This is a genomic window from Pseudomonas sp. GT1P32, assembly GCF_054897805.1.
This window is the reverse complement of sequence record NZ_CM142704.1, coordinates 3,629,921-3,860,606: the sequence shown is the minus strand read 5'-3', so window position 1 is coordinate 3,860,606 and position 230,686 is coordinate 3,629,921. Positions and strand designations below refer to the sequence as shown.

193 protein-coding genes, 2 tRNA genes and 3 pseudogenes (2 of these 198 cut by a window edge) are annotated in these 230,686 nt (G+C 59.2%); 101 read left to right on the top strand and 97 right to left on the bottom strand.

Annotated elements, in window-relative coordinates; translation table 11 throughout:
- On the top strand, positions 1–283 hold the end of the coding sequence (gene cytX, locus ACYZUC_RS17690) for a putative hydroxymethylpyrimidine transporter CytX (RefSeq protein WP_461989486.1). It extends 1,010 nt beyond the left edge of the window; the window shows 283 of its 1,293 coding nt (coding positions 1,011–1,293); its start codon lies beyond the left edge, outside the window; the stop codon is at positions 281–283.
- Here cytX and ACYZUC_RS17685 read toward each other — a convergent pair.
- Positions 252–998 carry an RsiV family protein gene (locus tag ACYZUC_RS17685; protein WP_461989485.1) on the bottom strand — a complete coding sequence of 249 codons (747 nt, stop codon included), beginning with the start codon at positions 996–998 and terminating at the stop codon, positions 252–254. The two genes, cytX and ACYZUC_RS17685, sit on opposite strands and share 32 nt — an antisense overlap.
- Before the next feature lie 229 nt (positions 999–1,227).
- Between ACYZUC_RS17685 and ACYZUC_RS17680 the strand changes: the two genes are divergently transcribed.
- The 9 genes from ACYZUC_RS17680 to ACYZUC_RS17640 all read left to right on the top strand — a co-directional run bounded on the left by ACYZUC_RS17680 (position 1,228) and on the right by ACYZUC_RS17640 (position 10,653).
- Positions 1,228–1,845 (top strand): NUDIX domain-containing protein, encoded by a 618-nt coding sequence (locus ACYZUC_RS17680; RefSeq protein WP_461989484.1) that lies wholly within the window; start codon positions 1,228–1,230, stop codon positions 1,843–1,845.
- On the top strand, positions 1,836–2,288 hold the full coding sequence (locus ACYZUC_RS17675; RefSeq protein ID WP_008027902.1) for a DUF1249 domain-containing protein: 453 nt from the start codon (positions 1,836–1,838) through the stop codon (positions 2,286–2,288). Before ACYZUC_RS17680 ends, ACYZUC_RS17675 begins: the two co-directional genes overlap by 10 nt.
- A 108-nt stretch (positions 2,289–2,396) precedes the next feature.
- On the top strand, positions 2,397–3,212 hold the full coding sequence (gene cpdA / locus ACYZUC_RS17670; protein WP_461989483.1) for a 3',5'-cyclic-AMP phosphodiesterase: 816 nt from the start codon (positions 2,397–2,399) through the stop codon (positions 3,210–3,212).
- Positions 3,213–3,421: 209 nt separating this feature from the next.
- Entirely contained in the window at positions 3,422–4,030 is a 609-nt protein-coding gene (locus ACYZUC_RS17665; protein ID WP_461989482.1) for a YqiA/YcfP family alpha/beta fold hydrolase, read from the top strand.
- Between the two features lie 42 nt (positions 4,031–4,072).
- Positions 4,073–5,977: a DNA topoisomerase IV subunit B gene (parE, locus tag ACYZUC_RS17660; RefSeq protein WP_461989481.1), complete on the top strand. Its 1,905-nt coding sequence runs from the start codon at positions 4,073–4,075 to the stop codon at positions 5,975–5,977.
- Entirely contained in the window at positions 5,977–6,966 is a 990-nt protein-coding gene (locus ACYZUC_RS17655; protein WP_461989480.1) for an esterase-like activity of phytase family protein, read from the top strand. The genes parE and ACYZUC_RS17655 overlap by 1 nt, the downstream gene beginning before the upstream one ends.
- Entirely contained in the window at positions 6,963–7,487 is a 525-nt protein-coding gene (locus ACYZUC_RS17650) for a retropepsin-like aspartic protease family protein (protein ID WP_008027912.1), read from the top strand. The genes ACYZUC_RS17655 and ACYZUC_RS17650 overlap by 4 nt, the downstream gene beginning before the upstream one ends.
- Positions 7,488–7,494: 7 nt before the next feature.
- Entirely contained in the window at positions 7,495–9,762 is a 2,268-nt protein-coding gene (gene parC, locus ACYZUC_RS17645; RefSeq protein WP_461989479.1) for a DNA topoisomerase IV subunit A, read from the top strand.
- A gap of 177 nt (positions 9,763–9,939) precedes the next feature.
- The gene (locus tag ACYZUC_RS17640) at positions 9,940–10,653 is read left to right on the top strand and encodes a PqiC family protein (RefSeq protein WP_461989478.1); all 714 of its coding nucleotides are present in this window, start codon (positions 9,940–9,942) and stop codon (positions 10,651–10,653) included.
- Positions 10,654–10,906: 253 nt separating this feature from the next.
- Here the strand turns inward: ACYZUC_RS17640 and ACYZUC_RS17635 are convergent, their stop codons facing one another.
- A complete protein-coding gene (locus ACYZUC_RS17635; RefSeq protein ID WP_461989477.1) occupies positions 10,907–12,427 on the bottom strand; it encodes an AhpA/YtjB family protein in 1,521 nt (506 codons plus the stop codon).
- Between the two features lie 135 nt (positions 12,428–12,562).
- On the opposite strand from ACYZUC_RS17635, the gene serB reads away from it, so the two are divergent.
- Positions 12,563–13,777 carry a phosphoserine phosphatase SerB gene (gene serB, locus ACYZUC_RS17630; protein WP_461978890.1) on the top strand — a complete coding sequence of 405 codons (1,215 nt, stop codon included), beginning with the start codon at positions 12,563–12,565 and terminating at the stop codon, positions 13,775–13,777.
- Positions 13,778–13,912: 135 nt separating this feature from the next.
- Here the strand turns inward: serB and ACYZUC_RS17625 are convergent, their stop codons facing one another.
- The 4 genes from ACYZUC_RS17625 to ACYZUC_RS17610 form a co-directional block, all read right to left on the bottom strand.
- Entirely contained in the window at positions 13,913–15,694 is a 1,782-nt protein-coding gene (locus tag ACYZUC_RS17625) for a molecular chaperone (protein WP_461989476.1), read from the bottom strand.
- Positions 15,695–15,916: 222 nt separating this feature from the next.
- Positions 15,917–16,777 (bottom strand): archaetidylserine decarboxylase, encoded by an 861-nt coding sequence (asd, locus tag ACYZUC_RS17620; protein WP_008040415.1) that lies wholly within the window; start codon positions 16,775–16,777, stop codon positions 15,917–15,919.
- Between the two features lie 18 nt (positions 16,778–16,795).
- On the bottom strand, positions 16,796–17,611 hold the full coding sequence (locus tag ACYZUC_RS17615; protein WP_008027926.1) for a rhodanese-like domain-containing protein: 816 nt from the start codon (positions 17,609–17,611) through the stop codon (positions 16,796–16,798).
- Between the two features lie 39 nt (positions 17,612–17,650).
- Positions 17,651–19,189, bottom strand: a complete 1,539-nt coding sequence (locus ACYZUC_RS17610) for an HDOD domain-containing protein (protein WP_461989475.1) — start codon at positions 19,187–19,189, stop codon at positions 17,651–17,653.
- Positions 19,190–19,355: 166 nt separating this feature from the next.
- Here ACYZUC_RS17610 and motA point away from each other — a divergent pair, with 166 nt between their 5' ends.
- Together motA and motB are read left to right on the top strand one after the other, a co-directional pair.
- Entirely contained in the window at positions 19,356–20,207 is an 852-nt protein-coding gene (motA, locus tag ACYZUC_RS17605; RefSeq protein WP_461989474.1) for a flagellar motor stator protein MotA, read from the top strand.
- A gap of 3 nt (positions 20,208–20,210) precedes the next feature.
- A complete protein-coding gene (gene motB, locus ACYZUC_RS17600) occupies positions 20,211–21,239 on the top strand; it encodes a flagellar motor protein MotB (RefSeq protein WP_461989473.1) in 1,029 nt (342 codons plus the stop codon).
- Positions 21,240–21,447: 208 nt separating this feature from the next.
- Here motB and rsgA read toward each other — a convergent pair whose 3' ends face one another.
- Positions 21,448–22,479: a small ribosomal subunit biogenesis GTPase RsgA gene (rsgA, locus tag ACYZUC_RS17595; RefSeq protein ID WP_008035286.1), complete on the bottom strand. Its 1,032-nt coding sequence runs from the start codon at positions 22,477–22,479 to the stop codon at positions 21,448–21,450.
- 107 nt (positions 22,480–22,586) lie between these two features.
- On the opposite strand from rsgA, the gene orn reads away from it, so the two are divergent.
- The 5 genes from orn to ACYZUC_RS17570 all read left to right on the top strand — a co-directional run bounded on the left by orn (position 22,587) and on the right by ACYZUC_RS17570 (position 34,078).
- Complete coding sequence (gene orn, locus ACYZUC_RS17590) at positions 22,587–23,129, top strand: oligoribonuclease (RefSeq protein WP_008035288.1); 543 nt, start codon at positions 22,587–22,589, stop codon at positions 23,127–23,129.
- 179 nt (positions 23,130–23,308) lie between these two features.
- Positions 23,309–23,920: a trimeric intracellular cation channel family protein gene (locus ACYZUC_RS17585; RefSeq protein ID WP_008035291.1), complete on the top strand. Its 612-nt coding sequence runs from the start codon at positions 23,309–23,311 to the stop codon at positions 23,918–23,920.
- 125 nt (positions 23,921–24,045) lie between these two features.
- Positions 24,046–28,023: a dermonecrotic toxin domain-containing protein gene (locus ACYZUC_RS17580; RefSeq protein ID WP_461989472.1), complete on the top strand. Its 3,978-nt coding sequence runs from the start codon at positions 24,046–24,048 to the stop codon at positions 28,021–28,023.
- 158 nt (positions 28,024–28,181) lie between these two features.
- Positions 28,182–29,156, top strand: coding sequence for a hypothetical protein (locus ACYZUC_RS17575; protein WP_461989471.1), 975 nt, complete (start codon positions 28,182–28,184; stop codon positions 29,154–29,156).
- 68 nt (positions 29,157–29,224) lie between these two features.
- Positions 29,225–34,078 carry an RHS repeat-associated core domain-containing protein gene (locus tag ACYZUC_RS17570; protein WP_461989470.1) on the top strand — a complete coding sequence of 1,618 codons (4,854 nt, stop codon included), beginning with the start codon at positions 29,225–29,227 and terminating at the stop codon, positions 34,076–34,078.
- Positions 34,079–34,100: 22 nt separating this feature from the next.
- On the opposite strand, the gene queG is transcribed toward ACYZUC_RS17570, so the two are convergent.
- Entirely contained in the window at positions 34,101–35,171 is a 1,071-nt protein-coding gene (queG, locus tag ACYZUC_RS17565) for a tRNA epoxyqueuosine(34) reductase QueG (protein ID WP_461989469.1), read from the bottom strand.
- Between the two features lie 63 nt (positions 35,172–35,234).
- Between queG and ACYZUC_RS17560 the strand changes: the two genes are divergently transcribed.
- From ACYZUC_RS17560 to ACYZUC_RS17505, 12 genes are all read left to right on the top strand, one after another.
- Positions 35,235–36,734: an NAD(P)H-hydrate dehydratase gene (locus ACYZUC_RS17560; protein ID WP_461989468.1), complete on the top strand. Its 1,500-nt coding sequence runs from the start codon at positions 35,235–35,237 to the stop codon at positions 36,732–36,734.
- Positions 36,722–37,192 (top strand): tRNA (adenosine(37)-N6)-threonylcarbamoyltransferase complex ATPase subunit type 1 TsaE, encoded by a 471-nt coding sequence (gene tsaE / locus ACYZUC_RS17555; RefSeq protein ID WP_008035315.1) that lies wholly within the window; start codon positions 36,722–36,724, stop codon positions 37,190–37,192. The genes ACYZUC_RS17560 and tsaE overlap by 13 nt, the downstream gene beginning before the upstream one ends.
- 48 nt (positions 37,193–37,240) lie before the next feature.
- Positions 37,241–38,620: an N-acetylmuramoyl-L-alanine amidase gene (locus ACYZUC_RS17550; protein WP_461996725.1), complete on the top strand. Its 1,380-nt coding sequence runs from the start codon at positions 37,241–37,243 to the stop codon at positions 38,618–38,620.
- A complete protein-coding gene (gene mutL / locus ACYZUC_RS17545) occupies positions 38,617–40,527 on the top strand; it encodes a DNA mismatch repair endonuclease MutL (protein ID WP_461989467.1) in 1,911 nt (636 codons plus the stop codon). The genes ACYZUC_RS17550 and mutL overlap by 4 nt, the downstream gene beginning before the upstream one ends.
- Positions 40,527–41,498 carry a tRNA (adenosine(37)-N6)-dimethylallyltransferase MiaA gene (miaA, locus tag ACYZUC_RS17540; RefSeq protein ID WP_461996724.1) on the top strand — a complete coding sequence of 324 codons (972 nt, stop codon included), beginning with the start codon at positions 40,527–40,529 and terminating at the stop codon, positions 41,496–41,498. Before mutL ends, miaA begins: the two co-directional genes overlap by 1 nt.
- Positions 41,499–41,592: 94 nt before the next feature.
- A complete protein-coding gene (gene hfq, locus ACYZUC_RS17535) occupies positions 41,593–41,853 on the top strand; it encodes an RNA chaperone Hfq (protein WP_007902656.1) in 261 nt (86 codons plus the stop codon).
- Between the two features lie 12 nt (positions 41,854–41,865).
- On the top strand, positions 41,866–43,167 hold the full coding sequence (gene hflX / locus ACYZUC_RS17530) for a ribosome rescue GTPase HflX (protein ID WP_461989466.1): 1,302 nt from the start codon (positions 41,866–41,868) through the stop codon (positions 43,165–43,167).
- A 96-nt stretch (positions 43,168–43,263) separates the two neighbouring features.
- Positions 43,264–44,436 (top strand): FtsH protease activity modulator HflK, encoded by a 1,173-nt coding sequence (gene hflK, locus ACYZUC_RS17525; RefSeq protein WP_461989465.1) that lies wholly within the window; start codon positions 43,264–43,266, stop codon positions 44,434–44,436.
- The gene (gene hflC, locus ACYZUC_RS17520) at positions 44,436–45,305 is read left to right on the top strand and encodes a protease modulator HflC (protein WP_157713931.1); all 870 of its coding nucleotides are present in this window, start codon (positions 44,436–44,438) and stop codon (positions 45,303–45,305) included. Before hflK ends, hflC begins: the two co-directional genes overlap by 1 nt.
- A gap of 316 nt (positions 45,306–45,621) precedes the next feature.
- The gene (locus ACYZUC_RS17515; RefSeq protein WP_461989464.1) at positions 45,622–46,809 is read left to right on the top strand and encodes an ATP phosphoribosyltransferase regulatory subunit; all 1,188 of its coding nucleotides are present in this window, start codon (positions 45,622–45,624) and stop codon (positions 46,807–46,809) included.
- Positions 46,810–46,864: 55 nt separating this feature from the next.
- Positions 46,865–48,154, top strand: coding sequence for an adenylosuccinate synthase (locus ACYZUC_RS17510; RefSeq protein WP_008035326.1), 1,290 nt, complete (start codon positions 46,865–46,867; stop codon positions 48,152–48,154).
- A 150-nt stretch (positions 48,155–48,304) separates the two neighbouring features.
- Complete coding sequence (locus tag ACYZUC_RS17505) at positions 48,305–50,239, top strand: methyl-accepting chemotaxis protein (RefSeq protein ID WP_192226926.1); 1,935 nt, start codon at positions 48,305–48,307, stop codon at positions 50,237–50,239.
- A 97-nt stretch (positions 50,240–50,336) separates the two neighbouring features.
- Here the strand turns inward: ACYZUC_RS17505 and ACYZUC_RS17500 are convergent, their stop codons facing one another.
- The 4 genes from ACYZUC_RS17500 to ACYZUC_RS17485 form a co-directional block, all read right to left on the bottom strand.
- The gene (locus tag ACYZUC_RS17500; RefSeq protein WP_461989463.1) at positions 50,337–51,902 is read right to left on the bottom strand and encodes an ABC transporter permease; all 1,566 of its coding nucleotides are present in this window, start codon (positions 51,900–51,902) and stop codon (positions 50,337–50,339) included.
- Positions 51,902–52,912, bottom strand: a complete 1,011-nt coding sequence (locus ACYZUC_RS17495) for an iron ABC transporter substrate-binding protein (protein WP_192226928.1) — start codon at positions 52,910–52,912, stop codon at positions 51,902–51,904. The genes ACYZUC_RS17500 and ACYZUC_RS17495 overlap by 1 nt, the downstream gene beginning before the upstream one ends.
- 284 nt (positions 52,913–53,196) lie before the next feature.
- A tRNA-Leu gene (locus ACYZUC_RS17490) sits at positions 53,197–53,283 on the bottom strand.
- A gap of 166 nt (positions 53,284–53,449) precedes the next feature.
- Positions 53,450–53,536, bottom strand: a tRNA-Leu gene (locus tag ACYZUC_RS17485).
- Positions 53,537–53,760: 224 nt separating this feature from the next.
- Here ACYZUC_RS17485 and rnr point away from each other — a divergent pair.
- From rnr to ACYZUC_RS17430, 11 genes are all read left to right on the top strand, one after another.
- Complete coding sequence (gene rnr / locus ACYZUC_RS17480) at positions 53,761–56,379, top strand: ribonuclease R (protein WP_461989462.1); 2,619 nt, start codon at positions 53,761–53,763, stop codon at positions 56,377–56,379.
- On the top strand, positions 56,376–57,140 hold the full coding sequence (rlmB, locus tag ACYZUC_RS17475; protein WP_192419680.1) for a 23S rRNA (guanosine(2251)-2'-O)-methyltransferase RlmB: 765 nt from the start codon (positions 56,376–56,378) through the stop codon (positions 57,138–57,140). The genes rnr and rlmB overlap by 4 nt, the downstream gene beginning before the upstream one ends.
- A gap of 299 nt (positions 57,141–57,439) precedes the next feature.
- Positions 57,440–57,862 (top strand): 30S ribosomal protein S6, encoded by a 423-nt coding sequence (rpsF, locus tag ACYZUC_RS17470; RefSeq protein WP_008035342.1) that lies wholly within the window; start codon positions 57,440–57,442, stop codon positions 57,860–57,862.
- Positions 57,863–57,890: 28 nt separating this feature from the next.
- On the top strand, positions 57,891–58,121 hold the full coding sequence (rpsR, locus tag ACYZUC_RS17465; RefSeq protein ID WP_002551829.1) for a 30S ribosomal protein S18: 231 nt from the start codon (positions 57,891–57,893) through the stop codon (positions 58,119–58,121).
- 36 nt (positions 58,122–58,157) lie between these two features.
- Positions 58,158–59,051 (top strand): hypothetical protein, encoded by an 894-nt coding sequence (locus tag ACYZUC_RS17460; protein WP_461989461.1) that lies wholly within the window; start codon positions 58,158–58,160, stop codon positions 59,049–59,051.
- A gap of 19 nt (positions 59,052–59,070) precedes the next feature.
- Positions 59,071–59,517, top strand: coding sequence for a 50S ribosomal protein L9 (gene rplI / locus ACYZUC_RS17455; RefSeq protein WP_008035347.1), 447 nt, complete (start codon positions 59,071–59,073; stop codon positions 59,515–59,517).
- A 120-nt stretch (positions 59,518–59,637) separates the two neighbouring features.
- Positions 59,638–61,032 (top strand): replicative DNA helicase, encoded by a 1,395-nt coding sequence (gene dnaB, locus ACYZUC_RS17450; protein WP_461989460.1) that lies wholly within the window; start codon positions 59,638–59,640, stop codon positions 61,030–61,032.
- A 190-nt stretch (positions 61,033–61,222) separates the two neighbouring features.
- Positions 61,223–63,526 (top strand): YgiQ family radical SAM protein, encoded by a 2,304-nt coding sequence (locus ACYZUC_RS17445; protein ID WP_310266865.1) that lies wholly within the window; start codon positions 61,223–61,225, stop codon positions 63,524–63,526.
- 292 nt (positions 63,527–63,818) lie between these two features.
- Positions 63,819–67,094 (top strand): transglutaminase family protein, encoded by a 3,276-nt coding sequence (locus tag ACYZUC_RS17440; protein ID WP_461989459.1) that lies wholly within the window; start codon positions 63,819–63,821, stop codon positions 67,092–67,094.
- An 88-nt stretch (positions 67,095–67,182) separates the two neighbouring features.
- Positions 67,183–69,669: a circularly permuted type 2 ATP-grasp protein gene (locus tag ACYZUC_RS17435; protein WP_461989458.1), complete on the top strand. Its 2,487-nt coding sequence runs from the start codon at positions 67,183–67,185 to the stop codon at positions 69,667–69,669.
- A complete protein-coding gene (locus ACYZUC_RS17430; RefSeq protein WP_461989457.1) occupies positions 69,669–70,559 on the top strand; it encodes a transglutaminase family protein in 891 nt (296 codons plus the stop codon). The genes ACYZUC_RS17435 and ACYZUC_RS17430 overlap by 1 nt, the downstream gene beginning before the upstream one ends.
- Positions 70,560–70,797: 238 nt before the next feature.
- Here the strand turns inward: ACYZUC_RS17430 and ACYZUC_RS17425 are convergent, their stop codons facing one another.
- Together ACYZUC_RS17425 and ACYZUC_RS17420 are read right to left on the bottom strand one after the other, a co-directional pair.
- Positions 70,798–70,989: a hypothetical protein gene (locus ACYZUC_RS17425; RefSeq protein WP_461989456.1), complete on the bottom strand. Its 192-nt coding sequence runs from the start codon at positions 70,987–70,989 to the stop codon at positions 70,798–70,800.
- 68 nt (positions 70,990–71,057) lie between these two features.
- Positions 71,058–71,645 (bottom strand): LOG family protein, encoded by a 588-nt coding sequence (locus ACYZUC_RS17420; protein ID WP_008035363.1) that lies wholly within the window; start codon positions 71,643–71,645, stop codon positions 71,058–71,060.
- Positions 71,646–71,988: 343 nt separating this feature from the next.
- Here ACYZUC_RS17420 and azu point away from each other — a divergent pair, with 343 nt between their 5' ends.
- On the top strand, positions 71,989–72,435 hold the full coding sequence (azu, locus tag ACYZUC_RS17415) for an azurin (RefSeq protein WP_253401540.1): 447 nt from the start codon (positions 71,989–71,991) through the stop codon (positions 72,433–72,435).
- Between the two features lie 168 nt (positions 72,436–72,603).
- Here the strand turns inward: azu and nadE are convergent, their stop codons facing one another.
- From nadE to ACYZUC_RS17400, 3 genes are all read right to left on the bottom strand, one after another.
- Positions 72,604–73,431: an ammonia-dependent NAD(+) synthetase gene (gene nadE, locus ACYZUC_RS17410; protein WP_461989455.1), complete on the bottom strand. Its 828-nt coding sequence runs from the start codon at positions 73,429–73,431 to the stop codon at positions 72,604–72,606.
- Positions 73,432–73,435: 4 nt separating this feature from the next.
- The gene (gene pncB, locus ACYZUC_RS17405; RefSeq protein ID WP_461989454.1) at positions 73,436–74,662 is read right to left on the bottom strand and encodes a nicotinate phosphoribosyltransferase; all 1,227 of its coding nucleotides are present in this window, start codon (positions 74,660–74,662) and stop codon (positions 73,436–73,438) included.
- Between the two features lie 216 nt (positions 74,663–74,878).
- Positions 74,879–75,784 (bottom strand): LysR family transcriptional regulator, encoded by a 906-nt coding sequence (locus ACYZUC_RS17400; RefSeq protein ID WP_461989453.1) that lies wholly within the window; start codon positions 75,782–75,784, stop codon positions 74,879–74,881.
- Positions 75,785–75,958: 174 nt separating this feature from the next.
- Here ACYZUC_RS17400 and amaB point away from each other — a divergent pair, with 174 nt between their 5' ends.
- The 8 genes from amaB to ACYZUC_RS17360 all read left to right on the top strand — a co-directional run bounded on the left by amaB (position 75,959) and on the right by ACYZUC_RS17360 (position 85,916).
- Positions 75,959–77,449, top strand: coding sequence for an L-piperidine-6-carboxylate dehydrogenase (gene amaB / locus ACYZUC_RS17395; RefSeq protein ID WP_192226936.1), 1,491 nt, complete (start codon positions 75,959–75,961; stop codon positions 77,447–77,449).
- Between the two features lie 119 nt (positions 77,450–77,568).
- Positions 77,569–78,852: an L-pipecolate oxidase gene (amaA, locus tag ACYZUC_RS17390; protein ID WP_461989452.1), complete on the top strand. Its 1,284-nt coding sequence runs from the start codon at positions 77,569–77,571 to the stop codon at positions 78,850–78,852.
- Between the two features lie 365 nt (positions 78,853–79,217).
- Positions 79,218–80,351 carry a branched-chain amino acid ABC transporter substrate-binding protein gene (locus ACYZUC_RS17385; RefSeq protein WP_461989451.1) on the top strand — a complete coding sequence of 378 codons (1,134 nt, stop codon included), beginning with the start codon at positions 79,218–79,220 and terminating at the stop codon, positions 80,349–80,351.
- A gap of 171 nt (positions 80,352–80,522) precedes the next feature.
- Positions 80,523–81,437 (top strand): ABC transporter permease subunit, encoded by a 915-nt coding sequence (locus ACYZUC_RS17380; RefSeq protein WP_008035385.1) that lies wholly within the window; start codon positions 80,523–80,525, stop codon positions 81,435–81,437.
- 3 nt (positions 81,438–81,440) lie between these two features.
- Positions 81,441–82,724 carry a high-affinity branched-chain amino acid ABC transporter permease LivM gene (gene livM, locus ACYZUC_RS17375; protein ID WP_461989450.1) on the top strand — a complete coding sequence of 428 codons (1,284 nt, stop codon included), beginning with the start codon at positions 81,441–81,443 and terminating at the stop codon, positions 82,722–82,724.
- Positions 82,721–83,596, top strand: coding sequence for an ABC transporter ATP-binding protein (locus tag ACYZUC_RS17370; RefSeq protein WP_192226937.1), 876 nt, complete (start codon positions 82,721–82,723; stop codon positions 83,594–83,596). Before livM ends, ACYZUC_RS17370 begins: the two co-directional genes overlap by 4 nt.
- On the top strand, positions 83,593–84,309 hold the full coding sequence (locus tag ACYZUC_RS17365; RefSeq protein WP_461989449.1) for an ABC transporter ATP-binding protein: 717 nt from the start codon (positions 83,593–83,595) through the stop codon (positions 84,307–84,309). Before ACYZUC_RS17370 ends, ACYZUC_RS17365 begins: the two co-directional genes overlap by 4 nt.
- Before the next feature lie 842 nt (positions 84,310–85,151).
- Entirely contained in the window at positions 85,152–85,916 is a 765-nt protein-coding gene (locus ACYZUC_RS17360; RefSeq protein WP_253401545.1) for an SDR family oxidoreductase, read from the top strand.
- 88 nt (positions 85,917–86,004) lie between these two features.
- Here the strand turns inward: ACYZUC_RS17360 and ACYZUC_RS17355 are convergent, their stop codons facing one another.
- The 7 genes from ACYZUC_RS17355 to ACYZUC_RS17325 all read right to left on the bottom strand — a co-directional run bounded on the left by ACYZUC_RS17355 (position 86,005) and on the right by ACYZUC_RS17325 (position 91,303).
- Positions 86,005–87,132: an AGE family epimerase/isomerase gene (locus ACYZUC_RS17355; protein WP_461989448.1), complete on the bottom strand. Its 1,128-nt coding sequence runs from the start codon at positions 87,130–87,132 to the stop codon at positions 86,005–86,007.
- A 164-nt stretch (positions 87,133–87,296) separates the two neighbouring features.
- Positions 87,297–87,869, bottom strand: a complete 573-nt coding sequence (locus ACYZUC_RS17350) for a HupE/UreJ family protein (protein WP_461989447.1) — start codon at positions 87,867–87,869, stop codon at positions 87,297–87,299.
- A 34-nt stretch (positions 87,870–87,903) separates the two neighbouring features.
- On the bottom strand, positions 87,904–88,518 hold the full coding sequence (gene ureG, locus ACYZUC_RS17345; protein ID WP_008035409.1) for an urease accessory protein UreG: 615 nt from the start codon (positions 88,516–88,518) through the stop codon (positions 87,904–87,906).
- 23 nt (positions 88,519–88,541) lie between these two features.
- The gene (locus tag ACYZUC_RS17340) at positions 88,542–89,216 is read right to left on the bottom strand and encodes an urease accessory protein UreF (RefSeq protein WP_461989446.1); all 675 of its coding nucleotides are present in this window, start codon (positions 89,214–89,216) and stop codon (positions 88,542–88,544) included.
- Positions 89,213–89,713, bottom strand: coding sequence for an urease accessory protein UreE (ureE, locus tag ACYZUC_RS17335; protein WP_461989445.1), 501 nt, complete (start codon positions 89,711–89,713; stop codon positions 89,213–89,215). The genes ACYZUC_RS17340 and ureE overlap by 4 nt, the downstream gene beginning before the upstream one ends.
- 371 nt (positions 89,714–90,084) lie before the next feature.
- Positions 90,085–90,717, bottom strand: a complete 633-nt coding sequence (locus ACYZUC_RS17330; RefSeq protein WP_008035416.1) for a TetR family transcriptional regulator — start codon at positions 90,715–90,717, stop codon at positions 90,085–90,087.
- 157 nt (positions 90,718–90,874) lie between these two features.
- Positions 90,875–91,303 (bottom strand): hypothetical protein, encoded by a 429-nt coding sequence (locus tag ACYZUC_RS17325; RefSeq protein ID WP_461989444.1) that lies wholly within the window; start codon positions 91,301–91,303, stop codon positions 90,875–90,877.
- Positions 91,304–91,691: 388 nt separating this feature from the next.
- On the opposite strand from ACYZUC_RS17325, the gene ACYZUC_RS17320 reads away from it, so the two are divergent.
- Positions 91,692–93,761: an AsmA family protein gene (locus tag ACYZUC_RS17320; protein WP_461989443.1), complete on the top strand. Its 2,070-nt coding sequence runs from the start codon at positions 91,692–91,694 to the stop codon at positions 93,759–93,761.
- A 42-nt stretch (positions 93,762–93,803) separates the two neighbouring features.
- Here the strand turns inward: ACYZUC_RS17320 and ACYZUC_RS17315 are convergent, their stop codons facing one another.
- The 3 genes from ACYZUC_RS17315 to ACYZUC_RS17305 all read right to left on the bottom strand — a co-directional run bounded on the left by ACYZUC_RS17315 (position 93,804) and on the right by ACYZUC_RS17305 (position 96,484).
- Positions 93,804–94,493: a hypothetical protein gene (locus tag ACYZUC_RS17315; protein WP_461989442.1), complete on the bottom strand. Its 690-nt coding sequence runs from the start codon at positions 94,491–94,493 to the stop codon at positions 93,804–93,806.
- Between the two features lie 82 nt (positions 94,494–94,575).
- Positions 94,576–95,340, bottom strand: coding sequence for a hypothetical protein (locus tag ACYZUC_RS17310; protein ID WP_461989441.1), 765 nt, complete (start codon positions 95,338–95,340; stop codon positions 94,576–94,578).
- A gap of 172 nt (positions 95,341–95,512) precedes the next feature.
- Positions 95,513–96,484, bottom strand: a complete 972-nt coding sequence (locus ACYZUC_RS17305) for a LysR substrate-binding domain-containing protein (RefSeq protein ID WP_461989440.1) — start codon at positions 96,482–96,484, stop codon at positions 95,513–95,515.
- Between the two features lie 108 nt (positions 96,485–96,592).
- Between ACYZUC_RS17305 and ACYZUC_RS17300 the strand changes: the two genes are divergently transcribed.
- The 3 genes from ACYZUC_RS17300 (at position 96,593) to ACYZUC_RS17290 (ending at position 98,536) form a co-directional block, all read left to right on the top strand.
- Positions 96,593–97,231 carry an FMN-dependent NADH-azoreductase gene (locus ACYZUC_RS17300; RefSeq protein ID WP_461989439.1) on the top strand — a complete coding sequence of 213 codons (639 nt, stop codon included), beginning with the start codon at positions 96,593–96,595 and terminating at the stop codon, positions 97,229–97,231.
- Positions 97,232–97,537: a DMT family transporter gene (locus ACYZUC_RS17295; protein WP_461989438.1), complete on the top strand. Its 306-nt coding sequence runs from the start codon at positions 97,232–97,234 to the stop codon at positions 97,535–97,537. It begins immediately after the preceding gene.
- A gap of 108 nt (positions 97,538–97,645) precedes the next feature.
- Positions 97,646–98,536: an alpha/beta fold hydrolase gene (locus tag ACYZUC_RS17290; protein WP_461989437.1), complete on the top strand. Its 891-nt coding sequence runs from the start codon at positions 97,646–97,648 to the stop codon at positions 98,534–98,536.
- A 97-nt stretch (positions 98,537–98,633) separates the two neighbouring features.
- Here the strand turns inward: ACYZUC_RS17290 and ACYZUC_RS17285 are convergent, their stop codons facing one another.
- Entirely contained in the window at positions 98,634–99,521 is an 888-nt protein-coding gene (locus tag ACYZUC_RS17285) for a DMT family transporter (RefSeq protein WP_461989436.1), read from the bottom strand.
- A gap of 96 nt (positions 99,522–99,617) precedes the next feature.
- On the opposite strand from ACYZUC_RS17285, the gene ACYZUC_RS17280 reads away from it, so the two are divergent.
- The 3 genes from ACYZUC_RS17280 to ACYZUC_RS17270 all read left to right on the top strand — a co-directional run bounded on the left by ACYZUC_RS17280 (position 99,618) and on the right by ACYZUC_RS17270 (position 102,023).
- On the top strand, positions 99,618–100,412 hold the full coding sequence (locus tag ACYZUC_RS17280; RefSeq protein ID WP_461989435.1) for an AraC family transcriptional regulator: 795 nt from the start codon (positions 99,618–99,620) through the stop codon (positions 100,410–100,412).
- A gap of 64 nt (positions 100,413–100,476) precedes the next feature.
- Positions 100,477–100,782, top strand: a complete 306-nt coding sequence (locus ACYZUC_RS17275) for a PsiF family protein (protein WP_084319263.1) — start codon at positions 100,477–100,479, stop codon at positions 100,780–100,782.
- Positions 100,783–101,009: 227 nt separating this feature from the next.
- Entirely contained in the window at positions 101,010–102,023 is a 1,014-nt protein-coding gene (locus tag ACYZUC_RS17270; RefSeq protein ID WP_461989434.1) for an AI-2E family transporter, read from the top strand.
- A gap of 140 nt (positions 102,024–102,163) precedes the next feature.
- On the opposite strand, the gene ACYZUC_RS17265 is transcribed toward ACYZUC_RS17270, so the two are convergent.
- Entirely contained in the window at positions 102,164–103,438 is a 1,275-nt protein-coding gene (locus tag ACYZUC_RS17265; protein WP_461989433.1) for an Hsp70 family protein, read from the bottom strand.
- A gap of 298 nt (positions 103,439–103,736) precedes the next feature.
- Between ACYZUC_RS17265 and ACYZUC_RS17260 the strand changes: the two genes are divergently transcribed.
- Both ACYZUC_RS17260 and ACYZUC_RS17255 read left to right on the top strand, forming a co-directional pair.
- A complete protein-coding gene (locus ACYZUC_RS17260; RefSeq protein WP_461989432.1) occupies positions 103,737–104,684 on the top strand; it encodes a DnaJ C-terminal domain-containing protein in 948 nt (315 codons plus the stop codon).
- A gap of 23 nt (positions 104,685–104,707) precedes the next feature.
- A complete protein-coding gene (locus ACYZUC_RS17255; RefSeq protein WP_461989431.1) occupies positions 104,708–105,013 on the top strand; it encodes a chaperone modulator CbpM in 306 nt (101 codons plus the stop codon).
- Between the two features lie 129 nt (positions 105,014–105,142).
- On the opposite strand, the gene ACYZUC_RS17250 is transcribed toward ACYZUC_RS17255, so the two are convergent.
- Complete coding sequence (locus ACYZUC_RS17250; protein WP_461989430.1) at positions 105,143–106,264, bottom strand: ATP-binding protein; 1,122 nt, start codon at positions 106,262–106,264, stop codon at positions 105,143–105,145.
- 236 nt (positions 106,265–106,500) lie between these two features.
- On the opposite strand from ACYZUC_RS17250, the gene ACYZUC_RS17245 reads away from it, so the two are divergent.
- Entirely contained in the window at positions 106,501–111,783 is a 5,283-nt protein-coding gene (locus tag ACYZUC_RS17245; protein WP_461989429.1) for a dermonecrotic toxin domain-containing protein, read from the top strand.
- A gap of 54 nt (positions 111,784–111,837) precedes the next feature.
- Here the strand turns inward: ACYZUC_RS17245 and ureC are convergent, their stop codons facing one another.
- From ureC to urtA, 11 genes are all read right to left on the bottom strand, one after another.
- Positions 111,838–113,538: an urease subunit alpha gene (gene ureC, locus ACYZUC_RS17240; protein WP_008038690.1), complete on the bottom strand. Its 1,701-nt coding sequence runs from the start codon at positions 113,536–113,538 to the stop codon at positions 111,838–111,840.
- Positions 113,539–113,703: 165 nt separating this feature from the next.
- A complete protein-coding gene (locus tag ACYZUC_RS17235) occupies positions 113,704–114,009 on the bottom strand; it encodes an urease subunit beta (RefSeq protein ID WP_192226951.1) in 306 nt (101 codons plus the stop codon).
- Positions 114,009–114,542: a GNAT family N-acetyltransferase gene (locus tag ACYZUC_RS17230; protein ID WP_461989428.1), complete on the bottom strand. Its 534-nt coding sequence runs from the start codon at positions 114,540–114,542 to the stop codon at positions 114,009–114,011. Before ACYZUC_RS17230 ends, ACYZUC_RS17235 begins: the two co-directional genes overlap by 1 nt.
- A gap of 6 nt (positions 114,543–114,548) precedes the next feature.
- Positions 114,549–115,082 (bottom strand): GNAT family N-acetyltransferase, encoded by a 534-nt coding sequence (locus ACYZUC_RS17225; RefSeq protein WP_461989427.1) that lies wholly within the window; start codon positions 115,080–115,082, stop codon positions 114,549–114,551.
- Between the two features lie 9 nt (positions 115,083–115,091).
- Entirely contained in the window at positions 115,092–115,394 is a 303-nt protein-coding gene (ureA, locus tag ACYZUC_RS17220) for an urease subunit gamma (RefSeq protein ID WP_007907366.1), read from the bottom strand.
- Between the two features lie 160 nt (positions 115,395–115,554).
- Positions 115,555–116,394 carry an urease accessory protein UreD gene (locus ACYZUC_RS17215; protein WP_461989426.1) on the bottom strand — a complete coding sequence of 280 codons (840 nt, stop codon included), beginning with the start codon at positions 116,392–116,394 and terminating at the stop codon, positions 115,555–115,557.
- 30 nt (positions 116,395–116,424) lie between these two features.
- On the bottom strand, positions 116,425–117,123 hold the full coding sequence (urtE, locus tag ACYZUC_RS17210) for an urea ABC transporter ATP-binding subunit UrtE (RefSeq protein ID WP_461989425.1): 699 nt from the start codon (positions 117,121–117,123) through the stop codon (positions 116,425–116,427).
- Between the two features lie 121 nt (positions 117,124–117,244).
- A complete protein-coding gene (urtD, locus tag ACYZUC_RS17205) occupies positions 117,245–118,114 on the bottom strand; it encodes an urea ABC transporter ATP-binding protein UrtD (RefSeq protein WP_008038696.1) in 870 nt (289 codons plus the stop codon).
- Positions 118,111–119,190: an urea ABC transporter permease subunit UrtC gene (gene urtC / locus ACYZUC_RS17200; RefSeq protein WP_461989424.1), complete on the bottom strand. Its 1,080-nt coding sequence runs from the start codon at positions 119,188–119,190 to the stop codon at positions 118,111–118,113. Before urtC ends, urtD begins: the two co-directional genes overlap by 4 nt.
- On the bottom strand, positions 119,190–120,692 hold the full coding sequence (gene urtB, locus ACYZUC_RS17195; RefSeq protein WP_461989423.1) for an urea ABC transporter permease subunit UrtB: 1,503 nt from the start codon (positions 120,690–120,692) through the stop codon (positions 119,190–119,192). Before urtB ends, urtC begins: the two co-directional genes overlap by 1 nt.
- A gap of 153 nt (positions 120,693–120,845) precedes the next feature.
- Entirely contained in the window at positions 120,846–122,111 is a 1,266-nt protein-coding gene (gene urtA, locus ACYZUC_RS17190; protein ID WP_008031211.1) for an urea ABC transporter substrate-binding protein, read from the bottom strand.
- A gap of 228 nt (positions 122,112–122,339) precedes the next feature.
- Between urtA and ACYZUC_RS17185 the strand changes: the two genes are divergently transcribed.
- Positions 122,340–126,932: a hypothetical protein gene (locus tag ACYZUC_RS17185; RefSeq protein ID WP_461989422.1), complete on the top strand. Its 4,593-nt coding sequence runs from the start codon at positions 122,340–122,342 to the stop codon at positions 126,930–126,932.
- A gap of 51 nt (positions 126,933–126,983) precedes the next feature.
- Here the strand turns inward: ACYZUC_RS17185 and ACYZUC_RS17180 are convergent, their stop codons facing one another.
- From ACYZUC_RS17180 to ACYZUC_RS17165, 4 genes are all read right to left on the bottom strand, one after another.
- Positions 126,984–127,994: a FecCD family ABC transporter permease gene (locus ACYZUC_RS17180; protein ID WP_461989421.1), complete on the bottom strand. Its 1,011-nt coding sequence runs from the start codon at positions 127,992–127,994 to the stop codon at positions 126,984–126,986.
- On the bottom strand, positions 127,991–128,938 hold the full coding sequence (locus ACYZUC_RS17175; protein ID WP_461989420.1) for an ABC transporter substrate-binding protein: 948 nt from the start codon (positions 128,936–128,938) through the stop codon (positions 127,991–127,993). Before ACYZUC_RS17175 ends, ACYZUC_RS17180 begins: the two co-directional genes overlap by 4 nt.
- A complete protein-coding gene (locus ACYZUC_RS17170; RefSeq protein WP_461989419.1) occupies positions 128,935–129,723 on the bottom strand; it encodes an ABC transporter ATP-binding protein in 789 nt (262 codons plus the stop codon). Before ACYZUC_RS17170 ends, ACYZUC_RS17175 begins: the two co-directional genes overlap by 4 nt.
- Before the next feature lie 141 nt (positions 129,724–129,864).
- Positions 129,865–131,985: a TonB-dependent receptor gene (locus ACYZUC_RS17165; protein WP_461989418.1), complete on the bottom strand. Its 2,121-nt coding sequence runs from the start codon at positions 131,983–131,985 to the stop codon at positions 129,865–129,867.
- Positions 131,986–132,283: 298 nt separating this feature from the next.
- Between ACYZUC_RS17165 and ACYZUC_RS17160 the strand changes: the two genes are divergently transcribed.
- On the top strand, positions 132,284–132,643 hold the full coding sequence (locus ACYZUC_RS17160) for a hypothetical protein (RefSeq protein ID WP_461989417.1): 360 nt from the start codon (positions 132,284–132,286) through the stop codon (positions 132,641–132,643).
- Positions 132,644–132,656: 13 nt separating this feature from the next.
- Here ACYZUC_RS17160 and ACYZUC_RS17155 read toward each other — a convergent pair whose 3' ends face one another.
- The 8 genes from ACYZUC_RS17155 to cbiE form a co-directional block, all read right to left on the bottom strand.
- Positions 132,657–134,033: a PepSY-associated TM helix domain-containing protein gene (locus tag ACYZUC_RS17155; RefSeq protein WP_461989416.1), complete on the bottom strand. Its 1,377-nt coding sequence runs from the start codon at positions 134,031–134,033 to the stop codon at positions 132,657–132,659.
- A gap of 129 nt (positions 134,034–134,162) precedes the next feature.
- The gene (locus ACYZUC_RS17150) at positions 134,163–136,280 is read right to left on the bottom strand and encodes a TonB-dependent copper receptor (RefSeq protein WP_461989415.1); all 2,118 of its coding nucleotides are present in this window, start codon (positions 136,278–136,280) and stop codon (positions 134,163–134,165) included.
- A 168-nt stretch (positions 136,281–136,448) separates the two neighbouring features.
- Entirely contained in the window at positions 136,449–136,910 is a 462-nt protein-coding gene (locus ACYZUC_RS17145) for a DUF2946 domain-containing protein (RefSeq protein ID WP_461989414.1), read from the bottom strand.
- 21 nt (positions 136,911–136,931) lie between these two features.
- The gene (locus ACYZUC_RS17140) at positions 136,932–137,411 is read right to left on the bottom strand and encodes a copper chaperone PCu(A)C (protein ID WP_461989413.1); all 480 of its coding nucleotides are present in this window, start codon (positions 137,409–137,411) and stop codon (positions 136,932–136,934) included.
- Between the two features lie 48 nt (positions 137,412–137,459).
- Positions 137,460–137,858 carry a DUF2946 domain-containing protein gene (locus tag ACYZUC_RS17135; RefSeq protein WP_223435110.1) on the bottom strand — a complete coding sequence of 133 codons (399 nt, stop codon included), beginning with the start codon at positions 137,856–137,858 and terminating at the stop codon, positions 137,460–137,462.
- Positions 137,859–138,022: 164 nt separating this feature from the next.
- On the bottom strand, positions 138,023–138,745 hold the full coding sequence (locus ACYZUC_RS17130) for a cobalt-precorrin-6A reductase (RefSeq protein WP_461989412.1): 723 nt from the start codon (positions 138,743–138,745) through the stop codon (positions 138,023–138,025).
- Positions 138,742–139,839: a cobalt-precorrin-5B (C(1))-methyltransferase gene (locus ACYZUC_RS17125; protein WP_461989411.1), complete on the bottom strand. Its 1,098-nt coding sequence runs from the start codon at positions 139,837–139,839 to the stop codon at positions 138,742–138,744. The genes ACYZUC_RS17130 and ACYZUC_RS17125 overlap by 4 nt, the downstream gene beginning before the upstream one ends.
- Positions 139,832–141,043, bottom strand: coding sequence for a precorrin-6y C5,15-methyltransferase (decarboxylating) subunit CbiE (cbiE, locus tag ACYZUC_RS17120; protein WP_461989410.1), 1,212 nt, complete (start codon positions 141,041–141,043; stop codon positions 139,832–139,834). The genes ACYZUC_RS17125 and cbiE overlap by 8 nt, the downstream gene beginning before the upstream one ends.
- A 168-nt stretch (positions 141,044–141,211) precedes the next feature.
- On the opposite strand from cbiE, the gene ACYZUC_RS17115 reads away from it, so the two are divergent.
- The 6 genes from ACYZUC_RS17115 to ACYZUC_RS17090 all read left to right on the top strand — a co-directional run bounded on the left by ACYZUC_RS17115 (position 141,212) and on the right by ACYZUC_RS17090 (position 147,680).
- Entirely contained in the window at positions 141,212–141,964 is a 753-nt protein-coding gene (locus ACYZUC_RS17115; protein ID WP_461989409.1) for a hypothetical protein, read from the top strand.
- A 145-nt stretch (positions 141,965–142,109) separates the two neighbouring features.
- Complete coding sequence (cobG, locus tag ACYZUC_RS17110) at positions 142,110–143,417, top strand: precorrin-3B synthase (RefSeq protein ID WP_461989408.1); 1,308 nt, start codon at positions 142,110–142,112, stop codon at positions 143,415–143,417.
- Positions 143,410–144,036 carry a precorrin-8X methylmutase gene (locus tag ACYZUC_RS17105; protein ID WP_461989407.1) on the top strand — a complete coding sequence of 209 codons (627 nt, stop codon included), beginning with the start codon at positions 143,410–143,412 and terminating at the stop codon, positions 144,034–144,036. Before cobG ends, ACYZUC_RS17105 begins: the two co-directional genes overlap by 8 nt.
- Positions 144,036–144,767: a precorrin-2 C(20)-methyltransferase gene (locus tag ACYZUC_RS17100; protein WP_032828913.1), complete on the top strand. Its 732-nt coding sequence runs from the start codon at positions 144,036–144,038 to the stop codon at positions 144,765–144,767. The genes ACYZUC_RS17105 and ACYZUC_RS17100 overlap by 1 nt, the downstream gene beginning before the upstream one ends.
- Entirely contained in the window at positions 144,767–146,470 is a 1,704-nt protein-coding gene (gene cobJ / locus ACYZUC_RS17095; protein ID WP_461989406.1) for a precorrin-3B C(17)-methyltransferase, read from the top strand. Before ACYZUC_RS17100 ends, cobJ begins: the two co-directional genes overlap by 1 nt.
- Positions 146,471–146,885: 415 nt before the next feature.
- Complete coding sequence (locus tag ACYZUC_RS17090; protein ID WP_461989405.1) at positions 146,886–147,680, top strand: hypothetical protein; 795 nt, start codon at positions 146,886–146,888, stop codon at positions 147,678–147,680.
- Positions 147,681–147,731: 51 nt separating this feature from the next.
- Here the strand turns inward: ACYZUC_RS17090 and ACYZUC_RS17085 are convergent, their stop codons facing one another.
- The 14 genes from ACYZUC_RS17085 to gcbA all read right to left on the bottom strand — a co-directional run bounded on the left by ACYZUC_RS17085 (position 147,732) and on the right by gcbA (position 166,421).
- Entirely contained in the window at positions 147,732–148,328 is a 597-nt protein-coding gene (locus tag ACYZUC_RS17085; RefSeq protein ID WP_008031249.1) for a MarC family protein, read from the bottom strand.
- Between the two features lie 64 nt (positions 148,329–148,392).
- Entirely contained in the window at positions 148,393–151,170 is a 2,778-nt protein-coding gene (locus ACYZUC_RS17080; protein WP_461989404.1) for a hybrid sensor histidine kinase/response regulator, read from the bottom strand.
- A gap of 99 nt (positions 151,171–151,269) precedes the next feature.
- Positions 151,270–152,565 (bottom strand): phosphoribosylamine--glycine ligase, encoded by a 1,296-nt coding sequence (gene purD, locus ACYZUC_RS17075; RefSeq protein WP_008038723.1) that lies wholly within the window; start codon positions 152,563–152,565, stop codon positions 151,270–151,272.
- A gap of 184 nt (positions 152,566–152,749) precedes the next feature.
- Positions 152,750–154,357 carry a bifunctional phosphoribosylaminoimidazolecarboxamide formyltransferase/IMP cyclohydrolase gene (purH, locus tag ACYZUC_RS17070; protein ID WP_008038724.1) on the bottom strand — a complete coding sequence of 536 codons (1,608 nt, stop codon included), beginning with the start codon at positions 154,355–154,357 and terminating at the stop codon, positions 152,750–152,752.
- Between the two features lie 81 nt (positions 154,358–154,438).
- Positions 154,439–154,759: a DNA-binding transcriptional regulator Fis gene (gene fis, locus ACYZUC_RS17065; RefSeq protein ID WP_007907419.1), complete on the bottom strand. Its 321-nt coding sequence runs from the start codon at positions 154,757–154,759 to the stop codon at positions 154,439–154,441.
- The gene (gene dusB / locus ACYZUC_RS17060) at positions 154,756–155,766 is read right to left on the bottom strand and encodes a tRNA dihydrouridine synthase DusB (RefSeq protein ID WP_461989403.1); all 1,011 of its coding nucleotides are present in this window, start codon (positions 155,764–155,766) and stop codon (positions 154,756–154,758) included. The genes fis and dusB overlap by 4 nt, the downstream gene beginning before the upstream one ends.
- 185 nt (positions 155,767–155,951) lie before the next feature.
- On the bottom strand, positions 155,952–157,202 hold the full coding sequence (locus ACYZUC_RS17055) for a DUF3426 domain-containing protein (protein ID WP_461989402.1): 1,251 nt from the start codon (positions 157,200–157,202) through the stop codon (positions 155,952–155,954).
- A gap of 30 nt (positions 157,203–157,232) precedes the next feature.
- Complete coding sequence (gene prmA, locus ACYZUC_RS17050; protein ID WP_461989401.1) at positions 157,233–158,111, bottom strand: 50S ribosomal protein L11 methyltransferase; 879 nt, start codon at positions 158,109–158,111, stop codon at positions 157,233–157,235.
- 282 nt (positions 158,112–158,393) lie between these two features.
- Positions 158,394–159,752 carry an acetyl-CoA carboxylase biotin carboxylase subunit gene (gene accC / locus ACYZUC_RS17045; RefSeq protein WP_461989400.1) on the bottom strand — a complete coding sequence of 453 codons (1,359 nt, stop codon included), beginning with the start codon at positions 159,750–159,752 and terminating at the stop codon, positions 158,394–158,396.
- 17 nt (positions 159,753–159,769) lie between these two features.
- Positions 159,770–160,231, bottom strand: coding sequence for an acetyl-CoA carboxylase biotin carboxyl carrier protein (gene accB / locus ACYZUC_RS17040; RefSeq protein ID WP_028620186.1), 462 nt, complete (start codon positions 160,229–160,231; stop codon positions 159,770–159,772).
- 24 nt (positions 160,232–160,255) lie between these two features.
- On the bottom strand, positions 160,256–160,711 hold the full coding sequence (gene aroQ / locus ACYZUC_RS17035) for a type II 3-dehydroquinate dehydratase (protein ID WP_008031265.1): 456 nt from the start codon (positions 160,709–160,711) through the stop codon (positions 160,256–160,258).
- A gap of 131 nt (positions 160,712–160,842) precedes the next feature.
- Entirely contained in the window at positions 160,843–162,582 is a 1,740-nt protein-coding gene (locus ACYZUC_RS17030) for a protein-disulfide reductase DsbD (RefSeq protein WP_461989399.1), read from the bottom strand.
- Between the two features lie 169 nt (positions 162,583–162,751).
- Complete coding sequence (locus ACYZUC_RS17025; protein ID WP_461996723.1) at positions 162,752–163,795, bottom strand: methyl-accepting chemotaxis protein; 1,044 nt, start codon at positions 163,793–163,795, stop codon at positions 162,752–162,754.
- A 955-nt stretch (positions 163,796–164,750) separates the two neighbouring features.
- Positions 164,751–166,421 carry a diguanylate cyclase GcbA gene (gene gcbA / locus ACYZUC_RS17020; protein WP_461989398.1) on the bottom strand — a complete coding sequence of 557 codons (1,671 nt, stop codon included), beginning with the start codon at positions 166,419–166,421 and terminating at the stop codon, positions 164,751–164,753.
- A 315-nt stretch (positions 166,422–166,736) separates the two neighbouring features.
- Between gcbA and ACYZUC_RS17015 the strand changes: the two genes are divergently transcribed.
- The 11 genes from ACYZUC_RS17015 (at position 166,737) to ACYZUC_RS16965 (ending at position 177,372) form a co-directional block, all read left to right on the top strand.
- Positions 166,737–167,888: a DUF2515 family protein gene (locus tag ACYZUC_RS17015; protein WP_461989397.1), complete on the top strand. Its 1,152-nt coding sequence runs from the start codon at positions 166,737–166,739 to the stop codon at positions 167,886–167,888.
- Positions 167,889–168,100: 212 nt separating this feature from the next.
- Positions 168,101–168,616, top strand: coding sequence for a hypothetical protein (locus ACYZUC_RS17010; RefSeq protein WP_461989396.1), 516 nt, complete (start codon positions 168,101–168,103; stop codon positions 168,614–168,616).
- On the top strand, positions 168,595–169,101 hold the full coding sequence (locus tag ACYZUC_RS17005; RefSeq protein WP_461989395.1) for an Hcp family type VI secretion system effector: 507 nt from the start codon (positions 168,595–168,597) through the stop codon (positions 169,099–169,101). Before ACYZUC_RS17010 ends, ACYZUC_RS17005 begins: the two co-directional genes overlap by 22 nt.
- Positions 169,098–169,574 carry a hypothetical protein gene (locus tag ACYZUC_RS17000; protein WP_461989394.1) on the top strand — a complete coding sequence of 159 codons (477 nt, stop codon included), beginning with the start codon at positions 169,098–169,100 and terminating at the stop codon, positions 169,572–169,574. Before ACYZUC_RS17005 ends, ACYZUC_RS17000 begins: the two co-directional genes overlap by 4 nt.
- A 153-nt stretch (positions 169,575–169,727) precedes the next feature.
- The gene (locus ACYZUC_RS16995; RefSeq protein ID WP_461989393.1) at positions 169,728–170,795 is read left to right on the top strand and encodes a DUF2333 family protein; all 1,068 of its coding nucleotides are present in this window, start codon (positions 169,728–169,730) and stop codon (positions 170,793–170,795) included.
- Positions 170,796–170,798: 3 nt separating this feature from the next.
- Complete coding sequence (locus ACYZUC_RS16990; protein ID WP_461989392.1) at positions 170,799–171,356, top strand: NUDIX hydrolase; 558 nt, start codon at positions 170,799–170,801, stop codon at positions 171,354–171,356.
- Positions 171,357–171,646: 290 nt separating this feature from the next.
- Entirely contained in the window at positions 171,647–172,018 is a 372-nt protein-coding gene (locus ACYZUC_RS16985; RefSeq protein ID WP_008031278.1) for a translation initiation factor Sui1, read from the top strand.
- Between the two features lie 217 nt (positions 172,019–172,235).
- Positions 172,236–174,149 (top strand): arginine decarboxylase, encoded by a 1,914-nt coding sequence (gene speA, locus ACYZUC_RS16980; protein WP_461989391.1) that lies wholly within the window; start codon positions 172,236–172,238, stop codon positions 174,147–174,149.
- Positions 174,150–174,382: 233 nt separating this feature from the next.
- Positions 174,383–175,699, top strand: coding sequence for a contractile injection system protein, VgrG/Pvc8 family (locus tag ACYZUC_RS16975; protein ID WP_461989390.1), 1,317 nt, complete (start codon positions 174,383–174,385; stop codon positions 175,697–175,699).
- Complete coding sequence (locus ACYZUC_RS16970) at positions 175,696–176,478, top strand: DUF4123 domain-containing protein (RefSeq protein WP_461989389.1); 783 nt, start codon at positions 175,696–175,698, stop codon at positions 176,476–176,478. Before ACYZUC_RS16975 ends, ACYZUC_RS16970 begins: the two co-directional genes overlap by 4 nt.
- 18 nt (positions 176,479–176,496) lie before the next feature.
- Positions 176,497–177,372, top strand: coding sequence for an alpha/beta hydrolase (locus ACYZUC_RS16965; RefSeq protein ID WP_461989388.1), 876 nt, complete (start codon positions 176,497–176,499; stop codon positions 177,370–177,372).
- Here the strand turns inward: ACYZUC_RS16965 and ACYZUC_RS16960 are convergent.
- Together ACYZUC_RS16960 and ACYZUC_RS16955 are read right to left on the bottom strand one after the other, a co-directional pair.
- Positions 177,366–178,715 carry an MATE family efflux transporter gene (locus tag ACYZUC_RS16960; RefSeq protein WP_461989387.1) on the bottom strand — a complete coding sequence of 450 codons (1,350 nt, stop codon included), beginning with the start codon at positions 178,713–178,715 and terminating at the stop codon, positions 177,366–177,368. The two genes, ACYZUC_RS16965 and ACYZUC_RS16960, sit on opposite strands and share 7 nt — an antisense overlap.
- Before the next feature lie 161 nt (positions 178,716–178,876).
- Positions 178,877–179,170 carry a hypothetical protein gene (locus tag ACYZUC_RS16955; protein WP_461989386.1) on the bottom strand — a complete coding sequence of 98 codons (294 nt, stop codon included), beginning with the start codon at positions 179,168–179,170 and terminating at the stop codon, positions 178,877–178,879.
- Between the two features lie 242 nt (positions 179,171–179,412).
- Here ACYZUC_RS16955 and ACYZUC_RS16950 point away from each other — a divergent pair, with 242 nt between their 5' ends.
- Genes ACYZUC_RS16950 through ACYZUC_RS16935 form a run of 4 tightly spaced genes read left to right on the top strand, consistent with a single transcriptional unit; the run spans position 179,413 to position 181,703 of the window.
- Positions 179,413–179,715: a MazG-like family protein gene (locus ACYZUC_RS16950; protein WP_280162855.1), complete on the top strand. Its 303-nt coding sequence runs from the start codon at positions 179,413–179,415 to the stop codon at positions 179,713–179,715.
- Entirely contained in the window at positions 179,715–180,464 is a 750-nt protein-coding gene (locus tag ACYZUC_RS16945) for a methyltransferase domain-containing protein (RefSeq protein WP_008038741.1), read from the top strand. The genes ACYZUC_RS16950 and ACYZUC_RS16945 overlap by 1 nt, the downstream gene beginning before the upstream one ends.
- Positions 180,465–180,476: 12 nt before the next feature.
- Positions 180,477–181,091, top strand: a complete 615-nt coding sequence (locus ACYZUC_RS16940; RefSeq protein ID WP_461989385.1) for a DUF4136 domain-containing protein — start codon at positions 180,477–180,479, stop codon at positions 181,089–181,091.
- Positions 181,092–181,145: 54 nt separating this feature from the next.
- Entirely contained in the window at positions 181,146–181,703 is a 558-nt protein-coding gene (locus tag ACYZUC_RS16935) for a DUF4136 domain-containing protein (protein WP_461989384.1), read from the top strand.
- Between the two features lie 78 nt (positions 181,704–181,781).
- Here the strand turns inward: ACYZUC_RS16935 and ACYZUC_RS16930 are convergent, their stop codons facing one another.
- The 4 genes from ACYZUC_RS16930 to ACYZUC_RS16915 all read right to left on the bottom strand — a co-directional run bounded on the left by ACYZUC_RS16930 (position 181,782) and on the right by ACYZUC_RS16915 (position 186,226).
- Positions 181,782–183,767 carry a sensor histidine kinase gene (locus tag ACYZUC_RS16930; RefSeq protein ID WP_461989383.1) on the bottom strand — a complete coding sequence of 662 codons (1,986 nt, stop codon included), beginning with the start codon at positions 183,765–183,767 and terminating at the stop codon, positions 181,782–181,784.
- Positions 183,764–183,901, bottom strand: a complete 138-nt coding sequence (locus tag ACYZUC_RS16925; protein WP_461989382.1) for a hypothetical protein — start codon at positions 183,899–183,901, stop codon at positions 183,764–183,766. The genes ACYZUC_RS16930 and ACYZUC_RS16925 overlap by 4 nt, the downstream gene beginning before the upstream one ends.
- A gap of 115 nt (positions 183,902–184,016) precedes the next feature.
- Positions 184,017–184,871, bottom strand: coding sequence for a MaoC family dehydratase (locus tag ACYZUC_RS16920; protein ID WP_461989381.1), 855 nt, complete (start codon positions 184,869–184,871; stop codon positions 184,017–184,019).
- A 2-nt stretch (positions 184,872–184,873) separates the two neighbouring features.
- Positions 184,874–186,226, bottom strand: a complete 1,353-nt coding sequence (locus ACYZUC_RS16915) for a 3-oxoacyl-ACP reductase (RefSeq protein WP_461989380.1) — start codon at positions 186,224–186,226, stop codon at positions 184,874–184,876.
- 263 nt (positions 186,227–186,489) lie between these two features.
- Between ACYZUC_RS16915 and ACYZUC_RS16910 the strand changes: the two genes are divergently transcribed.
- Both ACYZUC_RS16910 and ACYZUC_RS16905 read left to right on the top strand, forming a co-directional pair.
- Positions 186,490–187,767 (top strand): acetyl-CoA C-acetyltransferase, encoded by a 1,278-nt coding sequence (locus tag ACYZUC_RS16910; RefSeq protein WP_461989379.1) that lies wholly within the window; start codon positions 186,490–186,492, stop codon positions 187,765–187,767.
- Between the two features lie 196 nt (positions 187,768–187,963).
- Positions 187,964–188,755 carry an AraC family transcriptional regulator gene (locus ACYZUC_RS16905; protein ID WP_461989378.1) on the top strand — a complete coding sequence of 264 codons (792 nt, stop codon included), beginning with the start codon at positions 187,964–187,966 and terminating at the stop codon, positions 188,753–188,755.
- 119 nt (positions 188,756–188,874) lie between these two features.
- Here ACYZUC_RS16905 and ACYZUC_RS16900 read toward each other — a convergent pair whose 3' ends face one another.
- The gene (locus ACYZUC_RS16900) at positions 188,875–189,603 is read right to left on the bottom strand and encodes a methyl-accepting chemotaxis protein (RefSeq protein WP_371850912.1); all 729 of its coding nucleotides are present in this window, start codon (positions 189,601–189,603) and stop codon (positions 188,875–188,877) included.
- 129 nt (positions 189,604–189,732) lie between these two features.
- Positions 189,733–190,821, bottom strand: a pseudogene (locus tag ACYZUC_RS16895) (cache domain-containing protein); the annotation flags it as partial.
- Positions 190,822–191,266: 445 nt separating this feature from the next.
- On the opposite strand from ACYZUC_RS16895, the gene ACYZUC_RS16890 reads away from it, so the two are divergent.
- Both ACYZUC_RS16890 and ACYZUC_RS16885 read left to right on the top strand, forming a co-directional pair.
- Positions 191,267–192,160 carry a PA4780 family RIO1-like protein kinase gene (locus ACYZUC_RS16890; protein ID WP_008031309.1) on the top strand — a complete coding sequence of 298 codons (894 nt, stop codon included), beginning with the start codon at positions 191,267–191,269 and terminating at the stop codon, positions 192,158–192,160.
- 159 nt (positions 192,161–192,319) lie between these two features.
- A complete protein-coding gene (locus ACYZUC_RS16885; protein WP_461989377.1) occupies positions 192,320–193,570 on the top strand; it encodes an MFS transporter in 1,251 nt (416 codons plus the stop codon).
- Here the strand turns inward: ACYZUC_RS16885 and cueR are convergent.
- From cueR to ACYZUC_RS16870, 3 genes are all read right to left on the bottom strand, one after another.
- Positions 193,524–193,937: a Cu(I)-responsive transcriptional regulator gene (cueR, locus tag ACYZUC_RS16880; RefSeq protein WP_461989376.1), complete on the bottom strand. Its 414-nt coding sequence runs from the start codon at positions 193,935–193,937 to the stop codon at positions 193,524–193,526. The two genes, ACYZUC_RS16885 and cueR, sit on opposite strands and share 47 nt — an antisense overlap.
- Positions 193,934–196,327, bottom strand: coding sequence for a heavy metal translocating P-type ATPase (locus tag ACYZUC_RS16875; protein ID WP_461989375.1), 2,394 nt, complete (start codon positions 196,325–196,327; stop codon positions 193,934–193,936). The genes cueR and ACYZUC_RS16875 overlap by 4 nt, the downstream gene beginning before the upstream one ends.
- Positions 196,328–196,513: 186 nt before the next feature.
- Positions 196,514–196,897: a hypothetical protein gene (locus ACYZUC_RS16870; protein ID WP_008031317.1), complete on the bottom strand. Its 384-nt coding sequence runs from the start codon at positions 196,895–196,897 to the stop codon at positions 196,514–196,516.
- 147 nt (positions 196,898–197,044) lie between these two features.
- Here ACYZUC_RS16870 and ACYZUC_RS16865 point away from each other — a divergent pair, with 147 nt between their 5' ends.
- A complete protein-coding gene (locus ACYZUC_RS16865; RefSeq protein ID WP_008031318.1) occupies positions 197,045–197,242 on the top strand; it encodes a cation transporter in 198 nt (65 codons plus the stop codon).
- Positions 197,243–197,478: 236 nt separating this feature from the next.
- Positions 197,479–198,675, top strand: a complete 1,197-nt coding sequence (locus tag ACYZUC_RS16860; RefSeq protein WP_223413673.1) for a multidrug effflux MFS transporter — start codon at positions 197,479–197,481, stop codon at positions 198,673–198,675.
- A gap of 8 nt (positions 198,676–198,683) precedes the next feature.
- Here ACYZUC_RS16860 and ACYZUC_RS16855 read toward each other — a convergent pair whose 3' ends face one another.
- From ACYZUC_RS16855 to ACYZUC_RS16845, 3 genes are all read right to left on the bottom strand, one after another.
- Positions 198,684–198,854 carry a hypothetical protein gene (locus tag ACYZUC_RS16855; RefSeq protein WP_008031321.1) on the bottom strand — a complete coding sequence of 57 codons (171 nt, stop codon included), beginning with the start codon at positions 198,852–198,854 and terminating at the stop codon, positions 198,684–198,686.
- A gap of 134 nt (positions 198,855–198,988) precedes the next feature.
- Positions 198,989–200,002, bottom strand: a complete 1,014-nt coding sequence (locus ACYZUC_RS16850) for a zinc-binding alcohol dehydrogenase family protein (RefSeq protein WP_461989374.1) — start codon at positions 200,000–200,002, stop codon at positions 198,989–198,991.
- A 29-nt stretch (positions 200,003–200,031) separates the two neighbouring features.
- A complete protein-coding gene (locus ACYZUC_RS16845) occupies positions 200,032–200,325 on the bottom strand; it encodes a putative quinol monooxygenase (protein WP_008031327.1) in 294 nt (97 codons plus the stop codon).
- Positions 200,326–200,443: 118 nt separating this feature from the next.
- On the opposite strand from ACYZUC_RS16845, the gene ACYZUC_RS16840 reads away from it, so the two are divergent.
- On the top strand, positions 200,444–201,373 hold the full coding sequence (locus ACYZUC_RS16840; RefSeq protein WP_461989373.1) for a LysR family transcriptional regulator: 930 nt from the start codon (positions 200,444–200,446) through the stop codon (positions 201,371–201,373).
- A gap of 716 nt (positions 201,374–202,089) precedes the next feature.
- Here the strand turns inward: ACYZUC_RS16840 and ACYZUC_RS16835 are convergent.
- The 3 genes from ACYZUC_RS16835 to ACYZUC_RS16825 are packed head-to-tail and all read right to left on the bottom strand — an operon-like array spanning position 202,090 to position 207,658.
- The gene (locus ACYZUC_RS16835; protein ID WP_461989372.1) at positions 202,090–205,104 is read right to left on the bottom strand and encodes an AAA family ATPase; all 3,015 of its coding nucleotides are present in this window, start codon (positions 205,102–205,104) and stop codon (positions 202,090–202,092) included.
- Positions 205,101–205,688, bottom strand: a complete 588-nt coding sequence (locus ACYZUC_RS16830; RefSeq protein WP_461989371.1) for an ABC-three component system middle component 1 — start codon at positions 205,686–205,688, stop codon at positions 205,101–205,103. Before ACYZUC_RS16830 ends, ACYZUC_RS16835 begins: the two co-directional genes overlap by 4 nt.
- Positions 205,689–205,690: 2 nt before the next feature.
- The gene (locus ACYZUC_RS16825; protein WP_461989370.1) at positions 205,691–207,658 is read right to left on the bottom strand and encodes an ABC-three component system protein; all 1,968 of its coding nucleotides are present in this window, start codon (positions 207,656–207,658) and stop codon (positions 205,691–205,693) included.
- Between the two features lie 197 nt (positions 207,659–207,855).
- Between ACYZUC_RS16825 and ACYZUC_RS16820 the strand changes: the two are divergent.
- From ACYZUC_RS16820 to ACYZUC_RS16805, 4 genes and pseudogenes are all read left to right on the top strand, one after another.
- Positions 207,856–208,516 (top strand): annotated as a pseudogene (locus ACYZUC_RS16820) (SOS response-associated peptidase family protein); the annotation flags it as partial.
- A gap of 137 nt (positions 208,517–208,653) precedes the next feature.
- Entirely contained in the window at positions 208,654–208,923 is a 270-nt protein-coding gene (locus ACYZUC_RS16815) for a hypothetical protein (RefSeq protein WP_461989369.1), read from the top strand.
- Entirely contained in the window at positions 208,898–209,209 is a 312-nt protein-coding gene (locus tag ACYZUC_RS16810; protein ID WP_461989368.1) for a BPSL0761 family protein, read from the top strand. Before ACYZUC_RS16815 ends, ACYZUC_RS16810 begins: the two co-directional genes overlap by 26 nt.
- 180 nt (positions 209,210–209,389) lie before the next feature.
- A complete protein-coding gene (locus ACYZUC_RS16805) occupies positions 209,390–210,166 on the top strand; it encodes an SIR2 family NAD-dependent protein deacylase (RefSeq protein WP_461989367.1) in 777 nt (258 codons plus the stop codon).
- A gap of 321 nt (positions 210,167–210,487) precedes the next feature.
- On the opposite strand, the pseudogene ACYZUC_RS16800 reads toward ACYZUC_RS16805, so the two are convergent.
- The 3 genes and pseudogenes from ACYZUC_RS16800 to ACYZUC_RS16790 form a co-directional block, all read right to left on the bottom strand.
- Positions 210,488–210,625 (bottom strand): annotated as a pseudogene (locus ACYZUC_RS16800) (copper-binding protein); the annotation flags it as partial.
- A gap of 134 nt (positions 210,626–210,759) precedes the next feature.
- Positions 210,760–211,413, bottom strand: a complete 654-nt coding sequence (gene pmrG / locus ACYZUC_RS16795) for a lipopolysaccharide core heptose(II)-phosphate phosphatase PmrG (protein ID WP_461989366.1) — start codon at positions 211,411–211,413, stop codon at positions 210,760–210,762.
- Between the two features lie 287 nt (positions 211,414–211,700).
- Entirely contained in the window at positions 211,701–212,561 is an 861-nt protein-coding gene (locus tag ACYZUC_RS16790) for an SMP-30/gluconolactonase/LRE family protein (protein ID WP_461989365.1), read from the bottom strand.
- A gap of 163 nt (positions 212,562–212,724) precedes the next feature.
- Between ACYZUC_RS16790 and rloA3 the strand changes: the two genes are divergently transcribed.
- The 4 genes from rloA3 (at position 212,725) to ACYZUC_RS16770 (ending at position 215,798) form a co-directional block, all read left to right on the top strand.
- A complete protein-coding gene (gene rloA3, locus ACYZUC_RS16785; RefSeq protein WP_461989364.1) occupies positions 212,725–213,258 on the top strand; it encodes a retropepsin-like aspartic peptidase RloA3 in 534 nt (177 codons plus the stop codon).
- 124 nt (positions 213,259–213,382) lie between these two features.
- Entirely contained in the window at positions 213,383–214,075 is a 693-nt protein-coding gene (locus ACYZUC_RS16780) for a response regulator transcription factor (RefSeq protein ID WP_461996722.1), read from the top strand.
- Between the two features lie 16 nt (positions 214,076–214,091).
- Positions 214,092–215,300 carry a sensor histidine kinase gene (locus ACYZUC_RS16775; RefSeq protein ID WP_461989363.1) on the top strand — a complete coding sequence of 403 codons (1,209 nt, stop codon included), beginning with the start codon at positions 214,092–214,094 and terminating at the stop codon, positions 215,298–215,300.
- 105 nt (positions 215,301–215,405) lie between these two features.
- On the top strand, positions 215,406–215,798 hold the full coding sequence (locus tag ACYZUC_RS16770) for a YkvA family protein (protein ID WP_461989362.1): 393 nt from the start codon (positions 215,406–215,408) through the stop codon (positions 215,796–215,798).
- Between the two features lie 75 nt (positions 215,799–215,873).
- Here the strand turns inward: ACYZUC_RS16770 and ACYZUC_RS16765 are convergent, their stop codons facing one another.
- Positions 215,874–216,395 (bottom strand): putative ATP-dependent zinc protease, encoded by a 522-nt coding sequence (locus ACYZUC_RS16765; protein ID WP_461989361.1) that lies wholly within the window; start codon positions 216,393–216,395, stop codon positions 215,874–215,876.
- A 401-nt stretch (positions 216,396–216,796) separates the two neighbouring features.
- On the opposite strand from ACYZUC_RS16765, the gene ACYZUC_RS16760 reads away from it, so the two are divergent.
- Both ACYZUC_RS16760 and ACYZUC_RS16755 read left to right on the top strand, forming a co-directional pair.
- Entirely contained in the window at positions 216,797–218,203 is a 1,407-nt protein-coding gene (locus tag ACYZUC_RS16760) for an FRG domain-containing protein (RefSeq protein WP_461989360.1), read from the top strand.
- Positions 218,204–218,410: 207 nt separating this feature from the next.
- Positions 218,411–218,629, top strand: a complete 219-nt coding sequence (locus ACYZUC_RS16755) for a hypothetical protein (RefSeq protein ID WP_461989359.1) — start codon at positions 218,411–218,413, stop codon at positions 218,627–218,629.
- 199 nt (positions 218,630–218,828) lie between these two features.
- Here ACYZUC_RS16755 and ACYZUC_RS16750 read toward each other — a convergent pair whose 3' ends face one another.
- Genes ACYZUC_RS16750 through ACYZUC_RS16735 form a run of 4 tightly spaced genes read right to left on the bottom strand, consistent with a single transcriptional unit; the run spans position 218,829 to position 223,929 of the window.
- Positions 218,829–219,236, bottom strand: a complete 408-nt coding sequence (locus ACYZUC_RS16750; RefSeq protein ID WP_461989358.1) for a TetR family transcriptional regulator — start codon at positions 219,234–219,236, stop codon at positions 218,829–218,831.
- Entirely contained in the window at positions 219,233–221,116 is a 1,884-nt protein-coding gene (locus ACYZUC_RS16745) for a site-specific integrase (protein ID WP_461989357.1), read from the bottom strand. The genes ACYZUC_RS16750 and ACYZUC_RS16745 overlap by 4 nt, the downstream gene beginning before the upstream one ends.
- Positions 221,113–222,786, bottom strand: a complete 1,674-nt coding sequence (locus ACYZUC_RS16740) for a hypothetical protein (protein ID WP_461989356.1) — start codon at positions 222,784–222,786, stop codon at positions 221,113–221,115. Before ACYZUC_RS16740 ends, ACYZUC_RS16745 begins: the two co-directional genes overlap by 4 nt.
- Before the next feature lie 3 nt (positions 222,787–222,789).
- Positions 222,790–223,929, bottom strand: coding sequence for a tyrosine-type recombinase/integrase (locus ACYZUC_RS16735; RefSeq protein ID WP_461989355.1), 1,140 nt, complete (start codon positions 223,927–223,929; stop codon positions 222,790–222,792).
- Between the two features lie 161 nt (positions 223,930–224,090).
- On the opposite strand from ACYZUC_RS16735, the gene ACYZUC_RS16730 reads away from it, so the two are divergent.
- Positions 224,091–224,825, top strand: coding sequence for an ArsR/SmtB family transcription factor (locus tag ACYZUC_RS16730; RefSeq protein WP_461989354.1), 735 nt, complete (start codon positions 224,091–224,093; stop codon positions 224,823–224,825).
- 124 nt (positions 224,826–224,949) lie between these two features.
- On the opposite strand, the gene ACYZUC_RS16725 is transcribed toward ACYZUC_RS16730, so the two are convergent.
- From ACYZUC_RS16725 to ACYZUC_RS16705, 5 genes are all read right to left on the bottom strand, one after another.
- The gene (locus ACYZUC_RS16725; RefSeq protein WP_008031333.1) at positions 224,950–225,903 is read right to left on the bottom strand and encodes an adenosine deaminase; all 954 of its coding nucleotides are present in this window, start codon (positions 225,901–225,903) and stop codon (positions 224,950–224,952) included.
- A gap of 81 nt (positions 225,904–225,984) precedes the next feature.
- Complete coding sequence (locus tag ACYZUC_RS16720) at positions 225,985–226,950, bottom strand: isopenicillin N synthase family dioxygenase (RefSeq protein ID WP_461989353.1); 966 nt, start codon at positions 226,948–226,950, stop codon at positions 225,985–225,987.
- Between the two features lie 144 nt (positions 226,951–227,094).
- Entirely contained in the window at positions 227,095–228,177 is a 1,083-nt protein-coding gene (locus ACYZUC_RS16715) for a BMP family ABC transporter substrate-binding protein (RefSeq protein WP_461989352.1), read from the bottom strand.
- A gap of 342 nt (positions 228,178–228,519) precedes the next feature.
- Positions 228,520–229,878: an 8-oxoguanine deaminase gene (locus ACYZUC_RS16710; protein ID WP_461989351.1), complete on the bottom strand. Its 1,359-nt coding sequence runs from the start codon at positions 229,876–229,878 to the stop codon at positions 228,520–228,522.
- A 245-nt stretch (positions 229,879–230,123) separates the two neighbouring features.
- Positions 230,124–230,686: the 3' portion of an SDR family oxidoreductase gene (locus ACYZUC_RS16705; RefSeq protein WP_461989350.1), read on the bottom strand. The gene runs 124 nt beyond the window's last position; 563 of the gene's 687 nt are visible here — the last part of the coding sequence; its start codon lies off the right edge, out of view; the stop codon is at positions 230,124–230,126.

Below are 230,686 nucleotides of genomic sequence, written 5' to 3'. Positions count from 1 at the left end.
GTACCAGAACTTCCTGCTGTTGATCGGTTCGGTGTTTGCGCCGCTGTTTGGCGTGGTGCTGGTGGATCACTTCATCCTGCGCAAGCGTTCTGCTCAAGTGGCCTCAGCCGCATTGCGCTGGCCGGCGCTGCTCGCCTGGCTGGGCGGGGTCAGCACCTATCACTTGCTGGCCAATCTGTATCCGGACATCGGCGCAACCCTGCCGTCGTTGATTCTGGCAGGGCTGCTGCAACTCGTTCTGGGCCGGGCCTTCAGTTACGGCCGGGAAACAGCTCGGGCTTGATGATGCCGTTCAGGCGCGGGTAGGGGATTTTCAGTTCGACGTGGCCCAGCGCGTAAGGCGCGATGGTGCTCACGTCGTACTTGAGGATCACCCCGCCGTAGGTCAGCGCTATGTTCTGGGTTTTCTGGAACGGCCAGCTCTTCACGAACTCCGGTTCCTGATCGAGCTTGGTGCTGATCAACCAGCTGTTGTGCGCAACCTGCGCCGCTTTCCAGAACGCCTCTTCCTGACCTGGCACCAACATGTCGGACAAGGTCAGCACTTTATGCTGCTGGCGCGAATAGTTGATGAAGCTGCGGCCCGGCGCGCCATGTGCACCGCCGGTGTCCAGGTAGCTGGAAAATTCGACAATCACCAAGCCGTCATGCTGCTCACGTACTTTAGCTTGCAAGTAGCTGCTGTAGCGCGGGCCGGCGGTGCGCAAAAACTCATCGCGATAGGCCACCAGCGTCGGTGCCACCGGGGCATCGGGCGAGGTGCGGGTCATTTGCAGCAGACGTTTTTCGACAATGCCGTCCAACTGCGGCTCTGCGGGAAAGCGCAGCGTATCGATGTTCACCAGTGGGCAGTCAGGTGTCGTGCAACCTGGTTTCAGCTGTTCGGAAGCATCGCGGGTAGTCTCCAGCGGCGCCCGGTAGTTGGGCTGGAACAGGCTTTGGCAAGCGCCCAGGGTCAGGGCGATTGCGGCCACGGAGGCGATTTTAAAAAGCGACATGGGCGTCCTTCGTAAAACAGGGAAAGGCAAAAAGTTATCCGCTTCGACTCTCAACGAAGCAGTCAGTTCGCCACTAAGCTAATTAGAGTTGGTTTCGCCCTCACCGTCTATCCCGCTGACTGGAAAGGGGCTGCATCAAACGGCGCGGGCGCGTTAGGATGGCGCGAAGTCGAGGTTGCAAGTAACCAAAAGGAGCCTCGGATCGGACTAGCAGTAAACGAGGATTGTCATGACTGATTTTGCCACCGCCATTCCGACCGCCGTTGATATCGTTCGGCGCGAAAAGTGCTACCAGGGCTTTTACAAGCTCGATCGCGTGCACTTGCGCCACGAGTTGTTCGCCGGTGGCATGAGCCGCGAAATCAATCGTGAAGTGTTTGTTCGCCACGATGCGGTCTGCGTGTTGCCCTACGATCCGCAGCGCGATGAAGTGGTGTTGATCGAGCAGTTTCGCGTCGGCGCCATGGGCAAGACCGACAATCCCTGGCTGATTGAACTGGTCGCTGGTCTGATCGACAAGGATGAAGTGCCGGAAGAAGTTGCTCACCGCGAAGCGCAGGAGGAAGCTGGGCTTGTATTCGGGGCGCTCTGGCCGATGACCAAGTATTTTCCATCGCCGGGCGGCAGCAATGAATTCGTGCATTTGTTCCTGGGGCGTTGCGAGACAACCGGGGTCGGCGGCCTGCATGGGCTGGAGGAAGAAGCAGAAGATATCCGCGTCACGGTCTGGGCGTTCGAAGATGCCCTGCAAGCCGTACGCGACGGACGAATTGCCAACGCGGCCAGCATCATTGCCTTGCAATGGTTAGCTTTGAACCGCGCTGAAGTGAGGGGGTTATGGTCGTAAACAAGCTGCGCGATCGCTACCGGGTGGACCTCGTGGGGCTGCAAGCCTCTTGCGAGGCCAACTACGCGCGCCTGATGCGACTGCTGCCGGATATGCGCAACGAACCGGCGGCGCGGCGCATTGCCGTGACCCACGGCGAGCAGATGCTCGGCGTGCTGGCCCTTGAAGTGCTGCAGGTCTGTCCGTACACCACGACCCTGCAAGTGCGCCAGGAACACAGCCTGCCGTGGCTGCCGGTGCCGCAACTGGAAGTGCAGGTCTATCACGACGCCTGCATGGCCGAAGTGGTCAGCGCCGAACATGCGCGACGCTTTCGCGGGATCTATCCTTACCCGAACGCCTCGATGCACCAGCCGGACGAAAAGGCTCAACTGAACATGTTCCTGGGTGAATGGCTGAGCCATTGCCTGGCGTGTGGGCACGAATACGCCGTTGTGCGCTGAGCTCGCGAGATGTGAACTGCGTCAGGTTCACAGGTTTCCCCTTTTGATCGTCCCCCAGCATAATTGCGGCACTCATCCAATCCCGTGATTCAGCCCTGGGAGAACGCCTTGCCGAGCGTATCCACTTTGACCCCCGCCGATTCGGCGTTGCTGGTGCAACTGTCCGACAGCCATCTGTTTGCCGAAGCGGACGGCACGTTGCTGGGCATGAATACGCGCGACAGCCTGCAAAAGGTCATCGAGCTGGTCAGGCAGCAACAGCCGCAGATCGATCTGATCATTGCCAGCGGCGATCTTTCCCAGGACGGGACGCTGGAGTCGTATCAGCAGTTTCGCGACCTGACCCGGCAACTCGATGCGCCGGCGCGCTGGATTCCCGGCAATCACGACGAACCGCAGATCATGGCCGAAGCCGCCGTGCACATCGCGCTGCTGGAGCCGGTGGTGGATGTCGGCAACTGGCGCGTCACCTTGCTCGACTCGGCGGTGCCGGGGTCGGTGCCCGGGTATTTGCAGGATGAACAGTTGCAGTTGCTGGCGCGCTCGCTGAGCGAGGCGCCGGAGCGCCATCATCTGGTGTGCTTCCACCATCATCCGGTGTCGATCGGGTGTGCGTGGATGGAGCCGATCGGGTTGCGCAATCCCGAAGCACTGTTCGCCGTGCTGGACCGGTTCCCGCAAGTACGTGCGGTGCTTTGGGGGCACGTGCATCAGGAAATCGATCAATTGCGTAACGGCGTACGTCTGATTGCCTCGCCCTCGACCTGCATTCAGTTCGAACCGGGCAGTGAGGATTTCAAGGTGGGCGAGCAGGCGCCAGGGTATCGGTGGTTGCGGTTGTTGCCCGATGGTCGGCTCGAAACCGGCGTAGAGCGCGTGACCGATTTCGACTTTCAGGTCGACTACGGTTCCAACGGCTACTGACACGTTTCCTGCGTAGACAAATTTCCACTGTAGGAGCTGGCTTGCCAGCGATTGCGGGCTGTCTGACAACATAAATGTTGAATGTGACGGCCTCATCGCCGGCAAGCCAGCTCCTACAGGGACCGTGTGTAATTCCGTAGGTGATGGCACCCAACCCGCCCGACACCCTGTAAACTCCGCCTTCTTTACCCGACGCACAGGGAGTTCAAATGTCCGGTTCGATCCTTTATATCCACGGTTTCAACAGTGCGCCTTCGTCAAAAAAGGCCACTCAGTTGATCGAAGTGATGGAGCGTCTGGGCTTGAGCGATCACCTGCGCGTTCCGGCCCTGCATCACCATCCGCGCGAGGCCATCGGTCAGCTCGAACGGGCAATTTCGGAGCTTGGCCGGCCACTGCTGGTCGGCAGCTCACTCGGCGGCTACTATGCGACTCACCTGGCCGAGCGCCATGGCTTGAAAGCCCTGTTGATCAACCCCGCCGTCAGTCCGCACCGGATGTTCGACGGGTATCTGGGGACGCAGAAAAACCTGTATACCGATGAGGCCTGGGAATTGACCCACGACCACGTGACGGCCCTGGCCGAGCTGGAAGTGCCGGCGCCCCAGGACCCGCAGCGGTATCAGGTGTGGTTGCAGACGGGCGACGAAACGCTGGATTATCGCCTCGCCCAGCAGTATTACCGGGCCTGTGCCTTGCGCATCCAGGCCGGCGGCGACCATAGTTTCCAGGGTTTTGCCGGGCAATTGCCGGCAATGCTGAGTTTTGCCGGCATCGGCGCAGATTTGTATCAGGCGATTGATTTCACTGCACTGTGAGTCATCGCCTCTATTTAATAGAACATTTGACGACGAGACCCCATGGCCACTCCCAGCGCTAGCTCTTATAACGCAGACGCCATCGAAGTCCTCTCGGGCCTCGACCCGGTGCGCAAACGCCCCGGCATGTACACCGACACCAGTCGGCCGAACCACCTCGCCCAGGAAGTCATCGACAACAGCGTCGACGAAGCCTTGGCCGGGCATGCGACGTCGGTGCAGGTCATCCTGCACGCCGATCACTCCCTGGAAGTCAGCGATGACGGCCGTGGCATGCCGGTGGACATTCACCCGGAAGAGGGTGTTTCCGGGGTCGAACTGATCCTCACCAAGCTTCATGCTGGTGGCAAGTTTTCCAACAAGAACTACCAGTTCTCCGGCGGTCTGCACGGGGTGGGTATTTCGGTGGTCAACGCCTTGTCGACCGAAGTCCGGGTGCGCGTGAAGCGCGACGGCAACGAATACCAGATGACTTTCGCCGACGGTTACAAGAAAACCGAGCTGGAAGTGGTCGGCACCGTTGGCAAGCGCAACACCGGCACCAGCGTGTTCTTCGCGCCAGACCCGAAGTATTTCGACTCACCGAAATTCTCCATCAGCCGCCTCAAGCACGTGCTCAAGGCCAAGGCCGTGTTGTGCCCGGGGCTGCTGGTCAGTTTTGAAGACAAGGCCACCGGCGAGAAAGTCGAATGGCATTACGAAGACGGCCTGCGCTCCTACCTGGTGGACGCGGTCACCGAATTCGAACGCCTGCCGGACGAGCCGTTCTGCGGCAGCCTGGCCGGTAACAAAGAAGCGGTCGACTGGGCGCTGCTGTGGTTGCCGGAAGGTGGCGACAGCGTGCAGGAAAGCTACGTCAACCTGATCCCGACGGCCCAGGGCGGTACACACGTCAACGGTTTGCGTCAGGGCTTGCTCGATGCCATGCGCGAGTTCTGCGAATTCCGCAGCCTGCTGCCACGCGGCGTGAAGCTGGCGCCGGAAGACGTCTGGGAGCGCATCGCCTTCGTCCTGTCGATGAAGATGCAGGAGCCGCAATTCTCCGGCCAGACCAAAGAACGCCTGTCGTCCCGTGAGGCGGCAGCGTTTGTGTCCGGCGTGGTCAAGGACGCGTTCAGCCTGTGGCTCAACGCTCACCCGGAAACCGGCATGCTCCTGGCGGAGCTGGCGATCAACAACGCCGGCCGCCGTCTGAAGGCCAGCAAGAAGGTCGAGCGCAAACGCATCACGGCGGGGCCGGCACTGCCGGGCAAGCTCGCCGACTGCGCCGGGCAGGACCCGATGCGTTCCGAGCTGTTCCTGGTGGAAGGTGATTCCGCCGGCGGTTCCGCCAAGCAAGCGCGGGATAAAGAGTTTCAAGCGATCCTGCCGTTGCGCGGCAAGATTCTGAACACTTGGGAAGTCGACGGCAGCGAAGTGCTGGCCAGCCAGGAAGTGCACAACATTGCCGTGGCCATCGGTGTCGATCCGGGCGCGGCGGACATGAGCCAGCTGCGTTACGGCAAGATCTGCATCCTCGCCGACGCCGACTCCGACGGTCTGCACATCGCCACGCTGCTGTGCGCGTTGTTCGTTCAGCATTTCCGCCCGTTGGTGGATGCCGGTCACGTCTACGTCGCGATGCCGCCGCTGTACCGTATCGACTTGGGCAAAGAAATTTACTACGCCCTCGACGAAGCTGAGCGTGACGGCATTCTCGATCGTCTGGTGGCCGAGAAGAAGCGCGGCAAACCACAGGTCACTCGATTCAAAGGCCTGGGTGAAATGAACCCGCCGCAGTTGCGCGAAACCACCATGGACCCGAACACCCGGCGTCTGGTGCAACTGACCCTGGAAGATTTCGAAGCGACCTCGGAAATGATGGACATGTTGCTGGCGAAGAAACGCGCCGGTGATCGTAAATCCTGGCTGGAATCCAAAGGCAACCTGGCCGAGGTTCTTGGCTGATGCGGGTTGGCTTTGCCCTGGCGTGTGCGTTACTTCTGACCTCGGCTTCGGCGTTTGCCGAGCCGGCACCGGAGTTGCGCCTGTTGTCCGAGCATCCCGTCGAGGGCATGCGCGGCGGCAACCTGTCGGGGCTGGCTCAGTGTGGCAAGAATCTGTGGGCCGTTTCCGATCGCGACGACGATCAGATCTACCGACTCGAAACCGGCGACACGGTCTGGCAGGCCGAAACCGTACGCATCGGTGTACCGCCGGTGCCGGACAGCGATTTGCCCTGGGGTTTGCGTTCGCGGACCTGGGTGGCGTCGTTCGTGCGCGGCGGGGACCTGGATTTCGAAGGTATCACCTGCGACAGCGCCGGCAATCGCTACATCGTCAGCGAGTCCCATGCGGCGATTCTGCAAGTGCCGCCCGTTGGGCCGACGTCCTGGCTGAAGATCTCGCCGATGCTGGTTCGCGAGGCGCGGGCCAGCGGCATGTTGCTGCACTTCAATGCATTGTTCGAAGGCCTGGCGATCAATCCGGCGGGCGACCAGTTATGGTTGGCCGCCGAGCGTGAGCGCCGGGGGCTGCTGCTGATCAAACGCCAGCAAACGGTCTGGGATTGCGACGGCGGCTGTGTGCTGCTGAGCGAAGCCGGGATGGAGATGCAGCCGGCGAAATTTCCCAAGGCCAGAGCGGTGTCACGGGATTTTGCCGATCTGTCGTTGTTCAACGGCAAGCTGTTTACCCTTGAGCGCAACGCGTTCGAGATTTGCCGCCGTGACGCGGTGACCGCGAAGGTCGAGCGTTGCTGGTCGTTTGCCGACGAGGCATTGCAGGAGAACCGACGTTATCCACAGGGTTATGGCCTGACGGAAGCGCTGATCGTCGACGCCGAGGGCGCCTGGGTCGGCATTGATAACAACGACGGTGCCCGTGCTGATGGCGAGTATCGCCCGGTCGTCTGGCGCTTTGCCGCGCCGGAAGGTGGCTGGAGTGCCAAGCCATGACGCCGCAAACGCCAGGCAAACGCGCCGGTCGGGTGTTCATGGTGCTGGCCTGGTGCGCAGCGCTATTTCTGGCGACACGGTTTTTCGGCCAATGGGAGGAGCGTCAGCAAAATCCCAACGTCGTCGTCAGCTCGGAACAGGGCGAAGGTTTTATCGAAGTGAAACTGGCCAGCAACACCCAGGGGCACTTCGTCGCCAGCGGCCAGATCAACGGTCAGTCAGTGGATTTCATGCTGGATACCGGGGCGACCGATGTGGCGATCCCGGCAGAAATGGCCGAACGGTTGAAACTTGAACAAGGCTTCGGGGTGACCCTGAGCACCGCCAACGGTCGCACCGAGGGTTATCGAACCCGTGTCGACCGGCTGCAACTGGGCGACATTGTGCTGCGTGATGTGCGCGCCATCGTCGTGCCAGGCCTGGATGGCAAGCAAGTGCTGCTCGGTATGAGCGCGCTGAACAAACTTGAATTTACCCAGCGCGGTGGCACCATGCTGCTGCGCCAGACAACGAACCGATGAGGCCCGCATGAGCGACTCCCTTGATCTCAGCCTGGACGGTGTAGAACGCCGGTCACTGGCTGACTTCACCGAAAATGCCTACCTCAACTACTCCATGTACGTGATCATGGACCGTGCCTTGCCGCATATCGGCGACGGCCTGAAACCGGTACAGCGCCGCATCATTTATGCGATGAGCGAGTTGGGGCTGGACGCCGATTCCAAGCACAAGAAGTCGGCGCGTACCGTCGGTGACGTGCTCGGTAAATTCCACCCGCACGGCGATTCGGCCTGCTACGAAGCCATGGTCCTGATGGCCCAGCCGTTCAGCTACCGCTACACGCTGGTCGACGGTCAGGGTAACTGGGGTGCGCCGGATGATCCCAAGTCCTTCGCCGCCATGCGATACACCGAAGCGCGGCTGTCGCGTTATTCCGAAGTGCTGCTCAGTGAACTGGGCCAGGGCACTGCGGACTGGGGCCCGAACTTCGACGGCACACTCGACGAGCCATTGGTGTTGCCGGCACGTTTGCCGAACATCCTGCTCAACGGCACCACCGGCATCGCCGTGGGCATGGCCACCGACGTTCCGCCGCACAACCTGCGCGAAGTCGCGACCGCCTGCGTGCGTTTGCTCGATGAGCCAAAAGCCACGGTCGAACAGCTCTGCGAACACATTCAGGGCCCGGATTACCCGACCGAAGCGGAAATCATCACGCCGCGTGCCGATCTGCTGAAAATGTACGAAACCGGCAAGGGCTCGGTGCGCATGCGCGCCGTGTACCACATCGAAGACGGCGACATCATCGTCACCGCGCTGCCGCATCAGGTGTCTGGCGCCAAGGTGCTGGAACAGATCGCGGCGATGATGCAGGCCAAACCGTCCAAGGCCCCGCAGATCGCTGACCTGCGCGACGAATCCGACCACGAAAACCCGTGCCGGATCGTGATCATTCCGGGCGCACGCAAAAACTTCGACCACGACGCGCTGATGCAGCACCTGTTCGCCAGCACCGAGCTGGAGTCGAGCTACCGGGTCAACATCAACATCATCGGCCTGGATGGCAAGCCGCAGCTGAAGAACCTGCGTGCGTTGCTGGTTGAATGGCTGGAGTTCCGCGTTCAAACCGTGCGTCGTCGTCTGCAATTCCGCCTCGACAAGGTTGAGCGTCGCCTGCACCTGTTGGACGGTTTGTTGATTGCCTACCTCAACCTGGATGAAGTGATCCACATCATCCGCACCGAGGAGCACCCGAAAGCCGCCCTGATCGCGCGTTTCGCCCTGAGCGAAATCCAGGCCGAATACATTCTCGATACCCGTTTGCGTCAGTTGGCGCGACTGGAAGAAATGAAGCTGCGCTCCGAACAGGATGAACTGCTCAAGGAACAAGCCAAGCTGCAAGCCCTGCTGGGCAGCGAAGCCAAGCTGAAGAAGCTGGTGCGCACCGAGCTGATCAAAGACGCCGAAACCTACGGCGACGACCGTCGTTCGCCAATCGTCGAGCGCACCGAGGCCAAGGCCTTGACTGAGCACGATCTGCTGCCGAACGAGAAAGTGTCCGTAGTGCTGTCAGAAAAAGGCTGGGTCCGCTCCGCCAAAGGGCACGAAATTGACGCCACCGGGCTTTCCTACAAGGCCGGGGATGGTTTCAAGGCCCTGGCGGCCGGGCGCTCCAACCAGTTTGCGGTGTTCATCGACTCCACCGGTCGCAGCTATTCGGTGGCCTCGCATACATTGCCTTCGGCCCGTGGTCAGGGCGAACCGTTGACCGGTCGTCTGACGCCGCCGCCAGGCGCGACGTTTGAATGCGTGCTGATGCCAGAAGACGATTCGCTGTACGTGATCGCCTCCGATGCCGGTTACGGTTTCGTGGTCAAGGGCGAAGACTTCCAGGCCAAGAACAAGGCGGGCAAGGCGCTGTTGAGCTTGCCGAACAACTCGAAGGTCATTCTGCCGCGCCCGGTGGCGGATCGTGAGAACAACTGGCTGGCGTCGGTGACCACCGAAGGTCGCCTGCTGATCTTCAAAATCAGCGATCTGCCACAATTAGGTAAGGGCAAAGGCAACAAGATCATCGGGATTTCCGGTGAGCGTGTGGCCAGTCGCGAAGAATATGTCACGGACATCGCTGTGCTGCCGGATGGGGCTACCTTGGTGCTGCAGGCCGGAAAGCGTACCTTGTCACTGAAAGCGGACGACCTCGAACACTACAAAGGTGAGCGTGGACGTCGTGGTAACAAACTCCCACGGGGCTTCCAGAGGGTAGATGCGCTGCTCGTCGAAAACCTCAATTAACCGCGCTAGAGCGCTCGATCTACGATTTAACGCGTAGATCGACGCTTTGCCGCTGGAGTCGGAACGCATATTCACGGATGATATGGCCTTTCCAAGCGCCGGCGTGGCCGAGCGTTCTTCATATTTATTGAGTATTTTCACTGTGGTGTGCCTTGTGGCAACCACCTGGATGGGACGATGACTGCTCTGCGCCTTCCTTTTATTTTGATGCTCGCCGGCGTTCTTGGCCTGGCGGGTTGCAGCGTTCACCAACCGGTGTCGCTGTATCAGCTGGACAGCGGAAGTCCGGCTCAGCCTGCGCAAAGCGCGGGCATGGCGGTATTGCTGGGCCCGGTAACGGTTGCCGATTACCTGCAACGTGAAACGTTGTTGCAGCGTCAGCCGGATGGCAGCCTTCAGGCTTCGCCCGATGGTCGTTGGGCCGGCAGCCTTTCTTCCGACATCGATCAACTGTTGCTGCGTCAGGTAGCGGGTCATCTGGACAGTCAGCGTGTGGTGCTGGCGCCGGGGAGCGTGGGTTTCACGCCGGATGTTCAGGTACTGCTGACCATCACGCGCCTGGACTCGGGTGAGTCGCAACCGGCGATCCTCGATGCTCAATGGCGTTTGATCGATCGTCGCGGCCAGGTTCGCGATAACCGTATCGTTCATCTGCAAGAACAGCACGCGGGCGGTACGGCAGCGCAGGTTCAGGCTCAGGGTGTGTTGTTGCAGAAACTCGCCGAACAGCTGTCGACCGCGCTCAAGCCATTGGCCAATCAACCGCCGATTGCAGAAGCGCCAAAAAAACCGGCGGCCAAGCCGGTGGCTCCGGCGACAGAGCAAGAGAAACAGCCGAAGATCCCGATGGCTGCGCCGATCCGTACGGATATGGAAGTGTTCAGGTTCTAAGGCCTGGATAGATTTCAAACAGAGCCCGCAGAGATGCGGGCTTTGTTGTTTCTGCGGGTTGGAATCTCCATCGCCTGTTCCGGCCTCTTCGCGGGCAAGCCTCGCTCCTACAGGTGTTGTGTCGTTCACATGATGTGCGTACGGCACCGAACCTGTAGGGGCGAGGCTTGCCCGCGAAGAGGCCGGAACAGGCAACAAAAAAGCCCGCAGACAATCACTTGTCTGCGGGCTTCTTCACATCTGGGCCTAAGGCTTAAGCCCGACGCTCATGCATCCGCGCCAACTGCCGCTCCAGCATCGACGGATAAGGCTCCATCAACCGCTCCACGCAGCACGCACCCTCAGGGCTGGCAATCGGGCGGATCCGCGCACGCTGGCGAATCAGCGCGTCGTCACTGATCTTGCGCTCCACCAGCAGCAGATTGCGGCTGTGTTGCGACAGGGCCAGGGCGTCCTGGGCGGTTTCGGTCAGCAACAGGTCGATCTGGCTCAGACCGAACAACTCATCACCCAGGGTCACACCCAGCTGCAATTGCAGGGTGATGCCGCTGTCGGCGACTTCGATCTGCAACTGATGGCCCAGCGCCCGCAACAGCTCGCCGCAGCAGATGGCGTTGGTCAGGTAGTCGTCGCCGCTGTCCTCGGTGTGGAACACCATCAGCGTGCTGCCATCGTTCAGGCTATGCAGCTCGCCCTCATAGAGCGAGGCCGCCTGATCGAGGCAATCGCGATAACGTTTGAGCAGTTCTTCCAGGCGAGCACGGGGCAGGCGGCGCAATTGATCCTGGGCGCCCAGTTGCACGGCCAGCACTGCGCTGTGTTGCGGCACGTTTGATACCGGCACCCTGGCTACTGGTTTCGCGGCTGTCGATTCGTCACGCAAATCGGCGAACGCATCGTCGTCATCCTCGTCTTCGACGGTGCTGACAATGTGCCGTGGCGCAGGTTTGAGGCTGGCGAGAGGCTTGGTCTCGTCGAAACTCGGGTCGCGCAGGTTGCGCACTTCGAAGGACGGCTCGGCGTCATCGTCGTAATCGACGTCGTCGAACTCAGGTTCCGGTGCGGGCTCAGGCTCGGCCGGTTCCGGCGCGAAATTGGCGTGCAGCTGGCGAGCCAGGTCGCCGATTTCATCCTGACGATCGGTGGCCGGGGTGTATTCGTCGATGTTGCGCAGCCACACGCGCAATTGCAGCAGCGGCGTGGAGATGTGCCGACCCAGGCGCAGGCTCAAGGCCAGGGACAAGGCCAACAGAATCGCACTCAGGATGCCCATGCTTTGCAGGCTGATGGTCATCGGCTGCTGGAATTGATCCATGTCCAGGCTGATGCGCAGTTGCCCGGCGGTCACGTCCTGGAAGGTGATCTTGCTCTGATACATGCCTTCGGCTTCGCCCAGCAGGCCGTGCTTGGGGCGCTGACCGGCTTCGGCGAGGATGCGGTTATCCACGCTATAAATGGCGGCGTGGGCCACCAGTTTGTTCTTGGTCAGGTTGTTGAGCAGCACGTTGAGGCTGAGGATGTCGTTGGACACCAACAGTTCCGTGGCGGACGTGGCGGTCTGCGTGGTCAGGCTTTCGCCCAGCGCATCTGCCTGCTCGTGCATGGCCTGCTTGAACTGCAAACCCATCACGCAGGCGTAGATCACCAGGGCCAGAGCGACCAGGATCACGTTATGGCTGGCGATGCGCAATGCAATCGGTACACGGCGGTGGCGCAGTGCACGGAAGATCAGCAGAAAGAAGTTATCGGTTTTTACTGGCGTGGGCCGGTTCACTTGAGCTCGGCTCTTTTGTCCGTGAAGTTGACGCGCAGTATAGCGACAGGCCCTAGACCGGCAAAGCGCTCACGGTGCCCGATGGTCACTGAAAGTGGGTAGAATGCGGTTTTTTTCCACCTGCGGGGGTGCGCCTTGCGCGAAATCGTCCTGATAAACATCACGGGAGTCGACCGTCCGGGTCTGACTGCGGCCATTACCGGCGTTCTGGCCCAGGGTGGTGTGAACATTCTCGACATCGGTCAGGCGGTGATCCACGACACCCTGTCGTTCGGCATCCTGGTTGAAATTCCTGGCACCGAGCAAGGCAAGTCGGTGCTCAAGGACATCCTGTTCAAGGGCTATGAGCTTGACCAACAGGTGCGTTTCACGCCGGTGTCCGAAGAGGATTACCAGCAATGGGTCGGTAATCAGGGCAAAAAACGCCACATCGTGACGCTATTGACCCGCAAAGTGACTGCCGGGCAATTGCAGGCCGTGAGTTCGATCACCGCCAAATATGGCCTGAACATCGACCACATCGATCGCCTGTCCGGGCGCATGCCGCTGGATACCCCGGCCGATAAAGGCAAGGGCTGCATCGAGTTTTCCGTGCGTGGCGAAGCGGCGGATCCGCAAGCGCTGCGAGCGGAATTCCTCAGCGTCGCCCAGGAATTGAACGTCGACATCGCCTTCCAGGAAGATTCGCTGTTCCGCCGCAACCGTCGTCTGGCGGTGTTTGACATGGACTCGACGCTGATCGAAGCCGAAGTCATCGACGAACTGGCCAAGGCGGCCGGTGTGGGCGATCAGGTTTCGGAGATTACCGAGCGGGCGATGGCCGGCGAGCTGGATTTCCGTGCCAGCTTCAAGGAGCGCCTGGCGTTGCTCAAAGGGCTGGATGTCAGCGTGCTGGATTCGATCGGTGCCTCGCTGCGCCTGACCGAAGGCGCCGAAACCCTGTTCGCCGAGCTCAAGCGTCTGGGCTACAAAACCGCGATTCTGTCGGGCGGCTTCACCTACTTCGCCAAGCAATTGCAGGCCAAGCTGGGCATCGACTACGTGTTTGCCAACGAGCTGGAAGTGGTCGATGGCAAGGTCACCGGCGTGGCGGTCGAGCCGATTGTCGATGCGCAGCGCAAGGCAGATCTGCTGAAGGAGCTGGCGCACAAGGAAGGCTTGCGTCTGGAGCAGACCATTGCGGTCGGCGACGGCGCCAACGATTTGCCGATGCTGGCGATTGCCGGGTTGGGCGTGGCATTCCGCGCCAAGCCGCTGGTCAAGCAATCGGCGAAGCAGGCGATCTCCACATTAGGGCTGGATGGCGTGCTGTATCTGCTGGGCTTTCGGGATCGTGACGGGCAGCTCTGAGTCTTTGGTTGCCTGAGCGGGCCTCTTCGCGAGCAGGCTCACTCCCACACTTGACCGAGTTCTTTCAGGAGGAATGCGGTCGAATGTGGGAGCGAGCCTGCTCGCGATGGGGGCGACACGGTCTTACAGATTCAATCAAAGCGTCTTCCACAACGAATCAAACTCCTCCTCGACACCAACCACGCCGCTCCCCGCGGCGTTGTCGTTTCTGGCGGTCTCCAACGAACGATACGCAAACTGATTGAAGCTGTTGGTACTCGACACCCGCCGATCCAGTCCGGCCCGGCGCTCCTCGCCGTTGGTGTTGATCAGCACTTTGTGGCCTTCCTGGAACGGCAGGCGCGGAGCGAGCAGGGTGGCCGGCAAATCTATCGCGCTGATGGCCGGCAGCAACAGGCCGCGCAGGTAGTGGCTGTGGTCGTCCCGAGTGCGCACCAGTTGCAGACCACAAGGTTCGGCGTATGGCGCGACTTGCTCGATGCCCATTTGCGTGCCACCGCCGCGAACCTGGCGAATCCAGCGCACCACCGCAATGCTCCAGCCTGCGCCCGCCGTGTCCTCGATGCCAACCATCTCGCCAGCCTGTAACTCGGCAGGCACAGCGTCAGGCCAAGCCAGGCAATAGCCGCCCGGACTGTGATTGATCACGGGCAGGACGTACGTCGGAAAGTGGCGGTCGCTGGCTTCGTGACTGTCGTCATTCTGCAGCTGCCGGTATTCGATTTCTTCGTAGGGCAGCAACGCGTCGGCAGTGCCGTGGGGCGCTGCGTCGAAGGCATGGCTCCATTGGTCTTTTTCCCGGAGGGTGGGCGCCGTCGTATTGAACTGCGCGCGGCGGGCGCCGGGGTTTTTCAGGATCTCGCTGAACGGGCGCTGCCCGCCCAGATAGAAGTGCAGCGCGCTCATGCCCACGCACAGGGTCAAGGTGCCTTGGCTGGCGGTGCGCTGGAAACTGCGCTCGACCGCCTGCCCCCACGCGGCACTCAGGTGTTGCAGCGTATCCAGGCTCAGGCCTGCCGGCACCGGGAGTGGCGACTCACTGTCGTTTTTTTCCAAATGGGCGTCGATGGCTGCGACCAGCGGCTGCGGATCGAACCCCAGCAAACGCTCCTGTTGCTCGGGCCGGAACTTCGAGCGGTAACGCGGCCCGATGTCGAGTTCCGGGGCGATGGCAAACAATCCATCGGCCGGTGTTTCCGGTTGCAGCTTGATCAGTTTGCTCCACGGCTCCAGCACTTCGGCGAGCCGCGCGATCTGGTTCTGGCGCAGTTGATTGCAACGTGCGGCGCCCACTAACAGGGCGACCACGTACGTCTGTTCGATGCTCAGGTTTTGCGTCTGGCTCGCCAATTCATCGCGCAGGCTCAGGTGCTGCAGCCGAAGGCTACAGGCGATTCGATACAGCTGATGCAGTTCCAGCCACACGCCTTCCGGCACCGGGCAATAGAGTTGGGTGGCGCGGATCAGCGACCCGTTGAGGCAATGCATCGCCCGTTGCAACGCTTGGGCCAGCAGCGGCGCACGGTCCTTGCTGAAGCGCGGCGTAATGCGCACGACGATCTGTTTGTAGCCGATCGCCAAGTGGCTTTGCAGCGCCTGGCAGAGGTTGGCGATCTTGCTTGAGCGCTCGTCGAGGGCAATCGACTGGTGCAGGAAATGCCGCTCCAGGTGTTTGCAGACGTAATACACCTCGGGCCTTAGCAGTTCGAGCAATTGCAGGCGATTGTCGCTGGGCGTCAGTAATTGGTTCAGTTCGCTCAAGCCCTGATAGAGCTGGCGTGCGGTTTCGCCGATGTTGGCTTTGGGCAGGTTGGCGATCCAGCGCTTGAGGTCGCGCGGGGTGGCTTCGCAGAACGACAGGCGCAACTGTGCGGGGACAGGGGCGCGCAGCAGAAGGTGGGGACTGGTCTCATTCATGCGGTGGACAAACTCCAACCGGGAAATGGGCAGTGAATGACCAGACTTTAGCAGCTATGACTCGGGGGCGCGCATTGCAATGCCTGTTCTCTGTAGGAGCGAAGCTTGCTCGCGAAGAGCCGGAGGACGCCGCGGATCATCAGACAGATCCCGGTTGTCATTGACGACCTTCGCGAGCAATCGAGCGTCGACCGGCTGCTCCTACAGTAGAGCGGCGTTGGATCAGGCTTTCGGCAGGCCCATGCCCTGGCCCATCTGCACTGGCGAACCGGCCGCCAGTTCTTCAGCCCACTGCACTTGATCCGGGCCGAACAGCACAACAGCCGTCGAACCCAATTTGAAACGACCCAGTTCCGCACCTTTCTCCAGGTGGATCGGCGCACGGGCAGCTTCGTCGTAGCGGAAGGTTTTCAGCTCGCGTTTCGGTGGGGTCACCAAACCAGCCCACACGGTTTCGATCGACGCCACGATCATCGCGCCCACCAGCACCACGGCCATCGGCCCGCGCTCGGTGTCGAAAATGCACGCCACACGCTCGTTGCGGGCGAACAGCTCCGGAACGTTTTCCGCCGTGGTCTGGTTGACCGAGAAAATCCGCCCCGGAATGTAGACCATCTCGCGCAGCGTGCCGGCCAGCGGCATGTGCACGCGGTGGTAGTCCTTCGGCGACAGGTAAATGGTCGCGAAATCACCGCCCATGAACGGCGCGGCGTTGGCCGCGTCACCGCCCAGCAACTCCAGAACGCTGAAGCTGTGGCCCTTGGCCTGGAACACGCGACCGTGCTCGATCGGGCCGAGCTGGCTGACGGCACCGTCGGCCGGGCTGAGGATGGCGCCCGGGGTTTCGTCCAGCGGACGAGCGCCGTCTTTCAAGGCGCGGGTGAAGAACGCGTTGAAATGCTCGTAAGCCGTCAGGTCTTCGACCAGGGCCTGGGACATGTCCACCTGATAACGCTTGGCGAACCACGCGGTGAACGCATTCTTGAACCAGCGCACACGGCATTCGGCGATGCAGCCGGCCAGTCGCGAGAGCAAGTGGTGGGGCAGCAGGTATTGGCTGAGGATAAACAAACGCTTATTCATTAACTGTCCTTAAAAACCTTAAATCTCTACAGGCGTATCGGGATGGTTACCCCATTCGCCCCAGGAGCCGGCGTAGCCTTTGACCCGCGGATAACCGAGGGACTTGGCCACCAGATAGGTGAAGCCAGAACGGTGGTGTGTCTGGCAGTGGGTAATCACTTCTTTGTCTTTGCTGATCCCGAGTTGTTCGAGGATCTGCGGCATGTCCGAGCGGATGCGCAGGTTGCGCGCCCGGTCCATGCCCGCGGTCCACTCGAAGTTGACCGCGCCGGGGATGTGTCCGCCCTTGGCCGCCAGGACTTTCTCGCCGGAGTACTCCAGCGGCCCGCGCGCATCCCAGATCGCCAGGTCGGCGGCACCGAGACGGCTTTGCAGGTATTCGCGGGTGGCGGTGGGTTCGTCGTGCAGGGTCAACGCAACCGGGCCGCCGACCGCGGGCGGGATCTGGATCGACATGGGCGAGCCTTCCGCCAGCCACGCCGTCAGACCGCCGTCGACATAGTGATACTTGTGGTGGCCGATGACATCCAGCAGCCAGATAAAACGCCCGGCCCAACCACCGCCTTCGTCGTCATACACGACGTAGACCGCATCGGGGTTGTGGCCCAGCTCACCAAACAACGCTTCGAGAGCCGCTTGCGGCGGCATCAGGCCCGGCGCCGGTGGCTGGCCGAGTTGCGTGCGTTTCGGATCGACAAAGCGCGCGCCGGGAATATGCCCTTCGGCATAGCGGGCGCTGCTGGTCAGGTCCACCAGAATCAGATCGCGGGCGTCGAGGCGAGAGAGCAAGTCGCTCGGTTCGATCACCAGCGGCAAGCCAGAGAAGTCAGACATGTGAGGTCTCCAGAGCACAAAGGGGAGGATTGTAGCGGGTCATTGGCCGCGATGGCTAAAGGTGTGCAGGGCTTTCTCGATGCACTGCGCCGTTTTGCCAAAGGCTTGCACGGTAATTTCAGAGAACGGCCCGCCGCCCTGGTCCGCCACCACGATCATGATCACGCGGCCGTTGTTGACCAGCGAGCGCAACAGCAGGTGTTCGCCACCGAACTGCGAGCGCAGGCTGGCCGGCAGCAGCGCCGAAAATTGTGCGTTGTTGGCCGGTGTCAGGCGTACCTGGGCTTGCTGCGAGAGCAGGCGTTGCAGCACGGTGCTTTGACTGACCAGGAAATTCAGACCGGCCGTTTCTTTCGGCAACCCGGCAACCTGGTGCACGCGCAGATTGGCGTGTGTGCGGTCGGCCATCAGGATCATCACCCGGCGCATGCCACATGCAACCAGTGCATCGCGGGCCGAGTTGGTCAAGTGCATGGCGTTGGTGAAACGACTCGGCTCCACCAGCAGCTCGGCGCATTGTTTGCGCCACTTGGTCAGGTCCTCGGCGGTCGGCGCCGGGGCCGGCAGCAGACCGGCGTGAACACGGTTCGTGCCCCACGGCCAGAGCAGCGCAACGGCCGGGTGCCAGAGGTCTGGCATGGCGTGGTGGCGCGCACTGTTGGCGGCCTGCTGGTGAAGTTGCTGCTGCACCTCGTCCATCGGCATTTGCAGGTAAAGGCTGGTCAGGTACTGCCAGCGCTCACTGTGCGGACAGTCCCAGGCCTGCTGTGCCGACAGCGCCAGACCGTTGGCCAGCAACACCGTGTTGGCCGGCTGATTGAGCCAGCGGCGTAACGTCGGATCGTCATCGAGACGGTTCTGCTGGCGCAATGGATGATCGCTGTCGCGCGCGATGCGCAGGACTTTCACCAGTTCCCGTTGCTCATTGAGTAGCAGCTTGTAACCCTGCTGCACCCAGTTCGGCAGGTGCCAGATTTCCACCAGTGCCTGACCGATTTCCAGCAGGCGTACGCCGAATAATTGTTTCTCGACTTTACGTGCGGACTCGCCCTTATGGATGACCCGCAGCTCCCATTCTTCGAGCAAATGCGGATGGGTCAGCGCCAACGGCCACATCGGCGATAAAAACAGCAGGCTGCCCCAGTGGATGTCCTGCCACAGCCGCGCCAGGCGAGCGGCGAAAAAGCCGTTGGCCTGTTGCGTCGCGTGCTGGCTGATCATCTGCAACTGACGCAGGGCCACGGGAATGTCCGATTCCGGCATCGCGGGCAGCCGTGCGAGCAGTTCTTCGGTGCGCTTCAAACCGAGGCGATTGATCGCCACCTCAAGGTTTTCCGCAGGCTCGGTCATGCTGCCGTGGGTGTGCCGGTTGGCTTCACGAATCACGCTCAAGGCCAGGGCGGGGCTGTCCTGCATCAGCTCGGCGATATCGCGCAACGAGCTGCGGTTGTCGCCGATGGCCTTGCAGACCCGGTCATGACTGCCTTGTGGAACGGGCAGGTGCACGCCGTCCAGAAGCTTGACCCAGCCTTGGAGAGTGTTTGGTTTTGGAGTTGGAACGTTCGTTTCGTTAGCCATGGTTGGACGCGATCATCGTCTGCATTACCTATGCCCGAAGTGGGCCAAATTGGCTTTTCGCCTGAACTGGCTATAGTCTGGCGCAGTTTTGCCGATAAGTAGAAGAAGAGATTTTTTAACTTCCGAATATGACCTTGAACCCGACTCAGTAAGTGCTCTCCTACCTATGGCTAAAATAATCGGCATCATCGTCGTATTCGCGAGCGTGCTCGGCGGATACGTGCTTTCCCACGGCAAGATTGCGGCCCTGATTCAACCCTTCGAGGTGATGATCATCGGTGGTGCGGCCCTTGGCGCATTCCTCCAGGCCAACCCCGGTTACATGACCCTGCACGTGCTCAAGAAGTCCTTGAGCATGTTCGGATCGCGGTTCAACCACGGCTACTATCTTGAAGTGTTGGGGCTGATCTACGAGATCCTCAACAAGAGTCGCCGCGAAGGCATGATGGCCATCGAAGGCGACATCGAAGATGCCGCCGCGAGTCCCATCTTCGCCAAGTACCCGTCGGTGCTCAAAGACGATCGTATGACTGCGTTCATCTGCGATTACCTGCGCATCATGTCCTCCGGCAACATGGCTCCCCATGAGCTGGAAGGCCTGTTCGACATGGAACTCTACAACCTCAAGGAAGACCTGGAGCACCCGTCCCACGCGGTGAACGGCATCGCCGACGCCATGCCCGGTTTCGGTATCGTCGCGGCGGTATTGGGTATCGTGGTGACCATGGCGTCCCTGGGCGAAGGCGACCAGAAGTCCATCGGTCTGCACGTGGGTGCGGCACTGGTTGGTACCTTCTTCGGTATTCTCGCGGCGTACGGTTTCTTCGGTCCGCTGGCCCACTCCCTGGCCCACGATGCCAAGGAAGAGCTGAACGTCTACGAAGCCATCAAGGCCTCGCTGGTGGCTTCGGCTTCCGGCATGCCGCCATCGCTGGCGGTAGAGTTCGGGCGCAAGGTTCTGTACCCGGCACACCGTCCTAGCTTCGCTGAGCTGGAACAAGCGGTTCGCGGTCGCTAAGTCATGGAAAATAATCAGCCGATTATTATCAAGCGCGTCAAGCGCATCGCCGGCGGGCATCACGGGGGCGCCTGGAAAATCGCCTTCGCCGACTTCGCGACGGCGATGATGGCGTTCTTCCTGGTGTTGTGGCTGCTGTCCACCGCGACACCGGAACAGAAGCTCGCCATCGCCGGTTACTTCAAAGACCCGATCGGCTTTTCCGAAAGCGGTACGCCGTACATCATCGATCTGGGCGGCACGCCGACCCTGGCGCCGGAAAACACCCTCAACCCCGAGGTGAAGTCCCAGCCGCAGCCGGACAAGGTGACTGTCGACGCCGAACAGGTCGAAGGCATGGCCGAAATGGTCGAGAAGGAACGCCTGGAGCTGTTGCTGCAAGAACTGCAGACCAAGGTCGAAGAGAACCCGCAGCTGAAGAAATTCAAGGACCAGATCAGTTTCGAAATCACACCGGACGGTTTGCGTATCCAGATCGTGGACGCCGAAAACCGCCCGATGTTCGATTCCGGCAGTGCGCGTCTGAAGCCGTATTTCGAAGACATCCTGCTGGCCATGGCCGACACCATCAAAGCGGTGCCGAACAAGATCAGCATCAGCGGCCACACCGACGCCAAGCCGTATTCGGGCACCGGCGACTTCGGTAACTGGGAACTCTCGGCCAACCGTGCCAACGCTGCGCGTCGTGCGCTGGTGGCGGGCAGTTATCCGGATCAACAGGTGGCGCGGGTGGTCGGTTATGCCTCGTCGGCATTGTTCGATCGCGAGCACCCGTTCAATCCGATCAACCGCCGCATCGACATTATCGTGCTGACCAAGAAAGCCCAGCGTGCCATCGAAGGTTCGCAAGGCGTGGAACCGACTTCGGAGCCGACACAAGGGCAGGGTGGTCCGGGTGAAGTGCCGGCCACGCCAGCTGATCCGAACGCATTGCCAGCCGATAAAGAACCATTGCCGGCGCATGAGCTTCGCGAGCGTTTGAATCTGTTCGATGACCCGGCACCGAAACCGGCTGAACCGCCGAAGCAGTGACCCACAAAAAAGCCGACAGTGATGTCGGCTTTTTTTTGCTTTGATTTGGAGGTCACTTCATTTTCAGTTTGAGCGCGGTCCCTTGTAGGAGCCGGCTTGCTGGCGATGGACGTCAACGATAACGCGTGCTGTCTGGTTCAATGCAGCGCGCTTGAGTCCATCGCCAGCAAGCCGGCTCCTACAGGTTTTACACTTGTCCCGGTCCAGCTTAGTAACTGCTCTCCGGCAAACTCGCGATGATCGAGCGATAACTGTTCATCCGTTGCTGCTGCACGCGGCCTTCTTCCAGTGCCTTGAGCAATGCGCAACCCGGTTCGCGGTCGTGCTTGCAGTCGCGGAAGCGGCAGGTGCCGATCAGGTCGTTGAACTCGATGAAACCGGCTTCGACGTCGGAACGGCTGACGTGGCCCAGGCCGAATTCGCGGATACCCGGGGAGTCGATCAACTCACCGCCACCGGGGAAGTGGAACAGCCGCGCGGTCGTGGTGGTGTGAGTGCCCTGGCCGGACAGTTCGGACAACGGGCCGACGCGGGTTTCGACTTCAGGCAGCAGGCTGTTGACCAGCGACGACTTGCCGACGCCGGACTGGCCGACGAACACGCTGATGCGCCCGTCCAGCTGTTCTTGAAGTTGCTCCATGCCATTGCCGTGGTGCGCCGACACTTCCAGCACCGGATAGCCCAGCGTGCGGTAAACCGCGAGCAAGGCATTCAGCGCGGGGGCGTTCTGCTCGTCGATCAGGTCGAATTTGTTCAGCAGCAGCAACGGCCGGATGCCGGCGTGCTCCGCAGCGACCAGATAGCGGTCGATCAGATTCGCGTGGGGCTCGGGCAGCGGCGCGAAGACGATGACGATCATGTCGACGTTGGCGGCCACCGGCTTGAGCTGGCCACGGCTGTCCGGGCGGCAGAGTTCGGTTTTGCGCGGCAGTTGCGCCACGATCACCCCGATGCCCTGGTTGCCGGCACGCCAGACCACCTGATCGCCGGTCACCAGCGCAGGCAGGTTGGCGCGCAAGTGGCAGCGGAACACCTGGCCGGCCAAATCGCCATCGAGGGCTTCGACTTCGACCTGCACACCGAAGTGCGCGATCACCAGGCCCGTCTGTTCCGGACCCAGGTCGCCACCCTCAAGTGCCTCGACAGCCGAGGACTCGCGTTTGGCGGCGCGGGCAGCGCGTTCGCCCTGAATCTTTTCGATGCGCCAGTTTTGACGACGATTGAGTTGGCGTTTGGCCATGGGTGTTCCGTATCAAGAATGCAGCGATTAGGTAAAACGGCCGCGAGTTTAGCACGCCCGGCCACCTCCCTAGGCTAAACTGCGCAGCATTGCCTAGGAGCCGACACATGCAAAACCCGCAGAATCTGATCTGGATCGACCTGGAAATGACCGGTCTGAACCCTGATACCGACGTCATCATCGAGATGGCCACCATCGTCACCGACAGTGATCTGAACACCTTGGCCGAAGGGCCGGTGATCGCGATTCACCACAGCGATGAAATCCTCGCCGGCATGGACGAGTGGAACACCCGTCAACACGGCGGCTCGGGCCTGACCCAGCGCGTGCGCGACAGCCGCATCAGCATGGCCGAAGCGGAAGCAGAGACCATCGCTTTCCTGGAGAAGTGGGTGCCGAAGGGCAAGTCGCCGATCTGTGGCAACAGCATCTGCCAGGATCGCCGCTTCCTTTATACGCACATGAAATCCCTGGAAAGCTTCTTCCACTACCGCAACCTCGACGTCTCGACGCTGAAAGAGTTGGCCGCACGCTGGGCGCCGGACGTGCGCGACAGCTTCAAAAAGGGTAGCACCCACTTGGCGCTGGACGACATCCGCGAATCCATCGCCGAGCTGCAGCACTACCGCAAGCATTTCATCAAGTTCTGATTCAGCAGCGCCTGTGCTGACGCTTTCGCGGGCAAGCCTCGCTCCTACGGGTACAGCGCGACCCTGTAGGAGCGAGGCTTGCCCGCGAAGCAGACGACTCGGTCTTCCTGGGTGATCGCCCCCTTTTGGTGCTGCACCTAAATGGCTAGACTGCGCGCCTTCCTGCAAGGACCGCCACCATGTTGCTGATGCTTTACCTGATCGCCATTACCGCCGAAGCCATGACCGGCGCACTGTCTGCCGGCCGTCGCGGCATGGACTGGTTTGGCGTGGTGCTGATTGCCTGCATCACGGCGTTGGGCGGCGGTTCGGTGCGCGACGTGCTGCTGGGGCACTACCCGCTGACGTGGGTCAAACACCCGGAATATCTGGTGTTGACCTCGGTTGCGGCCATGGTCACTGTTTTCACGGCCCGCTGGATGCGCCATCTGCGCTCACTGTTTTTGGTGCTCGACGCCGTGGGGCTGGTGGCGTTCACCCTGATCGGCTGCATGACCGCGCTGGAAATGGGCCACGGCATGCTGGTGGCCTCGGTCAGCGGCGTGATCACCGGGGTATTCGGCGGCATCCTGCGCGACATCTTCTGCAACGACATCCCGCTGATCTTCCGCCGCGAACTCTACGCCAGCGTCTCGTTCGCTGCGGCGTGGTGCTACATGCTGTGCATCTATCTGCAACTGCCCGGTGAACAGGCAATTCTCATCACGCTGTTTGGTGGCTTCTTGTTGCGGTTGTTGGCGATTCGTTTTCACTGGGAAATGCCGAAGTTCGTTTATAACGACGAGCAATGAGTGGCAATGCTTACATTCGTCAAGAGCAGCACGAATAATCTATAGAGCTGCGGTATATATGTAGCGTTTGTCAGGCAAGTAATTAAATAAGCTGTGGTTTTCCACTGTTTAAAAAGGTTACTTGCATGTCTGATTCAGACTCGACAAACGCGCAGCTCAACGCGCATCAAACGTTGATAATAAAGTCGATTCCCGACTGGTTGATTCGTGCGCCTGCCGAAAGACGCCTGGCATTGAAAAACGCCGGGGTTGTTTTTCCGGACTGGTACCGCTCGGCATCCGCCGCCAGTCATGAGGCCTTGAAGCAGGCAACTCAACGTAGTTGGGTTTCGCAAACCCGGGTGGACCGCCTGTTTGAAGGCCTTGCCGACGTTCGCGCATTTGCCGAGCCATTGCTGACTCAGGCCCTGAAAAGTCAGTTCGAGATAGAGCTGAATGTCAGGAAAACGTACCTGCGACTCTATGTCCCCAAAGATTTACCGGTCCGCTATGAAGTGACGACGATTTCACTTCTGGATGCTGCCTTGCATAACTTCGAAATGAAGGAGACGGCAGCGCATTACTTTGACAGCGCTTCATGTTTTATCACTGAGCCCGGTGCGAGCGGACAGTTCGATATTCTCCCGATTAACAGTCGCTTGTCTGTCGCTGTATTTGCCTCGCTATGCCGACAACTTGATATCGGAGGGCGTTATAAACAGCAACTTGAAGCGCTGTTATTGCCCACGGATGTTGCGGCCAGAACGATGCTGGCACACAAAGTCATTGCCAGTCAGCAGGATCGATTCAGGGTGGCAACACTCCTGGCTCGAATGAAAGGTGATATTGGGCTCGCTGAACAGACCCTGCTGCAGGGCTTGCTGACAGAGCAAAAAACACCGATGCCTGGCACAAAAGCGCTGCGTTTGTATCAACTGAGCCTCCTGGGAACGGCGTTGACCGGCATCGTGCTGTTCTCGGCGGATCCGGAGCATTCTCGCGAAGTTGAACCGGTGATTGCCTACATCCCCGATGACCCTGAGCACCCGCTGAAAACCTATGCCTCCACCCGCGAATTCGTGGACGAACTGACCCGGCAATTGCGCTCTACCGATTACCAGCGTTTTTTTGCCCGATTTGTCGCTCACGACCAACGAGGAGCCTTTTTCGCCACGTTGCTCAATGTGCTCAACGCCGCAGACACCGATGCGCGGCCCAACCTCAGGATGCAAACACAGCGCGTGGGTCCGCAATTGTGGACCTGGCTGTACCAATCCCGGCTGAACCAGATCCTTAATGATGCGCGCGTCATGGCCGTGTCTACCGCAGACGAAGACCGTAAGTCGCGTTGGGAGCAATGGGACAGCCTGGAGAAAGTGGCCACCGTTGTACTGGAGGTCGCGGCGCTGGCGGCGATCCCGTTCGTGCCGTTTCTGGGCGAGCTGATGTTGGCCTATACCGTGTACCAACTGTTGGACGACACGTTTACCGGCATCCTTGATTGGGCCGAAGGGCAGTTGATCGAAGCGTCGGCGCATTTGCTGTCCATTGCTGAAACGGTTGCCCAGTTGGGTGCGTTTGCATTGGGCGGCCTGGCCGTCGGCAAACTGCTGTCCGTTGACCCAGGCGCTTTCGTCAACCGCTTGAAAGTCGTTGATATGGGGGCGGGCCAGCCACGATTGTGGAATCCCGATCTGAGTGCATATGAGCGTGCGGTGCGCTTGCCGGCCGACTCCCAGGCTGATGCGCTCGGTTTACATCGGCATCAGGGCGCGAGAGTGCTGCCTCTTGATGGGAAAACCTATGAAGTGGTGGTGCCCGAGACTGACGGGAGTGTCTATCGCATTCGCCACCCGGACAGGCCGGATGCCTACAAACCACAACTTGCCCACAACGGCGCAGGTGCGTGGGCGCATGAGGTTGAGCGCCCCATGGAGTGGCGGCGCGCGCAACTGTTTCGTCGCCTGGGGCATTCGGTGGCCGAGTTTTCGGATGTCACGGCTGGACGCATTCTGGTGGTTAGCGGCATCGACGAGGCGGTGCTGCGCGACATGCACGTTCATACCCGGCGCCCCCCAGCCTTGCTCGAAGACACCATCCGGCGCTTCAAACTCGATCAGCAGATTCAGGCGTTCATCGCGCAGATGCAAAGCACCGATTCGCGGGTGTATTTGAAAGCCGATCCGCAGATACAGGTGCAACTGCTGCAGGCTCAGGGCGTCAGCCTGCAGGACAGCCAGCTGCGAAGCGGCGATCTGGTTCGAAGCGTGGTTGAAACACTTGAGGATGCACAGCTGAAAAAACTGCTGGGTGAAAGCCTGGCGTTTGGCGATTCTTTGCCTGGAATCGACGTGCGGGCCGCCCGGCTACGACTCAGAATCGCGGGTTGGGCACAGGAAAGTCGCGCCAGTTTGTTCGAGGCAAGTGAGCGCCACTTTGAGCTGAGCAGTGATGAAAACACCCGGCAGATACGCCGGATTTTTCCTGATCTGCCCAAAACCATCGCTGAAGAATTATGGCGCCATGCAGAGGCAGCCGATCGTCTGCATATGCAGCGCAACCTCGGAATCACCCGGCGAATGGCGCATGAAGCGCTGTTCTATCTACGGGAAGTGCGCCTCAGCAGGGCGTACGAAGGGCTTTATCTGGAGACGAGTGCGAATCCGGACTCCGACAGGTTGGTACTGCATGGGCTCGAAAACCTGAACGGCTGGTCGCCAGAGGTGCGCATCGAAGTGCGTGACAGCGATTTTGACGGTGCATTGGTGGACAGTATCGGTGGTCCCGAGGCCCCGATTCGCAAAGTCCTGGTCAGACAGAATGGCCAATACCAGGCCTACGATGGCTTCGGCAAGGAGCTGCACGCACTCGACGATCTCTACGGCGCTGTCCAGCATGCCCTTCCCGATGCTCAACGCCGGGCGTTGGGTTTGCCTCATGTCGGGCAGGACGTGGGGCTCCGGCAGGCAGTCCGACAACAAACACTGATGCCGCGCTCGCAAGCCCGGGCGTTGCTGGGGCAGCCGCCTTTGGAGGCGGGTGCTCGCTCACCCATGGGGCTGGCCGTGGGGCGTTCTGGCTATCTGTTGGGCGGTGGCGATTTTGTACCGGAGCCAGTGCGTTCCGTAGAGCAACGGCTTCAAGCGCTTTACCCGACGCTCTCCGAGGAAGAAATGGTGACGTTGCGCAGCGAGCGATTGATCGGGGAGCCGGTGTTGGCCGTTGCGCGCCTGGAGAACGAGTACGTGACGTTGGTCAATGAGTTGGAGGTGTGGGTCAAAGATGTGCCTTCCCACCACCCACTGACAGGTGTGTTATTGGATGCCAGGTCCATTGCGCAACAACGTCTCAAAAGACAGGCTTTCATGGAGGAGCTCAAGGCCAGTTGGTCTCGCCGCCAGACGCCGGCCAGCCCTTATCAGCCTCACCACTTTTATTTATATCTCGACATCATGGGGGCGTTGCCCGAACTGACGGCCGACTTTGGGCATGTGACTGAGTTGGTGCTGGGCAGTCGCACTCAACCTTTGCGGGGGCATGGTTTTTTCAGAAGTTTTAGCGCAGTGCAATTTCTCACGCTGGAGGGCATTCAGCTGGATAGTTTCCCCCTAGAGATTTATCAGATGCGCGACCTGGTCTCACTGACGCTCAACGATTGTTCCCTGCGACTTTCCGATGCCACGGCCGAAGGCTTGTCTCGAATAGAAGGGCTGCAACTATTGAGTTTGAATGACAATCCATTGGGACTGAGCCCGCACGTGGGCTTCATGAAAGGCATGCGCGATTTGTATCTGCACAACACTGGATTGACTGAAGTGCCGTCTGGACTGTTTGACCTTGAATATCTTTCGAGAGCCGATTTGACTCTTAATGACATAGTTGACGTGCCCGAGGATCTTTTTGATGTGCCCGTGACTCGCGCGGTTGATTTTGACTTTAGGGGTAACCCGCTGAGTACGGAAAGTGATCGTAGGATAAGCCAGTATCTGAATAACGCGGGCCTCGATCTAAAGGTTTCAATTAGATGGGATGGGTTTCCGGAAGTTGAAGGGAGTGATGACGATTTTGGAGGTGCTTCAACAGACAGTGCTCTAGGTAGCGATGAAGAAAATGATGAGCCATAGTCTGGTATGTTTCGCTTTCCACATATGTTGAATCTTTTTCTCCGTACAAATTTATAGGCTGATATTGTAATTTTCTCGTGCCAGAGGTGAACCTTGATCATGGAAGGGTTCACCGGTTTACGAAATATTATTGATATTCTATAAGCGAGAGAAAATTTATGTCCGGAGAAAGCGCGAATCCCGTACGGTTGTTGACGTTTAAAGTGCAGTTTTATGGGCCTGCCGCCACTGCGACGAAGAAAATATATGCCAACGGAAAGATGCAAGTTAGGGTGCAAGTTCTTCTTTCTGCGGTAGATGGCAATGGTCGACCTGCCATTATGTCCGCCAAGATTTTTAACAGTGTGAGGCTGATCAATTACAAGACCGGAGAATTGCTGTCGGACGGTTGGGGCGCAGATGAACGGCCCAACAAGTATGCGCAAGCACTGTATGGTGTTTCGGCCGAAGGGGAAGGAGAACATCCCGACCCCTATACCCGTATCAGAACCTTTTGGGTGTCCAGTGCTGTCGCGACAGATATACAGATTGGAGCAGCGGTTATTTTTAATGACAAACTGATCCTCTCTAACAATACAACCATCGGGGCTAAGTTCGACGGTAGCGTAAGTATTGAGGCGGAAGTTCCAGTGGTTTATGAAATTTCAAAATTTCGTCTGGATACGGTGGTCAATCATCCTGTGCCTGATTGTACGCTGACACATTTTTATTTGAGCTTGAATGTTGATGGGCGACAGCTCCGGTTGGTTGGCTGGTCTGAAAAAATAGCCGTTGAGCACGGACTGGCTTCTGGGACGCTGAGGGTGTTCGACGCACACGGATATTATTTGGAAAGCCCCTACTGGTGGCGGTCAGTCTGCTTTATTGCAGGCGTTAATGATAAGGAAATTCCTGTTGTGCTCACGCCCGAGCAGGATTCGAACCAGTATCGAACATATTACGTTCCGGTGAATGACCGGAAGGGAGCATTGACCATCGTTCAGGGGGTAAGCCTGGAGTTCACGGGCAATACTTATAACAAGAGAGATACTTTTTACTTTACTGCTTTCGATGTCTACGGAACGGGGCACGATTTGTGTCTGCGCTTTGATAATTCTGTTTTGCCAGGCGCTTTCTTTCTTGAAAAGGCCTGAGCGCAATTCCGCAATTGAAAAAAATTGATGTTTAACAGGGATGGAAAAAAACAGCATGGAAGGTTTGTATGTCTGAGAAAGCGAGTGCGTCGATCTATTCTAGTGCGTTTAATTTTGATGAGTTCCTGAGCGGTGGAGTAGATCCGCGGACAGGGCTGTACACGTTCACCTTGTCTCTTGGCAATATTCATTCAGTGGCCCTGAACGGACCATCGCTGGATATCAATCTGCAGTTCAACCCTCTCAATAGCGTTGAATCGGGGTTGGGGGCCGGCTGGGCGTTGCCGTTGTCTCGTTATGATTTGTTGAACAACACGTTGTCGTTATCGAGTGGCGACAGCTACAAAACGACACCAGTAAACACGGGGCTGCAGATTCCCGACCCGCATGTGGAAAACTTTAAAGTCATCAGCCTTGATTCGGGCGATTACGAATTGATTCACAAAAGTGGCTTGCGGGAACAGCTCGAGGCATTCGAAAACAGTGATTTCGCTGTGCCCAGGCGGATGGTGGCGGCCAATGGGACAAGCCTTCTTCTGGATTACGCCTCTCACCACGGCGTGCCTAGACTGGTTGGCGTCAAAGACGCAGAGCGGACTTTGCTGAGCATTACTTACGACGACGCTCAGGTCGTCCTTACGCGCTACCCGAATACAGTGTGCGAGGCCCAATTTACTTTGACGCTTGGTAATGGTCGTGTTTCCGCTATCCAACTACCGACAGCAGAACAATGGCTTTTTACCTATGAGGTACAAGGTGGATTGGTTTGCCTGACTGAAGTCAGTTCGGCGATGGGTGCACGTGAATTGATTCAATACTCACAAACCGGACACTCTCTCCCGCCGGCGGCGCCTGTCGCGGCAATACCATATGTGATTTCGCATACGTTATTTCCGGGGGGGAGTCAGCCGGCCATCGTCACGGAGTACGAGTTTTCCGAACAGAACTTTTTGGGTTTCAACGGGGGAGTTCGTTGGTCGGACGAACTGGACAGTTTGTCTGCTGCCCAGGAAGACTACTGCTACACGTCGACTGAAAACCTGATCCTCGGAGAGGATGTCCACCGCAGTACGGTGCGGACCTACAACAAATACCATCTGCTGCTTTCGCAGGTAACCCGGTGCGGGCAGGCCACTGATTCACTCACGACGCAGTACCATCTCTTGCCGGGAAGGAGTATTGACGAGCAACCACCACAGTTCCGTCTGCCCCTGCTACAGACCCGGCTTTACAAGAATGAGCACACTGGAAAACAGCGGGAAGAGGTGACTCGGACCGAGTTTGATGGCGCTGGCAATCTGCTCAAGCACGTTGCTCCCAGTGGCGTGACGACGGTCAGTGAGTTTTTCAGTGCGTCTGGTGCCGAGGGCTGCCCTGCCGACCCTTTGGGTTTTGTGCGGTTTGAGAAACAGCGGACAGTCTATCCGGCCAAAGGGCTGGCTCCTGCCCCGACGACGGTGACCCACTATCGCTACCAACTGCTTGGCGGGCTGGACGGTAGCTCGAGGCAAAATGTCGTGCCTGTAGCGGAGCTGCTCGTTGAGCAAACAGCGCAGGGCGATACGTTATGCCTGCAGACAGATCTGCATTACTTCGATGTGCCCGCCGAACCTCATCGTCATGGTCAGTTGAAGAAGCAAACCGTTACCCGGCTAACCCATTCCACTCATTGTGAATTCTCTTACACGCTCCGGGGGGCGATTCGGCGCGTGCGGACGACGTTGACCGGATTCGATGGCACAAGCACGACAGAATCGCGCACTTACTCGGCGTTGAGCGGGGTGCTGGTGTCGGGGAAGAACGAGGAGGGTGTCACCACTCGCTTCGACTATGACGCGGTTGGCCGGCCGCTGACTGAAACCGTCGCACCAGGCACTTCCTTCGAAGCGCGGCGACATTCGAACTACACGGCCGCCACGGCGGACTTGCCCGCGACACTGCTCAATACCGATGCCAGTGGTGTGCGACAGCGGGCGACCTATGATGGCTTGGGACGCGTGGTGAAAATCGAGGAGCAAGACAGCGATCTCTCGTCAGACGGTCCGCTACGAGAGGTTTACTCGGCGCAGTACGATTCGATGGGTCAGTTGGTGGGAGAGACTCATACGGATTGGTTGGCGGGCGTCGCATTGCCTCTCAAGCAGAGTTTTATCCTTGATGATTGGGGGCAGGTGGTGACCACTGTTTCCCAGAGCGGCCTTCGGCAACACGTCAACAACGATCCAGTCTCCCGGCAGGAGTCTCGCTGGACGGAAGGTTCCGGCAAGACGGTCACGCTTTTCAATGATTTCGATAAGCCTGTCAGCGTCGAAGTATTCGACCGTGCCGAGCAAAGTCTGGGCAAGACGACGCATGTCTATGATGGTTTGGGCCGCGCGCTCAGTCAGACTGATCCGCAAGGCAATACGACAACCTATGCGTACGATGTTTTTGGTCGGTTGATACGCAGCGTGTTACCCGACGGCACTGCTGTGGAAACCCGGTACGCGACTCACAGCCACATGCAGTTGCCCATCGAAGTCAAAGTGGGCACACACATTTTGGGTAAGCAGGTCTTCGACGGTCTCGCACGTTTGACCCAAAGCGAAGTGGGCGGACGACAAACCGGTTTGTTGTACGAGGCCGGCTCGAAACGTCCTTCTGTCGAATGCAGGCCAAGTGGTGAGCGTGTTCGGTATAGCTATGAACCCAATCTTGGCGGCAAGGTTATTCGGCGTCAGACGTTGGGGACGGAGGCGTTGCCAACACCCGACTCGGGAATACTGGCCAATTATTTCTACGGTTCCAGGTTGGGGGCGCTGACCGGCTGCAACGAACAAGGCCGTGAGTCTCACTTCGAGTACAGCCGCTCCGGCAAACTCAAGCGAGAAACGTTGACTCAGGGAGGCAGAACGCGGACTAACGAGTACAGCTATTCGCTGGCCGGGCGACCACTTGTCTGCACCGATGTGCTTGGCAATGAGCACAAGACGACCTACGACCATCTGGGGCGCCCGAAATCGGTTGAACAAAACCGGGTAAAAGCCGATTTCACCTACAACGCCCTGGATCAGCTCGGCTCCATCCACGCACAAGATCTTGTCAGCGGCAGTTCCTTGACCACCCGCCTGGTTTATGACGATCTGGGGCGTGAGGTGTCGCGCAGTTTTGAGGTGGGCGGGGCTGTTCGGCAAACGTTGACGTCGCGCTACACCCCGGCCAGCAAGTTGGCGCAAAGAACCCTGAAGAATGGCCTTCAGGTCGCCCGTGATGAGACGTTCAGCTACGACGCACGGGGTCGACTCAAGGAGTACCTGTGTGCAGGAACGCATAAGCCCCGGGACTTCCAGGGCAAAGAGATCATCAGGCAAACCTTCGTGTTCGATGAGCTGGACAATGTTCTGACGCTGGAAACCGAATTCCCCGGCGCAAAGAACCTGACCCTCTACGCGTACAGCCCTGACGATCCGACACGGTTGGTCAGTGTTCGGCATAGCCATGCAGACTATCCGGCTCCCGTGACCCTGTTGTATGACGCTGATGGTCAGTTGATCCGGGATGAGCAGTCGCGCGCACTCACCTACGACGCGCTGGGGCGGTTGACGCAGGTTGCGGGTGCGGGAGGCGCCATCCTGCGCGGGTATGGGTACGACGCCTTGGACCAGTTGGTCGAATTGTCATCGCCGCAGGCCCCATCCACTCAACGCTATTATCGCGAAGGGCGGGTTGCGAATGATGTGAGCGGCAATGACACGACTACCTGCCTGCGCCAGGCCGGGATTCTGTTGGGGCAGCATCAATCGGGGCAACATGCCGGCGTCAGATTGTCAGGCACCGACCAGCAACAGTCAGTATTGAGTGAAGTCAGCGGGGAAAATTACACCGCCATCGCCTACAGCCCCTATGGACACCGAGCGGCGGAGGGTGGGTTGTTCAGTCTGGCTGGCTTTAACGGGGAAACGTTTGATCCACTGACAGGGTTGTATCTGCTTGGCAACGGTTACCGGGCTTACAGTCCTGGTTTGATGCGCTTCCATAGCCCGGACAGCTTGAGTCCTTTTGGCGCCGGCGGATTGAATCCTTACGCGTATTGCCTGGGCGATCCCGTCAATCGGGTCGATCCTACCGGGCATTTTTCCTGGCAGAGTGTTCTCGGTATTGGCCTGTCAATCATCGGGATAGTTGCCGGTTTTGCTTCCTTCGGAGCTGCCACTCCGCTTGCCCTGCTCGGACTCGGATTGGGCGTGGCTTCCGGTCTGACCGGAATCGCGGGAATTGTTGCCAGCGAGATGATGCCAACTTCGCTGGCAGGTGAGGTTTTGGGTTGGATCAGTACGGCATGGGGGGTGGGATCCTTGACTGCAGGTGGACTGGCTGCGAGCAAGGCATTCACTCAGTGGGGAAGCGGCGCCCTTACATCCCCGCCCACCAGAGTCTCTCAATTTGGCTATCGACCAGGGGCGCTTGCCGGTGGCGGTCGGGGCGCGGCCAAAGGTGCGAAAGGCGCTGGCAAAGCGACGCAGGCGCCTTCGGCCTCTGGACAGGCGCGGCCGGAAAAGTGGACGCTAATTGATGATATCGGCAGAAACGATTTCACGCCGAATGGGAAGCCGGGGAATGTTGCCCGTGGCAAGTACGCCGATTTCAAGAAAGGGATAGAGGACGGCTTGAGCCCCTTTGAATCTACTAAAGCTCATTTGGGTAATAGTTACGATCCTTACCCGGGTTACAGCGGGTATACAAAGATTGTCAGTGACGTCAAAGCGAGTAACCAGGCCGCCATGAATGCTGCCAAAAAAGCCAGGGAGGTACCGATCCTGCTCTCCCAGCCTGAGCATGTTCATGCTCGTCTGGGTGGGTTCGACAGGGTTTTTTTCCTGGAATACAGAACAGAAATGAGAGTGGTCATCAAGCAGATCGGGGGGCACGATCCACAGTGGTGAACCGGAGAATCAAGCTGTCGGGTTATGTCTGACGCAAAGCATGCTGACGCAATGCCCACTCCACATGCTCTCTCACCAGCTCCGACGGGTACTCCCGTCGCGCCTTCAATGCTTCCAGCACCGGAATCGTTGAAGGCGCATTCCCCAGGCCCACCGCCAGGTTGCGCAGCCAACTCTGATAGCCCGCTCGACGCAACGGCGAGCCTTCGGTGCTGCTGAGAAACTTGTCCTCATCCCACATGAACAGCTCGGCAAGGTCAGCGTTATCCAGGTTATGCCTTGGCTTGAAATCACTCTCGCCGGACGGACGGGCGAAGCGGTTCCATGGGCAGACGATCTGGCAGTCATCGCAACCGAACACCCGGTTGCCAATCAGCGGCCGCAGGTCTTCTGGGATGGCGCCTTTGAGCTCGATGGTCAGGTAGGAAATGCAGCGCCGGGCGTCCAGCACGTAGGGGCCGACGAAGGCGTTGGTCGGGCAGATGTCGAGGCATGCGGTGCAGCGGCCGCAATGTTCGGTGGCGTGGGGCGGGTCCACCGGCAGCGGCAGGTCGACGAACAGTTCGGCGAGAAAGAAATAACTGCCGGCCTTGCGATTCAAGACCAGCGTGTTTTTGCCGATCCATCCAAGGCCGGCCTTTTCGGCGATGGCTTTTTCCAGCACCGGTGCACTGTCGACAAACGCGCGGTAGCCGAACGGGCCGATGACCGCCTGAATCTTTTCTGCCAGTTGTTGCACGCGTTTACGGATCAACTTGTGGTAATCGCGGCCCAAGGCATAACGCGACACGTAGGCTTTTTCCGGTTGAGCCAGCAATTGCGCCATTTGGGTATCGCCCGGCAGGTAATCCATGCGCAGGGACACTACCCGAAGCGTGCCGGGCACCAGCTCTTCAGGGTGTGAGCGTTTGCTGCCATGGGCGCCCATGTAGTCCATTTCGCCGTGGTAACCGGCTTCGAGCCAGCGCGCCAGGTGCTGCTCATGCTCGGCCAGATCCAGGCCGCTGATGCCGACTTGCTGAAAGCCCAGCTCGCGGCCCCAGTCCTTGATGGATTGGGCGAGGGCGGGCAGGTCTGTGGTAATAGCGGGCATGAGGCGAGAGAAACCGGAGCTGAGGTGCGTATAATTCTGCCAGACATCGGAGCCCGAAGACGCATGCCGCACACTAAAGATGATTTACCCGACGCGCTGTACAGCGCCGCGCAAGTGCGAGCGCTCGATGCGAGCCTGATTGCGGCCGGTACGCCGGGCTTCGAATTGATGCAGCGGGCGGCGCGGGCGACCTGGCGTGCGCTGGTCCGGCACTGGCCGACGGCCAACGAACTGACAGTGGCCGCCGGTCACGGCAATAACGCCGGTGACGGTTATCTGGTTGCGGTATTGGCCAAGCGTGCCGGATGGCATGTGCGCGTGTTGGCGGTCGGTGATCCCCCGCGTTTGCAGGGCGATGCTGCCTTGGCCCATGCCGAGGCCCTTTCCGAAGGCGTCGCCGTTCAAGCCTGGAGTGCACAGTCGGAGTTGCGTGGCGTTGTATTGGACGCCTTGCTCGGCACCGGCCTGACAGGCAAGGTGCGCGAGCCTTACGCCAGCGTCATCGCGGCGATCAATGCCAGCGGCCTGGCGGTTGCGGCGGTGGATATTCCGTCGGGCCTTTGTGCGGATACGGGAAGCGTGCTCGGTGCGGCCGTCCGGGCTGATCTGACCGTGACCTTCATTGGTTTGAAACTGGGCCTGTTCACGGGTGAGGCGGCGGACGTGGTGGGCGAGTGGGTCTTCAACGATCTGCAAGCTTCGCCTGAGTCTTTGAGCGGGATCGCGATCAGTGCTCGTCGTCTGACGGCCGGTAACTTGCCGCGTCTGGCAGGGCGTGCGCCGACTGCGCATAAAGGCAAATTCGGCCATGTCTTGCTGATTGGCGGTGATCGCGGTTTCGGCGGTGCCATTTTGCTGAGTGCACAAAGTGCGCTGCGCAGTGGCGCGGGCATGGTGTCGGTGGCCACTCGCAGCGAGCATGTGTCGGCGGCACTGGCCAGAATTCCCGAGGCGATGGTGCTGGGCACTTCGTCGGCGAATCAACTGATGGGTTTGCTGCAAAAGGTTTCCGTGCTGGTGGTCGGTCCGGGCTTGGGGCAGGCTTCGTGGGGACGCAGTCTGTTGTCGGCGGCGGCCAATGCACCGCTTCCACAAGTCTGGGACGCCGATGCGTTGAATATGCTGGCTGACGAACACGTGAGCCTGCCAAAGGACTGCGTGATCACGCCGCATCCAGGCGAAGCGGCGCGACTGCTGGGAATATCCACGGCCGAAGTGCAGGCGGATCGACCGGCAGCGGCGCACGCATTGAGCAAAAAATACACAGCTGTAGTGATTTTGAAAGGCGCCGGCAGCCTGATCGCCAGCCCGGATGGCCGCTTGGCGGTGTGCCATCAGGGCCACCCGGCCATGGCCGCTGCCGGGCTGGGCGATGTGCTGGCCGGTCTGGTCGGCGCGTTGCTGGCCCAGGGCATGGACGCGTTCGATGCGGCCTGCCTTGGAGTCTGGCTGCACGCCAATGCCGGCGCGCAACAAGGTAAATCGGGCCGTGGGCTGGCGGCCAGTGATCTGATTCCAGCCATTCGTCAGTTGTTGGAGGAGCAAGCACCGTGTCTGAAGTAACCCTGTACCTGGCTGATGAAGAAGCGATGACCGCGTTTGGCGCCCGCATCGCGAAAACCACCGAAGGGCACGGTCTGATTTTTCTGGAAGGGGATCTGGGGGCGGGGAAAACTACGTTGTCCCGCGGCATCATCCGGGGGCTGGGGCATGAGGGCGCGGTAAAAAGTCCGACGTTCACCCTGGTCGAACCCTACGAGATTGGCGACATCCGCGCCTTCCATTTCGATCTCTATCGTTTGGTCGACCCTGAAGAACTGGAGTACCTCGGCATCCGCGACTATTTCGAAGACGATGCCTTGTGCCTGATCGAGTGGCCCGATAAAGGTGCAGGCTTTTTGCCAAAGCCCGACCTGACCATTACCATTAGCCCGCAAGACAGCGGGCGTTCGCTGAAAATTTTGTCCCAGGGCTCGCGTGGCGAGTCGTGGTGTGCCGCTTTGGCATTGGAAATCAATTAAATGATGGGGTCAGGTATGCGCTTTCGCGCGATGGTAGCTGCCGTAGGGATGTTGTTTTTGGCGGTGACCGTCGACGCTGTGGCCGAAACGAAGGTCAACAGCGTCCGTCTGTGGCGGGCGCCGGACAACACACGGTTGGTGTTCGACCTGACCGGGCCGGTGCAACACAGCGTTTTCACCCTGACAGCCCCGGATCGACTGGTGATCGACATCAATGGTGCCACCCTCGGTGCGCCGCTGAACGTGTCCACTGCCAACACCCCGATCACCGCCATGCGCTCGGCCCAACGCACGCCGACCGACCTGCGCGTGGTCATCGACCTGAAAAAAGCCGTCACGCCGAAAAGCTTCACCCTGGCGCCGAACGCCCAGTATGGCAATCGTCTGGTGGTCGATCTGTTCGATAACGCCGCCGACGCCGCGCCGACTCCTGCGCCGACCAACGTTGCGACTGTCGCGCCGGTGCCGGTCACTCCGGTCGATCCCCCGGTCAAGCTGCCACCCGCACCGGCCGGCAAGCGCGACATCATTGTCGTGATCGACGCAGGTCACGGCGGCGAAGACCCGGGTGCCTCGGGCTCTCGCGGTCAGCGTGAAAAAGACGTGGTGCTGGCCATCGCTCGCGAATTGCAGCGTCAGGTCAACGGCATGAAAGGCTTCCGCGCCGAACTGACTCGCACCGGCGACTACTTCATTCCGTTGCGTGGCCGCACCGAAATTGCCCGCAAGAAGGGCGCCGACCTGTTCGTTTCGATCCACGCCGATGCCGCGCCTTCGGCCGCTGCGTTCGGTGCCTCGGTGTTCGCCCTGTCTGATCGCGGCGCCACGTCGGAAACCGCCCGTTGGCTGGCCGACAGTGAAAACCGCTCCGACTTGATCGGTGGTGCCGGCAACGTCAGCCTCGACGACAAGGACCGCATGCTCGCAGGCGTGCTGCTCGACTTGTCGATGACCGCCTCGCTGACGTCCAGCCTGAACGTCGGCCAGAAGGTTTTGAGCAACATCGGCCGCGTCACGCCGCTGCACAAACAGCGCGTGGAACAAGCCGGGTTCATGGTGTTGAAGTCGCCGGACATCCCGTCGATCCTGGTGGAAACCGGGTTCATCTCCAACGCCAACGAAGCCTCGAAACTCGCGGCCTCCAGCCACCAGCAAGCGCTGGCTCGCTCGATCAGCAGCGGCGTGCGCCAGTTCTTCCAGCAGAATCCGCCACCGGGCACTTACATCGCCTGGCTGCGCGATTCCGGGAAAATCGCCCAAGGGCCTCGTGATCACCGGGTGAACCCGGGTGAAACCCTGGCGATGATCGCCGTGCGTTATCAAGTGTCCCCGGCCACCTTGCGCAGCGCCAACAACCTGAAAACCGACGAGCTGAAAATCGGTCAGACCCTGACCATTCCCGGCACCGAACTGGCATCCAAAGAATGAATCAGGTCGTGATCAACAGCGCTCGCATCGAGCTGCTCAGCCCGCGACTGGCGAACCAGATTGCCGCCGGCGAGGTGGTCGAGCGCCCTGCTTCGGTGATCAAGGAGTTGCTGGAAAACAGCCTCGACTCCGGCGCCAAGCGCATTGACGTCGATGTCGAGCAGGGCGGCGTCAAGCTGCTGCGGGTGCGCGACGATGGCAGCGGCATTTCTGCCGATGACCTGCCGCTGGCTCTGGCCCGTCACGCCACCAGCAAGATCCGCAACCTGGAAGACCTTGAGCAGGTGATGAGCCTCGGATTCCGTGGTGAGGCACTCGCCTCGATCAGCTCCGTGGCGCGCTTGACCCTGACCTCCCGCACCCGCGATGCCGATCAGGCCTGGCAGGTCGAAACCGAAGGCCGGGACATGGCGCCCCGCGTGCAGCCTGCCGCTCATCCGGTGGGCACCTCCGTGGAAGTGCGGGATCTGTTCTTCAACACCCCGGCGCGGCGCAAGTTTCTAAAAACCGAAAAAACCGAATTCGATCACCTGCAAGAAGTGATCAAGCGCCTGGCGCTGGCGCGCTTCGACGTGGCGTTCCACCTGCGCCACAACGGCAAGACCATCCTCAGCCTGCATGAAGCCCATGACGACGCGGCCCGCGCCCGGCGTGTGGCGGCGATCTGCGGCTCGGGGTTCCTGGAACAGGCGCTGCCGATCGAAATCGAGCGCAACGGCCTGCATTTGTGGGGATGGGTGGGCTTGCCGACCTTCAACCGCAGCCAGGCGGACTTGCAGTATTTCTTCGTCAACGGCCGCGCCGTTCGCGACAAACTGGTGGCCCACGCGGTGCGCCAGGCCTATCGCGACGTGCTGTTCAATGGTCGGCACCCGACCTTCGTGCTGTTTTTCGAAGTCGATCCGGCCGGTGTCGACGTCAACGTGCACCCGACCAAGCACGAAGTGCGCTTCCGTGACGGGCGCATGGTCCACGATTTCCTCTATGGCACCTTGCACCGTGCCTTGGGCGATGTGCGACCGGATGATCATCTGGCGGCACCGGTGGCGACTGCCATCGTTCGTCCGAGCGGCCTCGAGGCCGGTGAATTCGGCCCGCAAGGCGAAATGCGCCTGGCGGCCAATGCGTTGCTGGAGCAGCCTCAAGCGCAACCGTCGTTCAATACGCCGGCGGGCTCGGGCGCTGGTGCCGGTTATCAGTATCAATACACGCCGCGTCCTCAGTCCGGTGTGCCTGCGGCTGAAGCCCAGGCTGCTTACCGTGAATTTTTTACGCCGTTGCCGGAAGCCAATGCTGTCGCGCTGCCGGCCGGTCAGGACGATATTCCACCGTTGGGTTACGCATTGGCGCAACTCAAAGGCATCTACATCCTTTCGGAAAACGCCCAAGGCCTGGTATTGGTGGACATGCACGCCGCCCATGAGCGGATCATGTACGAACGCCTGAAAGTCGCCATGGCCAGCGAAGGCCTGAGCGGTCAGCCGCTGTTGGTTCCGGAATCTTTGGCCGTGAGCGAGCGCGAAGGCGATTGCGCCGAAGAAAACGTCGCGTGGTTCCAGCGCCTGGGCTTTGAGTTGCAGCGTCTCGGCCCGGAAACACTGGCCATTCGGCAGATTCCGGCCTTGCTCAAGCAAGCGGAAGCCAACCGGTTGGTCAGCGATGTTCTGGCCGATCTGATGGAATACGGCACCAGCGACCGGATTCAGGCGCACCTGAACGAATTGCTTGGCACCATGGCTTGCCACGGCGCGATTCGGGCGAATCGGCGTCTGGCCCTGCCGGAAATGAACGGTCTGCTGCGTGACATGGAAAACACCGAGCGCAGCGGTCAATGCAACCATGGCCGACCGACCTGGACCCAATTGGGCCTGGACGATCTGGACAAACTGTTCCTGCGCGGTCGTTGATGAGCCAGCTCCCTCCTGCGATTTTCCTGATGGGCCCGACCGCAGCGGGCAAGACCGACCTGGCCATCGAGCTGACCAAAGTCCTGCCTTGCGAGCTGATCAGCGTCGATTCGGCGCTGGTCTATCGCGGCATGGACATCGGCACCGCCAAGCCGTCGAAAGAGATTCTGGCCGAGTTTCCCCATCGTCTGATCGATATTCTCGACCCGGCAGAGAGCTATTCCGCCGCAGATTTTCGCCGTGACGCCCTCGAAGCGATGGCCGACATCACCGCGCGGGGCAAAATTCCGCTGCTGGTGGGCGGCACAATGCTCTATTACAAGGCTTTGGTCGAAGGCCTGGCGGACATGCCGGCGGCCGATCCTGAAGTGCGCGCGCAGATCGAAGAAGAAGCTGCACGCCTTGGCTGGCAAGCCCTGCACGACCAATTGGCGATCATCGACCCGGAATCGGCGGCGCGTATTCACCCGAACGATCCGCAGCGACTCAGTCGAGCACTGGAAGTTTATCGTGTCAGCGGTCAGAGCATGACCGAGCTTAGGCTGAGACAATCTGCGCAAAGTACTGAAGCAGCCGCTTCGGGACTGCAACAATTGCCCTATACTGTCGCGAACTTGGCCATTGCTCCGGCAAATCGTCAGGTACTGCACGAGCGAATTAAACAAAGATTCACTTTAATGTTGGAACAGGGATTCATCGACGAGGTCGTAGCCCTGCGTATGCGAAGTGACCTGCATTCCGGGTTGCCGTCTATACGCGCAGTAGGCTACCGACAAGTCTGGGACTACCTGGATGGCAAGCTGACGCAAGCCGAGATGCAGGAGCGTGGAATCATTGCCACGCGCCAATTGGCAAAACGTCAGTTCACCTGGCTGCGCAGTTGGGCTGATTTACACTGGTTGGACAGCCTGGATTGCGACAATCTGCCGCGCGCCTTGAAATACCTGGGGACCATCTCCATATTGAGCTGAGTCCTTGCAATTGCCGTCTATCCTTGGGGGTGTGACGGCCACAAGCCATCTGTTTACCTATTTTTTATATTGAATCCTTAAAGGAGTGCGGCACATGTCAAAAGGGCATTCGCTACAAGACCCTTACTTGAATACTTTACGTAAAGAGAAAGTTGGGGTGTCCATCTACCTGGTCAACGGGATCAAACTGCAAGGCACGATCGAGTCTTTCGACCAGTTCGTTATCCTGCTGAAGAACACCGTCAGCCAGATGGTTTACAAACACGCTATCTCTACAGTGGTGCCGGTTCGTCCAATTCGTCTGCCTAGCGCAACCGAATCCGAAGCAGGCGACGCTGAGCCAGGTAACGCCTGATAGGAGTCTCCTTTGTTCTTTGAGCGCCACGGTGGTGGTGAGCGAGTGATCCTCGTTCACTTGGATGGACAGGACCCTGAGGCGCGCGAAGATCCGCAGGAGTTTCAGGAATTGGCTAATTCGGCCGGCGCCGAGACCGTTGCGTTTTTTAACGTGCCGCGTCATCGGCCAACCGCCAAATTCCTGATCGGTAGCGGCAAGGTCGAGGAACTACGCGACCTGGTCCATACCGAAGAAGCCGATCTGGTGATCTTCAATCACACGCTTACGCCCAGTCAGGAACGTAACCTCGAACGTGTTTTCGAGTGTCGCGTGATCGACCGCACCGGTCTGATTCTCGATATTTTCGCCCAGCGCGCCCGTACCCATGAAGGCAAGCTCCAGGTAGAACTGGCCCAGCTTGACCACATGAGCACCCGTCTGGTTCGTGGCTGGACTCATCTTGAGCGTCAAGGTGGCGGTATCGGCATGCGTGGCCCGGGTGAAACCCAGCTGGAAACCGACCGCCGTTTGCTGCGGGTTCGCCTGCGACAGATCAAGGGCCGACTGGAAAAAGTGCGCAGCCAGCGCGAACAGTCGCGACGTGGCCGTACGCGTGCGGATATCCCTACCGTGTCTTTGGTGGGGTATACCAACGCCGGCAAATCCACGCTCTTCAATAACGTGACGAAATCCGACGTGTACGCGGCTGACCAGTTGTTTGCCACGCTGGACCCGACCTTGCGCCGTCTGGAACTGGCCGACCTGGGGCCGATTGTCCTGGCCGACACCGTGGGTTTCATTCGCCACTTGCCCCACAAGCTGGTCGAGGCATTTCGGTCTACGCTCGAAGAGTCGAGCAACTCCGACCTGCTGTTGCACGTGATCGATGCGGCCGAACCGGATCGCATGTTGCAGATCGAGCAGGTGATGGTGGTGCTGGGCGAGATTGGTGCCCAGGACTTGCCGATCCTCGAGGTCTATAACAAACTCGATTTGCTTGAAGGCGTTGAGCCACAAATCCAGCGCGACGAAAGCGGCAAACCCCAACGGGTCTGGCTGTCGGCGCGTGATGGCAGTGGTCTGGAATTGCTCGAACAAGCCATTGCCGAGTTGCTGGGCAGTGAGATGTTTATCGGTACCTTGCGCTTGCCGCAACGATTCGCTCGACTGCGTGCGCAGTTCTTCGAACTCGGAGCGGTGCAGAAAGAAGAACACGACGAAGAAGGTGTCAGCTTGCTGGCCGTTCGATTGCCGCGCTCGGAGCTCAATCGGCTGGTCAGCCGTGAAGGCGTTGTGCCGACAGAGTTCATCGAACAACACACTTTGCAATAAAAGCCTGAGAAAGCGGTTGTGCCGCGGTGACAGGCATTCTGTAGCATTGGTCGGCGCGCCGTGGGTGCGTCTTTGCTTTATCAGATGGAGAGCGCTATGGCTTGGAATGAGCCGGGTGGCAACTCGAATAATCAGGATCCTTGGGGTGGCAAGCGTCGCAATAACGGCGACCGCAAGGGACCACCGGATCTCGACGAGGCCTTCCGAAAGCTGCAGGAAAGCCTGAATGGGTTGTTCGGTGGTGGTAAGAAACGCGGTGATGACGGCGGTGGTCCGGGCAAGAGTGGCGGCTTTGGCGGCCTGCTCGGCATCGGCCTGGTCGTGTTGGCGGCCGTGTGGCTGTACAGCGCGGTCTATGTAGTCGACGAGCAGGAGCAAGCCGTGGTGCTGCGCTTCGGCAAGTACTACGAAACCGTCGGCCCGGGTCTGAACATCTATTTCCCGCCGATCGATCGCAAGTACCTGGAAAACGTCACGCGTGAGCGTGCGTACACCAAGCAGGGTCAAATGCTGACTGAAGACGAAAACATCGTCGAAGTACCGCTGACCGTGCAGTACAAGATCAGCAACCTGCAGGACTTCGTGCTGAGCGTCGATCAGCCGGAAATCAGCCTGCAGCACGCGACCGAAAGTGCCCTGCGCCATGTGGTGGGTTCCACCGCGATGGACCAGGTGCTGACCGAAGGTCGTGAATTGATGGCCAGCGAGATCAAGGAGCGTCTGCAACGCTTCATGGATACCTATCGCACCGGCATCACCGTCACCCAGGTCAACGTACAGAGCGCAGCGGCACCGCGTGAAGTGCAGGAAGCCTTCGATGACGTGATCCGCGCCCGTGAAGACGAGCAGCGTTCGCGCAACCAGGCTGAAACCTATGCCAACGGCGTCGTGCCGGAAGCCCGTGGTCAGGCCCAGCGCATCATCGAAGATGCCAACGGTTACCGTGACGAAACCGTCTCGCGCGCCAAGGGTGAGGCCGATCGCTTCACCAAACTGGTCGCCGAGTACCGCAAGGCACCTGAAGTCACCCGCCAGCGTCTGTACCTGGACACCATGCAGGAAGTCTTCAGCAGCACCAGCAAGGTTCTCGTGACCGGCAACAAGAATGGCCAGAGCAATCTGCTGTACTTGCCGCTGGACAAGATGGTCGAAAGTGGTCGCAACACCAGCACTCCGGTGACCGGTGCGGCAGCCACCAGCAATGAAGCGAATGCGCGTGCGGCAGCTGATCTGCAGCAACAGCAAGCACGTACCAGGGAGAGTCGCTGATGAGCAATAAATCGCTGATCGCCCTTATTGTCGGCGTCGTCGTGGCGATCGCAGCCTGGAACTGCTTCTACATCGTGGCTCAGACCGAGCGTGCGGTGTTGCTGCAGTTCGGTCGCGTGGTTCAGACCGATGTTCAGCCGGGCCTGCATGTGAAAGTGCCTTACGTTAACCAGGTGCGCAAGTTCGACGCACGCCTGATGACGCTGGATGCACCGACACAACGCTTCCTGACGCTGGAAAAGAAAGCTGTCATGGTCGATGCCTACGCCAAGTGGCGGGTGAAAGATGCCGAGCGCTTCTACACCGCGACTTCCGGCCTCAAGCAGATTGCTGACGAGCGTCTTTCCCGTCGACTGGAATCGGGCCTGCGTGACCAGTTTGGTAAGCGCACGCTGCACGAAGTGGTGTCGGGTGAGCGCGATGCGCTGATGACCGATATCACCGCTTCGCTGAACAAGATGGCGGAAAAAGAGCTGGGCATCGAAGTGGTCGATGTTCGGGTCAAGGCCATCGATCTGCCGAAAGAAGTGAACCGCAGTGTGTTCGAGCGCATGAGCTCCGAGCGTGAGCGTGAAGCTCGCGAGCACCGCGCCAAGGGTAACGAGCTGGCAGAAGGCATTCGTGCCGACGCCGATCGTCAACGCCGCGTGCTGCTGGCTGAAGCCTATCGTGAATCCGAAGAGGTTCGCGGTGATGGTGATGCCCAGGCCGCTGCGATCTACTCCAAAGCCTACGGCCAGGATCAGGAGTTCTATGGTTTCTACCGTAGCCTGCGTGCCTACCGTGAAAGCTTCGCGAACAAATCCGACGTCATGGTCCTGGACCCAAGCAGTGACTTCTTCCGTTACCTGGAAAAAGCCAAGCCTTGATACGACGTTGACCTGAATCATCCCCCGCCTGGCGGCTAAAGCCTCGGGCGGGGTGATCCTTTGGGAAAACGTGTGTATGATGCGGCAGCCGGGAAATTCCCGGCTTTTTTGCGTCTGCACGTTTGATTGCTGTTGTTTATGCAGGCGCCCGAGTTGAATGACTCGACAGGTTTTTCGAGGAAAGTGATTGGCGAAGCTTATTTTCAGGCTTTTCGCCGCGTTGTTTATGGGTGGCTTGTAAACAAAGCCGATCATTTTCTGCTTCACTCAAGGCTCGCCCATAGGCTTGCCGCCCGGACCATAGGGGAATGGCGTAATGGCAACGGTAGACCGCTGGCTGCTGCCAGATGGCATCGAAGAAGTACTGCCACCGGAAGCGGCGCGCATTGAAGTCGCGCGTCGTCAGGTGTTGGATCTGTTCCAGAGCTGGGGTTACGAGTTTGTCGTGACTCCCCATATCGAGTACCTGGAATCCTTGCTGACCGGCGCGGGCCAGGACCTCGATCTGCGTACCTTCAAGGTCATCGACCCGCAATCGGGCCGGCAGATGGGTTTCCGTGCCGACATCACGCCGCAAGTGGCGCGCATCGATGCGCATACCCTGCGTCGCGAAGGTCCGAGCCGTCTGTGCTATGCCGGCAGCGTGCTGCACGCTCAGCCACGCGCCTTGTCGTCCTCGCGCAGCCCGATTCAACTGGGCGCCGAGTTGTACGGCGATGCCAGCCCGAGCAGCGACGTGGAAGTCATCAGCCTGATGCTGGCCATGCTGCAACTGGCCGACGTGCCGGAAGTGCACATGGACCTCGGTCATGTCGGCATCTACCGTGGCCTGGCCCGCGCGGCCGGTTTGTCCGGTGAAGTTGAACAACAGTTGTTTGATGCGTTGCAACGCAAGGCCATCGATGAGGTCATTACCTTGACCGAAGGTTTGCCTGCCGATCTGTCGGGCATGCTGCGTGCGTTGGTCGATCTGTGTGGTGGCCGTGAAGTGTTGAGCGCTGCTCGCGAGCGTCTGGCGAATGCGCCGGCGCCGGTTTTGGCGGCACTGGACGATTTGCTGGCGATTGCCGAGCGTTTGTCCTCGCGTTTCCCGGAACTGCCGCTGTACTTCGACCTGGGCGAGTTGCGCGGCTACCACTACCACACCGGTGTGGTGTTCGCGGTGTTCGTGCCGGGCGTTGGTCAGTCCATCGCTCAGGGCGGTCGTTACGACGACATCGGCGCTGACTTCGGTCGCGCTCGTCCGGCAACCGGCTTCTCTACCGATTTGAAAACCCTGGTGACCCTGGGGCGTGCTGAAATCGAGCTACCGTCTGGCGGTATCTGGATGCCTGACAGTACGGATGCAGCACTCTGGCAGCAGGTTTGCCAGTTGCGCAGTGAGGGTCAGCGTGTCGTTCAGGCATTGCCTGGGCAACCTTTGGCCGCCGCCCGTGAAGCGGACTGCGACCGGCAATTGATTCAGCAGAACGGGCTTTGGCAAGTATCGCCACTGGCTTCTTGAGTTTTCCTGCCGGCCCTTGGCCGGCACCAAGTTTGCGCGAATGAGGACAAGTGTTATGGGTAAGAATGTCGTAGTCCTGGGCACCCAATGGGGTGATGAGGGCAAAGGCAAGATCGTTGATCTGCTGACCGAACATGCTGCCGCCGTAGTGCGCTACCAGGGTGGCCACAACGCTGGTCACACTCTGGTGATCGATGGCGAAAAAACCGTCTTGCACCTGATCCCGTCGGGCGTGCTGCGCGAAGGCGTGCAGTGCCTGATCGGTAACGGCGTGGTGGTTGCTCCCGACGCTCTGCTGCGGGAAATCATCAAGCTGGAAGAGAAAGGCGTACCGGTGCGTGAGCGTCTGCGTATCAGCCCGTCCTGCCCGCTGATCCTGTCCTTCCACGTTGCGCTGGACCAGGCCCGTGAAAAAGCCCGTGGCGAGCTGAAGATCGGTACGACCGGTCGCGGCATCGGCCCGGCTTACGAAGACAAGGTTGCGCGTCGTGGCCTGCGTGTTGGCGACCTGCTCAACATGCCGCGCTTTGAAGACAAGCTGCGTGAACTGGTGGATTACCACAACTTCATGCTGGTGGGTTACTACAAAGAGCCGGCCATCGAATTCGAAAAGACCCTGGCTGAATGTAAAGAATACGCTGAGCTGCTCAAGCCGCTGATGCTGGACGTGACGGCCGAGCTGCACGACCTGCGTCGCGCCGGCAAAGACATCATGTTTGAAGGCGCCCAAGGTTCGTTGCTGGACATCGACCACGGTACCTACCCGTACGTGACCAGCTCTAACACTACCGCTGGTGGCGTTGCTACCGGTTCGGGTGTTGGCCCGATGTTCCTCGACTACATCCTGGGCATCACCAAGGCTTACACCACGCGTGTAGGTTCGGGTCCGTTCCCGACTGAACTGTTTGACGAAGTCGGTGCGCACCTGGCCAAACAAGGTCACGAGTTCGGTGCGACTACTGGCCGTGCCCGTCGTTGTGGCTGGTTTGACGCTGTTATCCTGCGTCGCGCTATCGATGTGAACAGCATCTCGGGCATCTGCCTGACCAAGCTGGACGTACTCGACGGTCTGGAAACCATCAACATCTGTGTCGGCTACAAAGATGCCGAGGGTAACGCTGTTGCCCCGACTGATGCTGACAGCTACGTGGGTCTGCAGCCTGTGTACGAAGAAGTGCCGGGCTGGACCGAGTCGACCGTGGGTGCCAAAGCCCTGGAAGAGCTGCCAGCTAACGCACGTGCCTACATCAAACGCGTCGAAGAGCTGATCGGTGCGCCGATCGACATTATTTCGACGGGCCCGGACCGCAACGAAACCATCGTTCTGCGTCACCCGTTCGCTTAATAAGTCGTTGATGTAAAAAACAAAGGGCCCTTAATCGGGCCCTTTGTCGTTTATGCCTGTTGGACGGCATGACCTTTGCTGTGATCTTCATTAAGAGCGCGTCTTCTGGCGTGCCATCAATTTAATGGCGTCAAAGCAGAGGGATATCAAGTGTCGGCGGTTCTCTCATTGTTACAAAGCCGTCTATTGCGGCCTGTGTTCGTTACCCTTGGTATCGCCCTTTTGGTGCAGGTGCTGGTGGCTGTTGCTCTGACGCGGAGCACAGTGACTGCACTGGAAGCAGATTTGGGTGTGCGCCTGGGTGCCGACAGTCAAAAACTTTCCGGCGAGCTGGAGCAGGCGGGACGTGAAGTTACGTCGAGCCTCGACAACCTCTCCACCAGCACGCGTCAGCGCCTCACGGCCGGTTTGTCCTCGCGGCTGAAGGACGAGCAGGTGCAGCTGCGTGCGACCCTGGAAAAGGACCTGAAGGACTCCGCCAATGATATGGCGCAGCTTCTTGCTTCCGTCGCCCCCCGCGCCATGTGGGACAGCGACGTTCCCACCCTGTCCGAATTCGCCCGCCGGGCCCAGCGCAATCCCAACGTGCTGTTCGTGATCTATGACGACGCAACGGGTCAGCACCTGACGCGCTACCTCAATCGCGAAAACCCGATCAACAAGGCCCTTCTGGAGAAAGGCCAGGGTGAGCGTGCGCTGGATAAAGTGCTGGATGCGGCGAAAAACGATCCATCGGTCTACTACGTCGAAGCCTCGATCAACCCTAATGGCGTGGAAATCGGCAAAGTCTTGATGGGTGTCTCCACTGCCTCGGTGGAAACCGATCTGGTGGCGTTGGACAAGCGTTTCTCTGCACTGATCTCCAGTAGTGATCAACTGGTCGGCGACAGTCTCAAAGGCGCGGCGGCTGATAGCGCCACCGCGATGCGGGCGCGTTTGACGTCTGCTCAGTCCACCGCCTCGGAAATGAAAGCCAACACCACCAGCACCGTGCAGGAGGCTGCGGCGACCTTGCGCTGGCGCATCGGTATGGGCCTGGCACTGGTCGGTTGCGGTGTGCTGCTGTTGCTGGCGGTCGTTTTGGGTCGGCGCGTAGTCAATCGCTTGAAGCTGCTGATCGCCGCGATGGACGACCTGGCGGCGGGCGAGGGTGACCTGACCAAACGCGTGCAGATCAACAGCAAGGACGAAATCGGCGACATGGCCTCGGCGGTCAATCGCTTTGTGGATAAGTTGCAGCCGATCGTGCGCGAAGCGGGCGATGTGGCCCAGCGCACCGGCGTGGAAATCGGCGCCATGACCCTGCGTAACGCCGGTGCCGATGCGGCGGCGGGCATGCAGCGTGACGAAGTGGCCGAGAGTCTGCGCGCGCTGTCGCAAATGGCTGATGAAGCACAATCCGAAAGCCACGCCATGCAGGCAGCCTTGAAGCAAGTGGTGGACATCCGTTCGGCCACCGATGAAAACACCCGGACCTCGGCGAAGGTCGGCAGCCTGATCGAAGCGTTGGCTGGGCAAGTCGATACCGGCGCGAAAGTCATCGAGCGACTGGCGCAGCAAAGTGAGCAGATTGAAGTGGTACTGACCGTGATTCACGGGATCGCCGAGCAAACCAACCTGCTGGCGCTGAACGCTGCCATCGAGGCGGCGCGTGCCGGTGAGACTGGTCGCGGCTTTGCCGTAGTAGCGGACGAAGTGCGAGCGCTGGCGAGCAAGACCCAGAGTTCCACGGGCGACATTCAGGCGCACATCGTGGCGTTGCAGCAAGGTGCGCGTGAGGCGGTGGAAGTGATCGGCCAGGCCGGTCGTCAGGCCAGCGAGGGTTTGCTGGTGTTGCGTGACAGTGCGCAGTTGCAGCAATCGGTGCAGGTGTCGGTCGAACAGGTACATGCGGCGATTGGTCTGGCGACGCAAGCAGCGGCTCATCAGGCGCAGGGCGCGCAAGCGGTGCGGGGCCGGGTTGAAACCATTCATGCACAGGCTGAGAAGGCGGCACAGGCGGTGGTGGAAACCACGGCCAGCGGCAAGGTGCTGGATGGCCTGGCGGCGCAGCTCAAGGCGAGCCTGGGGCAGTTCAGGGCTTAAGATTTGTATTGGCGGGCCTGACGCCTTCGCGGGCAAGCCTCGCTCCTACAAGGGTTGTGTAACCCCCTGTAGGAGCGAGGCTTGCCCGCGAAGCTTTTCAGCGGCTCAAATACATCCGGGTTGTTAACAGGTACACGGGCAACCCCGACACCAATATCAACAACGCCGCATAAGGCGCCGCCGCTGCAAATTCCACATTCGCGGTATGCGCCCAAACCTCTGTCGCCAGCGTATTGAGCCCGGTCGGACTCAGTAGCAGCGTCGCTGTCAGCTCCTTCATCGCATCCAGAAACACCAGCGCAAACGCCGCGCCCAGCGCCGGGAAGATGATCGGCAGCGTCACCCGACAAAACGCGCTGAACGACGAGGCGCCGAGCGTGCGAGCCGCCTCTTCCAGCTGCGGAGCAGCCTTGTTCAGTGCCGTGCGAATCGGTGCCTGCGCCAAGGGTAGAAACAGCAGCGCATAAGCGATCAGCAGCAACGCCGATGTCTGGTACAGCGCCGGCACATAGTGCAGGGCGAAATACACCAGCGTCAGCGCAATCACCAGCCCTGGCAGCGCATGTAACAGGTACGGCAAACGCTCGGCCCAGATCGCCAATTGGCCTTTGTAGCGCACCACCAGCAGTCCCACTGGCACCGCCAATACCAGGCACAGCGCGGCGCCACCCAGCGAAAGCGCAAGGGACGACAGCAGCGCCTCGCTGATCGCCGCCACCGGAAACGCTGCCGACGAACCTACCGCCAGCCAGTACACCAGCATCCCCAGTGGAATGCCGCTGCCGATGATCGCCAGTGCCAGACAGTAAATCTGCCCAGCGGCCGCCCAAGGTCCCAACTGCACCTGTTCCGCCTGTCGCGCCGCGCCCTGGCCGGTGCGCACGTGCCGGCCCTTGCCGCGAACCCGCAACTCAAGCCACAGCAGCATCAGGCATAGCGCCAGCAATACAGCGGACAGCATCGCCGCATTGGCATTGCTGAATTCCAGTTCGAATTGCTGATAGATCGCCGTGGTGAACGTCTGCAAGCCGATGATCGACAGCGCGCCGAACTCAACGAGCATGTGCAGCGCGATCAGCAGCGAACCGGCGAGCAGCGACGGCCACAGCAGTGGCAGGGTGATCCTGAAAAACACGCCCCAGCGATTCTGCCCGAGCGTCCGTGCGGACTCTTCAAGCGAAGGATCGAGATTGCGCAGGGTCGCCGCCACCGGCAGAAAAATCAGCGGGTACTTGGACAGGGTCATCACCAGAATCGCCCCGCCCAAACCCTCGAAGTGCGCACTCAGCGAGACCCAAGTAAAGCTGCTGACAAATGCTGGCACTGCGAACGGCAAGCACAGGATCACGCCCCACAATCGACGGCCTGGCAAATTGCTGCGTTCCAGCAGCCAGGCCAGCGACAAACCGATCACGCCACAGGCGACCGTTACGCCGACCATCAGCTCCAGGGTGTTGCGCAGCAAGCCAAACACGTAGGGCCGCCACAGCAAATGCAATGCCTGGGCCCAACCGGCCTGCCAGGTCTTTAGCCCGACATACACCAGCGGCAACACGCTGAGCAGTACCAACAGCAAAACCGGCAGCAGCAGCCAGATCGACGGCCGCTTGCGCCGTGGCACGTAACTCCCGCGCACGGCTGGGGCAGATGGCGGTGCGCTCATCAGTTCAAGCCAACGTCGCGTTCCAGGTCCAGGGCTTCTTCGGCGTTGCCGAGGTCGGCTGGCGTGACTTTCGGTGCTTCAAGCTCGCTGAACGGCTTGAGGCCGCGGTCCGATTCCATGCCTTTGTGCAGCGGGTATTCGGCGGTGGTCTGGGTGATCACGCGCTGACCTTCTTCGCTGGCCATATAGGCGAGGAATTGCTGGGCTTCTTTTGGATGTTTGCTGGACTTCAGCACGGCTGCACTCGAAACGGTGATCAACCCGCCGACGTCGCCGCCAGTGAAGTAATGCAGTTTCGAGTCGAGCTGGCCTTTTTCGCGTTGCAGGGCGAACCAGTAGTAGTTGTTCACCAGCACGGTCGCGACTTCGCCGTTTTCCACGGCTTTCAAAGCGACCATGTTGTTGCTGTAGGTCTTGCCAAATGCGCGCAAGCCGGTCAGCCATTCTTCAGCTGCATCCATACCGTGCACTTTGATGATTGCCACGGCCTGTTCCTGGAACGCACCGCTGGTGGGCACGAAGCCAACCTTGCCTTGCCATTTCGGGTCGGAGAATTCCATCACCGATTTGGGCAGGTCTTTTTCGTCGATCAGTTTGGGGTTGAACGCAACCACGCGGACTCGCGCGGTGATGCCGATCCAGGTGCCATTACCGGCGACGTAGTCTTTCGGCAGAACGGCGAGGGTGGCGGCATCGGTTTGTGCCAGCAGGCCTTGCTCGCCGAGTTTGTTCAGCGGTGGCGATTCTTCGGTGTAGATCACATCGGCCGGGGAGCGATCGCCTTCTTCGACGATCTGGCTGGCAAGCTGGTTGCTGCTGCCTTTGCGCACGTTGACGTGGATACCGGTCTTGGCTTCGAAAGCTTTGGCGACGGCGTCGCCGACTTCCTTGTGTTGACCGTTATAGAGTGTCAGGGAAACTGGATCAGCAGCCTGGGTGAGGGGGGTAGCGAGTGCCAGGCCGAGCAGGGTGATGGTCAGGCCGCGGCGCAGGGTATTTCGAAACATCATTCGCAGGGTTCCTCACTGTCGCATTGCAAAAACTTGCAACAATGATAAACGATATTGTTTCTCAAGTGCGCCTTGCGGAGGTTGGCCAAACTCCTGTAGGAGCGAGCCTGCTCGCGATGGACGTGAACGATGACGCTTGCTGTCTGGCTAAACGGGGCGCCTGTGAGCTCATCGCGAGCAGGCTCGCTCCTACAGGGTGCGCGTTGTTTTTCGGATGCCAGAAACGCAAAAACCCGCTTTCGCGGGTTTTTGTGAAATTCCAGAGCAAGCTCTGAAATTTGAATTGGTGCCCAGAAGAAGACTCGAACTTCCACGACCTTGCGGTCACCAGCACCTGAAGCTGGCGTGTCTACCAATTTCACCATCTGGGCATAATCTTCAGCGTTGCCGCTGTTGATGTGGCGCACTATACGGAGAGCAGTTTGATCTGTAAACCCCTGATTTGGTTTTAATAAATCAGAACCGTAGAATGCAAAAAACCCGCTTTCGCGGGTTTTTGTGCGAGCCTTGAAATTGATCTAATCTCAAGCTCAAAATTGGTGCCCAGAAGAAGACTCGAACTTCCACGACCTTGCGGTCACCAGCACCTGAAGCTGGCGTGTCTACCAATTTCACCATCTGGGCAGTATCGGCAACGTCTCCGTCGTCGATGGCGCGCACTATACGGAGCGTCTTTTTAACTGTAAACCCCCAGCATCAAAAAAACCTGGAAAATTTTACCAGCGGCATTTAAATCAGCTTTGCGCTGTCGATAAAGGGCTTTAGATGGGCTCTCGTAGCCTGAAATTTCCCGTTTCATTACGCCTATGCCAAACTAACCCGCATATAGACAAGGTGAAAACTCTCTAATGGCCGATTGGCAGTCCCTCGATCCCGAGGCCGCTCGTGAAGCGGAAAAATATGAAAACCCTATTCCTAGCCGCGAACTGATCCTTCAGCACCTTGCTGATCGGGGTTCGCCTGCTAACCGCGAGCAACTGGTCGAAGAGTTTGGTCTGACCACAGAAGACCAGATCGAAGCCCTGCGCCGCCGCCTGCGCGCCATGGAGCGCGATGCTCAACTCATCTATACCCGTCGTGGCACGTATGCGCCGGTGGACAAGCTCGACCTGATCCTTGGCCGCATCAGCGGTCATCGTGACGGCTTCGGCTTCCTGGTCCCGGACGACGGCAGTGATGATCTGTTCATGAGCCCGGCGCAAATGCGTCTGGTGTTCGATGGCGACCGTGCCCTGGCCCGTGTTTCCGGTCTGGACCGTCGCGGTCGCCGCGAAGGCATGATCGTCGAAGTGGTGTCTCGCGCTCACGAAACCATCGTTGGCCGTTACTTCGAAGAGGGCGGTATCGGCTTCGTGGTGGCGGACAATCCGAAGATCCAGCAAGAAGTGCTGGTGACGCCAGGTCGCAATGCCAACGCCAAAGTCGGTCAGTTCGTCGAAGTGAAGATCACTCACTGGCCGACGCCACGCTTCCAGCCGCAAGGCGACGTGGTCGAAGTCGTGGGCAACTACATGGCGCCGGGCATGGAAATCGATGTCGCCCTGCGCACTTACGATATTCCGCACGTCTGGCCTGAAGCGGTCTTGAAAGAAGCCGCCAAGCTCAAGCCGGAAGTCGAAGAGAAAGACAAAGAGAAGCGCATCGACCTGCGCCATCTGCCGTTCGTGACCATCGACGGTGAAGATGCGCGCGACTTCGATGACGCGGTCTACTGCGAAGCCAAGCCGGGCAAGCTGCGCCTGTTCTCCGGCGGCTGGAAGTTGTACGTGGCGATTGCCGACGTTTCCAGCTACGTGAAGATCGGTTCGGCGCTGGACAACGAGTCCCAGGTTCGCGGCAACTCCGTTTATTTCCCGGAGCGCGTGATCCCGATGCTGCCTGAGCAGCTGTCCAACGGACTGTGCTCGCTGAATCCACATGTCGATCGTCTGGCCATGGTCTGCGAGATGACCATCTCCAAATCCGGCGAGATGACTGACTACTGCTTCTACGAAGCGGTAATTCACTCCCATGCCCGTCTGACCTATAACAAAGTCAGCACCATGCTGGAGACGCCGAAAGTTACCGAAGCGCGTCAGCTTCGCGGCGAATACACCGACGTTCTGCCACACCTCAAGCAGCTCTACTCGCTGTACAAGGTGCTGCTGGCGGCCCGTCATGTGCGTGGTGCGATCGATTTCGAAACGCAGGAAACCCGGATCATCTTCGGTTCCGAGCGCAAGATTGCCGAAATCCGTCCGACCGTTCGTAACGACGCGCACAAGCTGATCGAGGAATGCATGCTGGCGGCCAACGTGGCCACTGCCGAATTCCTGAAGAAGCACGAAATTCCTGCGCTGTATCGCGTCCACGATGGTCCGCCACCGGAGCGTCTGGAAAAACTGCGCGCCTTCCTTGGCGAACTCGGCCTGTCCCTGCACAAAGGCAAGGACGGCCCGTCGCCGAAGGATTACCAGGCCTTGCTGGCAAGCATCAAGGACCGTCCGGATTTCCACCTGATCCAGACCGTCATGCTGCGTTCGCTGAGTCAGGCGGTGTACAGCGCTGATAACCAGGGCCACTTCGGCCTGAATTACGAAGCCTATACCCACTTCACCTCGCCGATCCGCCGCTACCCGGACTTGCTCACGCACCGGGCGATCCGCAGTGTCATCCATTCCAAGCAGGACACCCCGCACGTTCGCCGTGCCGGTGCGATGACCATTCCGAAGGCGCGTATCTATCCGTACGACGAAGCCGCGCTGGAACAGCTCGGCGAGCAGTGCTCGATGAGCGAGCGCCGTGCCGACGAAGCGACCCGCGACGTGGTGAACTGGCTCAAGTGCGAGTTCATGAAAGACCGCGTGGGCGAGTCGTTCCCGGGTGTGATCACCGCCGTGACCGGTTTTGGCCTGTTCGTCGAGCTGACCGATATCTACGTCGAAGGCCTGGTGCACGTCACCGCGCTGCCGGGCGATTACTACCACTTCGACCCTGTGCATCACCGCCTCGCCGGTGAGCGCACCGGTCGCAGCTTCCGCCTTGGCGACACCGTTGAAGTACGCGTAATGCGCGTCGACCTCGACGAGCGCAAGATCGACTTCGAGATGGCTGAAAAAACCATCAGCGCACCGATCGGCCGCAAAAAGCGCGGGACTGAAACCGCTGCACCTGCTGGCAAGCCTGCAGCAGAGCCGGCGCCGGCGAAAACCGGTCGTCGTCCTGCCAAGGAAAAAGCGGTCGAAGCCTATCGCCCAAGCGATGCGGCAGCGAAAAATGCTTTGCTGCGCAAAAGCCGTGAAATGAAGCAGGCGTTGCTGTCTGAAGCGAAAAGCGGTGGTAAAGCGGCGTCTGGGGGAAAGACCGGACGGTCGGCGCCTGACAAGGCTCCCGGCAGCAAACCGAGCAAACACCGTAAAGGCCCGCCGAAAGCGGGCTCGGCCCCAGCCAAAAGCGGCGGGGCGCGTAAACCTAAGGCCAAGTCATGAGTCAGTTGGAAAAAATCTACGGCGTGCATGCGGTAGAAGCATTGCTGCGTCACCACCCGAAACGCGTCAAGCAGATCTGGCTGGCGGAAGGCCGCAGTGATCCGCGGGTTCAGACGCTGATCGCGCTCGCGGCCGAAAACCGCGTGGCCGTCGGCAATGCCGAACGTCGCGAGCTGGATGCCTGGGTTGAAGGCGTGCACCAGGGCGTGGTGGCGGATGTGAGTCCGAGCCAGGTCTGGGGCGAGGCAATGCTCGACGAGCTGCTCGATCGCACCGATGGTGCACCGCTGTTGCTGGTGCTCGACGGCGTGACCGATCCGCACAACCTCGGCGCTTGCCTGCGTTCGGCCGATGCGGCCGGTGCGCTGGCGGTGATCGTGCCGAAAGACAAGTCGGCCACGCTGACTCCGACGGTACGAAAGGTTGCGTGTGGCGCGGCGGAAGTGATTCCGTTGGTCGCCGTAACCAACCTGGCGCGCACCCTGGAAAAACTCAAGCAGCGCGGCTTGTGGGTCGTCGGTACGGCGGGCGAAGCCGAGCAGAGCCTGTATCAGCAAGACATGACCGGGCCGACCATCCTGATCATGGGCGCGGAAGGCAGCGGCATGCGTCGCCTGACCCGCGATCTTTGCGACTACCTGGTGCACCTGCCGATGACCGGCAGCGTCAGCAGTCTCAACGTTTCCGTGGCGACCGGCGTCTGCCTGTTCGAGGCCCAGCGCCAGCGCAGCGTAAAAGCCGCCACTGGCAAGAAGCCCTGACACTCCCTTGTAGGAGCCGGCTTGCTGCGGGCGGCGTTCCGACGATCCAGGTGACGCGGTCCATTTGAAAGACCGCATCGCCTGAATCGCCAGCAAGCCGGCTCCTACAGGTATGGGGTTGTTGGTGGTTGTTCAAATAATCACCAATTGCCTTGCACCTCTTCTGTCCCTTCTCTACAATTGCGCCCCTTGCTGTGACGGCAGGCACGCATGTGTCTATCGCAAGCAAGTCCATAAGTGTCATTCACTCCTTGTCTGACCGCTTTTGAGCGGCAGGCTACAACCCGTAAGGAGCATTCATGCGTCATTACGAAATCATCTTTTTGGTCCACCCGGATCAAAGCGAGCAAGTCGGCGGCATGGTTGAGCGTTACACCAAGCTGATCGAAGAAGACGGCGGCAAAATCCACCGTCTGGAAGATTGGGGCCGTCGTCAACTGGCCTACGCAATCAACAATGTTCACAAGGCTCACTACGTGATGCTGAACGTTGAGTGCACTGGCAAGGCCCTGGCCGAGCTGGAAGACAACTTCCGCTACAACGATGCAGTGATCCGTAACCTGGTCATCCGTCGCGAAGAAGCCGTTACCGGCCAATCCGAGATGCTCAAGGCTGAAGAAAACCGCAGTGAGCGCCGTGAGCGTCGCGACCGTCCTGAGCACTCCGACGCCGAAGGCGTTGATGGTGATGACAGCGACAACAGCGATAACGCTGACGAGTAATCCACGGACCTTTTGAGGAGCCTATTACATGGCACGTTTCTTCCGTCGTCGTAAATTCTGCCGCTTCACCGCTGAAGACGTGAAAGAGATCGATTACAAAGATCTCAACACTCTGAAAGCCTACGTATCCGAGACCGGCAAAATCGTTCCAAGCCGCATCACCGGTACCAAAGCTCGTTATCAGCGTCAGCTGGCCACCGCTATCAAGCGCGCCCGCTTCCTGGCCCTGCTGGCCTACACCGACAGCCACGGCCGCTGAGACCGGGCAGTCGACACGTAGCAAAGGATTGAATGCATGCGTGCCATAGCTGAGTTCATCATGCGCGGCCGTATGCAGGCCACTCTCGTAGTGGCTGGATGCGCAACATTGCCGTTGTTGTATTGGTTGGGTGCTGCCGCCGGATGCCTTGTGCTCCTGCGGCGCGGATTGAAGGACGCCCTTGGCGTACTTGCTCTGGGACTGCTGCCGGCGTTGATCTGGTGGCTTTACTCCGATGACCCACGGGCACTTCTGGTGCTGCTGGGGTCTTCGAGCCTTGCGTTGGTTTTGCGCGCAAGCGAGTCCTGGAACCGCGTGCTGCTGGTCAGCATAGCGATGGGAGTGGTGTTTGCAGTGGTGCTGGGGACAGCTTTTGCTCCCCAAATCGAGATGCTGGCGCAGGCCTTGATAAAGGTCATGCCGTCGCTACTCGGTGATGTCTACCAGAAGTTGTCGGTAGACGAGCAAGCGCATTTTGCGTCCCTGATTGCACCGGTCCTGACTGGCCTGATTGCGGCCTTGTTGCAAATCGTCAGTGTGCTGAGCCTGATTGTCGGGCGCTACTGGCAGGCGTTGTTGTACAACCCGGGTGGTTTTGGTCGCGAGTTTCGCGCCATCCGATTCCCGCTGGGGCTGGCGATGTTACTGCTGGCGTTCATGCTTCTGGGGCCGAACATCGGCCCGCAGATGGCCATGTTGACGCCGTTGTGCAGTGTACCGCTGGTGTTCGCCGGGCTGGCCCTGATTCATGGGCTGGTGGCGCAAAAGCGACTGGCCAGATTCTGGCTGGTGGGGTTGTACGTCACGCTGTTGCTGTTCATGCAGCTGATCTATCCGTTGCTGGTGGTCCTGGCCATCGTCGACAGCCTGATTGATTTTCGCGGTCGTTCGGCGCCGAAAGACGCCGATAGCGCGAACGGTGAAGGTTAAAAGTTAAGAGGATTTTCACATGCAACTGATCCTTCTGGAAAAAGTCACCAACCTGGGCAACCTGGGTGACAAAGTAAACGTTAAGGCTGGTTACGGTCGTAACTACCTGCTGCCTTACGGCAAAGCTACCGCCGCGACCCCAGCCAACCTGGCTGCGTTCGAAGAGCGTCGCGCTGAGCTGGAAAAAGCCGCAGCAGACCGTAAAACTTCGGCTGAAAGCCGTGCCGCCCAACTGGCTGAGCTGGAAGTGACTATCACTGCCACCGCTGGTGACGAAGGCAAGCTGTTCGGTTCGATCGGTACTCACGACATCGCTGATGCACTGACCGCCTCTGGCGTTGAAGTTGCAAAAAGCGAAGTTCGTCTGCCGAACGGCACCATCCGCAACGTAGGCGAATTCGACGTAGCCGTGCACCTGCACGCCGAAGTTGAAGCCACCGTACGCGTTGTCGTGGTAGCAGCTTAAGCAGCACTTGTCGGCTGGCACCCTCGGGTGCTTGTCGGTAACATCGGGCACGATCCTGTTTACAGGTCGTGCCCTTTGTCTTTCTGAAATCCCTGCTTTTACTAAATAAACCAAGTGGCCATGAACGAAATCTCCGCTCCCGAGCAATACGATCTGCAAACCGCTTCCCTGAAGGTGCCGCCGCATTCCATCGAGGCCGAACAGGCCGTGCTTGGTGGTTTGATGCTGGACAACAACGCCTGGGAACGCGTGCTCGATCAAGTCTCCGACGGCGATTTCTATCGACATGACCACCGCCTGATTTTCCGTGCGATCGCCAAACTCGCCGACCAGAACTCCCCGATCGACGTCGTGACCCTTGCCGAGCAATTGGACAAGGAAGGTCAGACCTCGCAAGTCGGTGGCCTCGGTTACCTCGGTGAGCTGGCGAAAAACACGCCGTCCGTCGCCAACATCAAGGCGTATGCGCAGATCGTTCGCGCGCGAGCGACGTTGCGGCAGTTGATCGGCATCGCCACCGAGATTGCCGACAGCGCCTTCAACCCGGAAGGTCGCACTGCTGAAGAGATTCTCGACGAAGCCGAGCGGCAGATCTTCCAGATCGCCGAGGCCCGGCCTAAAACCGGCGGCCCGGTGAGCGTGAATGACCTGTTGACCAAGGCTATCGACCGCATCGACACCTTGTTCAACACCGATAACGCCATCACAGGGTTGTCCACCGGTTACACCGACCTCGACGAGAAGACCAGCGGCTTGCAGCCGGCCGACTTGATCATCGTCGCCGGCCGTCCGTCGATGGGTAAAACCACCTTTGCGATGAACCTGGTGGAAAACGCCGTGTTGCGCAGCGACAAGTGCGTACTGGTTTACTCGCTCGAGATGCCAGGCGAATCGCTGATCATGCGTATGTTGTCGTCCCTCGGCCGTATCGACCAGACCAAGGTCCGTGCCGGTCGCCTGGACGACGATGATTGGCCGCGCCTGACATCGGCGGTCAACCTGCTCAACGACCGCAAGCTGTTCATCGACGATACGGCGGGCATCAGTCCGTCGGAAATGCGCGCGCGGACCCGGCGTCTGGTGCGTGAGCACGGCGATGTCGCCCTGATCATGATCGACTACCTGCAATTGATGCAGATTCCGGGTTCCGCCGGTGACAACCGGACCAACGAGATTTCCGAGATCTCGCGTTCCTTGAAGGCCCTGGCCAAAGAATTCAATTGCCCGGTGGTGGCGCTGTCGCAGCTCAACCGCTCCCTGGAGCAACGACCGAACAAACGGCCGATCAACTCCGACCTCCGGGAATCCGGAGCGATCGAGCAGGATGCCGACGTCATCATGTTCGTGTACCGGGATGAGGTTTATCACCCGGAAACCGAGCACAAAGGCATCGCCGAAATCATTATCGGTAAGCAGCGGAACGGCCCGATCGGCACGTCGCGACTGGCGTTCATCGGTAAGTACACCCGCTTCGAAAACCTGGCGCCGGGTAGCTACAACTTCGACGACGAGTAAATTATGTAGCGCCTGTCAGGGCCTCTTCGCGGGCAAGCCTCGCTCCTACAGGGGGTCACATTCCTCTGTAGGAGCGAGGCTTGCCCGCGAATGGGGTCGCCGCTAATTTCCGACCATAACCGTCGGAATTGGTCATTTTTTGTGCTATATTCCGCGCCCGCGATTTTTCATCTCAACACCGGTCATCGTCATGCAAACAGCCAAGCCGTTATTTGACTATCCCAAGTACTGGGCCGAATGTTTCGGTCCAGCGCCATTCCTGCCAATGAGCAGGGAGGAGATGGATCAGCTTGGCTGGGATTCCTGCGACATCATCATCGTCACCGGTGATGCCTACGTTGACCATCCGTCGTTCGGCATGGCGATCATCGGCCGGCTGCTGGAGTCCCAGGGCTTCCGCGTCGGGATCATTGCCCAGCCGAACTGGCAGTCCAAAGACGACTTCATGAAGCTCGGCGAGCCGAACCTGTTCTTCGGTGTCGCGGCCGGCAACATGGACTCGATGATCAACCGCTATACCGCCGACAAGAAAATCCGCTCCGACGACGCCTACACCCCCGGTGGCCTGGCGGGCAAACGTCCGGACCGCGCGAGCCTGGTTTACAGCCAGCGCTGCAAGGAAGCCTACAATCACGTGCCGATCGTACTTGGTGGCATCGAAGCTTCCCTGCGCCGCATCGCCCACTACGACTACTGGCAGGACCGGGTGCGCAATTCGATCCTGATCGACGCCTGTGCCGACATCCTGCTCTACGGCAACGCCGAGCGTGCGATTGTCGAAGTCGCCCAGCGCCTGTCCTACGGCCACAAGATCGAAGACATCACCGATGTGCGCGGCACCGCGTTCATCCGTCGCGATACGCCGAAAGACTGGTACGAAGTCGACTCCACGCGCATCGACCGTCCGGGCAAGATCGACAAGATCATCAACCCGTACGTGAACACCCAGGACACTCAAGCCTGCGCCATCGAGCAGGAAAAGGGGCCGGTTGAAGACCCGAGCGAAGCCAAGGTCGTGCAGATTCTGGCCAGCCCGAAAATGACCCGCGACAAGACGGTGATCCGTCTGCCGTCGGTCGAGAAGGTCCGTGGCGATGCGGTGCTTTATGCTCACGCAAACCGCGTGCTTCACCTCGAAACCAACCCGGGCAACGCCCGCGCGCTGGTGCAGAAGCACGGCGAAGTCGACGTCTGGTTCAACCCGCCGCCGATTCCGATGACCACCGAAGAAATGGACTACGTGTTCGGCATGCCTTACGCACGTATTCCGCACCCGGCGTACGGCAAGGAAAAAATTCCTGCCTACGACATGATCCGCTTCTCGGTGAACATCATGCGTGGCTGCTTCGGCGGCTGCACCTTCTGCTCGATCACCGAGCACGAAGGCCGGATCATCCAGAACCGTTCCGAAGAGTCGATCATTCGCGAAATCGAAGAGATCCGCGACAAGGTCCCAGGTTTCACCGGCGTCATTTCCGACCTCGGCGGCCCGACCGCGAACATGTACCGCATCGCGTGCAAGAGCCCGGAAATCGAATCCGCGTGCCGCAAGCCATCGTGCGTGTTCCCAGGCATCTGCCCGAACCTGAACACCGACCACTCGTCGCTGATCCAGCTGTATCGCAGCGCCCGTGCCTTGCCGGGTGTGAAGAAGATTTTGATCGCTTCCGGTCTGCGCTACGACCTCGCCGTCGAGTCGCCGGAATACGTCAAGGAGCTGGTGACCCACCACGTCGGTGGTTACCTGAAGATCGCCCCGGAACACACCGAGGAAGGTCCGCTCAATCAGATGATGAAACCGGGCATCGGCAGCTATGACAAGTTCAAGCGCATGTTCGAGAAGTACTCCAAGGAAGCCGGGAAAGAGCAGTACCTGATTCCGTACTTCATCGCCGCTCATCCGGGCACGACCGACGAAGACATGATGAACCTGGCCTTGTGGCTCAAGGGTAACGGCTTCCGTGCCGACCAGGTGCAGGCGTTCTACCCGTCGCCGATGGCCACCGCCACCGCGATGTACCACTCGGGCAAGAACCCGCTGCGCAAGGTCACTTACAAGAGCGACGCCGTGACCATCGTCAAGAGCGAAGAGCAGCGTCGTCTGCACAAGGCGTTCTTGCGTTATCACGACCCGAAAGGCTGGCCGATGCTGCGTGAAGCGCTGACCCGCATGGGCCGCGCCGACCTGATCGGGCCGGGCAAGAACCAGTTGATCCCGCTGCATCAGCCAGCGACCGATAGCTACCAGAGCGCCCGTCGCAAGAACTCGACGCCGGCCGGCAGTCACAAAGTCGCGGGTGAGAAGACCACCAAGATCCTGACCCAGCACACCGGTCTGCCACCGCGTGCCAGCGATGGCGGTAACCCGTGGGACAAGCGTGAACAAGCCAAGGCAGCGGCATTCGCCCGCAACCAGCAAGCGGCCAAGGAGCGCAAGGATGCAGCCAAAGGCAAAGGGCCGAAGCCTGCGCGCAAGCCGGTTGTGCCGCGCTAAACGCTGAGCGCTGTTAACAGAACGCCAACCTTCGGGTTGGCGTTTTGCTGTCTGCTACATAAAAATCGGGGATCTGCGACGGGGCAAATGGCCTCTTCGCGAGCAGGCCGGCATTGCTGGCGTCTAAGTGGACCGAGCGCCACAAATCCGTGCAACGCCCCCAAACCAATTTCCCGCATCGCCCGATTTTGGTGCTGTACTGCCTCAAGCAACCGGAGAAAGCGCCAGCGCCACTGGATGGCATAAGTCTTGCGCGCTTTCCAATACGCTTAAGGCTCGCAGGAGGCACGCCGTGTCGATTCATGTCGCATTGCACCACGTCACGCATTACCGCTACGACCGCGCTGTCGAGCTCGGTCCGCAGATTGTTCGCCTGCGCCCGGCCGCTCACAGCCGTACGCGGATACTGTCGTATGCGCTGAAAGTCTCGCCCGAGCAGCATTTCATTAACTGGCAGCAGGACCCTCAGGGCAATTACCTGGCGCGTCTGGTGTTCCCGGAGAAAACCGAGGAACTGCGGATCGAGGTCGATCTGCTGGCGGAAATGGCGGTGTTCAATCCGTTCGACTTCTTCCTCGAACCCTACGCGGAAAAAATCCCGTTTGCCTACGCCGCGGACGAGCGCAAGGAACTGGCGCCGTACCTGGAAACCCTGCCGCTGACGCCGAAATTCAAGGCCTATCTGGACGGCATCGACCGCACGCCGCTGCCCAGCGTGGATTTCCTCGTCGCGCTCAATCAGCGCCTGAGCGAGGACATCGGTTACCTGATTCGCATGGAACCGGGCGTACAAACGCCCGAACACACCCTCGAACATGCCTCCGGTTCCTGCCGCGACTCGGCGTGGCTGCTGGTGCAACTGCTGCGCAACCTGGGTCTGGCGGCGCGTTTTGTCTCCGGCTATCTGATTCAACTGACCGCCGACGTCAAAAGTCTCGACGGCCCGTCGGGCACCGAAGTGGATTTCACCGATTTGCACGCCTGGTGCGAGGTCTATTTGCCCGGTGCAGGCTGGATCGGCCTGGACGCGACTTCAGGCCTGTTTGCCGGTGAAGGACACATTCCGTTGGCGTGTAGTCCCGATCCGGGCTCTGCGGCACCGATCAGTGGCCTGGTGGAACCGTGCGAGTGCGAATTCACCCACGAAATGTCCGTTGAGCGGATTTGGGAGGCGCCGCGCGTCACCAAGCCCTACACCGAAGACCAGTGGCTGGCGATCCAGGCGCTGGGCCGGCAGATTGATGCCGACCTGCTGGAAGGCGACGTACGCCTGACCATGGGCGGCGAGCCGACCTTCGTCTCCATCGACGATCCGGACGGCGCCGAGTGGAACACTGCCGCGCTGGGGCCAGACAAGCGGCGTTTGTCCGCCGAGTTGTTCCAGCGAATGCGCAAACATTACGCCCCCAAAGGGCTGGTGCATTTCGGTCAAGGCAAGTGGTACCCCGGCGAGCAACTGCCGCGCTGGTCGCTGAACTGCTATTGGCGCCGCGATGGCGTGCCGATCTGGCACAACAGCGCGCTGATTGCCGATGAGCAGGAAGACTACGGTGCCGATGGCGAGCTGGCCGGGCGTTTTCTGGCGAGTGTCGCCGAACGCCTGAAAATTCCGACACGCTTTGTGTTCCCGGCCTACGAAGACAATTTCTATTACCTCTGGCGCGAAGGCGCTTTGCCGCTGAATGTCAGCGCCGAGGATTCGCGTCTGGAAGAACCCTTGGAGCGTGCGCGACTGCGCAAAGTCTTCAGTCAGGGGTTGGATAAAGTGATCGGCCAGGTGTTGCCACTGGCGCGCACGGCCAAGGGCGATCAGTGGCAAAGCGGCCGCTGGTACCTGCGCGACGAGCACTGCCGGTTGGTGCCGGGGGATTCGCCACTGGGTTATCGCTTGCCACTGGGCTCGCAGCCGTGGGTGAAAGCCGCCGAGTATCCCTTTATCTATCCCAACGACCCCAATCAGGAATTCCCGGCGCTTCCAGATGCTCAGCAGTTGAACAGCCCCGGTGCCGCGGCCGAAGTGGTCGAGCGTGATCTGGAAGTCGACGAATCCGCCGATTGGCTGACGCGCACTGCGTTCTGCGCCGAGGCGCGGGAAGGGCGGTTGTACTTGTTCATGCCGCCGCTGGAGCGAGTCGAGGATTACCTGGAGCTGGTCACTGCAATCGAGGCCACGGCTGAGGAGCTGCATTGCCCAGTGCTGCTGGAAGGCTATGAACCGCCAAGCGATCCGCGCCTGAGCAACTTTCGCATCACCCCGGATCCGGGCGTGATCGAGGTCAACGTGCAGCCGTCCGCCACCTGGGATGAACTGGTCGAGCGCACCGAGTTTCTCTACGAAGAAGCGCGCCAGACGCGGCTGACCACTGAAAAATTCATGATCGACGGCCGACACACCGGCACTGGCGGCGGTAACCATTTCGTACTGGGTGGCGCGACACCGGCTGACTCACCGTTCCTGCGCCGTCCCGATTTGCTGCGCAGCCTGATCAGTTACTGGCATAACCACCCGTCGTTGTCCTACCTGTTTTCCGGATTGTTCATCGGCCCGACGTCCCAGGCGCCGCGCGTCGATGAAGCGCGCAACGATGCGTTGTACGAGCTGGAAATCGCCTTCGCCCAGATGCCTGAACCCGGCGAGGAATGCGCGCCATGGCTGGTCGACCGGCTGCTGCGCAACCTGTTGATCGACGTGACGGGTAACACTCATCGCGCCGAATTCTGCATCGACAAGCTTTATTCGCCCGATGGCGCAACGGGGCGCCTTGGTTTGCTGGAGTTGCGTGCTTTTGAAATGCCACCCCATGCGCGCATGAGTCTGGCTCAGCAGTTGTTGCTGCGAGCGCTGGTTGCGCGGTTCTGGCGCGAGCCCTACGCGCCTCCGAAACTGGCGCGCTGGGGCACGGAATTGCACGACCGGTTCCTGTTGCCGCACTTTATCGAGCAGGATTTTGCTGACGTTATCGTCGACCTCAATGCCGCGGGTTATCCGGTGCGGGCCGAGTGGTTTGCCGCGCATCTGGAGTTTCGCTTTCCCAAGGTCGGCGATTACGCCGTCAGCGGCATCGAGCTGGAAGTGCGTCAGGCGCTGGAGCCTTGGCATGTGCTGGGCGAGGAGGGCGCGGTCGGCGGCACGGTGCGCTACGTGGATTCATCCCTGGAGCGCTTGCAGGTGAAACTCACCGGCCTGGCCCCGCAGCGCTATTTGCTGACCTGCAACGGCATTCCGGTGCCTTTGCAGCCGACTGGTCGTGTTGGCGAGTTCGTCGCAGGCGTGCGCTTTCGTGCCTGGCAGCCGGCCAACTGTCTGCAACCGACGATCCCGGTCCATGCGCCGCTGGTGTTCGACCTGCTCGACACCTGGATGCAGCGTTCGCTGGGGGGGTGTCAGTACCACGTCGCCCATCCCGGCGGGCGCAACTACGACAGCTTGCCGGTGAACGCCAATGAAGCCGAGAGTCGGAGGATGGCGCGTTTCTTCCGCATCGGACACAGCCCTGGGAAACTTCCTATACCGATTCTGGAAATAAACGACGAGCTGCCGATGACTCTCGATTTGCGACGTTTCTAAACCGTACGCGACGCTCGGATTTTTCGTATATCCGGGCGTCATGAGCGTGCGTTAGTCTGACCGTTCCTTGCTGTCTGCCGAGCTTTCCATGCCTGACCTGCTTGACCGCTACCCGCTGACGGCGGGCACTTATCACGAACTGCTCGACGACAGTGGCGCCGTACGCCCGCACTGGCGTCGGTTGTTCGACCAGTTGCAACGCAGCACGCCCGCGCAGCTGGTGCAGCGTCAGGCACTGCTGACCCGGCAGATCCAGGAAAACGGCGTGACCTACAACGTCTACGCCGATCCCAAGGGGGCCGACCGGCCGTGGGAACTGGACTTGCTGCCCCACGTGATCGCTGCGGACGAATGGGAGCATTTGTCGGCCGGCATCGCTCAGCGGGCTCGACTGTTGAATGCTGTGCTGGCGGACTTGTATGGCCCGCAACGGTTGATCGCTGAAGGCTTGCTGCCGGCTGAGCTGGTATTCGGCCACAACAACTTCCTCTGGCCCTGTCAGGGCATCTCGCCGCCCGACGAGGCCTTTCTGCATCTGTATGCCGTGGATCTGGCCCGTACGCCCGACGGTCGCTGGTGGGTGACGGCGGATCGGACTCAGGCACCGTCCGGCGCCGGTTACGCGCTGGAAAACCGCACGATCGTGTCCCGGGCCTTCCCCGAGTTGTACCGTGATTTGAAGGTGCAGCATCTGGCTGGGTTCTTCCGCACGCTTCAGGAAACCCTGGCCCGTCAGGCGCCAAGCGACGATGAAGTGCCATTGGTGGTGCTGCTGACTCCGGGGCGTTTTAACGAAAGCTATTTCGAACACCTGTATCTGGCGCGGCAACTCGGTTATCCGTTGGTGGAGGGCGGCGACCTCACGGTGCGCGATGCCACGGTTTACCTGAAAACCTTGAGCGGCCTGCGTCGGGTCCACGCGATCATGCGCCGGCTCGACGACGACTTCTGTGATCCGCTGGAACTGCGCACCGACTCGGCGCTCGGTGTGCCGGGCCTGCTCGAAGCCGTGCGACAAGGGCGGGTGCTGGTGGCTAACGCGCTGGGCAGCGGCGTACTGGAATCGCCGGGGTTGCTGGGCTTCCTGCCGAAGATCAATCAATTCCTGTTCGGCGAAGAGCTGATCCTGCCCTCTATCGCCACGTGGTGGTGCGGCGAAGCCCCGGTGCTGGCCCAAGCGCTGGAAAAACTACCGGAATTGCTGATCAAACCAGCGTTCCCGTCACAGAGCTTCGCGCCGGTGTTTGGCCGCGATTTGAGTGAAAAACAGCGTCAGGCGCTTTCCGAGCGCATGCAGGCACGACCTTATGCCTATGTGGCGCAAGAACTTGCGCAATTGTCCCAGGCGCCGATCTGGCAGGCCGAGGGTGGTCAGTTGCAACCTCGGGCCATCGGCATGCGCGTGTACGCAGTGGCGAGTCGCGACGGGTATCGGGTTTTGCCCGGCGGTTTGACCCGGGTGGCCGCCGAGGCCGACGCGGAAGTGGTGTCGATGCAACGCGGCGGCGCGAGCAAGGACACCTGGGTGCTGGGGGATCGGCCTCCCAGCGGCGAACAATGGAAAGCCCAACGCAACATTGGCGTGCACGATCTGGTGCGACGCGATCCGTATTTGCCGTCGCGGGTGGTGGAAAACCTGTTCTGGTTCGGCCGTTACTGCGAGCGCTGCGATGACAGTGCGCGGTTGTTGCGGATCATGCTGGCGCGCTACGTCGATGGCGATGACCCGCAAGCGTTGGAGGCCGCGGTCGATCTGGGTGAGCGGCTGATGTTGCTGCCCGAAGAGGGCGAACTGCCTGAACGGTTGTTGGCGGCGCTGCTCGGTGATGACTGGCCGTTCAGCCTGCGTTCCAACCTGCAACGGCTGCAGTGGGCGGCGTCGCAAGTGCGCGGCAAGCTCTCGCGGGAGAACTGGCAGGCGCTGGTGGAGTTGCAGCGTGAGGCCGTTGAGCTGGAAACCGAAGAGCCGGATTTCGGCGAGTTGCTGGATTTTCTCAACCGTCTGGTGATGTCGCTAGCGGCGCTGTCGGGTTTTGCGCTGGACGACATGACCCGGGACGAAGGCTGGCGCTTCCTGATGATCGGTCGACGGATCGAACGCCTGCAATTTCTCAGCGGCAGCCTCGCGGCGTTTCTGCGCGGTAGCGGCGCCTTTGATCAGGCCGGGCTGGAGTGGCTGCTGGAACTGGGTAACAGCAGCATCACCTACCGCTCGCGGTATCTGGCCGTGGCACAATTGATTCCGGTGCTGGACCTGTTGCTGCTCGACGAACAAAACCCCCACGCGGTGCTGTTCCAGTTGAAGCTGGTGACCCGCACCCTCAAACGTTTGAACGATGATTTTGCTGTGCCGCGTGAAGCCGGCTTGCCGTTTCTGGTGGAACGTCTGGCGCGCTTTGATCTGGGGTGTCTGGAGAACTCACTGTTCGGTGAAACCAGCGTGCGTGCCGCCATTAATGGCCTGGCCGACCTGCTGCAAGAGATCGCCGATGCGAGCGGGCAGGTGTCGGATCGATTGGCATTACGCCATTTCGCCCACGTCGATGATGTCAGCCAGCGTACGGTGTCCGTCTGATGAGCGCCCATTACCAGATTTTCCATGACACCCATTATCACTACGACAGCCCGGTGTCCCTCGCCCAGCAGTTGGCGCATCTGTGGCCGCGCTCGTGCGCCTGGCAGCGTTGCACTGCACAACAATTGCAGATCAGCCCAGATCCGACGGCGCGCCGCGACGAACTGGATGTGTTCGGCAATCCGCTGACCCGGCTGGCGTTCGAGCGGCCTCACGATGAGTTGCTGGTCAATGCCAGTCTTACTGTCGAAGTGCTGGCCCGGCCAACGCTGGATTTCAATCAATCGCCGGCCTGGGAAGAAACCCGCAACGCACTGACCTACAGCAGTCAGCCACTTTCGCCCGACGTGCTCGAAGCGTGCCGTTACCGGTTTGAGTCGCCGTATGTGCATTTGAAGCGCAATTTCGTCGAGTTCTCGGAAAGTTGTTTTCCGGCGGGGCGGCCGCTGTTGCTCGGCGTCCAGGCGTTGATGGAAAAAATCTTCAGCGAATTCACCTTCGACGCCGAAGCCACTCAAGTGGCAACGCCTTTGGTGGAAGTGCTGGAGCGTCGGCGTGGGGTGTGCCAGGACTTCGCTCACCTGATGCTCGCTTGCGTGCGTTCTCGTGGGTTGGCGGCGCGTTACATCAGCGGTTATCTGCTGACTCAGCCGCCACCGGGCCAGCCACGGCTGATCGGTGCCGATGCTTCACACGCCTGGGTTTCAGTGTTTTGCCCGGTGTTGGGTTGGGTGGATTTTGATCCGACCAACAATGTGCAACCGGCACTCGAACACATCACCCTGGCCTGGGGCCGGGATTTTTCGGATGTATCGCCGTTGCGCGGGGTGATTCTGGGGGGCGGAAATCACGATCCGGAAGTCCGGGTCACCGTGATGCCACTGGAGTAACCCAGAACCCCTGTAGGAGCAAGCTTGCTCGCGATGATGGCGGTACATCCAACATTAATGTCGCTGGGAGATCGCAATCGCGAGCAATCGAGCGTCGACCGGCTGCTCCTACAAAAGCGGATGTGCGGTTCTTTCGGGATGGGGGTATTGCGGAAGGGATTGTGAGGGTCAGCAACATCGCTGCTGACCCTGGACACAGATCCGGTGGGCCTGATCAGATCATCGGGCCCTGAGGGTCTCAGGCGTCGGGCGCCTGATCTTTCGGTGCTTCAACATCACTTTCTGCGGTCACTTCACCGTCTGCTTCCGGGTTCAGTGCGGCGGCGTCTTCTTCAGCTGTAGCTTTCTTGCGCTGAAGCTTTTCCTCTTTCTTCTGCTCCTTGGCCAAGTCTCTCTGACGTTTGGCGAAGGAATAATTAGGTTTAGCCATGGGCGATCCTCTGGGGTCGAAGGTGAGGTTGAGCGGCGCATATTCTGCCCTGTATCGGTGCCTAGCCGTTAGCTGGGTTTTTGCTCGGCCCATTTTGGCAGTACCGAGGGCTGCCAGGCGTCCAGTGCATCGAGCAGGGTGTGCGGCGATTCGCTCACTTGCAGCATGTCACGGTGTGCTTCGCGAACGAAGCCTTCGCCGACGATATGATCAAGAAAACCGGTCAATTTGCTGTAGAAACCGTTCACTTCCAGCAGTCCCAGCGGTTTGCCGTGGTAGCCGAGCTGGCCCCAGGTCCAGACTTCGAACAGTTCTTCCAGAGTGCCCAGGCCTCCGGGCAGCGCGATGAAGGCGTCGCTGAGCTCGGCCATCCGCGCCTTGCGCGCATGCATGCCGTCGACCACTTCCAGGCGCGTGAGGCCGCTGTGACCGATTTCCTTGTCTTTGAGGCTTTGCGGGATGATCCCGATCACTTCACCGCCGGCCGCCAGTGCGGCGTCGGCGACGATCCCCATCAGCCCGACGGCACCGCCGCCATAGACCAGGGTCAGCTTGCGCTCGGCCAATGCTCGCCCGAGGGCGACAGCCGCTTCACGATAAGCCGGGTTGGTGCCGGTGCTGGCACCGCAAAATACACAAACGGACGCTAAAGACATGCCTTACTCCATGGTCAGGATGGCCACAGAGTAAAGGCAGAGGCGCTACGCTCCAAGGTCTAAACTTCACGCCGGGACGTTTCACAGGTGCCACTGGCGCCACAGGCGTAAGCGGCGAGCAAACTGCACAACAGGCTATTGATGGACATGACAGACGCTCCGTATAAGTGATGACGACCTGATGATAGGGCCGCCCTAGACGTCTGGCTGGTAGATTGTTTCGATAGGTGTCATAGCTCGAAAGTTGTATACAATTTTTGATTCAGGTCATAGGAACTTGCGAAGTTTTCAGGCAGTCTTCTGTCCATTCGCACTTTTGTTAACCCTGCCTTGGAGATTCACCATGTTTGCCAAACTTGTTGCAGTATCCCTGCTGACACTGGCCAGCAGTCAATTGATGGCTGCCGAGTGCAAGACGACCATCGACTCCACCGACCAAATGGCTTTCAACACCAAGGCCATCGAAATCGACAAAAGCTGCAAGACCTTCACCGTTGAACTGACCCACTCCGGCAACCTGCCGAAAAACGTCATGGGCCATAACTGGGTGCTGAGCAAAGAAGCGGACATGCAGCCGATCGCCACCGATGGCCTGTCTGCCGGCATCGACAAGAACTACCTGAAAGAAGGTGATGCACGCATTATCGCTCACACCAAAATCATCGGCGCCAAGGAAACCGACTCGGTGACCTTCGATGTCTCCAAGCTTGATGCAGCCGAGAAATACGGCTTCTTCTGCTCGTTCCCGGGCCACATTTCGATGATGAAAGGCACGGTTACGCTGAAGTAAGCGAATCGCGCGCATAAAAAAAGCGTCCATTTGGGACGCTTTTTTTGTGCCTGACGTTTGACCGCGTCATCGTTCTTCGCGGGCAAGCCTCGCTCCTACAGGGCTTCGACACACCCCCTGTAGGAGCGAGGCTTGCCCGCGAAGGCGTCGGATCAGGCGCCATCTAAATCATGGCGCAAACGGCATCACCCGCTTGTGATGGGTCTTCCTGTACGTATCACAAATGATCTTGAACGCTTCCTCGCGCACCGGCTCACCGTGCAGGAACGCGTCGATCTCGGCATACGTCACGCCATGGGACGCTTCGTCCGGTTTACCCGGCGACAGGTCTTCAAGGTCCGCCGTCGGGACTTTTTCCACCAGCGATTCCGGCGCGCCGAAACTGCGGGCAATCGCCCGGACCTGATTTTTCACCAGACCGCTCAACGGGGCCAGGTCGCAGGCGCCGTCACCGAATTTGGTGAAGAAACCCATCACCGCTTCCGCCGCATGATCGGTGCCGATCACCAGGCCATGGGCCGCGCCGGCGATGGTGTACTGGGCGACCATGCGCATCCGTGCCTTGGTGTTGCCGAGGACGAAATCCACCGAGACCGCGTGCTTGCCTTCGAACGCTGCCACTTCATTGGCCAGGGATTTGACCGCCGGGCCGATGTTCACGGTGTGACGCTCGTCTGGCTTGATGAAGTCCACCGACGCCTGGGCGTCGTGTTCATCGAACTGGGTTTCGTACGGCAGGCGCACGGCGATGAACTTGTAGTTGTCATCACCGGTGCGGGTGCGCAGTTCACACATGGCGCGCTGGGCCAGCAGGCCGGCGGTCAGGGAATCGACGCCACCGCTGATCCCGAGCACCAGGGTCTTGAGCCCGGAATTGACCAGGCAATCCTGGATGAAACTGATGCGCCGCACGATTTCAGCTTCGAGGGCGGCCTCGTCGGCGAATGGCGGTTGAACCTTGAGCTGCTCAGCAATCTCACGCTGTACGGCTTGCATGAATTCACTCCTTGCTTGGTGTGCTGGAAAGGGCGGCAGGAACTTTGAAAACGTGTCGCAAATAGGCAACGAAATTCGGGTCTTTACAGTGAGTCTTGCCAGGCTCGTCGGAGATCTTTGCCACCGGCTGGCCGTTGCAGGCCGCCATTTTAAGCACGATGCTCATCGGTTCGACACCCGGAATATCGCACGTCAGGTTGGTACCGATGCCGAAGCTGACATTGATCCGACCGCGCAATGCGCGAAATATTTCCAGCGCCTTGGGCAGCGTCAGGCTGTCGGAGAACGTCAGCGTCTTGCTCATCGGGTCGATACCCAGCTTTTGATAGTGGGCGATCGCCTTCTCCGCCCAGATCACCGGATCACCGGAGTCATGTCGCAGACCGTCAAAGAGCTTGGCGAAGAACAGGTCGAAGTCGTTGAGGAAGGCATCCATGGTGATGCAGTCAGTCAAGGCGATCCCCAGCAGGCCGCGGTACTCGCGGACCCAGCAATCGAGGGCGGCGATCTGGCTGTCGATCAGCCGCGGACCCAGTTGCTGGTGGGCCATGATCCACTCGTGGGCCATGGTGCCCAGCGGTTTCATGTCCAGCTCTCGCGAAAGGTGTACGTTGCTGGTGCCGACGAAGCGCCCGGGGAAATCGTGCTTGAGCACGTTCACCACTTCTTCCTGCACACGGTAAGAGAAGCGACGGCGAGTACCGAAATCGGCTACCTGCAATTCGGACAATTCGTCGCTGCTGGCATTCGCGGTCAGCCAGTCGAACTTGCGATAGAGCTGCTCACGCGCCTGCACCAGCACGATCTCCCGGTAGCGAAAGCGGTTGCGCACTTCGCTGACGATGGACAGCAGCGGCACTTCGAACAGGATCACATGCAGCCACGGTCCGCGCAGACGGATGAACAGTTCGCCGTTTTCGATGCCGGTGTGGACGTAACGCAGATTGAAGCGGAACAACCCGAGAAAACGCAGGAAATCCGGTTTCATGAAGCTGATGCGCTCCATGAAACTCAACTGGTCGGCGCTCAGGCTCAGCTCGGCCAGGCGCTCGATCTGAAAGCGGATTTCCGCCAGGTACGGGCGCAAATCCTCACTGTTACGGCAACGAAACTCCCATTCGACTTCCACGTTCGGGTAGTTGTGCAGCACCGCCTGCATCATCGTCAGTTTGTAGAAGTCGGTGTCGAGCAGGTTCTGCACGATGCGATCGGCAAACACACTCTCGCTCATAACGGGGTTCTCCAGGCTGGCCGCGGCCCGTGGCGGCGACGTTGCAGCTGTTTCAATGATGGGGGCTAGTGGCGCATATCAGCGCTGGGTATTGCCAGTGTTTTTTTGTGAGGGTTATGCCGCTGCTGATGGCCTCTTCGCCGGCAAGCCCGGCTCCTACAGGATCTTTGTCTGGCTCGAAACCTGTAGGAGCACGGCTTGCCGGCGAAGGCGTCCTCAAGGCATTACAGGGCTATCGATTTGCTCCAGCATCCACTTCACAAAATCCCGCACCTTCGGCACTTCCGCCGAATGCTCCGGGTACGCCAGGTAATAGGCGTCGGAACTGGGCATCGCATGCTGCCAGGGAATGACCAGTTTGCCGTCGGCCAATTCCTCTTCCACCAGAAACCGCGGCAACAACGCTACACCGCAGCCGACCTGTGCAGCGCGAATGCACATATAAAAGGTTTCGAAGCGCGGGCCGTGGTAGCTGTGTTCGGTGTGGTAACCCTGGCTGTCGAACCAGTCGTGCCAGGCCTGCAGTCGGGAGGCGTTTTGCAGCAGGACCAAGTCGGTGAGTTGCGTCGGATCGGTGAACGGCGTGGCCGGCAGGCTACTCGGTGCACACACCGGAACAAGCTCTTCGCCGAACAGCTTCAGGCATTCGGTGCGGGGCCGTGAGCCCTGGCCGAAATAGAACGCCAGATCGCTGCGACCTTGCAGCAGGTCATCGGCTTCCTGCTCGCTGCACAGGTCCAGATGAATCGACGGATGGCGCAGGCGCCAGCCTTTCAATCGAGGCACCAGCCAACGGGCGCCAAAAGTCGGAGGCGTCGAGACACGCAGGACTTCGGTTTCACCGCCGTAGGAACGCAGGTAATGGGTCGACATCTCGACTTGCGTGAGGATTTTTCGTACCTCAACCAGGTACAAATCACCGGCCGGGGTCATTTGCAGGCGTCGGCGCACCCGCCGGAACAACAGGTGCTGCAACAATTCTTCGAGTTGCGCGACCTGTTTGCTGACAGCGCTCTGGGTCAGGTTCAGCTCTTCGGCGGCCCGCGTGAAGCTCAAATGCCGGGTCACGGCCTCGAAACACTGCAGCGCGGTGATCGACGGCAGGTAGCGTTTATTCAGCATGGGTTGTCCTTTTTTCTTGTTTCTTACTGACCAGCAATTCGCAGCATGAATAAACGGAATGATATCTCTCTTAAAGGTCGTTTGTTGGGTAACCTCCGGCGAGCTAAAACTACAGGTCTGATCAGCCGTGATATTCCGGCTGCACGTTTTCTGTTTTAGCTTGAGGAGTGACCCATGGTTGCCGCATTGCTTGATCGTCTTGGTGTGAACCCGGCCCTGTACCAGAACGGCAAAGTGCCGGTGCATTCGCCGATCGATGGCAGCAAGATCGCCTCTGTGAACTGGGAAGGCGCCGCTGAAGTCGAGCAGCACATCAGTCGCGCAGATCATGCGTTCGAATTGTGGCGCAAGGTCCCGGCCCCGCGCCGTGGCGAATTGGTGCGTCAACTGGGCGACATCCTGCGCGAATACAAGGCCGACCTCGGCGAGCTGGTGTCCTGGGAAGCCGGCAAGATCACTCAGGAAGGTCTGGGTGAAGTTCAGGAGATGATCGACATCTGCGATTTCGCCGTCGGTCTGTCCCGTCAACTGTACGGCTTGACCATCGCCTCCGAGCGTCCTGGCCACCACATGCGCGAAACCTGGCACCCGCTGGGCGTCGTGGGCGTGATCAGTGCGTTCAACTTCCCGGTCGCGGTCTGGGCCTGGAACACCACGCTGGCGCTGGTTTGCGGCAACCCGGTGATCTGGAAGCCGTCGGAGAAAACCCCGTTGACCGCGCTGGCCTGCCAGGCGCTGTTCGACCGTGTACTGAAGAACTTCAGCGATGCACCTGCGCACCTGAGCCAGGTGATCATTGGCGGTCGCGATGCCGGCGAAGCACTGGTCGATGACCCGCGTGTCGCGCTGATCAGCGCCACCGGCAGCACCCGCATGGGCCGCGAAGTGGCACCGAAAATCGCCGCCCGTTTCGCCCGCAGCATTCTCGAACTGGGTGGCAACAACGCCATGATCCTCGGCCCAAGCGCAGACCTGGACATGGCCGTTCGCGCCATTCTGTTCAGCGCCGTCGGCACTGCCGGTCAGCGTTGCACCACGTTGCGTCGCCTGATCGCTCACGAATCGGTGAAAGAAGAAATCGTCACCCGCCTGAAAGCCGCGTACTCGAAAGTGCGTATCGGCAACCCGCTGGAAGGCAACCTGATCGGCCCGCTGATCGACAAGCACAGCTTCGACAACATGCAGGATGCGCTGGAGCAGGCCTTGAGCGAAGGCGGCCGGGTCTTCGGCGGCAAGCGTCAGCTGGAAGACAAATACCCGAACGCTTACTACGTCTCGCCGGCCATTGTTGAAATGCCGGAGCAGAGCGACGTGGTCTGCCACGAAACCTTCGCGCCGATTCTTTATGTGATCGGCTACAAAGACTTCGACGAAGCCCTGCGTTTGAACAACTCGGTACCACAAGGCCTGTCTTCGTGCATCTTCACCACCGACGTGCGTGAAGCCGAGCAGTTCATGTCGGCGGTGGGCAGCGACTGCGGCATCGCCAACGTCAACATCGGCCCGAGCGGCGCGGAAATCGGCGGCGCGTTTGGTGGCGAGAAAGAAACCGGCGGTGGTCGTGAGTCGGGCTCCGATGCCTGGCGCGGGTACATGCGCCGCCAGACCAACACCGTGAACTACTCGCTGGAGTTGCCGTTGGCGCAAGGCATTACGTTCGACTGATCGGGCCCCATCGCTGGCAAGCCAGCTCCTACACGGTCTGTGTCGTTGCGCATAACCTGTAGGAGCTGGCTTGCCAGCGAAGCTTTTTCTGTTTGTTAGGTTTCTGTTGGAGTCTGGCAATGCCGTTACGCGAAGAGTGTCTGTGGGAAAAACTGACGCCGCAAAGGCCCGACAATGCTGCGCTCAAGGGCGAAGTGACGGTCGATGTCTGCGTCATCGGTGCCGGGTTCACCGGCCTGTCGGCGGCGGTGCATCTGCTGGAACAAGGCAAGACGGTGTGTGTGCTGGAAGCTCATCGTGCCGGTCATGGCGGTTCGGGGCGCAACGTCGGGCTGGTCAACGCCGGCATGTGGATTCCACCGGACGAGATCGAAGCCGGGTTCGGCAAAGCGGTGGGCAGTCAGCTCAATCGCATGCTGGGTGCCGCACCGTCCCTGGTGTTCAGCCTGGTCGACAAATACAACATCGATTGCCAGTTACGCCGCGAAGGCACGTTGCACATGGCGCACAACGCCCGTGGCGAAGCGGATTTGCGCAGTCGTGAAGAACAATGGAAACGTCGCGGTGCCCCGGTGGAACTGCTGACCGGTCAAGCCTGCGAACAAGCAACCGGCACCAAAAAGATCGCCGCCGCGTTGCTCGACAAGCGTGCCGGCACGATCAACCCGATGGCTTACACCACGGGGCTGGCCAAAGCAGCTATCGGCCTTGGCGGTCGGCTGTTCGATCATTCTCCCGTGACCAGGCTCGAACGTCAGGGCCAGCGCTGGTCGGTGCAAACGGCGCAGGGTTCGGTGCTTGCCGAGCAAGTCGTGATTGCGTCCAACGCTTACACCGAAGGTGACTGGACGGAACTGCGGCGCAATTTCTTCCCCGGTTATTACTATCAAGTGGCCTCGGTGCCGCTGACTGACGACGCCGCGCAGCAAATTCTCCCGGGTGGCCAAGGCTCGTGGGACACCCGGCAGGTGCTCAGCAGTATTCGTCGTGACAAAGACGGTCGCCTGTTGCTTGGCAGTCTGGGTAATGGCAATCAGAAGCCGACCTGGTTCCTCAAGGCTTGGGCTGACCGGGTTCAGCAGCACTATTTTCCGTACCTCAAACAGGTGGAATGGGAGTGCACCTGGACCGGTTGCATCGCATTTACTCCCGATCATTTGATGCGCCTGTTCGAACCAGCGCCCGGTTTAGTGGCAGTCACCGGTTACAACGGACGGGGCGTGACTACGGGGACGGTGGTCGGCAAAGCCTTTGCCGATTATTTGTGTAACGGAAATCCTCAGGCGCTGCCGATTCCCTTCGCACCCATGCAGCCACTGGCAGGGGTGGGCTTGCGCAGTTGTCTATACGAGGCGGGTTTTTCGCTGTATCACGCAGGCCAGTGCCTGCGGATCGTTATCTGATTGTTGAAATTTGTTGCTGGAAGCGGCGCTTTTCGGCGCAGCGGCTAGCCTGTAAAAGGTGCGGGTTGTAGCAGTACCGCACCAGCAGTGTGCACTTCGGTGACGCACGTTGTTACAGGCTGGTTGCACGTCGTTTGGCGCCGCGGTTGCAATGATGGCGCGCGAGGGTTGCGCCTTAAAAAATAAATGGTTTCACCTTCCGCGGTTTAGACGGTTGCACGCTCAATGAAAATGGGCTCGAAACAGTCGAAATAACAATAAAGCAGCGACTTTTTTCAGAATAAAAAACCGATGGCACGGCCCTTGCTCTGAGCATTCAGTGAAGTCGCAGTGCCAACTAAAAAAAAACCTTGGAGCACCACCTCATGTCCCAGACGTTTTACAAGAAAGGCTTTCTGGCCCTCGCAGTGGCAGCTGCGTTGGGTGTTTCTGCGTTTGCACAGGCTGACGTAAAAATCGGTGTTGCGGGTCCTATGACAGGCGCCAACGCAGCATTTGGCGAGCAGTACATGAAGGGTGCACAGGCAGCAGCCGACGCAATCAACGCGTCGGGCGGCGTCAACGGGGAAAAAATCGTACTGGTCAAGGGCGATGACGCCTGCGAACCGAAACAGGCTGTGACGGTCGCCAAGGACCTGACCAACCAGAAAGTGGCAGGCGTGGTTGGTCACTTCTGCTCCTCGTCGACCATCCCGGCCTCCGAGATCTACGACGAAGCAGGCATCATCGCAATCACTCCGGGTTCCACCAACCCACAAGTGACCGAGCGTGGTCTGAGCGCCATGTTCCGTATGTGCGGTCGTGACGACCAGCAGGGCATCGTTGCCGGCGACTACATCGTCGACGTGCTCAAAGGCAAGAAAGTCGTGGTTCTGCACGACAAAGACACCTACGGCCAAGGTCTGGCCGATGCCACCAAGGCTCAACTGTCCAAGCGCGGCGTAACGCCGGTTCTGTACGAAGGCCTGACCCGCGGCGAGAAAGACTTCAGCGCCGTGGTGACCAAGATCCGTGCAGCCGGTGCCGATGTCGTCTATTTCGGCGGCCTGCACCCGGAAGCCGGTCCACTGGTTCGCCAACTGCGTGAACAAGGCCTCAAAGACGTCAAATTCATGTCCGATGATGGCATCGTTACTGACGAACTCGTGACCACCGCCGGTGGCCCGCAGAACGTTGATGGCGTGTACATGACCTTCGGTGCCGACCCACGCCTGCTGCCAGACAGCAAAACCGTGGTAGACACCTTCCGCAAGGCTGGCACCGAGCCAGAAGGCTACACCCTGTACGCCTACGCTTCGGTTCAGACCCTGGCGGCTGCTTTCAACGGCGCCAAGTCCAACAGCGGCGAAAAAGCGGCCGAGTGGCTGAAGAAAAACCCGGTTAAAACCGTGATGGGCGAGAAGACCTGGGACGCCAAGGGCGACCTGAAAGTCTCCGACTACGTGGTTTATCAGTGGGACAAGGATGGCAAATACCACCAACTGGAAAAACAGAAGTGATATGAGCTGTTGATCTGCCCGGCGCCTTGCGCGCCGGGCAATCGAAGAACATGTCCGTGCAGTACCTGTCTTTTCTCGTAGAGCTGCACACAACCGTGTTGCGCGGGTGGCTGAACCCCGGTCCGTCGCACCTCGCTTTTGTGCAGTCTCTCAAATGCGTGAGATTGCGTTATGGATGGTATTTTCCTGCAGCAACTGGTCAACGGCCTGACCCTCGGGTCGGTCTATGGCCTGATCGCCATCGGCTACACAATGGTCTATGGCATCATCGGCATGATCAACTTCGCCCACGGCGAGGTTTACATGATTTCCGCTTACCTCGCGGCAATCAGTCTGGCTCTGCTGGCATACTTCGGTATTGAATCCTTCCCTCTGCTGATGCTTGGCACACTGGTCTTCACCATCATTGTCACAGCGGTATATGGCTGGGTCATCGAGCGTGTTGCCTACAAACCCCTGCGTAACTCCACCCGACTGGCACCGCTGATCAGCGCCATCGGTATTTCGCTGATCCTGCAAAACTATGCACAGATCGCACAGGGCGCCCGTCAACAAGGCGTACCGACCCTGCTGACCGGTGCATGGCGAGTGGAAGTCGGAAGCGGCTTCGTTCAGCTCACCTACACCAAGATCTTCATCCTGGTTGCCGCATTCGCCGGCATGGCCCTGCTGACCTACGTCATCAAGTACACCAAGCTCGGCCGCATGTGCCGCGCCACCCAGCAAGACCGCAAGATGGCCTCCATCCTTGGGATCAACACCGACCGCGTCATTTCCTACGTGTTCATCATCGGTGCGGCAATGGCGGCCCTGGCCGGCGTGCTGATCACCATGAACTACGGCACGTTCGACTTCTACGCAGGCTTCGTCATCGGCATCAAGGCGTTCACCGCAGCGGTACTCGGCGGGATCGGCTCGCTGCCTGGCGCGATGCTCGGCGGGATCATTCTCGGGATTTCCGAGTCGCTGTTCTCGGGTCTGGTCAACTCGGACTACAAAGACGTTTTCAGCTTCTCGCTGCTCGTTCTCGTTCTGGTCTTTCGGCCCCAAGGCCTGCTCGGCCGTCCTCTTGTGTCGAAGGTGTAAGCGATGTCTTCAACCACTAAAAAAACCATTGATCTCAAAAGAAGCCTGGTTGACGCGATTCTTGCCGGTCTTGTCGCCCTCATCGTGTTCGGCCCGATTGTTGGCATAGTCCTCGACGGCTACGGCTTCAATCTGGAAACGACCCGAGTGGCGTGGATTGTCGCCATCGTCATGGCCGGCCGCTTTGCCTTGAGCCTGTTCCTGCAAACGCCGAAAGGCCTGAGAATTCTCGAAGGCTTTGAAACCACCGGTTCGGGGGTTCATGTACTGCCACCTGATTACAAATCCCGGCTGCGCTGGATCATCCCGCTGATGATTGTCATCGCCGTGGTGTTCCCGTTTTTCTCCAACTCCTACCTGCTGGGCGTGGTCATCCTCGGGTTGATCTACGTGCTGCTCGGGCTTGGCCTGAACATCGTGGTCGGCCTGGCCGGCCTGCTCGACCTCGGTTACGTGGCGTTCTACGCCATCGGCGCCTATGGGTTGGCACTCGGTTATCAATACCTGGGGCTGGGTTTCTGGACGGTGCTGCCACTGGCGGCGATCACGGCGGGGCTGGCCGGTTGCATCCTCGGTTTCCCGGTGTTGCGCCTGCACGGTGACTACCTGGCAATCGTGACCCTGGGCTTCGGTGAAATCATCCGCTTGATCCTCAATAACTGGCTGACCCTGACCGGTGGCCCGAACGGTATGCCGGCACCCCTGCCAACCTTCTTCGGCCTCGAGTTCGGCAAAAGGGCGAAGGACGGTGGTGTTCCGTTCCACGAGTTTTTCGGCATCGCCTATAACCCCGACGTGAAGTACTACTTCATCTACGCGGTATTGTTCCTGGTCGTGCTGGCCGTGCTGTACATCAAGCACCGCCTGACTCGCATGCCGGTCGGTCGCGCCTGGGAAGCCTTGCGTGAAGATGAAATCGCCTGCCGTTCCATGGGTTTGAACCACGTGCTGGTCAAGCTTTCGGCGTTCACCATCGGTGCGTCGACGGCCGGCCTCGCTGGCGTGTTCTTCGCCACTTACCAAGGCTTCGTCAACCCGACCTCATTCACCTTCTTTGAATCGGCTCTGATCCTCGCCATCGTGGTACTCGGCGGCATGGGTTCGACCATCGGCGTGGTTATCGCAGCCTTCGTGCTGACGGTGGCCCCGGAACTGCTGCGTGGCTTCGCGGAATACCGCGTGCTGCTGTTCGGCATCCTGATGGTGTTGATGATGATCTGGCGACCGCGCGGCCTGATTCGGATCAGCCGTACCGGTGTGACCCCGCGTAAAGGAGTAGCGCCATGAGCGAAGTCGTACTCTCGGTCGAGAAGCTGATGATGCACTTCGGCGGCATCAAGGCGTTGAACGATGTCAGCCTGAAGGTCAAGCGCAACTCGATCTTCGCCCTGATCGGCCCCAACGGCGCCGGCAAGACCACCGTGTTCAACTGCCTGACCGGGTTCTACAAGGCCTCGGGCGGCAAGATCGAACTCAACGTGCGCGGCGAGCGCACCGATGTCATCAAAATGCTCGGTGAACCGTTCAAGGCGACTGATTTTGTATCGCCGAAAAACTTCATCAGCCGGCTCCACTACAAGATGTTCGGCGGCACTCACCTGGTGAACCGTGCCGGCCTGGCGCGGACCTTCCAGAACATTCGCCTGTTCAAGGAAATGTCGGTGCTGGAAAACCTGCTGGTGGCCCAACACATGTGGGTCAACCGCAGCATGCTCGCGGGCATCCTCAACACCAAGGGCTACCGCAAGGCTGAAAGCGATGCGCTGGACCACGCCTTCTACTGGCTGGAAGTGGTGGACCTGGTGGATTGCGCCAACCGTCTGGCCGGTGAGTTGTCCTACGGCCAGCAACGTCGTCTGGAGATTGCGCGGGCCATGTGCACCCGGCCGCAGATCATCTGCCTCGACGAACCGGCTGCCGGCCTCAACCCTCAGGAAACCGAAGCGCTGAGCGCGATGATCCGGCTGCTGCGCGACGAGCACGATCTGACCGTGGTGCTGATCGAACATGACATGGGCATGGTTATGAGCATTTCCGACCACATCGTGGTGCTGGACCACGGCGTCGTCATCGCCGAGGGTGGCCCCGAGGCGATTCGCAACGATCCGAAAGTGATTGCAGCCTACCTGGGCGCCGATGAAGAGGAGGTGGTGCTATGAGCAAACCGATCCTCGAACTCAAAGACCTGGACGTGTTTTACGGCCCGATCCAGGCCCTGAAAAAAGTCTCGATGCACATCAACGAAGGGGAAACCGTCAGCCTCATCGGCTCCAACGGCGCGGGCAAGTCGACCCTGCTGATGTCGATTTTCGGCCAGCCGCGCGCGGCGGACGGGCAGATCATCTACCAGGGCGTGGACATCACCCATAAGTCGTCGCACTACATTGCGTCCAACGGCATTGCGCAATCACCGGAAGGCCGGCGCGTGTTCCCCGACATGACTGTCGAGGAAAACCTGTTGATGGGCACCATCCCGATTGGTGACAAGTACGCCAAGGAAGACATGCAACGCATGTTCGAGCTGTTTCCGCGTCTCGAAGAGCGGCGGACCCAGCGGGCCATGACCATGTCCGGCGGCGAACAGCAAATGCTCGCCATCGCCCGTGCGTTGATGAGCCGGCCGAAACTGCTGTTGCTCGATGAGCCGAGCCTGGGGCTCGCGCCGATTGTGGTGAAACAGATCTTCGCCACCCTGCGGGAACTGGCCAAGACCGGCATGACCATCTTTCTGGTCGAGCAGAACGCCAACCACGCCCTGCGGTTGTCGGATCGGGCATACGTGATGGTCAACGGCGAGATCCGCCTCAGTGGCACCGGCAAGGAGCTGCTGGTGAACGAAGAGGTGCGTAACGCTTATCTCGGCGGGCATTGAGTCCTGTTGAAATACCCAAAGCCCCGACGAGCAATCGCCGGGGCTTTTTTACGCCTCCAATACACCGCAAATCCCTTGTGGGAGTGAGCCTGCTCGCGATGGCGGTGGGTCAGTCACCGCAATGCTGACTGTGCCGCCGCCATCGCGAGCAAGCTCGCTCCCACAGGTGCCTGTGGTGTGCTTTCGGGAAATTGTGGAAAACAATATTCACAAGCTCTCAAAGCGCGACATAAAGCCGCTGCAAATAGTTGTTTTGTCACGGTTTTGACTTGTCCCCGTTTGCTGTGGAGCTGGCTGTGAATAACGTGGGAGTAGCTGGCTGAGAGCCTTTGAAATCGTGGCTTGCAGCGATGTGGTTGTTTTTTGATCAGGCGTTTTTGCTGGGCTTGAGGTCAGCGTTGTCAACCTTTTTATTGATTGCGAAAGAGGCCTGAAACATACGAAGGCAGCCTGTGGATAAGTCTGTGGTTAAACTCTGGAAAGACTCGGCTAAGGTGCGTAGTTACTGGCTTGGCGCCATCGTTGGCTAACCCGGTCAATCGTGCAAAATGCCTTGGGCTACACAGCCAGCACTTCAGGGTCAAGCGAAAAACTTTCTGATCTGCCCGCAAAGCCTTGTGCACAGCGGCTTCCAGCTTTTTCACTTGCCCCCGGAAACTGTGGACCGGCCTGTGGATAACGTGCGCGTACATAGCTACAGGCCACGGCGTATATGGCGTTGGTCGCGTTGGTTGTTTTTCGTACAGATTTTCTGATGGTTGCCGCTGTCGGCAAGGCCGGGCATGCTGCCAGCTGATTTTCTATTCCAATGGCGGCCCGTCTGCCGAAGCAAGGAGAACACGATGTCCAACACCCTGTTTATTACCGGCGCGACTTCCGGTTTTGGCGAAGCCTGTGCCCGTCGTTTTGCCGAGGCTGGCTGGAAACTGGTGCTGACAGGTCGTCGTGAAGAGCGCCTCAATGCCTTGTGCGCCGAGTTGTCGAAGCAGACCGAGGTCCATGGCCTGGTGCTCGACGTGCGTGATCGCAAGGCCATGGAGGAGGCGATCGCCAACCTGCCACCGTCCTTCGCCAAACTGCGCGGGTTGATCAACAACGCTGGCCTGGCGCTCGGCGTGGATCCGGCGCCGAAGTGCGATCTTGATGATTGGGACACCATGGTCGACACCAACATCAAGGGCCTGATGTACAGCACTCGCCTGCTGTTGCCGCGTCTGATCGCCCATGGCCGTGGCGCCGGCATCATCAACCTCGGCTCCATTGCCGGCAACTATCCGTATCCGGGCAGCCACGTGTATGGCGCGAGCAAGGCGTTCGTCAAACAGTTCTCCCTGAACCTGCGCTGCGACCTGCAAGGCACGGGCGTTCGCGTCAGCAACATCGAGCCGGGCCTGTGTGAGAGTGAGTTCTCGCTGGTGCGCTTTGCCGGTGACCAGGAGCGTTACAACGCGACCTACGCCGGTGCCGAGGCGATCCAGCCGCAAGACATCGCCGAGACCATTTTCTGGGTGCTCAATGCGCCGGCGCACATCAATATCAACAGCCTCGAGTTGATGCCGGTGAGCCAGACGTGGGCCGGGTTTGCGATTGAGCGTAACAAGGCGTAAGACCGCGTAACGGCCATTCGCGGGCAAGCCTCGCTCCTACAGGTTCACCTTTGTAGGAGCCGGCTTGCTGGCGATAGCGATCTTTCAGTCAACGAAGATAGTCGGCCAGCCCGCCATAGCAGGTCGCCAAGTGATAAGGCGTAGTAGACGGCATATCCTGCCGGCTCACTTCACCGTTCTCGTCACGACACTCATACCAGCCGCGCGCATGCAGAGAACGCTGTTGCAGCGCCTGCAACTGGTGCAATACCGATGCCCCGCTGTCCGGGCGCAGCGTCAACGCACGCAGGTATTCAGCCTGAGCCCAGATGCGTTGGGTGGCATCTTTCGAATGCCCGTCGAGCGTGAGCATCGCGCGCACGGCGCCACTCGATTGATCGACGCCCAGTTGCTCGGTGAACGCAAAGGCGCGTTCCACAGAGGCGTGCAGTTTCGATCCGCGCAACAGCGGTGAAGATTCCAGCAGGAAATACCATTCGAACTGGTGTCCCGGTTCAAACCAGTTATCCACAGACCCCAGCGGCTTTTCCATCAACACACTGTGTTGCGGATCGATAAAGCGTTGTTGCATGGCTGTGCATAACTCGACGAGCGCACGCTGCACGGCGAGGTCTTCACGCACTGAAAGCGTGGCAAGAAACGCTTCGGCCAAGTGCATCAGCGGGTTTTGCAACGGCCCGGTGTTCAGCAACGACCAATCACGCTCAAGGCAGGCTTCGTACAAGCCATCGCCCGAACTGAAGCGTTGATCAAGCACTTCCAGCACAGCGTTGAGCACTGACTCCACCAGCGGTTCGCGAACCTTGTCCCAGTAATGGGCGCAGGCGAAGAGGATGAAGGCGTGGGTGTAGAGATCCTTTCGCTGATCCAGCGGCGCGCCCTGCGGGTCGATGCTGTAGAACCAGCCACCGTGTTCGGCATCGTGGAAATGTTGCTGCAACGAGCGGAACAACGCAGCCGCACGCTCTTTCGCGCCCGGGACCTGGCCGATCAGGCTGGAAAACAGATACAGCTGCCGCGCGCAGGCCATGGCCCGGTAGCGTTGCGGTGGCAAGGGATGATGCTCGGCATCCAGTGCTTCGTAGGGCAGCGCCAGTTCGGCATTCCAGCCGGGGCCTTGCCAGAGGGGCACGATCACGTCCTGGAAATGCTGTTGCACCGCGGCAAACAGAGCGGTCAATTCAGGCTGGGAAGCGGAGCGGGGAGCATGAGGCATTGGCTGGCGTCGTCACGGCAGGGTTGATTGCGCGACATGTTATCAGGCCTGAGAGATGTGGTGTCTGTCAGGCCGCCTTCGCGAGCAAGCCTCGCTCCTACAGAAACACTACTCCTGTAGGAGCGAGGCTTGCCCGCGAAGAGGTCATCACAGGCAATACACAATCAACCCGCCAGCAACCACACACCGGTCGCTGCCGACGCCGCACCCGCCAGACGAACCAGCGGCGCCGCTGCTTGCGGCAATACACGAACCACGGCATAACCCGCCGCATGCAATGCCGCCGTTGCCGCCACAAACCCTGCGGCATAGGCCCAAGGGCTCGACATGTCCGGCAATTCCAGCCCATGCGCCACGCCATGGAACAACGCAAACAACGCCGTCGCACCCACCGCCACGCTCAGTGGCGGACGTACCGCCAACGCCACCGCCAGCCCCAGTGCCAGTACCGACGCTGCAATCCCGCTTTCCAGCGCTGGCAGGTTCAGCCCTTCAAAACCGAGCAGGCCGCCGATGAGCATGGTGCCAACGAACGTGCACGGCAGCGCCCAGCGCGCAGCGCCTTTCTGCTGTGCCGCCCACAGCCCGACGGCAACCATCGCCAGCAAGTGATCAAGGCCGCCAATCGGGTGGCTGATGCCGGCGATCAAGCCATTGTCGCCGTGACCGGGGTGGGCGAAGGCGATGGCCGGAGTCAGCAGCAGGGCCATGGCGCCCAGGATGCGTTTAAGTGTCATGGATAAGCTTCCTTGTTGATAAGTTTGATCGTAATCAGGCTGCGGTCAGCAGGCCCTGGCGCTCGATGAAGGCGATGATTTCTTCCAGGCCCAGCCCGGTTTTCTGGTTGCTGAAGACAAACGGTTTGCCGTTGCGCATGCGCTTCGTGTCGCTGTCCATCATCGAAAGCGACGCGCCTACCAGCGGTGCGAGGTCGACTTTGTTGATCACCAGCAGGTCGGATTTGCAGATTCCCGGCCCACCTTTGCGCGGCAGCTTGTCGCCCGCCGAGACGTCGATTACGTAAATCGTCAGGTCGGACAATTCCGGGCTGAACGTGGCCGAAAGGTTGTCGCCTCCGGACTCCACCAGAATCAGGTCCAGCCCCGGAAAGCGTCGGTTCAGTTGATCCACGGCTTCGAGGTTGATCGAGGCGTCTTCGCGGATCGCCGTGTGCGGGCAGCCGCCGGTTTCCACGCCGATGATCCGTTCCGGCGCCAGGGCCTGGTTGCGTACCAGAAAATCGGCGTCTTCGCGGGTGTAGATGTCGTTGGTCACGACCGCGAGGTTGTAGCGCTCGCGCAGCGCCAGGCACAGGGCCAGCGTCAGGGCGGTTTTGCCGGAACCGACCGGGCCGCCGATGCCGACGCGCAGAGGTTGTGTGTTCATGTGATTCTCCAAAATAACAGGCCCTAGGAACGGAACAGACGGCTGTACTGGCGCTCATGGGCCATGCACGCCAGCGACAGGCCGAAAGCGGCGCTGCCATAGTGGTCGGGGTTGATTCGGGTGGCGTCCTGCTGGGCTTGTTGCAGCAGCGGCAGCAGTTGGCTGGTCAGGCGTTGCGCGGCTTGCTGGCCCAGCGGCAGGGTTTTCATCAGCACCGCCAACTGGTTTTCCAGCCAGCTCCAGAGCCACGCGGCCAGTGCGTCTTGCGGGCTGATGTGCCAGGCGCGTGCAGCCAGCGCCCAGCCGAGGGCCAGATGCGGTTCGGGGCGTTGTTCGAGAAAGGCGCGGGCCGGTGCGTCGAGTTCCGGCAAACCGTTGAGCAGTTGCTGCAAGGAGTAGCCCATCTGTCGGCTCTCCTGATGCAACTCGCGGGTTTCCCGGCTGGCGCGGTGTTCTTCGCAGCGTTGCAGCAGTTCGGCCCAGTTTTCAGTGGCGGCGGCCATGCAGTGGGCGAGCAGCAGGGGCGCCTCGAAGCGTGCCAGGTTCAGCAGCAATTGATCGCTGATCCAGCGACGGGCGCTGTCGGAATCACTTACCCGGCCGTTATCCACCGCCATTTCCAGACCTTGGGAATAGCTGTAGCCGCCAATCGGCAATTGCGGACTGGCCAGGCGCAACAGCGCCCAGGCCGGGTTCATTGGCGCACGCCGAACTGGTGCAGTTTCGGCGGGTAATTGAAGTCTTCGTCGCCATGCCGAGAGTGGTGATGGCCACCGCCATAGGCGCCGTGCTCCGGCTGGAACGGCGCTTCGATGTTTTCGACCTTGGCTTCAAGTTGTTCGAGCATGGCCTTGAGCACGTAGTCGTCGAGCAGGCGCAACCATCCATCACCGACTTGCAGGGCGACGTGGCGATTGCCCAGGTGATAGGCCGCGCGGGTCAGTTCGAAGGCGTTGGCGCAGGTGACGTGCAGCAGTTGTTCGGGGCGGGCGCAGACGCGGACGATGCGACCGTCTTCTGCTTGTAGGCATTCGCCATCAGACAGCGGCGGCTGACCGCGCTCCAAAAACAACCCGACGTCTTCACCCTCGGCACTGAAACAGCGCAAACGGCTTTTGCTTCGGGCTTCGAAGGTCAGGTGCAACTCGGCGGCCCAGACGGGTTGAGGGTCGATTCTGCGATGAATCACCAGCATCGGAAAGCTTCCAGCAATGGACAATAGTCAGGCTAGAGCAAGGGGCTTGCCAATCGGCGGAAGTGTAGGAAATGCCTGTCGGCGTATGGATGGCGTTTCAGTTTGTTGCGGCAATTTGGTGCGAGGCTGGGAAAGGCGCACCAAATGACGGCGCAGGGTGTGCTCCAGATTGTTCGCGATCCCGCATTCACCACCAAACCTTGTAGGAGCCGGCTTGCTGGCGATAGCGGTGGGTCAGGCGACAACTTTATTGGCTGAAGGGCGCCATCGCTGGCAAGCCAGCTCCTACAAGGGGGGTGGTGGTTCAGACGCACCGTGTCGTCTGAATCGCCAGCAAGCCGGCTCCTACAGGAGATCGGCGCGCAGGAGGGTTATTCCGTGCTGCCCAGGCCTTGCCAATGCTTTAGGCCGATGAAGATAAAGCGCAGCTGCTGAGTGATTTTCGCTTGTGGTGTCAAATGCGCGGGCAACGCCTCGGCCGGCGGATCAATGATTTCCGGCAGGGTCGCAAACACGCTTTTGACGATTAGATCGGCCATGACACTCAAACCAGCGATGTCCAGGTGTTGCAGCTTTGGCATCAGCGACAAATCGGCCGCCAGGTCCGAGCTGATGTCTTCGCGCAAGCGGCCGATGGCCAGACGCACCGGCAGCGAACCGCCGTACTGCTCGCGGGCCAGAAACAGGAATTGCGAACGATTGGCCGACACCACGTCGAGAAAAATCCGCACCGAGGCATCGATGATGCCGCCCATGACGAACTCGTTGTGACGCACCAGGCGGATGGTTTCGCGGAACGTTTGTCCGACTTCGCTCACCAGCACCAGGCCCAGTTCATCCATATCGGCGAAATGCCGGTAGAAACCGGTGGGGACGATGCCGGCGGTTTTCGCTACTTCGCGCAGGCTAAGGCTGCCGAATCCTCGGCCGCACTCCATCAAGTGGCGGGCAGCGTCCATCAAGGCGTTGCGGGTTTGTTGTTTCTGTTCGGCGCGGGGCAGCATCGCAAGGGTGTTTTCTGGACAAGACAGCGGCGCACTCTAGCAAATCGGCTTTGCCGGCGTCGAACGACTATCGGGGGGGATGCGAGGGAATGCGTGGCTTCTATAAAATCAAAAGCCCAATCCGTGGATTGGGCTTTTTTTCAAGGCCGCCATGGGCTTAGCTCACAGCGCTGTTGCGTTCGATTACGCGGTCACCACCACCTTCAGCCAGGGTTTGACCTTGTGGAGTGCGATCGGAACCGTCAGCAGCCAGGGTTTGACCTTGTGGGGTGCGATCGGAACCGTCAGCAGCCAGGGTTTGACCTTGTGGAGTGCGATCGGAACCGTCAGCAGCCAGGGTTTGGCCTTGTGGGGTGCGATCAGAACCGTCAGCGGCCAGGGTTTGACCTTGTGGGGTGCGATCCGAACCATCTTGAGTGATCAGGCCTTTTTCTTTCAGGCGATCATTACCACCTTCGGCAACGGTTTGGCTGAATACCGAGTGGCTGTCTTTTACTTGTGGGGTGGCCTGGTCAGCGGCTGGTAGAGCGAAAGCGGTGCTGGCCAGCATTGAGAGGGTAAGGCTAAACAGTAATTGGCGTTTCATGATCATGTGCTCCGTGGGAGGGCGGCAAAGTGGGTACGAGGGCAATGCTACTCTCGATAAGTCGATATAAAAGTTCATAAACGCAATGGTAATAATCAACAGAATTGATTGTTCCGTGCGAAGGCTCTAGAACGGGCCTTTCCGGTGAACGTTTTCGCACTGATGTGGGTATTTTCGACTCACATGCGTCGCACAAAAGTGCGGGGTCGGTAACGCCGGATTTCGAGTGCAGGGTGTCCCCGACCGATTATTTGAACGTTAAGCCGCATTTCGATTAAACCTGCGCGCCGTTTCCCAGTCCTAGGCTTCACGCCAGGCCGGTTCTGGCCTGACGTTTCACACGCGCGTCGCGGTCAGGGCGCTCAGTCGTATTCAGGAGCCCTGTGCAATGACGCACACCCCGAAAATTTTTGCCTGGACCTTTGCCAGCCTGGTTGTGTTACTGGCGATACTGGTTCTGATCATCGCGTTCTTCGATTGGAACCGGATCAAACCGGCAATCAACACCAAAGTCTCCGAAGAGCTGCACCGTCCGTTCGCTATTAATGGCGATCTTTCGGTGGTCTGGCGGCGTGAGCTTGACGAAGGTGGATGGCGCGCCTGGGTGCCATGGCCGCATGTGGTGGCGCAAGATCTGAGCCTCGGCAACCCGGACTGGTCAAAGCAGCCGCAGATGGTGACGCTCAAACGCGTCGAACTGCGCATTTCGCCGCTGGCCTTGTTGGCGCAACGGGTGACGATCCCGCGCATCGACTTGACCGAACCAAACGCAGACCTGCAGCGCCTTGCCGATGGCCGCGCCAACTGGACTTTCAAGTTCGACCCGAAAGACCCGAACGCCGAACCTTCCAGTTGGGTGGTCGACATCGGTGCGATCGGCTTCGACAAAGGCCATATCACTCTCGATGACCAGAGCCTGAAAACCCGGCTCGACCTGATCATCGATCCGCTGGGCAAGCCGATCCCGTTCAGCGATATCGTCGGTGAAAAAGCCGCGAAAACTGCGCAGGAGAAGGGTGCGGCTCCCCAGGATTACGCGTTTGCACTGAAGGTCAAAGGCCAATACCACGGCCAGAAACTCGCGGGCGAAGGTAAGATCGGCGGCCTGCTGGCCTTACAGGATTCGGCCCGGCCCTTCCCGCTCCAGGCTCAGGTCAAGATCGCCGATACCAGCGTCGAGCTCGCCGGTACGCTGACCGATCCGCTCCACCTTGGTGCGCTGGACCTGCGGCTGAAACTGGCCGGCAGCAGCCTGGGCAACCTCTATCCGTTGACCGGCGTGACCCTGCCGGATACGCCACCCTACGCCACCGACGGCCACTTGATCGCCAAACTGCATGAGCCGGGCGGCGCGGTGTTCCGTTACGAAGAGTTCAACGGCAAGATCGGCGAGAGCGACATCCATGGCAGCCTGGCCTACGTCGCCAGCCAGCCACGGCCGAAACTCAGCGGTTCGCTGCTCTCCAATCAACTGTTGTTTGCTGATCTTGCGCCCTTGATCGGTGCCGACTCCAACGCGAAGCAAAAGGCCCGAGGCGGCGAAAGCAAGCAGCCGGCGGACAAGGTGTTACCGGTCGAAGAGTTCAAGACCGAGCGCTGGCGCGACATGGACGCCGACGTCGAATTCACCGGCAAGCGCATCGTCCACAGTGAAAAACTGCCGTTCAACGATCTCTACACGCACCTGGCGCTGACCGACGGCGTGCTCAGCCTCGAACCCCTGCGTTTCGGCGTGGCCGGCGGCAAACTGGATGCGCAGATTCGCCTGAACGGTCGCACCGAGCCGCTGGAAGGCAACGCCAAGCTGACCGCGCGTGGTTTCAAGCTCAAACAGCTGTTTCCGACCTTTGAACCGATGAAAACCAGTTTCGGCGAGCTCAATGGCGATGCCGACATCAGTGGTCACGGTAACTCGGTGGCCAAGTTGCTGGGCACGGCCAATGGCAATCTGAAGATGCTGATCAACGACGGAGCCATCAGCCGGGAGTTGATGGAACTGGCCGGGCTCAACGTTGGCAACTACTTGGTCGGCAAAATCTTTGGCGACAAAGAAGTGAAGATCAATTGCGCTGCGGCCGACTTCGACATCAAGACCGGCCTGGCGACCACTCGGTTGTTTGTCTTCGATACCGAGAACGCGATCATCTACATCGATGGCACAGCGAACATGGCGACTGAGCAACTGGACCTGACCATCACCCCGGAATCGAAGGGGTGGCGCCTGATTTCCCTGCGTTCGCCGCTGTACGTGCGAGGCAAGTTCATCAAGCCGGACGCTGGCGTGAAGGCGGTGCCGCTGATATTGCGCGGGGCGGGGATGGTGGCCTTGGGCGTAATTGCGGCGCCGGCGGCGGGGTTACTGGCGCTGGTGGCACCGAGTGGTGGTGAGCCGAATCAGTGTGCGCCGTTGCTGGAGCAGATGAAGGCGGGCAAGGCGCCGAAGACTGTTAAAGGTTGATGGATGTGAACACGCTATCGGGTGATAGCGTGTCCTTACCGGTTATACATCCCTAAGGGTTGTATGCTCGGGCGTTGCAAGATGATGCAAGTGGGTGGTGATCTTGCTTCCCAGTTTTTCGATGACTTTATTGCGCACGGAGGCGTATTTTTCTTCAATCAGATACGTTAACCATTGGCTGATCTGCGGCCCATTGAGTACTTCTTTTTGAGAGAGATCTTCGTCAAGAATCGCAATGTCAACCAAATGGCTTGTGTCGAAAACCGGGCGCAATGAAATGACTGTCTTGTTCGCACTGATGACAGTCAGTAAAGGACAAACCGTGTTGGCGGATGGCTGGCTGTCGTTGCTGTGTTGAATTCTGTTCAACAGGGCCGCAAGAGCGTCAGAGTCCTTTGGCAGTTTTTTTATAGCGTCAAGAGCGTCGGTAAGTTGTTTGAATTCTGTCGCCGATAAATGATTGGATAACGTGGGCTTGGCGAGCTTTAGAATGCTTGCCGGTTGTTTTTTCAGCAATTGGTTTGCAGTGCTTTTAGTCACCCAGAATAGAGTGCCCATGTTTTTTTTGTATGAGCTCAGCCATGCGTCGGAAGCAATGCTGTAAGAATTCGAAACCAGGTGTCCCAGCAGGCTGGAGTAAATAATGTCCTGCTTGAATGTTTTCGAGTGCGAGCCAATAAAAATGGTGATGTTGCCATCAATAATATAAGTGTCCGCTGTGCTGTTAGGCATCGGTGTTCTCGCTTATTTTTGTTTGTTGTTTAGAAGGGCGCGTGAAACATCACGAGCCCTTTGCTGCTGGAAATATTTTTGCTTACTGGAAGCCTGGAATACCTTCAAGGTAGTCATCGGCAGCCTGGCCAAGTTTGTCCAGAACCGAGTAACGTACACGGTCATAGACAGCCAGATTCAAGTAAGAAGCTTGTGCTGCCGTTCTGATAGTCGTCGACTGAGTTGTAGACTTCCAGAACAGAATACCTCGTGTGCTTTCACGGACATTCAACGTATTACAGTTGAGGACCATCATCGGAGAGCCCTGCGGAGTTTGCCATACAGGCGACATGTCAAACTTGGCGTCGGATCCGACGTTGGCCTTGCGATTGTAGATATTAATCAGACCTTGATTATTTTTGACACCCTCTACAGCGATGGAAGCCAACTGTGCCAGTTTCGGAGCGTTGGCGCCCACCAACCCTTGCAGTACGTGAACGGCCAATACATCCATTGTCAGTCCGCTGTTCCTGATCGTCTGGTTTTTTAGCTGAAAGGCTTGGGTCACCCATCCTAGTTTTGCCAGGCTGTTGACATAGTAGGTGTACCACTGATGAAGTTCTTTGATCGGGTCGTACAGTTGGCTGGCGGCGTTCTGTACCAGTAACTTGCAGTTGTCGACATCTTCCCTGTTTTGCTCTGAAACGCCCGCCATGTAAATGTTCATCATTTCCGGGCCGACAGTCGCACTTTCTTTGTTCGGGTCAATGGGTGTGTCTACGCTGTTTGCGGAAAATGAGCGGGGTTTAAGTGTTGCCGGGAGAGCGGGCAGCGAGTCTACGAATTCAAGGCGTTCTTCAATGTGCATAATAATAGTCCTTTATTTGTTGGGGCAGACTTGTTGTCTGTCTTTTCAATATAAAGAACTGGCGTGTTGAGTCCAGAAAGTGATTGTAACCAAGTGCGCGCCAGTAACTTTTGTGGTGTGGGTTTTTGTTATTGGCTAATAGTATTAGTTGCGCCGGGTGATCGCATTTTTCTCATTGATGTTCTGAATGATCAAGTGACAAGCGCGGCGAAAAGTTTGATGTGATTTGCGATCTTGGCAACAAGCCAGACAATCGGGCTTCCTCCTGCAACCACGCAAAAAATGCCCGCACCGGCGGATGACGTTCACGACCCGGTACGCACAGCGCGCTGTAACCGGCGCCATTCACCTGGATTTCACTCCGGTAAGCCACCAACAAACCACTGGCCACGCTCTCGGACACCAGAATATTGCTCGCCAGTACCAGGCCTTGTCCGGCGATCGCTGCTTGCAGCGCGTAATGCTCTTCGTCGTATTCCCGGACCGCCGGGTTTTCCTCCAGCCAGGTTTCTGCAGACCGCGAGCACCACGCCTCCCAGCCATGGGCGTAAAGCTTCGAGTTGTGCCAACGCACGCTGATCAACGTCGGTGCCCGGATGCGGGCCTGCGCAACCTGTTCCGGCGAGCCATAAACGCCGAACGATTCATCGAACAGGCACAGGCCATAAAGGTTCGGGTAGTCATCAAGGCTGTAGCGCACCACCAGATCGACGCTGGCGTCCTGATGCAGGTCGATGACTTCGCAATGGGTGTCCAGCCGCACGCTGATGTTCGGATGCCGAGCGTAAAAACGCCCCAGTCGCGGCACCAGCCACAAAGCAGCAAAAGCGGCGGTGGTGGAGATTGTCAGGCTGGTGCCGCTGCGTTGCGGGCGCAAGGTGTCGACGCTTTGCGCCACTTCCAGAAAAGCGCCGTGCAGGCTGTGGAACAGACGCTCGCCGCATTCGGTCAGGCGTACTTGCCGTGGCAGTCGCTCGAACAGCGGCACGCCGAGCCAGGTTTCCAGCGAGCGGATCTGGTGGGAAACCGCCGTAGGCGTCACCGACAGTTCTTCGGCGGCGGCCTTGAAACTCAGCAGGCGTGAGGCGGACTCGAAGGCGCGCAGGGCGGTCAGTGGCAGCGAGGCAAACATTGAACACTCCATGGATGAAATGAATTCATCCCGGCTGATTTTTTCTCATTTGAGGCGAGAAGCCCGCGGGCACAAGCTGCATGCCACACGCCGTTTGAGTTTAGTCCTCAGGAGATTCAGATGAACAGAATTCTTGCCATTCACGCCAGTCCACGGGGCGAACGTTCCCACTCCCGTCGCCTGGCCGAAGTGTTTGTCGGCGCTTGGCAGGCCCGCCATCCGCAAGCGCAACTGACTCGTCGCGAAGTCGGACGGGCACTGATTCCTCCGGTCAACGAAGCGTTTGTGGCCGCCGCGTTTTACCCCGAGCCCGAGGCGCGGCCGCTGACGATGCAGGCCGACCTCGCGTTCAGCGATGAACTGGTCGCCGAGTTGCTGGGCCACGATCTGCTGCTGATCTCCACGCCGATGCACAACTTCAGCGTGCCCAGCGGCCTCAAGGCGTGGATCGATCAAGTCGTGCGGCTCGGACTGACCTTCAATCACACGCTGGACAATGGTGTCGCGCAATACGAGCCGTTGGTGCACGGCAAGAAAGCGCTGATCGTCACCAGCCGTGGCGGGTTCGGTTTCGGTCCCGGTGGTGAACTGGAGGCCTTGAACCATGCCGATACGCTGTTGCGCACGGCGCTGGGGTTTATCGGCATTACCGACGTGACCGTCGTGGCCGCGGAGGGTGAAGAATCCGCTGAGCGCACCTTCGAGATCTCCGTCGCCGAGGCCGAGCAGCGTTTGCTGACGCTGGCCAGGGAGTTCTAGATGGCCTGGATGTTTTTGCTGATCGCCGCCGGGTTCGAAGTCACCTTCGCCATGGGCATGAAGTATGCCGAAGGCTTCACCCGGCTCTGGCCGTCGCTGATCACGGTAGTGGCGGCGGTGGGCGGGATTTACTTCCTGACCCTGGCGATGCGCGAATTGCCGGTGAGCATCGCTTACCCGATCTGGACCGCTATCGGTTCGCTGGGCACGGTGTTTCTCGGGTTTGCGTTGCTCGGCGAAAGCCTGACGGCGGTCAAACTGGTATCGGTCGGATTGATCGTGGCGGGGGTGGCGGGGCTGAAGTAAGGCGGATGTCATAGACTGGTCGTCGAGCTGTCACATTCGATGTCGATGCTGGGCTGATGTCTTGTATTCAGCCTTGCGTCACCTCACCGATCACAAGGACGTTCGCCCATGTCGCAAGGTTCTGCCACGCGTTATCCGTTGGTGCTGGTCCCGGGAATGCTCGGGTTTATCCGTCTGGTGCTTTATCCGTACTGGTACGGGATCGTGGCGGCGTTGCGCCAGGGAGGGGCGACGGTGATTGCGGTTCAGGTGTCGCCGCTGCACTCGACTGAAGTGCGCGGTGAACAATTGCTGGCGCGGATCGATGAAATCCTGCGCGAAACCGGTGCCGAGAAGGTCAACCTGATCGGCCACAGCCAAGGCTCGCTGACCGCCCGTTACGCCGCCGCCAAACGCCCGGATCGTGTGGCTTCCGTGACCTCGGTGGCAGGCCCCAATCACGGCTCGGAACTCGCGGATTACTTGCACAAACATTATCCGGCGGACAGCGCGAGGGGGCGGCTGCTGGCGTTTTTTCTTCGAATCATCGGTGTCTTGATGAGTTGGCTGGAGACGGGTTATCGCGGGCCGAAGCTGCCGGTGGACATCCACGCGTCCCATGAATCGCTGACGACGGCGGGTGTGGCGTTGTTCAACCAACGTTATCCACAGGGCTTGCCTGAAACATGGGGCGGGCACGGGCCGGAAGAGGTCAACGGCGTGCGCTATTACTCGTGGTCCGGCACGTTGCAGCCAGGCAAGACCGATCGCGGGCGCAATCTGTTCGACGGGACGAATCGCAGTTGTCGGCTGTTTGCCAAAACCTTCGTGCGTGAAGTCGGGCATTGCGACGGGATGGTCGGGCGTTACAGCTCCCATCTGGGCACGGTGATTGGCGATGAGTATCCGCTGGATCACTTTGACATCGTCAACCAATCGTTGGGGTGGGTCGGTAAGGGGGGCGAGCCGATCCGGTTGTTTGTGGAGCATGCGGCGCGGTTGAGGGCTGCGGGGGTTTAACCGTCAGACCGCATTATCGTTCTTCGCGGGCAAGCCTCGCTCCTACAGGGGCAGTGCATGAACTGTAGGAGCGAGGCTTGCCCGCGAAGGCGCCTGGTCAGGCGACGCTGACCTTACGGCCCAACACCGTGGTCCAACGCTCCGAAACAATCACCCCACCCAACGTCAACATCCCGCCCACCAGGTGATACATCGCCAATTGCTCATGCAACACCAGCGCGGCAATCAATGCGGTAATCACCGGCAGCAAATTGAAAAACAGCGTCGTCCGGCTCGGCCCAAGACGCACCACGGCCTGCATCCATGCCAGTGGCGCAACCATCGACGCCAACAGGCAGGCATACAGCACCAGCGGAATGTTTTGCAGCGTCGGACCGATTTTCGGCGACACGGCGAACAACGGAAACAGCACCGCCACCGCCACCCACACCTGCAGATACAACAACACCAGCGGCGGCAAACGCAGCTGCCATTTTTTCAGCAGCGTGCTGTAAATCGCGTAGGCCAGCGTGGCGATCAGCATCATTGCATCGCCCAGGTTCACCCCGTGCTCAAGCAATGCACTGAGGCTACCGGACGACACCACCACCAACACACCGCCAAACGACAACACCGCACCGGCCAGCGCACCAGCGGTCAGGCGCTGGCCGAGGCTGACGATGGCCATGGCCAGCGACATCAACGGCATCAGCGACAGGATGATGCCCATATTGGTGGCGGAGGTCAGCGTCGCCGCGAAGTACGCCAGGCTCTGATAAACCGCCATGCCCAGCACGCCGAGGATGAAAATCTTCCACAGGTTCGGACGGATGGCCGGCCAATGGGCGATCACCGGTTTGAGCATGAACGGCGTGAACAACAATCCGGCCAGCAGCCAGCGGTAAAAACCGATCTCCGCCGGGAAGATCGCCCCGGCCGACATTTTGGTGATCACGGTGTTGCCAGCCCAAATGAAAATGGCCAGCAGGGGATAAGCGTATTGCATCAGGAACAACCAGAACGTTAATGAGGGAGAATTATCGCCTGTCCGGATGCAAGCCTATACTGCGATCCAGACAACCTGACCCTGATGACAGACAGCATGAACAGCAAACACATCGACCTGCTGGATTTCAGCGAGTTGCCCGCGCCGGTGTACTTCCGCTACGCCGACTTCAATAGCCACGAATATGCCTCGGCCCACCGTCACCCCTGGGGCACTCTGGAATATTCGGCCAATGGTGTCTTGCACATGGAAATCGGCAGCAGCCGTTTCATGTCGCCACCGCAATACGCCGTGTGGGTGCCGCCGCAGATCGAACACAGTTTCTACAGCAATCAGCCGATCAACTACCGAGCCGTCTGCCTGGCGCCGGCGCTGTGCCACGAGCTGCCGAAGCAGGCCTGCACCCTGGCGATCAGCGACATCCTCAAGGCAATCCTCAAGGACTTCGCCGCCCGAGACGTGAAGATTCCCGAGCAAGAGGCCGACCAGCGCCTGGCCCAAGTGCTGGTGGATCAGCTGCAGCAGGCGCCCATCCACCAATGCTACTTGCCCTACGCCAGCAGTCCCGGGCTGCTCGGTATCCTGGAAGCCTTGCAGGTTGAGCCCGGAGATAACCGGCCGCTGTCGGCATGGGCCGAGCAGATTCACGTCAGCGAGCGCACCCTGGCGCGGCAGTTTGTGCGTGAGTTGGGCATGAGTTTCGGCGAGTGGCGGCAGCGCCTGCGCTTTCTGGCGGCGATCGAAGCACTGGACAGCCATCGCAGCATTCAGGAAATCGCGTTCGACATGGGTTACAGCACCGGATCGGCGTTTATCGCCATGTTCCAGCGCCAGGCCGGGTGTACGCCGGAGCAGTATCGCCGAAGCCATCTGTCGGGCAGGAAGCTGTAACAGGCTTTGTCTACACTCCAGAGCGAGGCCGTGCCCCTCGGTGCGGCAACAAGGAGAAAACTCCATGAAGATGTTGCGTGTCCCTTTGTTGATGATCGGTTTGCTGCTCTGCTCCCAGGGCTTCGCTGCCACTGCCCAACAGAACAAGATGACCACCTGCAATGCCGACGCTACCGCGAAAAGCCTCAAGGGCGATGAGCGCAAAGCCTTCATGAGCACCTGCCTAAAAGCCGCGCCCGCCGCCAATGACGCGAAAGCCCTGACCCCTCAGCAAGAGAAGATGAAAACCTGCAATGCCGATGCCGCGACCAAAGCCCTCAAGGGTGATGAGCGCAAGGCGTTCATGAGTGATTGCCTGAAGAAAAAATAAACGGATTTGCGGGGATTGTGAGGGCCCCATCGCGAGCAGGCTCGCTCCCACAATGGATCTGCATACACAGGACAAATGTGGGAGCGAGCCTGCTCGCGATGAGGCCGGTAAGGGCACTGAAAAAAACAGGTCAGCCCCCGACCAACGTCGCCCCACACAATCCCTAGTGCTGACACCCGAACGCTGGCAGACTGCCAATCCTTTTACGCCGTTCGTTTTGAGGCTGTATGCCAACGTTTTCTCAACGCCAAGTCTTGCTGCTCATCAGTTGGGTCATCATCTTTGGTGGTTTGCTGCTGGTGATTCCGTTGCGCTTGCTGCCAAGCCTGCTGGCCGGTCTGCTGGTGTTCGAACTGGTCAACATGCTCACCCCGCAATTGCAGCGGCTGATCGAAGGTCGGCGTGCGCGCTGGCTGGCGGTGGCGTTACTGGGAACGTTAGTGGTCAGTGTGCTGACGCTGATCTTCGCCGGCGCCATCAGTTTCCTGCTGCATGAAGCGGAAAACCCCGGCGCTTCCCTCGATAAATTCATGCTTGTGGTCGACCGCGCTCGCGGTCAGTTGCCGCCGTTCATCGACGCCTACCTGCCGGCCAGCGCCGCCGAGTTTCGCGTGGCGATTGGCGAGTGGATGAGCAAACACCTCAGCGACCTGCAGCTGGTGGGCAAGGACGCGGCGCACATGTTCGTGACGTTGCTGATCGGCATGGTGCTCGGCGCGATCATCGCCCTGCAACGGGTGCCGGACCTGACCAAGCGCAAGCCGTTGGCCGCCGCACTGTTTGATCGCTTGCACCTGCTGGTCCAGGCGTTCCGCAACATCGTGTTCGCACAGATCAAGATTTCCCTGCTCAACACCTTCTTCACCGGGATTTTCCTGGCGGTGGTTCTGCCGATGTTCGGCATCAAGTTGCCGCTGACCAAAACCCTGATCGTGCTGACCTTCCTGCTCGGCCTGTTGCCGGTGATCGGCAACCTGATGTCGAACACGCTGATCACCATCGTCGGCTTGTCGCTGTCGATCTGGGTCGCGGTGGCCGCGCTGGGTTACCTGATTGTTATCCACAAGCTCGAATACTTCCTCAACGCGCGCATTGTCGGCGGGCAGATCAGTGCCAAGTCGTGGGAGTTGCTGTTGGCGATGCTGGTGTTCGAGGCCGCGTTCGGCCTGCCGGGGGTGGTGGCGGGGCCGATTTATTACGCGTATTTGAAGAGTGAGTTGAAGCAGGTGGGGATGGTTTGATCCCGGAATGTGTCGCCTGTTCTGACGCCTTCGCGGGCAAGCCTCGCTCCTACAGGGTTTGTGTCGTTCACCGATAATGGTTACGACACCAAACCTGTAGGAGCGAGGCTTGCCCGCGAAGGGCGCGCCTCGGTTTCGGATCAGTCCATCGGCCCGTAACGCTTGGCCGCTTCAATCGCCAAACCACTGCCGATGCTGCCAAAGATGTTGCCTTCCACATGCCGCGCATTCGGCAACATCGCCGAGACGCTGTTGCGCAATGCCGGAATCCCGCTCGAACCACCGGTGAAGAACACCGTATCCACCTGATCGACCCGCACGTTGGCGTCGTTCAGCATCTGGGTCACGCTGTTGCGCACGCGCTCCAGCAGGTTGTCGATGGCCGATTCGAACAACGCTCGGCTCAACTCCACGCTCAGGCCCGGCTCGATGCGGTCCAGCGGCACATGGCGGCTGTCGGCATGGGTCAGCTGGATCTTGGTTTCTTCCACTTCCATCGCCAGCCAGTGCCCGGCACGTTGCTCGATCAGCTTGAACAGACGGTCGATGCCGCCAGTGTCTTCGATGTCGTAGCGCATGCTGCCCAGGGCCAGGGTCGACTTCTGCGAGTACACCGAGTTGATGGTGTGCCAGGTCGCCAGGTTCATGTGGTGGCTGGTCGGCATGTAGGCGCCGCTCTTCATCCGGCTGCCGTAGCCGAACAGTGGCATCAGGCCTTGCAGGCTCAACTGCTTGTCGAAATCGGTCCCGCCGATGTGCACGCCGCCGGTGGCGAGGATGTCCTCGTGACGGTTGTCGTGGTTGCGGCGCTCGGGCGACAGGCGTACCAGCGAGAAGTCAGACGTACCACCGCCGATGTCGACGATCAGTACCAACTCTTCCTTTTCGATGGTCGACTCATAGTCGAACGCTGCCGCAATCGGCTCGTACTGGAACGACACATCCTTGAAGCCAATGGCGCGGGCCACGTCCACCAAGGTGTTTTCCGCTTCCTGGTCAGCCATTTCGTCGTCATCGACGAAGAACACCGGACGACCTAGCACCACTTCTTCGAACTCGCGACCAGCGGCGGTTTCGGCACGTTTCTTCAACTGGCCGATGAACAACCCGAGCAGGTCCTTGAACGGCATCGCCGTGCCGAGAACGCTGGTGTCGTGCTTGATCAGCTTGGAACCCAGCAGGCTCTTGAGCGAGCGCATCAGCCGGCCTTCGTAGCCTTCCAGGTACTCGTGCAGCGCCAGTCGGCCGTACACCGGGCGGCGTTCTTCCATATTGAAGAAGACCACCGAGGGCAGGGTGATCTTGTCGTCCTCCAGCGCGATCAGCGTTTCCATGCCGGGGCGCAGCCAGCCGACGGTGGAGTTGGACGTGCCGAAGTCGATACCACAGGCACGGGCTGGAGATGCGTTTTTCATGTCTATCAGGTTCCGGTTAAAAAACGGCCGCGCAGTGTATGTCAGTGCGACGCAGATTCGAAGGCCGACTATCCGCTAAATCTCGGTAATTAGCGCCTTGATAAGATGGCCCGATGCCCCAAACTTGTCTGCATTGGCCCTGGCAGCCATTGGGATGGTCAAAAGAACCGCCCGCCGCTGCCGATAAACTTCTAATGCGCTGTCCGGTCACAAACTTGAGATCGGTCAAACCTCGTGCGGCAATTAAGAGCATGCTGAGGCTGATGGCGCGATTTTGATAATGGATGGTGATTCCACGATGGACTTCAAAGACTATTACAAGATTCTCGGTGTGGAACCGACCGCGGACGATAAGACGATCAAGGCGGCTTATCGCAAGCTGGCGCGCAAATACCACCCCGACGTCAGCAAGGAAAAGGACGCCGAGTCCAAATTCAAGGACGCTTCGGAAGCCTATGAAGCGCTGAAAAGCGCCGACAAGCGCGCCGAATACGACGACTTGCGCAAATACGGCCAGCACGGCCAACCGTTCCAGGGCCCGCCGGGTTGGCAGGGGCGTGGCGGCGCTGGATTCGGTGGCGGTCAGGAATCGGGCGATTTCTCGGACTTTTTCAGTTCGATCTTCGGTAACCGTGGTCCTGGTTTTGGTGGTGGAGAGTCGCGTCGCAGTGCCGGACGTCGAGGGCAAGACGTGGAAATGGAACTTGGAATCTTTCTGGAAGAAACCCTCTCGAACGAATCGAAGAAGGTCACGTTCCAGGTGCCGCAGTACAACGCTGCCGGCCAGCACGTCAGCAACACCAGCAAAAGCCTGAACGTGAAAATCCCCGCCGGCGTGACCGACGGCGAGCGTATCCGCCTCAAAGGGCAGGGTGCACCGGGCATCGGTGGTGGCGCCAACGGCGACTTGTTCCTGATCATTCGCTTTGCGCCGCATCCGAAGTTCGACGTCGAAGGCGAGGACCTGATCATTACGCTGCCGCTGGCTCCGTGGGAATTGGCGTTGGGAACCGAAGTGGCCGTGCCTACACTGACAGGCAAGATCAACCTCAAGGTGCCCGCCGGTAGCCAGAACGGCCAGCGTATGCGTGCCAAGGGCCACGGCTTGCTGAACAAGGCCGGTCAACGCGGTTATCTGTTCGTGCAATTGAAGGCGGTCATGCCAAAAACCTCGAGCGACGAGGTCAAGGCGTTGTGGCAGGAACTGGCGAAAAAAGCCGCATTCGACCCGAGAGAAAACTTCTGATCCAAGAGACGGAGTAGCCCATCATGAGCAACCCCCTGATCGTTCAACTGGACATGGCAGAATTCTGTGAGGCGACCGATTTGTCGGACGTCTACGTGATCGAAATCGTCGAGCACGGCATCCTCGAACCTCAGGGCGAGCAGCCCAAGGATTGGCGTTTCACCGATTATGAGCTGGCGCTGGCCAAGCGTGCCGCGAAGTTGCGGCACGACCTGGAGCTGGAGTGGGAAGGCGTCGCCCTGGCGCTCGACCTGCTTGAAGAGGTGCAGCAACTGCGGGCCGAGAACCGGATGCTCAAGCAGCGGTTGGCGCGGTTGGTTGTCGAATAGCTGAAGCGAATTCGATTCCTGTAGGAGCCGGCTTGCTGGCGATGAACGATGATGCGGTGAGTCAGACAGACCGCGTTGCCCCCATCGCCAGCAAGCCGGCTCCTACAGTTCATGACCGTGCACGGCGGTCTATCTCGGCAACACCACGGTAAACAACGTCCCATCTACTTCGTTCGAGCTGACCTCGATCGTCCCACTGTGCGCATCGACCACTTCCTTGACGATGAACAATCCCAGGCCAAGGCTGGTGGACGGCTGGCCGAGTTCTTCATCGGCGCTGCGTACCAGCGGATCGAAGATCGTGCCGATCGCGTCCTCGGGTATCGGCGCTCCAAAGTTATGCACCGTTAGACGAACCGTGTCTGGTTCGCCGGTGAGGGTCACCGTCACATCATGTTTGTTCGACCCATGCTGCAGCGCATTGCCGATCAGGTTTTGCAGCAGTTGAGCCAGGCGTCCGGCATCCCAGATGCCTGTCGTATCTCCCTCTACGTGAACCGTCGGATCGCACTCGGGATTGCCGGCACAAGCTTCGGTAATCGCCGCGTGAGCCGCGTCGGTCAGGTCCATCGGCTTCGGTTCAATCGGCAGGCTCTTGCCCAGGCGACTGCGCACCAGCTCCAGCAAATCGCCGACCATCACCGCCATGTTCCGCGCACCGCGCTTGATGTTGACCGCGCAAGCCAAGGCATCGCCTTCAAGCGTGGTTTTGCGCATCAGCATTTCGGTGGACAGGCTCACTGCCTGTAAGGGTGCGCGCAGGTCATGGCCGAGAATAGCCAGGAAGATATCCCGCGAGCGATTGACCTGTTCGGCATAGGCCGCCGTGGATTCGGCAAGGGCTTCATCGATGGCTTCGTTGAAACGGATCATGTCCTGGAAGTAAGCGAGGTCCGGCGATTCCAGACTGTTGACCCAGAGCCGGATCACACAGGCGCGCAGGTGACGGAATTCGCTGGTCATCTGCACCAGATCGAAGCCCACGGTATGGCGCAGTTCACCATGGCTGGCGCCGGCTTCGTCCAGGCTCGGGGTTTTCTCCGGACCTTCGCCCTTGGCCTTGGCAAGTTGCTCGCTGGCGGTTTGCGTGGTGGTCATGTCCCGCGCTGCTGCCAACAGGATTTCCCTGGCGTGATCACGCAAGGCCACTCGATCCATATTTTCGGCCGCCGGGGTAATCGTCCTGGCGAACTGCTCCCATTCATCGACGATACGGTCTACGTGTTGCCTGATGAATTCGGATAAGCGCATGGTCGGTTTCCTGGTGACAATCCGAGGCATCTTAGCCCCTTTGGCACCCTCTAAAAACTACCACTGCGCCGGCGATCATTCTTTGGTGGCCTCAGGGTGCTAATTAAATATTTTTTAGATCCTGAAATTAAATGCATTGTTGGTCTGATGCGGTTTTCCAAGTGGTTTTTTAATCTTTTGTTTTTAACCGCACTCAATAGTCTGGTGGTTCTTTTCATCGCATAAGGATTTGCGAAATGAACGAACTATCGGACGCTCCGGCGTTGCAAGTTATTACCGGGCATGGAAGAAACAAAGCCAATGTTCATCGCGAGTATCTGCTGGGCAAACTGCCTTCGCCGCTAAAAGACGCACCTGTTTCGCGACTGCTTACGATGGCCGATTCGACAGCGGAGTTTCCACAGTGGTACTTGAATACCCGCGCCATCGATCGTCAGTACCTCAAGCAACTGACGGATGAACGCTGGCGTGTTCAGGCCCCGTTGGACGACGCGCTGGAGGATGTACAGCGAGACATTCTTGCTTTTGCCGAACCTTTGCTCATTAGCGCATTAAAGAGCCAGCTGAATCTGGAACTGGACGTCAATGCGACGCTCATCCGCCTGTATATCCCGGCAAATCTGGGTTTTGGCATCGATACCAATGCCAGTCGGTTCAGGCAATCGACTTTGCTGGAAGCGGCGCTTTACAATTTCGAGGCGCCTGAAACGCAGGCGGGCGCGTTTCGCGACGGCTCCGGCATCTTCACCCGGGACGACGAAAACGAGTTACAGCGGCATGCACTGACGGTCGAACGATTCGCTGCCCTGTGCCGGACGCTTGATATCGGCGCGCAGTATCAGCGTCACATCAAGTCACTTTTAACTCCGCAACAAGCTGCGGCCAAAGCGTTGGTTGAACGGCAATGCATCGCCGGCGAAAAAGCCGCTTTCAACGAAGCCGCGTTAATTGCGTACTTGAAAAAAGACATCAGTTCTTATGGCTACGGGAAACTTCAGCAAGTTCGTGACAATGAAAAGGGCATTGCGTGGAATCATCGTCCTTTGCACTGCCATCGACTTTCGTTAATGGGCTTCAGGTTGTCCGGCATCCTGTTGTTCAGTGCCGTGGCAGACCCCACTGAAGTTAAAAGAATTTACGACAGTCTGGTTCCCCGGCACCAACGCACACTGATGGAATGGTCCAGACGTCTGACGCTGCTACCGGGCCAGGAGTTTGAACAGTTCAAATTACTCGAGGCGTTTTTCGCCAATGGCCCCAGCGGTCTCGTCGACGCCACTTTGCAAAGGGAAGATGGTTTTCAACAAAGCCGTCTCGACGGGACGTTGATCGCTTATGTCCCGGATGATCCTGACCATCCCTTCAAAGAGTATGCGTCCTTCACTGACTTCATGAAGGAACTGACGAGCCAGTTGCGCTCGCCAGACTATCAACAGTTTTTCAGCCGGTTCGTGGCACAAAAAGACCATGGCAAATTCTTTGCCCGGGTTCGCGAGCGTTTCACCACGTTCACTTGGGCACAGCGTGAGCCACTGGACATGGGGCCGTGGTGGCGAGAGACCGCGGTTGAAAATGCCAACGCAGAGCCCGTCACCAACATCATTTCTGGCGATCTCTGGTCGCAACTCGGTCGTTGGCGCAGGGACAAGGCGATTGCGGATGCGCGGCACATCGCGGTGCCGACCGACGATGAAGACGCGATCACTCGCTGGAATCGGTTGACCAGCTATCTGAGCATCGGCTGGAACGTATTCAACTTCGGCGCCATGTTGGTTCCTGGGTTGGGCGAAGCGATGCTGGCGGTCATGGTCGGGCAGATGCTGTTCGAAACCATGGAAGGTATTGAGGAGTGGAGCAAGGGCGACAGGGACGAAGCGGCTGCCCATCTCACCGGGGTCATGATCAATTTCGCGCAACTGGCCATTATGGCGGCGGGGAATGTTTTACCCGCCGGTGCGGCGGCGTCGGTCAAACCGTCGGCGTTTATCGATCAGTTGAAAAAGGTTGAGTTGCCTGACGGCAAGACACGCCTGTGGAAGCCGGACCTGTCGCCCTACGCCCATGACCTGACGTTGCCGAAAACGGCGACGCCTGGCGAGCAGGGGCTGTTCAGGCACAGCGAAAAAACCATCCTGAAGCATGAAAACAAGTACTTCGAAGTCAGAAACGACCCACTCACGGGCCAGCCACGCCTGCAACATCCGGATCGGCCGCAGGCGTATCAGCCCACACTCGAACACGACGGTGCCGGTGTGTGGAAGACCGAGCTCGACCGACCCTTCGAATGGGGCAAAATCACGCTCATGCGGCGCCTGGGGCTGGCGGTTGAGGATTTGCCCGAGGCCACGCTGGAGCAGATTCGTATCGCCAGCGGTGTCGAGGAAGACCTGTTGCGCCGGCTGCATGTCGTCAACGAATCACCGCCCGCGCTGCTGACCGACACGATCGAACGCTTCAAGACCTGGGCTGATGTGCAAAAGCTGCCCGGGCAGATAGTGCTCGATGAGGTTCCCGAAGCGTTCATCGAGCAGGTGCCCCGTTTGCTGGTCGAACTGCCGGGCTGGCCTGAGCAAAAAAGCATCGAGCTTTTTGACGGCGCCGGACAGTCGGGGCGCTCGATCAAGTACGGCAATCTCGACGCGTCGCCGGCCAATACGCTGAAGATAAGCCGTGCCGAGGTCGGTGCCGGGAAACTTCCGGAGCTGGCCGTGAAGTTTGTCAATGAGGCCGACATCCATGCGTTGTTCGGACAGAGTATTTCCACTGACGAGCGTATCCGCATCGACGCCTTGAAAAACAAGCTCGCGGGGCGGGCAGGCAGTCATCCGGGACCTTTGTTTGACGCGCTCAATCGTCGAATGCAGCAGACAGACAACCGGCAAGTTCGGGTGCTCCAGGACGCCTTCAGCAACCTCCCCACGGTGATCGCCCGTGAGTTGCTGGCCGACATCGAACCGCAAGACTTGCTCAACATCACCGAGTCTTCGCGCATCCCCTTGCAGCTCAGAGAACGCACTCGGTTGGCCTTGCGCACGTTACGCGCCGCACGTGCTTACGAAGGGCTTTTCCTCGATGCCGCGTACGGTGTCGATAGCGAGCGATTGGCGCTGCACTCGTTGCAAGCGTTGCCCGACTGGCCCGCAAACGTGCGCATCGAAATCCGTGAGTCTTCATTCGATGGTCCGTTGCGTGACAGTGTCGGCCCGGCAGATGCCGCCGTTCGCCGAATCCTTGTCAGCGAGGACGGTCAGTACCAGGCCCGCGATGCCGATGATCTGCATCTGCATGGGGCCGATGACCTCTATGCGTCTGTGTTGCATACCCTGCCTGATGCCGAACGAAACGCGCTGGGGTACCAGATCAATCAAGGCTCGACGCTCAAGCACGCCATTCAAAAAGCGCCATTGCCACGGGACAGGTTCAACGCGCTTCTGGCGGATAACCCTGTTCGAAAACCTGCGTACGATCCAGCCACGATGCGTCTGCGTGGGGGCATGCGTGGGGTTTCTCAGGGGTTGGGTCGGGTCTCTGGACGGTTGACGCCTCAAGAGCGGGTCCGAGTCGTTCGCCCCGGATGGACGGAGGCCGAAGCGCAGTCCTATCTGCAAGCGGGGGGGAGCGACGTCAGTCTTGAGCAGAGGGCAAGCGACCTCGAAGCGGAATTCAATCGGTTGAACACCAATTTCCAACGCTGGCTGAAATCACCGACCGAGGCATTCCGCTTCACGTCCGCCGGTATCGCCGAATGGCAGTCCAGAAACGCGGTGTACAAAGCGGTCAGGGAATGTTGGCAGCACACCGGATTGCGCGATGTGGATTCGTACGGCGAGCTGCGAGGCGTCGTGCTCGATCTCGAGAACATGCCGTTGGGGCGTCATCTGCGCACCATGCCCGCACTGGGGGGAAACTTCGATCACGTCACCCGCCTCAATCTGAACGGAACCGAATTGACCGACACGCAGGTTTCATTGCTCGATCATTTCCCCCGATTGCGCTCGCTCAACGTCAACGGTAATGCGCTCACCCGACTTCCTCGTGCCATCGGCCGCATGCGTGCGCTGACGGAACTGAATCTGCGAGCAAACCGCATTGTCCTGGATGCGCGAGGCGTCGCAGACCTGCGCAACTTGACGCGGCTTCAGATCCTCGATTTGCTCGGCAATCCTCTGGGGCAAGGCCCGGATATTGGCAGCATGCGCATGTTGCATACGCTGATCCTGGCCGACACCGGCATTCGGACGTGGCCGGACGGGTTGTTCGCGCAGCCACGGTTCCGGCATTTTTACCTGGACATGCAGCGCAACGAAATCACCTACGTGCCCATGGTCACGCGAGGCTCGGTCCAGGCGGAATTGCTGGCGCGTACGTTGTTGAGCCGGGAGCCTGAGTTTTTGCCGGCCTTCAATCTGCAAACGCTCAGGGAGTACATCGCGTCTGTCGGCATGGACCCCGATCGACCGTATCCGCCTCGCGGCGTGCGCGACAGCCTCGACTGGGAAGCCGGCATGACCCGGCCGGAATGGGTGGCCAGGCAGGAGGTGTGGAACAGCGTCGAGGATGAGATTGGTTCGGTCGGCTTCTTCAACGAGATTCGCAAACTCACCGAATCGGGGCATTTCAATCGCGACCCCGGGTTTCGGGTCGACATGACCGCCAAGGTCTGGCGAATGCTCGATGCGATGTCGAAAAATACCGAGCTTCGGCAAAAACTCTTCACCCTGACCACCGTGCCCACGGCGTGCGTCGATGCCGGTGCGCAGCTGTTCAATGCCATGGGGATGGAGGTGTTGATTCATGAAGCCTACGAACTGGCAAATCCCGCGCTGGTCGAGGGTGAACTGGTGTCGCTGGCGCAGGGCAAGTCACGTCTGGATGAACTGAGCCGGATCGCGCGCAAAACGATTTCCGAGCGCGAGGCGATGGGTGAGGAATTCAGGCGCGTCAATGCGACGGGCGAGGTCACCGGCACGATTGATGAGGTTGAAGTTCACCTGGCATTCATGACGGATCTTGCCGACCGGCTGGACCTGCCCTGGCAGTCGCGAAAAATGCAGTTCAGAAAAATCGCCGGCGTCACGAGTGCGATGATCGAAGATGCATTCCATCGTGTACTGAACCTTGAGGCGGGTGAATTGCTCGACGATTTGCTCATCGAGCAGTCGTTCTGGTCATCCTACGTCGAGGGTTCCAACCGGGGGGTTATCAAGGGTTTCAGACGCCGGATTGAAGCCACGATTGAGTTCTACTCAGCGCTTGAAAAACGAGCAACCGACACAACGCTTTCCCTTGAGCAAAAGGCTCGGTTGAAGGAAGAACTCAGGGTGCTCGGCGCTGAGTTGAACAAACCGGAAAGTGAGTTTGCGCCGGGACGGGTCATGACTGAAGCGGAATATGCCGCCGAACTGGAAGTCATCGACGAAGACAAGAAAGCCTTTATCAAAACGTTCACACGCCAGGCAATCGAACGGGCAAAACTGCAACGGGTAGAAATCCCCTTCACCGTACAACCGAACACCTGATCGCTGCTGTTATACGCCGGAGCCTGGCCAGCCAGGCTCCGGTGATTTGACCGATTAAAACAGGAAGTAACGCTGGGCCATCGGCAGCACATCCGCTGGCTCGCACCAAAGCAGCACGCCGTCGGCCTTGACCTGATACGTCTGAGGGTCGACATCGATACTCGGCAGGTAGTCGTTGTGGATCAAGTCGGTTTTCTGCACATCGCGGCAACCTTTGACCACAGCGATTTTCTTCTTCAAGCCCAGCGCTTCGGGAAGTCCAGCCTCCTGCGCCGCCTGGCTGATGAACGTCAGGCTGGTGGCGTGCAACGAGCCGCCGTAACTGGCGAACATCGGGCGGTAGTGCACGGGTTGCGGCGTCGGAATCGAGGCGTTGGCGTCGCCCATCAGGCTGGCCGCAATGGCACCGCCCTTGAGGATCAATGTCGGTTTGACCCCAAAAAACGCCGGTCGCCACAGCACCAGATCGGCCCACTTGCCGACTTCGACCGAACCCACTTCATGGCTGATGCCGTGGGTGATCGCCGGGTTGATGGTGTACTTGGCGATGTAGCGTTTGGCGCGGAAGTTGTCGTTGCCCTCGCCATCCCCCGGCAGTGGGCCGCGCTGCTTTTTCATCTTGTCGGCGGTTTGCCAGGTGCGCGTGATCACTTCACCGACGCGGCCCATGGCCTGGCTGTCGGAGCTGATCATCGAGAACGCGCCGAGGTCGTGGAGGATGTCTTCGGCGGCAATCGTTTCGCGGCGAATGCGGCTTTCGGCGAAGGCCACGTCTTCGGCAATGCTCGGGTCCAGGTGATGGCAGACCATCAGCATGTCGAGGTGTTCGTCGATGGTGTTGCGGGTGAACGGCCGGGTCGGGTTGGTCGAGCTTGGCAGCACGTTGGTAAAACCGCAGGCCTTGATGATGTCCGGGGCATGGCCGCCGCCCGCGCCTTCGGTGTGATAGGTGTGGATGGTGCGGCCCTTGAAGGCGGCGAGGGTGGTCTCGACGAAACCGGATTCGTTGAGGGTGTCAGTGTGGATCGCCACCTGCACGTCGTACTGATCGGCCACCGTCAGGCAGTTGTCGATACTCGCCGGGGTGGTGCCCCAGTCTTCGTGCAACTTGAGGCCGATGGCGCCGGCCTTGACCTGCTCGATCAACGGCTCCGGCAGGCTGGCGTTGCCCTTGCCCGTCAGGCCGATGTTCATCGGGAACGCATCCGCCGCTTGAAGCATCCGCGCCAGGTGCCATGGGCCGGAGGTGCAAGTGGTGGCGTTGGTGCCGGTGGCCGGGCCGGTGCCGCCGCCGATCATGGTGGTGACGCCGCTCATCAGCGCCTCTTCGATCTGCTGCGGGCAGATGAAGTGGATGTGGGTGTCGATGCCGCCGGCGGTGAGGATCATGCCTTCGCCGGCAATCACTTCGGTACTGGCGCCGATGGCGATGGTGACGTTCGGCTGCACATCGGGGTTGCCGGCCTTGCCGATGCCTGCGACGCGCCCGTCCTTGAGGCCAACGTCGGCTTTGACGATGCCCCAGTGGTCGATGATCAGCGCGTTGGTGATCACCGTGTCGACGACTTCAGCGGCCAACAGCTGGCTTTGGCCCTGGCCGTCGCGGATGACTTTGCCGCCGCCGAATTTCACTTCTTCGCCGTAGGTGGTGAAGTCTTTTTCCACTTCGATCCACAGCTCGGTGTCGGCCAGGCGGACCTTGTCGCCGACGGTGGGACCGAACATGTCGGCGTAGGCTTGACGGGAAATCTTCATTCGTTCGCCTTGAGATTCAATTGGATTCGAAATCGCTCGCGGTGCTCGCTTTCGCCGGCAAGCCGGCTCCTACAGGTTTGCATTCCACGCCGAGAGACGGGTGGAATGCGATCTACTGTAGGAGCCGGCTTGCCGGCGATGGGGCCGGAGCGGACAACGCATTATTTACAGGTCACCCATGACCCTGCCCGCAAACCCGAACACCCGGCGATGCCCGGCCAGGTCCACCAGCTCGACCTCGCGGCTCTGCCCCGGCTCGAAGCGCACGGCGGTGCCGGCGGGGATGTTCAGGCGCATGCCGCGACTGGCGGCGCGGTCGAAGGTCAGGGCGTCGTTGGTTTCGAAAAAATGGTAGTGCGAGCCGACCTGGATCGGCCGGTCGCCACTGTTGGCCACTTTCAGGCTGACGGTGCGGCGGCCGACGTTGAGTTCGATGTCGCCGGGCTGGATCTGGTATTCACCGGGAATCATCAATGGGCTCCTTGGAGAATCTTGTAGTAGAGGGCGGTCGGTTTGTACCGGCCGCTCGGGTCGCAGGCGTAGTCGGGAATTTCTCCCGCACGGGTGTAGCCCAGGGCCTTGTAGAAATCCTCGGCCGGGGAACCGGCTTCAGTGTCGAGGTAAAGCATGCCGCGCTTGTGCTGGAGCGCGGCCTGTTCCAGGGCGCTCATCAATTGTTGGCCCAACCCACGGCGGCGCGCGTGTTCACGCACCAGCAGCTTCTGCACTTCGGCGCGGTTCAAACCGTTGGCTTTCTGGCACAAGGTCAGTTGCACGCTGGCCTGCACTTGCTCGTCCTTGACCACCACCCACAGCAGCACGTTGCCCTTGTTCAGGTCCTCTTGAACGCCATCGAACCAGGCGCGCGCCTGAGTGGCATCCAGATCGGCCATGAACCCGACACTGGCGCCATAGCCGACAGCGTCGAGCAGCAGATCAATCAAACCCTGGCGATAGTGCGCAAAGCTTTCAACATTGACGCGGCGCAGTTGGGCGGCGTTCATCGGGTATTACTCCTTGCTGGCGGGCGGTGGTTCAGCGCCAGGATTGAGGGTCAGTTGCATGAAGGTCAGGTCCAGCCAGCGGCCGAACTTGGTGCCCACCTGCGGCATCTGCCCGGTGGTCACGAAGCCGACGCGTTCATGCAGGCGGATGGAAGCGGCATTGCCGCTTTCGATGGCGGCGACCATCACATGCTTGTCGCAGCCTTTGGCTCGCTCGATCAACACGTCCATCAATTGCGGACCCAGTCCATTGCCGCGTTGATCGCTGCGTACGTAGACCGAGTGCTCGACGGTGTGGCGGAAACCATCGAACGGTCGCCAGTCACCAAATGAAGCGTAGCCGAGTACGCTGTGGTCGCCGTCGACGATCACCAGGATCGGATAGCCCTGAGCTTGCCGGGCGCTGAACCAGGCCTGGCGGTTGCCGAGGTCAACGGCCTGTTCGTTCCAGATCGCCGTGGTGTTGAGCACAGCGTCGTTGTAGATGTCGCGGATTGCCGGCAGATCGGCGTGCACCGCATCGCGAATGTGGTAAGTCATGGCGCGGCCTCAGGCGATGGGTTGGTGGACGGTGACCAGTTTGGTGCCGTCGGGGAAGGTGGCTTCGACCTGGATCTCCGGGATCATTTCCGGGATGCCTTCCATCACTTGTTCGCGGCTGAGCAGGGTGGTGCCGAAGTGCATCAGCTCGGCCACGGTCTGGCCGTCACGCGCGCCTTCGAGCAGCGCTGCGGAGATGTAGGCCATGGCTTCCGGGTAGTTGAGTTTCACGCCGCGCGCCAAACGCCGCTCGGCCACGAGGCCGGCGGTGAAGATCAGCAGCTTGTCTTTTTCGCGTGGGGTCAGGTCCATCGTTTGGAATCCATAATCGGCAGATTAAAAAGGTATTCAGATCTGTAAATACATAACCCTGTAGGAGCCGGCTTGCCGGCGATGGCGTCCTTTCAGTCGATAAATATGTCGACTGATCCACCGCTATCGCCGGCAAGCCGGCTCCTACAAGGATCGGTGTTCAGGTGCTCCATATTCTGGGTTGGACCGCTTCGCGGCCTAACAACGCAGGCCTGAGCAATCGCCACAAATCAATCAACCAGCCTCGCGCCAACAGCGCCTCGCTGGCCAGGCAGCGAGCCACCAAAAGACCCGGCAACTGGGTCAAATCCCCGCGCACGTCATTGGGCAGCGAGCGACAGGTTTCCAGCAGTTCACTGTCAATCTCCCCCGTCACCAACAACGTCGCAAACACCGGTTGCCCATCCAGGCCAATCGGCGAATCAAGCAAACCGTCATCCCCGACAATGCGCTGGCGTTCGTGCCAGAGCAACTGGCCGTCGCGGCGGATATCCAGCTGCGCCTGAAAATGCCCGAGGTCAAAGCGCTCGCCACTGGCCGGACGACCTAGCGCCACCACATCCCAGTAAAACAACCGCGCATCGCCTTCCAGATCAATGGAGGTGCGCAGTTCGGCTTGAGCGGCGCTGAAGATAATCGTCTCTTGTGGCAACCATTCGAGGGTCGCACCGGCGGCCACTTTCAGATCAAGTGTCTGATAAGCCGGTCCTGCCGCGCGATACCACTTGGCCGCGCCGGGGCTGGTGATTTGTGCCCACGCATCGCGCCCGACGGACGCCGAAATGTCCAGTCGATCCCCACCGGCAATCCCGCCCGGCGGGTGAACAATGATGTGCTGGCACACCTCGGGGCCTTCGGCATACAAGTGCTTTTGCACCCGTAGCGGCCCCATATGCCGACGCTGAACCGGGCGCGTGGTGTCGCCGAATCGGGCATAGCCCAGTTCCAGCTCGGCGTGCCAGCTAGGCGTGAACAGCGTTGTGTGGGCAGGTAAATTCATGATGTCTAATTATCGTTAGGACGCTACAGATTAGATCGTAACCAAGCCACGCACACCCTCGGCTTCCATATTTTCGCCGCGACCCTGCTGCACGATCTCGCCACGGGACATCACCAGGTATTGATCGGCCAGTTCAGCGGCAAAATCGTAGAACTGCTCAACCAGCAGAATCGCCATGTCGCCGCGTGCCGCAAGCTTCTTGATTACGGCGCCGATCTCCTTGATCACCGACGGCTGGATGCCCTCGGTCGGCTCGTCGAGGATCAGCAACCGAGGGCGGCTGGCCAGCGCCCGGCCGATTGCCAGTTGCTGCTGTTGGCCACCGGACAGGTCACCGCCGCGTCGTTGCTTCATTTGCAGCAACACCGGGAACAGCTCGTAGATGAACGCCGGGACTTCTTTCGCTTCGCTGCCTGGAAACCGCGACAGACCCATCAGCAGATTTTCCTCCACCGTCAGCCGACCGAAAATCTCGCGGCCCTGAGGCACGTAAGCGATCCCGGCATGCACCCGCTGGTGCGGTTTGAACGTGGTGATCGGTTTGCCTTCCCAGTTCACCGCGCCTTCTTTGGCCGGCAGCAAACCCATCAGGCATTTGAGCAAGGTGGTTTTACCGACGCCGTTGCGCCCGAGCAGGCAGGTGACTTCACCGACCTTCACGTCAAACGTCAGGCCGCGCAGGATGTGGCTACCGCCGTAGTACTGGTGCAGCTTCTGGACTTGCAGCATTTCTGAAATCTCCTCAATCCCTGTAGGAGCGAGGCTTGCCCGCGAAGGGGACCTCAAGGCCGCCAAAAGCTTCGCGGGCAAGCCTCGCTCCTACAAAAAGCAAATAAGCGAAAAGCCACAATCAGCGACCGAGGTACACCTCGATCACCCGCTCGTTATCCTGCACCTGCTCCAGCGACCCTTCGGCCAGCACGCTGCCCTGGTGCAGCACGGTGACGTGGTCGGCAATCGAGCCGACAAACCCCATGTCGTGTTCCACCACCATCAGCGAATGCTTGCCCGCCAGGCTCTTGAACAGCTCGGCAGTGAATTCGGTTTCGGCATCGGTCATGCCCGCCACGGGTTCGTCGAGCAGCAGCAATTGCGGGTCTTGCATCAACAACATGCCGATCTCCAGGAACTGCTTCTGCCCGTGGGACAACAAGCCTGCCGGGCGATTGACCGAGGTGGTCAGGCGAATGGTTTCCAGCACTTCGCTGATACGATCTTTCTGTTCGCCACTCAGGCGAGCCCGCAGGCTGGCCCACACCGATTTGTCGGTTTTCTGCGCCAGTTCAAGGTTTTCAAACACGCTCAACGCTTCAAACACCGTCGGCTTCTGGAACTTGCGACCGATGCCGGCCTGAGCAATTTGCACCTCGCTCATCTGCGTCAGATCGAGGGTTTCACCGAACCAGGCTTTGCCATGGCTGGGGCGCGTCTTGCCGGTGATCACGTCCATCAGCGTGGTCTTGCCCGCGCCGTTTGGACCGATGATGCAGCGCAATTCGCCGACGCCGATGTACAGGTTCAAATCGTTCAGCGCCTTGAAACCATCGAAGCTGACGCTAATGTCTTCCAGGGTCAGGATGGTGCCGTGGCGGGTATTCAGGCCGGGGCCGACGCGTTGCCCGAGGCCGATGGCGTCGCGGCTGGTGCCGGCGTCCTTGTTCGGCTGCGGTGGATAAAAGGCCGGTTCGAGCATGAATTCAGCCGTCGCAGTCACTCTCATTGGTCACCCCTTTTCTTCAGCAGGCCGATCACGCCTTTGGGCAGGTACAAGGTCACGACGATGAACAGCGCGCCGAGGAAGAACAGCCAGTATTCGGGGAACGCCACGGTGAACCAGCTCTTCATGCCGTTGACCACACCGGCGCCCAGCAACGGGCCGATCAGCGTGCCGCGGCCGCCGAGCGCGACCCAGACGGCAGCTTCGATGGAATTGGTCGGCGACATTTCGCTCGGGTTGATGATGCCGACTTGCGGCACGTACAGCGCGCCCGCGAGACCGCACAGCACTGCGCTCAAGACCCAGACAAACAGCTTGAAACCCCGTGGATCGTAGCCGCAGAACATAAGGCGGTTTTCGGCATCACGCAGTGCTGTCAGCACTCGACCGAATTTGCTTTGCGCCAGGCGCCAGCCGATAAACAGGCTCGCCACCAGCAACAGCACCGTGGCGAAAAACAACACCGCGCGCGTCCCCGGTTCGGTGATGCCAAAGCCAAGAATGGTGCGGAAATTGGTGAAGCCGTTATTGCCGCCAAACCCGGTTTCGTTGCGGAAAAACAGGAGCATCCCGGCGAAGGTCAGGGCCTGGGTCATGATCGAGAAATACACGCCTTTGATCCGCGAACGGAAGGCAAAGAAGCCGAACACTAACGCCAGCAAACCCGGCGCCAACACCACCAGGCACATCGACCAGAGGAAGCTGCTGGTGCCGGTCCAGTACCACGGCAATTCGGTCCACGACAGGAAGGTCATGAACGCCGGCAAGGCATCACCCGACGCCTGGCGCATCAGGTACATGCCCATCGCATAACCGCCAAGGGCGAAGAACAGACCGTGACCGAGGGACAACAGGCCGGCGTAACCCCAGACCAGATCGAGGGCGAGGGCGACGATGGCGTAGCAAAGAATCTTGCCCACCAACGTCAGCGTGTAGGCCGAGACGTGAAACGTGCTGTCTGGCGACAACAGCGACAGCAGCGGTAACGTCAACAGCAAAACAAGGATCACCGCACCGACGGCAATCGTGACTTTGGGGCCGGCCTTTTGGCTGGCCGTGAGCATCAGGGGCTGGTTCATCAGTCGATCACCCGTCCTTTCAGTGCGAAGAGGCCTTGCGGACGTTTCTGGATGAACAGAATGATCAGCGCGAGGATCAGGATCTTGCCGAGTACGGCGCCGATCTGCGGTTCGAGAATCTTGTTGGCGATGCCCAGCCCGAACGCGGCGAGCACGCTGCCGGCCAGTTGACCGACGCCGCCGAGCACCACCACCAGGAACGAGTCGATGATGTAGCTCTGGCCGAGGTCCGGGCCGACGTTGCCGATCTGACTCAGCGCCACGCCGCCGAGGCCGGCGATGCCCGAGCCGAGGCCGAAGGCGAGCATGTCCACACGCCCGGTGGGCACGCCGCAGCAGGCGGCCATGTTGCGGTTCTGGGTGACGGCGCGCACGTTCAGTCCCAGGCGTGTCTTGTTCAGCAGCAGCCAGGTCAGCACCACCACGAACAGAGCGAAGGCGATGATCACGATGCGGTTGTACGGCAGCACCAGGTTCGGCAACACCTGGATCCCGCCCGACAACCACGCAGGGTTGGCGACTTCGACGTTCTGCGCGCCGAACACCAATCGGACAAGCTGGATCAGCATCAGGCTGATGCCCCACGTGGCGAGCAGGGTCTCCAGTGGGCGGCCGTAGAGGTGACGAATTACCGTGCGTTCCAGCGCCATGCCAATCGCGGCCGTGACGAAAAACGCCACCGGCAACGCGATCAATGGATAGAACTCGATGGCTTGCGGGGCAAAGCGCTGGAACAGCAACTGCACAACGTAAGTCGAGTAGGCGCCGAGCATCAGCATCTCGCCATGGGCCATGTTGATCACGCCAAGCAGGCCGAAAGTGATCGCCAGCCCGAGTGCCGCAAGCAGCAGGATCGAACCGAGGGACATGCCGCTGAAGGCCTGGCCGAGCATCTCGCCGATCAGCAGTTTGCGTTTGACTTGGGCCAAGCTGGTTTCGGCAGCCGTGCGCACATTGGCGTCGGCTTCAACACCCGGTTCCAGTAAACTCTCCAGACGAGTGCGAGCCAGTGGATCGCCGGTTTCACCGAGCAGGCGCACAGCGGCAAGGCGCACGGCCGGATCGGTGTCCACCAGTTGCAGGTTGGCCAATGCAAGGCTGAGCGCGGCGTGAACGTTTTCGTCGTGTTCGCCAGCCAGTTGCTGGTCGAGGAATTTCAGCTGCGCCGGTTTTGCGCTTTTCTGCAATTGCTGCGCGGCGGCCAGACGGGTTTTGGCGTCGGCGGCGAGCAATTGATGGCTGGCCAGTGCGGTGTCGATCAGACCCCGCAGGCGATTGTTCAGGCGCAAGGTTTTCGGTTGGCCGTCGACCGTCAACTCGCCTTGTTGCAGGGCGTTGATCAGCTCGACACGAACCGGATCGGGCTGCGCGGCCCAGGATTCCAGCAGTTTTGCTTGCTGCACAGGGTTGGCGGCGACGAAGTCTTCGGCGTCGCTGGCATGCGCGGCCATCGGCAATAAAAATGCGAGGGCGAGAATGAAGCGGTAAAGGGCAGTGGGCATATCAAATGTCCTGGTGATACGCGGACCCTGTAGGAGCCGGCTTGCCGGCGATGGCGTCGGCACATTCAACACATCGGCGCCTGACAGGCCGCCATCGCCAGCAAGCTGGCTCCTACAGGTGTTGTGTCGGGGGCGAACCCGACATCCAGTGGCTTAGTTGCTCTTCACCGCATACTCCGGCTTCTTGTCGTTGCCAGGAATGAACGGGCTCCACGGCTGGGCACGGATCGGGCCTTCGGTCTGCCACACCACGTTGAACTGACCGTCTGCCTGGATCTCGCCGATCATCACCGGCTTGTGCAGGTGGTGGTTGGTCTTGTCCATGGTCAGGGTGTAGCCGGACGGCGCGGCAAAGGTCTGGCCAGCGAGGGCTTCGCGGACTTTGTCGACGTCGGTGGACTTGGCTTTTTCCGCTGCTTGCGCCCACATGTGGATGCCGACGTAGGTGGCTTCCATCGGGTCGTTGGTCACCGCTTTGTCGGCGCCCGGCAGGTTGTGTTTCTTCGCATAGGCTTTCCAGTCGGCGACGAATTTCTTGTTCGCCGGGTTCTCCACCGACTCAAAGTAGTTCCACGCAGCGAGGTTGCCCACCAGCGGTTTGGTGTCGATGCCGCGCAGTTCTTCTTCGCCGACCGAGAACGCCACGACCGGGACGTCGGTGGCTTTCAGGCCCTGGTTGGCCAGTTCTTTATAGAACGGCACGTTGGAGTCGCCATTGACCGTGGAGATGACCGCAGTCTTGCCACCGGCCGAGAATTTCTTGATGTTGGCGACGATGGTTTGATAGTCGCTGTGACCGAACGGGGTGTAGACCTCTTCGATGTCCTTGTCGGCCACGCCTTTGGAATGCAGGAACGAACGCAGGATCTTGTTGGTGGTGCGCGGGTAGACGTAGTCGGTGCCGAGCAGGAAGTAACGCTTGGCGGCGCCGCCTTCTTCGCTCATCAGGTACTCGACTGCGGGGATCGCCTGTTGGTTCGGCGCGGCGCCGGTGTAGAACACGTTCGGCGACATTTCTTCGCCTTCGTATTGCACCGGGTAGAACAGCAGACCGTTGAGCTCTTCGAATACCGGCAGCACCGATTTACGCGACACCGAGGTCCAGCAACCGAACACCACGGCGACCTTGTCCTGGGTCAGCAGCTGACGGCCCTTTTCCGCGAACAGCGGCCAGTTCGACGCCGGGTCGACCACCACCGGTTCCAGCATCTTGCCGTTCACGCCGCCCTTGGCGTTGATCTCGTCGATGGTCATCAACGCCATGTCTTTGAGGGACGTTTCGGAGATCGCCATGGTGCCGGACAACGAATGCAGAATACCGACCTTGATGGTCTCGGCGGCCTGGACAGTCCAGGTCATGCCCATCGCGGCAATGCTTGCCGTGAGTGTAAAAGCCTTGATCAAGCTGCGACGCTTCATTGTGCGATCTCCATGAACTTATGAGTTTTCTTGGTTGGCAGATGCGGACTACTGAAGGGTCTTTAGCAAGGGGTGTGCCTGTTCGGTAAAGGCCGGTAAATCTCGTGATAGAGCCTTTGGTGGGGCGGAGCGCGCACCAGACTGGGGCCTGTTTGCAAGGCGGGTGCGTCTGCGTGCGCAGCATTGGTGCCGAGGGTGTTCAGTGCCAAAACCTGACAGGCGATAACTATGTACCACCTGCTGTGCTGCGAAATCTTGATCATCGTGGTTTCGCAATCAAGTGAGCAGCGCATGGATAGCACCTTTGGCAATACACCTTCAATTCCCAGAGAACCGGTGAAATTTCCCGCACTGGGACCGAAATTCATAAGCGCCGATGATGCAGCCTATTGGGCACACCGGCAGATCGGCGCGCGCCGTGACAGGGCTTACGGCGGCGTGATCGTGCAGGGTGAAGACGGAAAATTTCAGCCCACAGTGCCGGTGGCTGGAACGACGGGGCTTTACGATTTCAGTACCATTCTATCTACAGGGATTAACGAAGAGCTGTTTGCTCCCGTGGGGTACCGCGGAGTGGCGTATTACTTGTCTCGTTGGGCCAATCACGCTCAAGTCCGGCGAATTCATCCGAACTTTACGGACGGGCAGGTCAAGTTAGTACTCAGTTTCTTTCCGAATGATCATATCCTGAAGCATATGCAAGACCCGAGCGCGTATGGCCAGTGTCACTACCTCTCGGGGCCCGACGGTTCGCTGATCAAGTACGAGTCCACCAAGGGGGCGGCGGAGAAAAAGTTCTTTGAGCTTGAGCTCACGATTTTCGGGCAGTTCTCCTATACCGAAGAATTGATTCAGAAAATTGCCGGGACAGGCACCCTTAGTGTACTGGTGCCTAACGATCAGTGGGGCGGTGTACGAGGAAACGTGTCAGCGAACTGGACTCTCGGCACAGCCTTGGGACACAACCGGCCCGTCTCACAGCCTTTTTTTTGTGCCGTGTCCGATCGAGTGGACAAGGCCATCGAAGCCGCGGCAACGAGCGTATCCACAACCTCCGGCAGTGTGTATCTGGGTTTTGTCGTCACGTCTGCCGGAAGTTCGGAATGCATGGCTACCTATCCGGTTCTCTCCAGCCAACTGAATGTGGCCACAGAATTGTTCAATACCTTTCCGAGGAGACATGATCACAAGCTGGAGAGGTTGCTCGATTTCGACCTGCATGGCGTCTATTTCCTGTCGCACAGTGATGGCGCGCAGAGTGCCAGCGATCCTTGGCTTTATGAGCACTTTATTTCACCGGATGAGTTGGCAGCGGGAATCAAATTTTCGCTATGGGATGTCTATCGGCAGGAATACCCTGACTACCTGGCCGTGTACACCAGAACCCGGGATGGTGCCGTGTTGCAGTACCGCCCCTCGGCGCACATCCGTGAAGCTCCGTTGGAGGACAGCGCGGATCTCAACGCTCGACTGAAGGCTGGCACGCTCAAGCCAGCAGACTACGTCAAGCAGGTGGCCGCAGGCGGCAAGCTGACAGTGCTGAAGGACAGTCAGTTGTGGGATGTTGTCGGGGACGTTGGCGCCGACTGGCAACCCTATGCCAGGTCGAGGCGTTTGAGTCCCGCCTTTCTCATGGCGGACGATGCCGCACGTTTTGCGCACGAGTACATCGGCAGCCGGCGTGAACAAGGTTTCGCCGGGATGATCTTGCAGGATAAAAACAAACGCTTCGTTGCCACAGAACCGGTTTTTTCCACAGAACCACGGTTTGTGCTGGACAGGCTTTGCCCCCTCGATGCCACCGGCGCACCGATCATGTTGCTCGAGGGATACTCGTTTCATGGGCTGTACGCTTCGCGCTGGCAAGCCGACTCAAGCGCCATTGTGCGTGCCGACGAACAAGAGCAATTGACGCAGGCGCAAATGTTCACCACCGAAGACATTCGCTCGGTGCTCGACGAGAGCGCGCATGTTGTCGATTTTTACCTCTCGGGTTCGCCTGACAGCCTGCTGGTTTACAGTCCCGATCTATCGAAAGTGGCCGCCCGTAACAAAATACAAGAGCGAGTTGCCCTACTCGCCGATGGCTCCACCCTGATCGACCGGGCGCTGAAGGCCGACACACTGGCCCCCGATGCCGTTGTCGACGAACTGGCCGGAACCGGCCGATTGCGTGTGGTAGCCGGCAATGATGTGTGGGGACCGCGAGGAACGGTGCTGGGTAATGAGTCAACTCCCGCAGGCGTTTCCCCTCCGTTGCTCGGGGCGATTTTTACCAGCGCCGAAGACGCCGTACTGAACGCCCGTCATCGCGCCAGGCTCGACTACCGCACGGCTGCGGCAGGTTGGGGATTCATTCTCAAGCACAAGGATCGCGATGAGTACGTGGCGACCGAAACGGTGCCTGTCGGGCGCCTGGGGGTATTGAACCAGTCGAGTGACTTTGGTGCTCCCGTTTTGGTCGACGAGTTCCGGACCCTCGGTCTTTACTACTCGGCAAGCTGGGTGCCTAAAGGGTTATCGACAGCGGATGCCTGGTTTGCCCGGCATTTTTCTTCCATCAGCAATCTGGCGGCAGCGATCTACGACGATAAGGGTACGCAACGACTGACGCATTTTCAGGACCTGAATATTTTTATCGCGACACTGGATGGGGCGCTGTTGCGGTATCAGTACTCGGCCTCTTCAACACAATTCGACACCCAAGGTGTGCAGCAACTGATGTCGGTCCTGGGCAAGGAAACGCCACCCTATGCCAACGTCATTCAAATGGTCGCCAAGGCCGGAGAGCTGAAAGTGCTGCGTACCAGTGAGCTGTGGGACGAGGCGGGCATTGTCGGTGCGGATTGGAAACCCTACGCGCAGATCCAGCGACGAGCGCTCAGCCCGGTCTTTGTGTCGCAGGATGACGCAGTGCGCTATGCGATGACGCAGTTGGACTCGCGGCGTGAGCGGATCTATGGTGGCCTGGTGCTGCGTCGGCTCGATGGCTTGTTTGTTGCGACGTTACCGGTGGCTGTCGAGGTCGAAAACTTTCCCGCCAGCTGGATCCGTCTGGACGAATTGACCGGACAGGGGTTAATTCTGGCTGGAAGCACGGTTGTCGCCCGCTACCATTCTCGAGTGCGGGTCGAACCGGTTTTCGCGCTGTCGAACCGCGAACGGGACGTGTACCTCAGTATGTTTTCCACCGACTTCATGTCGGCAATCCTGAGGGGCTCCGCGCTTTCGCCGTCTCTATCGCCCGGCAGGGAATATTTGCTGGGGCTGGATGGCAGCCTGATCAGCTACACCCTCAGCGCCAGTGCTGCCGAAAAGCTACTCGCGCGATCATTGGCACCCCCCAGTCAATTGCAGCGCAGACATACCCCGATAGAACTGCAAATGCGCAATGGCACGCTAACCCCGAGTGAGTACGTCAATCAGGTTGCAAGAGCCGGCAAGTTGCAAGTGATCAAGGGTAGCCGGCTGTGGGGCAAGGTCAGGCAGTTGTCAGCATGGAGCGCTTATTTCGAGGGCGGCCCATCGCAAGTGCATCGGTCGGCCTTTGCTGATCCGGCGCTCAGTCCGGTCTTCACGCAATTGAACGATGCCGTACGACATGTCCACCGTGCGGTGGGCGCTCGAACCGGATTGAGGTTCGGGTTCGTGCTCAAGTCGCTGAACGCCGAGCTGTATGTGACGACGTTGCCGATCGACGGGCGGCGAGGAAATCTCGCCATCGAGAAGGTATTCCCCGATGGGCTGTTACCCTTGGGGTACCGCGTTGAGGGAGTCTATCTGTGTCCGTCGACCGGGACAGGGCAACTGCCGCACGACTTGAATCAGAGTTTCATCTCGCCTCGGGATCTGATGTACGGGTTGGACGCTGTCCGTGTGCGCACGGGGGCAGTGACTACTTTTCTCAACGTCTTTGTGTCTTGTGCTGATGGTGCCTTGTTGCGATACAAACCCAAGGCCGGCGCACGAGAGTGGACCCAGTTACAGGCCGCGGTCGCCTACGGAAAGGTGCTGCAATCAGGTCACGAAACGCTGTTCGAGTATTTGCGCAAAGTGATTGCGAATGGTGAGTTGCAGGCCGTGGTGCGCAGCACTTTCTGGTCGCCGTTCAGGGTGGATGCCAAGGGTGTCAAAACCGGCATCGGACTGGTGAGATGGGCGCCGGATAACCGCTTTGCCCTCGGGCCGGTATTTGCGCATGCCGATGATGCTGCGCGCTCCGCCCAAAGACTGATTGGCGAGTACGTCGGCCAGCAATATCTTGGAGGCGTCCTGATTCACCAGGCATCTTCTTCGTTCGTTGCTGTCGAGCCGCTTGAGGACGACCTCGACAGTGGCGCTGCCACCGCACTGTTTTACTCAGGGCCGGGAGGACCGATTGCCCCGGTCGCGGTACCAGGCGTGCAGCCGTTGCCATTGCCGGTTTTTCCGCAGGATTTCAAATGGGTGGCTGTTCATCAGTTCTACAAACGCTTCAACCTGTTCGTGAAGGACCCCAGTGCGTCTGATCAACTGCTGCTGGACAACCTGGCCCTGGCCGATTTGTGGTTCAGCAGGGATGTCGTGAAAAAGAGCGGTGCCTCCGGCGGTAGCTGCTATTTCACCGGGCGAGGCGGGGCTCTGTTCAAATTCACCCCCAGCTTCTCGTCGCAGGAAACCGACTTTTTCAGCGAGGAGGCAAAGGACGGGGTCGCTGCTTACCTCGCCAGACTTGCCAGCGTCGGCCGGCTTGAAGTAGTGGACACTGATAATTACTGGCGCCGGCGCGGGCTCGTTAGCGCAGACTGGAAACCTGCGTTGCCTGGTCATGACGAACTGTAGAGGATCGTTTTTTTACTGATGGAAGCTTGAGAAACTGACGTCCTCAAGTGATCAGCGACGTCGCATGAGGCCGATGAAAAACAACCCGCCAATCGCCGCCGTGGCCACGCCTATGGGCAAGTCTTCGGGGGCGATCAGCGTGCGGGCGGCGACATCGACCCAAACGAGAAAAATGCTCCCCAACAATACGCACACCGGCAGCAATCGCCGGTGTTCGGCCCCGACCAGTCGCCGCGCAATGTGCGGCACCATCAGCCCGACAAACCCGATGGAGCCGCTGATCGACACCAGTACGCCCGTCATCAGCGACGCAATCAAAAACACCCGCAACCGCACGGTGCGGGCATTGAGGCCGAGGGTTACCGCCGTCTGTTCGCCGGCCATCAACGCATTCAACGGTCGGGACATGCCAAGCAACAAAACCAGCCCGAGCAAAACACTGGCGGCAGGCACCGCGAGCAATTCCCAGCGTGCCAATCCAAGCCCGCCGAGCATCCAGAACATCACCGCCGAACTGGCGCGGTGATCGCCGAGAAACAGCAGCAGATTGGCGATTGCCATCATCACGAACGACACCGCCACACCGCACAGCAGCAGCCGATCACTGTCCAGGCGACCGTTGCGGTTGGCGATCATCAGCACGATCAGCATGCTCAGCAGTGCGCCAATAAATGCGGCAATCGGCAACGTCAGCAGGCCGACGATTTCACCGACATGCAGCACCACGATCACCGCTCCGAGGGTGGCGCCGGAGGTCACGCCGAGCAGGTGCGGATCGGCCAGCGGATTGCGCGTCACCGCTTGCAGCACCGCACCGATCAGCGCCAGGCCGGCACCGACCAAGGCGCCAAGCAACATGCGCGGTACGCGGATCAGCCACACGATGTGCTCCTGCCCGGCCGCCCAGCTCACCTCGCCAAAGCCGAATACCTTGTGCAGCAAAATTCGCCACACCACGTCCACCGGCACCCGCGCCGGGCCGAAGCCCAGCGACACCACGCACGACACCAGCAACAACGCGCCGAGGGCAATCAGCAACAGGGCGTAGCGACGATTGATCATTCGCCGTGGAAACCTTTGGCCAGGGTTTCAACCGCCAGCACGTTGTCGATCCCCGGCGTGGCCTGCACATACGGAATGACGATGAAGCGCTGGTTCTTGACCGCGTCAACCGATTGCAGCGCCTTGTTATCGAGCAGGAATTGCGCCTTCTGTTCGGCAGTCACTTCACCGTAATCGACGATCACGATCACCTGCGGATTGCGCTCGACCACGTTCTCCCAATTCACGCGGGTCCAGCTCGCTTCGACGTCATCCAGAATGTTGCGCCCGCCCGCTGCGTCGATCAGCGCTTGCGGCATGCCCAGGCGACCCGAGGTCATGGCGCGATCTTCGCCACTGTCGTAGAGGAATACCCGGGGTTTGTTTGCCGGCAGATCCTTGCGCACCTCGGCGACTTGCGCCTGCATGTCGGCGATCAGTGCATTGGCACGATCCTGCACGTCGAAGATTTTGCCGAGGTTGCGCAGGTCGTTGTAGGTGTCTTCCAGGCTGGCCGGTGGACGCTTCATGACAAAGGCGCAGGACTCGGTCAGCTCATAGACGTTGATGCCCAGCGGCTGCAAGGTTTGCGGCGTGAGATCACCGCCGACGCGCATGCCGTAGTCCCATCCGGCAAAGAAGAAATCGACGTTGGCGTTGAGCAGGGTTTCCACTGAAGGGTACTTGGCCGCCAGCTCCGGCAGGCCATCGAGGATGGTCCGCATCTGGGGCGTGACCGACTTCCAGCCACTGACACCGCTGTAACCGGCCATGCTCGGTTTGAGGCCGAGGGCGAGCATCATCTGCGTCATGTTGATGTCGTGGCTGACCGCGTATTTCGGCGCTTGCGCGAAGGTCACGTCGCGGTTGCAGCTCTGGATCGTCAGCGGATATTTCGTTGCTTCGGCAAACGCTTGGGCACTGCCCAGCAGCAGGGCGACGCACAGCAGGGAACGCAAAGTCATGGTTGGGTTATCCAGGTGATTCGTGGGTAGCCGTGCAAAGGGTGTTCATCGATCAGCGCCTCGACGCCGAACACATCACGCAGCAGCGGGGCGGTCAGGACTTCTTTTGGTGTGCCGCTGGCGACGATGCGGCCGTGATTGAGCACGTACAGCCGGTCACAGAAAGCAGCGGCGAGATTGAGGTCGTGGATGCTCGCCAGGGTGCCGATCCGCAGGCGTTTGACCAGTTGCAGTAACTCAAGCTGATAGCGCGGGTCGAGGTGGTTTGTGGGCTCGTCGAGGATCAACACTTGCGGTTGCTGGGCCAGGGCGCGGGCGAGGATCACGCGTTGTTTTTCGCCGCCGGAGAGCGTGGCGAAAGCGTGGTCTTCGAAACCGTTGAGGCCGACGGATTCCAGTGCTTGCATCGCGAGATTCCGGTCTTCGAGGGTGTCGCCGTCGAACAGGCCCTTGTGCGGTGTACGACCCATGGCGACTACTTCATCGACGGTCAGGCCGAAGGCGTCGGGGAATTCCTGCAGCACCACGGCGATGCGTTGCGCGCACCAGCGCGAGGATTGATTCCAGACGTTGTGGTGGTCGAGCCGGACCTCACCGTTTTCCGGTTTGCTGAAGCGGTAGGCGCACCGCAGCAGGCTGGTCTTACCGCTGCCGTTGGGGCCGATCAACCCGACAAACTCACCGGCGGCCACGTGCAACGAGGCATCACGCAGTTGGAACTGGTGATGACAGTGGCCGTGGCCCAGGGGTGTCCAGGCGAGGTTGGTGAGGTTCAGCGAGGTCATGCAATTACTCGGAGATTTGCGGTGATGCGGATGACGCCTTCGCGGGCAAGCCTCGCTCCTACAGGGTTTATGTCGATCAAAAAAATTGCATACGACATTAGTCCTGTAGGAGCGAGGCTTGCCCGCGAAGAGGCCAGATGCTTAGAAGGTGTAATCAGCGGTGACAAAGAACGAACGCGGCTCACCCAGAATCCACTGCTGCCCCTCATTGTATTGGCTTTGCGCATACTGGCGGTCAAACAGATTGTTCACCTGCAACCCCAGCGTCGTATTGCGCAGCGCTTTCCATGACAGCGTGGCATCGACGACGGTGTAGCTCGGCAGCTCGTTCTGGTTGGCCATGTCGGCATAACGCGCGTCGACATAACGCACGCCAGCTCCGGCCTTCAGGTCTTCGGTGAGTGCTTTGCTCAACCACAGATTCGCCGTACGCCGAGGCACATCCACCGGACGATTGCCGTTGCGCGACACCGGCACGCCGGCGACCACTTCTTCGAAATCGTCGTACTTCGCTTTGACGATGGCCGCGTTGGCCTGCAGTTGCCAGGCGTGTGGCAGTTGCAGATCGAGGCTGGCTTCCAGGCCATTGGACGATTGTTGGCCGACCTGTTGTTTGAGCGTCGGGTTGCCCGGATCGTCGGTCAGCAGTTTCTTTTTGACGATGCGATAAGCCGCCAGTGTCCACTCGCCGCGTTGATCCCAGAACATTTGCTTCACGCCGATCTCGGTCTGTTTTGCCGTGGCCAGGTCATATTGCTGCTGGCTCGGGCTCAGGGAAATCAAGCCGCCGACGCCGTCGGTGCTGGTGGCGTACTGACCGTAGAACGAGGTGTCCGGGGTCACGGCGAACACCAGCCCGGCCTTCCAGTTGTTGCCGGTCAGGGTCTTGTCGCTTTGGCTGCCATCGACCAGGTTGTCGCGATCGACGTGCACGTAGTCGCGACGCACACCGGTCATCAGCGACCAGCGCTCGCTCAACTGCGTGCGGTTTTCGGCGAAGGCCGACATCTGTTTGGTAGTGCTCTGGAACTGGTCGCGATACGGGTTGGTACTTTCAAAACTGCCACGTTGTGGATGATACAAATCGATCGGCTGGCCATCGGGCAACACGTCATTGAACGGCGAGTTGCTGTCGAGCTGGAAACGGATGCGGTTGTAATCGACACCGGTCACGGTCTGGCTGTCGAGGCCGAACAGTGAGTGCTTGAAGGTGAAGGTCTGACGGTCGCCGACCTGTTCCTGCCGGTGGCCGATACCGTAATAGCCGCTGCGGCTGAGCTGCTGGGTGCCACGGTTGAAGTTGTAGTTTTCGGCGTTCTGCCAGCGGCGCTGTGCCTTGAGGTAATACAGCTCGTTGCTCGAACTGACGTTCTCGGAAATTTGCCAGTCGCTGGTCAGGCGCGTCCATTGATCGTTGTAGTGCTGCTTGTCGTTGCTGACGTTGTAGTTCTTGTCGCGCAGACCTTCGTGGAAGCGGCCGTTGATCAATGGCGTGCCGAAGTAGTTCATCGGGTTCTGGTCGCCGTAGTCGTGGGCGAGGGTGAATGCCAGATCGTCCGTGGCCTGCCAGCGCAGGGCCGCGCTGACGAAGTCGCTGGAGGAATCGCCGCGATCGACCCAACCGTTGCTGCGCAGGCGATTGAGGTTCAAGCGATAACTCAGGGTATCGCTCAGCGAACCGCCGCTGTCGAACGCTTGTTGCTGACTGTCGTAAGAGCCGTAACCGAGACGCACGTGGTTTTCGATCTCGCCTTCGAAGGGCTTTTTCGGGATCACATTGACCACCGCACCCGTCGCGCCTTCGCCGTACAACACCGAAGCCGGGCCGCGCAGCACATCGACACGCTCCACCGACCAGGTGTCGACCGGGAAGGTCACGGTGCCCATGCCGGTGTACATCCGGTTGCCGTCATACAACTGCATCACCGAGTTCTGCCCGGTAAAGCCTCGTGCGGACAACGAGGTCCCGCCGTCGCCCGGCGTGCCGGTGCGGCTGATCCCGGTGCTGCGCGAGGCCGCGTCCTGCACGCTGCGGTCACCGCGTGCGCGGATCTGTTCGCCAGTCAGGCTTTCCACACTGGCGGGTGTTTCCAGGGCCGTGAGGTTCAGACGCGAACCGGCGGTGGTCGGCGTGTCGAGGTTGACGGTTTCGTCGCCAACGGCCGGTGCGGTGATGGTGCCGGTGGGCAGCGTCAAGGATTGCGCGTGGGCGCTGTTGTTCATGGCGATCAGGCAGAGGCCGGACAAGAGGTACTTGTTCATCGGGTTGGTGACACTTCTTCCAAAAGAAAACCCGCAGCAATGGCTGCGGGTTGGGCGGTGCATTTGCGTTATACAGTAACACTAAAAATGACCGAGCGATAAGCGCCCGAAGTCTACAGATCCCTCTAAAACGCGCATCTCGCCTGTTTCATGATGAAAGTGAGGCTGATTCAGTTTGGTTGGTTCGGTGTCGTTTTAATCGCTAGACGGTATAGCGGACTATCACTTCTGACAGTAGATCGAAAACCCTGGCGGTTTTATTTTCATAGCTGGTCGATAGTAGAAGGGAGGGCTGATCGTGCCGGTTTCAGTGATCACCCAAGTGATCGGTGTTTTGTTTTTTTGGGACAGTGCTGCGTCCATGGCAGAACAGGATTGTCTCAGCATCTGGCAGCAGACCGCAGTAAGCCAAAGCTGCAAAGCCTACGTCAGTGCGTTCGCGCCGGATCCGAGCACACCGATGCTCATCGATCTTCCGAACGGCCAGTGTCGCCTCACGCTCACCTGCGAAAACTGGTACGGGGGAGGCATCCCTAATCTGTCCCGTGATATCGAAAAAGCTCTGTTGGTCAACGTCCACAACTGTGACGGCGAGTTGCGGGTCGGGCCTTGTGAGTCGATCTACCTGAACAGGGTCAGTGAGACCACTGACCCCTGAGCCAAGCCTTTTTTCAAGTCGCCGAACCCGGTTCTACTTGCCGATTCATACGCGCCAGCAGCACTCGGTCCAGCAACCAGACCACCACCAGCGAAGCGCCCACCAACGGAAACGCCACCGCCAGCACCAGCATGATCGCCACTCCGGTTTTCCATTTCGGCAGGTCGTGGCGCAGCGGTGGAACACCGAACTTGCCTTGTGGCCGACGCTTCCACCAGTTCACCACGCCGCTGACGGCACTGAGCAGAATCATCAGGCAGATCAGCAGCACGATGATCTGGTTGAGCACACCGAACATCTTGCCTTCGTGCAACATCACGCCGGTTTCGGTGGCGCGGGCCACGGCACCGTAATGCTCCCAGCGCACGTCGGCGAGGACGTTGCCGGTGTACTGATCGATGTGCAGGGTCGCGTCGTTGCGCGGGTCATCGGCGAACACGGCAATGGTGAATACGCCGGTGGCCGTGGTCGGGAAGGTAATGCTGTAACCCGGCTCGACCTTGCGTTGCACGGCGATGTTCTGCACGTCTTGCAGGCTGATGGTCGGCGCCGCTGGGCCCGCTTGCGCGCCGCCGTGGGCCATGTGTTCGGCGTGGTCGCCGGACATAGGCATCGGCGTGTTTTCCATCGCCCATGGCACGGTCTGGCGCGTGGCGGTGTTGAGGCTGCGGGCCTCGACGTCGGATTTGGGCATGTCATTCCACATGGCATCCGGGAACACGTTCCAGACCCCGGCGTATTGCTTGCCCCAGAACCCGGTCCAGGTCATGCCGCTGAGCAGCATCACCAGCAGAAACGCGGCGCCCCAGAACCCGGTGACGGCATGCAGGTCGCGCCACAGCACGCGACCGCGACTGCTCAGGCGCGGCCATAAAATTCCGGCAGCCTGGCCTCGCGGCCACCACAGAAAGACCCCGGAAACCACCAGCACGATGCCCCAGCCAGCGGCCAGTTCGATCAGCCGGTCACCGACCGTGCCGATCATCAACTCGCCATGAATCGCTCGCGCTACCGCTTGCAGGTTCTTCTTGGCGTCTTGCTCGCCGAGGATGTCGCCGTGGTACGGGTCGACGAAAACGTTCAGCTCATTGCCGCCATTGAGCACGACAAATTGCGCGCTGCGCTCGGCGTTGACCGGCGGCAGGTATTGCTTGATCGTCGCTTGTGGATACGCGTATTTCACCCGCTTGAGCAAGTCGTCGGCCGGGACGCTGTGATGGCCGGCCGGGACGTTCATCAGGCTGTCGTACATCAACGAGTCGAGTTGCGGCTTGAACAGGTAAATGACACCGGTCAGGGCCAGCATCACCATGAATGGCGCGACGAACAGACCGGCATAGAAATGCCAGCGCCAGGCCAGGTTATAGAAATTCGGTTTGGGCTGTTTCATCGGTTGTGCTCCGCTTGGCTTGGTTCTTTTGTTGTTGTCTGGTGACTGCTGCGCAGTCATTCGCGGGCGAGCCTCGCTCCTACATGGACGGTGATAAACCTGTAGGAGCGAGGCTTGCCCGCGAGGTTTTTAGAAGCTCATATCCACCTTGGTCCAGAGCGTTCGCCCCGGTTCTTTAATGGCCTGCGGGTCATTGGCCGGGTAGCCAAAACCGGCGTTGCCGGCCAGGTTCAGATGCTCGGCGTACGCCTTGCCGAACAGGTTGTCGACGCCGCTGCTGACCTTCCAGTTCTTGTTGATCCGATAGGCGCCGTTGAGTGAGAACACGCCGAACCCCGAGGACTTGTCGAAGTCCTTGCCGACCACGTTGCCCTTGTTCTGATCAATGCGGTTTTGCGCCGCGACCACTCGCCACAAGGCACCGGCGCTCCAGTTGTCTTCGCTGTAGGTCAGGCCGAATCGCGCGTCCAGCGGTGGCATTTGCGGCAATGCCTTGCCATCGCTGCTGTTCTTGCCCCAGGCGTAGGCCAGGGTTGCGTCGGCCTTCCAGTTCGACGTCAGCCTGTAGGCCGCCCCGAGTTCACCGCCCATGATCCGCGCGTCGATGTTCTCGGCTTGCGAGGTCGTGCCCATCATTCCCGGCTTGTAATTGAACAGAATGTAATCGCGCACCTGTCCGACGTAACCCGAGGCCCAGGCTTCGAGGTCTTCGGTCTTGTATTGCAGGCCGAAGTCGAGCTGGGTGGTTTTTTCGGGCTTGATCGAGTCGAAGGCGTTTACCGAACCGGCAGGTCCCGAGTTGGGCGAAAACAGCTCCCAGTAATCCGGGAAACGCTGGGTGTGACCGAGGCCTGCGTACAGCGTGGTCGGGCTGTCTGCCAGATCATGCTCGTAACGGACGAAGCCGCTTGGCAAGGTGTCGGCGCGGGTGTCGTCGGCGGTCGGGTTGGCGCGGGTCATCATCCCCGAGCCAGTGGTCTGCCGAAAATCCTTGGCCGAAGCACGGTCCAGTCGCGCGCCGGTAATCAGTCGATCACGGTCGGCGGCGTACCACGTCAGTTCGCTGAACACGCCGTAGTTATGGAAATCGGCGTCCTTGTTGCGCGGCAGATCCTTGTAGGTGTCGATGCCCATGGCGCTGCGCTTGCGGTGTTCGCTGGTCTGCGCGTCGATGCCGCTGATCAATTGCACATCGGCCCAACGCCACGTGGCTTTGATCCGTGCGCCGAGGGTTCGGCGATCGACACTGGAAGCCATCGGGCCGGCCATCATCCCGGTGCCGGACGGCGTGCGCAGGGTGTAGTTGTCCATCACGTGGTCGGCGTAGTTGTAGTAGATCTGTGCTTCGACTTTGTCGAGCACGTCGCCGATATTGGACTTCTCGAAGCGCAGGCCGAGGCTTTCGCGCTTGAACTGCGCGCCGTCCATGCCGCGTCCGGCGTATCGCGCTTCGCCATCGCCCTTGCCGGCGGTCAGCTCCAGCAGGGTGTCGGCGTCCGGGGTCCAGCCGAGAGTCACGTCGCCATTCCACTTGTCGTAACGCGAGGCCACGGTGTCGTTGTTGCCGTCTCGATAGTCGTCGGAATGCGCGGTGTTGCCGATCACTCGCACGTAACCCAATGGCCCGCCGGCAGCGGCGTCCACTACTTTGTCGAAGCGACCGTTGGAGCCGGCCAGTACGCTGGCATTCACTCGGGTGCCGAGTTCGCCGAAGCTTTCCGGGTCACGGTCGAACAAGATGGTGCCGGCGGATGCGCCCGGCCCCCAAAGCACCGTTTGCGGGCCTTTGATGACGGTGAGTTTGTCGTAGGTTTCCGGTGAGATGTAGGAGGTCGGTGCGTCCATCCGGCCGGGGCAGGCGCCGAGCATCTGGCCGCCGTTGGTGAGGATGTTCAGGCGCGAGCCGAACATGCCGCGCAGCACCGGGTCACCGTTGGTGCCGCCATTGCGCACCAGGGCGAAGCCGGGGATGGTCTTCAAGTAGTCACCACCGTCGCTGGCCGGTACCGGTTGGCGTGGGTCTTTGGGGTTGGTGACGATGGTCAGCGGTGAACTCGGTGCGATGGCGGTGATCACCGTCGGGCTCAGTTCTTCACTGTGGCCGGCGTGATCATCGGCCAGCACCATCGGTGTCAGCAGTGCGCCGCAAAGAACGGCGGTGGCGTGCCTGAAACGAACGCGCGTTTCGTTCAGGGCAAAAGAAGCTTGGGCGGCGCTCAAGCGTGTGTCAGCAGAAAACCTGGACATGACAATTTCCATCGAACAGTCGTAAACGACACGGCCGGCAGCCTGCGCAATTTCTGTGGGGGCGGGCGTGCTCACGATGTGGGTGGGTCAGCCCCACCGCTTTCGCGAGCAAACCCGCTCCCACAGGTTGCGATGCTGTCTTCTAACCGTGTGAGATTGGGGAGGTGTTTACGCGACGATGGGCGGGGCGCGGGTGCGGGCGCCGGGGAAGAAGGTTTGCCGGGCATGGCCCAGGCGGGTGGCGGGTGTACTGAAAGTGCTGGTTTTGGGGGCGTCGAATGCAACGAAAGACTGGCCGCCCGTCAGCGCCGGGCAGTTGAACAGCAGGCTGCAATAGCCGCACTTTTCCCAGATCGCATGATGGGAGTTTTTGGGTGGACAGTGCTCGGCGGCGGGCGTCGCGTCGTGCTCGCCGTGGGCCATCGCTGACATGTCCATGCTCATGTCCATCGACATGTTCATCGACATGTTCATGGACATCGAAGAGGCGCGCTGATCCATCGGCATCGACTGAGAAATCAGCGGGCCGATGAAGATCATCAACATGGCGAACAGGCTGATCCAGCTGCCGCGTGTCAGGCTCAATGGCTGACGACGGGGCGCGGATGGCCTGGCGCTAAGCGGGCGCATGGGCGTATTCGGCTCTGGCGGTTACGGATTGTGTGCGTGCACTTGCACGCCGCCCGGTGCGGTTTTCTGCACCGAGACTTCGACCGTCACATCACCGGACTTTTCGAAATGCATCGTCAGCGGGAACCGCTTGCCGTCGCTCAGCAGGCTGCGGTCTTTCAGTTCCAGCAGCATCACGTGGTACGCCATCGGTGCAAACGTGACGTCGCCGCCAGCCGGAATTTCGACGGCCGGCACCTGCTGCATTTTCATCAGATCGTTCTGCATCACGTGCTCGTGCAACTGGGCGATGCCTGCAATCGGCGAGTCGACGCTGAGCAGTTTGTCGGCGGTTTTACCGTGGTTTTGAATCACGAAGTAAGCCGCAACGGTCGGCGCGTTCGGTGGCAATTCCTGCGACCACGGATGAGCGATTTGCAGTTCGCCAGCCTTGTATTCATGGGCATTGGCAAAGCAGGCAGGCAGCAGCAATGCAGCCAGAACGATGAGTTTGTTCAACATGGCAGTTCTCCAGAACGATTCAAAACGCAGGTCAATTGCGAGAAGGAATCACACCAGAGGGGATGCGCGGGGGTTGAGATTCGGCCATTGCTGGCGCGGAGTGGGGGTGTCGAGAGCGGTGGCGGGCAGGCTTCGATTGGTTTCGAAGCGCGCGAAATACAACTGCGGCACATGCCCGGGCAACGCCACCAATGGCGCAGAACCGGAACAGCACCAGCAATGCTGCATGTTGGAATGATCGTCGTTCTGCGGAGCTTTCTGATCAAGCGTCCCCAGAGAAATCGCCACCATCTTCGTGCCGGTGGACGAGCAGAAACTGCCCCACAACACCTGTTCGGCCGGCGATTTCGCCGTCTGCGCCATCGCTCCGGTCATCGGCATGGCGAGCATGTTGAACAGCACTGCGAAGCAGGCTATCCAGGCAATTGCGAGCCGTTGTCGGGACATGGGACAGATCCGGTTGGGTGGGAGATCAGGCGCGGCTATTTAGCCTGATCAGTGCCGATAAGTAAAAACGCGGCCTGCGGTTTGGTGTCGCAGCGTGTTTCAAATGAGTGTAGCGGCTCCCATTTGAAATGCCGGGGGCTGGCCCGGGAATAATTACTGATCGGTCAGAGCATTTCAGCGAGCGCCTTCAACACCTGCACTACCGACCCAAACTCCCGCTCCACCCCCGGCAAAACCGGCCGCTTCAACACCAGCACCGGCACCCCACGCTCCCGCGCCACTTCCAGTTTCGGCTCGGTGGCGGTGCTGCCGCTGTTTTTGCTGATCAGCACATCGATCTGCCGGCGTTCGAACAACTCACGCTCATCCTCGATCAGAAACGGCCCGCGTGCGCCGATCACTTCACAGCGCTCGTTGCCCGGATAAACGTCCAGGGCGCGCAACGTCCAGAATTGCTGCGCAGGGATTTCATGCAGGTGTTGCAAGGGTTCGCGGCCGAGGGTGAACAGTGGTCGGCGGAACGGTTTGAGTGCTTCGATCAACTCGGCCCAGTCACTGACTTCGCGCCAGTCATCCCCGGCTTGTGGTTGCCAGGCCGGGCGGCGCAGTGCCCAGCAGGGAACGCCGGACATCTGCGCGGCGGTCGCGGCGTTCTGGCTGATTTGCGCCGCGTAGGGATGCGTCGCGTCCAGCAGCAGATCGATCCCTTCGTCGCGGATGAATTGCGCCAGGCCGTCCGCGCCGCCATAGCCGCCAACGCGAACCCGACAGGTCAGATCGGTCGGCACGCGACCGACGCCGGCCAGGCTGTAGATGTGTTCCGGCCCCAACGTGCGGGCGATGGCCAGCGCTTCCGTCACGCCGCCGAGCAGCAATAGGCGTTTCATTGAAAAGCTCCTGCGTGGCCGACAATCCCGCCCTGGCGATCGATGGCGAATACTTCGACCTGAACCTGCGCCGGCACCACACTGCGGGCAAAATCCAGGGCGTGCCGGCATACCGCGTCGCCGAGCGCGATGCCGGCGGCGCTGGCCATGGCCAAGGCCTGTTGACTGGTGTTGGCTTCACGTATTGCCTGCTGCAACGCTTCATCCGCGCCGACCGCCGCGGCCCATTCGGCCAGTTGCGGCAGGTCGATGCTCGAATGCCGACTGTGCAGATCCATGTGCCCGGCCGCCAGTTTGCTGATCTTGCCGAAACCACCACAAATGCTGAGTTTGGCCACCGGCACTTTGCGCAGGTGTTTGAGCACGGCACCGACGAAGTCGCCCATTTCGATCAGGGCAATTTCCGGCAGGTCGTAGACTCGGCGCATGGTGTCTTCGCTGGCGTTGCCGGTGCATGCGGCGATGTGCAGGTAACCGTTGGTTTTTGCCACGTCGATGCCCTGATGGATCGAGGCAATGTACGCCGCACAGGAAAACGGCCGGACGATGCCGCTGGTGCCGAGAATCGACAGGCCACCGAGAATGCCCAGCCGTGGGTTCATGGTTTTCAACGCCAGCGCTTCGCCGCCCTCGACGTTTACCGTGACTTCGAAGCCGCCGTGATAGCCGTGTTCCTCAGCGAGCAAGGTCAGGTGGTCGGTGATCATCTTGCGCGGCACCGGGTTGATCGCCGGCTCGCCGACGCCCAGCACCAGGCCCGGTCGGGTGACGGTGCCGACACCACGACCGGCACAGAAACGAATGCCCGGTTCTGCGATCAGTCGCACCCGGGAATACAGCAGCGCGCCGTGGGTCACGTCCGGATCGTCACCCGCATCCTTGATCGTTCCAGCTTCGGCGCCGTCATCCAGCAACCGGCAGAACTCCAGGCGCATCTGCACGCGCTTGCCTTTGGGCAGGACGATGTCCACGGCGTCTGCACTCGTTCCGCCGAGCAGCAATCGAGCGGCCGCCAGGCTGGTGGCGGTGGCGCAGCTGCCGGTGGTCAGGCCGCTGCGCAGCGGTGCGGGTTGTTCGGCGGTTTCGTCACGCATCGAAAGGTTTGACCACGTCCAGCAAAGTAATCGGCAAGGCCTGGCGCCAGGTATCGAAGTCGCCCAGCGGTTGCGCCTGGGCGATATGGATACGCGTCAGCTCGCCGCCGTGTTGCTCGCGCCAGGCCATCAGGGTCATTTCACTTTGTAGCGTGACCGCGTTGGCGATCAGTCGGCCACCAGGTTTGAGCCCTGCCCAGCAAGTGTCCAGCACACCTTCGCGGGTGACGCCGCCACCGATGAAGATCGCGTCCGGGCGTTCCAGACCTGTGAGGGCTTGCGGCGCACTGCCGCGAACCAGTTGCAGGCCGGGCACACCGAGCGCGTCGCGGTTGTGCTCGATCAACAACTGCCGACCTTCATCGGCCTCGATCGCCAGCGCCCGGCAACCCGGATGGGCGCGCATCCACTCGATGCCGATCGAACCGCTGCCGGCGCCGACGTCCCACAACAGTTCACCGGGAACCGGGGCCAGGCGCGCGAGGGTGATTGCACGCACATCGCGCTTGGTCAGTTGACCGTCGTGCCTGAACGCCGAATCCGGCAGGCCGGCCAGTCGCGAAAGGCGCGGCGTTTCGGGGTCGGCAATGCACTCGATGGCGATCAGGTTGAGATCGGCGATTGCCGGGTCGGCCCAGTCGTTGGCGACACCGTCGATGCGTCGCTCGGCCTCGCCACCCATATGTTCCAGCACGCTCAGGCGGCTCGGCCCGAAACCACGTTCGCGCAACAACGCCGCTATTGCGGCGGGGCTTTGCCCATCGTTGCTGAGCACCAGCAAGCGAACACCGCTGAACAATTGCGCGTTAAGCGCCGCGACCGGGCGAGCGACCACCGATAGCGTGACCACATCCTGCAACGGCCAGCCCATTCGCGCGGCAGCCAGAGAGCAGGAAGAGGGCGCCGGCAGGATCAGCATTTCCGCGCTGGGCAATTGCCGGGCGAGGCTGGCGCCGACACCGAAGAACATCGGATCGCCGCTGGCCAGCACGCACACCGGCTCACCCCGCAAGGCCAACAATGCATCGAGAGAGAACGGCGTCGGCCAGAGTTTGCGTTCGCCACGGATGCAGGGCGGCAGCAGGTCCAGTTGCCGCTGACTGCCGAAGATCTTCGACGCAGCCAGCAACGCATGCCGGGCATTCCTGCCCAAACCCTTGAAGCCGTCTTCACCAATGCCTGTCACGGTCAGCCAGCGCGCCATGTGTGATCTCTATTCATCTGCATAAAGCGGCACATGATAACGCGGCGGGCGCGGAGGCGAGTAATAGAATGTTTTAAGTTGGTTTGATTAGTCTGTGGCTGGTCATGGTTAAGTTATGTAGTTTTAATGTTCATGTACTCATTTGATAATGGTTAAAAGGAATTGACTATGGTTGTTGATAAAACAGGGAGCCTGGACTTGATGGCTTATTCTGATGCGTTCAACCGAGACTTCGCACCACGGCAAACAAAGAGCTCTCGACTTTACGCCTCGCAGGATCAGCAAGGCGCTGCCGGGTCGCTATCGGGTGGCAACCTGATCAGCACGGCCAGAGGCGTGTCGCGTCAGGACAAGCGCGACGTCAACTCCAGCGTGCGCTATGCGCAGTGGTATGCGAGTCAGCAGCGCAATAGGGACACGGATCCCCAGGGCTGGTTTTCCTTGTTTGCCGTGGTGTTATGGGACTTGGGATGGGAAATTGACGAACGCAGGGTTGTCGAGAAAAGTTACAGCAACTTCGCAGGCAAAGTCAGTCAGATTTATTTGAACAGAATTGCCGCTGTTAACAGTCAGATGGCGATAGTTACAAAAAACATGTTTGATTCATTGTTGGCTAACTCGTCGGCGCTTTGGTCATTGGCCACCGAAAGTCGGCGTGGCAGGGAGTTTTCCATTGCTCCCGCTGAATACGACAAGCAAGGGAAGTTATCTCTGGACCTGAATGACTTTTCGCTTCGGGCGCTGGCGCAGCGGGAAGACTTTCTTTTTTGGGACTGGAAGGAAGGCAACGTGACGCTCACGCATCGAGCCGCTCCTTTGACCCTGAACAGAGCACGCTTCGATAAAGTCCGCCCGGAGTTGAACGATCGGCTCGACCGGATCGCTGACGCCATTTTCGAGTTTTATTCAGAGCGCCTGTGAGGGAGGCCGCCTGATGGATTCAAGGTCGGAGCAAATGCGACACGCGGTCTTATGATGCCGCGCGGCAAAGCAGGCATAATACCGCTCGCCTCCGACGGGGGGCGCTCCCACTTCAGATCCGGTCATCCCTTTGAACGAACTCCCTATGTCCCGCGCTTTACGCCCCTCGGCCTGTCCGGGGCTGCTGCGTATCGTCCAGGCCAGAGACGGCGGTATCTGCCGGATTAAACTGGCCGGTGGCACCCTCACTTCCGAGCAGGCCAACGCTATCGCAGAAGGTGCACAGCGTTATGCCGGCTCAGTGATCGAGGCTACTAACCGGGCCAACCTGCAGATTCGCGGCATCGTCAAAGAGCAGGAAGCGTTGATCGAAAGTCTGCTCGCCGCAGGCCTAGGCCCTTCGCATGCGGCGGGCGACGATGTACGTAATCTGATGCTGAGCCCGAGCGCAGGTATCGATCGGCAGATGCTGTTCGACACGCGTGAATTGGCCGCACAGATCCTCGCCACCCTGCAAGGGCAAGAACGCTTTCACGACCTCAGCGCCAAATTCGCCGTGCAACTGGATGGCGGTGAACGCCTGGCGATGCTCGAACACCCCCATGATCTGTGGTTGTCCGCGGTCGAGCGAGAGGGCGAACGGTGGCTGGCTTTCGGTCTCGCGGGATGCCCCACCGATCAACCGGCCGGCTGTGTTCCGCTGGAAGATGGCCACGCGTTGGTGGTCGCCGTGCTGGAGCTTTTCCTGGAACTGGCGGGGCCTGAACACACGCGGATGCGCCACTTGCTGGTCGACGTCCCTCAAGCCGAATTTCTCGCTCGCCTCGCCGGGCGACTGCTTTTCCAGCCCGTTAGCGGCTGGCAACGTTCAGTCAATAACGAGGTGCTGCACATTGGCGTGCACCCGCAGGCGCAAGCCGATCATGTCTATGTCGGGGGCGTGCCACCTCTCGGACGTCTCGATAGCGCCATGCTTCGGGGTGCCGCTCGACTGGCGCAGGAATACGGCGATGCAACGCTGCGGTTCACGCCATGGCAAAGCCTGTTGTTGCCGAACATTCACCACGACAACGCCGATGAAGTCATCCGCCGCCTGCACGCGTTGGGACTGGTCTGCGATGCCGATCAGGCCTTGTCGCGGTTGATTGCCTGCACCGGCTCGACGGGCTGCGCCAAGGGCCTGGCGGATACCAAGCAGGACGCTGTGCAACTGGCCGCGTTGCTGCAACGCCATGGCCAGGTGCTGAACGTGCATCTGAGCGGTTGCCCGCGTTCCTGTGCCGCCGCACATAGCGCGCCGGTCACTTTGCTGGCCGTCAGTTCCGGTCATTACGACCTCTATTTTCGCGAAGCGGGGCAGCCGGGTTTCGGCGCCCTGCACGCACGCAACCTTACTATTGAAGCGGTCGACGCCTTGCTCGACGCCCGCTCACGGAGCCCCCTTGATGCTTGATTACATCCGCGACGGTCAGGAGATCTATCGCAACTCCTTCGCGATCATTCGTGCCGAGGCCAACCTCAAGCGAATCCCGGCCGATCTGGAAAAACTCGCGGTGCGGGTGATACACGCCTGCGGCATGGTCGATGCGATTGACGGCCTGCAGTTTTCGGAAGGCGCGGGCAAGGCCGGGCGTGATGCTTTGGCCGCCGGTGCACCGATCCTGTGTGATGCGCGGATGGTCTCCGAAGGCGTGACCCGCACGCGTTTGCCAGCGAACAATGAAGTCATCTGCACCCTGCGCGATGAAAGCGTTCCGGAGCTTGCCCGTGAACTGGGCAACACCCGTTCCGCCGCCGCGCTGGAACTGTGGCGCCCGCACCTGGAAGGCAGCGTGGTGGTGATCGGCAACGCGCCGACCGCTTTGTTTTATCTGCTGGAAATGCTCGACGCCGGCGCGCCGAAACCGGCGCTGATTCTCGGCTTCCCGGTGGGCTTCGTCGGAGCCGCCGAATCCAAGGCTGCACTTGCCGCTGACAGTCGCGGCGTGCCGTTCGTCATCATGCAAGGCCGGCTGGGCGGTAGCGCCATGGCCGCCGCCGCCGTCAATGCCCTCGCCACGGAGATCGAATGATGCAGCAACCTGGACGTTTGATCGGCCTCGGCGTCGGCCCCGGTGATCCGGAACTGATTACCGTCAAGGCCCTGCGCCTGCTGCGCGAATCACCGGTGGTGGCGTACTTCGTCGCCAAGGGCAAAAAGGGCAACGCCTTCGGCATCATCGAAGCGCATTTGCAGGACGCTCAAACCCTGCTGCCGCTGGTGTATCCGGTGACTACCGAAGCCTTGCCGGCACCGCTGTCCTATGAAGAGGTGATCAGCGATTTCTACGATGCGGCCGGTGAAGAACTCGCCGCGCACCTGGATGCGGGTCGAGACGTGGCGGTGATCTGCGAAGGCGACCCGTTCTTCTACGGTTCCTACATGTACCTGCACGATCGCCTGGCCGAGCGATATGAGGCCGAAGTCGTGCCCGGTGTCTGTTCGATGCTGGGCGGCGCTTCGGTACTTGGCGCGCCGTTGGTGTATCGCAATCAGAGCCTGTCGGTGCTGTCCGGCGTGTTGCCGCACGACGATCTCAAGCGGCGTCTCGCCGACGCGGATGCGGCGGTGATCATGAAGCTGGGACGCAACTTTCCCAAAGTCCGTCAGGTGCTGGAAGAACTCGGGTTGGCGGAACGTGCGCTGTACGTCGAACGCGCGACCATGGCCAATCAGAAGATCGTGCCGCTGGATCAGGTCGAGCCGATGTCCTCGCCGTACTTCTCGCTGATCATCGTTCCAGGTGAAAGGTGGCAAGGCTGATGACTCGTCCAGTTCCGGCGATTGTCATTCTCGGCAATGGCAGCCTCACGACCGCGCGCAAAATTCAGCAGGTGTACCCGGGCGCCTTGATCCATGGTCTGGCCGAGCGGGTCGAGGGTGCGGACCGCATCTATCACGAGTTCGGCGCGACCCTGCGTGAGCTCTATCAGCAGGACACGCCGATCATTGCCCTGTGCGCCGCGGGCATCGTGATTCGCACCCTGGCGCCGTTGCTGCTGGAAAAGGGCGCCGAGCCACCGGTGCTGGCCGTTGCTGAAGACGGCAGCGCAGTGGTGCCGTTGCTGGGCGGTCTGGGCGGCGTGAACGTGCTGGCGCGAGAAATTGCAGCTGCACTGGACGTGGCGGCGGCGATCACCACCAGCGGCGAATTGCGCTTCGGCACCTGCCTGCTCAATCCACCCAGCGGTTATGCCTTGGGCGATCTGGAGCTGGGCAAGCGCTTCGTTTCCGATTTGCTGGCCGGTGAAACGGTGCGCATCGAAGGCGCGGCCCCGTGGTTGGCGCAGGCGCAGTTGCCCGAGGACCCGCAGGCGCGGCTGGCCGTTCACATCGGTCATGCCGAGCGTACGCCGGCGGCCAACGAGCTGTTGATCTATCCGCGCAACGTGTTGGTGGCCGTCGGTACCGGCGTGGCCGATCTGCCGAGTGCGATTCGCGAGGCGTTGCATCAAGCAAAGATCGCCGTGCAATCGGTGGCCTGTCTGCTGGCCGCCGATAGCGAAATGTCGAGTGTGGCGCTGCGTGAAGCGGCGCTTGAGCTGGGTGTGCCGCTGCGTTTTGGCAACGATGTCGGCGCAGTCGGTGAGCTGGCGCGCAACGCCCTCGGTCAGTCTGTGAAGATCTTCGGCGATGACACCCTTGCAATCGCGGTGGCCGAGCTACCTCTGGACCCATTGTCGATTGGCCGTCCTCGCGGTCGCTTGGCGGTGATCGGTCTTGGCCCTGGTGCTGCCGAGCTGATGGTGCCGGCGGTCAAGGCCGAACTGGCGTGCGCCAATGATGTGCTCGGTTATGAAACCTATGTGCGCATGGCCGGCCCGTTCCGTGCGGATCAAGTCATGCATTGCACCGACAACCGCGAAGAGATGCAGCGTGCGCGCCACGCATTTGAACTGGCGGCGCAAGGACGGTCTGTGGTGGTGGTTTCTTCCGGTGATCCGGGAGTGTTCGCCATGGCGGCTGCGGTGCTGGAAGCACTTCACGAGTCCAGCGATGCCGCGTGGCACAACGTCGATCTGGAAATTCTGCCGGGGGTTTCTGCTTCACTGGCGACGGCTGCTCAGGCCGGTGCGCCGCTGGGGCATGACTTCTGTGTGTTGTCACTGTCGGACAACCTCAAGCCTTGGGAAATCATCGAGAAGCGTCTGGACCTTGCATCACAGGCCGACCTTGCCCTGGCGTTCTACAACCCGATTTCACGGTCCCGGCCATGGCAACTTGGCCGGGCGCTGGAGATCGTCGCGCGATACCGCACACCTGCGACGCCGGTGGTGTTGGGGCGTGACATCGGTCGCCCGGGGCAGACGCTGCGAGTGACGACGCTTGGCCAGTTGACCCCGGACCAGGTGGATATGCGCACCATGGTCCTGGTGGGTTCGTCTACGACCTGCGTGTTTTCGCGTGTGGGTGGTGGTGACTGGGTGTACACGCCGCGTTGGTATGGAGAAAAGCCTGCCACCTGAAGCGTTGAGCTTCGCTAAAAAAAGCCACGGCCGGGTTTTCACTCGATTTGCCGTGGCTTTTTCTTTGCTGTGCCGTAAAAAACATTCGCCAGAGGATGTAGGTTAATTCCTGAATGAATAGAGGATATTTACCTTCTAACTCTCTTGGTGAGTCGGATTATTTACCTTTCTGCGTAAGTTTGGTTCTTGTTTTTTAATGGGGTGTGCAGGCGTGTGCAGATCTATTGGGTTTTTCTGTTGTTTGGCTTTTATTGATTTGTTGTAATTAATTATGGGTTGTTACATCTGGATGTTTGTAGGTTGTTTTGTTGTTTTTTTATAAGTTCTGGTGTTGTTGAATCTATCGGGTGGGTGCGATAGTTTTTCGGCGGAGCCAGTTCGGCTTTTATATATATTTGAATTTAAGGTTTATAAGATGAATAAAATGAATGAAGCAGAAGCCAGTCTTTATTTCGATCAATGTCTTGAGCAATGTCGAGCCAAACTTGAACTTGCTGGTCCGAAAATCCAGGCGCGCTCCGCAGTAAAGCTACCGTTTGATCGCGATGAAATGAATGCCGCGATCATGGGCAGTGGTGTGGTGGGCTTCCTGGACGGGATGTCGCGGCGCAACAAGCGCATCGTAAAAAATACGTACGCGTATGCCGATATCGCTTCAAAAGTGCTGTTTCCCGCTAAAGAGCAGAAAATTGCCCGATACGAGTGCTTCAAAAAGCTGATGTTTGCCACGGGCTGGACCGAATACCACAGTGCCTTTACCCAGTACAAATCCACCTCCGCCAAGTTGACGCTGGATAATGTAGCGCTGGATATTGTTCATTCTGTGGCCGGTGGCCTGGCGGGTACGGCCGCGAATGCGCTGAAAGTTGTCGCAGACAAAACTATGGATGCACTGAAAAAACAACCTGAAGCCGTCAAACTGTTTGAGCGTCATGCAACTGAAGCCAGTGGTGGTAATTTTGGCGTGTCTGTTTGCAAACAAGACGACGATGCTGAAGTGACGATGGCCGTGGCGACGGTCCGTTACGACTCATCGGACAAGGATGCAAAAGTTCTTTTTGTAGAGTGGGATACTTCCGAACTTCCGATCTTTCAAGGTAAGGCGCACTTTACCATTCACGAAGAAGACTTGAGGAAAGAGGCTGAGTGCATCAAGTACCTTGATGATCTCAGAGAGGCCGTTTTCATGGAGTTTGCGCCGGTTAAATGAAGCCCGGCCGCCAGGGGCAAAAAGCCCCTGGCTTTCAGTGACGGGTTGTCGCTAAGGCACCAGGTACCCTTTTACGCCAGTGAAGATGATTTGTGCTGCCAGTGCACACACAAACAATCCCATCAGCCGACTGACAATCTGCAAGCCCTGGTCACCGAGAATGCGCTCGATGCGGTTCGACAGGTAAAGCACCACACCGACGGTAAAGCTGGCCAGGGCAATGCTGAGGATGGCGGTGAGCTTGTCATCCCAGTGGGGCTGGCTCACGCCCATTACCAGCAAGGCGCCGATGGTGCCGGGGCCGACGGTCAGCGGGATGGTCAGCGGGACGATGGTGACGTCCTGCTGCACGTTATCGGTCTGCACCGCCGACTTGCCCTGGGCCATGCCCAGTGCCGAGATAAACAGCACGCTGCCGGCACCGATGCGGAACGCGTCCACGGTAATGCCGAAAACACTGAAAATGTACCGTCCGAACAAGTACAGCAAGACGCTGGATATCAGTGTGGCCGTTGCCACTTTCCAGGCCAGCCGCCGTTGTTCCTTGCGCGAATAACCGCGGGTCAGGCTGATGAAACAGGACAACACGAAGAACGGGCTGTAGAGCACCAGCATCTTCAGGTAAACGCTGAACAACACGTGGAGCATGATGCAGGCTCACTGGCGAGAGAAGTCGTGGGGGAGTCTATCAGGCGTTGCAGGGTCTGTCGGCTCAGGACGGTTGTGTTGCCGTCCGTTGCTGCTGATCGCGCTGGGCAACCCAATGTTCGATCAGCTCGCGCAACTGCGACAGCTCGACCGGTTTGGCCATGTGGCCGTCCATGCCCGCCTGACGTGCACGTTCTTTATGCTCGGCGAGGATGTGTGCGGTCAGTGCCACCACGGGGGTGCGAACCCGCTGGTTGCCGACTTCCCAGGCACGCAATTGCTGGGTGGCCGAGAAGCCGTCGAGGATTGGCATTTCACAATCCATCAGCACCAGGTCGTAACGTTGGGCTTTCATTGCCTGCAAGGCTTCTTCGCCATTGCTGGCGGTGTCCGGTTGCAGGTTGAGTTTGCCCAGCATGCCGCGAATCACCTTGGTCGAGATGCTGTTGTCTTCGGCCACCAGAATACGGAAGTCGCTGGGAACCTTGACCGGCAGGGTCGGGCCGGAGGATGGAAACTGCGATACCGCGAGGCCCTTGTTGCGTTGATTCAGTTCATCCGCCAGCGTGGTTTTCAGGGTGTAGCCGGCCACCGGTTTGGCAAGGATGCGTTTGATCCCGGAGTTGCGCGCGATGATCTTGCTCGGCGCATTGCTGATGCCCGTGAGCATGATCAGCAGGATGTCGTGGTTCAGGCTCGGGTCTTCCTTGATCTTGGCCGCCAGTTGCATGCCGGTCATGCCGGGCATGTTCTGGTCCAGCAGGACCACGTCGAAGTAATCGCGCAGGTGAGCCTTGGTGCGCAGCAGCGCCAGGGCTTCCTTGCCGGACGGGACCGCGCTGACATTCAGGCCCCAGGCGCTGCACTGCTGCACCAGTACCTTGCGGCAAGTGTCGTTGTCGTCCACCACCAATACCCGTGCGCCTTGCAGCGGGCCATCGAGGTCGGACGTCGGGTGTTCGAGGCGGTCGGGGTCCAGCGGCAAGGTCAGCCATAAGGTGCTGCCCTGGTTGGTGCCACTCTTGATGCCGAATTCCCCTTGCATCAGGCGGATCAACTGACGGGCGATCACCAGCCCCAGGTTGCCGCCCAGGCGGGTGGTCGAGAGGAAGTTCTTGCTGTGCAGTTCGGCGTGCATCAACGCGTCGCGTTCTTCGGCATCCATCGGCTCGCCGCTGTCTTGTACGGCAATGCGCAAGCGCGGTTTGGCCGTGCGCTCGTCGAGGGCGACGACAATCAGGATCTCGCCTTCGTCGGTTTTCTTCAGGGCGTTTTCCAGCAGACTCAGCAGCGTCTGGCGCAGGCGCGTCGGGTCACCGCTGATGACCCGCGGCACTTGTGGCTGGATAAAGCTGATCAGCTCGACGTTCTGCTGTTCGGCCTTGGCGCGGAAGATACTCAGGCAATCTTCGATCAGTGCGTTGAGATCGAACTGCACATCGTCGAGCTCGATCTGCCCGGATTCGAGCTTGGAGATGTCGAGAATCTCGTTGATCAGGGTCAGCAGTTCGTTGCCGGCGCTGTGAATGGTTTGCACATAATCGCGCTGCTTGACTGAGAGTGGCGTGCCCAACAGCAGTTCGGTCATGCCCAGAACGCCATTCATCGGGGTACGGATTTCATGACTGATCTTCGCCAGGAATTCGGCCTTGGCATTGATCTCGGCGTTGCTGGCGGCCAGATCGCGGCTGACGCTGAAACGGTCTTCGGTGATGCTGCGCTGGCGTTCGCTCAGGGCAATGCTCATCAACAGGCCGCTGATGCAAATGAACACCAGCAGGGCAATGATCAGGCCTTGCGGTTCTACCAGCGTCAGGCCGAGCAGCGCCGGCAGGATAATCAGCGTGCCGACGTTGAACACCACCATGGCGGCCACGAACAGCCGGGCCGGGCGATAGCCTTTTTGCCAGTGCCAGGCGCTGACGAACAACATGGTGAGACCCGCGAGGGCGACCAGCGCGTAGGTGATGATGTTCAGCGGCAGCGTGTTGACGAACAACAGCAGCAGACCGCAGGCCACAATAAACAGGATGTCGCCCAGCAGCAGCTTGTTCAGCGGGTGCGGGCCGAGCGGGGCGAAGAAACGGTAGGCGAACATCAGCCCGCACGGTGCGGTCAGCAGCAGGGCGAGGTAAGCGCCCGGCGTTTGCACCGCGTGCCAGTTCGACAACCATGGACCCGCGAGATTCAGCAGCAGCGCCAGGCTGAGCATCAGCAACGCTTCACAACCCGCCAGCCACAGGCTGCTGCGCGACCGGGTGTAAGCGTAACGGATCAGGTTGTGCAGGATCAGCATCCCGATGCAGCCGAACAGCAGACCGTAAATCAGCGTCTGGCTCTGATTGGCCGCAGTCATGATTGCCGATTGCAGGGTGATGTAAGGCCGCATCTGGTGGTCGGACACCAGGCGCAGGTAGACGTCGAGGGGTTTGTCGCTTTGCGGCAACGGCAACATGAAGTCGCTGTTGGGTAGTGGCCGTTCTGCCTGAGGCTGTTCGGTGCCGGTGTTCAATTGCTCGATCAGCTTGTCGCCGTCCAGCACATAAAGATTGAGGTGCGACAGGTCGGGAGCGAACACCCGCAGCAACTGCTCATGCTTGCCGGGTGCCAGCCTGAAGCGCAGCCAGAGTGCACCACCGGGCTCGGCTGCGGTGAGGCGTTCGAGTTCGATGGGGCTGAATTGATTGGTGAAGCGAGCGGAACGGATGTCGCTGAGTTGCAGGTCGCCCTGTTCGTCGAGCAATAGCGCCCAACCACTGCCTTGCGCGGCCTGAGCCGGAAGCATGCAGAGCAGCGTCAGCAGCGTGACTGTGAAACCTATGGCAATCCTGAGCCAGCGCACGGCGAAATCCCTTCGTAGGTTGATGCCAGAATATAACTATGCGCGGCGCCGGAATAGTCCGGCAAGGGCCTGAATCCCAAGCCCTGCCGAATGGATCGCTTATTCCTGATTTTCGCCACGCTCACGGGCAATGGCACGGTAGCCAATGTCCTTGCGATAGAAGCAGCCTTCCCAGTCAATCTTCGCGGCCAGCTTGTAAGCCTGCTGCTGAGCAGCATCGACGCTGGCACCCATGGCAGTGGCGCAAAGCACCCGACCGCCGGCCGTCACCACTTGACCGTCCTTGAGCGCAGTACCGGCGTGGAAGACTTTGCCTTCCAGCGCTGCGGCTGCATCCAGACCGTTGATGGCGACGCCTTTAGCGTAGTCGCCAGGATAGCCGCCTGCCGCCAAAACAATACCGACGCTAGGACGTGGATCCCATTGGGCTTCGACCTTGTCCAGCGCTTGCGCCAGGGCCGCCTCGACCAGCAACACCAGGCTCGACTGCAAGCGCAGCATAACCGGTTGGGTCTCAGGGTCGCCGAAACGGCAGTTGAATTCGATGACTTTTGGGTTACCAGCCTTGTCGATCATCAAGCCAGCATAGAGGAAGCCCGTGTAAACATTGCCTTCCTCGGCCATGCCGCGCACGGTCGGCCAGATCACCAGGTCCATGACGCGCTTGTGCACTTCGCTGGTGACGACTGGTGCAGGGGAGTAAGCACCCATGCCGCCGGTGTTCGGGCCGGTGTCGCCGTCGCCCACGCGTTTGTGGTCCTGGCTGGTGGCCATCGGCAGTACGTTCTTGCCGTCGACCATGACGATGAAGCTGGCTTCTTCGCCGTCCAGGAACTCTTCGATGACCACGCGCGAACCGGCTTCGCCAAACGCGTTACCCGCGAGCATGTCGCGCACGGCGTCTTCGGCTTCGGCCAGCGTCATGGCAACGATCACGCCTTTACCGGCGGCCAGGCCATCGGCCTTGATCACGATCGGTGCGCCTTTTTCACGCAGATAAGCCAGGGCTGGCTCGATCTCGGTGAAATTCTGGTAGTCGGCGGTCGGGATCTTGTGGCGTGCCAGGAAATCCTTGGTGAAGGCTTTCGAACCTTCCAGCTGCGCGGCGCCAGCAGTCGGACCGAAGCAGTCCAGGCCACGGGAGCGGAACAGATCGACGACGCCGGCCACCAGCGGCACTTCCGGACCGACGATGGTCAGGGAAACGTTTTTCTCGGCGAAGTCGGCCAGTTGCTCCAGTGCGAGCACGTCGATAGCGACGTTTTCGCACTTGGCTTCAATGGCGGTGCCGGCGTTGCCCGGAGCCACGAAAACTTTCTGCACGCGCGGATCCTGAGCCACTTTCCAGGCCAGTGCGTGTTCACGGCCACCGCTGCCAATGATCAAAACATTCATTTCAAAAACCTCGGATGACGCTAATTCTGTGGAGCAGCCTGGGCTGCCTGGCTAACGGTGCGCGGCATCTGCCACTGCACCGACCCTGTAGGAGCGAGGCTTGCCCGCGAAGGCATCACCTCGGTATTGCAGTTGCACCGCGGCGTTCTCTTCGCGGGCAAGCCTCGCTCCTACAAGAGCTGGATCAGTGACGGAAGTGGCGCATGCCGGTGAATACCATGGCGATGCCGGCTTCATCAGCTGCTGCAATCACTTCGTTGTCACGCATCGAACCACCCGGCTGGATCACCGCAGTGATGCCGACCTTGGCCGCGTTGTCCAGGCCGTCGCGGAACGGGAAGAACGCGTCGGATGCCATGACCGAGCCCGCTACCTGCAAGCCGGCATGTTCAGCCTTGATCGCAGCAATACGCGCAGAGTTCACGCGGCTCATCTGGCCAGCGCCGACACCGATGGTCTGACGGTTCTTGGCGTAGACGATGGCGTTGGACTTGACGTACTTGGCGACTTTCCAGGCGAAGATCAGGTCGTGGATTTCCTGTTCGGTCGGTGCACGCTTGGTCACGACTTTCAGGTCATCGGCGCTGATCATGCCGATGTCGCGGCTCTGCACCAGCAGGCCACCGTTGACGCGTTTGTAGTCCCAGGCAGCGGCGCGGTCAGCCGACCACTCGCCGCAGGCCAGCAGGCGCACGTTGGCTTTTGCCGCGACGATGGCGCGGGCTTCTTCGCTGACGCTCGGGGCGATGATCACTTCGACGAACTGACGCTCGACGATGGCCTTGGCGGTCTCGGCATCCAGCTCGCGGTTGAAGGCGATGATGCCGCCGAACGCGGATTCGGTGTCGGTGGCGTAGGCCAGTTCGTAGGCCTGACGGATGCCGCCTTCGGCGTCCGGGCTCACGGCAACACCACACGGGTTGGCGTGCTTGACGATCACGCAGGCCGGTTTGACGAAGCTCTTCACACATTCCAGCGCGGCGTCGGTGTCGGCCACGTTGTTGTAGGACAGCTCCTTGCCTTGCAGTTGGGTCGCGGTGGCGATACCAACTTCAGCCGGCTTGGCTTCAACGTAGAACGCCGCGCTCTGGTGCGGGTTCTCGCCGTAGCGCATTTCCTGAGCCTTGATGAACTGGCTGTTGAAGGTGCGCGGGAACTCGCTGCGACCTTCGGTGCTGAGGGTGTCAGCGGCCTGGTTCACGGTGCCCATGTAGTTGGCGATCATGCCGTCGTAGGCAGCGGTGTGTTCGAAGGCCTTGAGCATCAGGTCGAAACGCTGAGCGTAGGTCAGGCCGCCGGCCTTCAGGCTTTCCAGCACGTTGGCGTAGTCGCTGGCATTCACCACGATGGCCACGTCTTTATGGTTTTTTGCCGCCGAACGGACCATGGTCGGGCCGCCGATGTCGATGTTCTCGATGGCGGTCGGCAGGTCACAGCCTGGCTTGTTGATGGTGGCTTCGAACGGGTACAGGTTGACCGCCACCAGATCGATCGGCTTGATGCCGTGCTCGTTCATGATCGCGTCGTCGATACCGCGACGACCGAGGATCCCGCCGTGGATTTTCGGGTGCAGGGTTTTCACCCGACCGTCCATCATTTCTGCGAAACCGGTGTAATCCGCGACTTCCACTGCGGCAACGCCGTTGTCACGCAGCAGCTTGAACGTTCCGCCGGTGGAGAGGATCTCGACGCCCAGGGCTTCAAGCTCTTTGGCGAATTCGAGGATCCCTGTCTTGTCGGAAACGCTGATCAAGGCGCGGCGGATCGGCAGGCGGGTAGTCTGGTCGGTCATTTCAATTTCCATCAAAAGCAAAGGAGTCAGCAAAAAAGGCGACCGTTTTTACGCGGGCGCCTTTCTGGTTTGATTGAATGCTTAAAGCAAATCGTACTGCTTGAGTTTCTTGCGCAGGGTGCCTCGGTTCAGCCCGAGCAGCTCGCTGGCCTTGGTCTGGTTACCCTTGACGTAGTTCATCACGCACTCGAGCAGGGGCGCCTCGACTTCGGAGAGCACCAGGTTGTACACATCCGTGACGGCAGCGCCCTCAAGGTGGGCGAAATAATTGTGCAGCGCCTTCTCGACACTCCCGCGAAGGGTCTGGCCTTCTTCGCTTGGCGTATTGAGGTGCTGTTTCAAATTCACGTTGTCGCTCACGGGTGTTGTTCCACTCACTAAAGTCTCGGTCATCATCGTCATGCGGCCACCTCGTCTCCGTCCCCTGTCAGGCTCTTGTAACGTTCGGCGAAGAAGCCCTGAACGTTGGCGCATTGTGCTTCCGTATCTTCCAAACGATTGAAGTGGGCGCGAAACTCCCTGGCGCCCGGCAAGGTTGCGAGATACCAGCCCACATGCTTCCGAGCGATCCGGACACCCATGACATCTCCATAGAAGACGTGCAGTGCAGCCAGATGCTCTAGCAGAATGCGTTCCACCTCGATCAGGTCCAGCGCCGGGAGCTTTTCGCCGGTACGCAGAAAATGGTCGATCTCGCGAAAAATCCATGGCCGCCCCTGGGCAGCCCGTCCAACCAACAGTCCATCGGCACCGGTCGCGTCGAGCACGTAACGGGCCTTTTCCGGCGAATCGATATCGCCATTGGCGAAGACCGGCATCGACACGGCCTGCTTGATCGCGGCAATGGTGTCGTACTCGGCTTCACCGGTGTACAGATCGGCACGGGTGCGGCCATGGACCGCCAACGCCGTAATGCCTGCCTGCTCGGCGATCTTCGCCACCGTCAGACCGTTCTTGTTGTCCCGGTCCCAGCCGGTACGGATCTTCAAGGTAACCGGCACATCAACCGCAGCCACCACGGCCTGCAGGATCTCGGTCACCAGTGCTTCATCCTTCAACAGTGCGGAACCGGCGGCCTTGTTGCAGACCTTCTTTGCCGGACAGCCCATGTTGATATCAATAATCTGTGCGCCCAGTTCGACGTTGGCCCGGGCCGCATCCGCCAGCATCTGCGCATCACCACCGGCGATCTGTACCGAGCGTGGCTCGGGATCACCTTCGTGGATCATGCGCATGCGCGATTTGCGGGTGTTCCACAAACTCATGTCGCTGGTGACCATTTCCGAGACTACAAGTCCTGCGCCCAGTCGCTTGCACAGCTGACGAAAGGGTTGGTCGGTGACACCCGCCATAGGGGCAAGAATCAAGCCGTTGTGCAATGTGTATGGACCGATGCGTACCGCCGACATAAGACTTTCCAGTTGTGGGGCCGGATCATGAGAGTTCGAAAAAGGGTTGGCATGATACCCGCTCTCGATGACTGGATAAAGGCTGAATTGAACAAAATCTGAACAGTTATTCTGTTATTGCCAGCAGTTTGGTATGAGCGGTCTCTGCCAGAAATGTGCCGTCAAACCCGTAACACTGAACCGTTTCACTCGGGCGAATGAAAGCTCAGGCTGTAGTTCACGGCTTTGGCGCCTGGGTCGAGAATATCCAGGGCGATGTGGATCGGCGTTTGCGGCGGCATTTCAGCCATGCCTTCAAGGTCGCCGTTGAGGTACTCGCCGGGCTTGAAGCGACGGCTGGCGATCAGGTGGCCGTTGAGGTCGGCAAAGCGCAGTTCCAGCAACGGGAACGGCTGGGAGAACGGCGCGCGGTTGTAGATGATCGCGTCGACCACCAGCGCGCCATTGAATTCCGGATGGCTGCGCACCACCAGGTTGCTGCTCTTGATTTTCGCGATGTCGACTTTCGAGGGCACGGTGCAGCCGATTTGCGGGCAGAACTGCTGGAACCACGGACGGTACTGATCCTGGCGTGCCAGTTCATCAAAATGGTAAGCGATGTATTGACCCACAAGTGCGCCAGCGCCGAGCAGGATCAGCAGCAACCAGAAAAACCGCCGGCCCCAGGGCGAGCGGCGTTTTTGCCAATCAAGTTGCAGCGGGTCATCGGTCAGGTCTTGCAGCACCTCGGCGCGTACGCCCGGTTCGCTGCGTTCACGACGTTTGCGCAGCGGCTCGATCGAAGGCAGGTCGTCGTCGATATCGTCACTGGCGTCGGTCGCTGACAGGCGTTCGTGATGGAGTGGGGCGTCGAGTGGATCGTTCAGGCGCAGTTGCGGCGGCAGAGACTCGTCGTCCAGTTCCACGGGTTCCAGGGACAACGAGGGTTCGGTGCGCGAAGGTTTGCTCGGCTCGATCGCCGGTTCCGGCGTGAGGGTAACTTCTGCCGCTTCTGCCGCTTCCGCCGCTTCGGCGCGATCGGCGGCGGATTCGCTGAACAGGCTGTCGGACCACGGCTCTTCGTCGTGCTCGGCGCTATCGCGGCGGGCGCTCAGGCTGTCTTCGCGGTGGCGACCGAATTCGGTGGTCGGCTGGATTTCCCGCTGTTCCAGTCGAGCGAGTTCTTCATCCAGGTCCAGGCTGTCCAGGTCCAGTTCGGCGGCAGTCCACTGCTTCTGACTGATGGCTCGATGTTCTGGCTCGGCTGTCTCGACGATGGCCGGAGCCGCCGGGAGGATCACTTCCTTGCCCGCCTGCTCAAGCAGTTGCTTGGCGGCGTTGAACACCTGCAGGCACGAGCCGCAACGAACCACTCCACGGGCCACGCTCAATTGAGCATGGCTGACGCGGAAGCTGGTTTGGCAATGCGGGCACTGGGTGACGAAGCTGTCGGTCATGCGGCGATCCGGATTATGCAGGCGCTCATTCTAGCGCCGACGGCCAGTGATGCGCACCCAGCCATCGCGATTGGCGATCGGGTCCAGATCGAAGTCCTGCGCGTAGGCGACGGCTACTTCATCACCTTGTTCGGCGAGGATGCCCGACAGCGCCAGGCGACCACCCGGTTTGACCAGGCTCGACAGTTGCGGTGCGAGGGAGACCAGCGGGCCGGCGAGGATGTTGGCCACCAGCACATCGGCCTTAACCTGTGGCAGATCTTCCGGCAGATACAGCGGGAAGAGCGCATCGGCGATGTTGTTGCGACCGGCATTGTCGCGGGACGCTTCCAGCGCCTGCACGTCGATGTCAGTGCCGACGGCTTCCTTGGCGCCCAGCAACAGGGCGGCAATCGCCAGGATCCCCGAGCCGCAACCGAAGTCCAGCACGTTGCAGTCTTTCAGGTCCTGACCGTCGAGCCATTCCAGGCACAGCGCGGTGGTCGGGTGCGTGCCGGTGCCGAACGCGAGGCCCGGGTCCAGCAGAATGTTCACGGCGTCGGGTTCAGGCGCGGCGTGCCAGCTCGGCACGATCCACAGGCGTTGACCGAAGCGCATTGGTTGGAAATCGTCCATCCAGCTGCGTTCCCAGTCTTGGTCTTCGATCACTTCGCTGTGATGCTCAGGCAGAGGGCTGCCGGTCAGCAGCTCCAGATGTGCCAGGACCGAAGCGGCTTCGGTGCCGCCTTCGAACAGGGCCAGCAGGTGAGTGTGCGACCACAGCGGGGTGGTGTTGAGTTCCGGTTCGAAGATCGGCTGGTCTTCGGCGTCCATGAAAGTCACCGACACGGCGCCCACTTCAAGGAAAGCGTCTTCGTAGGTTTCGGCTTGTTCTGGGCTGATGGCGAGACGGACTTGCAGCCAAGGCATGGCGGGCACCTTTGAAAAATATTGATTGCAGCCTAGCGGGCTGCGAGAAGCGCGCAAGTTTACGCGAGCGCGAAGGGTTTGTGGGAGTGGCTTGCCCCTGCAGTTCACTGTGGGAGTGAGCCTGCTCGCGATAGCGGTGTGTCAGCTACATGAATGTTGAATGGGGCGCCGCCATCGCGAGCAGGCTCGCTCCCACAGGTATTACGTGCTGCCCAGCATCGGATGAAACCTTCAGAAACAACAAAGCCGCCCGAAGGCGGCTTTGTTGATCAGGCTAAAAGCTTAGTGCTTTTCGCCAGCCAGCTTGTGTTCCAGGTAGTGAATGTTCACACCACCTTTGCAGAAGCCTTCATCGCGGGTCAGGTCGCGGTGCAACGGGATGTTGGTCTTGATCCCGTCGACAACGATTTCGTCCAGCGCATTGCGCATGCGCGCCATGGCTTCGTCACGGGTTGCGCCGTAGGTGATCAGCTTGCCGATCAACGAATCGTAGTTCGGCGGAACGGCATAACCGCTGTACAGGTGCGAATCGACGCGAACGCCGTTGCCGCCTGGAGCGTGGAAATGCTTGACCGTGCCTGGGCTTGGCATGAAGGTTTTCGGGTCTTCGGCGTTGATCCGGCATTCCAGCGCGTGACCGCGGATGACCACGTCATCCTGGGTGAACGACAGCTTGTTGCCGGCGGCGATGCTGAGCATCTCCTTGACGATGTCGATACCAGTGACCATTTCCGAAACCGGGTGCTCTACCTGGACACGAGTGTTCATCTCGATGAAGTAGAAGTGACCGTTTTCGTAAAGGAACTCAAAGGTGCCGGCGCCGCGGTAGCCGATGTCGATGCACGCCTTGACGCAGCGAGCGAGGACTTCCTGGCGTGCTTTCTCGTCGATGCCCGGTGCTGGCGCTTCTTCGAGAACCTTCTGGTGACGACGTTGCAGCGAGCAATCGCGGTCGCCCAGATGAATGGCGTGGCCCTGGCCGTCGGAAAGTACCTGAACTTCCACGTGACGTGGGTTGGTCAGGAATTTTTCCAGATAGACCATCGGGTTGCCGAACGCTGCGCCTGCTTCGGTGCGGGTCAGCTTGGCGAAGGAGATCAGGTCTTCTTCGTTATGCACAACGCGCATGCCGCGACCACCGCCGCCGCCAGCGGCTTTGATGATCACCGGGTAACCGACTTCGCGACCGATGCGCAGAGCGGTTTCTTCGTCTTCCGGCAGCGGGCCGTCAGAACCCGGAACGGTTGGAACGCCAGCAGCGATCATCGCGTGCTTGGCCGATACCTTGTCGCCCATCAGGCGAATGGTGTCGGCTTTCGGACCAATGAAGGCGAAGCCGGAGTTCTCGACCTGCTCAGCGAAATCAGCGTTTTCCGCAAGGAAACCGTAGCCTGGGTGAATGGCGGTGGCGCCGGTCACTTCAGCCGCGGCGATGATTGCCGGGATGTGCAGGTAAGAGTGGGCGGCCGAGGCCGGACCGATGCAGACGGATTCGTCTGCCAGGCCCAGGTGCATCAGCTCTTTGTCTGCCTTGGAGTAAACGGCGACGGTCTTGATGCCCATCTCTTTGCAGGCACGCAGAATCCGCAGTGCGATCTCACCGCGGTTGGCGATCAGAACTTTTTCCAACTTCGCAGTCATCAAAGTTTCTCCGCGGTTCAAACGATGGTGAACAGCGGTTGGTCGTACTCAACCGGCTGGCCGTCTTCGACGAGGATGGATTCGATCACACCGCTGGTTTCAGCTTCGATGTGGTTCATCATCTTCATGGCTTCGACGATGCACAGGGTGTCGCCTTTCTTCACGGTCTGGCCGACTTCAACGAAGGACGGCGAGCTTGGCGAAGACTTGCGATAGAAGGTGCCGACCATTGGCGAACGGGCAACGGTGCCGTTCAGGACAGGGGCGGACGGAGCAGCAGGAGCGGCAGCGGCAACCGGGGCAGCAGCAACAGGCGCTGGAGCCGGAGCATGCATTGGAGCCGGTGCGTAGTACTGCTGAGCCGGGGTTTTGCTATGGCGGCTGATGCGAACGGACTCTTCGCCTTCCTTGATCTCGAGCTCGTCGATGCCGGACTCTTCCAGCAGTTCGATCAGTTTCTTAACTTTACGGATATCCATGAATCATCAACTCCCAAGGGTCGGTCAGGGGCGTATAGCTTGTTGTTCAAGCTGTTCCAGGGCAGCCTCCAGGGCCAGTCGATAACCGCTGGCGCCAAGGCCGCAGATCACTCCCACCGCTACGTCGGAGAAGTAAGAGTGATGGCGGAAAGGTTCGCGTTTGTGCACGTTAGACAAATGCACTTCGATGAATGGGATGCTCACCGCCAGCAGCGCGTCACGTAATGCGACACTTGTGTGTGTAAAAGCTGCTGGATTGATCAGAATGAAGTCCACACCTTCGCTGCGGGCAGCGTGGATGCGGTCGATCAATTCGTACTCGGCATTGCTTTGCAGGTGCAGCAAATGATGACCGGCTTCACGAGCGCGGCGTTCCAGGTCCTGGTTGATCTGCGCCAGTGTCGTAGCGCCATAGGTGCCCGGTTCACGGGTGCCGAGCATGTTCAGGTTGGGGCCGTGCAGAACCAATAGGGTCGCCATCTGCTGTTCCTTGTTATCCGTGTGCATTTGTCAGAACCCGGCGACTATGCCGCAAAGCCTTTGTGACTGTCCAGTTCTATGCAATAGCCAGCACGATGGCCGATGTTTGCGCGAAATATGTGACCGGGTGATTAAGTCCGGTCATTTGCTTTGGATACACGTTCGGCGAAGTCCGTGGCGCTGATTTCGCCGATCACTCGTACATCGGTGCGTTCGACACCGTCCTTGCCGAAAAACATCAGCGCCGGTGGGCCGAATAGTTTGTAGCGGTCGAGGAGGGCGCGTTGCTCGGCGTTGCTGGTGGTGATGTCGAAGCGAATCAGCCGATAACCCTTGAGGCGTTCGACGACTTGCGCGTCGTTAAGCACTTTGTGTTCGATGACTTTGCAGCTGATGCACCAGTCGGCGTACCAGTCGAGCAGCAGTGGCGTGCCGGAGGATTTGGCTTCGGCGAGGACGCGATCGAGTTCGGCCGGAGTCGTGACGGTTTGCCAGTCGCTGGTGTTTTGCGACTGCTCGTTGCTGCTGATGACACGCGACTGGCCGATTGGGTTGAACGGATCGGTCTGGCCACTGAAGGCGCCGTACCAACATGCCAGTGCATAAAACAGCAGGAACATTCCGAGTAACTGGCCCAGGCGTTTTCGCGGAGGTTTGTAGACGAACTCCAGCGCGCCCATGAACAAACCGACGCCGCCGGCCAGCAAACCGATCAGCAACAAAGTGATCTGTCCCGGTAGCACGCGACTGAGCAGGCCGATCGCCAGGCCCAGCAACAACACACCAATCGCGTTTTTCACGTAGACCAGCCATGGTCCGCTTTTCGGCAGCCAGGCGGCACCGCCGGTGGCCACCAGCAGCAGCGGTGCGCCCATGCCGAGGCCGAGCATGAACAGTTTCAAGCCGCCGCCCAACGCATCGCCACTGGCGCTGATGTACAGCAGCGCGCCGGCCAGTGGTGCCGAGACGCAGGGTGAAACCAACAGGCTGGAAACCACGCCCAGCACCGCCGCGCCCCACAACGAACCGCCTTCGGTGCGCCCGGCAATTCGGTCCAGCCGACTGCTGATCGTGTGCGGCAACTTGAGTTCGAAGACACCGAACATCGCCAGGGCAAACAGCGCAAAAAACATCGCGAACGGCACCAGCACCCACGCCGATTGCAGCCGCGCCTGAAGGTTGAGCTGCGCACCGAACATCCCCATCAACGCACCGAGCAGGGCGAAGCAGGCAGCCATCGGCAGCACGTAAGCGAGCGACAGGTTGAAGCCGCGCCAGCCACCCACCTGGCCACGCAACACCACGCCGGAGAGGATCGGCAGCATCGGCAGCACGCAAGGGGTGAAGGTCAGGCCAAGGCCCGCAAGGAAGAACAATGCCAGCTCCCGCCAGCTCCAACTCGTGGTGGCGCCGCCACTGCCGTCGATACTCAGGCGTTCGGTCTCGGGCGGATAGCACAGGCCTTTGTCGGCACACCCTTGATAGGTCACCGCCAGCGTGAAGGCGCGTTGATCGGTGCGCGGCAGTTCGACATCGAGAATCCCGTGGTAAACCTCGACGTCGCCGAAGTACTCATCGTGTTTCTGCTCGCCTTTGGGCAGCTGTGCCGGGCCGACTACGATCTCGGCGGGATCGGCACGAAACTGAAAGCGATGGCGGTAGAGGTAATAACCCTCGGTGGCGACAAAACGCAGCTTGATCGATTGTGGCGTGCTGTCTATCAGGCTCAGTTGAAAGGCTTCGCGCACCGGCAGGAAGTCGGCGCTGTTGTTGATCGAGCCCAGGGTGGAGCTGGGTCGACTCTCCAGCAAACCGGCGGCGGTGGCCGGCAGGGCGAGCACTAAAAGCAGCAGGCAGAGCAAACGGCGCATGACAATCTCGCGTATCGGAATTGGGGGCATGATAGCGGACAGTTGCACGGATTGCCCCGCCCCTGTAGGAGCGAGGCTTGCCCGCGAAGAACGATGATACGGTTCGCCTGATAAACCGTGTCGTTTGGTTCGCGGGCAAGCCTCGCTTCTACAAGGTTGTGGCGGTTTGTCAGACGCGGAATGCTTGAACGGCCGTATGCAACCGCCCGCCCAGCACCAACAAATGCTCACCTTGCTCACGCCCCTCTCCGATACGCAGCAAGTTATCCCCACCCAACTGGTGAATCCGCTCACTGTGATCACGGATTTCGCTGACGGCACCGCTCTGCTGAGCCGTGACATCGGCGATGCGTACGGCAGTGTCGGAAATCGTCTGGATCGCCCCGACGATTTTGTCCAGCGCGCCGTCGGCCGCCTGGGCCTGGTTGGCCGTTGCTTCAGCATGCTCAACCTGCGCACGCATACCTTCTACCGACTGTTGCGCCGCCGTTTGCAACCCGGCGATCAAGGTCTGAATTTCGGCCGTGGCGCCCGCGGTGCGTTGCGCCAGTGAGCGAACCTCTTCGGCCACGACGGCAAAACCACGACCCATTTCCCCGGCGCGGGCGGCTTCAATGGCGGCGTTCAAGGCCAGCAGGTTGGTCTGGTCGGCAATCGAGCGAATCACCGTCAGCACGCCACCGATGGTGGCCGACTCCGAGGCGAGGTGTTCGATCATCTGTGCATTGCCTTGCACTTCATCGACCAGTGCGTGCAGCCCGGTGAGGCTCAACCCGATGACTTTTTGCCCATGCTCCACCGCTAATCCCGCATGGCGGCTGGCGTCGGCAGCCTGGCTGGCATCGCCGGCGACTTGTTGAATGGTCGCCTCCAGCTCACCGAGTGAGTCGCGGATCAGCGCGGTGTCACCCGCCTGATGTTCGGCGCCGCTGTGCAAATCATTGCTCAACTCGGCCAGGGTGCGGCTGCTGCCGGCGACCTGCTCGGCGTTGAGGCGAATGGTTCCGACCAGATCGACGAGATAGGCGCGCAGTCGATTGAGCGAGGCCTGGATGTCATGCAACTCGCGATTGGTCTTGCCCAATTCGATGTCGCGACTGAAGTCGCCTTCGGCCCAGGTGGAGAGTGCCGGCGCGAGGTTGGTCAGCGTCCGGGCCAGGCGCCGCTGCAGGGTGTCGATGAGTAATGCGATCAGCAGAATCAGGCCGATCATCACCCCTTGCATCAGCCGCACTTCGCTCTGAATCTGCCCGTGCTGGGCACGGACCACCGGTTCCAGCCCGGCGATGGACTGTTGCACGGCAGCGATTTTCTGGTGAGTCGCGGCGCTGAGGTCGGCGCGTTTCTGGATCTGCTCGCGGGTGCGCGCAAGCTCTGCGGGATAGCGCGTGAGCAGGCTGTTGAGCTCGCGTTTGAGGCCGACGCCGGCATCTTCCGCAACGGTTTTTTCGGTGTTCTCCAGGCCCATCATTGCAGCGAAATCGTCGGTGCCCGATTCACTTTTTCCGGTAACGCCCAAGAGCGGCAAGGCGTTCAGAAGCTCGGCTTGCGTGCGAATGTTGGTGACTTCACGCTCGACATCGGCGGCCAGTTCGCTGCGGCCGCTGCTGACCAGTTTGTCCCGCGCCAAAGAGAGTTTGCCCAGGTGTTGAGAGGCCGCAAGCAATGGCGTCAGATAGCTCGCGTTGCTGCTGGCGTATTGACTCAACTGGTCGAGGCTGGCGCCGAGCTCGCGTTCGGCTTGCAGCAGTAGCGCCTGAGGATCGCCCGCGAGTTTGCCAGCGGCCAACAGGTCGGTTTTGCTGAATTCATCCAGGTTCGACAGGCTCGGACGCAAGCTGTCGGCCAACGTTGGCGGTAACTCGGCGAGTTCCTTTAGCAGGCCGTCGATGGCTTGGCTGGCGCTGCTCAGGCGCAGGGCATCGCCGCTGGCCAGGTAGTCCTCGATGTTGCGCGCCACTTCATTTTGAAATTGCTGGGACAACCCGAGGTAGCGCTCCATCAACAGATAGGGGCGCTCCAGGGCTTTTTGCGACCACCAAAGCGTGGCGCCGAGGGCCACGCACACGGCGACTAAAAGGAGGGTATTGAGATTGGTCAGCAGCTTCAGGCGCATCAAGGGACTACCAACGGCGAAATGGTAAGTGCCTGAAGTTATTGCGTTTCTATTACAGCATTATGACTGACTGGGTCGATTCCGATGAAAAAGTGGCACTTTGCTTTGACGTCCGTGCAGCTTGTACGCGGTTGCGTCCGGCATGCTTGGCGCGGTACAGCGCCTCGTCCGCCTGGCTGGCCATCATCAGGCCGTCGGAGTCTTCGCACAGTTCGACCACCCCGGCGCTGAACGTGCACCAGAGGTCCTGGGGCTGAGCGGGGTAATGGATTTCGGCGAAGCGCTGACGGATTTCGTCGAGGACTTTACAGGCCGCTTCGATATCGGTGTCTGGCATGACGATGGCGAATTCTTCGCCGCCGTAGCGGCCGATGAAATCGGTCTTGCGCAATCGTTGCTTGAGGAACAGCGCCAGGCTCTTGATCACACGGTCGCCCATGGGGTGACCGTGGCTGTCGTTGACCCGTTTGAAGTGGTCGATGTCGAGCATCGCAAAGCTCAGCGGCTTGCTCTCGCGGCGTGCGCGGAAGCTGCAGTCTTCGAGCAATTGCAGAATGTGCGTGTGGTTGTACAGCCCGGTGAGGCTGTCGCGGACCATCCGCGCTTTCAGATTGCGTGCCCGCGCCGCGCGGTTGCGCACGGTGGTGATCAGGTGCCGGGGCTTGATCGGTTTGGTCAGGAAGTCGTCGCCGCCCTCGCTCATGGCGTCGAGCTGCTTGTCCAGATCGTCTTCGGCCGACAGGTAAATGATCGGCACGCTGACATAGCGGTCATTGTGGCGGATCACTTTGGCCAGTTCCGTACCGGTGCAGGCCGGCATGTACATGTCGAGAATGATTAGGTCGGGCTGGAAATCCGCCAGTTCGGCCATGGCCTGGATCGGCTCGATCAAGGTGCGCGTGACGATCCCGGCGCTATTGAGCAGGCGCTCGGTGTGCAAGGCCTGGGCGCGGGAATCGTCGATGATCAGCACTTTATAAGGTTCGTACTGCGCGACGCAGGTCAGGACTTCGATTTTCTCCAGCAGGCTCGAGGCTTCGAGGGTGCCGGTGAGAAACTCCTGGCCACCGGCACGCACGGCGGCGAGGCGGGTCGGCGTGTCGGTTTCGTTCAGGCTGAAAAACAGCAACGGCAACGGTTCATCCAGACCGACCTGGGCTTCGGCGGCCAGCTTCAGGCCGACGCCGGGGCCGCTGAAGTCCACGTCCATGACGATCGCCGCAGGCAAGCGTTCGACCATCGAGGAGCGAAACGCCGACACGCTGTCGAGGGACTGGGCGCTGAGGCCGAAAAATTCCAGTTGTTTGGCCAGACGCTCGGCGCGGTCGTGATCCTGCAGCATCACGTAGATCGGCTTGCGCAATGGCGGAAGGAAGGTTTGTTCGAGCTGATCGCCATGGCGCAGGCCGGTACGCGACAGGCGCTGCATCAAGCGATTGAGGTCAGTGATCAGGCCGCTGCTGAGGCGTCCGCGATTGGCGTCGACAGCCTCCAGCGACTGGCCGATGTGGCGCGCCAGTTGCGTGTGTTCCGGTTGTTCGAAGCGCTCGGCGAAACGCAGCAGGCGCAGGTTGGCTTCACTCAGTTCCGATAAGTCGGTGGTGGACCACTCACTGCGTTGCAGGCGCTGCCAGATCTCAAGAATTTGACGTGCCTGATGAATTACCCGCTGGGCAAAGTGGTGCTTGAGGCGCTCACGGCTGGGGTCTTCTGGCTCGGTCATATCCTGACTACTAGTTAGGGTGCATGCTGAGATCGACTGGTGGCTCTATGCTAGCACCTCTTTTCAGTCACATGAGTGTCGTACGTCAATAATCTGCAATGCGACGTCATTCAGTTTCTGACTGGCTGGTCTGAAAATGCTTGTCGGTGATCTGACACTACCCATGATCAGGGCCTCTCCTGCCTGTTTTCGCGAATCGTCTGTCATCCCGGCGAGCGTTACTTGTCAGGGAGTTCTGATTTTTCGCCGGCAGATTCGAACCGGATTTTCGGCTGGTAGGGTGTTAGGGAAACCCTTAGATGCCATCGGCCCATCATGACCCAGTGTTTCAAAGAACATCCCAGCGACGAGCAGCGCCTGAATCACAACAGCACGCCCGTTGCTGATTGTGAATGCAAAGAGGAACTGCTCTATGGGAGCAAGACGTTTGTTACCGACGTCCCGATTCTGACGTGCGCGTGCCTATGGCGGCACTACCAGCGGGAGGCGGAGGACATCGTCGCACCTGGAGGGGTATTGATTGCCGACCCTGTCGAGCGCAACCGCGCTATCAACGCTGCGTACGCGCGACTCTGGTTGCACGATTCCAGGTTTCAGTGGGCCGGGCTGGCGGCGTTTGCCTCCAAGCAGGTTGGCTGCGCACTGCTTCATGCGGCGGACAGTATCGATCTCATTCGCGATGAGCATGAGGCGCGGGAGCGTTTGCGTGAGAGCCGCCGAGAGCATGGTTTGCTGACGCCTGACAGTATGGCCGGGCAGGCGGATGAGTTGCGTGAATATAAGGAAGCGGATGCGCGAAATCCGGTGCCTTCAGTGGATTTTCGTTCTGCGGGTGAGGACTTGTCGTTGGTGCAACAACAGTTCCGGCATGTGCACGACATGATGGCGCTGGGGAATACCACGCTATTTCTGGATGTTTTTCCGCTGCATGAGTTTTATGCGAAGCGGGGTTTGAGGGAGTTGAAGAAGTGCCTGGACGCCCGGAAGAGAATTTACGGGCATCCGAAGTTCCCGGTGTTGTGGCCAGCGGGGGAGGAAACGCTGAAGTTCGGGGTGGCTCACTTCGAAATTTTGCTGGGCTTTGAGGCGATAGAGGACGGAGACATCGCCGCAAGTGTTGAGCATTTGGCGCGGCATGAGCAGAACAATATCCTCCAGCCGACGATTTACCAGAACCGTCAATTGGTGGCATTGCTGCGTGCCAACCACGCTTCCTACGTCACGGGGTTTCCTTCAGGCGTTGCGCAGGCAATTGAGTTGACGCTTACCAGTCAATGCCAACGTGTCGAGGATGGGCGCACCATCGATTTTGGCGACAACCCGTTGGCGGACTTGTCCGACATCACGCAGCGAATGGCATTCGTTCTTCAGGCTGCAGCGCGTTTTGATCAGATGCTCGGTGACCACAACCGTTATGCGTTAGAACGGTCGATCAACGAAATCGCATTGAGCAGTCTCGGGCTATGACTCTGCAACCACGGTTATTCGACTGGCGCTGCTGTGCCTGCCTTCTACTTCTGAGTGCCTTGATATGGGCTGCCATACATCAGTTGAGGCAACCGTTGTGGGATGAACCCGAAATCGTCCTGGAAATAGGCGGGACGTATGAAGATCTACGCAGAAATTCTTCAGCCCCCTTTAGTCCGGAGATACGCGGACATATCTGGTCCGGTATCCCCATGACCGATGCGAAATTGCGGTTCGTCGACCCGAAATTTGGGTTCACCACTTCCGCTGCGCGCTTCTTTAGTGTCGGATTTGACGACAACATCATTTTCGGTATCCGCATGTCCCCGCAGATTGAGCCACTGCTGCTCGATGATGCCCTGGAAGTAGCGCTGGATTTACAAGACCAGTGGCGCGGGGGGGGATGGAGGGTGGCCGGTAGGACACGCTATCCACCCTTTGCCGACACGCCTGAATGGCGAGCGCAGCTGCGAGACAAAGGAGGCTCGGTTTACTGGAAGGCCGGCAAAAAATATCAAGTCTTGATGTACGTCCACCGTTTCAAATACGACCAACGGCCTGATGAAGAGCGCTACCTCATCACACTGTCGATCAGCAAACCGTGGACGCCTTTCGCAGAAGATGGGGATGAAGACGCTCTAATCGAACTGGACCAATCCATCCCGCTCACCCCCTTGTTTCCCAAAAAAACCAAAGGAGCCCCACCATGCCAACTCCCGCCTTCATGACCCTCCACGGCGAACACCAAGGCCTGATCAGCGCTGGTGCTTTTACTGAGGCGTCGGTGGGCAACATCTATCAAAAGGGGCGTGAGGACCAAATCATGATCCAGGCCCTGAGCCACGGGATCTTCGTACCGAAAGGGTCGGGCGCAGGTCGTCGGATGCACAAGCCCTTGATCATCTCCAAGGCCATCGACAAAGCGACACCGCTGATCAACAACGCTTTATGTTCTGGAGAATTGCTAAAAATATGCCGCGTCGAGTGGTATCGCACCTCGGCTCAGGGAGTCCAGGAACACTTTTATACGATGGAACTGGAAGACGCGGTGATCATCGGCGCTGAAGTGCTCATGCCGCATTGCCAGGATCCCGGTACCGCTCACCTCACTCAAGTGGAGAAAGTCCATTTCAGTTACCGGCGCATCTATTGGCGGCATGAAGTCAGTCGAACCATGGGTTCCGATGAGTGGAGCACTGAGGTGCCGGGATGAGGTTGGTCAACGAACTCGATCTGTCCGAGTGGGAGTGTCAACATGCCTGGCCCAGTGAACAAGCGCTGGAGCTTGTGCGCCAAGCGTTGCTGGATCGGCAACCCATCGATGGAATGGACGAGTTGCGTGCCGGCCTGTTGATCGATATCGACAGCGAGGTGCTTGACCCGATCGAGCGGGGAGAATGGTGGCTGGTCGGGCCTGAAGCCGATTTCGCTGACTGGGTAATGCCGGAGCGGGCGTTTGATCCAAAGATAATGGAACTGATGCAAAATCCGTCAGTCCAGCCCACAAGATCCCCAAGAATATTCCGCCTCGTAGACAGCGTAACGGGTGAGCCGCTGGCGCTTCATCACTACATCGCGACGGTGGATGGGGACACGGCGCCACGCAGGACCGACGGCAAGGGCATTGCGCATCTTTTTATTTCGGATGAGGTTCAGCAACTCTCAATGAAGGTCATTGGCGTTTAACCCTGGCAGGGCGACTAGAATTCATCGGCACACGGTTGTCACAGACCTGACGCTAATTTCTGCGGATAACCCAACGACGGGTGCCGGGCAAAGGCACGTTGTTGTATGGTTGTGGTCGAACCGATGAACTCAAGTGATTGAAAGGATATCGCCATGCTGGACTGGAAGAACCGCGCGGGCAGCGCGCCTGAACGTGCCGCTGAACCGAAATCGGCTACCCGCAGTTACATCGGTGGCCTTTTGTTCAGTCGGGCGCTGGCCACGCTGATCGGCCTCTATCTGATTGTGGCCATTGTGCTTGGCTGGTACTGGAGCCAGGAGCCGGCGCTGTTCCCGGTCCAACAGAATGCTCAAGTGGCGGCCGAGAAAGAAGGCAAGCAAATGGTCATCGGCTACACCACGGTCGAAACCCTCAAGACCGTCGCCGGCACCTTGCTGACCAAACCGGGCGGCTACATCTCCAACGACCGTTTCCCGCCGGGCCTGTGGATGGACAACACGCCGAGCTGGGAATATGGCGTGCTGGTCCAGGTCCGCGATCTGACGCGGGCGTTGCGTAAAGACTTCGCCCGTTCGCAGTCGCAATCGGCCGAAGACGCTGATCTGGCAAAAGCCGAACCGCGTTTCAACTTCGACAATAAAAGCTGGGTGCTGCCCTCCAGCGAATCCGAGTATCAGGAAGGTATCAATTCCCTGAGCCGCTATCAGGCACGTCTGTCCGACCCATTGCAGAAAAACGCGCTGTTTTATGCTCGCGCCGACAACCTGAACAACTGGCTGGGCGATGTGGGCACTCGTTTGGGTTCGCTGTCGCAACGCCTGTCGGCCAGCGTTGGCCGGGTCAAACTGAACACCGCGCTGAAGACCGAAGTGGTCGCGCCGGGTCAGGTGCCACAGGTTGACGAGGAAATCGTCGAAACTCCGTGGATGCAGATCGACAACGTGTTCTATGAAGCTCGCGGTCAGGCCTGGGCCTTGTCCCACTTACTGCGTGCCATCGAAGTCGACTTCGCCGATGTGCTGGCGAAGAAGAACGCGACCGTCAGCGTGCGCCAGATCATTCGTGAGCTGGAAGCGTCGCAGGAGCCGGTCTGGAGCCCGATGATTCTCAACGGTAGCGGCTTCGGCGTACTGGCCAACCACTCGCTGGTCATGGCCAATTACATTTCCCGGGCCAACGCCGCAGTGATCGATTTGCGTCAACTGCTCAATCAGGGCTGAGTCATGGTCGATAACGCCAGAGAGGCCGCCCATCGCGCGGCCTCGGATGCCGAACAGATCGCCTGGGTCGACGAGCAGGACAACCTGCTCGGCGCACTGGTCCGCTCGGACCTGCGCGAGCGCGGGCTGATCGGGCGCGGCACCTACATCATGCTGTTCAATTCGGCTGGGGAACTCTGCGTTCACCGGCGCACCCTGAGTAAAGCGATTTATCCGGGTTACTGGGACGTGGCGGCGGGGGGCATGGTGCTCGCCAGCGAAACCTACGCCGAATCGGCCGCCCGCGAGCTTGAAGAAGAGTTGGGCGTGAGCGGGGTGGAACTCACTGCCCATGATCATTTTTTCTTCGAAGACACCGGCAATCGTTTGTGGTGTTCGGCGTTTTCGGCGGTGTGGGACGGGCCGTTGACCCTGCAACCGGAAGAAGTGCTCGAAGCGCGCTTTTTGCCCATCGGTGACGTGCTTCGGGAAATCGATGAAAAGCCTTACTGCCCGGACTCTCTGGCCGCGTTGAAGCGCTATCTCCGGGCTCGTGGCGAGGACGTCGCAAAAGAGGCATAAATTGGCGCCGATTGGCTCTTAGCAAGTCGGCTTTTTGCCGTTACACTGCGCGACCTTTTCAAGCTGAACCGTATTGCTTTTCTGTAGGAGCGAGCTTGCTCGCGATGAACGCAATGACGACGCGTAGTTTCTGAACGCACGCGTTATCGTTGAAGTCCATCGCTGGCAAGCCAGCTCCTACAAAGGTTGTTTCGGTTCAGTAGCGCTGCCCCTGCCTGAGTGGGGCTTCGCGGTCGATGGCACTTGCCCAAGTGCCGCGACCAGTCTTTGTCCTCCCAAGAGGATTGCCGGTGGCCAAAAAAGCCGCATCCTTCGCCGCCCTTGGTGGCCTGGTATTTTCCACCGACGCAGGTCGTCATTGCCCGGATTGCAGTAAGCCGGTGGACGCCTGTATCTGCAAACAGACCGTTATCCCGGCCGGCGACGGCATCGCTCGCGTGCGTCGCGAAAGCAAGGGCCGTGGCGGCAAGACGGTGACCACCATCACCGGCGTGCCGTTGGCTGAAGACGCGCTCAAGGACCTGGCCACCACGTTGAAGAAACGCTGTGGCACCGGTGGGGCGTTGAAAGACGGAATCATTGAGATCCAGGGCGATCATGTCGAGCTGCTGTTGGGCGAGCTGATCAAACTCGGTTTCAAGGCAAAGAAGTCCGGCGGCTAGCAGCCTCTGTGAAAACCACCCTCGGCTTGACCCTGTCCTGATTTCTTCTGGTCTGGTGTCGTCTACATGGTTTTCACAGAGCCTGTTCTGACCGGTTTCTAAACTCACTGCGGTCAGCGAGGTCTATCCCCTCGTTGACGAACCGTCATTTTCATCCTTTAGACTGCGCCGGCCTGAACCCAGGCGACGCTCTATGACTTCTTTATAGGGGACTTCAATGTCCGTACGACGCACACGCAAAGACGATGGCAGCCAATGGACAGTTGCGGACAGCCGCAGTGTTTACGGGATTCGCCATTGGGGGGCCGGGTATTTCGCGATCAATGACGCCGGTCGCGTCGAGGTTCGTCCGAACGGTCCGGCCAGTTCGCCTATCGACCTGTTCGAGCAAGTCGACCAGCTGCGTAAAAGCGGCTTGTCCTTGCCGCTGCTGGTGCGTTTCCCGGACATTCTGCAAGACCGCGTGCGTCAGCTGACCGGTGCCTTCGATGCCAACATCGAGCGCCTGGAATACCAGAGCAAGTACACCGCGCTGTACCCGATCAAGGTGAACCAACAAGAAGCGGTGATCGAAAACATCATCGCCACCCAGGACGTGTCCATCGGCCTGGAAGCCGGCTCCAAACCTGAGCTGCTGGCCGTGCTGGCACTGGCGCCGAAGGGCGGCACCATCGTGTGCAACGGTTACAAGGACCGCGAGTTCATTCGACTGGCGCTGATGGGCCAGAAGCTTGGCCACAACGTGTTCATCGTGATCGAAAAAGAATCCGAAGTCGGCCTGGTGATCGAAGAAGCCGCCTCGCTGAAGGTCAAGCCGCAGGTCGGCTTGCGCGTACGCCTGTCGTCCCTGGCTTCGAGCAAGTGGGCGGACACCGGTGGCGAGAAATCCAAGTTCGGTCTGTCGGCGGCGCAACTGCTGTCGGTGGTCGAGCGTTTCCGCGCGGCGGGTCTGGACCAGGGCATTCGTCTGCTGCACTTCCACATGGGCTCGCAGATCGCCAACCTGGCGGACTACCAGCACGGTTTCAAGGAAGCGATTCGTTACTACGGCGAACTGCGCAACCTCGGCCTGCCGGTTGACCATATCGATGTCGGTGGCGGTCTGGGCGTCGACTACGACGGCACGCACTCGCGTAACGCCAGTTCGATCAACTACGACATGGACGATTACGCCGGTGTCGTGGTCGGGATGCTCAAGGAGTTCTGCGACGCGCAGAGCCTGCCGCACCCGAACATCTTCTCCGAAAGCGGCCGTTCCCTGACCGCGCACCACGCCATGCTGGTGGTGCAAGTCACCGACGTCGAGAAACACAACGACGACGTGCCGAAGATCGACAACAAGGAAGAGCTGCCGGAAACCGTGCAGTGGCTGGTTGACCTGCTCGGCCCGACCGACATCGAAATGGTCACCGAAACCTACTGGCGCGCCACCCACTACATGAGCGACGTGGCCACCCAGTACGCCGACGGCAAGCTGACCCTGGCGCAAAAAGCCCTGGCCGAGCAATGCTACTTCGCCGTGTGCCGTCGCCTGCACAACTCGTTGAAGGCGCGTCAGCGTTCGCACCGTCAGGTGCTCGACGAACTCAACGACAAGCTGGCCGACAAGTACATCTGCAACTTCTCGGTATTCCAGAGCCTGCCGGACACCTGGGCCATCGGCCAGGTCCTGCCGATCCTGCCGCTGCACCGTCTCGACGAAGAGCCGCTGCGCCGCGCGGTGCTGCAAGACCTGACCTGCGACTCCGACGGCAAGATCAAGCAATACGTCGACGAGCAGAGCATCGAGACCAGCCTGCCAGTGCACGCTCTGAATGAGGGCGAAGACTATCTGCTGGGGATCTTCCTGGTCGGCGCCTACCAGGAAATTCTTGGCGACATGCACAACCTGTTCGGTGACACCGACTCGGTGAACATCTACCAGAATGCCGACGGCAGCGTGTACCACGCGGGTATCGAAACCCACGACACCATCGAAGACATGTTGCGTTACGTGCATTTGTCGCCGGAAGAGCTGATGACCCACTACCGCGACAAGTGCGCCAGTGCGCGCATCACCGCGGCCGAGCGCACCCAGTTCCTCGACGCCCTGCGTCTGGGCCTGACCCGTTCGTCTTACCTGTCTTCCTGAGGTAAGTCGCCGTTCTCGCCAGGTTGTCTGAAAATGTTCCGCACGCTGCGGAAATTTCAGATGACCTGGTGCGGCGGTTCTCTTTTTTAAAGCGAAACGTCCCACACTCCCGGCTATCAAAGCCATATGGTCTTCTTTTCGCGTAGGCCATTTCCTAAGTTGTACTTCGGCACTCTACTCGGCCATGTCTCTCGGCGAGAATCCCCGGCCGCCCCTCCTGTAGAGAATCGCCGATGTTCGATCCAGTCAACGAACCTTCATTTCGTCTGGATGTAGCCGGTCTGCCCGACCCTTTCGAAGTCCTGGCCTTTACCGGTAGAGAAGCGATCAGCGAGCCCTTTGTGTTCGATGTGGATCTGCTGATCAATGACCCGATGCTGGACCTTGCGAACCTGCTGTACCGTCCGGCCGTGTTGCATTTCGGGCCAGAGGGCAGCACTTTCCATGGCCAACTGCATGAACTGGTGCAGCGTGACCATGGCCCGAGCGTCAGGCTTTGCCACGTGCGTCTGGGGCCGAAGCTGGCGTGCCTGTCCCAGCGTTTCAGCCAGCGGATTTTCAGTGCGTTGTCGGTGCCCGAGATCCTCAGCCAGGTGCTCAAGGAACACGGCATTACCGGCAAGGACCGACGCTTTGAATTGACTGGCGATTACCTGCCCCGTGATTTCTGCACGCAGTATCGGGAATCGGATTTGCAGTTTCTCCAGCGGCTGTGCGCCCAGGAACGCCTTCACTACCATTTCGAACATCAGTCCGACGGGCATTGCGTGGTTTTCGGTGACGGCCACGGGCATTTTCGCCTTGGCGAAAACGCGGTGTTCGCGGTCGGGCAAGCTTCCCCTGCGGTGCGCCGGTTTCAGCTTCAGGCAGAGCAACGCACCGCGCAAAGTGCCGAAGGTTGCACGGACCTGCCGACGCTGCGCAGCGGTCAGTTGATGCCCTTGTCTGGCCATCCGGTCGCCGATTGGAATCATTTGTGGTTGCTGACCCATGTCGACCATCAGGGCAGTCAGGATCCATTGGCCCCGTACAGCAACCAGTTCCGCGCAATTCACTGGGAGTTGCCTTTCGTCTCGTCGCATTGCGCGGTGAAACCACGGATGCACAGCCTGCAACGAGCCTGGGTGGTCGACGTCGATGAACCACGGCCTGATCCCTCCAGACCGATTGCCGTGCAGTTTGACTGGCTCTATCAGGGCGAAGGCGCGACGCCCAGTCATTGTTGGCTGCCGCTGGCGGCTGAGCTGGATGGGCCGACGGCCTCGCCGCTGAGCGAAGGGACCGAAGTGGTGGTGAGCTTTATCGAGGGCGATCCGGATCAGCCGCTGATTTGCGGGTTTCTTCACGCGCCGTCGTCGCTCGAAGAGGTCGAGGAGCCCAGCCCGCCTGAGGATGGATCACCCCAAGACGGCTTGCTGGAACTCCTGCGCTCGGGCGAGCCCTTGGTGTTGTTGTGTCTGTTGCCCGGCGGCGGCAGCTTCAGTCACTGCCCACAGGCGCTTTGCACCTGCCGGGCGGCGACGCTGTTTGGCCAGAGCGGTGCGGCATGATTGGCGCAACCCCGCAATGGCTGTTGCTGGATGTCCCGAGTGCAGCTCAAGCGAGCGCAACACTGCAACAGGCGTTCGCGCAGGCCCAGTGGTTCTGGTTGTTCGAGGGCACCGAACTGCAGGCGTTGCGCGAAGACGGCCCGGTGCTCATCGACCTTCGAACGTGCCCGGTACTGGCCGAGTTGTGCTACAGCCAAACGCAGGTCTGGCGTGGCTTGCTGATCGTCAGCGAGGTTTCGTCCTCACCGTTGCTGGAGCATTTGCGCCGCATGCTCATCGTCTCTTGCGGGCTGCACCATCGGGCCTTGTTGAGTTATTACAACCCGAACACGGCCAGTTACTTTTTCGATGCCTGCGATGCCCGGGAACTGAGTCGTTGGTTGGGCCCGATCAGCCAGTTGCACTGGTTCGGTGGGACGTGGGCCGATCACGCGATCGGCAGCGAGGGCTGGCAGCAGTTGCTCAACCCGGGGCTCGCCGTCAGCCCGCTGGCGGACGAAGAAAACCTCAGCCCTCTACAGCGCGAAACCCTGCAAACCTGCCTGCTGGAGCAGCATGCCTGGCACTGGAGCCAATCCATCGGGGCCGATTACAGCCGCCTATGGGCCCATGTGCAGGAAGGGCTGGCGCTGGGTTTCAGCGAGCGGCCGGTACTCGATGGCTGGTTATGGCTACGCTTGCAGTACCCCCGCGCTTCGCTGGTGCCGCCGTTGTCCGGGCTGACCCAGCAGGAGCGTCTCGATAACCTGCGCAATCGGTGGCTGAACGATCAACCCTGAACACGAGGTTCTGCATTGATGACGAGCACCCTGCGGCGACTGTTCAGCCTGGCAATCGGCGGGTGCCTGCTGTTCGCGATGACGGCGTGCTCTCCGCTGAAGTTGCTGAATGCCCTGACGCCCGACGGGAGTTTCGACAAGACCGAGGGCATTGCCTACGGTGCTGATCCGCGACAAAAACTCGATGTGTATGTGCCTCGCCATGCCATGGAAAACGCGCCCGTGGTGGTGTTTTTCTATGGCGGCAGCTGGAACAGCGGTTCGCGCAGCGATTACGGGTTTGTCGGCGAGGCTTTGGCGTCTCGGGGGATTGTCGCGGTGCTGGCGGACTATCGGTTGTATCCACAGGTGCGTTATCCACTGTTCCTGGAGGATGGCGCACGAGCGGTCGCCTGGACGCACGAATACATTCGGCAGTTTTCCGGGAACCCGCAGCGGTTGTACCTGATGGGTCACAGTTCCGGGGCGTACAACGCCGCGATGCTGGCGCTGGACCCCGGCCTGCTCGGCGCGGTGGGCCTTTCGCCGCACAATCTCAGCGGCTGGATCGGTCTGGCCGGGCCGTATGATTTTCTGCCGATCAAGAATCCGGACGTGCGCCCGGTTTTTTTCTGGCCGGATTCACCGCCGCAGTCGCAGCCGATCAATCACGTCAGTCCCGGCGCGCCGCCGGCCTTGTTGATGGCCGCGACGGACGACGATCTGGTCAACCCGACGCGCAACACCGGCGGGCTGGCGCGCAAGTTGCGCGAGGCGGGCGTGCCGGTGCAGGACCTGTACTTTTCGCGTCCCGGCCACGCCACTCTGGTGGCGACGTTGTCACGCCCGATGCGCGGTCTGGCGCCGGTATTGGAGCAGATCGTGGCGTTTGTGATGGCAACGCCGGGTCAGTGAGCCCGGCCGCTGAACCAACCGTCGTTGTTGCGCAGAAACCAGGCAATCACACCGAGGGTCAGGCTGCGCAGCACCATGAATAGCAAAAAGGTTATCCACAGCCCGTGGTTGCCAAAGCCTTGCAGCACCCAGGCGAATGGCAGCAGCAGGATTACGGTCAACAGCATGCCGTTGCGCATCTCCCGGGCGCGGGTTGCGCCGATGAACAGCCCGTCGAGCAAATAGCTCCAGACCGCGATCAACGGCAGGGCGGCGAGGTAGGGCAGGTAGATGAGCGCCGTGTCGCGTACGTTCTGAATGTCGGTCTGCATCTCGATGAACAAGTGCCCCGCAAACAGGAACAACACGGCAAACCCCAGGCTCGCCAACAGCGACCATCCGCAAGCGACGACCAATGAGCGACGCAGGGTGTCCCGGTCGCGGGCGCCAATCGCGTGCCCGCACAGCGCTTCCACGGCATGGGCCAACCCGTCGAGCGCGTGGGCCGTCAGCAGCAAACCATTGAGCAGCAAAGCGTTGGCGGCGACCGTGGCGTCACCCAGCCGCGCACCTTGTACGGTGATCAGGAAAAACACCGATTGCAGCAACAGGCTGCGGATGAAGATGTCGCGATTGACGGCCAGGAGCGGTCGCCAACTCTGCCACAGCGCCAGTGCGGCCCAGGCGATGTGACCGGGGTAGGCACGCAGTGCCTTGCGGGTCATCAGCAGACCGATCAGCGCGCCGGTCCATTCGGCGATCACCGAGGCCCGGGCCGCACCGACCACGCCCCATTCCAGACCGAGGACGAACCACAGGTTCAGCGCAATGTTGACCAGGTTGGTACTCAGCAAAATCGCCAGCGGCGCCCGGGCGTTTTGCGTGCCGAGGAACCAGCCGACCAGCGCGTAACTGGCCAGTGCCGCAGGCAGACCGAACAATCGAGTGTGGAAGAATTCGCGGGTCAGTTGATCCAGTTCCGCCGAAGGTTGCATGAAGTGCAGCGCGACACCGCTCAACGGAATGCCCAGCGCACCCAAGGCAATGGACAGCCCCATGGCCAGCAACAGGCCTTGCAACAGGATCTGCCGTAACGCTGCGCCATCCCCGCGTCCGGCAGCCTGGGCGGCGAACCCGGTGGAACCCATGCGCAGAAAGCCCATGGCCCAGGCGAGAAACGTGTACAGACTGGCCCCGACCGCGACGGCGCCCAACTGATGGGCGTGGGGCAAGTGGCCGATCACCGTACTGTCGACCAGCGCCACCAGCGGCACGGAAATGTTCGAAAGAATCATGGGCGCGGCGAGCGCCCAGACCCGGCGATGGGTCGGTCGGTCGCGCCAGTCGGCAATCAGGTTGGACATGCAGGCTCCTTGGGGAGCGGGCATTGTAGCGATACATCCGGCATCTGCGCCGATCCATTATGGGAGCGAGCCTGCTCGCGAATGCGGCGGGTCAGTAAACATTTTTATCACCTGACACACCGCCTTCGCGAGCAGGCTCACTCCCACAGGGAACTGAGTTGTTAATGAATTATCCAGCTAAGCAACCACAACCCCAGCAGTAACCAGATGATCCCCATGATGATCGACGCATTCATGAACGCCCGGATCGCCGACCACAACAGCATCAGCCCCAGGACCAGCGCGATGATGCTGACGATCGACGTGTCCATGCCCAGCGCGCGGGACAACCCTTCGACGAAGTTACTGCCGGCGTTGCTCAACAGATTGAACAGGCCGGCGAGGGCGTCAACGATAAAGCGGATGACCGAGCCAAGCGCCTGGCCGAGCCATTCGAAAAAACTGTCTACCTGCATGTCGTTAACGTCCTGATGTAAGTGGTTGAGCCTTGGGCCATTGATCGCATTGGGGAGTTCCCTGCAAGCATAGTGGCTGCATCTTACCTGTGGGAGTGAGCCTGCTCGCGATAGCAGTTTGTCAGCCAACATCAATGTTGAACCCCAGTCCGCTATCGCGAGCAGGCTCACTCCCACAATAAATCTACCCACTTGCCATCCCCGGCCATCCCCCCGAAGCTATACGCCTACAGGAGAGCCCGATGAACCTTGTTGAACTGACCGAACGCCTGCACGCCATCCGTGACCGCAATGACTGGCGGCAATTTCACAGCCCGAAAAACCTGACGATGGCCGCGAGCGTGGAAATGTCCGAGCTGGTGGAGATCTTCCAGTGGTTGACCGAAGATCAGTCGCGCCAGTTGCCGGCGGACAAACTCGCCCATGCCGGGCAGGAAGTCGGCGACATCGTGCTCTATCTACTGCTGCTGTGCAGCGAGTTGGGGTTGGACATGAATGAAGTGGTGCGCAGCAAACTCGCGGACAGTGAACGGAGGTTCAGCTGATGAGCGACCGTCATTTCGATCAACTGGCGACCCGCTTCGCCGAAAAGATTTACGGTGGCGCCAAAGGTGCGATCCGTCTGGCGGTGCTTCAGGCCGACCTGGCGGAAACCCTGCCGGACCGCCCCTTGCGCGTACTCGACATCGGCGCCGGCCTGGGTCACATGTCGTTGTGGCTGGCCCAGCGCGGGCATGACGTGACACTGGCCGAACCTGCCGAGCCCATGCTTGAAGGGGCGCGCCAGCGCTTTGCCGATGCAGGCCAGACGGCCACTTTTATTCAGGCGCCGTGGCAGGACCTGCTCGGTCAGCTCACCGAACCCTACGACCTGGTGCTGTGCCATGCCGTACTGGAATGGCTGGCCGAGCCCCACGCGATTCTGCCGGTACTGCATCAGTTGACGAAGCAGGACGGCTGGTTGTCCCTGGCGTTTTACAACCGCGATGCACTGATCTACCGCAACCTGCTCAAGGGTCACTTCCGCAAAATGCGCAAGAACGACATGGCCGGCGAAAAGCAGAGCCTGACGCCGCAACAGCCCCTTGATCCGCGTGAATTGGCGGTGCAACTTGAAGGTCTGTGGCAGGTCGAAACCCAGAGTGGGGTTCGTGTTTTTCACGACTACATGCCAGTGGAATTTCAGGCCCGCGCCGAACTGGTGGACTTGCTCGAAATGGAGCTGGCCCACCGGCGTCACCCAAGTTTTGCCGGGCTTGGGCGCTACCTGCACTGGATCTGTCGGCCGGTCTGATCGGAGCGCGAAATGAAACGTCGTACCGGGTTATTGATGATCTGTCTGGGATTGGCTGCCTGCCAGGGCAGCAACCCTTATGTGGCGACGTCCAACCCCTTGCCGCCGGCGCCGCCCGAGGCTGCCAACACGTTCGACCACAGCGCCTATCCAGCCCCGCCGCGTGACTATGGCCGCTACCGCAGTTGGGCCTGGCTCAATGGGCAACTGCCGCCGGGTTCGGCGTGGGCGGACTCGGCGCAAGTCGCCGAAGCCGTGAGCAACGCACTCGATCAGCGCGGCTTGCGCCCGCTGCACGACAATCGCCCGGCGGACCTGTTCATCAGCGCCAATCTGCATCTGGAAACCCGCTTGCGGCAGGTTCAGGACGACTACGGTTACTACGGCGGCGGGTATGGCGGCTACAACCGCTACGGCAGCGGTTATGGCATGTACAACACGGTGCCGATCGTTCGCACCTATTCGGAACAGGTCGTGGTGGTGCAGGTGGAGATGTTCGATGCTCAAAGCGGCCAACCCGTCTGGAGTTCGAGCGCCGAAACCAGCAACAAAGGCAGCCAGAGTGCACGTTCCGATGCCATTCGGGAGGCTGTGGAAAAGGCCATGTCGGCGTATCCTCCTAGTTAGCTTCTGTAAAAAAGAAGCGTTTCACAGGTTCATGTCTTCAATCGGAGAATCATCATGTTCCGCCGTCTCGTTTTACTGGCAGTGGCCGCGCTCCTGACAGCCTGCGCCGCCAACCAGGTCAATCATGACTTCGACGCCAGCCGCGATTTTGCCGCCTATCGCAGCTGGAGCTGGAAAGACCCCGCCCTGCAATATCGCCCCGATGACCCACGGATCAAGAGCGACCTGACCGAACAGCGCATCCGCCAATCGGTGGCCGATCAGCTGGACCAGCGTGGCCTGCGCCCGGCCGCTGCGGGCAAAAATGGCGATGTGAGTGTGCAAACCTACCTGATCATCGAAGACCGTCAGCAACAAGTGACCACCAACTACGGCGGCGCTTGGGGTAACCCGTGGAATGGCTACTGGGGCGGGCCGATGTACAACGAAACCCGCAACGTCAGCTACAAAGTGGCGATCATCCAGATCGACCTGCTCGACGGCAAGGACGGCAAACTGGTGTGGCGCGGCAGTGACGAACAAATCCTCAGCCGCACGCCGAACCCGTCGGACCGCAGCACAGCGATACGTGAGACGGTCGGGCGGATTCTCGCCAATTACCCACCCAAATAAACCTGTAGGAGCCGGCTTGCCGGCTCCTACAGGAGTTTTGTTGTCTGGACTGGCGGTTGGCGGCCAGCAAGACAAAGCCTATCGGGTGATCCGATTGTCCACTGCAATCGGCAACTCGATACAGAACCGTGCTCCCTCCGCCGAGTTGCTCGCACGCAGTGTTCCACCCATGTTCTCGACGATGCCAACGCTCACCGACAACCCCAGCCCGGTACCCACGCCCACCGGCTTGGTGGTGAAAAACGGTTCGAAGATCCGCTCCAGCAACCGCGGATCGATACCGCCACCGTTGTCCTCTACCCACAGCCGCACTGAATGCTCGTCACGCTCGGCGTGCACTGAAATCCACGGTTTGAAATCCCCATCCGTTTCACATTTGCTCAGCAATGCATCCCGCGCGTTGACCATCAGGTTAATCAGCACCTGTTCCAGCTGATCGACATAACCACGCACCTGAACCTGAAAACCGGTCTCGCTGACCCTGAGCTCGACGCCTTTGCCTCGCAACTCATCGGCCAGCAGCGACAGCGTACCCCCGATGGCGTCAACCGGATTGAAGGGGTGCTGCTCGGCCTCCGAGCGGCGGCCGAATACCCGCATGTGATCCACCACCCGCGCCGCACGCTGGACCTGGGTATCGATGCGGTTGAGTTTGTCGATCAGGTAGTCGACCTGCACTTCACCGTTGTCCAGGCGCTTGAGCACGTTGGCGATGGCCAGACGCATCACGTTCAGCGGCTGGCTGATTTCATGCGCCAGGCCCGTGGCCATTTCACCCAGGGTGGCCATTTTCGCGCTCTGGGCCGTCGCGGCGTCCTGTTGCTGGTTTTTGATGTCGCTGATGTCGAGCATGAAACCCACCAGCCGCCGGTCTTTGCCGACGCCCATGGCTTGGCCTTGCAGGCGATACCAGGTCGGTGTGTCGGGGTGATGCAGGCGCACGCAGAGCAATAGAGGTGTGCCGTCGTCCTGCAAGTCTTGCAGGCGACTGCGCAGCGCTTTGCGGTCGGCAGGGTGAACCTGCTCGAGCCAGGCGTGCAGGGGCATGCGTGTGCTGATCAGGTTCAGTGTGTTGGCCAGCGACGACGCCAATTGCACCTCGGCGCTGTCGCTGAAGACTTCCCACCATCCGCTGCCGAGCAAGGCTTGCAGCGATTCCAGTCGCTCCAGTTGCAGATGGTGCTGATGCTCGCGCAAACGCTCCAGCAATGGCCCGGCGAGCGCGGCGGCGAGCTGCAACCAGTCGCGTTCTCCGACATCGGGTGCACGTTGTTGCACTGGGTAAAAACCACAGAGCAACCACGCGACCACGCCTTGCGCATCGTGGTAAGGCACCGCGAACCCTTCGGCATTACCGAAGAGGCTGTGCAGGCGCGGGTGCTCGCCGAGGGTCAAATGCTGCGGGGCGGAGCCGTTCAAACTGTCGAGCCCGGTACCCAGGCGTTGACCGTTTTGCCACAGCCGGGGCGCATCAAAGGCCGCGTAATGTTGGTGTATCTGCCAGCCGTCTTCCTGTTCATCCAGCAACGCCACGGCCATGCACGGGATTTGAAAACGCCGCGCCAGATGTTGCAGTTGTTCCAACAGTATGTCAGGCAGGCGCGCCAGGCTGCACAGGCGTAGCTGGTCGCCGATCTGTGTCGCGAGTAACTGGCAGAGTTCGCGGCTGCGCGCTTGCCGGCGTTCGTACAACAAATCGCCGATGTCCAGTAACTGCAACAGCCAGGCATCGGCCAACGGCTGGACCCAGCCGCGCAGGTGCAGGGGTTGCCCGCTGAGGCTGTAAAAGTCCAGATCAAGACTTTGTCCTTGCCAGTCTGCCGGTGTGCCTTCGACAGCGAGGCTGCTGTGCGGCATGAGGTAATCGTGTAGAAGCGGCGCCTGCGCGGCAGGGTGCTGCTGGGCCAGGCCATGGCGTAGCGGGCCGGCCAGATGAATGACCCGGCCTTCGGCATCCAGGCGCATCTGCAAGCCGACACCTGGCGTGCTCAGGGTCTTGGGGATTTCCGGTGGCGGCGGATGACGGTTGAGCAAGCGCCCGAACAGCTTGTCCCCGGAACTCAAAATTGCACGCTCGAACGGGCGATGGCGTCGGTGGCGGCATCGAAATACAGCGCGGCGGGAATCCTGTCCAGTTGCCGGCTCCGATCCGTGGTGGCTACGGCACTTTTTTGCTTGCGGGAGAGGTTCGTTTGCATGAGTGCGTCTACCCTGACTATCACTATGTAATGTCAGCATAGAATCATTCAGCCAAAACGGACGTTTTTTACCGGATGCAGAGCTTTGCTCTACTGATCTGGTTGATGCGGACCGTCAGGTAACCGGTTGCCAGTGCCCGACCATGTGCTCCAGATCCCCGGCACCCACCAACTGAAAATCTCCACTGGACCCCGCCGCACTGGCTAGCAACGTCACCTCGCCGGGCAGGCGTACCGGCTTGCGAAACTGCACGGCAATCTCGACGTTCGCCGTGGGCAAATGATCGGTAAGCGCAGCCAGCGTTCGTGCCTTGTTCCATAACCCATGGGCAATGGCCGTCGGGAAGCCGAACAGTTTTGCGCTCATCGCACTCAGGTGAATCGGGTTGTAGTCGCCGGACACTTTGGCGTATTGCCGACCGATGTCCGCCGGTGCTTTCCAGCGGGTGACTTCGCTCAACAGCAGCGTCGGGGTCAGCACTTCCTCGACCGGTTCGCCTTCGAGTTTGACCCCGCGACAGAGCATCCGGCTTTCAGCCTCCCACAACGGCCCCAACTGATCATCAAGCGTTGTCAGCAGATCGAACGTCGCGCCCTTCGCATGGGGTTGCAGATTCTGCACCTGCACGCTGATGCGCGCGCGGTTCACGCCGCCCATGGGCCGCAAGACGCGAATGCGGTTGCTCAGGTGAATCAACCCCAGCAGCGGAAACGGAAAATCCCTGGCGGTCAGCAGTTGCATCTGCAGCGCGAACGCCAGGATGTGTGGATAAGTCGGCGGCAACAAACCGTTGTCGGCAAACCCGCAAACGTTGCGATAGGCCGCCAGGCGTTTCGGGTCAACATCGACCCAGCAACGCAAACCCGAATCGGGCAGCGTGGTGCCGGTGATCTTGCGACGCGTAGCGGCCTGCACATACAACCCTGGCAGGCTCGGTTCGCGGTTGAGTGTGTGCCAATCGGTGATCATCGCTAAGCCCCCAAGACACTTTGTCCACAGACCCTCAGCGCTTGCCCGGTGAACGCGCCGGTGCCAGGTTGCGCCAGCCAGGCAACCGCTTCGGCAACGTCTTGCGGCAGGCCGCCCTGGCCCAGCGAACTCATGCGCCGGCCGGCCTCACGCAAGCCAAAGGGAATGTGTGCGGTCATTTGCGTCTCGATGAACCCCGGCGCCACCGCGTTGATGCTGATGCCGCGCTCATTGAGCAGCGGCGCCCAGGCTTGGGCCAGACCGATCAAACCCGCCTTGCTCGCCGCGTAATTGGTTTGCCCGCGATTGCCGGCGATGCCGCTGATGGACGCCAGCAGAATCACCCGGCCGTTATCGTGCAAGGTGCCGCTGTCGAGCAGAGCCTTGGTCAACACTTGCGGTGCATTGAGATTGACCGCGAGCACGGCGTCCCAGAATTCCGGGGTCATGTTGGCCAGGGTTTTATCGCGGGTGATACCGGCGTTGTGCACCACGATATCGACGCCGTCAGGCAACTGCTCGATCAACTGCGTGGCGGCGTCTTCGGCGCAGATGTCCAGGGTGATGCTGCGTCCGCCGAGGCGTGCGGCGAGGGCGTCGAGATCGGTTTTCGCCGGTGGCACGTCGAGCAGGATCACGTCGGCGCCGTCACGGGCCAGGGTTTCGGCAATCGATGCACCGATGCCGCGCGCCGCACCGGTGACCAGCGCCTTGCGTCCCGACAACGGACGCGTCCAGTCCGTCACGGGCGTGGCGCAGGGGTTCAGGTGAATCACTTGCCCGGAGACGAACGCACTTTTGGGCGAAAGGAAAAACCGCAGCGGGCCTTCCAGTTGATCCTCGGCGCCTTCGCCGACATGGATCAGTTGCAAGGTGCCGCCGCTGCGCAGTTCCTTGGCCAGCGAACGACTGAAGCCTTCCAGGGCTCGCTGAGCGCTGGCGGCAAACGGATCGCTCAACGTCTGCGGCGTACGCCCGAGAATGACCAGGTGCGCACAGTGATCGAGGTTTTTCATCAGCGGCTGAAAGAACTCGCGCAGTTGCTTGAGCTGATCGGTTTGCCCCAGATGACTGGCGTCGAACACCACCGCCTTGAGTTTCGGGCCGTGGCCGGGAATCCACGCGGTGGCGATCGAAGGTTCGCTGCCGTAGCTGTAAATCGCATCGGTCAGGCGGTTGGCGAAGGCGCTGACTTTTTCCGCCAGCGGCCCGCCGCCGATCAGCAGCGCCCCCTCGACAGGCCGAAGCCGGCCCGCCTGCCAACGCTCCAGCCGAACCGGCGACGGCAGCCCCAAGGCCCCGACCAGACGATGGCCGATGGATGAATTGGCGAAGTCGATATAGCGGTCAGACATGGAACGCGCTCCAGCAGCTGGGGTTCAAAGTGTGGACCACGAATGGCAATCAGTCGTTCGATCCACGAGATAAGGCCTACGCTTGGGCAATGCAGATTGGTTTTATCCCGGGATTTTTATGGCGCGATCCTTGTAGGAGCGAAGCTTGCTGGCGAAGGCGGTATATCAGCTACATGGATGTCGACTGACCCAACGCTTTCGCGAGCAAGCTTCGCTCCTACAGGGGTGGTGTTGGTATTTTGATTTTCATCAGGAGCTTTTTCATGACTCAGTTGCGCCGCGTCGCGATCATCGGCGGTAACCGGATTCCCTTCGCACGCTCCAACGGGCCGTACGCCACCGCGAGTAACCAGGCGATGCTCACCGCCGCACTCGAAGGCCTGATCGAGCGTTTCAACCTGCACGGTTTGCGCATGGGCGAAGTGGCGGCGGGCGCGGTGCTCAAGCATTCCCGGGACTTCAACCTGACCCGCGAATGCGTGCTCGGCTCGCGGCTGTCGCCGACCACTCCGGCCTATGACATACAGCAAGCTTGCGGCACCGGTCTGGAAGCGGCATTGCTGGTGGCCAATAAAATCGCCCTGGGCCAGATCGAGTGCGGCATTGCTGGCGGCGTCGACACCACGTCCGACGCGCCCATCGGCATCAACGAAGGTTTGCGCAAAATCCTCCTGCAAGCCAACCGCGCCAAGACCACTGCCGACAAACTGAAAACCTTTTTGCAGCTGCGACCGGGTCATCTCGTCCCGGAATTTCCGCGCAACGGCGAACCGCGCACCGGCCTGTCGATGGGCGAACACTGCGAACTGATGGCGCAGACCTGGAACATTGCGCGCGCCGAGCAGGATCAACTGGCGCTGGAAAGTCATCAGAAAATGGCGGCGTCGTACACCGAAGGCTGGCACAACGACTTGATGACGCCGTTCCTCGGCCTGAACCGCGACAACAACCTACGCTCGGACCTGACCCTGGAAAAACTCGCGTCGCTGAAACCGGCGTTCGAGAAAAGCGCCAAAGGCACGCTGACCGCCGGCAACTCGACGCCACTCACCGACGGCGCGTCGCTGGTACTGCTGGGCAGCGAAGAATGGGCGAAGGAACGGGGCTTGCCGATCCTTGCGTATTTGCGCGATGGCGAAGCGGCGGCGGTGGATTTCGTCAACGGTGCCGAAGGGCTGTTGATGGCGCCGGTGTACGCGGTGCCGCGTTTGCTGGCGCGCAATGGCCTGGCCTTGCAGGACTTCGATTACTACGAAATCCACGAAGCCTTCGCCGCGCAAGTGCTCTGCACCTTGAAGGCCTGGGAAGACCCTGAGTACTGCAAAACCCGTCTCGGCCTCGATGCCCCGCTGGGCTCCATCGACCGCAGCCGGCTCAACGTCAAAGGCAGCTCACTGGCGGCGGGGCATCCGTTTGCAGCGACGGGCGGGCGCATTGTCGCCAGCCTGGCCAAGTTGCTCGATGCCGCCGGAAAGGGCCGGGGGTTGATCTCGATTTGTGCGGCGGGCGGGCAAGGCGTCACCGCAATCATCGAACGCTGATTCGCTGGGGTGTACACCGAACCTGTAGGAGTGAGACCGGCTTGCCGGCGATGGCGGTGTATCAGTCGACAAATTCGTGACTGACACACCGCTATCGCGAGCAGGCTCGCTCCTACAGGGGATCACCGATATTGAATAGATGAGTGACATGGCCTAACGTCGCCTAATCAGCAATCTTGCGACACAAGGCCAGCCAATGCCGACTAACGGACAACAATCCCTCGAACGGACAATCCCGGCCCTGACCGTGTTGCCGCGTCCGTTGTACGCACGGGCAGAAAGCCTCAACGCCGGTTCGTGGACGCCGTCTCATCGCCACGACTGGGTGCAATTCTCCTACGCCATCAGCGGGGTCCTCGGTGTGCACACCGCCGAGGGCAGTTTTTTTGCGCCGCCGCAGTGGGGGATCTGGATTCCGGCGGACCTCGAACATCAGGTCGTGACCTCGATGCGCGCCGAGATGCGCAGCCTTTACGTGCGTCGCGAGGATTGCCAATGGGCGGACGGGCGTTGCCGGGTGCTGGAAGTGACGCCGCTGGCCCGGGAGCTGATCAAGAGTTTTTGTGCGTTGCCGGTGGAATATCCGCAGGGCGACAGCCCGGAGGCGCGGCTGGTGAATGTGCTGCTGGATCAACTGGCGAATTTGCCGGAGGTCGGTTTCTCGCTGCCCCTGCCGCGCCATGAACGCTTGCTGGGCTTGTGCAACGAATTGATCGAAAACCCGGAACGCAACGTGACCTTGCAGGAATGGGCACAACGATTGGGCACGTCGGAGAAGACCCTGATGCGCTTGTTCCAGCGTGAAACCGGATTGAGTTTTCGTGGCTGGCGGCAACGGATGCGGCTGCTGTCATCGTTGAGTTTGCTGGAGGAGGGGGACAGCGTGACGAATGCGGCGTTGGCGTGTGGGTATGACTCGACGTCGGCGTTTATTGCGGCGTTCAAGGGGTTGTTCGGGTTTACGCCGGGGGAGCTGTTCAGACAGTGACGGCCTCTTCGCGGGCAAGTCGGATCGCCGCACCGCTCGCTCCTACAAAAACAGCGCAAAACCCTGTAGGAGCGAGGCTTGCCCGCGAATGGCCGCGAAGCGGCCACCGGGATTCTGGATCAGGTACGGAAACGGCGAACCAACCCATCCAGCTCATTCGACAACCCGGCCAGGCTCTGCGAATCCAACCGCGCCGAGTTCGCCAGTTCTGCCACCAACTGCGCATCGCCATGAATCTGGCTGATGTGTCGATTGATGTCTTCGGCCACCTGATGCTGTTGTTCAGCCGCCGTGGCGATCTGGGTGTTCATGTCGCGGATCACGTCCACCGATTCACGAATCTGCCCGAAGCTGCTGCGCGCCTCACCGATGCGAGTCACCGATTGCTGCGACACTTCCAGGCTCGCATGCATCTGCTGAGTCACCTGGCTGGTGCGCTTGGCGAGGTTGCCAAGCAGGCCGTCGATTTCCGCCGTGGAGTCGGCGGTGCGCTTGGCCAAGGCCCGCACTTCGTCCGCCACCACCGCAAAACCGCGACCTTGTTCACCGGCCCGTGCGGCCTCGATGGCGGCGTTCAGCGCCAGCAGGTTGGTCTGTTCGGCGATTGAGCGAATGGTCCCGAGGATCGACTGAATGTCATTGCTGTCGCGCTCAAGTTGTTGCATCGACTGCGCCGACTGTTCGATTTCCTGGCTCAGGCGATCAACGCTGGTCACGGCCGCATCAATCTGTTGCTGACCTTCGCGTGCCTGGCGCTGGCCACTGTCGGCCGACTCGGCCGCCTGGCTGCACGAGCGCGCGACTTCGTTGGCGGTGGCGACCATTTCGTGGAACGCGGTCGACACCATGTCCACGGCTTCACGCTGACGTCCGGCCGCTTCGGCCATGTCGCTGGAGACCTGGGTCGAGCTCTTGGAGGTGGCGAGGATTTTGGTCGCGGCGCCGCCGATGCTTTGAATCAGGTTGCGAATCGCCGCCAGGAACTGGTTGAACCAGTTGGCCAGTTGCGCGGTTTCGTCGCTGCCACGGATTTGCAGGTTCTTGGTCAGGTCGCCTTCGCCCTGGGCGATGCCTTCCAGGCCGCTGGCCACGCTGCGGATCGGCCGCACGATGAGGCTGGCGAAACTGGCGCCGACGACGGCGAAGAGCACGGCCAGCACAGCGGCGATGATCGCGATCAGCCAGGTCAGTTGCGTGGCCGAGTTCATTACGTCGCTCTGCTTGATCAGGCCGATAAAGGTCCAGCCCAACTGCTCCGACGGCCAGACGTTGGCCATGTAGCGCTCGCCGTTCAGCTCGACTTCCACCAGCCCTTTACCGGCCTTGGCCAGTTGCGCATAGCCTTCGCCGAGGCTGCTCAATGCCTTGAAGTTGTGTTCCGGTTGCTTCGGATCCACCAGCACGGTGCCGGTGTTTTCCAGCAGCATCAGGTAGCCGGTCTCGCCGAGTTTGATCTGTTTGACGATTTCGGTGAGCTGCTTGAGCGTCACGTCGATGCTGACCACGCCGCCGTTGGTGCCCAACTTGTTGTCGATGGTGCGCACGGTGCTGACGTAGGTCGCGTCATCCTGGGCCCAGTAATAAGCCTCGGTACGGAACGGCTTGCCCGGCTTGGCCTGGGCGGCCTTGTACCATGGGCGCTGACGTGGGTCGTAGTTGCTCAGCTTGGCATCGTCTGGCCACGACACGTAACCGCCGGCGGCGGTGCCGAGGATGGCGTAGGCGTAGGACGGGTGACTGTTGCCGAGGTTCTGCAGGAGGCTGAAGACTTTTTTGTCCGCCTCGCCCTGAGGGATGCTTTCCGCGTTGGCCGCCATGTAGGTCTTGAGGCTGTCGTCGGAGTTCTTGATCAACGGCTGGTTCGCCAGGTAATCGACGTTCTGGCTGATGCCATCAAAGAACAGTTGCATGGCATTGCTGACCTGACGAATCTCGCGGCCACTGCCGTCGACGAAATTGTCCTTGGCATCACTGCGCAAGTTCAGCACAACGAGGGTGGCGACCAGCACCACCGGCAGGCAGGCGATGATTGCAAACGCCCACGTCAACTTCTGTTTGATGTTCATCCGCGCTCCAGATTTTCTTGTAGGCCCACGCAGTGCAGATGACTCGCGGAATTATTGGCAGCCGTAAACGTTTTTGTTGAACCCTATCCCTTGGGTGCGTCATCGTTTTTTGGTGGAACGATCGTCGGACAATTCACTTTGTTACTGATGACTTCGGCTGCGCAGGGCGGAAATTTAGGGTTGTTGAAAAAAATCCTGCGACGGAGAGGGATCGGTATGTCGGATTCTGTCGCAAATCCCCTCGCATCCCTTCTCCAACAAGTGCTGCCGGCTCGGCTATGATCCTTGGCGGTCGATGAACATCGGCGGGTTCGCCGGGTTTTTTCGGCACATTGTGTGCATCCGCAACGTTCATAGGTCGGTAACCCCTCCCCCGAATGAGTGGATTGCCGTATAACGAATGACTTTCGCGTGTTTGGTAATAAAGGACCCACAATAAAAGCTGATGAAGACTCCAAAACGCATTGAACCCCTGATCGAGGACGGTCTGGTCGACGAGGTGCTGCGCCCACTCATGAGTGGTAAAGAAGCAGCTGTTTATGTGGTGCGCTGCGGCAACGAGTTGCGTTGCGCGAAGGTCTACAAGGAGGCGAATAAACGCAGTTTCCGCCAGGCGTCCGAGTACCAGGAAGGTCGCAAGGTACGCAACAGCCGACAGGCTCGGGCGATGGCCAAGGGCTCCAAGTTCGGCAAGAAAGAAACCGAAGACGCTTGGCAGAACGCTGAAGTAGCGGCGCTGTTCCGTCTGGCCGGTGCGGGTGTGCGGGTTCCTCAGCCTTACGACTTCCTTGAAGGTGTGCTGCTGATGGAGCTGGTGGCCGACGAGTACGGCGATGCCGCGCCGCGTCTGAACGACGTGGTGCTGGAGCCGGACCAGGCGCGCGAATATCACGCGTTCCTGATCTCGCAGATCGTGCTGATGTTGTGTACCGGCCTGGTGCACGGTGACCTGTCCGAGTTCAACGTACTGTTGACGCCGACCGGCCCGGTCATCATTGACTTGCCGCAAGCGGTCGACGCGGCGGGCAACAACCACGCGTTCAGCATGCTGGAGCGTGACGTGGGCAACATGGCGTCCTACTTCGGGCGGTTTGCCCCGGAGTTGAAAAAGACCAAATACGCCAAGGAAATGTGGGCCTTGTACGAAGCCGGCACCTTGCACCCGGCCAGTGTCTTGACCGGCGAGTTCGACGAACCGGAAGAGTTGGCCGACGTTGGCGGGGTCATACGCGAAATCGAGGCGGCACGCCTGGATGAAGAACGCAAACAAGCGATACGCGCAGCAGATGATGCGCCACCGAGCAAAACCGAAGAACCGCCTCCACCGTGGATGCAGTGATCGGTTGACGAAAAACCCGGCTTCGGCCGGGTTTTTTGTTCGGGATGAAGACTCGGGACCGCGTCGTTTGGTTCGCGGGCAAGCCTCGCTCCTACAGGTTCAACGCTGTCCTTGTAGGAGCGAGGCTTGCCCGCGAAGACGTCAACCCAGGCAACCCAAATGTGTCATACCCACCACACTCAAGGACTGAATGTGAACACCTCCACCCGCAATGCCCGACTGATCATTGCCGCCCGTCTGGTCTCGGACTTTGGCGCGTTCCTCAACATGGTCGCCCTGGCCACCTACGTCTACCTGCTCAGCAACAGCGCCATGAGCGTCGGTATCTTCCTCGCCAGTCGCGTGGGCGGAGGGATTTTCGCCAGCCTGATCGGCACGAGGTTTTATCGCCGCTGGGCCGGGCGCCTGCCGTTGATCGCGTTCGACCTGCTGCGCGCCGGATTGCTGGGCTTGCTGCTGGTGCTGCCAGTCAGCCAACAAGCGCTTTTGCTGCCGGTGATCGCTTTTGGCCTGGGCTTTGGCAATTCAATGTTCGCCATCGGCCTCAACAGCCAGTTGCCGCACTTGATCGATGGCGAGCAGTTGCTCAAGACCAACGCCTGGATCACCTCTGCATCGTCGGCGGCGATGGTCGGCGGAAGTCTGGTTGCGGGGTTGTTGGTGGCGGCGTTTGGCTTTGAAACGGTCTTTGCGCTGAACGTTGTCACTTACCTGCTGGCCGCGTTGTTCATCCTGCCGCTGCGGTTTGCCGGACCGTCTCCCGGTGCCGAGCCCGATCATGAACGAGGCGAATGGTCAGCGCTGCGCCAGGGGCTGCGCACTACGCCGGTGGTGGCCGCGATGCTCGCGGTCGCCATGGCCGACACTCTGGGCAGCGCTGCACACAACGTGGGTTTGCCGATCATTTCAAAACTGCTGACACCCGAATCGGCCAGCACCACGTTGGGCCTGATGCTGGCGGTCTGGGCTAGTGGAAAATTGATCGGCGCACGGATTGCCAGTCGCCTGAAAGGCTCGGACAACGTGAACCTGGAGCGACGGTTTTTCTTCGGCGTGTTGCTGATGTCTTGCGGCTTCATCCTGATGTTCCAGCAGCAAACGCTCTACGGTTTGTTGCTGTTCTCACTGCCGGCAGGGCTGGGTGACGGCTTCTCGGAAGTCGGCCTGATGTCGCGTCTGCAACGGGAACCGGACAACCTGCGCTTGCCGATTTTCAGCTTTCTGACGTTGCTGCAAATGACCGGGTTCGGCATTGGCATGCTGATCGCCGCGCCGTTCTATTCATGGTGGACGCCCGGCGCGGTGGTGCTGTTGTTCCACGGCATTCCCCTCACCACTTTGTTGGTGGTGAAGGTGCTCGCGGTCAGGGGTGAGCGGGTACGGCGCAGCAACCCGACTCAAGATTTTTGAGGATCGGGCAGTCCGGGCGGTGATCGCCCTGGCAGTGCTCGACCAGGTCCTGCAACGTGTCGCGCAACTGACCGAGCTCGAGGATTTTCTGGTTCAGCTCGTCGATGTGCTGACGCGCCAGCGCTTTCACATCGGCGCTGGCGCGTTGGCGGTCCTGCCAGAGGGTCAGCAGTTTACCGACCTCTTCCAGGGAAAACCCCAAATCCCGCGAACGCTTGATAAAGGCCAGCGTGTGCAAGTCGTCAGCGCCGTACATCCGGTAACCGCTGTCGGTGCGATTAGCCGCCTTGAGCAAGCCGATGGACTCGTAATAACGGATCATCTTCGCGCTCAGGCCACTTTGGCGGGCTGCTTGGCCGATGTTCATCGGTTGTCCTCCAGATCCTTGGGTTTCCAGGTTTTCAACAGTAGCGCATTGCTCACTACGCTGACGCTCGACAACGCCATCGCCGCGCCGGCCAGCACCGGGTTGAGGAAACCGAACGCGGCCAGCGGAATGCCGATCAGGTTATAAACGAAGGCCCAGAACAGGTTCTGACGAATCTTCGCGTAGGTCTTGCGGCTGATGTCCAGCGCTGCCGGCACCAGGCGTGGATCGCCGCGCATCAGGGTGATGCCCGCCGCGTGCATGGCGACGTCGGTGCCGCCGCCCATGGCAATGCCGATGTCGGCGGCGGCCAGGGCCGGAGCGTCGTTGATGCCGTCGCCGACCATCGCTACTACGCCGGTCTTTTTCAATTCGGCGACGGTGGCGGCTTTGTCGGCCGGCAGTACTTCGGCGTGCACGTCGGTGATGCCCAATGCCTCGGCGACCACTTTGGCGCTGCCTCGATTATCACCGGTCAGCAGGTGGCTGCTGATGTGGCGGGCGTTGAGTTGTTGCACCGCTTGCAGCGCACCTGATTTGAGGGTGTCACCGAAGGCGAACAAACCCAGCACGGTCGGCGCGGGGCTTTGCTCGATCAACCAGGACAGGGTCCGGCCTTCGGTTTCCCATGTGGTAGCAGCGTCGGCCAATGGACCCGCGCTCAACCCGCTTTCTTCCAACAGGCGACGATTGCCCAGCGCCAGGCGCCGACCCTCAAGGTTGCCTGCGATGCCGCGCCCGGTCAGGGACTGGCTGTCGCTGACATCGGCCACGGTCAACCCGCGTTCGGCGCACGCATCCAGAACCGCCTTGGCCAATGGATGCTCACTGCCGCGTTGCAGCGCGCCGGCCATTTGCAGCAGGGCGGCTTCGTCTCCGTCGATGGCGTTCAGATGGGCGATACGCGGTGCGCCCGAGGTCAGCGTGCCGGTCTTGTCGAACACCACCGCGCTGACTTCATGGGCCCGTTCCAGTGCTTCGGCGTCCTTGATCAGAATCCCGTGACGCGCCGCCACACCGGTGCCGGCCATGATCGCCGTTGGCGTGGCCAACCCGAGGGCGCAAGGGCAGGCGATCACCAATACCGCGACGGCGTTGATCAGCGCGGTTTCCATCGGTGCGCCGTACAGCCACCAACCGATCAGGGTTGCCAGTGCGATCAGCAGCACCGTCGGCACAAACACCTGGCTGACTTTATCCACCAGTTTCTGGATCGGTGCTTTCGCCGCTTGCGCGTCTTCGACCAGGCGGATGATCCGCGCCAGTACGGTTTCCGCACCCAAGGCCTGGGTGCGAACCAACAGACGACCTTCACCATTGATGGCGCCGCCGGTGACCTTGTCGCCGGGTTGTTTCGGCACCGGCAGGCTTTCGCCGCTGATCAGCGCTTCGTCGGCATGGCTTTGGCCTTCGACCACTTCGCCATCCACCGGGAAACGTTCGCCGGGTTTGACCAGCACCAGATCATTCAGGCGCAAGGCACTGATCGCCACGTCCTGCTCGCGACCGTCGATGACTTGAATCGCCCGCTCGGGGCGCAAGGCTTCGAGGGCGCGGATGGCGCTGGCGGTCTGGCGTTTGGCGCGGCTTTCGAGATATTTGCCAAGCAGCACCAGCGCAATCACGACGGCAGATGCTTCGAAATACAGGTGCGGCATGCGTCCGGCGGCGGTGGCCCATTCATAGAGGCTCAAGCCATAACCGGCGCTGGTGCCGAGGGCGACGAGCAAGTCCATGTTGCCGGCACCGGCGCGTACGGCTTTCCATGCCGCCACATAAAAGCGTGCGCCGAAGATGAACTGCACCGGCGTGGCCAAGGCGAATTGCACCCACGCGGGGAGCATCCAGTGCACGCCGAACGGTTGCAGCAGCATCGGCAATACCAGCGGCAAGGCGAGGGCGATCGCCATGATCAACACCCAGCGTTCGCGGTGCAGGCGCTGATGTTGTGAGTCGGTTGACGGGTGTTCGACTTCCCAGACGCTGGCGTTGTAACCCGCCTTGGTCACAGCCGCGATCAGGGTTTGCGGGTCGATCTGCCCGAGCAGTTCGAGGTGGGCGCGCTCGTTGGCCAGGTTGACGCTGACGCTTTTGACGCCGGGCACCTTGGCCAGCGCTCGTTCGACCCGACCGACGCAGGACGCGCAGGTCATGCCGTCGATGCTCAATTCCAGACTTTGCTGCGGCACGCTGTAACCGGCCTGATGCACTGCATCCATCAACGCCGGCAGGCTGTCACTGGGCGCTTGAACCCGGGCCTGCTCGGTGGCCAGGTTGACGCTGACAGCCGTGGCGCCGATGACTTTGCTCAAGGCACGCTCGACACGCCCGGCGCAACTGGCGCAGGTCATGCCGGCAATCGGCAGATCAAACGTGGTGGATTCGGACATCGGTCGCACTCCCTGTAGTAGATGCCTACAGGATCAACCTTGCCATGCTGGCAAGGTCAAGCGCAAAGATTGGGGGGGTATTTGTAGGAGCGAGGCTTGCCCGCGAAGGCGGTATTTCAGACACATCCTCGTCGACTGATACGCCGCCTTCGCGGGCAAGCCTCGCTCCTACAAAATCGTGGTGGATCAGTAGTCGAGGGCAGTGGGCTTGAGGTACATGCCTTCTTGCGTCATCGCAATCCGGAACTTCAACACGTCCCCGGCCTTGAGGCTGATGTTCTGGGACCCAGGCGCGAGCATGCCTGGATTGCAACCCGGCGCCTGGCCCGGCAGCAATTTCAGGCGCAGCGAAACGTTGCCTGGCGGCAGGTTGAAGGAGGTGCTTTGTTCCTGAAACAGCCGTGCCGACAGTTGATCCTGGAGGTACACGCCGATTTCGCAGTTGGTCGACACTTCCAGGCGCTCGCGGGAAATGATCAACACGCCGTAATCCTCCCCAGCGGCATTGACCGAGGGCACGGCGGCGAAAAGGCTGAGGAAGCCAAACAGGCTGAGAGCTGACCAGCGCATGGCTGAATCTCCTGAGATCGAGTCATAGATGCACGCAGCTTGGCCGAGCGCGACGCCGATTGCCAGCCCGGCAGCTCACTTCAGAACTTGACCTTGCCATGGTGGCAAGCTCGAGACTGTTCGCAATCTCACTAAAGGAGTCATTCCATGCAAGTGTTCAACGTTCAAGGCATGTCCTGCGGTCACTGCGTCAAAGCCATCACTCAAGCGCTGCAAGCCAAGGATCCTGCGGCCAGCGTACGGGTCGATCTGGCGGCAAAGGAAGTCGGCGTCGAAAGTGCGTTGACCGCGGATCAAGTGATCGCCGCGATCAGCGAAGAAGGCTACGAAGTGAAAGTCGCCTGAAGGCCCGACAAAAATCCTTGTAGGAGCAGAGCTTGCTCGCGAATGCGGTGGGTCAGACGGCATTGACGTGGCTGACCCACCGCATTCGTCGGAACGCCGCCCGGAGCAAGCTCTGCTCCTACAGGGGGCGGCGTTTTTTCAGGGGTTTTTAATAGTTAGCGAGCTATCGGAATGTTCAAGGCGTCGATGCGCGGCTAGACTGTGGGGCCGCCGACCTCCGTCCCACTGGATACCCGATGAACTTCCGTACCATTTTGATTCTTGGCGCACTTAGCGCTTTTGGCCCACTGGCAATCGATTTCTACCTGCCGGCGTTTCCGGCCATGGCGCTGGCGTTCGGCACCGATGAACAGCACGTTCAACTGACGCTGGCGGCGTATTTCCTCGGTTTGTCTATCGGTCAGCTAATGTACGGCCCGGTGGCGGATCGTTTTGGTCGACGCATTCCGTTGCTGACGGGTGTCGGTCTGTTCACCATCGCTTCCCTGGCGTGCGCCTACGCGCCGAACTTGGAATGGTTGCTTGGCGCGCGGTTCGTCCAGGCGCTGGGCGGTTGTGCAGGGATGGTGATTTCAAGGGCGATCGTCAGTGACAAATGCGATGCGGTGGGTTCGGCGAAAGTCTTTTCACAACTGATGCTGGTCATGGGCCTGGCACCGATTCTCGCGCCGATGCTCGGCGGGTTGCTGGTCAACACCACGGGCTGGCAATCGATCTTCCTGGTGCTGACCGGTTTCAGTGCATTGGCCGGGCTGGCCGTGGCGCTCGGCTTGCCGGAAAGCATGCCGGCGAATATGCCACGTCAGCCCTTGTCGGGCGCGTTGCGTCAGTACGGCCGGCTGTTGTCGGACCCGGTGTACCTCGGCCACGCCCTGACCGGTGGCATCGCCATCGCCGGGATGTTTGCCTACATCGCCGGTTCGCCGTTCGTCTTCATCAAACTCTACGGCGTGCCCGCCGAGCACTTCGGCTGGTTGTTCGGCACCAATGCGGCGGGGTTCATTCTGGTGGCGCAGGTCAACGCGCGGTTACTGGCCAAGCGTGGGCCGGCGTTCCTGCTGGCGCGCACCGTATGGATCTACCTCGCGGCGGGCCTGACACTGCTCGCGGTCAGTTCGCTGCACACCGAGCAATTGTGGCCGTTGCTGATTCCGCTGTTTATCTGCATCGCCAGCCTCGGTTGCATCCTGCCCAACGCCTCGGCTTGCGCCATGAACGGGCAGGGCGCGCGCGCGGGCAGTGCGTCGGCAATGCTCGGTTGCCTGCAATTCAGCGTCGCCGCTGGAGCCGCGTCGCTCGTGGGTATTTTGTATGACGGAAGCGCCATGCCGATGGCCATGGTCATCAGCCTGTGCGGAGTTCTGGTGGTGAGCATAGCGATGCTCACCCGGCGTCTGCAAAATGCCCGGGCATTGGTAAAAGCCCAGGTATGAGGAAGGTCTCAGCCGGCAGCGCGTTGCTGCTGGACGGGAATCTGATGAGGGGCGAGCAATCGTGCTTCGAGGGTTCGGGTGAACGCGCGAGCTTCGGCTTCGCTACGGAACGTCACCGCGTGTTGGTCCAGGCGGACCTGCCACTGGGATTTTGCCAATTCTTTTATCAGGATCTTCATTGCTGACCTCCTCGGTTAAAAGATTGCATCGCAGAGATTCCGATTGTAGACCCGAATACGATCGCAATGATGACAACGGTCAACCTTCGGACTGACGGTGTCGTCCATTCGGACGACACTTGTATCAATCTGTTTCAGAAGCCTTCGAGGACAATCTTGCCCTTGGACTTGCCGCTCTCCAGCAGCTCATGCGCACGTCGCAAATTCGCTGCATTGATCGTTCCGAAGTGCTCGCCCACTGTGGTTTTCAACGTCCCGGCATCGATCAGCGCTGCCACGCGATTGAGCAGTTTGTGTTGCTCGATCATGTCCGCGGTTTCGAACAGCGAGCGGGTGTACATGAACTCCCAGTGCAGCGACAGGCTCTTGCGCTTTAACTTGGTCACGTCCAGCGCTTTCGGGTCATCGATCAACGCCAGTTTGCCCTGCGGCGCCAAGGCCTCGACCAATTGATCCAGATGCTGATCGGTCTGGGTCAGGCTGGCGACGTGGGTCACTGAGGTCACGCCTGCACGTTTGAGCTCTTCGCTCAGCGGTTGGCTGTGATCGATCACCAGATCGGCGCCCAGCTCACTTACCCAACTCTGGGTTTGCGCACGGGACGCAGTGCCAATGACCTTCAGCCCGGTGAGCTGGCTGGCCAGTTGCGTAAGGATTGAACCGACACCGCCGGCCGCGCCGACGATCAGCAAACTCTGGCCTTCATCGGTGTTGCCTTCGCGCACTTGCAGGCGTTCGAACAACAATTCCCACGCGGTGATCGCGGTCAACGGCAGCGCGGCGGCTTCGGCGAAGCCGAGGGTTTTCGGCATGTGGCCGACGATCCGCTCGTCCACCACGTGCAGCTCGCTATTCCCGCCGGCGCGGGCGATGGAGCCGGCGTAGAACACCTTGTCGCCGGCCTTGAACAATGTCACTTCACTGCCGACTGACTTGACCACACCGGCCACGTCCCAGCCCAGCACTTTGGCCGCGCCACCTTCAGGCTGCACGTTCTGGCGGACTTTGGTGTCCACTGGGTTGACCGAGATGGCTTTGACCTCCACCAACAGGTCGCGTGGGCCGGCAACCGGTTCTGGCAGTTCGATGTCTTGCAGGGAGTTGGCGTCGCTGATCGGCAACGAGGCGTAGTAGGCAATGGCTTTCATGAAGGGCTCCGCAAAAGTATTTAAGAAAATCAGGCCACGACGCGCAGGCGTTTGAGATCGAAGTGCTCGATCAGGTCGCCGGCCGTGGCGCGAAAATGCTGGATGTGTGCGCTGGCGTCATGGGCTTGCAGTGCTTCGTCGCTGCTCCACTGCTCGATCATGTAGAAGGCCTGCGGATTGGCCAGGTCCTGATGCAGATCGTATTGACTGCAACCGGCTTCGGCGCGGGTCGGTTCCAGCAGTGCACGCAGGTGCTGTTCGAGTGCGTCTTGCTGACCGGCTTTGGCGATCAGGGTGGCAATGGCGGTAAACGGCTGGGACATGTTCGACTCCGATAACGGGGTGATTTCGATGGGGCAGATGATTGGCTATTTCTCTGCAAGATAAAACCCGCTAAAAGAGCAGTCTCTTTCAATATTTTTTTGATAATCGAGGCTGGAAATGCTGCGTTTCGATGACTTGCAGTTGTTTGTCCGGGCGGCGGACCTGGGCAGTCTGTCGGCGGCGGCGCGGGGGATGGACATGTCGGCGGCGGTGGCCAGTGCGGCGTTGAAGCGCATCGAACAGCAACTCGGTGCGCGGTTGCTCGCCCGTTCCACCCGCAGCCTGCGCCTGAGCGCCGAGGGCGAGGGGTTTCTCGAGTACGCCCGGGCGGCCCTGAGCAACCTCGATGAGGGTCGCCGCTTGCTGGCCAGCGGTCAGGACCAGGTCAGCGGAGTGTTGCAGCTGTCGGCACCGTCGGATTTCGGTCGCAACCTGTTGCTGCCGTGGCTGGACGAGTTCCAGCGCGAGCATCCGAAACTCACGGTGCGCCTGCTGCTGGGCGACCGCATCGCCGACCTGTTCCGCCAGCCGGTGGACATTGCCCTGCGCTACGGCGAGCCGGAAGACTCAAGCCTGGTGGCGTTGCCCATCGCACCGAACAACCGCCGCGTGTTGTGTGCCGCGCCGAGCTATCTGGCCCGACACGGCGAGCCGCGGCAACTGGAACAACTGGCGCAGCACAATTGCCTGCTGTTCATGCTTGGCAGCCGGGTTCACGATCACTGGAGTTTTCACGACGGCAAACGCGAAGTCAGCCTGACCGTCAGCGGTGACCGCTTCAGTGACGATGCCGATGTGGTGCGTCTATGGGCCGTTGCGGGTGCCGGGATCGCCTACAAATCCTGGCTGGATGTTGCCGCCGATGTGTTGGCCGGTCGCTTGAAAGTACTGATGCCGGAGCTGATCTGTGAGCGCGCACCGCTGAATTTGCTGTGCGCCCATCGCGCACAATTGAGTAAGCCGGTGAACCTTTTGCGGGAAATGCTCGCCAGCCGATGCGCCGGTTTAAGTAGTCAATTTCCGATGTTGGCGGTCCCCGATCATTAGTCGCAGGTAAATAGCGAAATTTCACTCAGGAACTATCACCACCAAGGGTTTTCAGAGGGCAGGAACCGACGGTTAACGCGCATATACTAGCGCTCGCCTCAGGTACGCACGGTCGATCTCGCCTTGGCGAGTCCGCGTTCGAGTCGGCCAGGCCCGCAGTCGATCGCCGAGCCTTTGCAAAACCCTCAAGGCAATGGCTTGTGTGAGTGGGGGGCTTTGCCCGGTTTGTCGCGGTTTCCGCGTCTTGGCCGACGACACATTACTGGTCAAGATGTCTCTGAGCAGTAGACGAAACGATTCAACAGGGAGTGAATACACAGGTTCTGGATCCTTCTTAACTGTTACATGAGATTTTCATGAACGTATTCAAGAGATTATTGAAAGTAACTGTTTATAGCTTTTTTCAGTTTATTTTGAACCTGCAGTTGGGTAAAACGGCTGGGTATCCTCATGACTTTGCGAATCCCACCTGAAGAATCCTTACGTTCGTACAGCGCGGAATCTCTATTTGAATTGGAGAAATTCGACCGTCGAGTTGTTCGAGAGCCTTTCCAGGTTCAGCTTAAGCTCGGTGGACCTTCGTAAAATTACTGCATGGGTTAGTCACTTTTTGAGGACTTCGCCCTCCTAGAATTGAAGAGGTCGACTGATAGTCGCCTGCGCTAAGCGAAACCAAGCCAAATTGCTCAGCCTGGTTTCGCCCAGCTGCCGCTAAGTCAGCTCACGGGAGGTGGAGCCAAGTTGGTTTGCTGCTTACGGTGTCCTTCCTCTGCAGTAACGCCGCTGTCCGTCGGCACGAGTGACCAGATCTTCGCCTCGATGCCGTCGTTCTGGAGCTTGCGCATGAAATATCGCGCCTGCAGCGCATCGTGGGTCGCGATTACGACCTGGAAGCCGTGGTCGACAATGTAGTCACGCAGCAAATCGAAGACTGCGGACGCATGCACCAGGTCGTGGTGCTGGGTCGGATCATCGAGCAGCAGGGCTTTCCAAGGCGACCATTGGTGACTCATGGCCATTGACAACAGGAAGGTCAGCTGAAGATCAGTCAGCTGTGCCTCGCTTGCGACGTCAGGTACCGGGGCTGATTTCTTGCCCAGCGGTACTGAGACCTCGGCCCGTTCCTTGTTGTAGGAGGTGAAAAACTTAAGGCTCGCTTCGTGGAACCTCGTTTCGCGCACGACCCGTTTGAGCAGTGCCTGCCAGCGGGGAACAACCTTACTAACGTGCTTCTGAACGTTTCCGATTTCCTTCTTCAAGAAACCATCTAGGGCGTCCATAGCATCCGACAGCTTGGTTAAATCGGCCAGTTGTCCGGTGGCAATAGCGATCCTGTCGTTGAGGTATGCGAAAAAACTCTCTTCTGTGCGATCCAAGCGTTGGACATCGATGAGCCGTTGCGCAAGCTGCGATTCATTCAGCTTGGCCCAAGCCGATATCTCAATGCCCAGATTTTCAAGCATTCCCAAGTTGCTCTCAAGACCAGCCAACGTCGAACGCAAGTTACTGGCGCGCGCTTGAGCGGCTTCTGCGAGTGGATCGCCCATTAGGCCAAGCCCCTGCCAGCTGGCGCGCAGCGACGCGAGCTGGGACTGAGCATGCCTGATCGCCTCTTCGGTCGTTCTCACAGCACTGCTTAGTTCTAGTAGATGGCTTTGTTGTGCGTCTAGCGCCGACTGGACAGTATCCGCTTTCCCATGAAGCTCGCGGATTCGATCGTCGAGCTGGTTTATTTGTACCGTCAGCTCTTCGAGCGATCGCCCACCGGGTGCGCCTGACGTAAGGGCAGACAACGTGGCGATCGCTTGATCACGTCGAGTCAGCGACTCGCTGTGCTGAGCCCGCGCCTGATCGAGCGCGGCAACAGCCGTTTTGTAGGCGTGGAGAGCCTGATCGAAAGCGTCTTGAGCGATCAACGGCTCCAGACCGGCGCGCCGATCTGTCAGGCTTCTGCGACTCGCTGATATCCCCTCCAGTTGAACCCTTAGCGATTCTTTAGCCAATGGCACTGAATCGCTTGCCAGGATTGGATCAATGCGAAACTGAACAATCTCCCGCTCCAAGACTTGGCGTATATCGTCCAGTGCCGCAAGGTTCGCCTGGCAATCCCCCACAGCTTCGAGCGCAGAAACTACCTTGGCGTCGCTCGCGGCCAAGGCCTCTACAGCGGCTTTCAATTGCTGATCGGCATCGGTCAGGCTAGGGTTTATCGCCTGCAAAGCGCTGGTTACACGGTTGTGCAAGTCCTCTGCGCCATGAGGATACAAACACAGCGGACAGCTTCCTTGTTCTGGCGGAAGGTGTTCGGCAATGGAGGCCACCGCCTGGCGAATCGCATCCGCGGAAGAACTCAACGCCTGATAATGATTTCTGGCCGCGTCTTCGGCGGTTTTGCACGCTTGCTGTGCAGCACGTTTTTCGGCCAGCTCGGCGCCCAGATGGGCGAGAACCTCTTCAAGAAGATCTGACTCTTTACGGTTCTCCTTCAACCGCGTTTCGGAAGCTTCCCATTCGATGACCAACCGCTGGCCTTCACGCAGCCGTTTCTCTGTCTGGTCGAGCGATTGAAGCTGATTGTCGAGCTGAGCGTGCTGATTCTGGATCTGCAGGTTGCGCTCATGTTTTTCCCGCAACGCTGCGCATTGTTGTTCGGCGTCCCCGACGACGGTTGCAGCCTCTGTTAACGCCTGGTTACGATGCTCGACCTGCTGTTTGGCACCGGCCTCATTGACCAGTCGCTCCAGTGCTTGTGCAACGCTCACACGCTCCTGTTGAGCGAGCTGGATATTGGTCTGGTGCTCCTGAAGGAGCGTCGCGTTTTCCGTTCGGCTCTTCGAGTGACTATTGAGCGTCTCTCGCGCGACGGCCAATTGTGCGCTGAGCGTTTCGAGTCGAGACCGCACGGCACCGAAGCTTTCTACCAGGCCGTCCGCCTCCGCCAAAACTACGATGAGTGCCTGCACACGCTCCACTTTGATACGCAAGATATCGAGCAGCGCGGAATGGGCGAGGGCCAGGGTGTCCTGATTCACAGGCTCCGAGAGTAGTCCAGGTGGAATCTGTTCAAGACTCTCCGTCTGGACGGCTACCTCTGAAACGACCTTGGCAAGGTGCTCTTGCGGACGCAAGGCCCCCACAGCGCCGGCTGCGGCGATGTCGCGCTCCTGGATGAGTCGATTCCAATCACCCAGTTCTTTTTCAAGATCAATCAACCCCTTCTGTTGACGGCTTTTCTCGTCGGTCAATGACCGTCGTACAGAGGGAAGCGTCGCGCCGGCCCGGGAACCCTCACGCCCGATCGGAAGTTTCGCCAGCTGGGAACCGGCGTCTTTCTCGTCAGCCTTGACGATCCATTCATTCTCTCTTTGATCAAGCAAATGCGTCAGTCGAAGCAGGAATGGGAGGTCATTTTTTGGGATGCCGGGGAATAGGGCGCTCAGATCTCCTTCCTGGCTGACCTTACCCGCCGCGGTGACTTTGGACGTCGCGGTAAAATCAGCGAAGTTCAAACTGACCTGGGCGAACGCCTCGTCATCCCGAATGACATGGTTAATGTCGTCGTGAAGGCGGGCAATTCTCCCAGTGAGGCCAAATTCGATGGCCTCGAACAAGGTCGTTTTGCCCGTGCCATTAGGTGCGAGGACGATGGTTGCACCCGGACTCAGCTCGATCTGAACACCAGGGCCGAATTTGCGCAGGTTTGACACCGTTATGGAATTCAACTTGCTCATTGCTGATCCTCGCTGCCAGCCATCGATTCGCGCAGCGAACGCGCAACTTCGGCGCCGTTCGTAGTCGACAGCAATTCCGTCTTCCAGAAGTCAATATGGTCTTTTGTCCACGATTGAGCGGAGGAGAGCGCTTGTAACGCTGCAACCAGTGGGTCGCTAAGCGTTTCAACTTCGCCTGGAGGGTCGAGCGCCGCCAGGAATGTGCGGTCGAGAAACTCGATCGGCGTCTCTTGCTGGCGCGCTACGATTTTCCGGCAGAATCGATCATCCGTTTCAATGCGAGTGGCCTCATCATGAGTGGTGTCTCGAAGGATGATGAACATATATAGATCGGACGTTTCCGGTTCCGGCAAGACGTCGCGAACATTGGCAGCCCACTGGTGAGCCGCTTGTACCGCGTGAGATGGAAGCTCGATCAACAAAACAGTTCGCCAGCCGGCCTTGTCTATACGGGCGCGTTTGAGTCGCAGAATTTGTGAGGCGTGATCAACCTCTGGAAGCTCCATCGCATCCGCCAGTTGCACCTCATACCGACCCTCGGCACGCAGGCTTATCGCCGCGGTCAATTGTTGGAGCGTCATCATAATCAGTGTCCTTTCCCACAAGCTTCGATTGCCGCTTCGCGCGCCTGAAGCCAGGCGTTCCAGTGCTTTTGAAAATGTGCTTGCAGCTTGACCAGCGTCCCGGTTCGTAGCTGCTTATAAACTTGGAATCGGGTGACGAGAAGGCGTGGCTGTCGCTCGGCTGCCATGCTATGACCGGCTTCCAAATCCTCAGCCATACCTGCCTCAAGCAACTCAGTCGCAGACCCCTCAACACCCGAAAGGATGACTACAGGTGGTGGGGCCTGGCCCAACAGCTTGCGTAGATTGTCATCACCCAGACGCCGAGGCCCGTCATGGTCGGTAGGTACTCCAGACCAGTGGCGCAGGGCGATGCTTAGCACATCACCAATCGGCTCGATCGAACGCCAGTCAATGCCGCCAAGCCCCACACACGTTAATAGCAGCATGATGGTTGCGGATTCCATCAGCTCCACCGTGCGAGGCCCAATACGCAGCGCATGCTTGGCATTGATGCCTTCGGTCTGGGGATACATCATCTGCTCGAAAAGAAGCAGGCGGGCATCTGGATCTTTGTCTAAATCGGCGCGCCAGATCTGCCACTTTTCTGCCACGGCAGTCGACAAATCATGGTCAACGATCTCGTTCAGCTTCTTATCGACGCAAATCTGGAGCTGATGCCATACAAGATCATTCATCGCGCTGTGAAGAGCATCCGACTCGACTTTGGTATTTGCGGGGAAGGAGAGCTCGCGCCCCATAGGACAAGAAAGTGCCTCGGAATTATCAAACCATGGGAGGCCATCGAGATCACGGTCAGTGTCACCAAGCGTACTCCTCAATTCATTGTGCGCACCTTGGCGCCAGGCGGGCTCCCCCAAAAGCATGGATTCACTGCCCTTTTTCAGATGCAACGCCAGTCGAAGGATGGCGGAGGGCAGCGTGAGCGCCTTGGTGGGGCGGGCATATTTAGCATGCAGTCGAAGCCGCCTGTTCGGAATGCTCTCCGCCCAGTGATGGCTAACGATTTGCTCGGCAGGATTACGATGAGGAACAGTCGGTGTACTGCCGATGTCGTGCGTGCCGGTGACTGTCCAACTTTGACCGGGTACAGGGTTTGCCAGGTATTGCGTCCAGGTCTGAACACCTGGTAGAAGCAGCTTCTGTAGGTGCTTGGCCGCGGTATGGCAACTCACCGCGTTAGTATCAGTCGTGCTGTCCGCTATATAGTCCAGCAGCACACTCAAGGCCATGGCTGAGTCACTGAAATGTCTATCTAGCGACTCACGCGCTCTTGCCTCCAATGTACTTTCATCGCCAATACAGTGGATTTCCAGCATCCGCATCTTTTCGACGATATGGGCCCAGTCAATGAACCCGCACCACGTGGTCAGCCACGTATAGACATTCTGGGTGGGCTTATCATCGCGTTTGGAAAGCCCCGCAAAATCTACGCCATCCTTGCGACAGAGATCCCACACCTCGCGCAGATGGGTGATCTTGATAATGTCCTTACCCTTGCCTTTGATCAGAACCTCAGGCCCGGGCAGAGTCAACGAAAAGGTGCGCGTGGACGGTTTCACCCCGATTCCTGGCGGTTGCCAGGTCGCCAGACTCTTAAACACTTTTTCGAGCTCTGAGTCGAACTCATCATCAGATGGCGTCTTGGGTTTTTCTTCGGCGGTCGCGGTTTCCGTGGTTTTGGTGGCTTTCGCGGTCTTGCGTGGCTTGTAGGACGCTAGATAGTCAGCTTTGTTCAGGTGCTTTTCACTGAAGCCGCTGGTTTGCCGCTTGATTTGCAGGTGCTCCCAGTGTTCATCACTGTGATAAATGACCACATCGTCCCATTCAGCAATACCGCCTTGCTCGGCGCCAATGCCTAAGGGCGCAGGGCGCCCATCCAGAAATTTATCCACCATGTCCGACAAACGCTGAGCAATCACCAGCTTTTCGTAGCGGCCTTTCTGCTCAAGCCGGAACCTTCTAATCATTATGAATCCCTTCAAGCGATTCGGCGCGCGGGGCACCAATGGCAGGTGGCCCCGTATAGTAGCGAGACGGCTTGGCCGAAGGAACTGGAGGTTATGCATAAATTGGTAGCGCTTACGAATATTTTTGTAGAGCGCAGACGGAGAAGGCTGTGGTTTTTTAATTGTGTTTTGAGGGTTTTTCGAAGGTGAGTGTCGGGCGGTACAACGCCGAACCGAGCACGCACTTGGCCATCCTCCACCAGGTAGGTCAGTATCTACATGCTGATATGGTGCGCCGGGGATGGCGACCACACTGGGCGAAAGATCGCGCAGCACCGATCAGTGCTCGCGTGGAGAAGGTGCCCCTTGTCCATTTTTTTCGTGCGATTTGGCCGCATCGCGCAATTATCGCTATCGACAATTTGTTTGAATGTGTCGACGAAGGAAGACCAAAGAAGCAGTCCTATCTCGTCCGACACCGCGATCGGACGCCGATTCTCTGCGCTGCCATCGGTCAGTATCCAACTGCTGAGCATGAGGCAGATGAGAACGATGGATTAGTCATCGTTACTGATGACAGCGCCGGCCGTATGGTGGATATCCATGACCGCAGACCAGTGACCCTGATAAAAAATTGGTCTAAGAATGGTTGGATCCGGCGACACCCAAAGAGCACACGGAACAGAGGTGCTGATACAGGGAGAATCACCGGTAGCATTTGAATGGTTCAAAGCCGATCGAGCTATTGGTAACGTGCGCAATCAAGGTCGAGCTCTGATCGAACCGCTTGTACAAATCCAAGGTGATGACGATAAGAGCGATTCGAAAATTGCACTCATTTTTTTGAGATTTTTACAACTGTACACAGGATTCCGGTGATTTCATTCGTTTGAAATATGGAGTATGTTTTTTTTACAGTATCGTACATTTGGATCAGCAGCCTTTTTGCAGTATCGACCGGAATTTTGTGTACGGTTAATTTTGTCCAATCAAATTCTTCGGGCAGGTAGTGAAAGATGACCAAAAAACCTGTGAGATATGGTCCGAGCATCCAGCTTGATGGCAATGTAGAGGCGGGCAAACTTGACAAGAGTGAAATTGAAGTGCGGTTGGCCATCGCCGATTTCGTTATCCGTAAAGTTACCGGGACACCTTCGGGGGAAGAGATTTTCAATGTCTTGATTAAGCGTTTTGAGAATCGCTACCCGCATCACAAACTGCTTACCCAGTACCTGATCAGCCCTGGCTACATGGATTCGGATGCAGACACGGAGGATATCTACTGAATGGATGGGTCCCATTATATTAATCTGTCGATTTCAATACGTGGAGGCTAAGATGACGATGCCATTCGAACGAACAAGGTGTGTTGCACAAGCTCACTCTTTCCTGACAGAACTCGCTAGCGATACAGAGGTGCCTGAGCGCGTTAGAAGAGATGCTTATTTTTTGTTGCGCCACTTTCCCACTAAGCACGATGTGCTACAGGCTGGCCGAATTGAAGAGCAGGCAAAAAAGATGGGGATAGGAACATTCAGCCCTGTGTTTTGCTCCTCAACGGAAGACTGGTAGTACATCTGGAAGGCGTAGAAACCTGCCTTTTGCAACAGATTGCTTATAGCCGTGCCTCATTCAAACAGATACATGAGCCAGCTCGCAACTTATGGAAGATGAGCTGTTTGAACAAATAGTAATAGTACTCAGCAAGAACTCCAGTAATCCAAAGCGGGAAGATGGGAGAAAATTGGTCCCATGACTGTCGTAGAGCAAGCCGCAGACGTACTACAGAAGGCCAAGAAGGTGGTCTTTTTCACTGGTGCCGGTATCTCCGCTGATAGCGGTATCCCAACGTATCGCGAAAAACTTTCAGGGATCTGGGCCGGGCTTGATCCGAGGGACCTAGAGACGGCCAAGGCCTTTCGGGAAAATCCACCATTGATTTGGGGATGGTATCTGTGGCGACGGCTCCGAGTCGCTCAAGCAGAGCCAAATGCTGCTCATCTTGCGATACCTCACATGGCCAACTCACTGCGCCATGTTTCTGTTATCACCCAGAATATTGACGACCTCCATGAGCGAGCAGGCTCATTAAATGTTGTTCATTTACATGGCAGTTTGGCAATGCCCAAGTGCTTCGCCTGTCATCGGCCCGCTGTTGTGCCACCAGATCAGTCAGCAGTGCCGGTTGAGGGTGCTCTGGTCGAACCTCCTAGGTGCCAGCGCTGTAACGGCAAAATGCGACCTGCGGTGGTCTGGTACGGAGAGGATCTGCCAACCCAAGCTTGGAAGGCCGCAGTCCAGCTTGTAAAGGATTGCGATCTACTGATCTCAGTCGGTACCTCTGGAATCGTCATGCCTGCCGCAGGCCTTCCCGATCTCGCGTTGGAGTCTGGAGCTTCGGTTATTCATGTGAACAAGACCGACGTTGCAATGGGTGAAGATAGGGAATTCATGCTGATGGGGGCTGCCGCCGAGATATTGCCGACGCTGCTTGAAAGGATCGAGGCGGGAAAAACCCGAGATGCTTGAGCTTTGAAGGTGCATTAGGAACGCGGCCTGCCCGCTAGACCGCTACAGACGTAAGCAGTGTTATCAGATGCTTACCTTTTTACGAATAAGCTTTTTAGGGAGTTATAGAGCGATTATAGAGTGGTCCTGGCGCTGGCACCGCCGACGCAAAATCACCCGAGGCACCGATATGTAAATGACCAAACTGATTTGTCACTATGAGCGGCAGAGAACGGCCAAAAGCAGTCATTCGAGCACTCTCCGGACCTGCCTCTTTTTTCCGTCCAGTGGATTAACTCGTAGTGACCGGCGTTAGCAAGCATGCCGGTCACTACCATTATTTTATTTTCTTATGGACACAATGGTGGCTCTGCCACCCTCTAGCCGAAATGAAAACGATACACGGTCGCCAGCTGTCAGGCCTTTGGGTTGGTCCTCCGTTACGGAAAAAGCCATGGTCATCGGCGGCCATTGCACGGAGGCGGAAACAATTATCCGAGTTGGCCTCCGAAAGCTCCTTCTGCAAGACAACGCCGTGCTATCCAGCCAACTTGCAGAGTTCAGGACTGACGTTGAGTCAGCCAACGGAATCTTGAGGTCTTGGACGGCCATGACTATTTTCGACTCATAAATTCAGCGCTAAAGTCTTGTGTATTCACAAAACCGAGCGCTTGTGGTCTTTTATCATTCTCACCAAATAACAAGAAAAGCGAAGAGGTATAAGGTGGCTTTTCAGGTGCATGCACATTCAAACTTTTTTCGATTTGCCGAGTGCAGCTGCTGTGCGTAACCAGGATCAGATTGTGTCCTTTACGCTTAGTTTCAACCGACTTTTGCAGCATGATACCTCGGCAGGACGCAAGCCACTCCTGATCTTCAATTTCATGGTTAAACATGAAGATGGCGGTCTGCTTGGCCCTCGTCAGGGGGCTGGTAAAAATATCTGTCTTATCAAGACCGAGCTTTTGATATTGCTCGCCCAACCCCACTGCAACATCCTTACCCCTTGTAGTAATGCCATCTGGGGCATTCAGGCAGGGAGCGCTCGATTGATCGCAGCGTTCTGCGTGGCGAATGAGAACAATAACATTCCCATTGGTCCATGCCGATTTTAGATTGGTAATTTCCAAGGGCGTACTGTGAGCAAGGTTGGGCAGTCGAGGCGCTCTGAATAGAAAGTAGGCTGCTATTATACAAAGCACGATGACGAGCGCGGCAAAAAGCGCTTTTTTGCTGCGCCAATTCGACCTGATGAAAGACAACGACATAACGCTAGACCCCATTCAAAGCGTGGCTGATTCAGCCGAGAGCTTGCCCGAGGGACCGTGAAGAAACCGTTTGTTCGGCCACTGAAAATTAAGAATTCGTGTTAATGGCTTCTTCACTGAGAGTCGAACAGGCTGGCTCAGTCAAAAAATGAAAGTCGAGCTATGCCTTAAGGTTACAGATCGAACTCCTTTATCTCGCCAGGCCCCTGTGAGTTGTCGCAACACAACGAATTGGACACAAGTACACACCTGGTAAAAAGGATGTGAAGATAAATCTGCTGGCTAATTCATCTGCTAATGCGTTTAAGCTCAAGAATGCGGTTACGTCCTTGTTCGGCCAGCAAGTAGCGATCAGCATCGAGTCGGGTGATGGTTTGTGCTGCACGTAAGTGATTGAGAATCACCTGGAGATTACCGGACGAGTCGAGCAGCAACAGTCGGGCCATGTGAGTGGCATCCTCTGTGATCCAGAGCCCGTCCCCTGTGCACTGCACGAAACCCGGAGCGTTCAAACCCTTGGCAACGACTGTGTCAACTCCTTCAGCCTTCCATTGTTTGACCCAGCCCTTTGCCTTCTCGGTGTAAAACAAGCGCCCATCCGGGCAAATGCTGATGCCTTCACCTTCGTCGAGCCCTTCGCGAAGGACACTGAGCAAGTGGGTCTCTGGATCGTAGCGAAGCAGTCGCCCCGGCGTCTTATCCTCTATGGCGAACAACGCATGGCCATCGGTGGCGATCCCTTCGACATTGTCAGCCTCGAACAACGCTTCGCTCTTCCCATCATGTAGCCATAGCACCGGCAAAGTACCGCCCTCCTGCCCGGTCACCAGACCACCTCGGAACATGACTTGACCGTCCGGTTTGGACAGTCCTGTCAGAACTTCGGTGGTGCTGCCATCTGTATTCAAACGCAGGATCTTCCCCTTTTCATTGGAAAGCTCCTGGCTGATGAACACAGCGTTCTGATCGCCCAGTGCGAGCGCGCTGACCATCGGAATAGCGCTATGGAAGACCTCGTAGTCCCAGCCCTTTGCGGCAGTTACTGGGTAGAAATGGCGCCATGCTGGATAGCCCAGCCCAACGATAATTGTCAGACACGCGCCTAGCAAAAACATGCGCCAATTCGACCTGATGAAAGACAACGACATAACGCTAGACCCCATTCAAAGCGTGGCTGATTAAATCGAAAGCTTGCCCGACGGACCGTGAAGAAGTCGTTGGTTTGGTCACTGGAAATCAAGAATTGCGTGTTAACGGATCCTTGACGGTACTTTATGCAGACTGATGCTTCGAATCTTGGAGGAGCAACATATGGCACGCTCAACAGCAAAATGGCTCGCAGCATCCGTTCTTGGACTATCACTGATACAGCCGGCCTTCTCGGCGACTCAAAGCCCAACGAAGGTCTTTGGCTGGATCGAGGAAGGCGTACTGATGCCCGAAAATATTTCAGTGAAGATCAAGCTGGATACCGGAGCATTGACCTCCTCACTGGATGCCAAGGACCTTGAGCCTTTCCGCAAAGACGGTGAAAAATGGGTGCGCTTCAATGTTGAGGTAAAAGACAGCGAAACGGGAAAGCTGGTCACTGCTCCGTTCGAGCGTAAGGTTGAGCGTAATGTGAAAGTCCGGGGTGCCGGTGGTGCCGAGCACCGGCCGGTGGTGCAGATGACAATATGCATTGGCGACCAGGTCTATAACGAGCAGTTCTCCTTGAAGGATCGAGGCAAGATGAATTACCCCGTTCTCATCGGACGCCGTACTCTTGAGAATCTGGGATTGGTGGATGTTTCCCATACTTTCACCATGGAACCTAAGTGCGGCAAAAATGCATCTGCCAAGTAGACCTCGATGGTGACCCGAGCGGGTCATGCAGAAAGGTTGTCGCTACGGGCGCTGCCTTCGCTCAAGTAGCGGCCGCATCGGCTCACCGATTTCCATGTATGAATGAGGTAATTTGAGCCAAGCCATGCGAATTTTGATTATTGAAGACAACTCGGACATCGTGGCCAACCTCTACGAGTATTTCGAGCCCCTCGGACACGAACTCGACAATGCCCGCACGGGACAGGGTGGACTGGCTCGGGTGGCTGAGCAGCGTTTCGACGTGATAGTCCTGGACGGCATGCTGCCAGGCCTGGATGGGCTGGAAGTGTGCCGACGGTTACGTGAAGAGCAGCAATGCAATACGCCAGTGCTGATGCTCACGGCGCGAGACACGGTTCATGACAAGGTGAAAGGATTGCAGGCGGGAGCCGATGACTACCTAGTCAAGCCCTACTCGCTGATTGAATTGGAAGCGCGGCTTCATGCGTTGGTGAGGCGAGCAAGTGCACTGAGAACCGATCAGATGCTGCGTTTTGGTGATCTGGAATTTGACCCCGGAACCTTTGAAGCGCGCCGAGCAGGACAGCGGATCGAGCTGACGCCGTTCGGTTACAAGATGTTGGTGGCACTGATGCGTGCAGCCCCAAGTCTGGTAACCCGTGAGGAACTTGAACAAGAACTCTGGAAAGGCGATCCGCCGCTCAGCGATGCCTTACGAAGCCATATCCACGCCCTACGGCAGGCAATCGACAAATCCTTCCCACAATCCCCTCCAATGCTTTTCACCGTGTCAGGGGTAGGTTATCGACTGGTCGACCACCATGTTTCAAAGTGACTCGTTACGCGGTCGCATGGTCGCTGCCTATGTATTGCTGGCGGTCATCATCGTCGGTTTTTTCACGGGCTCCGCTTTCTATGTCGTCGCGAAAATCGAGAAGGAACTCATCGATAACCGGCTCGTGCGCGCAGCTGATCTTTGGGCCGCAGATTCATTTCATGTGGTGCAGTCACAAACCCTCGATCTGAGCTTTTTCAAAGGCGCGCTGATTCCGCAGCCTCTGCAATCGTTAGGACTGGGCACACACGAAATGAAGCTGAACGGACGGGGACTGCACGTTCTGATCGGTGAGGCCGGTGGCGAGCGCTATGCCGTGGTGGATGACCAAAGCGACTTCGAGTCTATCGAGTCCTCTTCATACATCACCCTGGGCATTGCGTTCCTCGGCGGCATCGGATTAGCCATCTTGATTGGCAGAGTCAGTGCGAACCGGGTAATTCGGCCGCTGACCAATCTGGCCTCCTCGGTTCAGAATAAGCATGCGATAGATCGGCTGCCCGGCCTTGATGCCACTGACGAGATTGGAGTACTGGCAAGGGCTATTGATGATCGAACCAACCAGTTGAGCTATGCCTTGCAACGCGAACGCTGGTTCACTGCCGACGTCAGCCATGAGCTACGCACCCCTCTGACGATTATGCTCGGCGCAGCGGAGGTTCTCACCAGTCGCTTGCAGGATCGTCCGGACCTTCTGGTCATGACCGAACGCATTCGACGTAATGCCTCGGAAACCGCGCAGCAGGTAGGGGCCTTATTACAGCTGGCCCGTGTGCCGGAAGTTACCGACCTCGTCTTGATCAACCTGCGGCCCCTGATTGAACGTGAGCTGGAGCGTTGCCAGCCTCTGCTCCGTGGAAAGGCCCTGACACTCAACCTCTTCTGCACTGAGGAGGTTTCGGTACGAGCCATTCCGGAACTGGTCACCATCGCCGTGAGTAACCTGCTGCGTAACGCTTGCCAGCACACTGAGCAGGGCGTCATAACCGTTTGCTTGAATGCAGCTGGGATTGTGGTGGAAGACTGCGGCACGGGATTGCCAGAGGCCGTACGTGCCCGTCTATTTGATCGCTTCGTCAGAGGGGATGATGACTTCACCAGTGGTTCGGGCCTGGGACTGTCAATCGTCAAGCGCGTGACCGAACATCTAGGATGGAATGTTCGGCATGACCCGAGCCCAAGCGGTGGTAGCCGTTTCACCTTGCGGTTTTCCCACAGTGTGTGACTCCCCCATGACCAACTGATCCGCTGGCTAACAGCTCCTAATTAAACACTGACCCTCAACGAGTTGTATTAATGACTTTTCCACGTTTCCCCCAAAGGCGCTGATATGAAAGGCATTCTTGACCATCTGCGTCGTTGGGCAAAAAGCCTTAAACGCCAGACCATGGTGCTGTGGTTTTGCTGTCAGCATGCCCAAACGCCTTGGCTACCAAAATGGATTGCGATTTTCGTGGTGGCTTACGCATTGAGCCCCATCGATCTCATTCCTGATTTCATCCCGATATTGGGCTATCTGGATGACGTAATCATTCTTCCACTCGGCATTCTGCTCGCTATCCGGTTGATGCCACCCTTGGTGCTGGAGGAGTGTCAGCTAAAAGCGAGTGAGTGGGAGAAAAACCATGTGAGGCGCCCGATGAATAAATTCGCCGGAGTGCTCATCGTCATGGTTTGGCTGGCTGCATTGGCAGCTGCATGGTTGGCTTTCAAGCACAACTGAGTGTCTGCCGGACAACAGGTGACCTTTAAGCTTTCTTCACTATCCTTGAAAGCTCATTCCATACTCCGACGCTTGTTATTGCCCTATGGCTACGCAGTGCGGCTCAACGGTAAAGGTCTTAGAGGCATCGACAAAGCCCAGCTTGGCGATCAGGTGCTGTCCAATTATCATCGGGTAAAGCATTTTGCTTCGATCATCCAGAGTGAAGTTCTCCTTGTAAACACTTTGTCCAAAACATACATCCATTTCAACGATTGGTCGTTTTCCCATGGTGGAAGTCTGGTTTTCTGGACTATGACCAACGATTTCACGTTCGAAGGACTGGTTTATCGGTAACCCATCGTTATTATCTTTCAGCGCGATATTAAATCGAGCCCACTGCACATCCCCTTTTTTGAACAGGGCAAGTTGCTTGACATCTATGCTTGACGTCGCAGAGTCGGTGTCTAGCTTGGCTCTGACAGCTATTCTTTCTGGCCAGATCAACCCTTCCTCGGCCCATCCAATGACCTTTGGGTGGCCTCCGGCGGGGAACGCGCTTTGAAATACGATTGAGGCAAACAAGGCGGCGATCAATTCGCCTGCACCATTCGTCACGAGCTTAATCCCTGAAATTTTGGATGTTTGCTGATCCTGAGCGAAGGCCTGTGAAGAGGATGTGATGATCTGTCGCTCCGGAGGAGCCTGCGCTCTCCATAGTGTCCTGTACGAAATTCGCCTAATCTGGACTTCTTTGAGTGACTGCTTTGGGTCGGAAACGGCCTTTCGTAACAGGCTGCAATCGGCCCATAGCAGCCGCTTAGGGGGATGGACGTAGGCATGCTGCCTGTCGCGCTGTGCTTTGGTAGTGCCGACCGGAGCCTCCACAGCCTCATGGCTGTAGCGGCCATCGTTTGGTCGATCACCTCCACCATCCTGAGTCTGTTGGTAATTTGAATACTGGCAAAACTGTGCTATGACGTTGAGCAACGCAAGAGAGAACGGGACAAGGACACATAGTGCAGAGCTTCAACTACATCTCCTTCGGAAATCGGGATTATCTCGCAGGGAACGGTAATGAGATCTCGATGGGGCGGGGGCGCATGTTCGAATACACGCCAACCGACATTGAGAAGCGGCTTGAAATCCTCGATTCCACAGCGATCGCCTTTCTCGAAAAATTACCGACCTTCTTGTGTAGCGAGATCATGCGAGTTAGAGACGGCGTCTCGATGCTCATCAAATACGGTCGAATTTCCCAAACTACGCCCGGGGTAAAAGAAGTCTCCACCCTATTCGAGACAGTGATCGATTTCGGTGAGGTCGAGTTCGACGACATCGAGACAGCCCAGAGGGTGTTCGGCGCAGATCGATTCCAGCTCCACCGCACTCACTGGGCTGTCCGTGAAGGCGACGCGCAGATGGTGTTGCGCCGATTGGCCAATCTTAATCCCGCCCTTGCTCAACTCATTGACACACCTGAGGCGCCTCGCGCCGAAGATACAACGATCCAGCCTCCGCCTCGCGATAAAAAGATCCTTGGCGTCGCCGATAGCGTGGAGTCCTTTCTTCAACTGCTCTACGCCTCGCCGGGAAAAGACGCGAGCGAAACTTTCTTCCGAGGTCATAGTAACGCCAGTTATGAGCTGACGCCGTCACTGCTGCGCAAATGGGAAAATGGTGACTGGATGTTTATGCCGAGCGAGGACCGACTCTGCAAGGAACTATTAATTGCGCATTACGATGAATTCCAGGGCGATCAGTATTGTTTTGACCGACTTGTGCGCATGCAGCACTACGGTTTACCTACGAGACTGCTTGACATCTCTAGCAATCCCTTGGTGGCGCTCTTCTTTTCCTGCTCTGGCAAGAAAGACCAATCGGGACTTGACGGTGAGGTCATCGTCTTCAAAGTCGAGTCGCAATTGGTAAAATACTTTGACTCGGACACCGTTAGTTGCCTTTCAAATCTCTCCAACCTCACGTATGCACAAAAGAATAACATCGATCTCGGCCTCGATAAGGACGCATTTAATGGAACTGACGTCGTAGGAAAACTGCTCCACCACATCAAGTCGGAGAAAGGCTTTTTCGAGGGGAGGATTGTCCCAGACGACCTAAGGTCTATCATCTGCGTAAAGGCAAAACGAACTAATACGCGCATCAAGTCGCAGTCCGGCGCATTTCTGCTGTTTGGGCACGAGGCTGCGCTTCCTGATGCAGGCCAGGATGGGATTGAAATCGACCGAATCACGATCCAAAACAAACCTCATATTCTCGAACAGCTGGACCGAATCAACATCAACGCAACAACCGTCTATCCGAGCATCCAAGAAACTGCTGTTCATTTGCGGGATAAGCATCAGTTTCCGCGACCTCGCAAACAAGACGCTGTCGCGGCGGCCAATACCACTCCAGAAATCTAATTCGACGGCCACGTTCAAGGTAGAGAGCGATGTCCGCTTTGGGTCGATCTCTGCCGGCCATAACCGGGGGGCGTGCTGGTCAAATTCGGTCCAAAGGATTATCAGGTCGAATGCAAACAGCTGGGTAGGTCTGGGTAGTCAACCACCAGTCTAAGCCAACGTCGAGATGAGCTAAGCTTCCGACATCATTATTCAAGGACGACCGTCATGCCAAATAGCTCAGACTGCAAAATCGCCACAGCAGACGCACTGACATTGCTCCTCCACAACCAGCACGCCCTAAGTGCAGCGATAGAAGAAATAACCAAGTGGCTCTCAGAAAATAGAGTAGGCAGTGTCGCCGCTAATGCGATGTCGGCCATGGAAACGTTGGACACTAATGCTCAAGCCATCACAGATTCCATTTTAAGAATACGCCAGTCATAGATTACTCAGCGCAAGACTGCCATCTGATTTGAGTGGCCTCTGATTTTGTAGTCCCAATTGACTGACAGGTATTGGCCGCTCTCTGACGTCCATGGTTACAGAGCGCTGGTGATTTCGATGCAGATGACTGGTCAGGTCAAAAGCAAATAGGTATTCACGTCTCTAACCTAGAAAACACATAACTTGTCGGCTCACTGGGTCATAAAAAATTCGAGTGTAGGTCAATTACTTTTGGATCATTTTTTTTTGCTTTCAAATACCGATTTTCGATCAGAAGGACCTCGTTTAGAGAGGCGAGGCTGGCCATCTTCGCTCGTAGCTCTTCGATTTCCTTGCGCAATGCACGATTCTTCTCTCGCACAGTGCGTAGGTGTTGTTGCTTCACGTCTCGCTGAGCACGGCTAGATCGGCATTGAATCTCGCGAATTGCTTCGGCTAGATTTGGGTAGTAGTTGTGAATCAGTGCTGCAGAAACGCCCGCTTCACGTGCGACTGCCGCGATAGTAACTTTTTTCTCGCCTGATTTCGACCGGCCATGTTCAAGTCGAGAGAGCGCAAGCTTCAGTTCCTTTTCACGGATATCGGAGGATTTACGTGTAATAGTCATGCTGGACTGTCCTCAGGATCATAGCCAAGCTGAATTAATACATCGCGATAGCGCTTTATATCTCGTAGTATACGCACTCGACCGCTTTCGCCAATATCCTTCGATTCCAATAGATCTTTGAGGTTGTTATAAAACTGCCTGTAGATGCCAAGATGACCGCGACCGATCACGGCGTTATTGCAATCACTGCAACGCGTCTTTTCGAATGTGTTTCCTATACAGTGGTTATTGTCGGCGGTGCACCATGCATGTCCGTTACTGCGTATAGCGGTGCTCTCGGAAATTGAAGAAATCATTGTTTGTTGGTCTTTAAATATAGCAAGATTAACGGGGTCTCGCTGCCATTGTTTAAGGGAGCGTCCATATCCGCCAGCCAACGAAATGTCATCCAGCCAAGTTTCTACGGTGCCAAGTTTTATGTCTTCGAATTCCGTTTGGATTTCAGCGTAAAGCTCTAGATCTAAGTGTCTACCCCAATTTTCATCCATGGCATAGCCAAGCATCATGTCCATACTCCAGTGTGCAAAATGCTCACGCAGATAGCGCAGATCGCCGAATCGACTGTGCGCTACATAGTTAGCAAATTTACGGCGAAATTGGTGAGTGGTGAGATGCCAGTTCTGCCCTACATCCTTTGCAAAGGCTTTTATATAGCGATTCCAAGCTGTTAAGGACAGTGTTCGGGCTTGACGCCCCTTTATTCCAAGAAATAACGCATGAAGATGCTTCTGCGCTCGGGCAATTTCAGGGTCGTGTGAGTTAATTTGACGTCGTGTAGCAATCTCTTTTGCGATCGTTTTCTGATAAGGCTCTGCCCAACGCTCCATTACTCGCAGTGCTCGCACTGCGCTTTCGGGGATCATCCAATCGTGCATTCCGACGTTCGTTTTTTCCGACAGAGAGCGCATCCAGTGAAAAATTGTACCATCATCGTCCTCCGTGCGATGGAGCGAGCCCGCGTTCACATTCGCCAGTTCGTGATTGCGACAACCTGTGGTACTTGCTAGGACGATGTAGCATGCAGTACGCAGCTCTAATAGTGTCTTGTTAAATACCTCCAAGCCTCCCTTCCAGCCTAAAGCGGCAAGCTGGCAGTTTTTATTGTATATGATTGAGTTGGCAGGCGCGTTCTTTTTGCAAGTAGAACCGATAATATCAATTGCATCGCGCAAATCGAGAAGGGCTTTTCCGTGCTGCACCTGTTGATAGGCTTTTTCGAACAATTTGCAAAATACCGCGTCCGGAATTAATGGTGTTTTGTTTCCTCCGTTGACGCACGAATCGCTTCCGGTCAATCCGGCCAGAAATTTAGACGAGCTACCTGGCCAGGGTGGGATAGGAACGGGGTCAAGCGTATATTGACTTAATTCATAAATTGCTTCGACCGCCCTGAATCGCAATAGCAAGTGTGACTTTGACGGTGCTTTTCCACTACGTAGTACAATTGCTTTGCAGTCGGTGACGTAGTTCAAAAATATTATAGGGTTTATTGCACTAAGGCATCCGACTCTGAGAGTGTCCAAATATCGAAGGAAGGGGATGGCGCTGTCGAAAAAATTTCCTAGCGTCCCACCTTTTGGCTTTAACTGGCCTTCCCGACCTCGGCGCATATAGCGATACATAATTGCTTTCATTACAGCCCTAAATGTTGCGGGCACGCGTTGAAAATCTAGGCGTCCGTGAGAGGGTTGTATGTTGCTCGGCAAATCGACAAACTGCCAGGAGTCGTCACTATATCGACTGCGGACGACCCACTTCCCTTCGATTCGGATAGCGCAAACAATTAGCGCGTCACGTGCGTCTTCGGCAAGTTCCCGCACATCGTTAGACTGTGATTCAATGTAAGACGTAAACAGCATGTCTGCGGAGGTTTTACTCATATGAACTCCGCGAAGTTTGTTATAATTTCAGACGACCAAAATAGGTCCGGCTTGGCGCGAGCCTGCTCACGTGCAGCGTTTACAGACGAGGGCTTGAAATAGCCGCGTCGCAAACCCTCAGCCACAATGTATTTATCGATTAACCGAGGAATGTGTGCGAAATCTCGCGCCCAACGCTGCTTGTCCATGTTTTTTCGTTCAGCGAACACACGGAAGTAGAAACTGTAGAGCTTGTAAAGATCGTCACCTGTGATCACATAATGTCGACAGCGCACACAATTCAGAAAGTTGATACACGTGGCACCTTCTTTTTTGGGAGCATACTGACCGTTCACCGGGTCACCACAGCGCCCCAATGGGGTTGTTTTATAGGTTGCGCCGATTGTGTGGCTCAGTAGCTCCTTGACAAGAATCTCCCCCATGAATCGCCAGTTACGTTTGGAGTCTTCATTGGGGGTAAGATAGTTTCGCCCAGCAACTTGCGTTGAGTTGCCAAGTGCAATGGCAGTAGTGGCGAGGTCTCCGTCCAAAAGTTCAAAGATTCGATTCGCAAATGTTTTCCGCAGGCGAGAGATGTTTATCCGCATTGGCTTTCCATCGCTATCTGTGAGTTTGTAGTCAACAACAAGCTTTTGTATGCAGCAAGATAGACGATGTTGCGTTAGTGCATTAACTTGGCCTTCAGTTTGGTTCGGCTGATAGAGCCAAACCCGAGACTGAAGTGAGGTGGGGGTTATTGGCAGTAGGGGGGCAGTGCGTGTGATTATACGTCGGATCAATCGTTCGACACTGGACTTTATGGTCGGCATCGACTCTAAGTGGCGTTCATGTGCGCTATCTGCACGGAGAATTACTTTACTGTTGTTATGTCCGCGACGTTTCCATAAGATCAGAAAAGCACTATCGTCTTTAGGATGGCGGTGCAAACAATCGCGTCCCATTTCTAATAGTGGGGTCGTGTTTCGTCCCGTATGAAGTGCTACTATCAATAAGGCGTAGACTAAAAGATCGCTAGTTAGTGGGATGTCATCGCACCATATTGGCATAACTGCTTGTTTGATAGCGGATACGAACGCTTGGCGCTGCTTCTTTGGTAGCGGTGTCTCACCCTTACTTTGACGATTGCTATTGGGAAAAGGGTTCCGCGGGAAGGTTGCTGCATCACCTGACGCTTCCAGTATAAATAGCTTTCGGCGACCAAGTGCCTGTAAAACTGACTTTGCATTCGAGTAACGCACTTTTTGAGTTATGAACGACAGGCCCTGATCACGAAGGTGGTGTAGATAGCTATCAATTATCTCTCGATTGATATCAGCCAAGGTTATTTCGTGTTGGAGCGCGGACGCGTATAGCAGTAAAAAGTCAAGGAAGGATTGCAGTCCGTTATGACAGTAGCTGCAGATGGTACTTATCTCTACTTCAGAGTCCTGTCCGATGACGAACCGCTCGATTTGCCTCTGGCAGGCATAAGTGACTGAATCGATATTTACACCGTACCAGCGTGCGAAATCAAAGCTTCGCCGACTCGTCGCATTTGGCCCAAATACCACTTGCGTGCACGGTGGTGGAATCGCCTCAGGGCTTGCTTCGATATGCCAGTCCTGATCAGATAAACCTTCGATCGGTGGAATGCGAAGATTAGTTTTAGTGTAGATCTTACGTTTGCGCATTGATTATTCCAAGCATTCGCTAAGTTCGTCGTCATAGGCAAGAACTGCGCTATCAGCCCGGTCGTTGATCAAATGTAAGTACACCATTGTTGTTTGGATTGAACTGTGTCCCAATTGCCGCTGCAAAAACACTAGGGGGTCAATACCACTACTGTTGCGCTGAAGGGCAACCAAGGTATGGGTGGCATAGGTGTGGCGCAACATGTGAGGATGGGCAGAAATACCAACCTTCCTCCCAATTGTTCTCACTATGCGCTCAAAACCCTTACCATCGTTGGCAAAGCGCTTACCAAATTGATTTAAGAAGAGAGGCTTTAGCAGAGTTGGACTTAACGCTGCCCTCTCTCCGCGAACCTGAACAACATAGCGATACAAATCGGACATGAAGTTTGTGCTGATAAAAATGTCGCGTGGCTTGCCGCCTTTTGTCAGCATGCCGTGGCCATCATTCGGGTCGAGGCTAATCCGAATATTACGATCGTGGTTACTGAGCTTCGCGGGGTCTACTACATACGAAAGAGGAAACGTTGCGATTTCCTCGCGGCGAAGACCTGTCTGTAGCGCGAGCTTGATCATCATCCGGTGATGTGGATTCTCAGCGGCCCCTACCAGTGACCTGACCTCATCTAGGCTTAAAAATTTCGGCAATGTTCGATGCTTACGAGGCATGATGTCGTTCGCCATGGCTTTGCCGCCGCTAGCATCGACGTGGCCAAGAAAACCAGTCCCGCGTTTCACCGTTCGCTCTTCGTAGCTGTACGGCAACCCGCTTACCCATCTACTTGCGTGTGCGTATTCATAAAATTTACACACATAGTGCAAGCGTTGCCTGATCGTCGTTATTGCCAGCTTGCATTCGTCTTTGGAGTAGCCTCGATAGGCAGCAAGAAGGCCCTTTGCGTCGCCTCGATCAACATCGCGCCAATCAAGATTGTGGGCCTGAAGGAAGCTGAAGTAGTCATATAGCGCACGCCCTATGCTAGGCCAGGATTTCTTGGAGCCGATGACGCCACGCAGTAGGTAATGGCGAACGAAATCATTGGCGGGAACGCAACTCTCCATCGTGTCCCATAACAAGATCGGAAATCCAGGATAAGGGCGCCCAGCTATCACCAGATCTTGTGTAGCCCAAACAAGCTCCATCAGCTGGCTCCTTCACCTCAAGCGTATCAACAAATCTTGTCTCACTGAGTCAGCACTCGGTGCTTCAAGACCCTCTGAAGACCCTTTTCACTGTTCTGAGGTGTGTATTCACCCAATATTGCAACGCTAGATCATTGCTAACGTTTAGCAAGCGCCAGTACATGGAACATGCACCTTGCATCAGCCAGATCGCCACGTTGCTGGCTGACCCAAAGCGCAGCGCAATGATGTGGGCCTTGATGGACGGCTCAGCGCGACAAACCGAAGAGCTGGCCTTGCTGGCCGGCCTGTCACCGTCTTCGGCCAGTGCACACCTGGGGCGTTTGTCCGCCGGAGGTCTGTTGAAAGTCGAAACCCGTGGCCGCAAGCGGTTTTTCCGCCTGGCCGCGCCCGAAGTCGGCGCTGCGATAGAAGCACTGGCCAGTGCGACGATTGCCAGCACACCCCGGGGCACCCCGGACGTTTTCAAACGCGCCGCACCTCTCTCCAAACCTCAGGCGGCACCTTCGTCGTTGTTGCGCGCACGACTCTGCGACGATCATTTGGGGGGCACTTTGGCCGCCGACCTTTACCAGCGTTTGCTGGATACGGGCTGGATCGAACAGTTCGAGCAGCGGGTGTCGATCACCCACAAGGGCGCCACGCAATTGGCCAAGCGCGGTGTGTTCGTCCAGGCGCTGGCGCACAGCACCCATCGCGCCGCTTGCGCCTGCCCCGACTGGAGCGAAAGACGTCCGCACATGGGTGGTTCACTCGGCGCGGCGTTGCTGCAATTGTTCATGCAGTCTGGCTGGCTGAGTTTGCCGAACGATTCGCGCGCCTTGCACGTCACCGCGACGGGGCAGCGTGAAATCCATCGCTTCGCCAAGGAAACCGAGCTGGAAATGGCGTTGTAGTACACGACACGCGAACCCTGTAGGAGCTGGCTTGCCGGCGATGAGGCCTTCACATTCAACATCAATGCTGAATGTAAAGGCCTCATCGCCGGCAAGCCAGCTCCTACAGTTATCTTCGGTGTTCCTACGGTTTAACCAACCGCGCATCCAGGCTGTTTTGCGCCAGGCGTTTGGCCTGATCCTGGGTCATGCCCAGATCGGTGTACAGCGCATGGAAGTTCTCGGTCACATACCCGCCGAAGTACGCCGGGTCGTCCGAGTTCACCGTGACTTTCACGCCGCGCTCAAGCATGTCGAGAATGTTGTGCTGGGACATGTGATCGAACACGCAGAGCTTGGTGTTCGACAACGGGCACACGGTCAACGGGATCTGCTCGTCGATGATCCGCTGCATCAGGCGCTCGTCTTCGATGGCGCGCACGCCATGGTCGATGCGCTGGATTTTCAGCAAGTCGAGGGCTTCCCAGATGTACTCGGGCGGGCCTTCTTCACCGGCGTGGGCGACGGTCAGGAAGCCTTCGTGACGGGCGCGATCAAACACGCGCTGGAACTTGCTCGGCGGGTGACCCATTTCCGAACTGTCCAGGCCGACGGCCACAAACGCATCGCGGAACGGCAGCGCCTGATCGAGGGTTTTCTGTGCTTGTTCTTCGCTCAAGTGACGCAGGAAGCTCAGGATCAAACCGCTGGTGATGCCCAGTTGCTGCTCGCCATCCTTCAGTGCGGCAGCGATGCCGTTGAGCACCACTTCGAACGGGATTCCACGGTCGGTGTGGGTTTGCGGGTCGAAGAACGGTTCGGTGTGAATCACGTTCTGCGCCTTGCAACGCAACAGGTAGGCCCAGGTCAGGTCGTAGAAATCCTGCGAAGTGCGCAGCACGTCGGCGCCCTGGTAATACAGGTCGAGAAACTCTTGCAGGTTGTTGAAGGCGTACGCCTTGCGCAGGGTTTCGACATCGCTCCACGGCAGGGCGATCTTGTTGCGTTCGGCCAGGGCGAACAGCAGCTCGGGTTCCAGCGAACCCTCCAGGTGCAAGTGCAGTTCTGCCTTGGGCAGGGCGTTCAGCCAATCGTACATTGTAGAAATCTCATCAGGTGCAATGGCGGCATTCTACAGATGCTCGCCGCAACAATTGGTAAAACCTGACCAAGAGGTTCATTACCCCGCCTCTTGCTCTCGCCGATAAGCATAGGTGTCGGCGAAGCGCGAGAGCAGGAATTCGGCGCAGGTGGTGACCGGGTATTTCGCCGGGTGAAGGGCATCCTGACAACCGGGCAGGCATTCGATGCGCGTGTCGGGGTGCGGCTCGGCGAAGAATGGCATCGAGTAACGGTCCACACCCAGCGGACTGATCACCCGGTGCGGCGTCGACAGATAACGGTCGTTGCTCCAGCGCGCCATCATGTCGCCGAGGTTGACCACGAAAGTGCCTTCGATGGGCGGCGCGTCGATCCAGTCGCCTTGCACGTTACGCACTTGCAGGCCACCGGCCGCGTCCTGATACAGCAGGGTGATGCAGCCGTAATCGGTGTGGGCACCGGCGCCTTGCTGATCTGCGGAGCTGGCGGTGTGGCGCGGCGGGTAGTGGATCATCCGCAGCACGCTGACCGGTTCATGGAAGCGCGTGTCAAAGAAGTCGCGCTCGATGTTCAGCGCCATCGTCATCGCGCGCAACAGGGTTTGAGCCAGTGCCTGCATGTCGACGTAGTGCTGCTCCATGAGCGCTTCCCAGCCGGGCATCGAGGGATGACGGTTGGGGCCGCGCAGCGGTTTTTCTGCCAGCACTTGCGGGTGATCGGCCGGCAGGTGCAGGCCCATGTCGAAGGTTTCTTTCAGGTCACTGGGCTTGCTCGGGTCGAGCTGTTCGGTGGCGATGGCGCCGTAGCCGCGATGGTGTCGGGTCTGGGTGATGTCGATGCTGAGCTTTTCGGCGGCGGGCAGGGCGAAGAAGCGTCGGGCGTGATCAAGCACGGCGTCGATGCGTGCGGTACTGATCGGGTGACCCTTGATGTAGAAAAAGCCCCACTCGCGACAGGCGCGGTCGATGCGTGTGGCGACGGATTGCCAGGCGGTCTGGTCATCGCTGTAGAGCGGGGCGATGTCGATAATGGGGAGGCTGTTCATGCGCAGTCCTTAAAAACGGTGATATTCCTTTGTGGGAGCGAGCCTGCTCGCGAAAGCGGTGTGTCAGCCAACAACAATGTTGAATGTGCTGGCGCTTTCGCGAGCAGGCTCGCTCCCACAGGTACTGTGTGTTTCACAAAGGGGTTACTTCGGTATCTCGGCCTTCATGCCTTCAACGTAGTAATTCATCGAGGCCAGTTCCGCGTTGCTCGCCGTCGCGCCCGCCGCAATTTTCTCCACGCCCGCCTGATCCTTGATCGGTCCGGTAAACGGATGCAGCGCACCGCTCTTGATGTCCGCGATGATCTGTTCGGCCTCGGCTTTCACCGGCGCCGGCACCAGGTCGCTGATCGGCAGTTCAACCGTGCCTTCCTTCAAACCGCCCCAGTAATCCTGCGACTTCCACGCATGCTCGATCACGCTTTGAGTCGCCTGAATGTAGTGCGGTGCCCAGTCGTTGACGATTGAGGTCAGCACCGCTTTCGGCCCGAAGTGCGCCATGTCCGAAGCGTAGCCCACGGCATACACCCCGCGACGCTCGGCGGCCTGAATCGGCGCCGGGCTGTCGGTGTGCTGGAACACCACATCCACGCCTTGATCGATCAACGCGTTGGCGGCGTCGGCTTCCTTGCCCGGGTCGAACCAGGAATTGACCCACACCACTTTGATCTCGGTACCGGGGTTGTATTTGTTCAGAGCCAGTTGAATGGCGTTGATGTCGCGGATCACTTCCGGAATCGGGAACGAAGCGACGTAGCCGATCTTTTTGGTCTTGGTCATTTTCGCCGCGAGGAAGCCGCCGACGTAGCGACCTTCATAGGTGCGCGCCAGGTAGGTGCCGAGGTTCTTGTCCTGCTTGTAGCCGGTGGCGTGTTCGAAGGTCACCTTGGGAAACTGTTTCGCGACTTTCAGGGTCGGGTTCATGTAGCCGAAGGAGGTGGTGAAGATCAGGTCGTAGTTGTCCTTGGCCATGTTGCGGATCACCCGCTCGGCGTCGGCGCCTTCGGCGACGTTTTCCACGTAGTTGGTAGTGATCTGGTTGCCGAACTTCTCGGCCAGCGCCTTGCGTCCCTGTTCATGCTGATACGTCCAGCCGTGATCGCCGATCGGGCCGATGTAGACGAAGCCGACTTTCAGCGGGTCAGCGGCGCTGGCGGTCAGGCTGGCGCTCAGACCGAGGGTTGCAGCGACGGCGCACAGCAGCTTCTTCAACGGACGTTTATGCATGAATTCCCACTCCATTTTGTTTTGAGGTTGGAGGGGGCAATGCAAATTACTGACCAACAGGACAACAAATATTCGAAACCGTGTGATGGCCTTCGCGGGCAAGCCTCGCTCCTACAAGAGCAACGTCGACATGTAGGAGCGAGGCTTGCCCGCGAAGAGGCCCGCAAAGCCAATAAAGTGCATGGCCATGCAGGGTTGCCATCCACTGGTGCGCTAAGGTGTCACGAAACGCCCGCAGTCAGTCGGTGGTCAACATCGCCATTGGGGCTTTAAAAAGCATCGCCGGCAAGCCGGCTCCTACAGGTATCGCGCAGGAGCCGGCTTGCCGGCGAAGGTGTCCGATCAGACGCCAGCGATCAACTGCCGGGCCGCCTGGCTGTGATCGGCGATCAAGCCTTTGAGATCCAGCCCCTCAACCTGCCCGTCGATCACTCGCCACTTGCCTCCCACCATCACCCGATCCGCCCGATCCGCACCACATAACAGCAATGCCGAAACCGGGTCATGGCTACCGGAAAACCGCAGCTCATCCAGTTTGAACAACGCGAGGTCCGCCTGCTTGCCCACCGCCAGTTCACCGATATCGGTACGCCCGAGCAAACTCGCCGAGCCCTTGGTCGCCCACCCCAACACCAATTCCGGCGTGATCTTCTCGGCGCCATAACGCAGCCGCTGGATGTACAGCGCCTGACGGGTTTCGAGCATCATGTTCGACGCATCGTTGGAGGCCGAGCCATCCACGCCGAGGCCCAGCAACGCGCCGGCGGCGGTCAGCTCCAGCGTCGGGCAGATGCCGGACGCGAGGCGCATGTTCGAGCTCGGGCAATGGCAAATGCCGGTGCCGGCCGCGCCGAGGCGGGTGATTTCATCCGGGTTGAAGTGGATGCCATGCGCCAGCCAGGTGCGCGGGCCGAGCCAGCCGACGCTGTCCAGATAATCCACGGTGCGCAGGCCGAAGCGTTGCAGGCAGAAGTCTTCTTCGTCGAGGGTTTCCGCCAGGTGCGTGTGCAGGCGCAAGTCGAGTTTGTTCGCCAGTTCGGCGCTGGCAGACATGATCTCCGGGGTCACCGAAAACGGTGAGCACGGCGCCAGGGCGATCTGGATTTGCGCGCCATCGCCACGCTCGTGGTACTCGGCGATCAGACGCTGACTGTCGTCGAGGATCACTTCGCCTTCCTGCACGGTCTGCTGCGGGGGCAGGCCGCCGTCCTTCTCGCCCAGACTCATGGAACCTCGGGTCAACATGGCGCGCATGCCGAGGTCGCGGACGCTTTCGACTTGCACGTCGATGGCATTTTCCAGGCCTTTCGGGAACAGGTAATGGTGATCGGCGGCGGTGGTGCAGCCGGACAGCAGCAACTCGGCCAGCGCGACTTTCGTGGCAAGGGCGAGTTTTTCAGGGGTGAGGCGTGCCCAGACCGGGTACAGGGTTTTCAGCCAAGGGAACAACGGCTGATTGACCACCGGCGCCCAGGCGCGGGTCAGGGTTTGATAGAAGTGGTGATGAGTGTTGATCAGCCCCGGCAGGATCACATGCTCGCGAGCATCGAATACTTGTCCACAGGGGGCGGACGGTTGCTGGCCGGCGGCGAGCACTTCGACGATCAAGCCGTCTTGCACAACCAGGCCGCCACGGGCATCGAGGCCATTGGCAGTGAAGATCGCGAGGGGGGTTTTTAACCAGGTACGGGTCGCAGGCATGTTGGCCGGCTCCTCTGAAAGTTGGGTTCAGGTTAGCCAGCTCAGTGATTACCCTGTCTGCTGATCCAGGGTCGCCGCGGGGACGAGGTGCGGAGTGTCGAACAAATCTGCCTTCAGGGCAAGACCGGCCCGACAGGACGGTAAATAACCTGTAGGAGCCGGCTTGCTGGCGATAGATTCAGCGCGGTATCACTGAAAGACCGAGGTGTCTCGATCGCCAGCAAGCCGGCTCCTACAGGTGTGGATTACCAGGGAATGGTTTCGCCCTTGTAGTTGACGAAGTGGTGCCCACCCTTGCCGGTGTACGCATTCACCTGATCCACCAACCCACGCACACTGGTTTCCACATCGATATCAGCGCCTTCACCGCCCATGTCGGTTTTCACCCAGCCCGGATGCAGCGACAGCACCGTCAGTTTCTGATCGCCCAGTTGCGTCACAAAGCTATTGGTCATCGAGTTCAATGCAGCCTTGCTCGCCTTGTACAACGCCAGTTCCGGCGCGTCCGGCATGGTCACGCTGCCGAGCACCGAACTCATGAACGCGAGTACGCCAGTCTCCGGACGAATCTGCCCGGCAAACCGCTGAGCCAGGTTGATCGGTGCCACCGCGTTGGTGAAAAACAACTGACCGACTTCAGCCAGCGTCGCACCGCCCGGCGTCTGCACATCAGGGCCTTTTACCCCGGCATTCACGAACAACAGATCAAACACTTCGCCCTTGAGCTGCTGACTCAGGGCAATGACGGCCTGCTGATCATCCATGTCGAGTTTTTCGATCCGCACCTTGCCCAGCGCCTGCAAGGCGT

Coding starts and splice junctions, on each gene's coding strand:
- ACYZUC_RS16745 (WP_461989357.1), bottom strand. CDS start 221,116: ATGAGTAAAACCTCCGCAGACATGCTGTTTACGTCTTACATTGAATCA.
- ACYZUC_RS17000 (WP_461989394.1), top strand. CDS start 169,098: ATGAGGTTGGTCAACGAACTCGATCTGTCCGAGTGGGAGTGTCAACAT.
- ACYZUC_RS16845 (WP_008031327.1), bottom strand. CDS start 200,325: ATGTCCCAGCCGTTTACCGCCATTGCCACCCTGATCGCCAAAGCCGGT.
- ACYZUC_RS16730 (WP_461989354.1), top strand. CDS start 224,091: ATGGAACATGCACCTTGCATCAGCCAGATCGCCACGTTGCTGGCTGAC.
- accC (WP_461989400.1), bottom strand. CDS start 159,752: ATGACTGCGAAGTTGGAAAAAGTTCTGATCGCCAACCGCGGTGAGATC.
- ACYZUC_RS16775 (WP_461989363.1), top strand. CDS start 214,092: ATGGTCGCTGCCTATGTATTGCTGGCGGTCATCATCGTCGGTTTTTTC.
- ACYZUC_RS17675 (WP_008027902.1), top strand. CDS start 1,836: ATGGTCGTAAACAAGCTGCGCGATCGCTACCGGGTGGACCTCGTGGGG.
- urtB (WP_461989423.1), bottom strand. CDS start 120,692: ATGCCCACTGCCCTTTACCGCTTCATTCTCGCCCTCGCATTTTTATTG.
- ACYZUC_RS17255 (WP_461989431.1), top strand. CDS start 104,708: ATGAGCAACCCCCTGATCGTTCAACTGGACATGGCAGAATTCTGTGAG.
- queG (WP_461989469.1), bottom strand. CDS start 35,171: ATGCCCGCTATTACCACAGACCTGCCCGCCCTCGCCCAATCCATCAAG.
- ureE (WP_461989445.1), bottom strand. CDS start 89,713: ATGCTGGTGATTCATCGCAGAATCGACCCTCAACCCGTCTGGGCCGCC.
- ACYZUC_RS16885 (WP_461989377.1), top strand. CDS start 192,320: ATGTGTCATACCCACCACACTCAAGGACTGAATGTGAACACCTCCACC.
- ureA (WP_007907366.1), bottom strand. CDS start 115,394: ATGGACCTGACCCCACGCGAAAAAGACAAGCTGCTGATCTTCACCGCC.
- ACYZUC_RS17275 (WP_084319263.1), top strand. CDS start 100,477: ATGAAGATGTTGCGTGTCCCTTTGTTGATGATCGGTTTGCTGCTCTGC.
- ACYZUC_RS17265 (WP_461989433.1), bottom strand. CDS start 103,438: ATGAAAAACGCATCTCCAGCCCGTGCCTGTGGTATCGACTTCGGCACG.
- ACYZUC_RS16725 (WP_008031333.1), bottom strand. CDS start 225,903: ATGTACGATTGGCTGAACGCCCTGCCCAAGGCAGAACTGCACTTGCAC.
- ACYZUC_RS16865 (WP_008031318.1), top strand. CDS start 197,045: ATGCAAGTGTTCAACGTTCAAGGCATGTCCTGCGGTCACTGCGTCAAA.
- ACYZUC_RS16770 (WP_461989362.1), top strand. CDS start 215,406: ATGAAAGGCATTCTTGACCATCTGCGTCGTTGGGCAAAAAGCCTTAAA.
- ACYZUC_RS16750 (WP_461989358.1), bottom strand. CDS start 219,236: ATGACTATTACACGTAAATCCTCCGATATCCGTGAAAAGGAACTGAAG.
- ACYZUC_RS17030 (WP_461989399.1), bottom strand. CDS start 162,582: ATGCGCCGTTTGCTCTGCCTGCTGCTTTTAGTGCTCGCCCTGCCGGCC.
- ACYZUC_RS17340 (WP_461989446.1), bottom strand. CDS start 89,216: ATGAACCCGGCCTGGGCGCTGTTGCGCCTGGCCAGTCCGCAATTGCCG.
- parC (WP_461989479.1), top strand. CDS start 7,495: ATGAGCGACTCCCTTGATCTCAGCCTGGACGGTGTAGAACGCCGGTCA.
- ACYZUC_RS17300 (WP_461989439.1), top strand. CDS start 96,593: ATGAACAGAATTCTTGCCATTCACGCCAGTCCACGGGGCGAACGTTCC.
- nadE (WP_461989455.1), bottom strand. CDS start 73,431: ATGCAAGCCGTACAGCGTGAGATTGCTGAGCAGCTCAAGGTTCAACCG.
- ACYZUC_RS17425 (WP_461989456.1), bottom strand. CDS start 70,989: ATGGCTAAACCTAATTATTCCTTCGCCAAACGTCAGAGAGACTTGGCC.
- rpsF (WP_008035342.1), top strand. CDS start 57,440: ATGCGTCATTACGAAATCATCTTTTTGGTCCACCCGGATCAAAGCGAG.
- ACYZUC_RS16815 (WP_461989369.1), top strand. CDS start 208,654: ATGACCAAAAAACCTGTGAGATATGGTCCGAGCATCCAGCTTGATGGC.
- ACYZUC_RS17550 (WP_461996725.1), top strand. CDS start 37,241: ATGTTGTTTTTGGCGGTGACCGTCGACGCTGTGGCCGAAACGAAGGTC.
- ACYZUC_RS16960 (WP_461989387.1), bottom strand. CDS start 178,715: ATGTCCAACCTGATTGCCGACTGGCGCGACCGACCGACCCATCGCCGG.
- rplI (WP_008035347.1), top strand. CDS start 59,071: ATGCAACTGATCCTTCTGGAAAAAGTCACCAACCTGGGCAACCTGGGT.
- ureC (WP_008038690.1), bottom strand. CDS start 113,538: ATGAAGATTTCCCGTCAAGCCTACGCCGACATGTTCGGTCCCACCGTC.
- ACYZUC_RS17400 (WP_461989453.1), bottom strand. CDS start 75,784: ATGCTGAATAAACGCTACCTGCCGTCGATCACCGCGCTGCAGTGTTTC.
- purH (WP_008038724.1), bottom strand. CDS start 154,357: ATGACCGACCAGACTACCCGCCTGCCGATCCGCCGCGCCTTGATCAGC.
- livM (WP_461989450.1), top strand. CDS start 81,441: ATGTCTTCAACCACTAAAAAAACCATTGATCTCAAAAGAAGCCTGGTT.
- ACYZUC_RS17125 (WP_461989411.1), bottom strand. CDS start 139,839: ATGCGTGACGAAACCGCCGAACAACCCGCACCGCTGCGCAGCGGCCTG.
- ACYZUC_RS17365 (WP_461989449.1), top strand. CDS start 83,593: ATGAGCAAACCGATCCTCGAACTCAAAGACCTGGACGTGTTTTACGGC.
- ACYZUC_RS17350 (WP_461989447.1), bottom strand. CDS start 87,869: ATGACACTTAAACGCATCCTGGGCGCCATGGCCCTGCTGCTGACTCCG.
- ACYZUC_RS17100 (WP_032828913.1), top strand. CDS start 144,036: ATGCAGCAACCTGGACGTTTGATCGGCCTCGGCGTCGGCCCCGGTGAT.
- ACYZUC_RS17055 (WP_461989402.1), bottom strand. CDS start 157,202: ATGACCGACAGCTTCGTCACCCAGTGCCCGCATTGCCAAACCAGCTTC.
- ACYZUC_RS16925 (WP_461989382.1), bottom strand. CDS start 183,901: ATGCAAACGAACCTCTCCCGCAAGCAAAAAAGTGCCGTAGCCACCACG.
- ACYZUC_RS16965 (WP_461989388.1), top strand. CDS start 176,497: ATGACGAGCACCCTGCGGCGACTGTTCAGCCTGGCAATCGGCGGGTGC.
- ureG (WP_008035409.1), bottom strand. CDS start 88,518: ATGAACACACAACCTCTGCGCGTCGGCATCGGCGGCCCGGTCGGTTCC.
- aroQ (WP_008031265.1), bottom strand. CDS start 160,711: ATGGCGACCCTATTGGTTCTGCACGGCCCCAACCTGAACATGCTCGGC.
- ACYZUC_RS17680 (WP_461989484.1), top strand. CDS start 1,228: ATGACTGATTTTGCCACCGCCATTCCGACCGCCGTTGATATCGTTCGG.
- ACYZUC_RS16780 (WP_461996722.1), top strand. CDS start 213,383: ATGCGAATTTTGATTATTGAAGACAACTCGGACATCGTGGCCAACCTC.
- prmA (WP_461989401.1), bottom strand. CDS start 158,111: ATGCCTTGGCTGCAAGTCCGTCTCGCCATCAGCCCAGAACAAGCCGAA.
- ACYZUC_RS17420 (WP_008035363.1), bottom strand. CDS start 71,645: ATGTCTTTAGCGTCCGTTTGTGTATTTTGCGGTGCCAGCACCGGCACC.
- ACYZUC_RS17215 (WP_461989426.1), bottom strand. CDS start 116,394: ATGAATTTACCTGCCCACACAACGCTGTTCACGCCTAGCTGGCACGCC.
- ACYZUC_RS17185 (WP_461989422.1), top strand. CDS start 122,340: ATGTACCACCTGCTGTGCTGCGAAATCTTGATCATCGTGGTTTCGCAA.
- ACYZUC_RS16950 (WP_280162855.1), top strand. CDS start 179,413: ATGAACCTTGTTGAACTGACCGAACGCCTGCACGCCATCCGTGACCGC.
- ACYZUC_RS17625 (WP_461989476.1), bottom strand. CDS start 15,694: ATGAATGAGACCAGTCCCCACCTTCTGCTGCGCGCCCCTGTCCCCGCA.
- accB (WP_028620186.1), bottom strand. CDS start 160,231: ATGGATATCCGTAAAGTTAAGAAACTGATCGAACTGCTGGAAGAGTCC.
- ACYZUC_RS17175 (WP_461989420.1), bottom strand. CDS start 128,938: ATGACTTTGCGTTCCCTGCTGTGCGTCGCCCTGCTGCTGGGCAGTGCC.
- ACYZUC_RS16740 (WP_461989356.1), bottom strand. CDS start 222,786: ATGCGCAAACGTAAGATCTACACTAAAACTAATCTTCGCATTCCACCG.
- ACYZUC_RS16875 (WP_461989375.1), bottom strand. CDS start 196,327: ATGTCCGAATCCACCACGTTTGATCTGCCGATTGCCGGCATGACCTGC.
- asd (WP_008040415.1), bottom strand. CDS start 16,777: ATGAATAAGCGTTTGTTTATCCTCAGCCAATACCTGCTGCCCCACCAC.
- ACYZUC_RS17290 (WP_461989437.1), top strand. CDS start 97,646: ATGTCGCAAGGTTCTGCCACGCGTTATCCGTTGGTGCTGGTCCCGGGA.
- miaA (WP_461996724.1), top strand. CDS start 40,527: ATGAGCCAGCTCCCTCCTGCGATTTTCCTGATGGGCCCGACCGCAGCG.
- ACYZUC_RS17360 (WP_253401545.1), top strand. CDS start 85,152: ATGTCCAACACCCTGTTTATTACCGGCGCGACTTCCGGTTTTGGCGAA.
- ACYZUC_RS16790 (WP_461989365.1), bottom strand. CDS start 212,561: ATGTCGTTGTCTTTCATCAGGTCGAATTGGCGCATGTTTTTGCTAGGC.
- ACYZUC_RS17115 (WP_461989409.1), top strand. CDS start 141,212: ATGGTTGTTGATAAAACAGGGAGCCTGGACTTGATGGCTTATTCTGAT.
- ACYZUC_RS16720 (WP_461989353.1), bottom strand. CDS start 226,950: ATGAACAGCCTCCCCATTATCGACATCGCCCCGCTCTACAGCGATGAC.
- ACYZUC_RS17270 (WP_461989434.1), top strand. CDS start 101,010: ATGCCAACGTTTTCTCAACGCCAAGTCTTGCTGCTCATCAGTTGGGTC.
- hfq (WP_007902656.1), top strand. CDS start 41,593: ATGTCAAAAGGGCATTCGCTACAAGACCCTTACTTGAATACTTTACGT.
- ACYZUC_RS16825 (WP_461989370.1), bottom strand. CDS start 207,658: ATGATTAGAAGGTTCCGGCTTGAGCAGAAAGGCCGCTACGAAAAGCTG.
- ACYZUC_RS16970 (WP_461989389.1), top strand. CDS start 175,696: ATGATTGGCGCAACCCCGCAATGGCTGTTGCTGGATGTCCCGAGTGCA.
- cbiE (WP_461989410.1), bottom strand. CDS start 141,043: ATGGCGCGCTGGCTGACCGTGACAGGCATTGGTGAAGACGGCTTCAAG.
- ACYZUC_RS17180 (WP_461989421.1), bottom strand. CDS start 127,994: ATGATCAATCGTCGCTACGCCCTGTTGCTGATTGCCCTCGGCGCGTTG.
- ACYZUC_RS16715 (WP_461989352.1), bottom strand. CDS start 228,177: ATGCATAAACGTCCGTTGAAGAAGCTGCTGTGCGCCGTCGCTGCAACC.
- cueR (WP_461989376.1), bottom strand. CDS start 193,937: ATGAACATCGGCCAAGCAGCCCGCCAAAGTGGCCTGAGCGCGAAGATG.
- ACYZUC_RS17665 (WP_461989482.1), top strand. CDS start 3,422: ATGTCCGGTTCGATCCTTTATATCCACGGTTTCAACAGTGCGCCTTCG.
- pncB (WP_461989454.1), bottom strand. CDS start 74,662: ATGAGCGAGAGTGTGTTTGCCGATCGCATCGTGCAGAACCTGCTCGAC.
- ACYZUC_RS17150 (WP_461989415.1), bottom strand. CDS start 136,280: ATGTCCAGGTTTTCTGCTGACACACGCTTGAGCGCCGCCCAAGCTTCT.
- dusB (WP_461989403.1), bottom strand. CDS start 155,766: ATGTCGGCGGTACGCATCGGTCCATACACATTGCACAACGGCTTGATT.
- ACYZUC_RS17570 (WP_461989470.1), top strand. CDS start 29,225: ATGTCTGAGAAAGCGAGTGCGTCGATCTATTCTAGTGCGTTTAATTTT.
- ACYZUC_RS17615 (WP_008027926.1), bottom strand. CDS start 17,611: ATGTCTGACTTCTCTGGCTTGCCGCTGGTGATCGAACCGAGCGACTTG.
- ACYZUC_RS17005 (WP_461989395.1), top strand. CDS start 168,595: ATGCCAACTCCCGCCTTCATGACCCTCCACGGCGAACACCAAGGCCTG.
- rnr (WP_461989462.1), top strand. CDS start 53,761: ATGGCCGATTGGCAGTCCCTCGATCCCGAGGCCGCTCGTGAAGCGGAA.
- ACYZUC_RS17285 (WP_461989436.1), bottom strand. CDS start 99,521: ATGCAATACGCTTATCCCCTGCTGGCCATTTTCATTTGGGCTGGCAAC.
- ACYZUC_RS16710 (WP_461989351.1), bottom strand. CDS start 229,878: ATGCCTGCGACCCGTACCTGGTTAAAAACCCCCCTCGCGATCTTCACT.
- ACYZUC_RS17650 (WP_008027912.1), top strand. CDS start 6,963: ATGACGCCGCAAACGCCAGGCAAACGCGCCGGTCGGGTGTTCATGGTG.
- ACYZUC_RS17130 (WP_461989412.1), bottom strand. CDS start 138,745: ATGAAACGCCTATTGCTGCTCGGCGGCGTGACGGAAGCGCTGGCCATC.
- ACYZUC_RS16995 (WP_461989393.1), top strand. CDS start 169,728: ATGCTGGACTGGAAGAACCGCGCGGGCAGCGCGCCTGAACGTGCCGCT.
- ACYZUC_RS17325 (WP_461989444.1), bottom strand. CDS start 91,303: ATGAAACGCCAATTACTGTTTAGCCTTACCCTCTCAATGCTGGCCAGC.
- ACYZUC_RS16870 (WP_008031317.1), bottom strand. CDS start 196,897: ATGCGCTGGTCAGCTCTCAGCCTGTTTGGCTTCCTCAGCCTTTTCGCC.
- ACYZUC_RS17135 (WP_223435110.1), bottom strand. CDS start 137,858: ATGTCCCGACAACGGCTCGCAATTGCCTGGATAGCCTGCTTCGCAGTG.
- ACYZUC_RS17585 (WP_008035291.1), top strand. CDS start 23,309: ATGTTGCTGATGCTTTACCTGATCGCCATTACCGCCGAAGCCATGACC.
- ACYZUC_RS17500 (WP_461989463.1), bottom strand. CDS start 51,902: ATGAGCGCACCGCCATCTGCCCCAGCCGTGCGCGGGAGTTACGTGCCA.
- ACYZUC_RS16935 (WP_461989384.1), top strand. CDS start 181,146: ATGTTCCGCCGTCTCGTTTTACTGGCAGTGGCCGCGCTCCTGACAGCC.
- gcbA (WP_461989398.1), bottom strand. CDS start 166,421: ATGACCGAGCCAGAAGACCCCAGCCGTGAGCGCCTCAAGCACCACTTT.
- ACYZUC_RS17260 (WP_461989432.1), top strand. CDS start 103,737: ATGGACTTCAAAGACTATTACAAGATTCTCGGTGTGGAACCGACCGCG.
- ACYZUC_RS17145 (WP_461989414.1), bottom strand. CDS start 136,910: ATGCGCCCGCTTAGCGCCAGGCCATCCGCGCCCCGTCGTCAGCCATTG.
- ACYZUC_RS17230 (WP_461989428.1), bottom strand. CDS start 114,542: ATGAACGCCGCCCAACTGCGCCGCGTCAATGTTGAAAGCTTTGCGCAC.
- ACYZUC_RS17640 (WP_461989478.1), top strand. CDS start 9,940: ATGACTGCTCTGCGCCTTCCTTTTATTTTGATGCTCGCCGGCGTTCTT.
- ACYZUC_RS16915 (WP_461989380.1), bottom strand. CDS start 186,226: ATGTCTGACCGCTATATCGACTTCGCCAATTCATCCATCGGCCATCGT.
- ACYZUC_RS17305 (WP_461989440.1), bottom strand. CDS start 96,484: ATGGAGTGTTCAATGTTTGCCTCGCTGCCACTGACCGCCCTGCGCGCC.
- orn (WP_008035288.1), top strand. CDS start 22,587: ATGCAAAACCCGCAGAATCTGATCTGGATCGACCTGGAAATGACCGGT.
- ACYZUC_RS17685 (WP_461989485.1), bottom strand. CDS start 998: ATGTCGCTTTTTAAAATCGCCTCCGTGGCCGCAATCGCCCTGACCCTG.
- ACYZUC_RS17355 (WP_461989448.1), bottom strand. CDS start 87,132: ATGCCTCATGCTCCCCGCTCCGCTTCCCAGCCTGAATTGACCGCTCTG.
- ACYZUC_RS17010 (WP_461989396.1), top strand. CDS start 168,101: ATGACCGATGCGAAATTGCGGTTCGTCGACCCGAAATTTGGGTTCACC.
- speA (WP_461989391.1), top strand. CDS start 172,236: ATGTCCGTACGACGCACACGCAAAGACGATGGCAGCCAATGGACAGTT.
- ACYZUC_RS17435 (WP_461989458.1), top strand. CDS start 67,183: ATGCCTGACCTGCTTGACCGCTACCCGCTGACGGCGGGCACTTATCAC.
- ACYZUC_RS17460 (WP_461989461.1), top strand. CDS start 58,158: ATGCGTGCCATAGCTGAGTTCATCATGCGCGGCCGTATGCAGGCCACT.
- ACYZUC_RS17330 (WP_008035416.1), bottom strand. CDS start 90,717: ATGCTGCCCCGCGCCGAACAGAAACAACAAACCCGCAACGCCTTGATG.
- ACYZUC_RS17315 (WP_461989442.1), bottom strand. CDS start 94,493: ATGCCTAACAGCACAGCGGACACTTATATTATTGATGGCAACATCACC.
- ACYZUC_RS17085 (WP_008031249.1), bottom strand. CDS start 148,328: ATGCTCCACGTGTTGTTCAGCGTTTACCTGAAGATGCTGGTGCTCTAC.
- ACYZUC_RS17295 (WP_461989438.1), top strand. CDS start 97,232: ATGGCCTGGATGTTTTTGCTGATCGCCGCCGGGTTCGAAGTCACCTTC.
- ACYZUC_RS16755 (WP_461989359.1), top strand. CDS start 218,411: ATGCCAAATAGCTCAGACTGCAAAATCGCCACAGCAGACGCACTGACA.
- ACYZUC_RS17380 (WP_008035385.1), top strand. CDS start 80,523: ATGGATGGTATTTTCCTGCAGCAACTGGTCAACGGCCTGACCCTCGGG.
- ACYZUC_RS17385 (WP_461989451.1), top strand. CDS start 79,218: ATGTCCCAGACGTTTTACAAGAAAGGCTTTCTGGCCCTCGCAGTGGCA.
- ACYZUC_RS17510 (WP_008035326.1), top strand. CDS start 46,865: ATGGGTAAGAATGTCGTAGTCCTGGGCACCCAATGGGGTGATGAGGGC.
- ACYZUC_RS16920 (WP_461989381.1), bottom strand. CDS start 184,871: ATGATCACCGATTGGCACACACTCAACCGCGAACCGAGCCTGCCAGGG.
- mutL (WP_461989467.1), top strand. CDS start 38,617: ATGAATCAGGTCGTGATCAACAGCGCTCGCATCGAGCTGCTCAGCCCG.
- ACYZUC_RS16940 (WP_461989385.1), top strand. CDS start 180,477: ATGAAACGTCGTACCGGGTTATTGATGATCTGTCTGGGATTGGCTGCC.
- urtD (WP_008038696.1), bottom strand. CDS start 118,114: ATGAGAGTGACTGCGACGGCTGAATTCATGCTCGAACCGGCCTTTTAT.
- parE (WP_461989481.1), top strand. CDS start 4,073: ATGGCCACTCCCAGCGCTAGCTCTTATAACGCAGACGCCATCGAAGTC.
- hflK (WP_461989465.1), top strand. CDS start 43,264: ATGGCTTGGAATGAGCCGGGTGGCAACTCGAATAATCAGGATCCTTGG.
- pmrG (WP_461989366.1), bottom strand. CDS start 211,413: ATGTCGTTGTCTTTCATCAGGTCGAATTGGCGCAGCAAAAAAGCGCTT.
- ACYZUC_RS17235 (WP_192226951.1), bottom strand. CDS start 114,009: ATGATTCCCGGTGAATACCAGATCCAGCCCGGCGACATCGAACTCAAC.
- ACYZUC_RS16735 (WP_461989355.1), bottom strand. CDS start 223,929: ATGGAGCTTGTTTGGGCTACACAAGATCTGGTGATAGCTGGGCGCCCT.
- ACYZUC_RS16835 (WP_461989372.1), bottom strand. CDS start 205,104: ATGAGCAAGTTGAATTCCATAACGGTGTCAAACCTGCGCAAATTCGGC.
- ACYZUC_RS17575 (WP_461989471.1), top strand. CDS start 28,182: ATGTCCGGAGAAAGCGCGAATCCCGTACGGTTGTTGACGTTTAAAGTG.
- ACYZUC_RS16805 (WP_461989367.1), top strand. CDS start 209,390: ATGACTGTCGTAGAGCAAGCCGCAGACGTACTACAGAAGGCCAAGAAG.
- ACYZUC_RS17165 (WP_461989418.1), bottom strand. CDS start 131,985: ATGAACAAGTACCTCTTGTCCGGCCTCTGCCTGATCGCCATGAACAAC.
- fis (WP_007907419.1), bottom strand. CDS start 154,759: ATGACGATGATGACCGAGACTTTAGTGAGTGGAACAACACCCGTGAGC.
- ACYZUC_RS17250 (WP_461989430.1), bottom strand. CDS start 106,264: ATGCGCTTATCCGAATTCATCAGGCAACACGTAGACCGTATCGTCGAT.
- ACYZUC_RS17655 (WP_461989480.1), top strand. CDS start 5,977: ATGCGGGTTGGCTTTGCCCTGGCGTGTGCGTTACTTCTGACCTCGGCT.
- urtC (WP_461989424.1), bottom strand. CDS start 119,190: ATGAACCAGCCCCTGATGCTCACGGCCAGCCAAAAGGCCGGCCCCAAA.
- ACYZUC_RS17430 (WP_461989457.1), top strand. CDS start 69,669: ATGAGCGCCCATTACCAGATTTTCCATGACACCCATTATCACTACGAC.
- ACYZUC_RS17445 (WP_310266865.1), top strand. CDS start 61,223: ATGCAAACAGCCAAGCCGTTATTTGACTATCCCAAGTACTGGGCCGAA.
- rpsR (WP_002551829.1), top strand. CDS start 57,891: ATGGCACGTTTCTTCCGTCGTCGTAAATTCTGCCGCTTCACCGCTGAA.
- azu (WP_253401540.1), top strand. CDS start 71,989: ATGTTTGCCAAACTTGTTGCAGTATCCCTGCTGACACTGGCCAGCAGT.
- ACYZUC_RS17245 (WP_461989429.1), top strand. CDS start 106,501: ATGAACGAACTATCGGACGCTCCGGCGTTGCAAGTTATTACCGGGCAT.
- amaA (WP_461989452.1), top strand. CDS start 77,569: ATGCCGTTACGCGAAGAGTGTCTGTGGGAAAAACTGACGCCGCAAAGG.
- ACYZUC_RS17225 (WP_461989427.1), bottom strand. CDS start 115,082: ATGACTTACCACATTCGCGATGCGGTGCACGCCGATCTGCCGGCAATC.
- ACYZUC_RS17580 (WP_461989472.1), top strand. CDS start 24,046: ATGTCTGATTCAGACTCGACAAACGCGCAGCTCAACGCGCATCAAACG.
- ACYZUC_RS16990 (WP_461989392.1), top strand. CDS start 170,799: ATGGTCGATAACGCCAGAGAGGCCGCCCATCGCGCGGCCTCGGATGCC.
- ACYZUC_RS17495 (WP_192226928.1), bottom strand. CDS start 52,912: ATGATGTTTCGAAATACCCTGCGCCGCGGCCTGACCATCACCCTGCTC.
- ACYZUC_RS16910 (WP_461989379.1), top strand. CDS start 186,490: ATGACTCAGTTGCGCCGCGTCGCGATCATCGGCGGTAACCGGATTCCC.
- ACYZUC_RS16955 (WP_461989386.1), bottom strand. CDS start 179,170: ATGCAGGTAGACAGTTTTTTCGAATGGCTCGGCCAGGCGCTTGGCTCG.
- hflC (WP_157713931.1), top strand. CDS start 44,436: ATGAGCAATAAATCGCTGATCGCCCTTATTGTCGGCGTCGTCGTGGCG.
- ACYZUC_RS17025 (WP_461996723.1), bottom strand. CDS start 163,795: ATGATCGGCCTGATTCTGCTGATCGCATTACTCATCGACACCCTGCAG.
- amaB (WP_192226936.1), top strand. CDS start 75,959: ATGGTTGCCGCATTGCTTGATCGTCTTGGTGTGAACCCGGCCCTGTAC.
- ACYZUC_RS17320 (WP_461989443.1), top strand. CDS start 91,692: ATGACGCACACCCCGAAAATTTTTGCCTGGACCTTTGCCAGCCTGGTT.
- ACYZUC_RS17280 (WP_461989435.1), top strand. CDS start 99,618: ATGAACAGCAAACACATCGACCTGCTGGATTTCAGCGAGTTGCCCGCG.
- urtE (WP_461989425.1), bottom strand. CDS start 117,123: ATGCTGCAAGTCCAGAAGCTGCACCAGTACTACGGCGGTAGCCACATC.
- dnaB (WP_461989460.1), top strand. CDS start 59,638: ATGAACGAAATCTCCGCTCCCGAGCAATACGATCTGCAAACCGCTTCC.
- ACYZUC_RS16830 (WP_461989371.1), bottom strand. CDS start 205,688: ATGATGACGCTCCAACAATTGACCGCGGCGATAAGCCTGCGTGCCGAG.
- rsgA (WP_008035286.1), bottom strand. CDS start 22,479: ATGGCCAAACGCCAACTCAATCGTCGTCAAAACTGGCGCATCGAAAAG.
- rlmB (WP_192419680.1), top strand. CDS start 56,376: ATGAGTCAGTTGGAAAAAATCTACGGCGTGCATGCGGTAGAAGCATTG.
- ACYZUC_RS17155 (WP_461989416.1), bottom strand. CDS start 134,033: ATGAAACAGCCCAAACCGAATTTCTATAACCTGGCCTGGCGCTGGCAT.
- ACYZUC_RS17610 (WP_461989475.1), bottom strand. CDS start 19,189: ATGGCTAACGAAACGAACGTTCCAACTCCAAAACCAAACACTCTCCAA.
- ACYZUC_RS16900 (WP_371850912.1), bottom strand. CDS start 189,603: ATGGTGTCGACCGCGTTCCACGAAATGGTCGCCACCGCCAACGAAGTC.
- ACYZUC_RS17105 (WP_461989407.1), top strand. CDS start 143,410: ATGCTTGATTACATCCGCGACGGTCAGGAGATCTATCGCAACTCCTTC.
- ACYZUC_RS17170 (WP_461989419.1), bottom strand. CDS start 129,723: ATGACCTCGCTGAACCTCACCAACCTCGCCTGGACACCCCTGGGCCAC.
- ACYZUC_RS16905 (WP_461989378.1), top strand. CDS start 187,964: ATGCCGACTAACGGACAACAATCCCTCGAACGGACAATCCCGGCCCTG.
- ACYZUC_RS16975 (WP_461989390.1), top strand. CDS start 174,383: ATGTTCGATCCAGTCAACGAACCTTCATTTCGTCTGGATGTAGCCGGT.
- ACYZUC_RS17370 (WP_192226937.1), top strand. CDS start 82,721: ATGAGCGAAGTCGTACTCTCGGTCGAGAAGCTGATGATGCACTTCGGC.
- urtA (WP_008031211.1), bottom strand. CDS start 122,111: ATGAAGCGTCGCAGCTTGATCAAGGCTTTTACACTCACGGCAAGCATT.
- ACYZUC_RS17015 (WP_461989397.1), top strand. CDS start 166,737: ATGACCCAGTGTTTCAAAGAACATCCCAGCGACGAGCAGCGCCTGAAT.
- ACYZUC_RS17310 (WP_461989441.1), bottom strand. CDS start 95,340: ATGCACATTGAAGAACGCCTTGAATTCGTAGACTCGCTGCCCGCTCTC.
- cobG (WP_461989408.1), top strand. CDS start 142,110: ATGTCCCGCGCTTTACGCCCCTCGGCCTGTCCGGGGCTGCTGCGTATC.
- motB (WP_461989473.1), top strand. CDS start 20,211: ATGGAAAATAATCAGCCGATTATTATCAAGCGCGTCAAGCGCATCGCC.
- rloA3 (WP_461989364.1), top strand. CDS start 212,725: ATGGCACGCTCAACAGCAAAATGGCTCGCAGCATCCGTTCTTGGACTA.
- ACYZUC_RS16850 (WP_461989374.1), bottom strand. CDS start 200,002: ATGAAAGCCATTGCCTACTACGCCTCGTTGCCGATCAGCGACGCCAAC.
- ACYZUC_RS17515 (WP_461989464.1), top strand. CDS start 45,622: ATGGCAACGGTAGACCGCTGGCTGCTGCCAGATGGCATCGAAGAAGTA.
- ACYZUC_RS16810 (WP_461989368.1), top strand. CDS start 208,898: ATGCAGACACGGAGGATATCTACTGAATGGATGGGTCCCATTATATTA.
- ACYZUC_RS17090 (WP_461989405.1), top strand. CDS start 146,886: ATGAATAAAATGAATGAAGCAGAAGCCAGTCTTTATTTCGATCAATGT.
- ACYZUC_RS16855 (WP_008031321.1), bottom strand. CDS start 198,854: ATGAAGATCCTGATAAAAGAATTGGCAAAATCCCAGTGGCAGGTCCGC.
- ACYZUC_RS16890 (WP_008031309.1), top strand. CDS start 191,267: ATGAAGACTCCAAAACGCATTGAACCCCTGATCGAGGACGGTCTGGTC.
- motA (WP_461989474.1), top strand. CDS start 19,356: ATGGCTAAAATAATCGGCATCATCGTCGTATTCGCGAGCGTGCTCGGC.
- ACYZUC_RS17140 (WP_461989413.1), bottom strand. CDS start 137,411: ATGTTGAACAAACTCATCGTTCTGGCTGCATTGCTGCTGCCTGCCTGC.
- ACYZUC_RS17560 (WP_461989468.1), top strand. CDS start 35,235: ATGCCGCACACTAAAGATGATTTACCCGACGCGCTGTACAGCGCCGCG.
- ACYZUC_RS16840 (WP_461989373.1), top strand. CDS start 200,444: ATGCTGCGTTTCGATGACTTGCAGTTGTTTGTCCGGGCGGCGGACCTG.
- ACYZUC_RS16945 (WP_008038741.1), top strand. CDS start 179,715: ATGAGCGACCGTCATTTCGATCAACTGGCGACCCGCTTCGCCGAAAAG.
- purD (WP_008038723.1), bottom strand. CDS start 152,565: ATGAATGTTTTGATCATTGGCAGCGGTGGCCGTGAACACGCACTGGCC.
- cobJ (WP_461989406.1), top strand. CDS start 144,767: ATGACTCGTCCAGTTCCGGCGATTGTCATTCTCGGCAATGGCAGCCTC.
- ACYZUC_RS16860 (WP_223413673.1), top strand. CDS start 197,479: ATGAACTTCCGTACCATTTTGATTCTTGGCGCACTTAGCGCTTTTGGC.